Genomic DNA, 214,279 nt, shown 5'->3' with positions numbered 1-214,279 from the left:
TCACGCAAATCCTGATAAATCGGGTCATTTTGCGCAAATGATCGTGAGTCTGCCGACTCCGTCAAGCGATTTCTTGGTTAGCCAATGGATAACAGACAGGATTCAACGAAAAAATCATGTGGAATTCCGGAATCTTAGCTCAATTGTCAGCTGACAATGGCGGCGGTGCCCGCACCCGTCGATGCCAGACGCTAACGCAGTTGCCGACTCACCGGAAAACAACATCCACTGCTTGAGCACGTCGGACCAGACAATCCGTTTCTCATTTATAGGCAGATGAACGGCACAGGCTTTCGGTTTCCATCCCGCGGACAGGTTCGTTGCCGGCGGACTTGTCATTTGTGTCCTGGGTTGCGGCATCGCGCCGTGGCTGCGCAAGGCCGAGCATTTGTTCCAGACGGCCAGCATTGAGCGGAGCGCTTATTCCCTTGAAATTCATGATCCATCTTTCGTCTGCGCATCGATTGCGTGAAGCCTTGGAGATAAGCGCAATTTGAAGCCGCCGAGAACCGCCAGCCGGCGTTATCACCATCTTTTCCAAGCACGCGCGAAGGGGAGGGGAGAGCCCCATCTTCAAGCGCCGATCCGAAACGCGACCTTTGGCGGCGACGCTCGCCGCTCGGGTCTCTTCCCCGCGCAAGGATAGAAGAGTGGCGCGCAGGAGCGGCCTGACATGCGAAAGGCCCATCTTATCGGCACCGGCGAACTGGGCTATCTCGGATCATGCGGCATCGCCAGAATTTGGAGACTGCGATTTGGGTTTTACCACAGGCAAGGGTGCTGCTGCGGACCAACGGGGGAGGGGACCCGCAGCCCGAATTTTCGTGCCGATCGAAGTCAGGGAGATACTGGGAGCGGCTGGCGTCAAGGGGTTCCGGTTCGTTGGTACGGACATCCGATAATCGCCAGGCCAGGTCGATGGCACCAGTCTAGTAACATGCCGGGTTGAGCGCGAACAGGGTTGCAGACATCCCAGGCTGTCATCAACCGCCACGATGAATACAGCGCATGCTAGGCGAATCAGGTTTCGGCGAGTATCATCGACAGTGCTCGCAGCAATCGTACCGAGATATTGCTGACGTTATTGGGTAGCCTGGGCAACCAGATCTCACCTCCAAGTTGGCAAAGCCGCCGTCTTCTAGCGGAACTTATTGGCGAGTTCGCTTCCGTCCACGGAATTCCTTCTTGTTTACCTGCTATTTACCATAACGCGGCACGCCGGCGGCAAAACCCCATCGCGGATCGCAAGCATCGCGGCCGATCCAGCGTTCCTTACGTAGAGTGGCGCGAGGCAGGCATTCCACTATCGCACCTTCGTGCCCTCGCGATTGGTAAAGTGCGCATTGCCCAACCCCGTGCCTATGGTCAGCACAGCCCATCTCGACACGTCGCTCATAAAAGGGATCTGCGACAATCCCTGCACGACTGCATCGTTGTGCATCATCACGAATGTGCTGTCGTCGCCGATCTCAGGAATGGCCTTCATCAGTGCGGCGGGAAGGTTGAAACTGTCGCTCTCCCAGTTTCCGCCCGGCAGGTTTTGTCCGCCACGTTCGATTGAACCATCGGCTTTGATGATGCCGGGGCATGCGATCCCGATGATCGGCGCTGGCTTGAGATTGGCCTTCTCGGCCTTGCCGATCAGATCCCGCAACATCGCCGCCAACCTTTCGATCGTGGCGGTGCGGCTTGGCTCATCGTCGGCATGACGCCAGATGGTGGATTCCCAGACGCTTGCATCCGCGAAATTCGGCACGTCGTCCTTTCCGAATTTAACGACGCCGGCGCGAACGTTCGTGCCGCCGATATCAACGGCGAGGATCGCCTCGTGGCCCTTGAACATCCAGCGCGGCATCAGGTGGATCGCACCGATCAGTCCGGCCTCATCGGGGTGATGTACGATCGGCACGACTTCGACGTCGACGCCGGCCGCTTTAAGAATGACCATGGTCCTGGCGATTGTCAGTTCGCCAAAGTGGCTCCGACGAAAGCCGCCGCCAACGACGATGCGTTCTGTCTTTCCCCAGCCTTTGTCTTTCAGAAACTTTGCTATCACATCGGCAAAGTCTTGCGCAAAATCCTCCACTGCCCCCATGACCAACGCCGCCGCCGCCAAATCATCGCCCTTCAAAATAGCGTCGATTTTTTTCTTGGAGAGTTTCTCCGTCGCGGTCTTGCCGATCGGGTCGTCTCCAACCTTGCGGATGCGTTTTCTCCAATCGTCGAGCTTTTGTTGGAACGTCTTTTTGTTGGCGTTGTCGCCAACGAAGCCATCCTTGTCACGCAGTTCGTTATTGTAATCGTCGATCGCTACCAATGGCAGGTTTAAAGCGCCATGTGCCAACGGGGCATTGATCTCATCACGGGGATCGGAACTGCTTTTGGCCATCAATGTACCTTCTACGGCGCGAGTGCTCGAACGGGCGGCGAGATACAACGCGAACTATCCTCTGGATGTTCCGGACTCTGAAAAATCACCTTGCCCTTGCCGGTTGGCGACCTAGCTTCAATGATTGCAGAGTTTGGAGAATGCCGTGCAGGACGATGCCGCTACACAGGAAATGCTTTCACTGGTCTTGGAGGAACCGGACCGCTGGGCAATGTTTCTCGATATCGACGGAACGCTGCTCAATCTTGCACCCACACCGGATGCGATAGAGGTTCCAGAGGCGCTTCCTGGACAACTTCATCGCCTGTCGAACAAGCTCGGCGGCGCCTTGGCGCTGGTCACCGGACGGTCTCTTGCTTATGCAGACGCGCTGTTCAAACCCTTTGCATTTCCGACAGCAGGCCTGCACGGCGCCGAAATCAGGAACGCCGCCGGAATGCAGACGCTCGAGGCGACACCTGAGTTTCAGGCGTTGAAACATGCGCTGACCGCTGAAGCCGAGCACTACCCTGGCGTCCTGATCGAGGACAAGGGCGCGGCCGTTGCCGCCCACTACCGGCTGGCGCCGGAATATGAAAAGGTGCTCGAAGACCGCATGCACCACTATGCGGAGCTAGCCGGGCCGAACTGGGCATTGCAGCTCGGCAAGATGGTGTTCGAGCTGCGTCCGGCACGGTCGAGCAAGGGCGATGCGCTGGAGCGGTTCTTCCAGTCCGACCCGTTCAAGAACCGCTGCCCGATTACCATCGGCGATGATCTGACCGACGAGTTGATGTTTGCGATCGCTAATGCGCGCGGCGGCGTTTCCGTGCGTGTCGGCGCGATCGGCGCCCCGAGCTGCGCCACGAGCCGGCTGTCCTCCTCTGCATTGGTTAGAAACGTCATTGCTGCCTTGGCCGCCTGAGGTACGCCGTTGGACGATGTGCATGCGGGTTGCTGTCGTCTTTACACCGGCTGCGCAGTGTCAATTGTCAAAAAAGTATCGGTTTTACCCGGGAATCGTGGTGGCGGGCACGACACGAGACCATTACACTCTCCTTAACAATAAAGCCAAAAAGGGAATTTGGCGGACGGCCTGGAACAGTCCTTGGAGGAGGAAACAATGGAACCCGACTTGGAAGTGGTTCAGATCCGGCCCGGCGAATCTTTCGCGACGAAGGCGCATGGCTATCCCTACCATACGGTTCGCTGGCATTTTCATCCGGAAGACGAACTTCATCTCGTCGTGGCGACGACGGGACGCTATTTCGTCGGCGACTTCATCGGCGAATTTGAACCGGGCAACCTTGTGCTTGCCGGACCTAATCTTCCCCATAACTGGATCAGCGATGTCCCGAAAGGATCGAGCATTCCGCTTCGATGCCAGCTCATCCAGTTCAGCGAGAATTTCATCAGCGGTACTATGAAGGTGCTGGCCGAACTCGGGCCCTTCGATCCGGTTCTTGAAGCCTCGCGGCGCGGCGTGCTCTTCGGCGCCGATACCAGCCGGCAGGTGGCTCCCCTGATGAACGAGGTGCAGCAGGCACACGGTGTGCGTCGTATCGAGCTGTTCATGATGATCGTCGGCCTGCTCAGCCGGGCGCAGGATTCCCAGCTTCTCGCCAGCCCGAGCTATCTGCCCGATCCATCTGGCTACATGTCTGCCGGCATCAACAAGGCGCTCGCCTATATCAGAGAGAACCTGACGAAATCCTTCGACGAAGCCGATCTGGCGACGATTGCTGACCAGTCGACCGGCGCCTTTTCGCGCGCATTCCGCCGCCATACCGGCATGTCGCTGGTACAGTATGTGAAACGCCTGCGCATCAATCTCGCCTGCCAGATCCTGATGAGCGATGACCACGCATCGATCACCGATATCTGCTTCGAGGTCGGCTTCAACAATCTGTCCAACTTCAACCGACAGTTTCTCGCGGAAAAGGGCATGACGCCTTCTCGCTTCAGGCGGTTGTTGGGCGACAATATCAACGTGGCAAAGGCGGCCTAGAGGAGCCGAACGAGCACGTCCAAAGGACGAGGGAGGACGAGGAGGAGGAACCAATACTGACACTGACTTGAACGGGGGCACGCGATGAGCGGCTGCCGATTGGAAATGCTTGTCCTCAAAAACGTCAAACCGCCGGGGCAGGCGCGACCGTTCCTTCAGCCGAACGGCCACAGCAGAACAGTGCGATCACACACAATTTTTTCAACGGGAGGAGATGGAAATGATGAAATTCTCAACAAAGGCGGCAGGCGCCGCGGTATTTGTCCTGTCCTTGCTTGGTGGTACTTCCGCCTTTGCGCAAACCGCCGTTGCGGATGCGACAGTGGCATTCCTCATGCCCGACCAGGGATCGACCCGCTACGAGGAGCACGACCACCCGGGCTTCGTCGCGGAAATGAAGAAGCTTTGTGCGTCGTGCAAGGTTCTCTATCAGAACGCCGATGCCGATATCGCAAAACAACAGCAACAGTTCAATTCGGCCATCACGCAAGGCGCCAAGGTCATCGTGCTGGACCCGGTGGATTCGGCGGCCGCCGCATCGCTCGTCCAGCTTGCACAGAGCCAGGGTGTCAAGGTCATTGCCTATGACCGTCCGATCCCGAAAGGCAAGGCCGATTTCTACGTCTCCTTCGACAACAAGGCGATCGGCAAGGCAATTGCGGAATCGCTCGTCCAGCATCTGAAGGCGCAGAACGTGCCGACCGATGGCGGCGGCATCCTGCAGATCAATGGTTCGCCGACCGATGCGGCTGCCGGGCTGATCAAGGACGGCATTCACGAGGGTCTGGCGAGCGGCGGTTACAAGACGCTTGCCGAATTTGACACGCCGAACTGGCAGCCCGCGAACGCCCAGCAATGGGCGGGCGGCCAGATCACCCGTTTCGGCAAACAGATCGTCGGCGTGGTCGCTGCCAATGACGGCACTGGGGGTGGCGCCATCGCAGCCTTCAAGGCAGCAGGTGTCGATCCGGTGCCGCCGGTCACCGGCAATGATGCGACGATCGCGGCACTACAGCTGATCATCGCAGGGGATCAGTACAATACGATTTCAAAGCCGAGCGAAATCGTCGCCGCTGCCGCTGCCGACGTCGCCGTGAAGCTTCTGGCCGGAGAAACGATCAAGGCCGAAATGACGCTCTACGACACGCCGGCGCAGCTCTTCGTCCCTGCCGTCGTTACTGCTGAAAACCTCAAGGCCGAGATCATCGACAAGAAGATCAACACCGCCGAGGAACTGTGCACCGGCCGCTATGCCGACGGCTGCAAGAAGCTCGGCATCACCAAGTAATAGAGCCAAGGGAATGCGCGGCCGGACCACCGGTCGCGCTTCCGATTTTTCCTTTTTCGAAAGGCCAGGCGATGTCTGAAACCTCTCATACTCCTGACCCTTCCCGTCAGCCTGTCCTCAGTCTGCGTGGAATATCGAAGAACTTCGGGGCAGTGTCGGCGCTCACCGATATCGACCTCGACGTGTATGCCGGCGAGGTGGTGGCGCTGGTGGGCGACAACGGCGCTGGCAAATCGACGCTGGTCAAGATCCTGGCCGGTGTGCACCAGCCAAGCTCGGGCACGATCCTGTTCGAGGGCAAGCCGGTGAATCTGCCGAGCCCAAGTGCAGCTCTCGGGCTCGGCATTGCAACAGTGTTCCAGGATCTGGCACTTTGCGAAAATCTCGACGTCGTTGCCAACATCTTTCTCGGCAAGGAGCTCAGCCCCTATCAGCTCGATGAGGTCGCCATGGAGATCCGCGCCTGGCAACTCTTGAACGAGCTTTCGGCCCGCATTCCAAGTGTGCGCGAACCCGTCGCCTCACTGTCCGGCGGACAGCGCCAGACAGTGGCGATCGCCCGATCGCTGCTGCTCGAGCCAAAACTGATCATGCTCGACGAGCCCACAGCTGCGCTGGGCGTTGCCCAGACCGCCGAAGTGCTCGACCTCATCGAACGCGTGCGGGAGCGCGGCCTCGCTGTCATCATGATCAGCCACAACATGGAGGATGTGCGCGCCGTTGCCGATCGCATTGTCGTCCTTCGCCTCGGTCGCAACAATGGCACCATGCTGCCCGACGCATCCAACGAGCAGCTCGTCAGCGCCATCACCGGTGCATCCAACAATTCCGTCTCCCGCCGCGCGTCGCGCCGCCAGGCGCAAAGCCAACCGAACGAGGAGGGCAGGCCATGATGAAGTCCATCGAGAATGATCCGGCGGCACCGGCGCTGCTCGACCGACGTGATGAGAGAGTGCGTCATGACGATAGTTTCGGCGGCTCGATCCAGGCCTTTTGGGATCGCGTCCGCTCCGGCGATCTCGGTTCACTGCCGGTCATTGTCGGCCTGGCGATCATCTGGACGGTGTTCCAGGCGCTCAATCCGGTGTTTCTCTCCAGCAGCAACCTCGTCAACATGCTGTTCGACTGCTCGACGGTCGGCGTCATCTCGCTGGGTATCGTCTGTATCCTGATGGTGGGTGAGATCGACCTTTCCGTCGGCTCCGTCAGCGGCTTCGCCTCGGCGTTGGTCGGCGTCTTCTGGGTCAACCAGGGTTGGCCAGTGGTCTTGGCAGTCCTCGCCGCCATGATTGTCGGCGCCCTGATCGGCTCGCTCTACGCGTTTGTCTTCAACCGCTTCGGCATGCCGAGTTTCGTGTCCACCCTGTCCGGGCTGCTCGCGGTTCTCGGCCTGCAGCTCTATATCCTCGGAGCGACCGGTTCGATCAATCTTCCCTATGGTTCCTGGCTCGTGAGTTTCGGCCAGATCATGGTCATGCCGGACCCGATCGCTTATCTGCTGGTGGCACTTGCCGGCATTGCATTCTTCTTCGCCAGCTATCGAACCTCGGCGCGCCGGCGGGCGGCCGGCCTGTCGGCGAAATCGGCCCGTGGGCTGCTTCTGCGCGCCGTCATCATCACATTCGCCCTTGAAGCTGTCGCGTTCTATCTCAACCAGTCGCGCGGCATTCCGTGGATGTTCGGCCTTTTCGTCGGGCTCACCACCGCCATGAATTATGCGCTGACGCGCACCAAATGGGGACGCTCGATGCATGCCGTCGGCGGCAACAGGGAAGCGGCCCGCCGCTCGGGCATCAACGTCTCGCGCATCTATACGAGCGCGTTCGTCATGTGCGCTCTGCTTGCGGCAACCGGCGGCGTTCTCTCCGCCGCACGGCTGGCGACGGCAAGTCAGCAGGCCGGCACCGGCGATGTCAATCTCAACGCTATCGCCGCAGCAGTCATCGGCGGCACGAGCCTGTTCGGCGGGCGCGGCAGTGCCTATTCAGCCCTTCTCGGCATCATCGTCATTCAGTCGATTGCCAGCGGGCTGACGCTTCTCGATCTGTCATCGTCACTTCGATACATGATCACCGGCGCTGTCCTTGCCGTCGCCGTCATCGTCGACTCGCTGGCACGCCGCTCGCGAATTTCGCACGGCCGAGCCTAAAGCAACTGAGAAAACAGAGGAAGAAAATGGGACAGGATCTGTCTGGAAAAGTCGCGGCCGTCACCGGAGCGGCGTCGGGTATCGGCCTGGAATGCGCCAAGGCTTTGCTTGCCGCCGGCGTTCGGGTGGTGCTGGTCGACCGTAACGAGGAAGCGTTGCGGGAAATCTGCTCGAAACTCGACGCCAACGCCATTCCCTTGGTCATCGATCTCACCGATCCGAAAAGCGTCGAACGGATGATGCCTGAGATACTGGAAAAAACCGGCCAACTGGATATCTTCCACGCCAATGCCGGCTCTTATATCGGCGGCGAAGTGCTGGGCGGAGATCCTGATGCCTGGGACCGGATGCTCAATCTGAACATCAACGCCGCATTCCGTTCGGTGCATGCCGTCCTGCCGCATATGGTCGAGCGCAAGACCGGGGATATCATCCTGACGAGTTCCGTTGCCGGCATGATCCCTGTCGTCTGGGAGCCGATCTACACCGCCTCGAAACACGCGGTCCAGGCATTCGTCCATACGTTGAGGCGGCAGGTGGCCAAGCATGGCTTGCGCGTCGGCGCCGTCGCTCCAGGCCCAGTCGTCACCGCCCTTCTCAGCGATTGGCCACAGGAGAAGTTGGACGAGGCACTCGCAGCCGGCGGCCTGATGGAGGCGAACGAAGTGGCCGAAGCCGTGCTCTTCATGCTGACGCGCCCACGCAACATTACGATCCGCGATCTCGTCATCCTGCCGCAGAGCGCCGACATCTGACGAAAGTGCATCCGTCTTCAACACTCGCGAACCCACTCAAGAGGAAACGGCCATGATCTTCGACAGATTTCGCCTGAACGGACAGGTGGCGCTGGTGACCGGCGGCACGCGCGGCATCGGGCTTGCCATCGCCGAGGCGCTCGGCGAGGCGGGCGCCAAAGTCATCATCACGGGCAGAACCCGCAATCTGGCCGCGGAAGACCAGCTCTCCAGGGCCGGCGTCGATTGCGATTTCATCGCCGTCGACCTGATGAAGGAAAGCGCTGCCGACGAACTCGTCGCTGAGACTCTTTCGCGGGCGGGGCGGCTCGACATCCTCGTCAACAATGCCGGCATCGCCATTCACGGCGACAGCGGCGAATTCTCCGATGCCATCTGGCGCGAAATCATGACGGTCAACGTCGACGCCGTCTTTCGCGCCTGCCGCGCCGCATTAGCACCGATGCGGCGCCAAGGCGGCGGCGCCATCCTCAATATCGGCTCGATATCGGGCATCGTGTCCAACATTCCCCAGAACCAGGTCGCCTATAACACCTCGAAGGCGGCGGTCCACATGATGACGAAGAGCCTCGCCAGCGAGGTTGCCGCTGAAAACATCCGCGTCAACGCCATCGCCCCCGGCTATATCGAGACCGATCTGTCGCGCGGCGGCATCGACAATCCCGACTGGTTCCCGACCTGGCGCAGCATGACCCCGATGGGACGCGTCGGGCAGCCGGAGGAGGTGGCGGGTGCCGCATTGTTCCTCTGCTCGGCGGCAGCAAGTTATGTCACCGGCGAAGTGCTGGTTATCGACGGCGGTTATACAACGCGCTGAAACCCGAAGACGGGGAGGGCGGCTCGCAGCCGCTTGGTTGGTGCGAGCCGCCGATTATCCTCCGCGCGCGATGTTCTGATTGTGACACAGATGCAGACACTTCGCGGCTATCGGGGCCTTATCGTCTCACGCTCGCGCGCAGTCCGAAAACCGCTCCCGTTTTTCGGCATCGTGCTCTAATTTAGGCAATCCAGCATCCACTGGACGCCAAAGCGATCGGTGAGCTTACCATAATAGCTTCCCCATGGCTGGACGGCGAGTGGTGTCGTGATCTTGCCGCCCTCGGCCAGCCGTGCAAAGAGGCTGGCGGTACTGTCGCGGTCTTCCATGATCAGCATGTGGGCGGAGCCTCGCATCGGCTCGGCGTCATGATTGTCCGAAGCGAAGAAAAGAACGTCGGGTCCTTCGAAGCGGGCATGCATCACCTTCCCGCGCATGGCTTCTGGGGCAGCGGACATTCCGTCTGCATCGTGCCGCTTCAATTGCGTGACTTGGCCAAGCCCGCATTCGGTGTAGAAAGCAAGCGCTTGCTCGCAGCCGTTGGCGAAGAACAAGTAGTTGGCAAGCTGCATGGCTTCACTCCCGTACCGTTCCGGACCATGACGCCTCAGTGTCCGCGCCCCGGCGCAGCGGGTCCGGGGCTTTTGCGCATTCCACAGTCATTGCGTCGCGCCACCTTGGATAGCGGCGACAAGATCGGCATTGCTATAGCTGCGGCCGGCGATGCCCCACGCCCCCTCGGGCGCGTAGATGATGTTCGACCATATGTGTTCTCGCCTGAGCCGGCCCTCGGCGGCTTGTTCGACGACGTCGGCTGCTTTTTCGAAGAAGGCCTGCCTGGTCTCTGCACTTACCAGCGCAATCTCAGGCAGCTTGAGTTCGATGAAAGCCGCAGCGATCGGCTTTCCCGCAGCAAGCACATGCTCGCGCGGCAGCACGTTGATGGTGCCGATGACATTGGCCGTCATGAAAGTGTTGCCGGTCAAGCCCGCGGCATCAAGCAACGCGTCTGTCAATCCGGCAAAAGCCTGCGCCTGGCCCTCCAGCGAGAGCAGGCCTTCAGGTACGGTGAGCGTGATGGGCATCGGATTGTCTCCCTGTTTGAACCATGACCGTTTTTGATATATACCGATCGCTCTTTATTCATACACATCGATCACTCTCTTAGCAAGACATAAAGAGTGCTCGCTCTTAAAAAGGACGGACATGCGCTACAGTGCCGAGCATAAGCAGGAGACCCGAACGCGGGTCATTGCCGCGGCTGGACGGGTTTTCAGACAGGAAGGCTATGGCGGCGCGGGCATCGATGCATTGACCAAGGCGGCAGGCGTGACCAACGGCGCCTTCTACGGACATTTCAAGTCCAAGGGGGAAGCCTTTCGAACCGCCGTGCTAACCGGCCTAGAAGAGCTGCGGCAAGGAATTGCGGGGTTAAAGGCCAGTCAACCGAAAGACTGGCTGGCGACATTCGTCGGCTACTATCTCGGCTATAAAAGAACCTGCGATCTGGGTGAGAGCTGCGCTCTGCCGAGCCTTTCCCCCGACGTGGTGCGCGCAGACGATGAAACACGAAGCGCCTATACGGTGGAACTCAAACGTCTCATCGAGGAAATTGCGGTCGGCTTGCCCGAGGGTGAGGTATCGGGTCAACCTCAAACGCGCCGGGAAGACCAGGCGATCTTGCTGCTCGCCATGCTCAGTGGCGGTGTGACCCTCGCCCGCGCTGCTTCCGACCCGGCGCTGTCCAAACGCATTGCAGACGTCATCGCGAAGGCTGCGCTGACGGCGATAGACCCTGGAAACTGATCCCTCCCACAGGGCAGCGCGGGCTTGAAATCCGTGGAGGGGGTCTCGAAGACAAATCGCGGCTCGGCGTCGAGAAGCGCAGTCAGTTCCGCCGCACATCGCTTCGGCGCGACCTCAGCCAGATAAAATTTGCAAAGGTATGGTGATTTCGAACTCGGTACCGGCGCCGGTCGCTCGCAGCAGGCGGATCGTGCCACCATGGGAGCTCAGCATGGCGCCGACGATACTGAGGCCCATACCGGTGCCACCCTGTTCGCGGCGCGTTGAGTAAAACGGCTGAAAGATGCGTTGGCGATTTACCTCGGAGATACCGCTGCCGTCGTCACGGACAAGAATGACGGCAGTTCGGGCGTCGGTCGATACTCTGATTTCCAACAGCGTGGCGCCGTGCTGAAGAGCGTTGTCGGCAAGATTGGCAAAGACGATGCCGGCTGCTTCCTGGGGAAGAGCAACCGATATTTCCGTATCACCTGAGCCGGAAACACGGAGGGCGGGAAACCGTCCGCGCAGTGAGGATAAAATGTCGGTGACGCTGCTTTTGCCTTCGGCCACGGGCGTTTCCGCCTGGGCAAGCTCCCTTAGCCGCTGCAACAACGCGTCGAGCCGGACGGCATCGGCGACGATGTTGTCGAGAAAGTGCAAACGCTGCACCTTCGTCATCGGCTTTTCGGCATCATCGTCACGCAGAAGCTCCGCCGCGCCGCGGATCGCCGTCAGCGGCGATTTCAGTTCATGGGAGACATGGGCGGCAAAGGAACGCACGTATTCGGTGCGATCGACCAGTTTTCCGGCAAGATCAAGGAAGCTTTGCGACAGCACAGCGATCTCGCGCGTTCCATAGCTTTCCAGCGGCCGGATTGCTCCCTTGCCGCCGCGGGCGATCTCTTCCGTTCGGGCGATCAAAGCGTCGATAGGCCCTGTGATGGTGCGCGTCAGCACATAAGCAACGCCGAGCGTCAGCATGAAGACGACGGCGAGGGCGCCGATTTCCGCCGGCGCCATCCGGTTCGAACTCGCTTCCACGGCGCGAAACCAGATGACGATCAGGATTGGCAGCGCCATGACCGCGAGAAGCACGACGTAGACAATCAGCGCCAGTGTCGGCCGCCATTTCGTCCTGACTTTCGGTGCCGACATCAGGCCTTCCTCCCGATTTCACGGCCGAGTTTGAAGCCGATGCCGTGAACGGTTGCGATAATCCCCTGGCCGCCGGCCACCAGGAACTTGGCCCGGATGTTGCGGATATGGCTGTCAATCGTCCGGTCAGCAACATAGGTACCGGCGCCATAGGCCGCTTCCATCAGTTGTTCGCGGCTGAAGACCATATCGGGGCGTGACAACAATGCGTCCAGGATTGCGAATTCAAGCGCGGTCATTGCGATGGTGTTCTCGCCAAACATGACCGTCCTGCCGCGGCGATCCAGGCTGAGCTCACCGGCGACAAGGGTGGCGTGGCGTCTGTCAGGCTCTGCCCCATTGCTGCTGCGCTTCAAAATCGCCTTGACCCTGGCCACGAGTTCGCGCGGGCTGAACGGTTTGGTGACATAATCGTCTCCACCTATTTCGAGCCCCAGTATCCTGTCGATCTCCTCGTCACGCGCCGAAAGAAACAGGATCGGCAATCCCGACGTCTTGCGGATCTGGCGACAGACTTCAAGACCGTCCATCTCGGGCATGCCGATATCGAGGATGATGAGATCGATGTTGCCACGGCGGAAGGCCGCCATCGCCTCGGTGCCGTTGCGGGCTGCCATCCAGGCCAGGCCAGCGCGCTCAAGGGCGAAGCAGATCACGTCGCGGATGTGAGGTTCGTCATCGACGACGAGAATGCGGGGCGCCATCACCGGTCCTGCGTTGATATGTCGTGCCTGTTGTTATCGTTCTCGCACTATCTTGCAATGGCGGCAGGAGACAGAAGATAGGCCTCCAGCCGCGAAGAACGAAAGCTCCAGCTCCGCCAGTCGCGGGGGCGATGCTCGAATTTCCAGACGAGCGAGCCCCGGATAAGCTGTGCTTCGCTGATCTTGTCGGTTCTGTATTCCGGTAGCGCGCGAATATGGAGATCAAGGGCCGGAATGGCGGAAGGGCCAAGCGTGGAGAGATAATAGATATCGAGCGGCGGGCCATCGTGGCTGATCTCCTGGCTGTGGGCGACATTGAAGCGGGCGATGACATCAGGGAGATCAATGAAGGCGCTGATATAGAGCACGGCAATCAGGGAAGCGAGGTTGGCGGCGATCAGCCACTCGTTGTATCGGTTGAGCAGAATGCGCAGCAGGATCAAGACAAGGCCGATAGCGACGAGGCCCATCCAGAGACCGGCGGCAACGCGCAGTTCCGTCAGCGAATAGGCCTCGACGTAAAGTCCAAGCCGCAGCATCGAGGACAGGCAGAGAAGTAGAGGTGCCGATGCCAGAACCGAAAAACCAAACAGGAGAGCAGCGATTGACGGCGCGCGGATCTTCCCGGCCAAAAGTAGAATGCCGGCGCAGACGGCGAGCGCAAACAGGAAAAGGTTTATGCCGGGCATCTCACCAAAGATCAGAAAATCAGCCAGCGCCACCAGGGCAAACAGGCCGACAATCCGGCTAGTGCCACGCCTGATGGGCATTGCTTCCGTCAGCGTGTCGGTTGTGTCCATTGGTGCTCCTCTCGTAGATGCCGCTTTTCGATGACGATGAGCATGTCTACCGGGCTGGCGTTAGAGGCGGCTTCTCGCGGCCAGCCTGCCTCCGTCAGCCACCATCCGTCATTGCGGAGGCGATCTGGCAAAGCGGGCGGTGTGACGCCGGGCGGGATGGGGTCCTTGCTCATGGCGGAAGAATGCCGCGCCGAATTGCAGATTTTGTGCAGAGAGTAAGCAGCATTTCAGGAAAATCGCTCGGACCCATCAGGGTATGCAGTGGCCCTATCAACCACATCCCGTATGGAAACCGCTATCGATGCCAGCGGCGTGATCCCGACCAGATAAGGCGGCAGACCCGATGGCCGTAAGATCGGCAATGCCCCGTCTAACCGCGTGTCCTCGCCATCGGCGATCAGCAAAGCCTGGCCAATGGCATCGGCCAGCCGGGTGGACGGCTGTCGCAGATATGGGCCGCAGGCGACGGTCTCTCCGACGGCCAGGGAAAATGCCGTGGCAGGATGAAGAGCGTCACCCGATCAGGCGGTGTCTTGCACCACCGTCTCGGTCACGTGCGAAGATATCGAAGAAATGGAGAAGGCCTTATCTGAACCTTGGCGCGCGCTTGGCATTGTGAAGCAATTCGGAGGCGGTCGCGAACGGCCCGAAGAGTTTGAGCAGCAGCGCTTGTTCCTCGGCATCTATGCGGTGACGAGCGCAGAACTCCGTCACCGACCAGACTTTGGTCAGATCGTCTGTTTCGACTTGCCTGGGTTCGATGTGTTCGGTCAACGGCGTGTCCTCCGAACATCGAGACTACGCCACGCCGGCATTTATAAGAACTAGCTAAAAAGAGCTATTGCCGATCTGCAGACCTTCAACCGAATATGATTGAACCCCGCCTTTACCGCGCGCGGAACAAGCGGATATACGAAGACGCCCGCCGATTGCGCGGCGGGCGGTGTGTCTCACTGATTATTGCAACTGATCAAGCAAGATGCGCGTCGGTGCCCGTGATGTTGAGCGTCAGAATGCCAGCGTCCGTGTGGCCTTCGCCATCGGAGATCTTGTAGTACTGGACAGTTTCCGTGACGTTCTGGCCGGCAGCCAGGTCTTCCGTCAGCGTATAGGTGAATTCGCCATTCGGCTTGACGTGGAAGATGCCATGGTCGCCGACGATGTCGGTAACAGCGTCGAGGCCGCTTTTGGCGCTGACGTTCGTGCCGTCGAACTGACGGAGGAAGAGCTTGCCGTTGTCGCCGGCAATGTCGTTGTCCAGAACGTTGCCGCCGATGGCGCTACCTTCGTTGAAGCTGTAGTGGTCGTCGACAGCAATCGGCTTTACCTGGGTTACGCCCTGGATGTTCAGGGTGAAGAGGCCGACATCGGTATGACCGCTGCCGTCGGAAATCTTGTAGGAAACCTTCTCCTGGTACGATTCGCCGTTGGCAAAGCCAATCTTGGCAGCGTCGCTGAGGACATAGGTGTAGCTGCCATCTGGCTTAACGAAGAAGGTGCCGTAGTCGCCCTGGATCTCGGTGACCTGGCTGTTGCCGGCCTTGGCGCCAACGCTCGCGCCATCGAAGGCGCGCAGGAAGAGATGGCCGTTGTCGGATGAATCGTTGGAAAGCAGATTTCCGGAAATAACGTCGGTTTCTTTAAATGTTGCACTATCATCAGTTGCATGAATTGGCGAAGCCATTGCACTCTCCTCAAATTGTTTATTGGCGGGTCAATTTCGACCTCAGCGAGCGGCTCCTTTAACAACCTATTAATACTACAAGTCAATGGCCTATTTAACAGAAGGTTAATTTCGACGCCGAACTCCCCGTTGCTTCCATTCCGGCGAAATAATGTCACATTCAAGCCAAATTGAAGAAAATTCGGTAGAAACTATACCCGGCTAACTTGAATAAAATGGCGCAGAGTATATCTGAAGGCGATTGGCGATGCCCGCGCCGTGCCATCCGGGCTATGCGTTGCAATTGTGCTCGCCGAGCCCTATGTTGCTGACGTACCCGATCCAAGCGGAGATCTCAGCCGTTGCCGGCTGGTGACTCGGGCGCTTATGCATCGGCGCGCGCCCTAAGGCTGCGTGATGGGCAATCCCACAAACAATCGATAACGCCGGCCAAGGTTGGCAAAGGATTTCTTTTTGAACAACACACATACAGCCACCGTGGTTGCGGCGGCGAATCCGCGTGAGGATGACGAGGCTGTCCGCAGTGCTCCCAGGAACTGGAAGCCGTTTCCCTGCCTTCTCACCCGCCGCGAAGCAGGCACTGATCGCCGAGCAGCTCGGCTGAGCGGCGATCAGAGCACCATCCAACAAGGAGAATTCGAAATGCAGGTCCTCGTCAGAGACAATAATGTCGATCAAGCGCTCAGGGTCTTGAAAAAGAAAATGCAGCGCGAAGGTCTGTTCCGTGAAATGAAGGAAAGGCGCGCCTATGAAAAGCCGTCCGAACGGCGCGTCAGGGAAAAGGCGCAGGCGATCAGCCGGCAGCGCAAGGCTACGCGCAAGAAGATGCAGCGTGAAGGCCTGCTGCCCGGCCCGAAGCGGACGGCCGCTGCCCGGTAACGGCCTCATCCCACCGGCCTTCCCGGGCTTTGGTGGTTACATTACCTGAAAGGATAGACAATGGACGAACTCAATAGCCTCACCGTTTCGGAAGAACGCATCGAGGATTGCCGCGATGTCGTGGAGCCGGATTTGCAGGATTTGATCCAACGCACCCTGACATCAGGCTTTTCCCTGGAGGAAATCCTCATCGCCGTCAGCGAACTGGTGGCCGAAGACTTTGCGATGGTCATGAAAACACCGAGCGTCCATTGATCGACTGTGTGTCTCGACCGCCTCGGGAATGAGCTCATTAGGCCCGCCACCGGGAACATAGACCTCGGCGGATGGTTACCTCGTCTCTTGCTCAGATGGAGATGATGATGGCTAACAACGACGAGGCGACACGGGTATGGGAATTGATCGACAAGATCGGGTTTTGCATGCTGACGACCCGCAGCGGCGACGATCTGCGAGCCCGCCCGATGTCCGCCTACACCGCGCAGCTCGAGAATGCGATCTATTTTCTGACGGATGTCAGTAGTCACAAGGACGATGAGATCGCCCGCTGGCCAAACGTGTGCCTGGCCTTTGCCGACACCAAGGGACAGAAATATGTTTCCGTATCGGGGACGGCCGAGGTGCAGAACGACCGGGCGAAGATCAGGGAATTATGGGCGACGCCGGCAAAGGCGTGGTGGGACAATCCCGACGATCCTTCCATCCGCATCCTCAAGATGACCCCGTCTTCGGCCGAATATTGGGACAGCCCAGGCACGATCATCAGCTATATCAAGATGGCCGCCGCCGCGGTCTCGAACAGCAAACCTGACATGGGCGACAATGCCGAGGTCAAGCTCTAACGCATAGAAGCGCTCAACGACGTTCCCTCGGCCGAAAAATATCAAGCCTGATTGGCTGTTAACAGGCACCCTGGTGGGCTCATCCACGGCATGACCATGCTTGCGATCGATGGGCTCTCGGTGCCCGAGAAACTTCCCGTGATGCAGGTTCAGTCGAGCGAGAACTCAGCGCGAGTCCAAAAGCATGAAGTTAGTGTGAGAGAGCTTGCTAGCAAACCGATCATTGGTCCAGCCTCGCAGCTGCAACCGCGTGCGGCATCAGGAATGCGGCAATCTCCGCGATGACGTCTGTCAGATCGCCAGGATTGTGTGCAACGCCTTCAATGAAAGCGCGCCATTGCCGCTGCTTTTGCTGGTCCTTGCCAAAGGCGTCCGTTAGGGCGTCAGGTAGGTTGGTGGGGATCGATGTCTCGCGGCGCTTAAACGTAGCGGCGATTGCACGCGCCAGCCGATCATCGCTGAAGTCGAAAGACCTGCTGAGGATCCAAATGTCGTAGAAATCCTTCATGCGGCTGTTTACTCGCCCCAGCATCACCATGGCCTGAAACTTCTCGGCAATGACCGTTTCCCGCGCATAGGCCCGGAGCCGCGGCATCGGAAAATCGAGCATGGAAGGATAATCCAGGATCTCCACTCCCGGCTCAAGCGCATCGCCAAACCCGATGTCGATCGTCAGGTTGATCCGGGCTCCACTGATCGTAGCGATCACCCGCAGCCTGAGCCCACCATAGTCCAGTGCCTCGCGAATGCGATCCACATGCAGCGTATCGGGATCGAACGTGACGCCATCGTCGGCCTCTTGCGCCAGAATTTCCAAAAATGTCTCAAGCATCGGGTCCGGACTCGGATCACCGAAACCCAAAAGATCGAGGTCGCGCGTGCCTCGGTGCGGGTCGTCGAACCAACTCATTATCAACATCGCCCCTTTTTAGAACGAAGCGATTGGCGTGGGGCGACTGACCGAGCCGGAACAATAACCGTTCAAGAGCGAAACGCGTCAGGACCAGATCAAAGCTTTGCCCGCTTGCCTTGGCGAGGTGCAACAGGCGGGCTCGCACCGAGGCGCCGACGTTTCTGATTTCCTTAGCCATTGGCGGTCAGCGCCTCGAGGTACGGCCGGATCACGGATCCGACGCCACCGCGTTCGGCCTGGTTGGCGATTTCGCCAGGACTAGTCCTTCGTTGCCGCAGTGCCTCCTGCAGCCCCTCCATCGCTATCGAAAGGCCGATCTTGTTGCGATAGCGAAAGCAATCGGCGATTGTCTTGGCTATTCCAAAGACCTTCACGGGAACGCCTTCGATGACATGGGTTTCGACGCTTTCGTTGAGAAGGCTTTCTGTGAAACGTACGATGCGCATAGCGGGGCCGTCCGGTTTCGGGGCCCAGTCCTTACGGCCTATGGCAAGCCAGATTTGTCTCGGAAGCTGATCCGTCAGGCCGTGGAATGCCAAGGCCGAAACGAGGCAGATAACGGCTTTCGGCGCGCGTTTGGCAACCTCTGCCATACTGTGGTTGACATCAAGCTCCGCATCAGGAAGTTGGTAGAGACCGCGGGCAAGCCGCAGCACCTCGCCATCCCGTTCCATTCGGCTCATGGTGGCCCCTGTCACACCTGCATTACGCAGTTCCCTCAAACGTGCTATTCCGCGCTCCGTTAGCACGGTCCGGGCGATTTGGCGTTGAGTGTCGGAACTGGGCATTGATATAAAAGCTCGGAGAATGGGATCTGTTGTCCTAGGATTTGTATCACGATCCCTAAAGGCGAGAAAGCCATCGCTTCGTGAATTCTTTCACCGTGAATAGTTGTCTCGATTGGGTGAGAACTGCAAACCCAGTGGTTGGCGAGAGCAGGGGTGTAGCCTCGCCGAGACGGACACCTAGCCAAGTGACGTGAAAGCAATCGTGGCCATTGGTGGGACAATCCCGACGATCCTTCCATCCGCATCCTCAAGATGACGGTCTTCGGCCGAATATTGGGACAGTCCAGGCACGATCATCAGCTATATCAAGATGGCCGCCGCCGCGGCCTCGAACAGCAAACCTGACATGGGCGACAATGCCGAGATCAAGCTCTAACGCATAGAAGCGCTCAACGACGTTCCCTCTGGCCGAAAAATATCAAGTCTGATTGGCTGATGCCTTGACGAAGTCGATGAATGCCCGAAGCGGTGCCGGCACCAGCCGACGTCCGGGATAATAGAGGAACGGCCCGGAAAATCGCTGCCACCAAGGTTCGAGGATGGGCTCGAGCGCACCTCTGTCGAAATGCGGACGCAGCCAGTCCTCGAAGAGGCAGACGATCCCTGTTCCTGCTATCGCTGCATCGACGGCCAGGTCGGTCGCGCCGCCGACCCGCACGATCAGCGGTCCCGTTGGATCGACCCGCACGATCTCGCCATCGCGCTCGAACTCCCAGGGCGCCGTCATCGCACCGCTGTCGAAACGGCCCAATATGCAGGCGTGAGCGAGCAGTTCGCTCGGGTGTTGCAGACGGCCACGGCGATCCAGGTAGTCGGGGGAGGCTGCGATGGCAAAGCGCTGGATGCGTGGGCCGATCGCTATGGCGATCATATCCTGCTCCAGCCGCTCGTCATAACGGATGCCGGCATCGCAGCCTGCCGCGATGACATCGACAAAGCTCTCGTCGGTCACCACCTCCAGCCGAATATCGGGATAGGCGGCGAGGAACGGTGGGACGATGGCGGGCAGTACCAGCCGCGCCGCGCTGACCGGCACATTGAGGCGCAAGGCACCCGCCGGCCTGTCGCGAAATCCATTGACGACGTCGAGGGCAGCTTCCACCTCGCTCAAAGCAGGGCCGAGCCGCGCCAGCAAGCCCTTGCCCGCTTCGGTCGGCACGACGCTGCGCGTCGTGCGGTTGAGCAGCCTGACACCGAGCTGGCCCTCCAGGCGGCGCACCGCTTCACTGAGGAAAGAGGCGCTGCTGCCGCTGACGCGCGCGCCCTCGCGGAAACCACCGGCACGCGCCACCGCAACGAAAGCATTGAGATCGCCCAGATCTGTCTTCACTGTTCGCCACTCCGCACAGCCCGTGCAGATTATAGCCAATTTTCATACGCCCCGACAATGTTTATCTTGGGGGTGTCATCTATTGAAAGGAGTACACTCATGTCCACTATCGATCAGTCCGGCACGTTCAACCTCGGCGGCCGCAGCGTGAAGCGGCTCGGCTATGGCGCCATGCAGCTTGCCGGGCCCGGCGTGTTCGGACCACCCAAAGATCATGGTGCGGCCTTGGCCGTCTTGCGAGAAGCGGTCGCGAGCGGGGTAAACCACATCGACACCAGCGACTTCTACGGCCCGCACGTCACCAACCAGATCATCCGCGAAGCACTGCACCCCTATCGCGACGATCTCGTCATCGTCACCAAGATCGGCGCCCGGCGCGGCGCGGATGGATCGTGGATTCCGGCCTTCTCGCGCGAAGAGCTGACGGAGGCAGTGCACGACAACCTCCGCAATCTCGGCCTCGATGTGCTTGATATCGTCAACCTCAGGATCATGTTCGACGTGCACGGTCCGGCCGAAGGGTCGATCGAAGCGCCGCTAACGGTGCTCGCCGATCTGCAGCGGCAGGGCCTGGTGCGTCACGTCGGGCTGAGCAACGTCACATCCAAGCAGATTACCGAAGGGCGTGGGATCACCGAGATTGTCTGCGTGCAGAACCAGTACAATCTGGCGCATCGGGCCGACGATGCCCTGATCGACGATCTGGCGTACCACGGCATTGCCTATGTACCATTCTTTCCGCTCGGCGGCTTCAGCCCGCTGCAGTCTTCCACTCTATCTGATGTCGCCGCAGGGCTCAATGCCACGCCGATGCAGGTGGCGCTCGCCTGGCTGCTGCATCGGGCGAAAAACATCCTGCTGATCCCCGGCACTTCGTCCGTCGGCCATCTCAGAGAAAACCTCGCCGCCGCCGGGCTCGTGCTGCCGGATGGGGCTCTCAAGCAGTTGGACGGCGTTGCTGGCAGCGCCGCCTGAGGCACTCCGAAAGCGCAGGCGCGACGTCACGCTCTTAACGCGTGCTCAGGCTTTCGCCCAGTTGCAGGCTGATGACTTCCGTTGGTGGAGCGAGAGGTCGCAGGCCCTCGCCGTCCATGTAAAGAACCCTGTCGGCGGCAGCGATAGTTTCCTGCCGGTGAGCGACGACGATGCGAGTAATGCCGAGTGAGCGTATGGAATGATTGACGCGCGCCTCGTTGGCGGCGTCCATGTGAGACGTGCCTTCATCCAGGAAAAGCATTTTCGGCTTTCGATAAAGCGCGCGCGCCAGCAGCACGCGCTGCTTCTGGCCGCCGGAGAGGCTCGATCCCATGTCGCCGACGAGGGTTTCATATTGCATCGGCATTTTCATGATCTCGTCGTGGATTGCCGAAGCGCGTGCGGCATCGGCGATGGCTGCGGGATCGGCCTGCTCGGCAAACAGCGTGATATTGTCCGCTATCGACCCGGCGAAGAGATTGTCGTCCTGCAGGACGGCTGCGATCTGATCCCGAAAGCTCTTGTGACCGAACTGCTGGAGGGGGAGACCGTCAACGGCCACCTCGCCGGATTGAGGCAACAGCAGCCCGAGCATCACCTTCAGGAGTGTCGATTTACCCATGCCTGACGGCCCGGTGATGGCCACATGTTCGCCGGCTTCGACGGAAAGGTCGATCTCCTGGAGAACGAAGGGGTCGGTTGGGGAATAGCGGTAGGAAACGCTTTTGAGCTCCATGCGTCCTTTTAATTCCGTGACGGCCATGGAACCGGCGGCAAAGCTTCTGTCATCCTCCTCCAGGGCGATATCGGCCAAGCGTTCCAGATGCAGCCGCAACATCAAGAACGCCATGCCCTGATCGACGAGATTGCCGGCCTTGTCGAGGAACTGACCTTTATAGGCGAGGTAGGCGAAAACCATGCCGACGCTGAAGCCGCCATTCATGATGAAGCCGATTGCCAGATAGATGGTGACGACATTCTCCAGGCCGAACAACAAGGCATTGCCGGTCGTTTGCCAGATGCCTATGCGCGAGGAGCGGATGTTGGCGTTGACGGCATCCGTCAACAACGTCTGCCACATGGCATGCCGCATCGTTTCACTATTGTAGAGACGAAAGGTCTGGATGCCGCGTATCGTTTCGATAAGGGCTGTCTGCTCCTTGCCGTGGGCGATGATACTGCCTTCCTGCGCGCGGCGTTCGAACGAGAAGGATATCAGGCGAACGACGAAATAGAGAAAGAAGGCGGTCAAGGCGATCATTGCGAGCTTGGCACTGTAGAAGAACATGATTGCCAGAGTCGTCAGCGCAAGCAGTCCATCCACCAGCGTTCCCGCAACGCCTTCCGTCAGCATCTTCTGTATCGGCGTCACCGACTGGAAGCGGGACAGGATGTCGCCGACCTCCCGCTTCTGGAACCAGTCGAGCGGCAGCCGGAACAGTTTCCTGGCGATATTCGAGGCGATGCCGAAACCTAACGCGGAGCCCGCCGCCAGGATCACGAAGGAGCGAAGGAAACTCGCGCTGGTATTGAAGGCGGTGAAGAGCCCGAAACCAAGCGCAAGCACCGCAAGCAGATCGTGGTCGAGCGCCGGCAGCGCGTTGTCTATGCCGACCTGCAGGTAGTAGGGCAGGGCAAGCACGTAGATCTGGAGCACGACGCTGAGGACGATGACCTGAAGGAACGAGCTTCCGAGCCCGTTGATCCGCGTCCAGAGCTGCGACCAGCGCAACACCGTACGCTCCGTTTTCTTCTCGAATGCTTCGTTTGGCCTCAACTCCAGCGCAACGCCGGTAAAGTGGTCCGATACCTCAGACATTTGAAGCCATTCACTGCGACCAGCCGGATCGTGGATCAGCGCCTTGTCACCCGAAACCCGCTCGATGACGACATAATGGTTCATGTTCCAGTGGAGGATCGCCGGCAATGCGAGATTGGGCAGCTCTTCCAGCGGCAGCTTGACGGCGCGAGGCAGGAGGCCGACCTGGTCTGCGATCTTGATCAGGCTCGACAGCGGGGCTCCCCGAAATGACGGGGTGAAACGTCGGCGCATCGTCGCCAGATCAACGTCGTGCCCGTAAAAGCTCGCCATCATTGCCAGACAGGCCAGACCGCATTCGCTGACCTCATTCTGACGAATGAGACGAATTCGTGAATTTGAAAAGAACCCGGCCTGAAGTGCTTTGGAAGACAATCGCAGGTCCTATCGTCGTTGAAGGGCGAACAACGGCTCGAACAGCCATTCCAGTAGAGATTGGCGCGCGGTCGCAATCCGGGCGGACAAGGTCATGCCGGGAAACAGCGCCTGCTGCTTTCCGAAGGCCGTGATGCTCTGTCGCTCAAGGTCGACCGTCACGAGATAGTTCAGGTTGGTGCTCGCGCCGCTGCCACGGTTGATCGGGCTTTTCGACAGGCTCTTGACGCGACCTGCGATCGTCCCGAAGCTCTGGTAAGGGAAGGTATCGATCGCCAGCCGTACCTCCTGCCCGACCTCGACAAAACCGACGGCGGCGTTGGGCACGTCCAGTTGCGCATGCAATGTTGCATTCAGCGGCACGACGCTCATGAGCGCCTGCTGCGTGTTCAGCGGCTCGCCGATCTTGGCCGTGAGGGCAGAAACCGTACCGCCGATCGGCGATCTGATCACATAGGCACGGGACTGTTCATTGGTGGCGAGGCCGCGATTGATATCCTCACGCTGCGACTGGAGTGCTGCGACCTTCTCGTTTGAGCGCGCCTTGACCTGATCGAGCATTCGTTCGGCATCGGAGAGATCCGACCGCCGTTCCGTCAACGTGCTTTCCAGCACCGCCATTTGCTGGCGCCGCTCGGTGAGCGAATCTTCTCTCAAAGTCACGTCTCGTCGTGGAACGATACCCTTGTCGACCAGGCCGCGAATGCGCTCGACATCTTTCTCGATCGAGGTGATTAGTTCCTTTTGCAAGGCGATCTGGCTTTGAAGCTTGTCGATCTGCGTCTGGTAGCCGGATATCTGGGCGCTAAATTGCGCCGTTTGGGCAATTTCATCATTTTTGACTTCCGCCAGCTGCTCGCTGATGCTCGCATTCTGCCGGTCGAGCATTTCGGCGACTTTTTCGGAGGCTGATTCACCGCTGACCAGGTAGTCCTCGGAGCGCACGGCCACCAGTTCCTGGCCTTCTTCGACTTGATCGCCGTCTGCGACCATCATCTTCATGATGACGCCCGGGCGCGAGGGCATGACGACTGCCACGCCCTTGTCCGGCTGGATAATGCCGGTTGCGGTGACAATGCGGGAATAGCTTGCGATGGAAAGAAAGATCAGAACAACGATGAGGATGCCGGCCATCAGATAGCCGGTGACGTGCCACCCCATTGGTACCGCCATCGACACCGTTCCCGTTAAACGCTGGGACTGCCGTTCGAGGGCTTCTCGGCGAAACAGGCTCATTGAGATCAGATATGGTCGTTAGGGGAAGGAAGGGTGCCCCGCCATTCCGGCGGAGCCCCATGTTTTAAAGCTTAGGCAAAGGCTCTCGCCAGTCTGTAGACACCGTAGACGCCAAGGGCAGCGCCACCGACCGCAAGCGCTCCGACGCCGAAGGCGGAAATGCCCACGCCCGCGCCGATCGCCGCGGCGTACCCGAGAGCGCCACCACCTGCGAGTGCGGCTGCCCCGTCGATTGCGCCCCGAACACCGGAGCTGACGCCACCGCCGGATACGTGTTCCATCTCGGCGCTGGAAAGTTCTTTGATACCCTGCACTTAACTCACCATTTGCTTGTTTCGGGAAGGTAGTCGAAAACACTACGTGCACGGGAAAATTAGGTAGCATCAAGAAAGCGTCAACCTGCAGACGATGACTTTTGAAGACCGGGACAGGATTAAATATAGGATTCAATCATAACGGCCGGGAGATTTACGCCTCCCGGCCGTTGAAAACGTCACAGGCCTTTCAAGCCAGACGATAACATCAGGATGATTTCTTGACGAAAAGCTCGTAGGCGACAAAGGTCGCGACCATTGCCAGGAAAACCCCGATCGCCAGCGGATAATTGGCAGCGGCATTCGGGTCGGTCAGCTTGGGAATGCCGATGACGGCGCCTGCCGCCAAGACCGCCGATAACGCAACTTCCTGCACGATCAATTTTGAGAAGGCTGTCATGATTGACCTCCTGTCGCCTCGGTCTTCTCCACCCAAAGCGGAGCCCAGTCCTTCTGCTTCACCACGCTGCCGATCAGGAAGCATAGCGGCTCGCCGATAAGGCGCACCACCTTGCCGCCAAGCGAGCCCTTCGGACGGCGCCCGGCCTGGTAGGCAATCTCCAGAGCCCGCGCTCTGGCGAGAGGATACATGATTTTTTCCGCGAGCGGGCTTCGGCGCATCAGGTGGACATAGGGGATCGCCCAATATTGATATCCACGAACCGTCGTTTGCGACAGAGACCGATAGGTGAATTCCAGATCCGCCCGCCAAAGATCGCGGTCAAGCATGCCGCGTCGGAAGAAATGCGTGCAGATGACACGACCGCTGCTATTGCCGCCGCCGGAGAGGCCGCCATTATAGATGCTGCCCGACGCCCCTGCTGCGAACCCTGCAGTGCCGGCAATCCCGGCTTTGCCCAGACTTCCGGTGGTCGCAAAAGTGCCGCCGGCTGCGTATGTTCCGCCTATCAGCCCACGATCGACATGGCCGACCCATGAGCCGGCACCGTTCACGGCGTCGATTTCAAAATCTTCAAGGGGATGGATGTAATATCCGCTGGTATCTGCATTAACACTCTGAACGTCAACCATAGGTGCCTCCGAGGTAAAGCCAAAACCCGCCATATCCGGCGCGCCAAGGGGAGGTTAGAGCAATCAGGGAGAGTATCAAGGCTTTGTTCTCGCGGTTTATACTCGGCGAGCGAGCATATTTCGCGCGCCATTGCCGAAACGCCCCTGAATCCAGTGCTTTGACAAGAAGGCCAGCGGATCGATTTTTTTTGCCTTGCCGCCGAGTTTGCGGCTGAGAAATAGCTCGATTTCGCGGGCGCGCACCAGTTTGGTTTGCCAGCCGGCATAGCCATGGCCCTCCCGATCGAAGTATAGCGCCGTGACATCGCGACCCGTCTCGCGCAACGCCTTCTCGAAGGCTTTCGTCTGTTGGCAACCGACGACCGGATCTTCCATTCCGGCGGTGAGCAGAAACGATCCGCGCAATTTCTTTGCATTGTGGAGCGGCGAGAATTCCTGCATCTGCGTGAGATCGCCGGGATCATCAGGATTGCCGAAGTAGCGGATGACCTGGCCGAGGAACAACCCCCAGCCGACCGGGTTGTTCTGCATCTGGTAGGGCAGATCCAGGATTGCGTAGTCGATGATTGCCGCGGAAAAGAGCTTGTCGTCGGCCATTGCCAGCGCGGCCATGAAACCTCCGTAGCTTTCGCCGGCGACCGCAAGCTTGCCTTCAGCCGCGATGCCTTGGGCGAGCAGCCATCGCCCGGCATCGGCGATATCGTCCTGCATCTTTCGCCCAAACTGCCGATAGCCCAGAGATTGGTACCTCTTCCCGAAGCCGGTCGAGCCGCGATAGTTGACTGACAAGGTCGCGTATCCGCGGCTTGCGAGAAAGCTCTTCTCGATGTTGTAACCCCAGCTGTCGTGGCGCGCCGGGCCGCCGTGAGCCATTACGACGGTCGGCACAGGATGAGGTGAGCCAGCCGGAAGCGTCAACAATGCTGGTATCTCCTCACCATCTCCGGCCGTGAAGTAGACAGGCTTCGTAACTGCCGAAAATGCCGACTTGCGCTTTTCCGCCGGCGCGGAAAGCAGCGTCTTGCTCTTATCCGCCAAGTTTAACAGATAGTGCTGGTAGGGTCGTTCATCATAGGAGATCGCGACCGTGAGCAGCGCACCAGCCTTGGAAGAACCTGAGATTTCGACGTCGGCATGCCCGTTGCGATCCAGAACCAGCTCAGTGAAGATCGTTCCTCTTTCCGAAAGGGCGATATATCGTGGATAGCCGTCGCGAATGACGGCGACGTCAGCCGGTTCGGTGGGCGTGAAGCGCAGCGCGTCTGAAACATCGACATCGCCGTCCTCGACCAGCACGGTTTCTCTACCGGTAACCGGGTCCAGCGAAACTAACGCGATCTTGTCCCGCTGACGGTTGGAAAGCGCCTCGAAGGCATTGCCTGACCTGTCCGTACGCCAGATGACCAGCGTGTCATCCGGCTCGAGTGCCGCCATCTCTCGCCACGGCTTGTCGGCGTTAATTCGGTGAAGGTATCGCCTCATTCCCGAGGCAGTCAGCTCGACGCGAATGCATGGAACCTGCGCCTCATTCAACAACCAGCTTTCGGTCGAGCCGTTGTTTTGTTCCAAGAGCCGCTTGTCGCGTCCATCCGCACTGGTTGCATAGAGATCGGCGACAGCGGAGCTGCGATCGTAGGAAACCAGGAATTGGTTGTCTGCGGCGTGTCGAGGGTCGACGATCACCTGCCACGTTTGGAAATCTCGTGGAGTAACGTCGGTGCGTGCCCCGGGTCGCCTGGGATCTACTTCCCACAGACGGTCTTTCTCGGTGAGAACCAAAAGGTCAGCGTATTGCCGCCAGCCAAAGTGGGAAAGGGCACCTTTGAACGTGGCGATGATGTTGAGTTCTCCGCCGGAAAATTCTCCGACGAAGACGGCGCGAGCGCCGCGTTTGGAGCCCCACCATGCGATGAGGGCGCCGTCGAAACTTGGTTCGTATCCCCACGTGGCACGTCTATCGGCGTAAAATCGGCTACTGGAAAGCAAGCATTTCCCTCACTCGTCCACTCTGAGGCACGGTCGACGGAACCTCACTCTTGAAGCGGAACCTAGTGTCGGGCGGGGAATGGTCCAGAGGCAGCACGCCGCGAGAGCCGCCCCCTGAAGATCAGGGCGCGGCGAATGCCATGCTTTCAATAGCGCTCCGGCACGAGCATTTCAGGCGGAACCGGCGCCCTGTTGTAATCGGCGTGACGGATGCGGTCCGGCAACTGGATCTCGGGTTTTGGAACATCCTCGTAAGGGATCTGCTCGAGAAGATGGGCGATGCAATTCAAACGCGCCCGTTTCTTGTCTACCGCCTGCACCACCCACCAAGGTGCATCCTCCGTGTGTGTCCGCGCCAGCATCTCTTCCTTGGCTTTGGTGTATTCCTCCCAATGGACCCGGCTTTCCATATCCATCGGTGAGAGCTTCCATTGCTTCAGCGGATCGTGGATACGCATCTTGAAGCGAAATTCCTGCTCCTCGTCGGTGATCGAAAACCAGTATTTGATCAACACGATACCAGAACGGACCAGCATCCGCTCGAATTCAGGCACCGAGCGGAAGAACTCCTCGAGTTCTTCGTCGGTGCAGAAACCCATCACGCGCTCGACACCGGCGCGATTGTACCAGCTTCGGTCGAAGAGGACCATTTCGCCACCGGTCGGAAGATGCGGGACATAACGCTGAAAATACCATTGATGGCGTTCCCGCTCTGTAGGAGCGGGCAGCGCGACCGTCCGGCAGACGCGCGGATTGAGCCGCTGGGTCACGCGCTTTATCGCGCCTCCCTTTCCGGCCGAATCCCGGCCTTCGAAAAGCACAACCACCTTCAGCTTCTTGTGCTGAACCCAATCCTGCAGCCGCACCAGTTCGTGCTGTAGACGGAAAAGTTCCCGGAAGTAGATCTTTCGCTCGAGCGTCTGCTCTGCCGGTTCCGACATTCCTTCGGCGACCAGATCGTCGAGCCGGTCTTCCTCCATCTGCATTTCCAGCTCTTCATCGAAGCTGTCGGCGATTTCGGCCTTTATACGGCTGAGTTGGTCCTGAGGTGTCTGAGACATGGGCTTTCCCTTCCTGCTTTTTTTGACAGGAGCATGTCACTGCGAAGTTTGTGTGACGGTTCAGGTACGGAAAGCTGGATGTCCTACGCCACGGCCTTGACGGCGATGTCTCACTTCCCGGTCTGGCGCCAACGCGCGGCAGCCTGCTTCATCAGCTTGGCGTATTCCACCTCCGTGGCATCATCCAACGGGAACATGCACTCGATCCTCAATTCCTGGGTCGTTATCGTCTGCGCAGTGCCAACTGTGGTCACCAGCGAGAAGAAGCTCAGAACCTGCCCGTCCTTGACGAAGGACAAGGGGATGACGGGTGTGCTGTCCGCTGTCGTCGAGACCTTCCAGGCACTGTCCACATCCGGATAGGCGAGGAGCGCATCGATCAGCGCCTTCGTGTGCATGTCAATGACGCGGCCCACGGACTCTCTGAATACCCGCGCCATCAGACTTTTTGCAGTTTCCTCCCAGTTTGGGATGAAGGGCCGCAAACCGGCCGGATCGAACATCAGATGCAGCAGATTGCGCGGTTTTTCCCGTGCCGCCATGTCAATGAAGTTATTGAAGAAGCCCTGCGTCGCGTCGTTCGTCATGACGACGTTCCAATACCGATCCATGACAACTGCCGGAAACGGCTCGTGCTGAACAAGCATGCGCCTTAACGCGTCCGTGACGCCTTTCATTTCAACATCGTCGATACCGCCTTCGGCGTAAATCGGGGCGTAACCGGCGGCGAGCAATAACGTATTGCGCTCTCGCAACGGCACATCAAGGGCGTCGGCGAGATGCAGCAGATTGTGGCGGCCGGGCGTGCTTCGGCCACTTTCGATGAAGCTGATCTGACGCTGCGATATGCCGGTGTCGAGTGAGAGATCCAGTTGGCTCTTGCCGCGCGTGTCGCGCCAGGCGCGCAACTGGATGCCAAGCTCGTTCGATACCGCGCTTGAATGACTGTGCGTCGAGCTCATCTTATAGCGATCTCCGTCTGTGCGGCTAATGGCCGGCGGGGGCAATAACGCTCCCGCCAGCTGCGATATCGATCAGAAAGCAACCGGGCCAACCGATCCGTACCAGCGGCCAACTTTGGCCGGCTCTCGTTCATCCATATAGAAGAAGTGTGTCATCACCGGTTTGACAACCGGTTGAGCCTCGTCGTCGGGCGTCATTGTGACAGTCCCGCGAAAGATTTTCAGCGAGCCGCCGTCCCAATATTCCGCGACGTCGTGAAGCGCTGAGAAACCCGTGTCGATGAAGGCGCGCAGGTTCTCACGAATGGAGTCTCGCCCCTTCCAGTCGGCGACGCCCAGATTGCAGGTCGCATCCTGTGCCAGGCAGTCAAAGCCTCCGCCAAAGGTCTTGTCATCGATCTCCTTCCAGAAGGCCAACAGCCATTCAGGGGGTTCTCGTTTGGTAAAATTCATGGTCGTCATCGTCGTTCTCCTCGGCCGCTTTGTACGGGTGACGGCAGTTGAGCCATCGACATCGGTTGTCGGCCGCTTCTGTTGACAGGATTGTTCCTCCTGCAGGAAGGCCGTTCACTAATATCGCGGGACAGGGAATGCCCTCAATTACATCAGGTGTAATCAACGGGGCGAGAATGCGTCGTCCTTCAAATTCTCGGCAAAGAACGCACATCCGGACCTTTCATTCTGCACAAAGCGCTATTCGTAACTTTTGTTGTGTCGAATAACGGGATATGTTACCAATCGTGTCAGTGTCATGGAAATCACACGGGTATCGAAGGCCAAGGTTATGAATGATGTAGTCGATACGGTGGTGGTCGGCGGCGGGGCCGCGGGGCTCAGCGCCGCCCTTTTTTTGGGAAGAGCCGGCCGATCGACGCTTGTATTCGACGGCGGTAAATCGCGCATTTTCAGCGTTGAAGAGGTGCGGGAGCATCTGGGCTTCGACGGCATGCCGACAGCAGCGTTCATGGCGCAAGCGCGTGCGGAAGCCGTCCGTTACGGTGCGGACATCAGATCCGAGCACGTCCATTCCATCGTGCCTCGTGAGGACGGATTGTTCTGGGTCGAAGCCACGGGATCCAGAGTCGCAGCACGCACGATCGTCTTGGCAACGGGAGTGATAGACGACCTTCCACCACTGTCAGGCTTGCCGGAAGCGTGGGGGCGTGACGTGCGTGTCTGCCCCTGTTTTGACGGCTATGAAGTTCGAGGCAAGCGTTTCGTGGTGTTCGGATTGCCGGAACGCCTGGCGCATATGGCGTCCTGGGTCTGGATGTGGTCGCGTGATGTCACTATCGTCTCACGGCACAGGTTCAATGAAGCCGACGCGGAACGCTTGCGGCTTCTCGATATCAACATCATTCCGGACGAAATCACCGGGCTCGTCCATCGAGACGGCAAGCTTGTTGGCGTTTCGACGGCGAGCGGCGGCGGGGAAATCGCCTGCGATGCGACATGGATCGCGGCGGAGATTCGGGCTGCATCGGGCCTCGCCGCATCCCTCTGCGAGGTCGATGAGATCGGTCTCGCCAGGACCGACAAGGATGGCCGGACCAACAGGTCGGGCGTGTTTGCCGTTGGCAATGCGGATAATGCGGTCGCTCATCTTGCGCATGCATCTGCGGCAGGCACAGCTGTCGGTCCCGTGGTGACGATGTACCTCCTCGAACAGATCCTTGCCGAGCGCCGAAACACCAAAGCGGCGTGAACGATCTAGCAGTTCAGCCGTTGCGGGCGCCTACAGCCGTCCTGTCCGGTACTGGTCGACAAGATTCCGGCAGGCGCGGATCGTCAGGGCCATGACGGTGAGCGTGGTGCCGGCGATGCCGCTGCCGGGGAAGGCGCTGGCGTCGGTGACGATGAGGTTCGGGGCATCCCAGAGCTGATTATAGGGGTTGAGAACCGAAGCCTCACGGGTTTCGCCCATGCGCGCGCCGCCCGTCTCATGGATTGCCGCTCCCATGCACATGGTCTTGCGAAACCATTTGCGGAACATGAAGCGGCTGAAGACATCGGCTTCGGGAAATGCGCCCTTGCCCATCTCCTTGAGGCCGGTCGGCGAGCCGATGAATTCGAGGTCGCCGCCGACCTCCTTGATCAATGCGATCAGCGTTTCTTCCTGCCTTCTGAGCAGCGCCTGCTCCTCCTCCTGCATGACGCAGCGGATATGCGGCACGGGAATGTTCCAGGCATCCCTACGCCTGACATCGAGCGTGATGCGATTGTCGGCATAGGGCAGCATGCGGCCGAAGCCGAAGAAGGCGAGACGTGCATCCGTGTCCACGGAGACCGGCGCGCGGCCGACGCTTCCCTGGTAGTCGAAATCGCCGCGGGCCGCGTCGCTCTCGCCGAAGCGGGGAATGAAGATCCCGCCCGACGGATTATAGAACGGGTCGGTCGGCGCGGACTCGTCGGGCGCCCAACCCTTTGCCTTGGAGAAGGAGCCGAAGGCGAGGCATGGAAGCTGGTCCATGAAATAGCGGCCGAGAGCACCCGAACTGTTGCCGAGCCCATCAGGATGTTTCGCCGACGCCGAATTCAAGAGCAGCCGCACGCTCTCTATCGGCGAGGCCGAAAGCACCACCATCGCGGCGCGAACCGTCGATACCGCACCGGTGTTGCGATCGATATATTCGGCGCCGGTAGCGCGGCCGGTCTTCTCGTCCGTGGTGATGCGGCGAACGACGGCGTCGTAGCGGATGGTCAGCTCACCGGTCGCGTTTGCATCTCGCAGCGGTCGCGGCATCCGGTCGGCGTCAGGCGCGATGTAGCGCCAGGAGACGACGTGCCTCTCCGGCCAGCGGTTTTCGACCGCCTGCTTGAAGATCTGTTCGGCGGGCGTCAGGCTTGCCGGCTTCGCATAGATGCCATCCGGCAGCGTGGCCACGTTGTCCTTGTTGCCATAGAGCCCGAGATAGGCCTCGACCTCGTCGTAGAAAGGCGCCAACTCATCATAGGAGACCGGCCAGTCCACGCCCTTTCCGGCACGTGAGCGGATCTTGAAATCGTCGTCGGTCCAGCGCAGCAGCACCCGGCCGAAACTGTGGAGGCGCCCGCCGCCCTGGCGGCCGCGGATCCAGAGGAAGGGTTCGCCCTTCGGCGTCGTATAGGGGTTCTTGCGGTCGTTGACGAAGAAGTGGCTGAAGCGCTCGGTGAAAAACGCCGCGCGCGCCTGGATCGGCTGGCCCTTGAGAGTGGCCCGCGCACGCTCCCAGATATTGATGCTGCTTGCCGGCGCCTTCTTGCGGACGGGATCGAAATCCTTCGGTCCGACGGCGGGGCCGGCCTCGAGCAGCAGCACCGACAATCCCTGTGCCGTCAGTTCCTTTACCGCGAATGATCACCAGCGCATCATAGACGATCTCAGACATGTCTTTTCTAATCCTGTCCTTGAGCAATCCTCAAAACGGCACGAAAAGCGCCAGGAATTGCGGGGAAACAAAGGGGTGGCGCGTCACAGCCGCGATCCGTCAGTGCCGAAGAGGGACGCCTTGGCGATATCGAGCCCGGGAGCCACGGTATCGCCAGGCTCAAGCGTGACATCGCCCATCAGCCGGAGCGATAGGCTCTGGTCTGCCCAGTCGAACCAGACGACGGCGTCCGAACCCATCGGCTCGACGACGGAAACGCGGCCCGGAATGGTTGGCAGGCCGCTCGTGGCGCCATCGAGCACAAGGTGTTCCGGGCGAAAGCCGAGAGTAGCAGGCCCTTCTGCTGCGTCCGCTCGGAAGGAATAACCGGAGAGATCGACAGTGAACTCCTTGCTCCGGAAGAGCGGCGCGCCGTTGCCGGGCTCGATCCGGCCCTCGATGAAATTCATCGCCGGAGCGCCGATGAAGCCGGCAACGAAGAGATTGGCCGGGCGGCGGTAGATCTCGGCCGGCGAGGCGAGTTGCTGGATGACGCCGTCGCGCATGATGGCGATCCGGTCGGCCAGCGTCAGGGCCTCGACCTGGTCGTGGGTGACATAGATCATCGTATTGCCGAGGCGCTGGTGCAGCTTCTTGATCTCGACGCGCAATTCGTTGCGCAGCTTGGCATCGAGGTTCGACAGTGGTTCGTCGAACAGGAAGACATCGACTTCACGCACCAGCGCCCGGCCGATGGCGACGCGCTGGCGCTGGCCGCCGGAAAGCTCGGCCGGACGCCGGTCGAGCAGCTTGTCGAGTTGGAGAAGGGCGGCGGTGCGGGAAACACGGGCCTCGATTTCGGCCTTCGGCAGGCCGGCGACGCGAAGCCCGAAGGAGAGGTTCTTGCGGACCGACATACGCGGATAGAGCGCGTAGGACTGGAAGACCATGCCGATGCCGCGGTCCTTCGGCTCCTCCCAGCTGACGTTCCTGCCCGAGATCCAGACCTCGCCTGATGTGATGTCCTGGAGACCGGCAATGGCGTTCAGAAGCGTGGACTTGCCGCAGCCGGAAGGGCCGAGCAGCACCAGGAACTCTCGCGACGCGATGTCGATCGACATCTTCTCGATCACCGTATGGTCGCCGTAGGCGATCTTCAGGTCCTTGACGGAGACGGCAGATTGCATGGAAGTGTTACCCCTTGACTGCGCCGGCCGCGATGCCGCGCACGAACCAGCGGCCGGACAGGAAATAGATGGCGAGCGGAACGATGGCAGTGAGGATCGTCGCCGCCATGTTCACGTTGTAGGTCCGCTCGCCCATCGTGGTGTTGACGATATTGTTGAGTTGCACGGTCATCGGCAGGTTGTCGCGGCCGGCAAAGACGAGACCGAGCAGGAAGTCGTTCCAGATGCCGGTGAACTGCAGCATGGAGACCACCACGACCATCGGCACGGCAATCGGCAGCATGATCTCGAAAAAGATGCGCCAGAAGCCCGCGCCGTCGACGCGCGCCGCCTTGCAGAGCTCCTCCGGCACGCTGAGGAAATAGTTGCGGAAAAGAAGCGTCACCAGCGGCAGACCGAAGATGACATGCACGAGAATGATGCCAGCCAGCGAATTATAAAGGTCGATATTCGCCATCGCCCGGACCATCGGATAGAGGAAGATCTGGTAGGGGATGAGGCCGCCGGCCATCAGCAGGCCGAAGAGCAGGTTTGCCCCGCGCGGCCGCCAGAGCGACAGCGCATAGCCGTTGATGGCGCCGATGAAGACCGAGAGCGCGACCGAGGGGAGGGTGATCGCCACCGAATTCCAGAAGCCGCTGCGAATGCCGACGCAGACGGTTCCCATGCAGGCCCCCGACCAGGCGGTTGCCCAGGCAGAAAAATCGAGCGTCGCCGGCAGGGCAAAGATCTGGCCGAGCCGGATTTCGGGCATCGATTTCAGCGAGGTAACGACCATGGTGTAGAGCGGCAAAAGGAAGAAAAGCGCTGCGACGACAAGGAAGGCATAGAGGCCGATGCGCCCGGCGGTGATCTGTGCCGGCTTCGGGCCGTTCGGATGAAGACGTGCCATCACGCGGCTCCCTTGGCTTTGTCACGCATGTGCATGATGTAGCGGAACGGGGCGACTGCGATGATCACGCCGAGGACAAGCACCGTCGCGCCGGCTGTGGCGAGGCCGAGGTTCTGGCGCCCGAACAGATTGTCCATGATGAATTTCGCCGGCACCTCCGTCGCATTGCCGGGGCCGCCATTGGTCATGGCAACGACGATGTCATAGGTCTTGATCACGCCCATGGCGAGCAGCATGCCGGCCGCGGCCAGCGCCGGCCCGAGCTGGGGCAGGATGATCGAGACATAGATCCGCCAGACAGGGATACCGTCGATCCGCGCCGCCTTCCATTGCTCGCCTTCGATGCCGCGCATGCCGGCGAGCGCAATGACCATGACGAGCCCCGCGCCCTGCCATACGCCGGCAAGCACCAGCGCATAGATCGCCATGTCGCGATTGACCACCCAGTCGAGGACGAAGCTTTCCCAGCCGAGCGAACGCACGCTTGCCTGGATGCCGAGCGTCGGATTGAGCATCCATTGCCAGATCAGCCCGGTCACCACGAAGGACATGGCGTAGGGATAGAGGAATATGGTCCTGAAGGCGCTTTCGAAGCGGATCTTGCGATCCAGCGCCGCGGCCAGCAGGAAGCCCAGCAGCAAACAGCCTGCGACGTATAGGACGCCGAAGATCAACACGTTTTGCAGCGAGGCCAGCCACTTGGCGGAAGAGAAGAGCTTCGAATACTGCGCCAAGCCGACATAGGTCGAGGACGGAAAAAGCGTCGAATTGGTGAAGGACAGGCGGATCGACCAGGCCATGGTACCGATAAAGACCACGACCGCGACGAACCATGTCGGCAAAAGCGCGATGGTCGCGGAAAGATTGGGCTTGCGTTTGATGGACATCGGCCAGCTCGTTGACGGAGTGGAAAGCAGGGCGCGCCGCCGCGCGAGGCGGCGGCTGGCAGCCGTGGCGTCGACATCAGGTCGACGCCACGGGCTACTATCCTACTCGAAGATGGCGAAGAAATTCCCAGCTGTGGAGGCCGTATCGTCCGAGCCGCCGCTCCAGTATTCGTCGACGAAGTCATCGAGCGCGCCAACCTGCTGGGGCGTCAGCACGATCGCCTGGTCCGGCACGATCGCACCGGCTGCCATCAGCTCGACACCCTTCTGGGCGCAGACGTCCAGCTTCGACTTGTCGACGTCGGCGCGCATCGGAACCGAACCCTTCTTGAGGGCGAATTCGACCTGGACGGCCGGATCCATGACGACTTCGGCGAGAAGTTTCTGTGCCTTGTCGGTCTCGGCCTTGCTGGTCTTGGGGAACCAGAGGGAGTCGGCGATATAAACCATGCCCTTCGATTCCGGCACGATCATGCAGCCATAATCCTTGCCCGGCTCCTTGCCGGCAACGGTGAATTCGCCCTTGGCCCAATCGCCCATGAACTGCACGCCGGCCTTGGCGGTGATCAGCATGGCGGTCGCGTCGTTCCAGTTGCGGCCGGCGGCACCGGCATCGACATAACCACGCAGCTTGCCGAGGATTTCGAGGGTCTTCTTCACGCCTTCGACGGATGCCGGGCTCTTGTCCTTATCGACATAGATCTTCAGGAAGCCGTCGATCCCGACCTGCGAGAGCAGGATCATGTTGAAGACCTTGGTTTGCTGCCAGGGCTGGCCACCCCAGGCGACCGGAACCATGCCGGCAGCCTTCAGCTTGTCGAGATCGGCAAAGAGCTCGTCCCAGGTCTTGGGCTCTTGCGAAATACCGGCCTTCTCGAAGGCTTCCTTGGAATAGAAGAGCCAGCTTTCACCATGGGCGCCGGTCGGCGCAAGGTAGACCTTGCCGTCATAGGTGATGAGATCATGGATCGATTTCGGCAGGGCGTCAGCCCATTTGCCGGCGGCCGCCACGTCGTCGATCGGATTGAACAGGCCCTGGTTGATGAAATCGGCGGCAGCGAGACCGATGACGCCCTGCTTGGCGCCGGGCGCATCACCGGCGACGATCCGGTTTTGGAAGGCGGCATCGGCCGCACCGAAGCCGGCGATCGAGGAATCCTTCCAGACGCCGCCGCGCTTTTCGAACTCGGTCTTGATGACGTTGAGGGCGGCAGCTTCGCCGCCCGACGTCCAGGACGACATGATCTCGATCGTTGGCTTGTCCTCGGCATGGGCCGAGGCGAAGAGACCGGCGAATGCCACGCCGGCAAGAAAAAGCTTCATCATGGTCTTCATTGTTCCACCTCTTGAAAATGCCCTCTTTGCGGGGCGTTCGTTGTCTTAGGGATGACTGTCAGCGATAGATCGGCAGGAGCGCCTGCCGGACGAGCGTGAGCCCGTTGGCGATGTCGCGGACGGGATCGGGCGCGGCATCGAGTTCGAGGATCGCCCAGCCTTCATAGGCCCGGTCGCGCAGCAGCCGGATCCAGGATGGCCAGTCGACCCGTCCGAGGCCGAAGCTGCAGAAATAGGGCTGGTGGCGTTCATGGATGTGCTTGTCGATCGGCGTATCGGCGGGCATCGGGCCGATCGCATCCTTCCAGTGAGCGATGATCATGCGCTCGTGATGGCGATCGACGAGTTGGACGGGATCGGAGCCGGCAACGATGATATGGGCCGTGTCCGGGCACATGTGCACGTAGGCCGGGTCGGTCAAAAGCATCATCAGATCGACGTCGCGCGCGGCGGCAAAGATCGAGTGCGCCTCGGTGTGCAGCGCCAGCCGCACGCCCCTGGCATAGAGGGTCGCACCAAGCCGGTTCAGAAAATCGGCAATCACTTTGGCGCGGTCGAAATCATGGAATTGCACCGGCTGGGCGCCGAGCGTCTGGCGCAGCGGCGCGCCGATCACCATGATGTCGCTGCCGCAGGCTTTCAGGAAGTCGGCATATCGTTCCGCCTTGTCGATCAGCGCGCGCTGGGCCTCGGGCTCAGCGAAATCGCCGGCCGCCTCCAGTTCCGCGAAGAAGCCACTGCAGAGCGTCAGGCCGCGTCTTGCCAGTTCGGCTGCAAAGGCGTCGACGGAACCATAGGTCTTGATGGCGTCCTGCCAGTTGAAGGGAGAGAACGTCAGCTCGACACCGGCAACGCCGGAGGCCTGGACGCTGTCGAGTATCTTGTCCCAGAAGGCACGGGGCTCGGCGCGGGCGTAGCCGACGATCGCCTCATGGCTGTCGACGCCCCAGAAGCCGGGATGAAAGAATGTCACGAGATCGACACCGAAGCGCAGCCTGTCAGTAGCCATAATTTGTCCATTTCTCGAGGCATGACCTACCAGCGTGCGGAAGTGCCGTTCCGCATCCAATAAATCATGGGTTTTCAACGCATTAAGAAATGGCAATCGTTTGCCATGGCTAGATAATAGCCAAGCCGGTTTTTTAAGCAAGCGATTTTTGGCAAACGTTTGCTATAAACCGCTCCCTGCCTTAGAGTTGCAAATCGAAGCATCCGGGAGACCGAAATAAACATGAATAAAAACAAGGATGTGGTGGGAGAGGAGCCATCGGGTGCATTGATGGCCGATGTCGCGCGGCTCGCCGGCGTTGCGATATCGACAGTCAGCCGGGCGCTCGCCAATCCCGGCCGAGTCAACGAGAAGACGCGCGCCAGGATCAATGCCGCAGCCAGGCAACTGGGCTATACGCCGAACGCGATGGCGCGCGGCCTCAGGGTCGGCAAATCCAACATCATCATGATCATTCTGCCGGGATCGCTCTACTATGGTGCTTCCCAGGTCATTCCGCAGGTGCTGCAGAGTATCAATCAATCGCTGATCCAGGGCGGCTACAACCTGATGATTGCCAACCTCGATCGCGACGAGATTTCCGAACGGCATATCCTCGACCTCGCCTTCGGCGGCAGCGTACGCGGGGCCATCATCCTGTCGTCGAAGCTTCCGGAGGTCGACGGGCGCTCGCTGGCCAATTCCGGTCTGCCGATCGTGTCGATGCTGCTCGACATGAGCGATGCCGGCCTGCAGAGCGTCGTGACGAACGACCGCGAAGCCGTGCGCGACGTTACTGCCGAACTGATCCGATTGGGTCATCGGCGGTTTTTCTATCTTGCAGGGCCTGAAGGCAATTATCACGATGTCGAGCGTTACGGCGGCGTGCTCGAGGCGCTCGAGGCGGCAGGATTGTCCGAGGAGGCGGTGCATCGCTCGGGTGGTCATCTCGATTATCAGCACGGCTTCGACATTGGTGTCCAGGCGGCGGATGATTTCGCCGAGTTGACCGAGAAACCGACAGCCGTCATCGCGACCAGCGACGACATGGCCATTTCATTCGTCAGCCGTGTCCAGCGGACAGGCGTGCGCATTCCCGGTGATCTGTCCGTCGTCTCTTTCGACGGCTCCCCGGTCTGCGAATTCTGCTCGCCGCCGCTCTCGACGATCAAGCAGCCGGTGGAAGAGATGGGGCGCGCAGCGGTGGATCTTCTGCTCGACGCCATTGACCAGCGGCAGAATACGGCGGCGGTTCGCACCGTCATCCGAAGCAGCCTGATCTTGCGGGAGAGCATCGGCCCCACGAAGAGCTGACGATGACGGAAGCCGGCCGCGCATCCGTGTGGAAACGCCGACGTTGTAATGGACGCTGCGACTTGCATCCATTTAAGGCGCCTACATTGCTTGACCCTGCCAAGGATCGACAATGACGACACCGGTGCCGTCGAAATCTCTCACGTTTCGCGTGACCACGGTAAGATTGTGCACCAGTGCAGTGGCAGCAATTAGCGCATCTGCCTCGTTGCGCCGGTCGGAAATATGCAGATGCGCGCAGCGCGTTGCGATGGCATCATCGATCGGCAGTATCCGGCCGGCGAACTGCGGACGCACGTGATCATCAAGCCATGTACGCAGGCGTGAACCCTGCCGGGCATCGCGTCGTTGGACAGCAAGCACGCCCCGTTCCAATTCGAGAATGGTCATTGCAGAGAGATAAAAATCAGAAGCGTTTGCCGTTTTGATCCATGCCACGACTTCCGGATCAACCTTACCGTCACCAATCTTGCGCAGTTCGGAAATGACATTCGTATCCAGCAGATAACTCAAGACAGGTCAACTCCGCGGGTTTTGATCTCGACCCGCGACGGCATGAAATTAATTTCCGACAGGCCCGGCATGGAAAGCCCATCGACCAAGCTTTGGCTCCTACCGGAAAGACGCTGAAATTCCTCGTATGTCAGAAGGACATGGGAAGGTTTGCCGCGGTCAGTGATGATGACCGGCCCTTTTCTGGCGGCTTTCTTGGCATTGCTGACGTCGTGATTGAGTTCACGGCTGGAAAGTGTCGTAATGGTCATAGTTGGCTGCCTCATGTAGGTATTTACCTACATATAGCACTTTCGGCCAACAAACATTGTCCCTTCATTGAATCCATTGCGGGGATTCTGCCACTTCCGGCTGCCGTCGAGGGAAGGTCGCTAACGTTCGGCGATATATCGTAGTGGGTGCCGATTGCACTCCATCAAAACTTCGTCTGACCCCATCAGTCGACGCGTCGTGCTACGAAAAATCACAACACCGGGCGACTTGAAACTTCGGGTCTGCGCGGTGGAATTCTGAAATTCAGAGCACGCATATGGACCTCTCGAAGATCAAGACGCTGATCGACTTTGTCGGACGATCGAACATTGCCGAGCTGACCGTGACCGAAAAGGACGTGACGGTTCGGATTTTCCGCACGTCGCCGGGTCAGGAGGCTGCTGCCGAGCCCGCGCAAAAGGCAGGATCGACGACGAGCTTTGCCGATGATGCCGGCTCCGATGCGTCGTCAAGGCTCGAGAAAACTTCCTATGCGGTGAAGGCGCCTGTCTTCGGCGTTCTGCACCGGACCCCGGCACCCGGGGAACCGCCATTCATTGCAATCGGTGACGAGGTGGAGGAGGGGCAGACGCTTTTCATCATCGAGGCGATGAAGGTCTTCCACACGATCGCTGCGCCGCGGTCAGGGCGCATTACGCACCTCACCGAAATCGACGAGGGCGAGGTCGAGACCGGCGACCTGTTGGCGGAGATTGCCTGATGCCGGAAACGACTGAACAATCCGCGACCGACCGCTTCGATACTGTTCTGATCGCCAATCGTGGCGAGATCGCAGCCCGGATCCAGCGCGCCTGCCATGAGCTCGGCCTGAAGACGGTCGCCATCTGCTCCGAGGCCGACAGGCAAGCGCCTTACGGCAGCACCGCCGACAGCTTTCTTTGCATCGGCCCATCGACCGCCGCCAAGAGTTATCTCAATCAGGATGCCATCCTTCTGGCGGCGCGTCTTGCCGGTGCAGGCGCCATCCATCCAGGTTACGGTTTTCTGTCTGAAAACGCCGCCTTCGCCGACGCCATCGAAAAGGCGGGGCTGACCTTCATTGGTCCGACCGCGTCATCGATTGCGATTATGGGCGACAAGATCGCGGCAAAGCGCGCGATGATGGCGGCCGGCGTGCCCTGCGTGCCCGGTCCGGACACGGCGCTGCCCGATGACCCCGCCACGATCGAGCGCATAGCGCTGGAAATCGGGTATCCCGTCATCATCAAGGCAGCCGGCGGTGGCGGCGGACGCGGCATGCGTGTCGTGCCCAAGGCCGATTTGCTGCATGAAGCAATTGCGCTGACACGGGAGGAGGCCCGCAAGGCCTTCGGTTCCCCCTCGCTCTACATAGAGAAATTCTTAGAGCATCCGCGCCACATCGAGATCCAGGTTATTTGCGACGATCACGGCAATGCCGTGTGGCTGGGCCACCGGGATTGCTCGATGCAGCGCCGCCATCAGAAAGTGGTGGAGGAGGCGCCGGCGCCGGCGATCGCACCCGACATCATCCAGCCGGTCGGTCTGGCTTGCGTAAAGGCCTGCCTTCAGATCGGCTACCGGGGCGTCGGAACCTTCGAATTCCTCTATGAGGACGGCGCTTTCTATTTCATCGAGATGAACACGCGACTTCAGGTCGAGCATCCCGTCACCGAGCTGACGAGTGGTGTCGATATCGTCCAGGCGCAGATAAGGGCGGCGCAGGGCCACGTTCTCGATCTCACCCAAGGCGGTGTGACATGCGAGGGCCACTCCTTCGAATGCCGCATCAACGCCGAGGATCCGGAAAATTTCCTGCCGTCGGCGGGTGTCGTCACCCATCTGGCGTTGCCGACGGGACCAGGCATCCGCGTCGATACGCATATTCATGCCGGCTACAAGGTCTCGCCCTATTACGACTCGCTGATCGCCAAGCTGATCGTCCATGCGCCGACGCGGGCGGAAGCGATGGCAAGAATGCGCGAGGCGCTTGCGGGCACTGAGGTCGAGGGGATTTCCACCAACATCCCCTTCCTGCGCGCCCTGTTCGAGGATGGCGCGTTCGCGCGCGGCGAGACTGATATCCATCATCTCGAACAATGGCTGAAACTGCGGAGGGGGGCATGAGCGCGATCGATTTCAGCGATCCGGCGACGATTGCATTGCTCACCGAGGCACTGACGGCCGCCGGTGTGGACGGACTTGAAATCTCCCGACCGGGCGGACAGCTTCGCATCGTCGTCGCCGGAAAAGGCGGCTCCCGGATCAGCTCGACCGGGGCGACGTCCCGTGCTCCCGGTTTGGCTCCCGGCTCCGCATCGGCCGTCGTGAAGGCGCCGATGGCCGGCCGCTTCTGTGTCGAGCACCCGGCCGCCTCCGCCGTGCCACAAGATCTGCCGCGCTCCGTATCCGATGCGGATATCGTCGGCTTTGTCGGGGTAGGGCACATCCTGCTTCCCCTTCGCGCCGGACGTTCCGGTGTTTTGACCAGGCTGCTCGCCGAGCCTGGTGCGCTGGTTAGCTTCGGTGATCCTCTGTTCGAAATCGAGCTCCAGTCATGATCGTCACGACGAACAGACATGCATCGCAACGCGAGATCGTTCCGGCCACCAAAAGCCTGGCGCGGGTTTCCTCGATCGGCGCCAGATCCTTCCTGCTCGAGGCGCCCGGCGACTTCGATCTCATCGCACAGCGGCGGATCTGGGCTTTGTCCCAGACCGTGAAAGACTGGGCGGACCTTGCGGAAAACATTCCGGGCATGACCAATCTGCTGGTGATCTTCAAGGAGACGCCCGAGGATCCTGATGCGGTGGTCGCCCGGCTGCTGGAGGCATGGGAGAATGCCCGCAGCATCGATCTCAACGGCAAGACCATCGAGATCCCTGTCCATTATGGCGGCGAATTTGCGACAGATCTTCCGGCCCTTTGTAATCTCTCGGGCTTGAGCGACCGTGAGGTCGTCCGCATCCATCATGAAGCGACCTACCGTGTCTTCGCCTTGGGCAGCGCTCCCGGTTTCGGTTATCTGCATGGTCTCGATCCGCGCATCTACATGCCGCGAAAGACCGTGCCCTCGCTGAAGATGCCGAAGGGCTGCGTGACCATCGGCGGTATGCAGACCGGCGTCGCCATGCTCACAGGTCCCAACGGCTGGAATTCCATCGGCTTCGCGGCACTTGAGATGTTCGACCCCATGTTGCCGAGCCCCGCCATGATGGCGCCGGGAGATACGGTGCGGTTCCTGCCGGCAAGGATCGAGCTATGATCGAGATCATGGAAAGCGGTCCGTTCAACACAGTGCAGGATCTTGGCCGCCCCGGCTATCGCGACATCGGCGTATCGGCGAGCGGCGCGATGGATCCGCTTGCGGTCCGGATCGGCAACATTCTCGTCGGCAACGACGAAAACGCAGCCGCGATAGAGGTGCAGACCTTCCCGTTCAGCCTGCGTTTCGAACGGCGCATCGCCTTTGCCGTGACCGGCGCGGACGGCAATTCTCATCTCGACGGATCGGAACTGCTTGCCTGGTGCGCTTATATCGCGGAGCCCGGACAGCTTCTCGAACTGAAACAGCCGCCGCTACTGGCGCGCTCCTATATTTCGCTCGGAGGCGGGCTGGACATCCCCGTTGTCATGGGTTCGCGAAGCACGTCGCTGCGCGGCAGCTTCGGGGGCAATGCAGGCCGGCCTCTGGCGAAGGGCGATCGGATCGCGGTCGGGGAGGACGCAGAAATGATTATGCTGCCGGCCTCCGGGCTCGCCGTCGTCGAACCGGCCGTGGCGCTGCGCGAAGTCTTCCCGGCTGCTGTCGACGGCACACTGCCGATCCGCGCCCTACCGGCCGGCGAGCATGATCTTTTCGCCGGAGATGGCGAAGCCTTCTGGAGCCAGACCTGGAGGATTTCCTCGCGAAGCGACCGGACGGGCTATCGCCTGTCCGGCGAGCCGATCAAGCCGACAGCGTCCATCGAGATGCGCTCCCACGGTGTCGTGCCCGGCGTGATCCAGGTTCCGCCCGGCGGCGAACCGATCGTGCAGATGAGCGATGCCAACACCGCCGGCGGATATCCGAAGATCGCCGGCGTGATCGAATGCGATCTCTGGCGGCTCGGCCAAGCCCGGATCGGCGCCCGCCTGAAGTTCGTTCGCTCGACGCATGCGGAGGCGCGCTCAGTTGAACAGGCTGTCGCCGGCTATGTCGAGGACGTCAGGCAGACATCCCGACTGGTCAAGCGCGCCTTGAAGGCGATGGCCTAATGCGTGTCGCCCAAAAGGCCGTCAAAAGGAGGAACTGATGAAGATCGATCTGAATTCCGACATGGGCGAAGGATTCGGTCCCTACCGGCTGTGCGACGACGAAGCGATGATGAAACTTGTCTCGTCGGCCAACATCGCCTGCGGTTTCCATGGCGGCGACCCGGATACGATGGGACGCATGGTCCGGCTTGCGAAACTGAACGGCGTCGGCATCGGCGCGCACCCCGGTTTGCCTGATCGGCCGGGTTTCGGCCGGCGCGAAATACCGTTTCCGGCAGACGAGCTTCGCCAGCAGATGCTCTATCAGCTCGGCGCACTGATGGCGATCGCCAAAGCCGAGGGTGTCACTGTCTCCCATATCAGCTTCCACGCGGCTATGGGCAATATGGTCAACCGCGATCCTGTGCTGGCCGATCTGATGATGGATGCGATCGCCACGGTCGATGCGGGCCTCGTCGTCTTCGTCACTTCAGGCAGCGAGATCCAGCAGGCAGCTCGGCGCGCGCGTTTGAAGACGCTGGCGCTTTTCCTTGCGGACCGGGCTTATGACGCTGGCGGCAGACTTGTCGCGCGCGGGCTCGCTGGCGCCGTCATCAAGGACGAGGCATCGGTGCGTGCGCGCGTACGGAAATTTCTGCTCGAAGGAACTGTCGAGACGATCGACGGAGCGGTGATCGCAATGCCGGCCCGCTCCATTCTCGTCCATAGCGACACGCCCGGCGCTCTCGAGCTTGCCGGCATCGTACGCGGCGAGATCGAAGCCACGGGTGCTGCGCTCGCGCCTGCCGCCGAACTCGCCGAATGACGCAATCCTGATCGCCCAAGGGCGGTTTCCAAATTTCAACCTCATCGAAGGACCATGTCGATGTCCGTTATCGCTGACCGACTGAAAAACGTCTCCATATCCGCATCCGCCGCCATGACCCAGCGCGCCAGGGAACTGGCCGCGAAAGGGATCAAGGTCGTCAGCCTCTCGTCCGGCGAGCCGGATTTCCCCACTCCGGCGCACGCGATCGAGGCGGCCTATGCGGCAGCTCTTGCCGGCGATACGAAATATCCTCCGATGGACGGTACGCCGGTGCTCAAGTCGGCCATCATCCGGAAGTTCAAACGGGACAACAATCTCGACTATGATGCCAGCCAGATCGTCGTCTCGGGCGGCGGCAAGCAGGTGATCTTCAATGCCATGCTGGCAACCTGCAATCCCGGCGACGAGGTGGTCATTCCGACGCCCTCCTGGGTCAGCTATGCGGATATCGTCAAGTTCGCCGGCGGTGTCCCGGTCGCCGTCCCGTGCCATGAGCAGACCGGCTTCAAGCTGCATCCCGAGGATCTGGAGGCGGCGATCACGCCGCGCACCAAATGGCTCTTCCTGAATTTCCCGAACAATCCGACCGGAGCCGCCTGCTCCCGGGCGGAGATGGCTGCCATTGCTGAGGTCATGCTGCGACATCCCAATGTCTGGATCATGACCGACGATATCTACGAACACCTGGTCTATGACGACTTCCAGTTCTGCACGATCGCCGAAGTCGAGCCCAGGCTCTATGATCGCGTCCTGACGATGAACGGCGTCTCCAAGGCTTACGCGATGACAGGCTGGCGGCTCGGCTTTTGTGCCGGGCCGAAAGACTTGATCTCCGCCATCAGCAACGTCAACGGACAGAATGGTGGCGGCATCGCGACGCTGACGCAGGCTGCGGCGACCGCGGCGCTCGATGGGCCTCAGGATCTCTTGAAGGAGCGTGCCGCGATCTACAAGGAAAGACGCGACTTCGTTCTCGACCGATTGTCAGAGGTGGAAGGGCTGCGCTGCCATAGGCCCGAAGGCGCCTTCTACATCTATCCCAATATCTCGGGGCTGATCGGCAAGACCAGCAAGGGCGGGCGAAAGATCGAGACCGATGTCGATTTCGTCATGGCGCTCGTCGACGAGCATCATGTCGCGACCGTGCAAGGGGCGGCTTACGGAATGAGCCCCTTCTTTCGCATTTCTTACGCCACGAGCATGGAGAAACTCGGCGAAGGATGCGCGCGCATAGCCCAGTTCTGCAGGGATATGCGCTGATCGGCAACGCGCTTTAGATCTGAATTCGGATCTAAAGCAAAGAAATGGAGCATGATGTCGTCCGAAAACCGCTCACACTTTTCGGCATCATGCTCTAGCGTTTCAACCGCGCCGTCAGCTCGAGAAGGATGTCGCGGACGGCAAGGGCCGGTTCGGACAAGGGATTCTGATCGGACACACACAGCGACAGGGTTTCTTCGATCCGCGGCGAGACGAGCCGGCAGATCAGCGGCTCGCTCGATTCCGATACGATGCGGTCGGCGATGGCTTTGGGCATGATCGTCGCGCCGAGACCGCTGCCCACCGCGCGGGCGAGCGTGCGGACGATTTCGACTTCTGCCACGACTTTCAAATTGGTGCGGGTGCGCGTAAAGGCGGTATCGACGGCGCGGCGCACGAAATTATAGGCCGGCGGCAACAGCAGCGGCATCCCGTCGAGACTATTGACCGGAACCGGTTTCGCATCCGCTTCGATCGCAAAGTCCCGATGGGCGACAAGGAAAAACTCTTCGCTCAGAATCGGCTCGAACCGGACGCCTTTGATCGGTCCGGTTCCATGGAGAAGCGCCATCTCCAGCCGGCCGTTCATGATCATCTGGCTATAGGTCTGGCCGACGCTTTCCGTCAGGTGCAGCAGAATACCGGGATGCCGTTTTCGGGTCTCCGCCAGGAGGTCGACCGACAGCGTGGCCGCACTGCTGAACGGCACGAGACCGACGGACACACGCCCGGCAAGCGAATTCCCGGCTGCGGAGGCATCCGCTTGCGCCTGCTCCATCTGCCGAAGGATAATCTGCGCATGGCGATACACCGCGTGTCCCGCGTCGGTCATGCTGACGCCCTGCTGGCTGCGGATCAGCAGCTTGTGGCCGAAATGCTCCTCCAGTGCCGCAAGCTGCTGGCTGAGGGCCGGCTGGGCGATGTGCAAAAGGTCCGCCGCTCGCGTGATGCTGCCGCTGTCGACGATCACGATGAAAGATTTGAGGCGTCTGATGTCCATGAGGATCGGGGTACCGTTCTGATCTGCGCGGCTTACATTTGCAGACACGCATTGCTTTTGCAACGCGACGCCGTCGCTGCTTTCCTCAGGCCCGGACGCAGCAAGCTGATGCCCGGCATCAGCTCTTTCTCTTCTTCAGCAGCCTGAGCCGGCTCCATAACCGTTGCTTATTGCTCCAGAGATAATCGGTCTTAGGCAAGGGGTTTAAGCTTCGCTACTGTCTCAATCAACAACAAGGGAACGACAATGCCATTCTCCGACTACAAGACCGCACTGGTGACCGGCGCATCCTCCGGTATCGGCGCAGCCGTGGTTGAGCGGTTCCGCCGGGAGAACATCGAGGTCCATGCCGTTGCCCGCAGTGCCCAAGCGCTGCAGCAGCTGGCCGCGCGGACGGGCTGCATCGCCCACGTCATCGACGTGACCGACCGTCAGGCCATGGCAGAGCTCACACGTCGGGTGGAGTTCGATATTCTCGTCAACAATGCCGGTGTCGACCGGCCGAAGAAATTCCTGGAAGCCGACGAGGGCGATATCGATCTCATCGTCGACGTCAATCTCCGGGCGGTTCTGCACATCTGCCGGCTGGTCGTGCCCGGTATGGTGGCGCGCGACCGCGGACATGTCATCAACATCTCGTCGATTGCCGGCGCCTATAATTTCGGCGGCAACTCATCCTATCACGCCACCAAGGCAGGGGTGAGCATGCTGTCCAACCAGCTGCGCATCGACGCTTTCGGCAAGCGGGTACGGGTCACGGAAATCTGCCCCGGCCGGGTCGCCACTGACATCTTCAATCACGTCCACGGCGATGACCCCAGCATCCGCGAACGGTTCATCGACGGCTTCGAACTGCCGCAGGCGACGGATATCGCCGACGCGATTGCCTTCGCCATAGCAGCCCCCGTCGCCGTCAACATCGGACATATGGAAATCACACCGACGCTGCAGGTCATGGGCGGCCTGCAGACGGCAAAGCCCCAACCTGCGGCGAAGCTGGATCAATCCGGGGAGCCAAACCCGTGAGCGGTTTCGACCTTTCGGCAATCCTGGGAAATCCGGAATATACCGCCATGCTGCTGCATGGCATCGAGATGACCTTCATCATCTACGCCGGCTCTTGGTCGATGGCGATGGCGCTGGCACTTCTGCTGCTGGCTTTGCGTTTGTCGCCCTTTCGTTTCGGTGATCCGTTAGTCGCTGCTTACGTATCCTACCACCGCAACGTCCCCACCCTGGTTCAGCTGATGCTGTGGTATTTCGGGATTTTCACCCTGATGCCGAGCGGGGTAGCCGAATGGCTGGCCGTCCATAATGCCGAGGCCATCTTCGCGGTGATCGGGCTCGGGCTCTGCCAGGCGGCCTATTTCAGCGAAGATCTTCGTTCGGGCGTGCGCTCGGTCAGTCCAGGCCAGATGCAGGCAGCCCGCGCGCTTGGCCACGGTTATGTCTCGGCGATGCGTTTCGTCATCATGCCGCAAGGCGTGCGCAACGCGCTGCCGCCGCTCATCAATCACAGCGTTTCCCTCTTCAAGAACAGCAGTCTCGCCGTCGTCATCGGAGCCTCGGAACTGACGCATGCCGTCAAGGAAATCGAGAACCTCAGCTTCCGGACCTTCGAGATCTACCTGATCGGCACAGTTCTCTACCTCTTCTTCTCGCTCGTGATCATGAGCATCGGCGCCTATCTGTCGATGCGCACCGATCCTGCCAGGAGTGCGCGAGCATGATCCACGACATGATCGCCATCGTCCAAGACTACTGGCTGCTGCTGCTGATCGGCCAATATCCGAACGGGCCGCTTGGCGGGCTCGCCAACACGCTGATCCTTTCAGCGCTCAGCATCGCTCTCGCCTTTCCGGTCAGCATCCTGTTCGCATTGGCACGGCTCTCCAGGTCGCCGCTGCTGCGCTGGCCGGTCACCGCACTGGTCTATTTCACCAGGGGCGTGCCGCTCTTGATGCTCATCCTGTGGAGCTATTTCCTCGTTCCGCTGCTGACCGGCGCCGATGTGCCGAGCTTCGTGACGATGCTGACGACACTCGTGGTCTATCAAAGCGCATTCCTGAGCGAAGTCGTGCGTGCCGGCATTGTTGCGCTCGGACCGGGCCAGATGGACGCGGGACGTGCGCTTGGTCACGGTTATTTAGGTGCGATGCGCTTCATCATCCTGCCGCAGGCGCTCTACAACATGATCCCGAGCATCATCTCCACCTTCGTCTCAACGATCAAGGACACGACGCTCGGCTACGTGATCAACGTGCCGGACCTGACCTTTGCCGCAAGCCAGGTCAACAACCAGCTCCTGACGCAGCCTTTCCAGGTCTTCCTCATTCTGGCGATCGTCTACTTCGCCATCTGCTGGACGCTCACCTACTTCGCAAATCGCCTCGAGCGGAGCATCACGCGGCGGCGTGCGGGACTTTCCAACCTTCCTGCCGCCGCCCTGGTCGCGCCATCGAAAATCATATCGGAGCAGCCATGACCATGTCAGTTTCAGCCCAGGAATTGCAGACGATCCGGCTTTCGCAGGTCTGCAAGAGCTACGGCGACTACCCGGTTCTGAAGGACATCGATGCACAGGTCTCGCGCGGCGAAGTCGTGGTCATCTGCGGGCCGTCCGGTTCGGGAAAGTCGACGCTGATCCGCACGATCAATCGCCTCGAGGAGATCAACAGCGGATCGATTACGCTCGACGGCCAAAACATTCATGCCGCCATGCGGGCGAAGGAACTCAATGCGCTGCGCAGCCGGATCGGCTTCGTATTTCAGAACTTCAACCTGTTTCCGCACCTTTCGGTGGTCGAAAACGTCTCGATGTCGCCAATCCGGGTGAAAGGCGCGGCGCCTGACGTCGCAAAGGACAAAGCCCTCAAGCTTCTCGATCGGGTCGGCCTTGCCGACAAGGCCCGGGCCTATCCCGGTCAGTTGTCGGGCGGCCAGCAGCAGCGGGTGGCAATCGCCCGCGCCCTTGCCATGGAACCGCCGGTGATGCTGTTCGACGAGCCGACCAGCGCGCTCGATCCTGAAATGGTCGGCGAAGTGCTGGCCGTCATGAAGAGCCTGGCGTCCGAAGGCATGACCATGCTCTGCGTCACCCACGAAATGGGTTTCGCGCGCGACGTCGCAGATCGGGTCTGGTTCATCGATGCCGGCCAGATCCTCGAAATGGCGACCCCCGAGGACTTCTTCAAAAATCCAAGCCATCCCCGTGCGCAGCGAATTCCTCGCTGATCTCAGGCATTGATACCAACCACCAAAAACAAAGGAGAACAGCAATGAACTGGAAATGCCTAACCCTCACCGCCGCATTTGCCGGCATGGCGGCCGCCTTGCCCGCAAAAGCCGATCAGCTCGACAACATCATGTCAGCGAAAACCCTGCGCTGCGCGACTTTCGCCGACGTTCCTCCCTTCGCCTCTCCCGATCCGAAGACCCGCGAAATGGCCGGTTTCGACGTCGACCTCTGCGGCGCCATCGCCAAGGAATTGGGCGTCAAGGCTGAAATCAAGCCAGTTTCGGTCGAGGCGCGCGTGCCCGAGGTCAAGCTCGGCCGCGTCGACATCACCGTTGCCAACCTTGCCTATACTCTGAGCCGTGCCGAGCAGATCCAGTTCAGCGATCCCTATTATCTCGCCAAGGAAATGCTGATCGTGCCGGCGGACGATGCCGGCAAGAAGAAGGCCGATTATGCGGGCCAGCGCATCGCTTCGACCAAAGGTTCGACCTCAGAGATGTCGATCAAGCTCAACAAATCCGACCCACTGACCTTCCAGGATACCGCCTCGGCCTATCTCGCCGTCCAGCAGGGCAAGGCGCGCGGCATGGTGGCCAACACCATGACGACGACCAAATTCGTCAATGAATCGAAGAGCAAGGGCAAGGCAATGCGGATGATCGAGGAGCCGATGCTGTACCAGCCGATCGGCATCGGCATGGCCAAGGATCAGCCGGCGCTGACCGCCAAGATCAACGAGATCCTTCGCAAGCTCGACACATCGGGCGAGATCAACAAGATCTGGGACAAGTGGCTCGGTCCGGATACCGAATACAAGATGACGCGCACCGACAAGGTCGTATCGCTCTCCGAGCTGAAGTTCGACCCGATCCCGTAAGCCGACCGGCTTCGGCGTCATCCACCGATAACGTCCAAACGAATTCAGACGGCGGGGCATGCCCGCCGTCGGCCAAAAATGGGAGGCATCCGTGATCCATATTAAAGATATCGCCGAACGGCCAAGCAAAGCCGATATCGACGCCGTTTCCAAATTTTCGCCCGCGACGATCCACGAAGCCCAAGGGCGCCGTGGAGCCCTTTCCTCCCGCCTCAAGCCCGTCGACTACCGCATGAAACTGTGCGGCCCGGCCTTCACGGTGAAATGCGCGCCGCGTGACAACATCATGCTGCAACTCGCCATCAACTACGCAAAGCCGGGCGATATCATCGTCGTATCGGCGGGCGAATACGAAGAGGCCGGATCCTTCGGCGATGTGCTTGCCAATGCCTGCCTTGCAAAGGGTATCGGCGGTCTCGTGACCGACACCGGCGTGCGCGACACGCTGCAACTGAGGGAGCTTGGCTTCCCGGTCTTCTCGCTCAGCGTCTGCATCAAGGGGACGGTGAAGGAAACCATCGCGGCGGTGAACGACACGATCATCGTCGGCGGCGAAATCATCCATCCCGGCGACATCATCGCCGGTGATGCCGACGGCCTGGTGGTCGTGCGTCGCCAGGAAGCGCAGGAAGTCGCCAGGCTGTCACAGAGCCGCGAAGATGCCGAGGCCGGCTATATCTCGGCATATAAGCAGGGCAAATCGGTCATCGAGGTCAGCAATCTCGAACCGGTGCTGAAAGCCAAGGGTCTCGTCGTCGACATCTGAGACGACAGCGCAATAGCCATCAGCCCTGCCACTTTATAAAGCGGCTGGCCTTTTCGGCCAGCCGCCTTATGCAAGAACGCTACCAGGCAGGCGCCACGCCTCCAAGATCGGTCTGGACACTATTATGGACACATGTTCTATAAAATGGACAGATTCGACGGGAGCTCGCCATGCATCTTTCCATGTGGACTTATCCCTGGGACATCCAGGACCAGGGGCTTGCAGCACTCGCCGCCGAGCTTCGCGGCCGCGCCGGCCTGAACACGGTCAGCCTGGCGACCTCCTATCACGCCGGCCGGTTCCTGCAGCCGCGGAGCCCGCAGCAGAAGGCCTATTTCCCCGAAGACGGGACGGTCTACTTCCGGCCGGATGAAAGCCTGTGGCTGGACAAGCTGATCCGGCCGCTGATGGCTGGGAATGTCACTGAGCGCGGCGACATGCTGGAAACCCTCGTCCAGGGACGCGAGGCGACGGGTCTCAAGGTCTCCTGCTGGACGGTCTGCCTGCATAATAGCCGCCTCGGCATGCTGCATCCCGATCACGTGACGCGGAACGCCTTCGGCAATCCCAACTATTACAATCTTTGCCCCTCCAGCCCGGCGGCGCGGGCCTATGCCGTCACCCTCGTGCGCGACATCACCACCAACTACCGGCCCGATATGGTGGAACTCGAAAGCCCGAATTTCATGGGATTCGCGCATGAATATCATCACGAAAAAGACGGTGTCGGCCTGAACGCCGAAGATGATTTCCTGCTGTCGCTCTGCTTCTGCGACCATTGCACGGCGCGTGCCACAAAGGCCGGTGTGCCGGTCGAAGGCGCGCGCGGATCGGTCGCGCGCTTCATCGCCGAACTTTGCGAACGAGTTATCCCGGAACGGCAATTCCCGGACTTTCCGGCCGCCGGCATCGATGCCTTTCGCGACCATCCCGAGCTGCATGCCTATCTCACCTGGCGCAGCGAACCGGTGACCAGCCTGATCGACGAGATCAAGGCGGCCGCCGATCCGGCAACCCGCATCGTGCTCATCGACCTGAAGGACGGCTGGCTCGGCGGCGTCGATCTCGCATCCGTCGGCAAGCTCTGCGACGGGGCGATCCTCTGCTGCTACGACATGGAGCCGGATGCCGTCGGCGACGTCATCCGGACCGGCCGGGCGGCAATTGGACCGAGCAAGTTCCTCGCCGTGGGCCTGCGCGTCTTCTATCCCGAGGTCAGCGGGTCGGCGGTGCTGACCGCACGCGCCAAGGCTGCCATCGATGCCGGCGCTGACGGCGTGAACTTCTACAATTACGGCCTGATACCGGCAAAGCGTCTCGACTGGGTCAAGGCAGCGGTCGACGCAATCGCTTGAGCAGATCAGCGCTTCTCAGGATGCGATGGGTTCGGCGACCTGGATCAGGCAGTCGCCGGCCTGGCTGTCGCAATGCAGCCTGTGGGAAATGACAATGCCGCTCTCGGCAAAGCGCAGCTCTTCCTCCGGCTGCTCCAGGCGTTCCAGATCATGATACCATCCGGCAAGCTCACCGGCGGCAACGGTGGCGCCGAGGGCAACGGCCGGCTCGAACCAGCCTCTGTGGTTCGCATGGATGCCCTGGCTGTGCCTAGATAGTGAAAGCAGCTGCAACGGTCCCGGCTCGGCGAGCGGCACGCGCGACAGGACCGGATGCTTCACGATGCCGAGTGTGACGAGCAGCCGGTCGATCGCGGCCGCCGTGAAAGCCATTGTCTCAGGCGTCACGGTGCCGCCGCCGCCGAACTCGCCGGAAAGACCGATGGTTCCGGCCCGCGCGGCCGCCCCCATCGATGTCGGTGCGGTCGGCCCGTTATCGGCGATGAAGGCATGCGCGGCACCCATGGCGCGCATCAGTGAAACGGACCGTTCGAAGCGGGCGCTATCGGCCTGCCGCTCGATCAGCGTGCAGGGCAGGTGGGCCATGGAGGTGCCGCCCGAATGCAGGTCGAGCACGACGTCATGGCGGGGAAAGAGTTCGTGTTCGAGGAAATGCGCCAGACGCGCCGTCGGCGAGCCGCTGGGATCGCCGGGAAAGGCCCGATTGAGGTTGCCGCCGTCGAAGGGCGAGCAGCGCTTGGCCGCCATCACCGCCGGCAGGTTCGCCATTGGCAGGATGGTGACGGCGCCGCGGATTTCGGCGACATCCAGCAGCCGCATCAGCCGGCCGAGCTGGAGTTCGCCCTCATATTCGTCGCCATGGTTGCCGGCCATCAGCAGCAAAGACGGCCCCTCGCCATTCCTGAGGCAAAGGATCGGAATGCGGATCTGATAATAGGGCGACCGGTCGATCGAATAGGGAATGGCGAGATGGCCGGCCTGCCGGCCCTCGCGCGAAAAGTCGATCGGATTGACGAGACCGCTGTGCATGATGTCTCCAGTGCGGACGGTTGCGATGCCGTCAAAGGGCGGCAACGGCAGTCATTTCGACACGCAGATCGGGATCGGCGAGACGCGCTTCGGTGCAGGCGCGGGCCGGCGGGTTTTCGATGTCGATCCAGTCATCGTACACGCTGTTCATCGCCTCGAAATCGACGATCGCCGGCAGGAAGACGTTGACGGCGATGAGGCGCGAGCGGTCGATGCCGGCTTCTTGCAAAAGGGCGTCGATCTTGCCGAGCACGTCGCGGGTCTGATCCTTGATATCAGCCTTTCGATTTTCCGCGACCTGGCCGGCAATATAGACGAGACCGCCGTAGCTGACGGCTTGGCTCATACGCGAACCTTTCTGATAACGCTGGATCATAAGCGGGTTTTCCTTTTCTTGCTTTTGGAGGGAAAGTTCAGCCGAAGCTGGTCAGATAGGCCGCCGTCACCGAATGATCCGGGTCGAGGCCGTAGAGGATGGCATGCCGGTCAAGGCAGGTGCAGGGATGCGAGATGCCGCACTCGATGACGTCGCCAACCGCGACGTCGCTGCCGTCGGCAAGGGCGACGAAGGCGTGTTGATCGTTGAGGCGAAACACGTCAGCGCTCTCGAGATCGGCAAGACGCGCCCCATTGCGATAGAGCGCCAACGGCCGTGGCAGGCCTTGGTCCATGGCCACGTCGCGCATACCCATGCCGCAGATCGCCAGCCGCGGCTCCGGCCGAGAGAGGACCTCGGCCCAGACCCGCAGCGCCGGACGGAAACCCGCGGCCGCCGAGATCGTCTCGCCGCCGATGCGGAAGCCGCCGCGTGCATCGAGGCCGGCAAGGCCGCGCTCGTAGATGCCGTGATCGTGGAAGAAGATCGCACCGCTGCGCAGCACCAGCCGGCAGGCGGGATCGGCTGCGATGGCGGCTGCAAGCCTGGCAATCACCACATCGAAAAACACTGAGCCGCCGGCCGTGACGAGGAGCGGCCGCTCGTCGCCGATGCGGGCGCGCAGCTTCGGCAGGAAATCGGATGTCACCGCCATCAGCGCGTCGATGCGACGCATCGTCTCTTCCGCATCGGCGGTCGCGGCCGCACCTTCATAGGCGGCGATGCCGGTCAGCCGGAAGGCCGGCGTCTCCGCGGCAAGGATCGCCTCCAGAATTGCCTCGGCGGCGGCGACGCCGCGGGCACCGGCGCGACCGGCACCGAACTCCACCAGCAGACCGAGGGGCGGCAGATCGACACGCTCCTGCCAGGCGGAGCGAAGAGCCTCGGCGAGCGCCGTCGAATCCACGAAGATATGAAGTTCCGCATCGGGATAGTGGCCAAGCAGGGCCGCGAGCCGGCGGGCAGCGGCGGCCCCGCCGATCTCGTTGGCGAGGATCAGCCGGCGCTGTCCCGCCTTGAGCAGGACGGCGGCCTGGCGGATATCGGCGACCGTCGTACCCCAGGCGCCTGCCGCCAGAAGTGCCTCCGCCAGCGCCATCGACATCGGTGTCTTGGCGTGCGGCGCGATATCGGCGCCGTGGCTCATCACATAGGCCATCATCAGTTCGACATTTCCCGTGAAAGCCTGCCGGTCGAGCGAGATCAGCGGCAGGGCCATCCTGCCGTCATAGGGCTTCCATCCCTGCTTGCCGATTGCAGCAAGCGGAAGCGGCGGATTGCCCGGCGGAAAGCCGCGCACCTGCTCGTCGATCAGCACGTTTTCCGTCGCAGTATGGAGGTCAGACATCGCAGCCACTCCTGATCTCGGCCGGGTCGGCGATGCCGAGGCGATAGGTGTCATTGGCGGTGGCAAAGAACAGGGCGCGCTGCTCGTCGTAAGAGAGCTCTGAGGCGACCGCTCGGAAAACCTGGTAGACCTCGTCGAAGGAGGCGTGCAAGCCCGCAACCGGAAAGTCGCTCGCGAACATGGCGCGCGCCGGGCCGAAACAAGCGAGGCAATGCTCGATCACCGGCCGCAGGCTTTCGAGCGTCCACTTATTGTCATAGGCGACGAGGTCGGAGATCTTCAGGCGCAGATTCGGCTCGCTGCCGAGCGCCCGCAGACCACGGCGCCAGAGCGCCATGCCGTCCTCCGTCCGGTCAGCCGGGCTGCCGCCGTGGTTGAGCACGAAAAGCGTTTGCGGAAAAGCACGCACCAGTTCGAGCGCCTCATTCATCTGCCAGGGATAAAGCATAAGGTCGAAGACCAGTCCGAGCCGCGTGGCATGGGCAAGTCCCGCCCGCCAGGCGGGATCGTCCATGCGGTTCGGGCGCGAAGCAAAACTCTTCGCCGCGTCCGGATGCCAGCTCAAAATATCACGGATGCCGACGACATTCGGGTTCGCCGCTTCCGTCTCGAGCAGGCGCATGGCGTCCGGCCCGTCGAGAGGAACGCACGCGATATAACGGCGCGCCACACCGGAGCTGCGGTCGAGGCCATCCAGCCAGCGGCTCTCGTCCAGCGGGCAGGCAACGGACCAGCCGGCCTCCACATGCACGGTTGCAATTACGTTCTGGCGGGCAGCATCGGCGCGATAATCGTCGATGCCGTAGTCGCGCAGGATCGATGCGAGGCTTCCGAAAACCATCTCTTCGCCGGAAGCTCTGGCCTTCTGCAGCCAGGGATGGCGTTGCAGGCTGAGGTCCCAGAGGTGGTGATGCGGGTCGATCACCGGCCCGTCATAGAGCTCCGTCATCTGCGCGCCTCGCGTCCGGAAACCAGCAGAAGAGCGAGGATCAAGGTGCCGAACATGATCGACCGCCAGCCGGGGGAGGCATTGACGACGGTGATCAGCGCCGTCGTCGTCACAAGCAGGATTGCCCCGGGAATGGTGCCGGCATAGGTGCCGCGGCCACCGAGGATCGAGCTGCCGCCGAGCACGACGGCGGCGATCGAGGTCAGCAGATAGGGGTCGCCGATGCCGACATAACCTTGCCGGTTCATGCCGAGCACGAGAATGCCCGCAAGCCCTGCGAAAAAGCCGGACAGAGTGTGGACGATCAGCGTGTTGCCCGTGACGCTGACGCCGGAAAGTCGGGCCGCCAGCGGGTTTGCCCCAAGCGCCAGGAAACGGGCGCCGATCGGCATGCGGTGGACGAGCAGCAGGACGACGATCGAGACGACAAGCCACAGGATAATGCCTGAGGGAATGCCGAGCGGCCGCGCCTGCCCGAGCAGAATGACCGCCGGATTGCTGACGGTAACCGCGCTGCCGCCGGCGACGATGACGAGCAGCCCCTGCAGGAAGGTCGCCATGGCCAGCGTCATGATGATCGGCGGCACGCGAAGATAGGCAGCACCGGCGCCGTTCATCAGGCCGATAGCCGCGGCGATGGCAAGGGCCGCCGCGATGCCGGCGAGGCCGGTCGGGTCCCAGGCTGGCGAGATCAGCGGCAGCAGGATCGCCGTGACTGTTATGACCGCGCCGACGGAGAGATCGATGCCGCCCATCAGGATGACGAGCGTCTGGCCGGCGGCGGCAATGCCGATCACCGCGGCGAGTTCGAGCAGGTAGCGCAGGTGGCCATAGGCGCCGAAACCACGCAACGTAAAGCTTGCGACGATCCAGACGAGCGCGACCAGAAGGAAGGTCAGCAGCGGCGGATTGCGGAACGCGGACCTGATGATATTCATCGCCTTGCCCTCCAAGCCCCAAGAAGTTCCGGCACGGCGACCGCGCCGACGATGATCAGACCTTGCGCGACATATTGTGCGACCGGCGGGAAGCCCAGGAAGAACATGACGTTGATCATCACCGAGAGCAGCAGGCTGCCGCAGATCGCGCCGCGCATCGTGCCCTTGCCGCCGAGGAAGCCCACGCCGCCAAGGACGGCGGCGGCAATCGAGTTCAGCGTGAAGGGCGTGCCGATAACAGGATCACCCGAGCCGGTCTGCGCAGCGACGAAGAGACCGGTCAGGGCGGCGAGAAGACCGGACAGCGCGAAGGCTGCGACCTTCACCCGTTCAACCGGGACGCCGGAGCGGAACGCACCGACCGGATTGTCGCCGGCCGCGTAGATGCCGAGGCCGAGCGGCGTTGCAAGAAAGGCCTTCCACAGTACCAGGATCACGACGAGCAGCAGGAAGGCGACGGGCGTGTGGCCGGCCAGTACCGTCGACAGCCAATCGGGAATGAACCCACCCGGCCGCGGCAGCAGGATGAGTGCGACCCCGCCGATGATGAAGGAGCCGGCGAGCGTGACAATGATTGCAGGCAGCCTCAGATAGGTAACGATGACGCCGATGGCGGCGCCGATCAAAAGACCGGCGAGTGCGACCGCAAGAATGCCGCCCGGCACGCCGAGCGCCCCTTGCATCGTCGTCGCGGCGATCACCGCTCCAAGGCTGACGAGCGGGCCGATTGCGAGCGTGATGCCGCCGTTCAGCATGAGCAGCGCCTGCGCCATGGTGACGAGCGCCAGCGGGAACCAGTTCTGCGTGAACTTGGAGAAGCCGCCGATCGAAAGGATGCCGGGAAAGAGCAGCGCATAGAGGATGAGAAAGGCGGCGACAACCAGATAGAGGCCGGCAAGGCCACGGTTGCGGCGAAGCTGGATCGAGCCGTAGAGCCGGGATGATGAACTTGTGCTCATGCCGCCTCTCCCTGTGTCGTGGTGGTAATGCCCATGGCCGCACCGACGATCGCTCCTTCGCTGATTTCATCTTGCGACAGCACCGCGGCGACGACGCCCTCGCGCAGAACCACGACACGGTCGCAGAGATGCACCAGCTCCGGCGTATCGGAGCTCGCCAGAATGACGAGCCGCCCCTCGGCGGCGAAGGCACGGAGCATGAGATAGATTTCCCGCTTGGTCTCGATGTCGACGCCGCGCGTCGGATCGTTGAGGAGCAGAACGGAGGGATCGAGCGGCAGCCATTTGGCGAGCGCCACCTTCTGCTGGTTGCCGCCGGAAAGGGCCTGGACCGGGCGGGCCGTGTCGCCCTTGATCGTCAGCCGGCGCGCGAGATCGGCGACCAGGCCGTTTTCCGCCGGTCGGTCGCGTAAGCCCTTGCGGGCGAGCCGTCCGAGCGAGGGCAGGATGAGATTGGAGGCAATGGAATGCGGCAGCACCAGCCCCTCATGCTTGCGGTCGGCCGGGACATAGACGATGCCGGTGGCATTCGCCTCGCCGACATTGGCGGGCAGGGCGGGTTTGCCGGATACTTCCGCCCGATCGGCCGAGGCCGGAATCGCGCCGTAGAGACCGAGCAGCAGGTCTTCCTGCCCTTGTCCCACGAGCCCGCCGATGCCGACGATCTCGCCGGCGCGGGCGGAGAAATCGATGTCACGCACCATGCCGGCGGAAAAACCTTCGACGCTGATGCAAATCGCGCCGGGTGCCGTGACGGAGCGCGGCGGGAACAGGTCGCCGGTCTCGCGGCCGACCATCAGGCGCACCAGGCCTTCGCCGTCGATGCCGGACAGCGACTGGTCGGCGGTGACCAGGCCATCCTTCAGCACCGTGACATGTGAACAGAGCGCCTGCACCTCGTTGAGGCGGTGGGAAATATAGAGAAGTGCAGTGCCGCGATCTCTCAGCGTCTCGATCAGGCGGGCCAGGATGCCGGCTTCGTGCGCGGAGAGCGATGAGGTCGGCTCATCCAGGATCAGCACACGCGGCTTGCGGAACAGTGCCTTGGCGATCTCCACCATCTGACGGCGGCCAAGTGCGAGGTCGGCGACTGGCATGTCGAGCGGCTCGGTGAGCCCGACCATATCGCAGACGTCTGACACGCCGCGATGAAGCGCTCTGTAATCGATAAGGCCGAACCGGCGCGGAAAGGCGCCGAGCCCTATGTTTTCGGCAATCGACAGACTGGCCGTGAGGCTCAGCTCCTGCTGAACGACGGCAATACCCGCACCGCGCGCAGCCGCCGGGCTGAAGCGCTCGACTGGCTTGCCGTCGACGAGGATGGAACCGCTGTCCGGCTGCAGAGCGCCGGACAGGAGGTTGATCAGCGTGGATTTGCCGGCGCCGTTTTCGCCGAGCAGGGCGTGAACCCTGCCCGGCAGAAGGGCAATATCGACGCCCTTCAAAACGGGATTGCCGAAAAATCCTCTGAACACCTGCCGGGCTTCCAGCAGGGGTCTTTCTTCCGTCATGACGGCTTTCCTCAACCCGAGTTACTTGGGCGGATTACTTGGCGGCAAGCAGCTTGTCGAAGAGCGCCTTGTCGTAGTCCGAGTAGATATAGCCGTCAGCCGGGAACTTGTCGGCCCGGGCGAGGTAGCTGCCGATCGTGCTGTCGTCGATGACAGGCAGCGGCACCTTGACGAAGGCCGGAACGGCCTTGCCTTCCAGCGCCTGCACGGCGGTGTAAACAGACAGCGCGCCGAGCCAGTTGGGCTGCATGGTGGCCCAGCCCTTCAGTCCCTTCTCCTTCCAGAGCTCCAGGAACTGCCTTGCGTTTTCGCCTGTTGTCGGCACTTGGTCGCGGCCCTGACGCTCGAAGGCCAGCACCGAGCCGGCCGATAGCGCGCCGCCGAGCGACAGCACGCCGTCGATTTCGGGATTGGCAAAGAGCAGACTGGTGATCGCTTCCTGTGCCGGGGCGACGTTATATTCCGTGTTCGTCTCGGTGATCACCTGGAGACCGGGATTGGCGTCAAGGACCGGCTGGGCGCCCTTGCGGCGGTCGTCGCTCACCGAAATGCCGGCCGGGCCGTTCATGATGATGATCTTGCCCTTGCCGCCGAGCTGGCCGACCATCCACTTGGCAGCGGTCGCGCCCCATTCGTTGGAATCGGTGTTGATCTTCGCCGTCACCTTGTCGGTATTGACCAGACTGTCGAAATTCACGACGGCAATGCCCTTGTCGCAGGCATCTGATATGACGCGGTCGAGCGCGTTGGAGGAACCGGCGATCACGACGATGGCGTCGACATTGGCGTCGATCATCGACTGGATATGCTGGATCTGGGTCTGGGCGTTACCCTGCGCGTCCGTGATCATCAGGTCCTTCACCAGGCCCGCCTTCTTCAGCTCCTCCACTTCGGCCGTGATGGTGCCTTCGGTCTGCTTCATCCAGGTCGGCACCGAATAGATGTTTGCCCAGCCGATCGTATAGGGCGCTTTCCTGTCACCCTTGATGCAATTGGCGGCGGCCGAGGCCGTACCGGCCGAAAAGACGAGGAGTGCGGCCGCGGCGGCAGCACCGGCGAGAAGCTGGCGGCGTAGCGAAGCGGAAATGCCGTTTTCAAGATTCTTCATGTCGATCCCCTTTTTTGTGTGCGGCAGCGTTGACGGCTTGCCATTGGTGTCCAATATACTGTACATGTGATCTATATACCGGACGAGGCGATCTTATGCCGATTTTTCTACCTCGCAAGAGGGGTGGGAAAATTTCATTCGCGGCGAATGACGGGATCGATTGACAGATGCGGCAGTCGGCTTGAAAAGCTTGGCCGGACAAAAAAGGGATCGATAGAAATGGATGCAGTTCAGGACGAAGCAGCCGGTAAACGCGCCCGAGGGCTCGACCGCGCCTTCGAGATCCTCGATTTCCTGCGCCAGAAACGGCAGGCCCTGAAGCCGAATGAAATCGCCGCGCAGATCGGCGCGCCGCGCTCATCGGTTTACGAGCTCGTCAACCTGCTGCTGCAGAATGGTATCCTGGAATTCACCGGCGGCGAGGGGCGTGTCTATCTCGGCCGCAAACTGTATTTCCTCGGCGCAGCCTATGAGAACCATTTCGACTTCACCCGCGAATGCGAGGCGGCGCTGGAACAGCTTGCCGACGAGACGCGGGAGACAGCGCAGTTCTGCATGCTGGATGGAAACAGATACACGGTCGTTCGCATGCGCGAAGGCGCGCGCCCCTTCCGCATTTCGACGGATGTCGGGCAGTCGGTGCCGATCCCGTGGACGGCGTCGGGCCGCCTGCTCGTCGCACACCTGTCGGATCAGGACATTCTGAACTTCATTCCGCCGCAGGATTTTCGCCTGCCGAACGGCGAATGGCTTGAGCCGCAAACCTTCATCGCCGAGGTGCGCCAGGCCGAGCGCGAAGGTCTCTTCACCTTCAACAGCATCGTCGACAGCTTCACCCACTGTTTTGCCGTACCGGTGCGGGGCGAGGAAGGCCATGCAGCCGCAACGCTCTGCCTCGTCACGCCACGCGACGATGGCATCGCCAACCGGGACCGCTACCTCGACTGCCTGAAGAAGGCCGCCGCCGGCCTCGACCATGCCCCGACCCGGCCAAAACGAGGCTGATGCCCTGAGCACATCAAGGCATTGATCTCAGGTAGCACGGGCGTTCGTGCGAAAACCGCCATTCCCTTGCATGCTCGTCAAACTGGATCCTCGCTCCGGCGGGGCTGCAAGCGGGCATAAGACGCTCAGAAGACCTATTGCCATTTGTCGTCTCGGCCGGGCTCTTCGCCACGCCCGCAGATCCCATCTGCCGGTCCGCGCCCGCATACCCCGGGATAGTCGCCCTGACCGTTGATTTCCAATTTCATGCCAAACCGGGAAATCTATTCACCCTTCCTCCGAAACTACGAAATTCAGTTTCTCTATAAATTCTATGGAGAACGTATTTTAGCAACCCAACAGCCAATTGAATACTTGGCCCTGGGGAAGACCGGGCTGTTGACGGAAACGGAGAGGACACGAAATGACACGGAAAATCAGGCTTGGGGCATTTCTTCCCGGTGGCGGACAGCATGTTGCGTCATGGCGGCATCCCGACCAGCCGGCAGACGGCGCGACCAGTTTCGAGTTTCACAAACGTCTTGCCTTGACGGCTGAGCGTGGCCTCTTCGATGCATATTTCCTCGCCGACGGGCTGGCTGTCGGTTTTGGCGGTGCGCGTGAAGGCGGCAACGCCCGCGTGGCCGGCTTCGAACCCGTGACATTGTTCTCGGCCCTTGCGCCTTTCACCACCCATCTCGGCTTTATCGCCACGTCCTCGACCACCTACGAAGAGCCTTACACGACCGCCCGCAAATTCGCCTCGCTGGACCTGATCTCGGAGGGCCGTGCCGGCTGGAATGTTGTCACCACGACGGGCGACCTGACGGCGCAGAACTTCAACCGCGATACCCAGCTGCCGCATGCCGACCGATATCGCCGCGCCGCCGAGCACGTCGACGTTGTCCGCAAACTCTGGGAAAGCTTCGAGGACGACGCGTTCATACGGGACAAGCAATCCGGCGTGTTCTTCGATCCGTCGAAGCTGCACGACACCGACCACCGCGGCGAACACTTCCAGGTGCGCGGTCCGCTCAACGTTTCGCGATCGCCGCAGGGGCATCCCGTCATCGTCCAGGCCGGGCAGTCCGAAGACGGACGCGGGCTCGCCGCAGCGACGGCCGAAGTCATATTCACCGCCCATCAGCATATCGAAACTGCCCAGGAGTTCTATCGGGATATCAAGGCACGCGCCCGCGCTCTCGGCCGAAATCCCGATCATATCCTCGTCATGCCCGGCGTATCCGCTTTCGTCGGCAGGACCGAGGCGGAGGCGCGCGAGAAATACGACCGTCTGACCTCGCTCATCGTCGAAGAGGACGGGATCGGCCTCCTCAATGGCCTGACCGGTGGCACGCTCGACCTGCACGGCTATGACCTCGACGGCCCTCTACCACCGGCGCCGCCGACGGAAGGCATGAAGAGCCGCCAGGCCCTCATCCGCCAGATCGCCGACGAAAACAACTTCACTATCCGCCAGCTCTATCAGTGGATCGCGTCTGCCCGCGGTCACTACACCATCGTCGGAACACCCGAACAGATCGCCGATACGCTGCAGAAGTGGTTCGAGAACGAAGCTGCCGACGGCTTCAACATTCTGCCGCCCTGGCTGCCGACGGCGCTCGACGATTTCGTCGATCTGGTCATTCCGGAACTGCAGCGCCGCGGCCTGTTCCGCACGGCCTATGAGGGCAAGACGCTTCGAGAAAACCTCGGCCTGCCTTTCCCGACCAATCGGTGGGCTGCAGAACAAGCAGATCTCCAGGCAGCAGAGTGAGGAGCGGTCGATGTCCTATGAAATCAACCAGGTTCTTCCGAGAAGCTTCGGCCGCCTGAAAAACAGCGAAAGCCATATTTCCACTCTCGCCTTGCAAGTGCGCGGGGTGCTCGCATCGCTTTTGCCGCGCTACGGCCTTCTCATCGGCTTCCTCGTATTCTGGCAGGTGTCGAGCACCAGGGGCTGGGTCAATCCCGCTATCTTCCCGCCCCTGGACGTGATCCTGTCCGCTCTTTGGACCAATCTTGCCAATGGCGCGCTGCTCGATGATATCGCCATCAGCCTGCAGCGATCCGGAACTGCCTTCGCCTTTGCCGTGGTGATCGGCATTCCGCTCGGCCTGTTCATGGGCCAGGTTCGTGCGGTCGAACAGGCGCTCGATCCGATCCTGCAGCTCTTCCGCCAGACCTCGGCGCTGGCGCTCTACCCGGTCTTCATCCTGCTGCTTGGCCTCGGCGAAACATCGAAGATCTTCGTGATCTTCTGGGCCACACTGTTTCCGGTGCTGCTTGCCACGATCGGCGGCGTCAAGGAAGTGGACAAGAAGCTCATCGAGATGGCGCGGACCTATGGCGCCGGACCGCTGACCATCTTCCGCCGCGTCATCCTGCCGGCGTCGGTACCGGCGATCTTCGTCGGCCTGCGTCTTTCGGCGACGACGGCACTTCTGCTGCTGATTGCCGCCGAGATGATCGGCGCCAACAAGGGCATCGGCTTCCAGGTTATGAATGCCCAGTACAATTTCCAGATCCCGCTGATGTTTGCAGCGATCCTTCTGCTCGCCTTCCTCGGGCTTGCCGCCAATGCCTTGCTCGTTCTCTTGCAGCGCCGTCTCTGCCGCTGGTCTCAGCCGAGCCGCTGACCTGCTTTCCCGATTTTCCTCTTCCGAAAGGTCCCACCAGATGACATTCCATCCCCGCCACCTTCTCCTGCCGGCAGTGATCGCTCTCGGCCTAACCTCACCCGCCGCGGCCGCCGACACGGTGAAGCTGCGCTATCTCGCCAGCCAGGGTGGTCTTGCCGCTCATGAACTCGCCGCCGAACTCGGCTACTTCGACGGAACGGGCATCACGCTCGAAAATGTCGGCTACGCCCAGGGCGGCCCGGCCTCCCTGATCGCCCTGGCATCGGGTGATGTCGAGATCGGCAGCGCCGCAACTTCCGCCGTCCTGAATTCGATCATCGGCGGCAATGATTTCGTCGCCGCCTATCCCTCAAACGGCATCAATAACGAGGTGCAGTCGACCTTCTACGTGCTGGAAGACAGCCCGATCAAGAGTATCAAGGACATTGCCGGCAAGAGCATCGCGGTCAATACGCTCGGCGCGCATCTCGACTATACCATCCGCGAAGCCCTGCATTCCGCAGGCCTACCGGCGGACGCAGCCAATCAGCTTGTCGTTCCCGGGCCGCAGCTCGAGCAGGTGCTGCGCTCCAAACAGGTCGATATTGCCGCCTTCGGCTACTGGCAGACGACCTTCGAAGGGGCTGCGCTGAAGAATGGCGGTCTGCGTCCGATTTTCGACGATACCGACGTGCTTGGAGACATCGCCGGGGGCTTCGTGGTCCTGCGCCGTGATTTCGCTCGCGAACATCCTGAAGCTGCAAAGATTTTCGTCGAGCAGTCGGCTCGCGCTCTCGATTACGCCCGCGAGCATCCGGAGGAAACCAAGAAGATCCTCGCCGAGGCGCTCAGTGAGCGTGGTGAGAACGCTGATATCGCACAGTACTTCCGAGGCTATGGGGTGCGTGCCGGCGGCCTGCCGGTCGAGCGCGACATCCAGTTCTGGATCGACGTCCTGGTTCGCGAAGGCAAGCTGAAGCAAGGCCAGCTGGCCGCCAAGGACATCCTCTTGACCGTCGACGCCAAGCCGGCAAGCAACTGAGGAATGATGATGAGCATCGCTGAGGACACGCGCCGCGGGGAGGTGACGATCCGTCACCTCTCCAAATCCTACAGGTTGAACGGGACACCTCTGCAGGTTCTCAGGGATATCAACCTCCACGTCCGCTCCGGCGAAAGCCTCGCCATCGTCGGCGCCAGCGGCTCGGGCAAGACGACCCTGCTCAGGGTTCTGGCAGGTCTTGAGGATTCAGACACGGGAGAGGTCCTCGTCGATGGCAAGGCGGTGCGAGGCGTCGGCACAGAGCGCGCCGTCATCTTCCAGGAACCGCGCCTTCTGCCCTGGCTGACCGTGCTCGACAATGTCTCCTTCGGGCTGGAAACTAGCGGCCTGTCGCGTGAGCAGGCGAGGGGACGGGCGCGCCACTATGTCAAGCTCGTCGGCCTGCAGCAGTTCGAGGCTGCCTATCCCCGGCAGCTGTCGGGCGGCATGGCCCAGCGCGTCGGCATCGCCCGGGCTCTAGCCGTCCAGCCGGAGATCCTGCTGCTCGACGAACCGCTCGGCGCGCTCGACGCGATGACCAAGATCGGCATGCAGCAAGAACTCGCACGGATCTGGCGCGATGAGGATGTGACGACCATCCTCGTCACCCATGATCTCGAGGAGGCGATCTATCTGGCCGACCGGATCCTGATCCTGCCACGGGAGAAGGGCGGCGAGCCGCGTCTGATCGAAATCGATCTGCCCCGTCCTCGCGACCGCAGCGCACCGGAATTCGTTCGACACCGCGAAGAGCTGCTGAACCTGTTCGGACTGCACTGACGTCTTCAAGCGTCAGCGCGCGCCGCATGGGACCTGATCCATGCGGCGCGCGGCAGTAGCAATAGCGATGCGGAGGACGCCCGCGGACCGCTACCGCGACTTGCTCTTCGAGCTGGCGGTGAGATACGGGCGCCGATCCAATTCGGCCGACCTGTAGGAACTGCGCAACAGCAGCAGATCCTTGCGCGCGATCAGGCCGCATAATTTCCCTGAAGTCGGATCGACGATCGGAATGCGTCCGTCGCCGGTCGACAGCATCAGATCGGCGATGAATGCGACCGTATCATCAGGATGCCCCACCGGAACTGAATCATCCGTCACGTTTTCCGCAAGCGTCTGGCTGGCGAGGTCCGGGTTCCCCTGCCAGAGCAAAGCGTCGGCTCTCGATACGACGCCGGCCAGCCTGCCTGTCGCATCGACCACCGGATAGATCCGGTGCGTCTTCCGCTGCGAGGCGAAGAAATCGCAGGCCTCTCCCACCGTCATGGCGACGGGAAGCGTGTCGACATCGCTGATCATGATCTCGCTTGCGCGCGACAGTTCGAACGGGTCGACGCCATATTCGCGGGTGATGTGCTGACCGCGGCGGGCGATCTTCTCGGTGAGGATCGAGCGGCGCAGCAAAAGCACGGTGACGGCATAGGCCACCACGGTTGCGGCAAGCAGCGGAACGAGCGTGCTGACGTCGCCGGTGATCTCCAACGCAAAGAAAGTGCCCGTCAGCGGTGCACGCATGGTTCCACCCATCATCGCCGCCATTCCGAGCAGCGCCCAGAAGCCGGGATCATTGCCCGGCATGACAATACCGACCAGCCATCCGAGAGCGCCGCCGAAAATCAAAAGCGGCGCGAGCACGCCACCGGAGGTGCCCGACGACAGGGCAAACAGCCAGATGATGGTCTTCACCAGCAGGATCGACATGACAGCCGGGGCGAGCAACCGGTTGTTGAGCAAGCCATCGATGATGTCGTAGCCGACGCCCATTGCCCGCGGTTCGATCAGGCCGCCGAGACCGATGACGAGACCGCCAAGTGCCGGCCACCACATCCAGTGGATCGGCAAGGCTTCGAACAGGTCCTCGATTCGGTAGAGCAGCGTCGTCAGCAATCCCGATTGCAGGCCGGAGATGATCCCCATCGCCGCACAGGCGAAAATACCCCACCAGGGCAAGGCCACCTGGAAGTGGGTCGGGAACAGCGGGCCGACGCCGAACAGCAGCGGGCGCCAGCAGATCGACACGCAGGCGGCAACGGCGACGGGAATGAAGCTGCGCGGCTTCCATTCGAACAACAGCAGTTCGACCGCCAGCATGACCGCGGCGATCGGCGAACCGAAAATCGCCGTCATGCCTGCGGCCGCACCGGCGACGAGCAGCGTTTTCCGCTCGGCCGCACTCATGTGAAAGAATTGCGCGAACAGCGATCCGATCGCACCGCCGGTCATGATGATCGGCCCCTCGGCTCCGAACGGGCCGCCGGTTCCGATGGAAATGGCAGACGACAGCGGCTTCAGGACCGCGACCTTCGGCGACATCCGGCTGCCGCCGATCAGGATGGCCTCGATCGCCTCGGGAATGCCGTGGCCGCGGATCTTCTCCGACCCGAAACGGGCCATCAGTCCGATGACAAGTCCACCCAGCGGCGGAACAAGCACCACCCACAGCGAGCGCGGCACCGCAGCCAGAGAGGCAGGCTGGATGCCGATCTCCCCGAACCAGATGACATTCGTCACCAGCGCAATGAGGCTGACGAGACACCAGGCGGCAAACGCGCCGGCGGTGCCGACAATGATGGACATGCCGACCAGGAGGAGGACCCGCCTGTCGGTGGTGAAATCGCCGGCCTCGCGCCGGGAAAGACCGCCGGTGAAATCGTGCGGCCGGTTGTTTGGTGGATGCTGCGCCATGGAAGCCTCTGCTACGCCGGAAATGGATACGCTTGAGGCGCGTCAATATATCGTGATACGATATAAATCAATGGGTGAAAGCATGAAGGCGAAAGTGTCCCATGAAGATGCCTCACTTGACCGGCTGGCGACTGCCCATCTATTCGAGGATGGCGGCATGCGCTGCCGACCTTGGCGGCCGTTGCGGCAGAGGAGAAGTGCTTTGAAGAAGACCGCGCCGCCGCTGAGGCAAGAGGATTACGAAGCTCTCGCCGACCTCAGATTCGCGCTTCGCCAGTTCATGGACTTCAGCGCCTCTGCCGCCCAGTCGGAGGGATTGCCCCCGCAGCAGCATCAGGCCCTTTTGGCGATCAAGGGACAACGTGGCGATGCCATGACCATCGGCATGCTAGCCGAGCGGCTGATCATCGCGCCGCATACGGCGACCGAGCTTGTCGGGCGGCTGTCGGATGCCGGACTGGTTGAACGTCATGCCGATCCGGCCGACAGGCGCCGCCAGACGGTTCTTCTGACGGATAAGGCGGACGCGCTTCTGACGCGACTGAGCGCCGTCCACCTTTCGGAAATCAGGGAGATGGCCCCGAAGTTGATCGAGCTTCTGCTCGAGCTCCAGAAGACGGCGTCAAACACCAAATGACAATTGCGACATAGCCGATCTCCTGACGTGCCGCTTCAATCCAAAAGCGTCTTCTTCAGGCGATGGATATGGGCGGCGCCAATGCCGCAGCAGCCGCCGATGATGGTCGCGCCGGCCTCAGCCCAGGAGCAGGCATAGCGCGAGTAGGCATCGTCATTTAGGTCGTTGCGGGTCTTATGCAGGCCTTCATTGGCGGCTGCCTCGCCTTGCTCCCCTTCGAAGGCATTGGCATAGACGCCGATTTCGATGCGCGCGTCCATTGTCCGGAACACGCGCGCCGCGGTCTCCACCGCCGCCTGCATGACCTCAGGCTTGCTGCAATTGAACAAGAGGGCTTCGGCGCCCGATGAACCCACCCAGGATGCCGCGTCCTCGACCCTTTCTTCGGAGCGCAGCTTCGGTTCGCCGCCCCTTATCGCTGCCTCGTCATCGACCAATGTGAAGGAAATCCAGAACGGCTTGCCTGATGCCGCCACCGCCTTGCGGACAGCCTCTGCCTCGGCAATCAGGCTTAACGTCTCACCGAGCCATACATCGACGAAGGGAGAAAGATTTTCGACAAGCACCTCGAGATAATCCTGCACCCGTGAAGGCTGAAAGTTCTGCGGCTCGTATGAGCCGAAGATCGGCGGCAGCGAGCCGGCAACCAGCACCTTCCGATCCGTGACGGAATCAGCCGCCTCGCGCGCCAAGCGACCGGCGAGACGGATCAGCGCCGCCCCCTCCTTCCAGAACCGGTCCTCACCAATATGAAAGGGCACGAGCGCATAGCTGTTTGTCGTAACGACCTCAGAGCCGGCAGCGATGAATTCCTGGTGAACCTTACGGACGATATCCGGCGCATTGATCAGCGCCAATGCCGACCATTCCGGTTGTTTCAGCTCGGCGCCCAGCCGCAACAGTTCGCGGCTCATGCCGCCATCGAGAATTCGCATCGTGCTCATGAAGAGGTCTCCATTCAGGTTGTCGCGCCGTCAGCGGCGGCGGGCTTTTGCATAACAAAGGTGGGCGAGATGTACGTGGTTCGTGCGTGAGGGAACTCATGACCAGTTTCTTTGCCGTCGGCCTAGCGGCGAACCGGCACCTGCGCTTCGAGACTTCGGAAGGCGCGGGCGATTACGGCGGTCAGCGCGAGATAGAAGAGGGTGACGACCAGCAGCGGTTCATAGACGAGCAGCGTGTCCTGCCGAACCTTGTTTGCCACGGCATAGAGATCCATCACCGTCACCGTAAAGGCGAGCGGCGTCGCCTTGAGCTGCATGACGATCTCTCCCGCAATCGTCGGCAGGGCGATGCGAATGGCGCGCGGCAGCCAGATGCGGCGGATCAGCATCCAGGGCGACAGGCCGAAGGCCCGGCCCGCTTCGAGCTCGCCCTTGGGAACGGCAAGCAGCGCGCCGCGCAACACCTCTGCCTCATAGGCTGCATAGTTCAGGGTAAAGCTGACGGCGGCGAAGAAGAAGCCCTCGCGCAGGATCGGCCAGAACAGGCTCTGGCGGATGCCGGGGACCATGGGCAGCAGCGAGCCCACCCCGTAGTAGAGAAGCCATAGCTGTATCAGCAGCGGCGTGCCGCGAAAGAAGGTGCAGTAACTGCGCGCCAGGAGCCGCGTCAGCCTGCCGCCGCTGACCTGCGCAAAGGCGAGGCCTATGGCGATGGCGAAGCCGAACACCACGGAGATCACCAGCAGGCAAACAGTCTGCCAGGCGCCGGTCAGAAGCAGCGGCCAATAGGAAGAGATCCAGGTGAAATTCATGGGGCGCTTTCTTCAGGCAAGGCGCGGCTGCCCCCGCCGTACCCGTGCCTCGATCAGTTTGAAGACGACGTTGGAAACAAGCGTGATGGCGAGATAGAGAAGGGCCGAAGCAAGGAAAAAGACGAAGTAATGCTTGGTGCTTGCCCCGGCAAGACGGGTGGCGAGCGCCAGTTCCTGGTAGCCGACGACCGCGACCAGAGCGCTGTCCTTGGTGACCGACATCCACAGATTGGCAAGACCCGGCAGCGCGTTTGGCAGGAGCGCCGGCAGCAGGACCCGGCGGAACCTCAGCACCGGTCCCATGCCGAAGGCTTTGGCCGCCTCGATCTGGCCGACGGGAATGGCAAGGATCGCGCCGCGCAGCACCTCCGTCATGTAGGCACCCTGGACGAAACCGAGCACGGCGACGGCCGCCACGAACCCATTCACATTGACCGGCGGCAGCTCCAACGCGGCGAGCAGCCGGTTGAGGCCATCGGTGCCGGCATAATAGAGCCCGACGATCAGGATCAGCTCGGGAACAGCGCGGATCAGCGTGGTATAGAGATCAAGCAGGAGGCGGAGCATGCGGTTGCCCGAAAGCTTTCCAAGCGCGCCGCCCGTGCCGAGCAGCAGCCCGATCGCGAAGGCGCAAGCGGAGATGGCGACCGTGGAGACCGCACCTGCCAAAAGGACGCCGCCCCATCCCGGAGGATAGGGAGACAGCAGGTCCAGAATACCTTGTTGCGTGGTCGCCATCGTTCCGGCTGCTTACTTTGCGCCGTAGATGTCGAAATCGAAGTATTTCTTGTTGATGGCGTCATACTGGCCACTGGCGCGGACGGCAGCGATCGCCGTGTTCAGCTTGGCCTTCAGCTCAGTGTCTTCCTTGCGCAGGCCGCCCGAAACGCCGGCGCCGAGAATCTCCTTGTCGTCGGCAACGTCGCCCATCTTGGCGCAGCAATCCTTGCCGCCATCGCTTTTGAGGAAAGCGTCAAGCGCCAGTGAATCGCCGAAGACATAGTCGATACGGCCGGAGGCGAGATCCTGGAACGCTTCGTCGAGCGTCTGGTAGGTCTTTTCCTCGGCAGCCTCGGCGAAATACTTCTTGTAATATTCCGACTGGATCGTCGACACCTGGATGCCGATGGTCTTGCCTTTCACGTCCTCGGCAGTGGCGCCCGGCTTCTGGTCCTTGGGGCCGATCAAGGTGCTCGGCGTGTTGTAATATTTATCGGTGAAGTCGATCACCTTCGAGCGTTCCGCGGTGTTCGACATCGACGACCAGATCACGTCGAACTTCTTGCTCTGGAGAGCCGGAATGAGACCATCCCAGGAAATTTCGACGATCGAGCATTTCTCCTTCATCTGCTCGCACACAGCGTTCATCAGGTCGATCTCCCATCCCTGCCATTGGCCGGAGGCGTCCTTGGCGAAGAAGGGCGGATAGGATTCGTTCATGACACCGAAGCGGACTTCGGCCTGTGCGGTGACGGCGGAAAGCACGAGTGCCGCGCCGGCGAACAGTGTGGGGAGCAGTTTCATTCGCAGGATTCTCCTGGTTTGTGTTGTGTTGTCGATGAGAGCTCGAAGTGCATCAGTGGGCGCTGAGGCCGGTGAACTCCCGGCAGCGGGCGCTGACCGGCGCCCCGAAGATCTGCTCCGGCGGGCCTTCTTCCTCGATCCGTCCCTGATGCAGAAAGAGAACACGGCTCGAGACGTCACGGGCGAAGCGCATTTCATGCGTGACGATCAACATGGTCCGGCCTTCTTCCGCGAGATCGCGGATGACCTTCAGGACCTCGCCGACCAGCTCCGGATCAAGCGCCGATGTCGGCTCGTCGAACAGCATGACAGCAGGGTCGACGCACAGCGCCCGGGCAATCGCCGCGCGTTGCTGCTGACCGCCGGAGAGGAAAGCGGGATAGGCATGGCGCTTGTCGAAGAGCCCGACCTTGTGAAGCAGGGCCTCGGCCTTTTCGATGGCCTCGCGTCGCGAAATGCCCATGACGTGCACCGGCGCCTCGATGACGTTTTCCAGCACCGTACGATGAGCCCAGAGATTGAAACTCTGGAAGACCATCCCCAGTCCGGTCCGTATCCGTTCGATCTGCCGCCAACTGCGCGGCTGCAGCCGGCCGCCCCGCCCCATCTTCAGCGCGATCTCCTCGCCGTTCACGGCAATGCGGCCACGATCCGGCGTTTCCAGGAAATTGATGCATCTGAGAAAGGTGCTCTTGCCGGAGCCCGACGAACCGATGATAGAAATCACATCGGACTTTTCGGCCTGCGTCGAGATACCCTTGAGAACCTCTTGCGAGCCGAAGCTTTTATGGAGATCTTCGACGCGAAGAGCAGGAAAGGGTTGATCTGGCATGCATGGTTCCGGGTGAATTGAGCTTGCGAAGGATAATGACAAAATAACGCGGTTTTTTCGCGCAGTTTTCACCTATTCTACATATTTTATGCAAAATAATCTTCCTCATGCGGCAAGTACGGCAGAATGCGCGAATTGCTGCGGCGAGAACTAGGATTGGACAATGGAACAGCTGGATCGTTTTGACCGTGACATTCTCGATATCGTTCAGCGCGACTGCCAGCTGAAAGCCGAAACCATTGCCGAACGGATCGGACTGTCTGTTTCGGCCGTGCAGAGGCGGTTGAAGCGGCTGCGCGAGGAAGGGATCATCAAGGCGGAGGTGGCCGTCGTCGACCGCAAGGCGACGGGCACAGCGATGGTGTTCATCGTCGGGATGGAGATCGAGCGGGATAATTACGACGCGCTGGCGAAATTCCGCCTCTGGGCGGAGAAGCAGGATCACATACAACAGGTCTATTACGTCACAGGCGCGGTCGATCTGATCGCGATCGTCACCGCCCGCGACGTCGAGCATTATGACGACATCGCCGCACTGATCATGGCTGACAATCCGCAGATCCGCCGCATGCACACGAATGTCGTGCTGCGCGACGTCAAGCTCGGCCTGTTCGTGCCCCTGGACTAGCGCGCACGCCATGCTCCGTCGGCAGTGGTTCCGGTTGCCACAGATCGGGACCGACAAGCCGCTGGACTTGCATTTGACAAAGGGCATAATTCCGGGCGCAAATTCTCGGGAGGAATGATCGTTGACGTTACGACACCAGATCATCGCATTGGCGATCGTCCCGCTCGTCATATCGATCCTTGCGATCACCACCTTCATCACCTGGCAATCGGCAAACCTCGCCAAGAACAGCATCGACACGTTCGAGCAGAACATGCTGAAGACCAAGGAAGCCGAGATCCTCAATCTGACCAACCTTGCCCTGTCCGCCATCCAGACGATCTATGACAATGCCGGTGCCGACGACGAAGCCGCCAAGCAAAAGGTGGCGGCGATCCTGACTTCGCTCGACTACGGCAAGGACGGTTATTTCTTTGTCTACGATTATGACGGCAACAACATCGTCCATCCGCGCCAGAGTTTCCGGCATGGGCATAATTGGCTCGACCTCACCGATCCGGATGGCGACAAGGTCATTGCCGAACTGATCGCCACGGCAAGAGCGGGCGGGGGCCTGCATCAGTACAAATGGCAGAAACCATCGACCGGACAGATCGCCGACAAGCTCTCCTTCGTCGTCAGTCTCGACAAATGGCAATGGGTCGTCGGCACCGGTGTTTATCTGGATGACGTCTTTGCCCAAAGCGCCGCCGCCAACGCCGGCATGCGCGCCAACATAAAACGGACCTTTATCATCGTCGCGCTGATCGCCGTGCCTTCGGTGCTCGTCGTTTTCACCACCTGCATGCTGCTGACGTTCCACGAGCGCCGCATGGCCGACAGCCGGCTCAAGGCCCTTACGCAGCGGGTCATCGATACCCAGGAAGAAGAGCGCGCACGGCTGGCGCGCGAGTTGCACGACGGCATTTCCCAAAATCTCGTCGGCGTGCGCTATGCGATGGATCTTGCCGGCCGCAAGGTCAGGACCAATGTCGACGATGCAGCACTGACGATCGATCGCGGTGTCGAGGCGCTGAACGGCGCCATCAAGGAAATCAGGCGGCTGTCGCACGACCTGCGCCCGCGCGTGCTCGACGACCTCGGCCTGACGGCGGCGCTCGAGGCACTCTGCTATCACTTTGCCGAGCGGACGGGCATCGAGACGAAGATCGACGCCTCAAGCTTCACCGACACGCTGAAGGCCGAAGCCAATACCGCGCTTTATCGTGTCGCACAGGAAGCGTTCAACAATGTCGAACGCCACGCGGGCGCCTCCAAGCTTGCGGTCAAGCTCTGGAGCGACAACGGCCGCGCCCGCATGACGGTCACCGACAACGGCACTGGCTTCGACGGCGCCAAGGACGGCCTGTCCGGCAGATCGGGTCTCGGCTTGCGCAACATGCAGGAGCGGATGGCCCACTTCCGCGGCCTGCTGCTGATCAACAGCAGCGAGGCCGGCACGACGCTGACGGCAATGCTGCCGAAATCAGCCAATCGTCCCGCCGGCAAGCGGGCAGAAGCAGCATGACAGAACGCCCGAAAATCAGGGTGCTCTTGATCGACAACCACCCGCTGGTGCTGGACGGGTTGAAGGCGGTGCTCGAAACATTCGACCATATCGAAGTTGCCGGCACGGCTGGGCTCGCGCAAACGGGGCTGGAGATCGGCCGGCAAGTGCTGCCGCAGGTCGTGCTGATGGACATCAACATGCCGAAGCTGAGCGGCATCGATGCGATCGAGTTGTTCAGGAACGAACTTCCCCAGGCGCGGGTCGTGATGCTCTCCATGCATGACAGCCGCGAGTATATTTCCTCCTCGGTCATGCATGGCGCTGCCGGTTACATCCTGAAGGACGTTTCGACCAACGAGATCGTCTCGGCCATCGAGACCGTGGCGGGCGGGGGGACATATTTCTCGTCCGGCGTCTTCGACGCGCTGATGGGCGAACGCGCCGAGGAGGGTAGCGATCCCCTGACCCCGCGCGAACGCGACATTCTCGGGCTGATCGTTGCCGGCAGAAGCAACAAGGAGATCGCCGAAACGCTCGGGATCACCTCCGCCACAGCGGAAACCCATCGCAAGAACCTCAAGAAGAAGCTTGGTATCGCCACCACAGCGGGCCTCATCCGCTATGCGCTCGATCACGGCATCGTCTCGAAAACCGGGTAAATCGCGTCTACCCACTTCTGGGTAGGCCCCGGCATTTCAGCGCCGCGCCCATCTTGTGAGAACAAAACCACCGCCATAGGACTCCATCCACGGCTGGCCAAGTGCGAGCCGTTGGGAGGAATTCACATGCGTTACATCAGCTTCCGATCGGTCGGAAAACCTCGAGCGACCCGAGCCGGGCCTGCCGCGGCCGCCGGCTGACAGACCTGCCTTCCACGCCGACAACTGGAACATGGCGACCGCCGACGCGGCGCCTGAAAGGTATCCCGACATGGAAAAACCACGTAGCAAGGCAGCGCTCTGGCTGCTTGTCATTCCCTATCTAGGTCTGCTCTGGCCACCATTTTACAATGTCCGCGAGCCATCTCTTTTCGGCTTTCCCTTCTTCTATTGGTATCAGCTTCTCTGGGTGCCGATCACCGCAGCGCTGACCTGGATCGCCTATCGGAGCACTCGCCATGACGACTGACATCAACGGCACGGCGCTTGCCGTCTTCATCTTCTTTTTCGTGCTCGTCACCGTCATGGGCTTCGTTGCCTCTCGTTGGCGTAAGCCGGAAACGCTGGCGAGTATAGACGAATGGGGCCTCGGCGGACGCAACTTCGGCACCTGGATCACCTGGTTCCTGGTCGGCGGCGATTTCTATACCGCCTACACCGTGATCGCCGTCCCGGCGCTGGTCTACACGGTCGGCGCCTACGGCTTCTTCGCGCTGCCCTACACCATCGTCGTCTATCCCTTCGTCTTCATGGTCATGCCTGTGCTGTGGAAACGCGCCAAGGATTTCGGCTATGTGACGGCTGGCGACGTGGTCCACGGTCAATATGGATCGCGCGGGCTCGAACTTGCCGTGGCGGCAACAGGCGTCATCGCCACCATGCCCTATATTGCCCTCCAGCTCGTCGGCATGACGGCGGTGCTGAAGGCGCTCGGGCTGCATGGCGAATTGCCGCTGGCGATCGCCTTCATCGTGCTGGCGCTCTACACCTACTCCGCGGGCCTTCGCGCGCCGGCGCTGATTGCCTTCGTCAAGGACATCATGATCTATATCGTCGTGATCGCCGCCGTCGCACTGATCCCGTCGAAGCTCGGAGGCTACGCGAATGTCTTTGCCTCGGCCGATGCGGCTTTCCAGGCCAAGGGTTCCGGCAACCTGCTGCTGGGTGGCAATCAGTATGTCGCCTATGCCACGCTCGCCTTGGGTTCGGCACTCGCGGCCTTCATGTATCCGCATACGCTGACCGGCATCTTTGCCTCCAACAGCGGCAAAACGATCCGCAAAAATGCGATCATGTTGCCCGCCTATACGCTGCTGCTCGGCCTTCTGGCGCTGCTCGGCTATATGGGGCATGCCGCCAACCTGAAGCTCGACAGCGCCAATGACGTTGTTCCGACGCTGTTCAAAACGCTGTTTTCAGGCTGGTTCTCAGGCTTTGCCTTTGCGGCGATCGCCATCGGTGCGCTGGTGCCGGCAGCGGTGATGAGCATCGGCGCCGCCAATCTCTTCACCCGCAACTTCTGGAAAGCCTATGTCGATCCTGACGTCAGCGATGCAGGCGAGGCGAAGGTCGCAAAGATCACCTCGCTCGTGGTGAAGATCGGTGCGCTTCTCGTCATCATCTTCCTGCCGACGCAATTCGCACTCGACCTGCAGCTGCTCGGCGGCATTTGGATCCTGCAGACGCTTCCGGCCCTGGTCTTCGGTCTCTATACCAACTGGTTCCGCGCACCCGGTCTGCTTGCCGGCTGGTTCGTCGGCTTTGGCGGCGGTACTTTCCTCGTCTGGGATGCCGGTTGGAAGCCTCTGCATCTGATCAGCCTCGGCGGCGAGCCCTTCACCGTCTACACCGGACTGCTGGCGCTTGCGGCCAACATCGCGGTTGCGGTCGTGGTCAACGCCTTGCTTCCGGCCAAGGCTCCGGCCCGGGCATGAGATTCAAATGCGAAGGGCAGCAAACGCTGCCCTTCGCACGAATCATACGGCTTTGCTTTCCAGTATCAGCCGGAAAGAGATCAGAGCGACTTAAAACTCTTCCCAATCGCCGGCCAATGCCGCATTCCCATTCGTCTGGAACGACTTGCCCACTTTGGCAATCATCTGACGCGCGGGCGAGGGCGCCGGTTGGGCGCGAGGCGCTGCGGCAGCGGGCGGCGATACGCGTTTCGGTGCCACCGCTCCGCCAATGTTGAACTGGCCCAGCAGCTGGAACAGCGCGTCGGCTTCCTTGGCAAGGTTATGAGCCGCCGCTGTGGCTTCTTCCACCATGGCGGCGTTCTGCTGTGTGCCCTGATCCATCCTGTTGACGGCGGTATTGATCTCTTTCAGCCCGGTCGCCTGCTCTTGCGAGGCGCCGACGATGGCGCCCACATTGCCGTCGACCTGCTGTACCTGCTCGGCAATCTCCTTCAGCGCCTTTCCGGTCTCGCCAACCAGGGCAACGCCGCTTTTGACGTGGCCATTCGAAGCGTTGATCAGTTCCTTGATTTCTTTTGCCGCCTTGGCAGAACGTTGCGCCAATTCACGCACTTCCTGAGCCACGACGGCAAAGCCCTTGCCTGCGTCACCGGCACGGGCGGCTTCGACGCCGGCATTCAGCGCCAGCAGATTGGTCTGGAACGCGATTTCATCGATAACGCCGATGATGCTGCCGATTTCGGTGGCGGAGGATTCGATCTTGCCCATGGCGTCGACCGCATCCCGAACGACGCTGCCAGAGCGCTCCGCGCTGTCCTTCGTCTTGCGAACGAGCTGGCCGGCTTCCTGAGCCTTGTTGCTCGAGTCGGCAACGGTGGTCGTAATCTCTTCCAGAGCAGCGGCGGTTTCCTCGACCGAGGCTGCCTGCTGTTCGGTCCGCTTGGCGAGATCGTCCGAGGCGGAGCGGATCTCCTGTGCACCGCCCGCGATGGCGCTGGCGTTCTGAGCAACCTTCTGCATGGCGGCACGGAGCTTTTCGACCGCAGAATTGAAGTCGGCTCTCAGCTTTTCCAAGGACGGAATGAACGGAGTGCCGATCTGCTGTGTAAGGTCGCCATCAGCCAGCGCCTGCAGCGCGTCGCCAAGCTGGCCGACAGCCTTGTCCGTCTGCTCCGCGAGCGTACGGCGTTCATCGGCATCCTGCTCGAGCCGATGCCGCTCCGACACGGCTCGCTTCGCCTCGGCGTCGGCTTCCCGTTCGGCCTTTGCCGAAATTGCGTCGCGCAGCCCCGCTACCGCCCGCGCAAGCTTGCCGATCTCGTCGCCGCGCGCTTCGAGGCGACGATCGCCGTTAAGATTGCCGTCGGCCATCGCTTTCAGCGAAAGCTGAAGTTTTGCCAGCGGGCCGACGATCGTGCGTGCGGTCACGGCGGCGGCAACCAGTGAAAGAACAGCCGCAATGCCAAGCGCGGTCAGGGCCAATGGCTTGAAGCCGCTTGCCGTGCTGCGAACCTCGCCGCCAATCGATTTGTTCAGCGCTTCCTGGTAGTCGATGAATTTGTTGATGGCGCCAAGCCAGGCAACGAAGGCCGGCCGGGCCTGTTCGAGCAGGATCTTGCGAGCGGCCTCGCCGTCGCCTTTCTCCTGCAGCGCAATGATCTGGGCGACCAAAGGATTGGTCTTCGCCTGGATGTCTGCAATCTCACCGAGAATGGTCTTTTCCTGTTCCGTCGCGCCGGCCGGAGAAGCAACCATATCCGCCATGCGCTTTTCATTCTCGGCGTAAGACGCTGCCAGCTTTTCGATCAATGCCTCGGCGGTCTTCCGTTCATCGTCAGACGTCACCAGAGTGACGTCGCGAATAGCGATCGCCCGGTCATGCACGCTGCCGCGATAGTTGATGGCAAACCGCTGCTTCACGCTGTTGACGTCGTTGATGGTTCCAAGCTTATCGTTGATCTGCGCAACTTTTTCCGTCGAATAGATGGTCAAGCCGACCATCAGCAAAAGGAGAACGCTGAAGCCAAGCGCCAAGCGCGCCACAACCCCGAAACTCATGATATTCTTCATATGCACTCTCCCCTCGCGGTGAGGTTTGTTGGAAGGATGTCTCGGCAGCCAGGATTGCTTGTCATATCTCGTTCGAATGCAGAGCCTCGGTGTCTCCGAGTGCATCCGACAGGCACCTCGGTGCCCGGAATCGCGCTTGAGATACGGGACATCCGTCAAAGCAATAAAAGCCGATTTCATGCGAAATTCGGGCGCCTGACCCGCCATCATGGCGGAGCTGACGAACCTCAAAGAACGTCGTCCCGATATCCAAAAAATTAGCGGAATATATTTTAGAGAGTGTAAACGGACCCGACGGAGCATGCTATATCGCCATATCTGGATAGCATTTGCGTTTTTCGGATGGACTATTTGAGGAGCGCTCTCCCGGTGGTTGCGAAATCCTCGGACTCCCCTGCATAACAAGGCGCTGCGGCTTGCCTGCGACTAGCCGACGCCGTTCTGGCATCGGCTAGTGATTTGCCGAAAGGTCTCGGCAGTTGGCATGAATTGCAGCTGCGGTGCCGCAGCTCTGGTGCTCCCGCCTCAGCTACGTAGCAGCGGAAGCAGCTGATCGCCCTGCCGCTTGATTTCGGAGAGATAGGGCGTGTCGGACAGCACGAAGTGGGTGATGCCGAGATCCTGGTATTTGCGCAGCGAGCGGGCGACGTCTTCCGCCGACCCGACCAGCCAGGTGGTGCCGGCTCCGCCGCCGCCGAATTTGCCCGGCGCGGTATAGAGGTTGTCGTCGAGGACGTCGCCGCGCTCGTGCAGATCGAGCAGCCGCTGCTGGCCGACGGCGAGCACCCGCTGGTGATCGTGCCAGCCGCTGCCCTTGCTTCTCGCCATCTCGGCGACCTTCGCCTCGGCGTCAGTCCATGCCTGTTCCGTGGTGTCGCGGACCAGCGTCGTGATCCGCAGGCCGAACTCCAGCGGCGGGAGGTCGCGGTCCAGCTCCCCGCTCAACGCCTTGAGCCGCGCGATCCGTTCGCGGACACCCTCGAGCGGCTCGCCCCAGAAGAGCTGGACATCGGCCTCGGTGGCGGCCACCCGCTCGGCCGCCTCCGAAGCGCCGCCAAAATAGAATTTGGGGTGCCGACGGTCGTCGCGAACCTGGATGCGTGGCACCACGGTGGATTCAGCGACGCGGAAGTTCTCGCCCGCGGATGTGACGTTTTCTTCGGTCCATAATCTGCGGACCAGCCGCATGAACTCCTTGGTCCTGGCATAACGGTGTGCCTGATCACCCTCGCTGTCGCCGTAGGCAGCCAGGTTGTCCTTGCCAGACACGATGTTGATCCGCACGCGGCCGCCAGTCAGATGGTCCAGCGTCGCCGCTGCGGAAGCGAAGTTCGCCGGTCGCCAATAGCCTGGGCGGATCGCAATGAGCGGCTCGAAGGTGGTGGTCCGGGCGGCGAGCGAGGCCGCAACGGTGAACGTGTCGGGGCGGCCCCAACCGGTGCCGATGAGCGCGCCCTTCCAGCCATGCTCTTCCAGCGCCCTTGCTTGGCTGGTCAGCGTATCCAGGCTGTTGTGGTTCTCGACGGCGGAATCACCGCGATGACCGGCTTTGACGTCGTTCGGAATATACCAAAGAAATTCGGAATTATTGCTCATGCGATGCTGCGGTTCTGTGTGTGATTGGAACAAAACGAGGGGGAGGAAGGCCCCTCTAGAGATCATACGGCTGCCTGCGCCTGCTGCTGCCCCGCCTGAACCACAAAGCCATTTGGCGGGCGTTGAAGGCCAAGGTTTTCCCGCAGCGTCGTGCCTTCGTATTCGTGCCGGAACAGGCCGCGCTTGCGCAGGATCGGGACGACCTGATCGACGAAATCGGTCAAAGCGGTGGGCAGGATCGGCGGCATGATGTTGAAGGCGTCGGCAGCACCGTTCTCGAACCAGCTTTGCATCGCATCGGCGATCTGCTCGGGTGTTCCAACCACCGTCCGGTGGCCACGAGCGGTGGCGACCGCCAGATAGAACTGGCGCAGCGTCAGATTGTTGCGCGATACCAGATCGGAAACCAGCTTGAGGCGGCTTTTGTTGAGTTCGGTATTATCAGGCAGGGGAGGGGCGGGATCGTCCAGCGAGTAGCCGGAAAGATCGACGCCCTTGTAGTGGCGCGCAAGGATATTCCAGGCGATGGAGGGATGAACCAGCGATTGGATATGGTCGTAATTCGCCTGGGCTTCCGCTTCCGTGCCGCCGAGCACCGGGAATATACCGGGACTGATCAGCAGTTCGTCCGGCCGGCGTCCGTAGCGGGCGAGCCGCCCTTTGACGTCGGAATAGAATTCTTGCGCATCCTCGAAGGTCTGGTTGGCAGTAAAGATCATCTCGGCCGTGCGGGCGGCAAGTTCGCGCCCCGGTTCCGATGCGCCGGCCTGCACGATGACAGGATAGCCCTGCACCGGGCGGCCGACGTTGAGCGGACCGGCCACCGAGAAGAACTTGCCCTTGTGATCGACGAGATGCACCTTATCGGGATCGATATAGACCCCGCTTTCCTTGTCGCGGATGAAGGCATCGTCCTCATAGGAATCCCACAAGCCCTTCACCAGGTCGACGAATTCCTCGGCTCGCTCATAACGATCGGCATGGGCGGGATGGCCCGCGATTGAAAAATTCTTCGAAACATCCGCACCTGTCGTGACCACGTTCCAGGCGGCGCGACCCTTGGAAATATAGTCCAGCGACGCGAACCTGCGGGCGAGAAGGTAGGGGTCCTCGTAGGTCGTCGATGCCGTGGCGACGAAGCCGATATGTTTGGTCACCTGGGAGAGGGCCGCCCAGAGGGTCAGCGGCTCGAAATGCGCGCCCTGGGCGGTGCGACGAAGCGCTTCGGGATCCTTGGCGCGGTCCCATCCAGCCGGACTGTCGGCGACGAAGACGAGATCGAATTTGCCGCGTTCGGCGGTCTGGGCGAGCTCGCGGTAGTGATCGATATTGAGGCCGGCATCGGCCTGTGCCTCCGGATGGCGCCAGGCGGCGATATGATGGCCGGTCGCCATGATGAATGCGCCAAGCCGCATTTGCCTTTTCGATATGCTCATTGGCTTATCCTCATCAAATTGAACTGTTGCTGATGTCAGGCGGCCTTGCGGCCCGGAAGCTCGACCCCGAGCCGGCTGAGGAGATGGATGCGGGTTTGAGCAAAGCGCGGATCGCCGTGATCACGGGGCGTCGGCAGATCGATCTTGAGATCCTCGATGAGGCGCCCTTCGTCGAGAACCAGTATCCGGTCGGCCAGCGAAATCGCCTCGTCGACGTCGTGGGTGACCAGCAGCACGGCAGGACGATGTCTTGCGCACAACTCCCGCAGCAGATCGTGCATTTTCAGCCTAGTCAGCGCGTCGAGCGCGCCGAACGGCTCATCGGCGAGAAGCAGGGCCGGTTCGCGCACCAGCGAACGGGCAAGCGCGACCCTCTGCTGCTCGCCACCCGAAAGCTGGTTCGGCCACGCCGTTTCCCGACCTGCAAGTCCTACCTCCGCCAAAGCCTTCCGCCCGGCCTCCTGGCCGGAGGCGCCGGTCAAGCCGAGCGTGACGTTCTGGATGACGGTGCGCCACGGCAGCAGGCGGGCATCCTGGAAAACCACCGAAAGGCTCTCCGGCGTCTCGAGGGTGCCCGTTCCCTCGACACCGTGATCGAGACCGGCAAGAGCCCTGAGGAACGTGCTTTTGCCGGAGCCGCTGCGGCCAAGCAGGGCAACGAATTCGCCTTCCTCGATATCGAGATCGACGCCGTCGAGGATCGTCTTCGTCGCAAACCGCCGTGCGAGGTCTCGCACGTGGACGGCTTTGTTTGCGGGCTTCAGTTTGCCAGGGTGCGGCGCCATGAGAGTGCCCTCCGTTCAAGCAGGCGGACGAGACCGTCCGAGACGAGACCGAGCAGCACATAGACCACCAGGCCGACGAGAATGACATCGGTCTGCCCGTAATTTCGGGCAAGATCGATCATGTAACCGAGCCCGCTGGTGGCGTTGATCTGCTCGACCACGACGAGAGAAACCCAGCAGAGGGTGACGGCAAACCGCAGACCCAGAAGGAAACCCGGCAAAGCACCCGGCAGCACGACCTGAAGGATGAAGTCCTTCTGGCCCATCCGCAGGGTTTCGGCCAGCTCGACATAACGGCTGTCGATGCTGCGGAGCGCGTTGTGGGTGTGGATATAAATCGGCACGATCACGGCAAGCGCGATGGTCGTAACCTTCATGCTCTCGCCGATGCCGAACCACAGGATCAACAAAGGGATCAGGGCCAGCGTCGGTATCGCGCGCTTGATCTGCACCGGCCCGTCGATCAGGGCTTCGCCGATCCGGGAAAGGCCGGCGATCACCGCCAGGATCGTGCCGATCAGCAAACCGATACTAAGGCCGAGCAGGGCGCGTGTCGCCGACGTCACGAAGTTATCCTGCAGGCGACCCTGCTCAATGAGCCTTACGAAAGCCTCGGCCACCGTCCACGGCGCCGACAGGATACGCGGGTCGATCCATCCGAGCGCCGAGCCGACGACCCAGGTCAAGACGAGTAATGCCGGCCCGATCTGCAGTCCGAAAGGGATCGCCGGTCCGGGGCCTAACCTGCGCCTGGCTCGCGGGCCAACGGAGCCAGCCGGTTTTACCGGGCGAGAACCTGCCCGCACAATTCTACCGCCGGACGACCGCGACAGTTTCGCCTCATCTGCATCCCAAGTGGTTGCCATGCTTCAAATCTCCTCTCCGAAGGGGTGTCGAGCGTTACTGGCTCTTGGCCAAGGCCGCGGCGCCGAGCTTTTCGAAGCGATTGTCGAAAATCTGCTCCACATTGAGGGGCTTGTAGCCGAGCTCGTCTGCCAGCAGATCGATGGTTTCCTGGTGGCGCTTCTTCACTTCGCTCCAATCGCTGGGAACGACCTGTTCGCCGGTCAGCTTGACGAGATATTCCCCGTCCTCCTGGCTCAATCCCTGCTGACCGACGTAATATTCCTTGATCCAGAGGTCCGGGTTCCGGTTCACCCATTCGGTGGCGCGTGCCCACAGGCCGACGTATTCGGCGAGAGCTGCCGCCTTGGCGGGATCATCCAGAACCCATTGCGGCGCATAAAGATGGCTCGGATCATCCCGCAGGCCATGTTCCACGAGGGTCGCGCCATCGGGTCCGTATTGGGTGATGTAGCGCCTGATGTAGACGCCGCCGAGCGGTGCGATGTCGACCTGCTTGCTCGCCAATGCCTTCGGGTAGACGTCACTGGTACTCGGCAGTTCCACCAGAGTGACGTCGCCGCTCTTCAAGCCTGCGGCATGGAGGGCGCGTAGAACAAGCGTGCCCTGTGCCTGACCCGGGCTGAAGGCGATGCGCTTGCCGCGGAAGTCCGCGAGCGTCTTGACGGCCGCGCCTGGCGCGATCCCGAAGCGGTAGATCGGATTGGCGATCGGGTCGCGGCGTTCGCGATAGGCGATGTTGCGGACGGGCAGATTGTTCCAGTTGGCGAAGATCGAAGGGATCTCGGCCACCGACCCGACATCGAGTGCATGGGCGCGGAAAGCTTCCGACGTCTGCGGCCCGCCGCTGATATTGGCCCATTTGACCTCGAAACTGAGCTCCTTGCCGAGGCCCGACACTTCGAGCGCTTTCTGCGTGACCGGATCGCCGATCGTCAGCACTGTGCCCGGCGGCACTTTGGGAAGCAGGGGAGCGTCTGCCTCGGCTGCCGCCGGACCGTGAATGGCACTGAGACCAAGCAGACTGAACAACGCAATTTTGAATGTCTTTGCCAATGTCATCGTCGATCTTCCCGTTTCCGATTGCTGATTGCAGGAGCGATGCACGGTAAGATGGAATGTAATCTACTAAATCGATAGATTATTTAGTTTAATGAAAGTGGCGCTGGTGAAAAATTGTGCTCAAAAGGCGGGAAACCGAAACCACCGCGTCCGGCGCGTCGGCACGAGGGTCGATGTATCCAGGCGTGAAAAAGCGCCTGGGACTTTCGTCCACGGCGCTTTACGGGGCCTTGTTTAACCCTGCTCTTGATAAAGGCTTGGCAGCAAACCGCAGTGACCGCCCTTCAGACGCCAAGCCGTCGCGGACGTCGGGATCGCCTGTGTCAGGCGCTATGCGGCGCGTATTCGTTGGCCGAGAAGACGTGATGATGCACCTTGCCGGTAAAGAGCTGCAGGAGTTCGCCGGTGACCTCACGGCTCTGCGACCGCACATCGGAGAGAAGTGCCGTGTTCACCGTGTCCATATCGGGATACCGAATGGCGAGCGCCATGGCATAGATCGGGGCGCCTTCGTCGCGCTCCATCCCGTCCAGCACCCGGATTTCCTCGGCGCCTGGAAATTTCGTCCAGAGAGGGACGAGCCGCTGCCGCACGAATTCGCGGAATTCCCGTTCTTTACCGGGATGGATTTCGCCTTCAAACAAAGCATAACGAATGATCATAGGTTCTCTTTTCCAAAACTCGCCGGAGCTGGATCGATGTTGGCGTGTTATCGTGAGGTCGGGGCGTATCGATCGATACGCCCCGATTGGAAGGGTTATTTGCCCCAGATTTTCTTGTATTGATCGCGATAGCCGTTGTCGGGATCGAAGCTGTTCTTCGGCCCACCGTCAAACTCGACGTTCTGGCTGGTCACCACATGGAGTGGCGACACGTAGCCGGACCATGGCGCTTTCGCAAAGGCGCGGTTCAATTCGTCGACGAGCTGCCAGCCCTGGAGGTTGAGCGGCTCGGCGACCGTGACGGCTTGGAATTGCTTGGCGCGGATACGCTGATAGGCGCTTTCCGACCCGTCGCCGGCTGCAACGTTCACCGGTTTTCCATCGCCTGCAATGCCGGCCGAGGCGAGCGAAGGTCCCATGAAGTCGTAATAGAGGTCGTTGATCGCCAGCGAATGCGTCCACTTCGCGCCATACTTCTGTAGAAGCGACGTGGTCAGCTGCGGCATGCGCTGCGAGGTTTCGGCGATCGGCGTGTCGACATATTCGAGCACCGTGCCGCCGAGATCTTCGATTTCCTTCTTCATGCGATCGGCCTTGGCAATCGCGATCGCATAGGTGGAGTCGGTAAAGATGATGACGCCCGGCTTGCCGGCGGCATCGGCAAAGGCCCAATCCGCCGCGGACTTCGATACTTCCATCGCATCGGTAGTCACGTTTGCGAAGACACCGACTTCGGGAACCGGACCGACCGCCGAGGCAGCGTGCCAGGAAACCATCGGAATGCCGGCAGCCTTGGCTGCTTCCATCGCCGGCTTCTGCTCGACCGCGTCAAAGCCGTTGATGATGATGCCATCCGGCTTCAGCGCCATGGCCTGGCCGAAAGCCGCGGTCCGCCCGCCGATCGAGCCGGCGCCGTCAAGCGCCTTTACCGTCCAGCCGAGCGCGCCTGCCGCTTCCTGAACGCCATTGACCACGCCGAGGATGCCACCGTTTTTCATATCGCCGGCAAGAATGACGATGTTCTTTCCGGCAGCGCCCTTTGGGCCGCTCGTCGGGCCGTCCCAGGCGCTCACCTTGGAAGCATACTTTTCAACCACGGCCTTGGCATCGGCCATTGAATCGGCCCATGCCGGCATGCTGAGCATAACGGCGACGGTTGCGACCGTTGCCTGCAATAATGTTCTGCGCTTCATGTTCACTCCTCCATTTTGTTTGTTATGAAATGCCGGGATAAGCCGGCATCCTCATTTGGATGCGGGTGTGATCCTCCTCACAGCTCCGCGCTTGCGCTGGGCGTAGCCTGCGATGCCGATGGCAATCAGCAGGGTCACGCCGTTGAACAGCGGTTCGACGAAGAACGACCCGCCGAATTGCTGAATTCCTGATATTCCAACGGCCAGGATGATGACGCCGATCAAGGTGCCCCAGACGTTCACCCGTCCCGGCTTGATCGTCGTCGATCCGAGGAACGCGCCGACAAGCGCCGGCAGGAGATATTCGAGGCCGACGCTCGCCTGGCCGATGCGCAGCTTCGAGGCGAGCAGGACCCCGGTCAGGGCCGCGAGCAGCCCCGAGGTGACGAATGCGCCGATCACGAATTTGCGGACCGGAATGCCATTGAGGGCTGCAGCCTTCGGATTGGCGCCGATGGCGTAGAGATAGCGGCCGATCGGCAGGTATTCGAGCACGATCCACATGCAGATGGCGATCAGCAGCACATAGAAGCCGGTGATCGGAAGGCCGAACAGCATGGTGCCGTTCAGCGCATAGAAACCATCAGGCAGGACGCCGACCACCTGTCGGCCGCCGGTGTGCCAGAGCGCAAGCGCGTATAGGACCGTTCCGGTGCCGAGCGTCGCGATGAAGCTGTCGATCTTCGCAACCTCGACCAGCAGGCCGTTGATGCAGCCGGTCAGAACACCGAGTGCGAGCACGATGACGACCGCGACCGGCCAGGGCAGGCCGTAGGCCGTCTGCAGGCTGATGGCGAGAATGTGCCAAAGCACGATGCCATAGCCGACGGTCAGATCGATGCGACCCGATGCCATCGGGATCATCGCAGCCAGCGACAGAAGCGCGATGATAGCCTTGTCGGACACGATCGAGCGGACATTCAACACGGTCGGGAAAGTATCCGGCAGAAGGATCGAGAAGATCACGATCAGGCCGACGGTCAGGATCACCAGCCCGTAAACCGGGATCAGGCGTCCGATCTTCTGTCCTGTGGACAGACCGGCCATTTCGCTCTTGGTCGGCTCCAGGGCCGTGGATTCAATGGATTGCATGGCTGTTCTCCCGATGGCTCAAGCGGCTTCCGATGCGGATGCGGCCGTGATGACCGCCTCCGTCGTCAGAGCGCTTCCAGTCAGTTCACTGACGATTTTCCCGCGCGAAAAGACCAGCGCGCGGTGGCAGATATGGGCGATTTCCTCGAAGTCCGTCGACACCACGACAACCGCGAGACCGGCCTCGAGCGCCTGGGTGATCAGACGGTAGATCTCCGCACGCGCCCCGATGTCGACGCCGGCGGTCGGATCTTCGGCGACCAGCAGCTTGCGGCCGGTCGCCAGCCAGCGGCCGACGACCACTTTCTGCTGGTTGCCGCCCGACAGGGCCTCCACCGGCAGATCCGGGTCGTTGGGCCGCAGGCCGACGGAATGACCGATCTTATGAGCAAGATCGGCTTCGCCGCGCGGCGACAGGAAGGACAAAAGCCCACGCCCGACGGCTCCCGGATTAAGGTAGGTATTTTCCCGAATGGACAGCGAGAGCGCCACGGACTCCTCCGTCCGGTCACGGGCAATCAAGCCGATGCCCGACGCCATTGCCCCTCGTGGGCTGGAAAGGTCGGGGGCCTCGTCATGCAGCAGAACCGAGCCGTTGAAGGGCTCGCAACCAAACAGGGCGCGGCCGATCCGTTCCTGACCGGCGCCACGCAATCCAGCCAGTCCCAGAAGCTCGCCCTCGCGGATATCGAAGGATATCGGGCCTGTGCCGGCGCAGACGAGATCGCGAACCTTGACGATCGCCTTGCCGGGCGTGATCGCCGTCTTGGAAAAGAGGCTGTCGCCGCTGCGGCCGATGATCATCGTCACCAGCTCCTCGGGGGTGGTCTCGCTGACGGGCTTCTGTCCCACCATGCATCCGTCGCGCAGAACAGCGACCCGATCGGCAATCCGGAAAATCTCGTCGAGCCTGTGGGAAACGTAGATCATGCCGACGCCGCGATCCTTTAAGGGGCGGATCGCATTGAAAAGCCGATCGACTTCATCGGCGGGAAGGCTCGCCGTCGGCTCGTCGAGCACCAGCACGTCGGCTTCGACGGCAAGTGCACGGGCGATGGCGACAAGCGACTTTTCGGTGCGCGACAATGCCGAGACGCGCGTCGTGGGGTCAAAGTCGCAACCGACCAGTTTCAAGGCTTCCTTGGCACGCGCCTGCGTCCTGTTCCAATCGATCAGGCCGCGACGCATCGAGAAGCCCTGCGACAGGCCCATGTTCTCGCCGACCGTCATCCACTCGATCAAACCGAGATCCTGGTGGATGAAGGCAACCGGCTGCCGTTCGTTCGGCTTCGGGGGACGATGATGGTAGCTCTGGCCGCGAAACAGGATGTCGCCGGTATCGGGCTTGTAGATACCCGCAAGCGTCTTGATAAGCGTCGATTTGCCGGCGCCGTTTTCCCCCAGCAGCGCGAGAATTTCACCCTCGCGCAGATCGATCGAGACGTCGCGCAGCGCTTGCGTGCCGCCGAAACTCTTGGTGATCGACTGGAACTCCAGCAGTCTCTTGGCTTCCACTGTGGCTCCTCCCAAAGCTGCGGTTTTCATGGATGTATGTTATCGATAACATTTATGGATGGTCAAGCGGAAAGATGACGATCTCGAATTTCTCGGAGAGTTTGACGTCAGTCGGCCTGAAATCCATCGAGAAGGCGCATCATCTCGGCCGAGTCCCTCGGTCCAAGCCCGGCAGCGCAGAGCAGGCGGTGAATTTCGACCACCGAGCCGGTCATCGGCAATGGCGTCTTCGTCTTCAGCGCAAAGGCCTGAAGCGAATCCAGATCCTTCAACATATTGTCGATTCTGCCTGTCGGCGAGAAATCCCGGGCGGCGAATTTCGCCATGAATTCCTGCAATATGCGGCTGTCCGCCCTGCCGCCGGCAAGGGCGGCCGGAATGGCGGCCGGATCGACGCCGCCGGCTTCAGCGAGCTTGACCGCCTCCGCGACGGCCTGAAACAGCACGGCGCAAAACAGCTGATTGATCAGCTTCGTGGTCTGCCCCGCGCCGGATACACCCATCAGCGTGTAATTGGCGGCAAGATGCCGCATCACCACGCGTGCCCGTTCGAAATCCTCAGAGCTGCCGCCCGCCATGATCGTCAGGCGTCCGCTCAGCGCACCTGGCACGCCGCCGGAAAGCGGGCAATCCACCCATGCCATGCCGGTTTCCCGACGCAGCCGCGTCGCCATGTCGGCCGTGTCGGCCGGGTCGATCGAGGACATATCGATCAGCACCTTGTCGGCATTCGCCGCCGCCGCGACGCCCTTTTCGCCGAAGACGACAGCGCGGACGATGTTTGCGTGATTGAGGCTGAGCACACAAAACGCCGACCGTGAGACCGCTTCCTCCACGGAGCCGGCCGGACGCGCACCCTTGGCCTCTAAAGCCGCGACTTTTTCGGTATCCAGGTCGAAGACCGATACCTTATGCCCGGTTTCGATCAATCGGGTGACGATCGCCGTTCCCATGATGCCGGCACCGATGACGGCGACATCTGCTCTGTAGTCATCCTGCATGATAATCTCCTCCCTTGACGGCCATGCCGCTCAATCCCTTGCAAGCCAGTGCCACGATATCATCCAAAGCATTATCGATCGCCACCGTCACGACATTAGCTTCACCGGTCGGCGGCTCCAGCGTCTGCAACTGGCTGTCGAGCAAAATCGCGGGCATGAAATGGCCCTGACGGGCCTGCATCCGCGACAGCAACAGGTCGCGGGATCCTTCCAGGAAAACAAAGGCGAGATGCCCGTCCGCCGCCCGCCGCAGCCTGTCCCGGTAGCTTCTCTTCAGCGCCGAACAGGAAATCACCAGCCCTTGCGATCCTTCTCGCGCGGTCCTTATTTCCTCGCCGATCCGGTCGAGCCAGGGCAGGCGGTCGTCGTCGGTCAGCGGTATGCCCTGCGCCATCTTCTCGACATTGCCAGCGGGGTGGAGTAGGTCGCCTTCCAGAAACAGCAGGCCGTTTCGAGCGGCGAGATGCTCTCCAACCGAAGATTTTCCGCAGCCGCTAACGCCCATGACGACGACGGCCAGAGGTGGCGCCTTTTTCTCCAAATCCATGATCTCGTCTCTATCAGAGGCAGGTCGTGATGCCGCCGTCGACATAAAGCGTGTGCCCGTTGATGAAGGACGAGCCCCGGCCCGACAGGAAAACGGCGGCGCCCACCAGTTCCTCGACATTGCCCCAGCGTCCGGCCGGCGTTCGCTTCTCGAGCCAGGACGAGAACTCGGGATTATCGACAAGCGCCTGATTGAGCGGCGTCTTGAAATAGCCCGGCGCAATCGCGTTGATCTGCAGGCCGTACTTGGCCCAGTCGGCGCACATGCCGCGGGTCAGATTGCGCACCGCGCCCTTGGTCGCGGTGTAGGGAGCAATACCGGGGCGCGCCAGTTCGCTTTGCACGGAGGCGATGTTGATGATCTTGCCCTGTCCCCGGGCAATCATGGGTTTGGCCGCTGCCTGGCCGACGTAGAACACGCTCGAAATATTGGTGGTCAGCAGCAGCTCCCATTTGTCCGCCGGGAAATCTTCCAGCGGCGTGCGAAACTGCATGCCGGCATTGTTGATCAGGATGTCGAGCGGACCGATATCGGCTTCGATCGCGTCGATACCCGCTTTGGCAGCGTCCTTGCTGGTCACGTCGAAGATCGCCGAATGGGCAGACAGGCCTTGATCCTTCAGGCTCTCGACCGCGCGGTTGACGCTTTCGGGCGTGCGGCCGTTGATGATGACTTCGGCGCCATACTGCGCCAGGCCTTCGGCCAGGGCATAGCCGATCCCCTGGCTCGAGCCGGTGATCAGCGCACGCCGTCCGGTAAGATCGAACAAGTTCTTCATGCAAATAACTCCTCCGGTTTCGCCGCGGGTGACGGCTTCAAACTGCCGCTGACGGTGAAACTCACTTGACATCGCTTTTCCGAATTATATGTTATCGATAACATAATCAACTGTCAAAATGCGGGATGGAAACGGAATGCCTAAGGTAGAAATCTTGATGACCGGAGCTTATCCGGAATGGGACATGGTGGATCTGGAGGCGAACTACCGCATCCATCGCCTGTGGGAAGCGGCAGATCGGCACGAGCTGATCTCCAGGGTCGGCAAGGATATCCGCGCCATAGCGACCCGGGGCGAACTCGGAGCGTCCGCAGAGCTGATGGCGCAATTGCCGAAACTGGAAATTGTCTCCTGTTACGGCGTCGGCACCGACGCCATCGACCTGTCCTATGCCCGCGCCAACGGCATTCGCGTCACCAACACCCCTGATGTGCTGACCGAAGATGTCGCCGATATCGCCATCGGACTGCTGCTTGCGACGGCAAGGCAGGTCCCGCAGGCCGATGTTTTCGTCCGCTCCGGCCAGTGGGGCAGCGTCGCGATGCCGCTGGTGACGCGCGTCTCGGGCAAGAAGGTCGGGATCGCCGGCATGGGGCGGATCGGCAAGGCGATCGCCAGGAGGGCTGCCGCGTTCGGCTGCGACATCTCCTATTTCGCCCGCCATGATCACCAGGATGTTGCTTACGCCTACGAGCCCGACCTTGTCGCGCTTGCCGACTGGGCCGACTTTCTGATCGTCATCGTTCCCGGCGGGGAGGCGACCATGAAGATCATCAATGCGGAGGTGCTCAAAGCGCTCGGTCCGAACGGCATCTTGATCAATGTTTCGCGCGGAACGACCGTAGACGAAGAGGCGCTGATCGCAGCCCTTCAAGACCGCACCATTCAGGCTGCGGGCCTTGATGTCTTCCTGAACGAACCCAAGATCGATGCACGTTTCCTGACCCTCCAAAACGTCGTGTTGCAGCCCCATCACGGCTCTGGCACTGTCGAAACCCGCAAGGCCATGGGCAAACTCGTCAGAGACAATCTCGCTGCGCATTTTGCCGGTAGCGCTCTTCCAACTCCCGTCGTGTGAGGACCCCGATATGAAAGCCATCGTCATTCATGCCGCCAAGGATCTGAGGATCGAAGAGCGCGAGCCGGAGGTTGCGGGCGCCGGGCAGGTGGAGATTGCCATCGAAGCCGGCGGCATCTGCGGTTCCGACCTGCATTATTACAATCACGGCGGTTTCGGCACCGTTCGCCTGCGCGAACCGATGATCCTTGGCCATGAGATCGCCGGCACGGTCAAGGCGCTGGGTTCCGGCGTCGCCGATCTTGCCGTCGGAGACCGTGTCGCGGTTTCACCGAGCCGGCCGTGCAACCATTGCCAATATTGCCTGAAGGGGCAGCAAAACCATTGTCTCAACATGCGGTTCTACGGCAGTGCCATGCCGATGCCGCACATTCAGGGCGGCTTTCGCCAGCGGCTGGTGGCGGAGCGTTGGCAGTGCCACAAGGTCGCGGACGGCATTTCCATTCACGAGGCCGCCTTTGCCGAACCCTTTGCGGTGACGCTGCATGCGGCAAACCGCGCCGGGGCGCTGCTAGGCAAACGGGTGCTGGTCACCGGTTGCGGCCCCATTGGGATGTTGGCGATCGTCGCGGCGCGCGTCCTCGGCGCCCGTGAGATCGTCGCGACCGACGTGACCGACAGCGTTCTGGCGATTGCCCGCGCCAGCGGCGCCGACCGAACGATCAATGTTGCCACGCATGCTTCCGACCTCGCGGCCTACAGTGCCGAAAAGGGATATTTCGATGTCATGTTCGAAGCGTCGGGAAATGAGCGGGCGGTGCGCTCGGGCCTAGAAACGCTTAAGCCTCGCGCTGTTCTCGTGCAGCTCGGCCTTGGCGGCGATGTTTCCATTCCGCAGAATATGATCGTTGCGAAGGAAATCGAGATGCGCGGCACATTCCGTTTTCACGAGGAATTTGCGCTCGCCGTCGAACTGATCAACGCGCGTCGCGTCGATCTGAAGCCGCTGCTGACAGGTGTCTTTAAGATCGAAGAGGCCGTTGCCGCCTTCGAATTGGCGGGCGACCGCAGCAAGTCCATGAAAGTCCAGATCGCCTTTTGACCGACTGCATAGTTCCTTAGATCGGAATCGATGTAGGGATAAAATTGTCTATTAATTCAGATTGTTACAGCGCCGCGCATCTGAAAAGACGCGCGGCGCTGTGGTGTTCAAGCGGTCGGCGCGCCGTTGCGATCCGTGCTTTCGCGCAAGACAACCTTGTAGCCGGTCAATGTGATCTCATCGCCAGTCGCCTCGCCGGTATGGAGGGTATCCAGCAGGCGGGCGGCGGCCTGACGGCCGATGCCATAACAATCCACATTGATGGTGGTGATGCGTGGATGACAGATGGACGAGATCTCATAGTCGCCGAAACCGGCAATGGCGATGTCCCTTGGAACCTTCATTCCGCGGCGCGTGCATTCCATGATGGCGCCAAATGCGGAAAGGTCGGAGACACAGAGAACCACTTCCGTATCCGGCCAGCGCTCCAGCAGGCTGACGATCGCCTGCCCACCCTGCTCCATGGTGATGGGGGGTACGCCGAAGGAAATCATTCGTCCCGGTCCGAGGCCCAGTTCTTCGACTGTTCTCTGGAAACCGCTTCGCCGCTGGCTGCCGCGCGTATCGCGCGCCGTCGTTCCACCGATATAGCCGAACTTCCGATATCCCTGACTGGCAAGCGTCCGCACCAACAGGGCCATCGCCTCGCTGTTGGAAAACCCGACAACCTGATTGATCGGATCTTCCGGAAGCTCCCAGGTTTCGACAACGGGAATGCCGGCTTTTGCCAGCATGCGCCGCGCGCGCGCCGTATGCGAGCCACCGGTCAGGATGATGCCTTCCGGCCGGCGGCGCAGCATAGCCTCGATCAGTTCTTCCTCTTTCTCCGACGAATAGTCGGTATAGCCGAGGAGGAGCTGAAGGCCGGTATTTTCCAGTGCATCGGTCATGCCCCGCGCAGTGTCGGAAAAATTCGAATTGTTGATTGAGGGCACCAGCGCAGCGATGAAGCCGCTTCGCCTTGACGAAAGACTGCCGGCAGACAGGTCGAGCACATAACCGAGTGCGTCGACCGCCTCCATGATGCGCTTTCGGGTCTCCTCGGAAACGCTCGCGTCCTGGCGAAAGGCACGCGAAACGGTCATGGCAGAAACGCCGACATATTTGGCGACCTCCGCCATCGTCAGCTTTTGAGCGTCTCCCGGCTTGAGACGTTTGACTTTCGGCTCATCCTCGTTTTTCACTGGTCTCCGCTTTCAAACAAGCTTCCGAACTGGGTAGTTCAAGAGACGATAAAGTTATCGTTATCATCGTACAATCGATATTACTGCAAAAACACACCATTCCAACGCCCAGAAAGCAAGCTTCCTTGGGAATTTTGGCAAGGGCCGGCAGATCGGCGTCTGTACGAAGCCGTCAAAACACGACATGATGATATCGATAACAATCTGAGCGCAATGGAGGAGTATCATGTTCGGGCAAATTGACGGTACGGGGTTTGAGGTTCTCGACCCGCGTTTCGAAAGCTGCTTCGTCGGGCACACCCGCGTCGAGCGTCTTTGGACCGGCGGCCGCTGGCTGGAGGGACCGGCCTGGTTTGCCGCCGGGCGGTATCTGGTTTTCTCGGATATCCCCAACAACCGAATGATGCGCTACGACGACGCCAGCGGGCAGACGTCGGTCTTCCGCTCGCCTAGCAACAATTCGAATGGCAACACTGTCGACAATCAGGGTCGGCTGATTACCTGCGAGCATCTGACGCGCCGTGTCACGCGCACGAATTTCGACGGCAGGATCACCGTTCTGGCCGATCGAATTGCAGGCAAGCGGCTCAATTCGCCAAACGACGTCACCGTCAAGTCCGACGGGACCATCTGGTTCACCGATCCGAGCTACGGCATCCTCCACGACTACGAGGGCGACTATGGCGAGGCGGAAATCGGCGGATGCCACGTCTACCGGCATGATCCGGCAACAGGCACGACCGATCAGGTGACCTCCGATTTCGTCAAGCCGAACGGACTGGCCTTTTCCCCGGATGAGACGCTGCTCTACATTGCCGACACCGGGGCAACGCATCTGCCCGGCGGTCCGCGTCATATCAGAAAGCTCGCGGTCTCGAATGAGGGAAGGTTGAGCGATCTCGGCGTTTTCGCAGAATGCACCTCAGGCCTGTTCGATGGTTTTCGCATCGATCGCAAGGGCAGGATATGGACGAGCGCCGGCGATGGTGTGCACGCTTACGATCCGGATGGGACGTTGATCGGCAAGATCCATATTCCTGAAGGCGTCTCCAACGTGACTTTCGGCGGCGAGAAACTGAACCGCCTCTTCATCACTGCAAGCACGTCTCTTTATGCTGTTTATCTCATCGCCAACGGAACGAGACTGGGATGATCACTGAGCAGAGGCCGCCCTTTTGGGACGGCCTCTTGTTTGGTACAGTTTTGTGCCTCTTGCCTCATCGTTGACTGAGGCCGTCCGCCAGCCGAACCAGACCGAGGAAATCCGACCTGTAACCGAAGGCATCCGTGCCTCGCGATGCCGCGGCGAGATCGGCGATCGCCTGATAGGAATAGGTGTCGACGGCCGCGACATGGCTGAGTTTCTGGCCGAAGGCTGCGACTGCCACCGAGAAACGGACATCCTGCGGCGCGGCATCGACGGTGGCGACCGCGTTGCCGTCGTTGACAGGCGTGGTGATGAGGGCGCTCTTGTCCTCGCCCGGCCGCTTGTAGCGCATCTTGACGAAGGCAAGCTCGCCGTGATGGGCGCTGTCGGAGGCCTCGGCCGGCACCTTATCGGCTGCGCCGTACCGCAGGTCGTCATTCATCACCGCGGGGCTTCCCTTCGGCGTAATCTCGTAAATCGCCGTGACGCTGTGGCCGGAGCCGATATCGCCGGCATCGACGCGGTCATTGTTGAAATCCTCGCGGTTCAGCGCCCGCGTCTCGTAACCGATCAGCCGGTATTCGGCGATCCGTTCCGGGTTGAACTCGACCTGGAATTTGACGTCGCTGGCGATCGGAAACAGCGTCGATCCGGCCTCTTCGACCAGCGTCTTCTGCGCCTCGGCCAAGGTATCGATATAGGCAGCACTGCCATTGCCGTTCTGGGCGAGCGTCTGCATCAGGGAATCGTTGAGATTGCCCCGTCCGAAGCCGAGAACGGTGAGGAAGATGCCGTCTTTGCGCTTCTCTTCAATGATGCGCTTCAAATCCTCATCGCTCGACGGACCGACATTGAAGTCGCCATCGGTCGCCAGCATAACCCGGTTGACGCCGTCCTTGACGAAGCCCTGCTTGGCAAGGTCGTAGGCCGCCTCGATGCCTTCGGCCCCGCCGGTCGAGCCTCCGGGCTCCAGCCTGTCGATCGCCGACAGGATCTTCGATTTCTCCGCCACGCGTGTCGGCGCCAGCACCGTGCCGGCATTACCGGCATAGGTGACGATCGACACGGTATCGTCAGCCTTCAGCCTGTTGACCATGAGCCGGAAGGCGCTCTTCAGCAGCGGCAGTTTGTCCGGCTCGTCCATCGAGCCCGACACGTCGATCAGGAAAACCAGATTGGCACGCGGCGTGGTCGCCGGCGCAATATCATAACCCTTGATCGCCACATGCATCAATTCCGTGTCGCGGTTCCACGGGGTCGGCATGACAGTCACCGTCGCCTTGAAAGGCTGGTCGGCATTGTCAGGACCCGGCCAGTCATAGGGGAAATAATTGATCATCTCCTCGACGCGAACCGATAGTGGATCGGGCATTGCCCCGCCCGTCAACGACCGGCGGACGAAGGCATAGGACGCGCTGTCGACATCGGCGGAGAATGTCGAAACCGGATCCGTCGCGACGCTCTTGATCGGATTTGCCGCCGCATTGGCAAACCGCTCGCGATTGGGATCGAGCTGCATCTGCATGCGCCCCTCCGCAGGCGGAACAGGCGAGGGGGCGATGGCGGCCATCGGTTCGGCAAACTGCCGCTGGGGGACGATGCCGGGAGCGGCCGGCGCAGCGCGTTTGGTAGCCCCGAGTGCCGCGGCAGAACCCTCCGGCTTGTTCGTGAGGGCGGCGTTGGCATCGTATTCGGATGTCTGCGACGCATCGGGTTTCGCGAGGGCCGGCGCCTCCTTGTCCTGCAGCGCTTGCGCGACAGCAACAGATTGCTCAGCCAGGCTGACGTTCCCGGCCGGTATTTGCGGCGCGACCGCAACCGGCTGACCGGTGGTTGCAGCCGGTTGTTTCGACGCCTCACTTTTCGAAAGATTGCCGGCGATCTCAGTCTGGTCGATGATCGGCAATCCGTTACGGGTCAGCTCGATCGCGAGATAACCGGCGGCCGGAATGACCAGCAGCGTCGCAAGCGCTGAACCGGCGAGGAATTTCTTGTTCATGGCTGGGCTCCATATCCAGTTGATGATGGAGCTTTGACGCCAGCCTTTCGCATTTCCTTGGGCCGCCGTTGCATTATTTTCCGCGGTGTCGAAGGCCTGCATCGCGGCAGCAAGTGCACGCGCACGCGCCTCCGGCGTCGCTGCCGGCGGTGTCAGGCGGGAGAGCTTTTCGAGTTCCTTGTCCACGGTCATACCTCTTCCTTGCCGAGCACGGCCTTCAGCCTCTTGCGCGCTTCATGAACCTGCCAGGACACAGTCGCCTCCGAGCAACCCATGACATCGGCGGCAGCCGAATGGCTGAGACCTTCGCCGTAAACGAGCAGCACTGCGTCGCATTGCCTTTCCGGCAAGGCACGTACGGCTGCCCATAATTCGCTCGACAGCTCGTCGTCATTTCCGGCCGGCGCATCCTGCTGCGGTTCGGCGGCGTAGGCGCGGAATGTCTGCTCCTCTCGTGCAAGCTTGCGTCTATGGTCGCGGGCAGCGTTGAGCGTCAGCGCATAGAGCCATGTCCTGAAGCGGCTGGCGCCGCGAAAGCTGCGGATGGCCGCGCCGAGCTTGACGCAGACCTCCTGGGCAATGTCGTCGGCGTCGGTGGAACTGCCCGACCAACGCCATGCCGTCGCATGGACGAATTCATAATGGCGCGACACCAGTTGCCCGAAGGCCTCCCGATCACCGCCCTGCGCTCGTTCTATGAGCTCCGCGTCCAATTCCGCACCTACCCCATGCTATCCAGCAAGATGCTATTTCGAGATTGAGACGTTTCTCGGATGACTTTCCTTGGGTCGGCGATGAAAAAATTATCGCGAATTTTGAAAGCCGCGACATCCATGGGTCGCGGCCAGACAGATCGTCCGCGTCACAGAGGCGCATGATGAGGACAGAGTTGGCCAGGGACATGATCTGTCATGTCCCAAATCGCGAAAGGACCTCCATGTCCGCTCAACCACCTGCCCCCACCGAAAGGGGCATCCTGCAGTTTCTGGCGATTTGCGATTCCTTCTATCCGCCAGACGCCGTTCTAGCATCGATCGAACAGCAGCGACATTGGTACGACACGCTCTGCGCTCGTTTCGACCGCCCGCTGCCCCCGGAGATGATCTTTGCGGACGGCATGCTCCAGCGCATACCGATCCGGCGCTACCGCCCGCGGAAAATCAGCACCCGCACCATTCTGCTCTATCTTCATGGCGGCGGCTTTGTTGTCGGTTCGCTCGAGAGCCATCATGCCATCTGCGCCGAGATCGCCGATTTTGCCGGCGCGGAACTTGTTTCGGTCGATTACCGGCTGGCCCCTGAATATCGCTGGCCGGCGCAGACGGATGACGGCTTTACCGTGTTGAAGCATCTGCTTTCCGCCAACAGCAAGGTCGTGCTGATCGGCGACAGTGCCGGGGCCAATCTGGCGGCGGGCCTTGCATTGCGGGCGCGCGACGAGGGCCTGTCCGGAGTCGTCGGCCAAGTTCTGATCTATCCGGCGCTTGGCGGTAACCTTGCCGCAGGCTCTTACGTCGAAATGGCCGCGGCGCCGGGCCTGACGACGGCGGATGTCGGCTATTATCGCGAAATCCTGCAGACGCCGGCAGGCAATGAGATCGCCGAGCCCCTGCAGGCAGCTTCGCTTGCCGGGCTGCCGCCGGCCTTCATCACGGTCGCGCATTTCGATCCGCTTCGGGACGACGGCCGGCACTATGCCGCCCGGCTCACCGCGGAGGGCGTCGAAGTCTGGTTCCGAGAGGAGCCGCAAATGGTGCACGCGTGGCTGCGCGCCCGCCACATGAGCGACGGCGCCCGCGACGGCTTCCGTGCCGTCTGCGAGGCCGTTCGGCGTTTGGCGATCGCCTGACGATCACATCAGGTCGCGCGCGATCCGCTTTTCGGCAAAGACCTTTTCGAAGATCTGCACGTCGTCCTCGAAGGCGGTGACGACAGCACTGATGATCCAGTCGGTCCGGGTGCAGGCAACACGCCCGGTCGCCACTGTCCGCACGAACCAGCCGGGGCGGCGCATGTCGCAGGTCCAGGTCGAGGTCCCGGTCATCGACAGGGGATTATCGGGTGAAATCGACCAGAGTTCCTCGCGCAATTGCCGGGTCGAGAGGCCTGTCTCAGGGTGCTCGGTGAGCCCGGTATCCTCGTGGATGTGATACTCGGTCCTGTTGACCGAGAGATCGCGGACGACCTGCCGCTTCGTTACGGCGGCCGCGTGCTCGATGTATTTCGGCAGCGGATCGGGATTGGCTGGTTCCTTGATGTCGATCCGCTGGTACTCCCCGAGCATCGGCAGCCCGAGGCCGAGTGCCGCGATATCGACCTCGATGCCTTCGGCATCAGGCGGCGGCAGGATCATCGGCCAATAGGCGGTGGAGAGCGAAAGGCGGATGCGATGCCCCTTGCGGAAGCGATAACCGCAGGCATCGAGCACGAGCCGGATCGACACCGTCTCACCTGGGATCAGCGGCTTGGGATCTGCATTGCCGTCCCGGTGGGTAAGATTGACGACGCCGAAGGCGACACGCGTCGCCGTGCCATCCGGATGGACATCGATGAGCCGGGCGCAGAGATTTCCGCTTGCCGCCTGCGACCGCAGCGCAAGCGTGAGCACAGGCCGGCCGAGATAGTCGTGATCCCTCGCGAGCGGCATCGTATCGAAGACCAGCGAGCCGGCATCGTCCGAGCGTTGATCAATCGCCATTTCGGCGTCGGGTTTCAGCGTGAAATATTCACCCGATGCCGTCCCGGTGTCGAGCGGAGAGCGGAGATAGACGGAATGTTCGGGCGCATGCGGGATCGGCATCCCTTCCGTCAGCTTGCCGAACTGCTCGACATAGAAGCACTGCATCTGTGGCGGCGACCAGACGTCCTTGGCGACCCAGAAACCCGGATCGCTGTCACGTCGCGGGGCAGGGCTGATGGCATCGAGAATATAAGCGCGGGCCTGCGGCAAGCCGTCGATGCCGTTGTTCTCGCCCCGTAGCCATCTGTTCCACCAGGCGATCGCCTCGCCATGGAAATCCGTGCGCGGCTTCGGCCAGGCGAAATGCGGATATTTGTGGACCCAGGGGCCGATCAGCGCCTTCGCTTTTTTGCCCAGGCCTTCGACCGCCATCAGCGGCGTATTGCGATAGCCATCCGCCCAGCCGGCAATCACCAGCGCGGGAATCTCCACGCTCGAAAAATCCTCTGAGATCGAGCCGTGACGCCAGAAGTCGTCGCGCCGCTGGTGGCTCAACCACTCCTCCATGAAGAAGGGTTCGCCCGCCAGGCGTTCCAGCCACATCTCCTTCCAGCGTTCGCCGGCAAGCGCAGGATCGGGCGGCCGCGACTGGTAACCGAGCATCGTTGCAGCCCATGAGAGCTGAGCGGACAGATGGCAGCCGTTCTTGTAGTGGATGTCATCATTGTAACGGTCGACGGTCGAGGCGATCGATATGACGGCCTTCAGCGCGGGCGGGCGCAATGCTGCGATCTGCAGGCTGTTGAAGCCGCCCCAGGAGATGCCCATCATGCCGACCGAGCCGTTCGACCATGGCTGCGCGGCAATCCAGGCGATCAGCTCGCAGGCATTGGCAAGCTCGCTTTCGGTATATTCGCCGTCGATGACACCGTCGGATTCTCCGGATCCGCGGATATCGACGCGCACGCCGGCAATGCCTGATGCCGCGAATACCGGATAGGTCGACTCATCCCTGAGGCTGGTTCCATCCCGCTTGCGATAGGGCAGGAATTCGAAGACGGCGGGAACGGGATCTTCGCTAGCGCCATCCGGCATCCAGATGCGCGCGGCAAGCCGCGTCCCATCCTCCAGGGTAATCCATTCATTCTCGATGGTGGTGAAGCCGCGCGAGGTCATGCTCATTCCTTGATGCACATTCCGTGAGACGAAGGTTTACTCTCGTCAAGTCAGTTGCCGGCGCTCTCCATGCGACGCGTGGCAAGCACCCGTTCCAGCCAGCCGATTTCCATTTCCGGCACGGATTTCAACAGCAGATCGGTATAGTCGTCGAAGGGCGGCGACAGCGCCGTCGATTTCGGACCGAACCGTACCAGCTTGCCGCGATGCATCACCGCCACGCTGTCGGCGATCGCCCGGACGATCGCGATGTCGTGGGTGATGAAGACATAGGACAGCTGCTCTTCTTGCTGCAGGCGCAGAAGCAGCTTGAGGATACCCTCCGCCACCAGCGGATCGAGCGCCGAGGTCGGCTCGTCGCAGAGGATGAGTTCGGGCTTGGCGGCCAGCGCTCTCGCGATCGCCACGCGCTGCTTCTGGCCGCCGGATAGTTCGGCCGGGTAGCGGTCGACGAAGCCCTTGCCCATCTCGATCTGATCGAGCAGTTCCTTCACCCGGGCGGTCTTCTCGGCACCTCTCAGGCCATAATAGAAGGTCAGCGGGCGGCCGATGATGTCGCGAACCGTCTGGCGCGGGTTCATCGCCGTGTCGGCCATCTGGTAGATCAGCTGGATGCGCCTCAGATCGTCGTTCGGCCGGCTCTTCAGACCTGGCATCAGCGGCTTGCCGTCAAAGACGATGCGGCCGCTGCTCGGCGGCAACAGGCCAGTGATGACGCGCGCTAGCGTCGATTTGCCCGAACCGGATTCACCAACGACCGCGAGCGTCTGCCCCTTCGGCACGTGCAGCGTGACATCGTGCAGCACCTTGAAGCCGTTGGAATATTCGGCGCTGACATTTTCGACCTTGAGAAGTGCTGCAGACTGGTCGGCGGCTTCCTCGCGGTAGGCCTGCCTGACATTGACGAGAGCGCGCGTATAGTCTTCCCGCGGCGCCTCGATGATCTGCTGGACACTGCCATATTCGACCTGCTTGCCATAACGCAGGACCATGATGTCGTCCGAGATCTGGGCGACGACGGCAAGGTCATGGGTGATGTAGAGGGCGGCCGTGTGCGTTTCCTCGATGGCATGCTTGATCGCCGCCAGCACGTCGATCTGCGTGGTGACGTCAAGCGCCGTCGTCGGCTCGTCGAAGACGATGAGTTCGGGATTGGAGCAGAGCGCCATCGCCGTCATCGCGCGCTGCAACTGACCGCCGGAGACCTGATGAGGAAAGCGCTCGCCGAAAGTTTCGGGATTGGGCAGGCCGAGAACCCCGAACAGATAAAGCGCCCGTTTGCGCGCCTCGTCCTTCGTCATCAATCCATGTTTGACCGAGGCTTCGATCACCTGATCGCCGAGCCTGTGGGCCGGATTGAAGGCGGCGGCGGCCGATTGCGCAACGTAGCAGACCCGTGCGCCGCGGATTTTCCGGATGCCGTTCTTGCCGAGCACCAGGATATCAGCGCCGTCGAGCCGCACCTCGCCGCCGGTGATTTCGGCGCCGCCCCGGCCATAGGCAAGCGCCGAAAGGCCGATCGTCGACTTGCCGGCGCCCGATTCCCCGATCAGGCCGAGAACCTTGCCCTTCTGCAGATCGAAGGAAACCCCGTCTACGATCGTCACTCGCTTCGGCGGTTCGCCCGGCGGGTAGCTGGTTGCTTCGATCTTCAGATTACGAACGGAAAGAAGCTCAGGCATCGCCGCGCCCTCCCTTGAGGCTGGATGTGCGTTTCAGGAGCCAGTCGACCACGAGGTTGACGCAGACGGCAAGTGTCGCGATCGCCGTGCCCGGCACCAGCGCTGCCGAGATACCGAAGATGATGCCGTCCTTGTTGTCCTTGACCATGCCGCCCCAATCGGCCGCAGGCGGCTGAATGCCGAGGCCGAGGAAGGAAAGCGTCGAGAGGAACAGGATCGAGAAGGCGAAGCGCAGGCCGAATTCGGCCAGCAGCGGCGACAGCGTGTTCGGCAGGATTTCGCGGAAGATGATCCAAAGTTTGCCTTCGCCGCGCAGTGTTGCCGCCTCGACGAATTCCATCACCGCGACATCGAGCGCGACGGCGCGGCCGAGACGATAGACGCGGGTGGAATCGAGGATCGCCATGACAAGGATCAACACGACGATGTTTTGCGGCAGCACCGCAAGAACGACGAGCGCGAAGATCAGCGTCGGGATCGACATCATCAGATCGTTGAAGCGCGAAAAGACTGTGTCGATGATGCCGCGCGAGACGGCCGCGGTGAAGCTCAGGATAATGCCCAGCGAGAAGGAGATGACGGTGGCGGCGGATGCGACCGTCAGCGTCGTGCGCGCGCCGTAGATCAACCGCGAGAAGATGTCGCGGCCGAGATTGTCGAGACCGAAAATATACTGGTTATCAGGCAACTGCCACACGTCGCCGACGACCTGCGTCTCGCCATAGGGGGCGAGCCAGGGAGCGAAGAGCGCGAAGATGAAAGCGATGGCGATACCGGCCATGCCGATCCAGGCGGTGATGGGGATATCTCGCAATCTCATCGCGGATGCCTCAGCCGGGGATTGGCGATAATCGCGAGAATATCGGCCGTCATGTTGAGGAAGATATAGACAGCCGCGAAGATCAGGCCGCAGGCCTGCACGACGGGCATGTCGCGCACGGTGACCGCATCGACCATATATTGTCCCATGCCGGGATAGACGAAGACCACTTCGACAACGACGACGCCGACCACGAGATAGGCAAGGTTCAGCGCGATGACATTGATGATCGGCGCAAGCGCATTGGGGGCGGCATGTTTGACGATCGAGCGGAAGGCGCTGAGGCCCTTCAGCTCGGCGGTCTCCATATAGGCCGACGACATGACGGAGAGGATAGCCGCCCGTGTCATGCGCATCATATGCGCGAGCACGACGAGCACGAGGGTCGCCGTCGGCAGCGCGATCGCCTTCAACCGCTCGACGAAGCCCATGCTGTCATAGACGGTCGCTGGAAAGGTCGCCATGCCAAGGTTCACCGCGAAGAGCAGGATGAGCAGGTAGCCGATAAAGAATTCCGGCAGTGAGATCGCCGCAAGCGAGATGATGTTGATGATCTTATCCGGCAGGCGGTTGCGGAAGTGCACCGACAGCATGCCGAGGCCGACGGCGAGCGGCACTGATATCACCGCTGCGAAACCCGCGAGGAAAAGCGAATTGCCGAGGCGTTTGCCGATCTGTTCGCTCACCGAATTCTTGCTGGCCCAGGAGGTGCCGAAGTCACCCTGAACGGCGTTGCCGAGCCACTCAACGTAGCGCGTCGTCACCGGACGGTTCAGCCCGAGATCCTGGCGAATATTGGCAACGGCCTGCGGCGTCGCCGACTGGCCGAGATAGGTTGTGGCAAAATCGCCTGGCAGAGCTTCCAGGCCGCCGAAGATCAGGATGGAGACGGCAAAAAGCAGGACCAGGCTGAGCACGAAGCGCTCGAGGATGAGGGCAAGCAGCGGAAAACGCTGCCGGAACCCGAGGCCGGGCAAGATGCTTGGGGCAGGATTGGTCATGGCGAGGACCTCGCGCTAAAACGTCGGGAGGACCGCGGGGTTTCATCCCACGGTCCCGGCTTCGTTGGAGATCAGAGGGGCAAACGTCCCCTTGCCATCAAGCGTCCAGCCAGACGCGGGTCGCGACGTAGCCGTTCGACATGTCGTTGCCGATGTCGTGGACATAACCCTTCACCTGCTTGGTGGAGGCGTTCACGAAATCGTTGAACATCGGCAAGATCACCCCGCCCTCGTCGCGCACCGTCATCGCCATGGTGCGATACATGTCCTTGCGCTTGGCTTCATCAAGTTCGGAACGGGCCTGCAGCAGCAGCTTATCGAAGTCAGGACGCTTGAAACGGGTGTCGTTCCAATCCGCCGTCGAGAGATAGGCGGTGGAATACATCTGGTCCTGCGTCGGGCGGCCACCCCAATAGGAGGTCGAGAAGGGCTGGACGTTCCAGACGTTGGTCCAGTAGCCGTCGCCCGGTTCGCGCTTGACCTCGATCTCGATGCCGGCCTTCTTGCAGCTTTCCTGATAGAGGACGGCTGCGTCGACACCGCCGGGGAAGGCGACTTCGGAGGTGCGCAGGAGGACCGAGCCGCTATGACCTGACTTCTTATAGTGGAAGGCAGCCTTGTCAGGATCGTAAACGCGCTGCTCGATGCCCTCGGGAAACAGCGCATAGGTGCTGTTGATCGGGAAGTCGTTGCCGACCTTGCCGTAACCGCCGAGGATCTTCTGCACCATGGCCTCACGGTCCATGGCATATTTGAGGGCCAGACGCAGGTCGTTGTTGTCGAACGGCGCCTTGTCACAATGCATGATGAAGACGTAATGGCCACGGCCGGCGGTCGAGAGAATCTCGACGTTGGGTGCGCGTTTCAAAAGGTTGACGGTCTTCGGGTCGACCCGGTTGATGTAGTGCACCTGGCCGGACGACAGGGCCGCGATGCGGGCGGTCGCATCGTTCATGCCGATGATTTCGATCGAATCGACGTAACCGCGGTCGGTGCGCCAGTCGTCTTTGTTCCTTTCGAAGGTGGCGCGGACGCCGGGCTCGAAGCTTGTCATCTTGTAGGGGCCGGTGCCGATCGAGGCGAGAGGATCGTCGAAGCCGCCGTTCGGCTGGATGACCAGATGGTAGTCCGACAGCAGCAGCGGCATGTCGGCATTGCCTTCGCTGAGCGTCAGCACGAGATTGCCGCCGTCGGCCTTGATCTCCTTGATCGAGCCGAGAACACCGAGCGCGCCGGATTCCGACTTGGCGTCGGTGTGGCGCTTCAGCGTCGCAACAACGTCATCGATCGTCAGTTCCTTGCCATCGTGAAACTTGACGCCCTTGCGGATCTTGAAGGTCCAGGTCGCCGCGTCCTTCGACGGTTCCCAGGATTCGGCGAGCGCCGGCACGGCGGCACCGGTCAGCGGATCAGACTCGACCAGCATGTCGCCCCAGCAGCGGCCGATGCAGAACATGACCTGCGACAGGAACTTCGCCGGGTCGTTGGAATCGGTAGCGGCACCGCCTTCGAGGCCGAGCTTCAAGTGACCGCCGCGCTTCGGTTCGGCAGCTTGCGCACTTTCGGTGAAGAGCTTGTCGGCGACGGCAAGTGTGATGCCCGCGGCCATGGCGCGTCCCATGAATTCGCGGCGGCTGAGCCCGCCGGCGGTGACACGGCTTGCGAGATACTTCGTGTAGTCGTTCATTCCCCAGTTCCTTCTTTATGGTGCGTTGACAGAACTTCCGGGCAGGTCCGCAGACGGTTTCCTCTCCACCTCCGGTGCCCGCATCATGCGGGAAAATAATGCGGTTGCCGCCGCCTGGTCATTTTCCTTTCCAAATGGGGCTTCGCTTCTCGGCGAAGGCCCGTGCGCCTTCTAATTGGTCCTCGCTCGAATAGAGCCTGTCGACCGTCGCAAACTGCCGTTTGGTGATCTTGTTCATGGCAGTCTGGAACGTCGAACCCTCCGCTTCGCGGACGATTTCCTTGATGGCCGCATGGACGAGCGACGGCCCGCTCTCAAGCAGCCGGGCAAGCTCCCATGCTCTCTCCATCAGCCGCTCGGCCGGCAGGACCTCGTTGACAAAACCCCAGCGATGCGCCTCGTGAACGTCGAGCCAACGACCGGTCAAAAGCATGTCCATGGCGATGTGGTAGGGGATGCGTTTCGGCAGCTTGATCGAAGCCGCATCGGCAACCGTGCCGGAGCGGATTTCCGGCAGGGCGAAGGTCGCATGTTCGGCGGCGAGGATCAGGTCGGCAGAAAGCGCGATCTCCAGACCGCCGCCGCAACAGATACCGTTGACCGCACAAATGACCGGCTTGTTGAGGTCGCGCAGTTCCTGCAGCCCGCCGAAGCCGCCCACACCGTAGTCCCCGTCGACCGCATCACCTGATGCCGCCGCCTTGAGATCCCAGCCGGCACAGAAAAACTTCTCGCCGGCGCCCGAGACGATGGCGACGCGCAGCGCCGGATCGTCGCGGAAATTTCGGAAGATCAACCCCAGAGCACGGCTGGTCGCAAGGTCGATGGCATTCGCCTTCGGCCGGTCGATGACGACTTCGAGCACTCCGCCGTCCTGTCGTGTGCGAATGGGTTCGCTCAACCTATGCTACCTCCTCCGCCGTATCAAAGCATCGACTACGACCACGCCACACCCTTCGGGAAGAACCATCAATGGATTAATGTCCAGTTCCTCCAGCCATGCCGCGTTCTTTACGACATAATCTGCCGTTGCTAAGACAGCGCCGACAGCGGCCTCAAGATCGCCTTTTGGCCGACCGCGATAGCCATAGATCAATTTTGCAAGTTTGAGGCGCGAAATTGCCGCGTGAATGTCGGTTTTCGTCGCCGGAAGGGGTAGGATGACGGAATCTTCAAGCAATTCAACGAAGATTCCGCCCGCCCCGAGCGTGAGCGACAATCCGAAGACAGGGTCGCGGATAGCGCCGACAATGAGCTCGGCAACCGGCGGATCGATCATTTTCTCGACGAGATAACCGGCATTCGGCGGCATTGCCGCCGCCGCATTCGACACCGTCTTTATATTCTTTAGGTTGAGTGCGACGGCCCCGGCCTCGGTCTTATGGGCAATGCCGAGCGCTTTCAGCACGACGGGAAAGCCGAGCCGCTCAGCTTGCTCGGCCGCTTGACCGGGAGAAGAGGCCAACAGCCCTTGCGGAACCGGAAGGCCGAAGGCGGCAAGCTCGGCCTTCGCATCGGCCTCCGTCAGCGTCTCGATCTCGCCATCGATAGAGGGCACATCGAGCAGCGGCAGGGGCGGCGGACGATCCCAGGCCTGGCCGATGCCGGCGGCGACGTCCGCAGCCGTGATGGCTTCGTCGATACCGCAGAAGGTAATGATGCCGTTTGCCATCAGCCGACCGGCGATCGGCTCCGGCATGTTTTCCGGAAGGGTCGCCAGAAGGCCGGCCAGCGCACCGGTTGCAGCGGCAGCCGCAATCACCGCGTCTGCCGTCATCGCCCATTCGGATGCATCGCAGCGATCATCGCGCGGAAAGTCGAGGACGACGAGATTGAGGGCATAACCGCCCTCGAACATGGCGCTGAAGGCTTCGGTCTGGCGTGCAAGATCCCCCCACACGAAGGTGTGGTAATCGAGCGGATTGGACAGCGTCACCATCTCGCCGAGAACGCGCCGCAGACGGGGCAATTGTTGCGGCTGCAGCGCGGGGAATTCCACATTGCGACCGACGGCTGCATCCGCCATCAGCGAAGCTTCGCCCCCGGAACAGCTCATCGACGAGATCGAATGGCTTGCGAGCGGGCCGGCGACATGCAGCAGCTTCAGGGTTTCGAGCAACGCCGGCAAGGTCTGGACACGGCCAAGACCAAGGCGGGCGAGCACGGCATCCGCGACCGCATCGCTGCCGGCAAGCGAGGCGGTATGCGACACCGCCGCGCATTTTGCCTGCTCGGACCTGCCGACCTTCAGCACGACGACCGACTTCCTCGACCGTCGGGCCATGGTGGCCAGCCGTTCGAGTGCAGAGAGATTGCCGAAACCTTCGACATGAAGGCCGACCGCCGTCACACGCGGGTCGTCGATCAATGCGCAGGCGACATCGGCAAGCGATGTCTGCGCCTGGTTGCCGGCGGTGACCACATAGGCGATCGGCAGGCCGCGTGTCTGCATGGTCAGGTTGATGGCGATATTGGAGGACTGCGTGAGGATCGCGACGCCACGTGCGATGCGCTGCATGCCATGCTGATCGGGCCAGAGCAGCGCACCGTCGAGACCGTTGATCAGCCCGTAGCAATTCGGCCCGAGGATCGGCATGTCGCCGGCTGCCTCCAGCAGGGCCTGCTGCAACTCGGCGCCGTCGCCGAGTTCACCCGTCGCCTCGCTGAAACCCGATGCATAACAGACCGCCCCGCCGGCACCGGCCGCAGAAAGGCTGCGGACGATCTCGACGGTCTGCATCCTGTTGACGCCGACGAAGGCGGCGTCCGGCGCCGAAGGCAGGTCGGAGACGGAGCGATAACAGGGCCGCCCGAGCACCTCGTCGAGCTTTGGATGGACGGGCCAGATCTCGCCGGCAAAACCCATGCGGTCGCACTGCTCGATCACCCTGCGCGCCTCGCGGCCGCCGAAGACGGCGATCGTTTGCGGTCTGAGCAGGCGGTCGAGCGGGCGCGGCGTCATCGGCTTATGCTCCCAAGGGTCTAAGCAGATCGCGGCTGATGATATGCCGCTGGATTTCAGAGGTACCGTCCCAGATGCGCTCGACGCGCGCATCGCGCCAGAAGCGGGCAAGCGGCAGATCGTCCATCAGGCCCATGCCGCCGAAGATCTGGATCGCCTCGTCAGTCACGCGGGCCAGCATTTCGGAGGAGTAGAGCTTGGCCGAGGCGATCTGCCGGTCTGCGGAGAGTCCGGCATCGAGCCGCCAGGCGGCGGCGAGCGTCAGCCAATCGGCCGCGTCGATCTCGGTAATCATATCGGCGAGCTTGAACGACACGCCCTGATTGGCGCCGATCGGCTTGCCGAACTGCTTGCGCTCGGCGGCATAAGGCAGCGTCATGTCGAAGACGCGCCGTGCCCGGCCGACGCAGGTGGCGGCCACCGTCAACCGCGTGCCATAGAGCCATTTATTGGCGATTTCGAAGCCGCGATGCACCTCGCCAAGTACCTGGCTTGCCGGAATCCGGCAATCGGTGAAGCTGAGCGTTGAGTTGTGGTAGCCGCGATGCGAAACGGAATCGTAGCCCCCGAGGATTTCGAATCCCGGCGTGCCGCGATCCACCAGGAAGGCGGTGATCTTCTTCTTGATGCCCTTCGGCGTTTCCTCCTCGCCCGTTGCGGCAAAGACGATGACGAAATCGGCGACGTCGGCATGCGAGATGAAGTGTTTCGTGCCGTTGAGGACGAAGTCGCTGCCATCGCGGCGGGCAGCGCATTTCATGCCGCGCATATCGGAACCGGCGTCCGGCTCGGTGATAGCAAGCGCATCGATCTTCTCACCGCGCACTGCGGGCAGGAGATAGCGTTCTCGCTGCTCGCCCTCGCAGGCCATCAGGATGCCGGACGGCCGGCCGAAGAAAACCGTCAGCCCCAGGGAGCCGCGCCCGAGTTCCCGCTCGACCAGCGTGAAGGTGACATGGTCGAGACCGGCGCCGCCGACTTCTTCCGGGAAATTGCAGGCGTAAAAGCCGAGATCGATGCATTTGCGCCGGATCTCGTCTCCGAGCTCCGGCGGGACGATGCCACTGCGCTCGACCTCGTTTTCATGCGGATAGATTTCGGTTTCGACGAAGGCGCGGACCGTCTCGACGATCATTTCCTGTTCTTCGCTCAGTCCGAAATGCATGCCTATCCTCCTACCGCCTCTGGCCGACGTGACGGCCGGCACCTTCAGGCACGGCCAAATTCGCGTGGGCTCCTGCAACCGCCTTGACCTTGTCGAGAATGACGGCCGGCGCCGGTGTGGCCTTGCCGGCCTTGCTGTCGACATGCAGCAACATGTGTTCGGCGGTTGCCAGAGCCTCGCCCGTCGCCGTGTCGTACAGAGTGTGGAAGACATGCAGCCGCTTCTCGTCAACGGAGAGGATCTGGCAGGTCGAGTGGATCGCCTGGCCGAGTTTCGCCTCGCCGAGATGGCGGATATGGGTTTCCACCGTGTAATAGCTCTGCCCCGCCTCGACATAGGCGAGATCGACGCCGATGAGGCGCAACAATGCGTCCGATGTATCGCCGAAAACCTGCAGGTAGCGGTGCTCGGTCATATGGCCGTTATAGTCGACCCAGGCAGGGCCGACTTTCGTCTCCACGAGCCTCAGCGGCTTCGACGGGTCGAAAGACGTGGCCGCCCTACCGCCTTGCGCCCAGAGCGATTGCTCGAAGTCCTTCAGCAGCTTGCCGGCGCCCCAGCCCTTGCCGCCATCGCCGCCCTTGAGGGCCTGCAGGATGCCGACGAGGTTTTCGTCGCGGATGCGTTCGAGCTCGCGGATCGACAGGCCGGCCGCCTGTTCGTCGGATTGCCGGCCGATCTTTTCGATCAGCGCATCGTCGAGATCGACGACATCGGTGAGCTTGGTCCAGGGCCAGGCGAGGCATGGACCGAACTGGGCGAGGAAGTGGCGCATGCCGGCCTCGCCGCCGGCAATGCGGTAGGTCTGGAACAGGCCCATCTGCGCCCAGCGCAAGCCGAAAGAGTAGCGGATGACATCGTCGAGGGTCTCGACCGTGCAAATATCGTCATGGATCAGCCACAAGGCCTCACGCCAGAGCGCTTCGAGCAGCCGGTCGCCGACAAAGGCCTCGATCTCCTTGGCGATGTGGACGCCCTTCATACCGAGCGGCGCCAGTCTTTCGATCGCCGCCCGGATGGTCGCCGCCGAGGTTTTTTCGCCACCGACGATTTCGACGAGCGGCAGCAGATAGACGGGATTATAGGGGTGGGCGACGAAGAGGCGTTCGGGATGCGTCATGTCGCGCTGCAGATCGGTCGGCAGCAGGCCTGAGGTGGAAGAGCCGATCAGGGCGTCCGAGCGTGCTGCAGCATCGATCTCAGTCAGGACACGGCGCTTGAGGTCGAGCCTTTCCGGCACGCTTTCCTGAATCCAGTCGGCGCCGGCGACAGCTTCCTCGAGCTTCGCGCAGAAGGTCAGCCTGCCGCGGGGCGGCAGGGGTGCTCCGGTCAGCATGGCATAGGCTTTTTCGGCGTTAGCGAGCACTTCGCCGACGATGCGGCTCGCTTCCGGATGCGGATCGAACACATCAACGTCAATGCCGGCCAGCAGAAAACGCGCGATCCATCCGCCGCCAATGACGCCGCCGCCGATACAAGCCGCCTTGTTGATCCCAGTCATGCCGTCCTCAGCGCTTCGTCAGTTTGAGTTTCTTGCGAACGTCTTCCGGGCCGATAATCCGGGCACCCATGCCCTCGACCACTTGCACGGCCTTTTCAACGAGCTCAGCATTGGTGGCGAGTTGGCCCTTGCCGACAAAGAGATTGTCCTCCAGGCCGACGCGCACGTTGCCGCCGGCCAGAACGGCTGCCGCCGGATAGGCCATGGCGTTGCGGCCGATCGAAAAGGCCGAAAAAGTCCAGCTCTGAGGCACGTTGTTGACCATCGCCATGAAGGTATTGAGATCGTCGGGCGCCCCCCATGGTATGCCCATGCAGAGCTGGATCAGCACCGGGTCTTCGATCAGGCCTTCCTCGGCAAGCTGCTTGGCAAACCAGAGATGGCCGGTGTCGAAAGCCTCGATTTCGGGGCGCACGCCGAGATTGGTCATCTTGCTTGCCATGGCCCGCAGCATGGCCGGCGTGTTGGTCATGACATAGTCGCCGAGGTTGAAGTTCATCGTGCCGCAGTCGAGCGTGCAGATTTCAGGCAAGCATTCGGCGATATGGCTGACGCGCTCGGTGGCGCCGGCCATATCCGTGCCGTTAGGATTGAGGGGAAGGGGGCTTTCGACATCCCCGAAAATCAGGTCTCCGCCCATGCCGGCGGTGAGATTGAGGACGACATCGACATCGGCCGAGCGGATGCGGTCGGTGACCTCCCTGTAGAGGTCGTTGCGGCGGCTGGCAGCACCCGTTTCCGGGTCGCGGACGTGGCAGTGAACCACCGCAGCACCAGCCTTTGCCGCGTCGATGGCGGAATCGGCGATCTGCTTGGGAGTGATCGGCACGTGGCTGGATCTGGAAACCGTGTCGCCGGCGCCGGTAACGGCGCAGGTAATGAAGACATCGCGGTTCATCGCAAGAGGCATGTTTTTGTTCTCCCTCGTCTTGTCGGCATTACGCGACAGGATGAAGGACGATGCGTTGCAATATCGGAAGCAACCGATACATTATCGGAACTCTAGGGAGATGATCTTGCTGCAGCGATCCACAGAACGGCTCGATATCGACCTTCTCGTCCTGCCGGACGCGAACCTGATCCTGATCGCCTCGGTGATCGAGCCGCTGCGCGGCGCCAACCGAATTTCCGGCAGCGAGCTCTATCGCTGGCGGCTGCTGACGCCGGACGGAGCACCGGTCCCGACCACCAGCAATATTGCCGTGCCCGCGCAAGGCGCTTTCAAGGCGACGACCGAGGATACGCCGCTGTTCGTACTTGCTAGCTACAACTGGCGCCGAAGTGCTACGCCGGCGCTGAAGATGCAGCTCTCCCAGGCCGCCCGCTATCGCACGGTGATTGCCGGCATCGAGTCCGGCACCTGGCTGCTAGCCGAAGCCAGCCTGCTCGACGGGCTCCCGGCAACCGTCCACTGGGAGGACTACGAGGATTTTGCGCTGGCCTATCCTGAGGTGCGGGCCGTCAAGGATCGTTTCGTCATCGACGGCAAGCGGCTGACGACGTCAGGTTCGCTTCCGACCGTCGACCTGATGCTGGAGGTGATCCGGCAAAGGCAGGGTTATTCGCTGGCGCTCGAGGTCAGCCGGCTGTTCCGCTACGAGCAGCCGTCCTTCCATGCGGACGAGCAGCTTTCCGCAGCCTCGGCGGGGTTGCGCATGCATGATCCCCGCGTGACCCAGGCAGTACGGCTGATGGAGGAGCATATCGAGCAGCCTCTGGTCCTGACACGGCTGGCCCGGCGGGTGGGCATCAGCGCCCGGCATCTGCAGTATCTCTTCCAGCAGAGCATCGGCGCGCCGCCGCATGTGCACTATCTGGCGCTGCGCCTGAATGCGGCGCGCCGCAAGGTGATCGAGACGACAGCCTCTTTCGCCGACATCGCGGCGGCAACCGGCTTCAATTCGGCCTCAGCCTTTGCGAGAAGCTACCGGGCGAGTTTTTCCGAGAGCCCGTCCGAGACCCGGCGCCGCTTGCGCCGCCGCATCACGTCATCGCAGGCGCCGGTATAGGCTGGAACGCGTCCCGTATCATCTCAGCAAGCTCCCGAACGGCCTCGCTGGAACGGTAGGTGCTTCGGCGGAGCACGACCTTGGAGGAGTCGACCGGCGGGAAACCGTCTTCGGCGGTCAGCTCCCGGCAGCCGGGCGGTATATTGCTGCGGGAAAGCGTGGTCACGGCAAGGCCGGCAATCACGGCATTCTTCAGCCCCGAGCCGGTATCGGCGATGAAGGCGATCCGATAGTTGCGGCCGATCTGCTCCAGCGACCGGAGCGCAAAATCGCGCGACCAGGTGGAATTGCGATAGGTCGCAATCGGCAGGGGATCGATGTCGTGCAGCCGATGGACCATTGATGTGACCCAGACCGTGGGATCAATGCAGATGACCTCGCCTTTCGTCTCATCGCTCCAGTCGAAAACGACGGCCAGATCAAGCTCGTCCCGCTCGAGGGCGGCGAGGTTACGGACGGTATAGTCGCAGGACACGGTCACCTCGACGGCCGGGTGGCGAACGGCGAAAGCCGCGAGCGCCGCCGGCAGTACCGTCTGGCTGTATTCCTCGGGAATTCCGATGCGCACCGGCCCATCTAGCGGCTTGCTGCGGATCGTCGCGGCGGCCTCGTTCAAGAGGTCGATGATCCTGCGGGCATAGGGGACGAGTTGCATGCCTTGACGCGTCAGCAATACGCCGCGGGCGCCGCGCTCGAACAGCGTTTCGCCGATCGTCTGCTCCAGCTTTTTGATCTGGCTGCTGACGGCCGACTGCGTCCGCCCGATGCGCTGAGCGGCCGCGGAGAAGTTCGACGTCTCGGCGACGACAAGAAAGGTTCTCAGCAGGTCGCTTTCAATCGGCTCGTGCATGTTCAGCCATAGAAAAAATCGATGATAGCCATCTCTACTATTCGTTTGTCTGATGTCAATTCTGGGCGCACAAATGACCCGCGTTCGACTTCCTTCTTTGAGAATATCTGCGTGACAATTGAAAATCCGGCCAGACGCCTCGCAAGCAGCGAGCATGAGAAGGGTGTGTTTCTCATCGTTGCTGCGACACTTGCCTGGAGCGCGAGCGGCGTCTATTCGCGACTCCTGACGACCGACGTATGGACGGCGATCGCCTGGCGATCGTTGTTCGGTGGCCTGTTCCTGCTGATCCCCTGCCTTTTCCTCGAAGGGGGTATTTCACGGCAGCAATGGCGTTTCATCTTCCATCCGTCCAGCCTTGCGATGATCGCCTGCCAGACCTTCAGTCAGGGCTGCTTCATCGGGGCGCTCTACATGACCACCGTCGCCAATGTGACGATGATCTATGCGACCGCGCCATTTATCGCGGCCATGCTCGGCTGGGTCATCCTCAGGGAGAGGGTCTCCAGGCGGACGCTGATTGCCGGCGGCATCTCGCTCCTCGGCGTCGCGGTCATCGTCGCCTCGTCGATCGGCGGCGGCACCGGATGGGGCGACCTGCTGGCGCTCGGCATGACAGCGTCCTTCGCGCTCGTCATCATCATTCCGCGGATCAGTCCCGACGTGCCGAGCCTGCCGCCGACCGTGGTCAGCGCTTTCCTGACGCTTGCACTCTTCGCGCCGTTCGGTTCGGTAGGCTCGCTCGACCTGCACAACTGGATCGTTCTTGCTGCCTTCGGCGCGACCAATTTCTCCCTGGCACTGGTGCTCTTCCTTGCCGGGGCGAAGCGGATGCCGCCAGCGGAGGCGGCGCTGATCGGCACAATGGAAATCGTGCTCACGCCGTTCTGGGTCTGGCTGCTGTTTTCCGAAGAGCCGCCCGTCGCCACGTTTTTCGGCGGCGCGATCATCCTCGGCGCAGTGATCTGGCACACGGCCATCGACGTCAGCCGCAGCCGGCGACCGCATCGCGCCTAAAGCCTTTAGGCGGCGATCAATCTTCCGGGACGATCCGGAAAACCGCCGTATTCGCGGGATCAGTTACTCCCCTGCACAGCGAGCTATGGCGACTTTGCCGACTGTCGTCTTTGCGTTGCACCCATGTCGTTTTCTTGATCGCTGTTTTCCGTCAGGCATGGTTTGTTTGTGGTGTTCAAGGCGCTATCTCGCAAACTGGCGAAATGGGCATTGGGAAGCCGGCCTGACGCGCCGACGCTCCCAGCAGCGGTAGGAGAACTGAAATCCTCAAGGAAATCGCCGGATAGAAATCCGGAAAGATATCGAGATGGATCGAAAGGAGATTCTGGAGCTGGAAACCAGCTCTTGGCAGAGCAAATCGACGGATTGCAGGCAGACGATCACGAGCGGAACGACAGGCGAAAGCCATGGCGTTTACTCCTCTTCTCCATTCAATCTGTCCCTTTTTGCAAAATCCGAATATCGCCCGATGCGGCGGTATCCTCGTGTTGTGGACACCGGGCTGCTGAGGAGGCAGGCCGGAGGGAAGGTTGCCATCGGCTGCATTGGTTGCAGATCGAGGCATTCAAACAAGTGGGAGGAATTCATGAGTAAAAATAGAGGCGTCGTCTATCTCCGGCCGGGCAAGGTCGAAGTTCGCGACATCGACGACCCGAAGCTGGAAGCGCCTGACGGCCGCCGCATCGAACACGGCGTCATTCTGAAAGTGATTTCTACCAATATCTGCGGCTCCGATCAGCACATGGTCCGCGGCCGCACGACGGCGATGCCGGGCCTGGTCCTTGGTCATGAAATCACCGGCGAGATCATCGAGAAAGGCATCGATGTCGAGATGCTCGAAATCGGCGATATCGTCTCGGTGCCTTTCAATGTCGCCTGCGGCCGCTGCCGCTGCTGCAAGTCTCAGGATACCGGTGTCTGCCTGACGGTAAACCCGGCCCGCGCCGGCGGTGCTTATGGTTATGTCGACATGGGCGGCTGGATCGGCGGACAGGCACGCTACGTCACCATTCCCTACGCAGATTTCAACCTGCTGAAAATCCCCGATCGGGACAAGGCAATGGCGAAGATCCGGGATCTCACCATGCTCTCCGACATCCTGCCCACCGGCTTCCATGGCGCAGTGCGGGCAGGCGTTGGCGTCGGCTCGACCGTCTATGTCGCAGGCGCGGGCCCCGTCGGCCTTGCGGCTGCCGCTTCGGCTCGCATTCTCGGCGCCGCAGTCGTGATGATCGGTGACTTCAACAAAGACCGTCTGGCGCATGCGGCGAAGGTCGGTTTCGAACCGATCGACCTGTCGAAGAGTGACCGTCTTGGCGACATGATCGCGCAGGTCGTCGGCACCAACGAAGTGGACAGCGCCATCGATGCTGTCGGCTTCGAGGCCCGCGGCCACTCGGGCGGGGAACAGCCGGCGATCGTGCTCAATCAGATGATGGAGATTACCCGTGCCGCCGGTTCGATCGGCATTCCCGGCCTCTACGTTACCGAGGATCCAGGTGCTGTCGACAATGCCGCCAAACACGGCAATTTGTCGCTTCGCTTCGGCCTCGGATGGGCCAAGGCGCAGTCCTTCCACACCGGCCAGACTCCGGTGATCAAATACAATCGTCAACTCATGCAGGCGATCCTCCACGACCGACTGCCAATTGCCGATATCGTCAACGCCAAGGTCATCCCGCTCGACGATGCCGCCAATGGATATGAGAGCTTCGACCAGGGAGCGGCGACGAAATATGTCCTCGATCCGCATGGCGAGGTGGCGAAAGCCGCATAGCGACATTACTGCACACATAGGAATGGCCGGGCGAAAACCCGGCCATTCCGCATTCTCGAAAAATTGGACGGCGAACTACTGGATGCTGAACGGGAAATATTTGGCGTTGATCATGTCATAGGTTCCGTCCGCCTGGATGCTCTTCAACGCTTCGTTCAGACGTGTCAGACGCTCCTTGTCATCCAAGCGCAGCGCTATACCGGCGCCTTCACCAAAATAGGTGACGTCGACCAGGTCCGGCCCCTTGAACTCGCAGCAGCTTCCAGCCTTGGTGTTGGCAATCCAATCATAGATGGCCAGTTTATCCTCGAGGATAATGTCGACGCTCCCATCCGCCAGACCCTTGTACAATTCCGGCGAAGACCGAAACACCGTCTTTTTCATTGCCGGATAAAGATGGTTGGCATAGGATTCCTGCGCTGTCGACGACGTCACCCCAAGAATTTTGTCGCTGAGGGCGGCGGGGCTGACATCGCTGATCGACGAATCCTTCCGGGCGATGAACACCGACGGGCTGTTGTAGTATTTTTCAGTGAAGGCAACCTTTTGACGCCGCTCAAGGCTCATCGACATGGATGAGATGATCGCGTCGTATTTGTCGGCAACGAGATCGGGGATGATGTCGTCCCACTTCTCGATGATAAATTGGCATTCAAACTTGCCGACCTCGCACAGCGCATTGGCAATATCGATATCGAAGCCCTGAAGCTTGTTGTTTGAATCGAGATAGTTGAAGGGCGGAAATGCACCTTCGACGGCAATTCTCATTGGCATGCGATCCTGCGCAGCCAGCTCGAGCGGCGCGGCCGCCGCTAACAAGACACCGATCCCGCCCGCCATCAGCGTTCCGCGCAATATGGTCTGAATGGATATGCGCAACATCGTCGGGAGCTCCTTGGGGCATAGTCGATCTCGCGCCATAGTGGGCCACAGCTTTTAATTCTACGTGAACGCTTCTTTGTTAGCGTCGACGAATGCGCCCGTGTCGTGGTGTTCAGGGGTCTAGGCTTGCAGATCGTTCTTCCTTCCAGCTCCAATACGTTTCAGCAATCCTGGATCGCCTCCGGGAGAATTCTGTTCCTTATTGCCGTCAGCGGGCTCGGAGCGATCGGGCTTGTCGTACTCTCGGCGCTCTGGGCAGGAACCGAAAGCGATGCCGCAGCCCTCGATCGACAGCGTCAGCTTGTGAATGCCCGCCTGCGCGAACAGGTCGATCAAGTCGCGCATGTTATCGGCCAGTTCGGCAATGGCTATCTCGCACGTGTCTATCCTGCCGCCCTTTCGACCGAAGGCTCCTCCGGCCTCGATGCCGTTTTGACGGCAGCAGCCGGGAGTGCGATCGGCCAGACGGCTATGTCGGCGTTCGGCTACGACCAGGCCTTTGTTGTCGATGAAAAGGCGCAACTGCTCATGCTGGCGGACGCCCAAACGGAGAAGCGATACCGCTGGATGAGGCCTCTCTTTTTGCCTCTCCTTCAGGATGCCCGCTTTGGGGTCCGGCGAAGCACGGCTTTGAACGAAAGAACGCCATCCTCAATGGAAGCCCGCCTTGCGAGCGCCGCCCATTCCAACCGTGCTCTGGCCAATCTGATGCGGCTCGAGGGCCGGCCGACCATCGTCGGCGTCGTCGCCATTAACGAGGCTGCCGGGGGACAGCGCCAGCCGATGCGGCAATTCCTGATCGTCGTGCGCTTTATCGATGGTGCGGCGCTGGACGAATTGAGCCGGCAACAGGGCCTTAACGGCGCCCGCTTCGCGCGCACCGCCGATGCGGACGAAAATGAGGTTGCGTTCCAGATTGACGCCACGGCAAACGGCGAACCGATCGGCTTTATCGTATGGCGGCCGGATCTTCCAGGTTCGAGGGTGATCGGTCGATTGATGCCGGCGCTTTCGATTGCCGCCTTGGTGATCGCGATCCTGTTCTCGGTCTTGCTGGTGCGCCTGCGAAGGAGTCTCGGCGAGTTGAAGAAAAGCGAGCTGCATGCAAGGCAGCTTGCCTTGCATGATGTGCTCACCGATCTTCCCAACCGCGCTTTGTTCGCTATGAGGTTCGACGAGTGCCTGGCCGAGACGCAGAATTCGACCGAGCGCTCGGCGGTCGCACTTCTCGACCTCGATCGCTTCAAAGCGGTGAACGACACATTCGGCCATGCCGCCGGCGATGAACTCATCAGGATGGCCGCCGAGCGGATCCGCTCGCTGCTTCGTCCGGGCGACACGCTTGCCCGGCTAGGGGGCGACGAATTTGCGCTGCTTCTCCGGGACATCAAAGATCATGACCACGTTTTGCCGGCAATATGCGAAGCGATCGTTGCCGAACTTGGCAAACCCTTCCCGCTTTTGCGCGGCGAAGCGGTTGCGCGCGTCGGCGGCTCGATCGGCGTGACCGTCGTGCCGGATGCCGGGCGGAATGCCGATGACATCATGCGCTACGCCGACGTCGCGCTGTACGAGGCAAAGATGGGCGGCCGAGGCCAGTGGCGTCTCTATTCACCGTCCATGGACGGCGGCCGAAATGCACGCGACATTCTCAAGAACGAATTGCGGGAAGTTCTGGCCAAAGGCATGGCCCCAGATGGTCCACACGCCGATCCGGTTTCGAACCGGCCGGACTTCGGATCGCTCGAGGTCTATTACCAAACGGTCCATCGCGCTGAGGCAGGATACGCGGCGTCGGGCGCGGAAGCTCTCGTGCGTTGGCGTCACAGTCAGCGCGGGCTGTTGACGCCTGCCAGCTTCATCCCTGTCGCCGAGGAGGGCGGCCTCATCGACGCTCTCGGTTTCTGGGTCTTGCGCGAAGCCTGCAGAGCCGCCTGCAAATGGCCGGAGGACACGTTTGTTGCGGTCAACGTGTCTCCTGCCCAGTTGAGAAGACCGAATTTCGCCGAGGAAGTTTTCGCCGTGCTTGAGGAGAGCGGTCTGCAGCCGTCCCGGCTCGAGCTCGAACTCACCGAGTCCTCACTGATCGAGGACAACTCGGACGTTTATACGGTGCTGAAGTCGTTGCGCAGCCGGGGTGTCCAGGTTTCGCTGGATGATTTCGGAACTGGCTTTTCATGCCTCAGCCATCTCCTGCGCTTCGATATCGACCGCATCAAGATCGATCGATCGTTCGTCTCACAGCTCGGCACCAAGGCCAATGGGGCGGCAATCATTGGCGCCATCGTCGCGCTCAGCCGTAACCTCGGTATCTCGACGACGGCCGAAGGGGTCGAAACCGATTATCAACGCGACTTTCTGGCCGCCCTCGGCTGCACCGACCTCCAAGGCTACTTCTTCTCCAAACCCGTTCCTATTGGCGAGCTTGATAGTTTCCGGAAAGCTGAAAGCGCCGCTGGGTTACTGACGACCGCCCGAGGCGCCGTCGCGTGAGAGGCTTCAGATCTTCCGCAGGCTAGGGGAACTTTCGCCCCGCGTCGCGGTTGACGCGCGAAGACCGAATGGAGGATGTGATGGGCGAGGTCGGGGAATGGCGGCACCTTTGCGTCGACATGCAGCGGATGTTTGCCGAAGACACGCCGTGGCACGTTGCCTGGATGGCACGGATCTCTCCCCAGATCGAAGAGCTGGCCGGGCGGCATCCGTCGCGAACGATCTTTACCCGCTTCCTGCCACCCGAGCGTGCGGACGACATGCCGGGGAAATGGCGGGATTATTACCAGAAATGGTGGATGATGACGGGCGAACATCTTCCGCGCGGCTTCATAGATCTCGCCCCATCGCTGGCCTCGTTGGTTCCGCCGGCAAGGCACTTCGACAAACGCACTTATTCGCCTTGGATCGACGGCCGCCTGCATCCGATCCTTCAGTCGGAGCGGGTCGATACGCTTGTGATAACGGGCGGTGAAACGGATGTCTGCGTGCTTGCCACGACGCTCGGCGCGATCGATCTCGGCTATCGTGTCATCGTGCTGAACGACGCCGTCTGTAGCGGCGCCGACGATACGCATGACGCGTCACTGGAACTTCTGCACGATCGGTTTTCCGTGCAGCTCGAACTCATGGATACCGAAGAGTTTTTGAGATGCGTTGGCTAGTACGCTTGGCGTGACGATGAAGGCTTCGCCGTAATACTGCTCATCGCCTCCACCGACAGTGGCTGCATGACGGGAGGCGTCGGTGGCGACGACCATGGGCGTGAGATTCCCTGCTTCCGTCATTGCTAGGTGCGAATGATATGATCTTGGCCCATCCGGCCAGTTGCCACGGATGACCGAGAGGTCGGCCTTAGCGCCTGCCGATCGATGGACTAAACACCATGAGGCTCAGGACCTCAAAGAGCACCTGTGCTGCGGCGTGCGCCGTGTTGGTCGTTGCGTCATATTGCGGGGCGACTTCGACGACGTCACCACCCACCAGATTTATCCCCTTCAGTCCGCGTATCAGTTCAAGGACTTCACGCGTGGTCAATCCACCGACCTCGGGCGTGCCCGTGCCGGGCGCAAAGCTCGGATCGAGGCTGTCGACGTCGAAGGAAAGATAGGTGGGGCCGTCGCCGACGATGGATTTTGCCTTGGCAATGACGGCCGCAATCCCCATTCCGCTGATGTCCTCTGCGTGGATCACGGTCATTCCCGAAGCGTAGGAGAATTCCCACAAATATTCCGCTGAACCGCGGATGCCGATCTGGATAGTCCGTGTCGGATCGAGCACGCCGTCAAGCACCGCATTGCGGAACGGCCCACCGTGATGAAACTTCGTCTGATCGAAAGCGCCGCTTGTATCGCAATGGGCATCAATATGGATGAGGCCGACCGGTTGCTGCCGGCCGATGGCCTTCAAAATCGGGTGGCTGATGGAATGATCGCCTCCGACGGAAAGCGGGGCCACGCCGGCATCGACGATCTGGCCGATCCGCTTTTCGATGTCGTCGTGGCTGAGTTCCAACCGGTAACGGCTTTGGAACGATATGTCGCCGATATCGGCGACCCGAAGATCGAAGACCGGCGCCGTAGCGAGAACGTGATTGTAGGGGCCGATCCTTTCGATGGCGCGAAGTGCTCTCGGTCCGAAACGCGAGCCTGGACGATTGGTGACGCCAAGATCCATGGGGATCCCGGTGATCGCAACCTGGAGATTGCCGAAATCCGGATCATCGGCCGCGACCTGCATGTAGGGTGCGCTGAGGAAGGTCGGCACTCCGGCGTATGGCGCCAGTCTCGTGCCGCTCTTGGAGATGATCTTCTCCGCTACTTTGCGAAACTTCTCATCGAATATCTCGCCGCCATTGGCGTCTGCAAATTCTGCGCGCAGTTGCTCGAGCCGCGTTTTATCCCACACCATATGCATGCGTCTCCGCTTCAGGTCCGTCTCGTCAGACAAAGAGGTTGAGAAAACAATTGGTATCGTTGTAGCAATCGGTATCAAAGAGAAATCGATATGATCGCTGCAAAACCCAATTCCCTCGTTGCCCGCCTCTCTGCCCCGCCCATTCCTTCCGTCGTCGCCTGGAGCCACGAATACAAGGGGGGAAAAGGGCCACTCATCGATTTGTCGCAAGCTGTGCCCGGCTATCCCGCGCATCCGGAGATGCTTCGGCTTCTCGCCGAGGCGGCCGGACAACAGGCGATGACGGGCTACGGGCCGATCGAAGGCGAACCTTTATTGCGCAAGACCTACGCGGCTGACGTTGCCGAATTTTACGGCGCCGACCTTTCCGCCGGCAATATCCACATTACCGCCGGCTGCAATCAGGCGTTCATGTGTTCGGCAATCGCGCTTGCCGGCGCCGGCGATACCGTCGCGCTGACCAATCCCTTCTATTTCAATCACGATACGACGCTGTCGATGCTGGGGATCGGTCGACGGCTGGTCGATTGCGACCCAGCCTTCGGCTTTCTTCCCGATCCAGGTTCGGCCGAGGCGGCCCTTGCGGCCGGCGCGAAGATGCTTGCCGTCGTCACACCAAACAATCCCACCGGGGCCGTGTATCCGCCGAGCCTGCTGCATGAGCTTTTCGTTCTCTGCCGGAGATACGGCGCCTGGCTGATCGTCGATGAAACCTATCGCGATTTCCTCGGCGAGGATAACGGACGGCCACACTCACTCCTCTCAGAGCCGGGCTGGGAAGACACGCTCGTTCTTCTCTACAGCTTCTCGAAATCCTTCTGCATCCCCGGTCACAGGCTGGGTGCAATCACGGCAGGGCCTAAACTCATCGCCGAGATCGCCAAGGTGATGGACAATATGCAGATCTGCGCGCCGCGCTCGGCCCAGATCGCCGTTGCATCGGCGATCCCGGCGCTTGCCGATTGGCGGGCCGGCAACCGGCTGGAGATTGCTCGCCGGGCGGACGCTTTGAGGTTGGTCTTTTCCGGGCTGCCGGATTGGGAGATCGGTGCGATTGGCGCCTATTTCGCCTTTGTCCGCCATCCCCACGCCGATCGATCGTCTTCCGAAGTTGCCGAGAAACTCGCCAAGGAATCCGGCATCGTTTGTTTGCCCGGCGCCTATTTCGGCGAGGGCCAGGAGCGTTACCTCAGACTTGCCTTTGCCAATGCGGATGTCGCCTCGATTGGGCTATTGTCCGAGCGCCTTCGCTAGACCGTTTTGATCAACCTCCGCCGGCAGTTCATGATAGCCGCCGCGCCAGTAGAGCAGCGGCCCTATGCCCTGCCGGATTTCCATTGCGCAAACATGTCCGACCAAAATGGCATGGGAATTGTAGTGGAAAGCGGTTTCGAGCTTGCAGTCCAGGACCGTCAGGGCGTTTTCAAGGGCGGCCGCGCCGGTCTTGAGGCGATACCATCCTGCACCGCCGTAGCGTTCGGCGCCCTTTCGTCCGTCAAGACCGGCAAAGGATTGCGCCACCTGTTGCTGGTCGGCGGCGAGCACGTTGACGCAGAAGCAGCCGTACCGCTGCAGCGCCGGCCATGAGGAAGACGCTCGGTTGACGCTGACGATGACGGACGGCAACTCCGCCGATAGCGAGGAGACCGACGTTGCCGTGAAGCCGGTGCGGTGTTGCCCGTCGCCGACCGTAATCACGCTGACGGCACCCGCCAGATGACGCATCGAAAGCTTGAAGTCCGCTTCGCTGATCAAAGCCTCGACACTCATCGGGCTGGCTCTTTTGTTTTGGCAAAGCGGTTTACCGGCATTGAAAGACCGAGGTTTTCGCGCAAGGTCTTGCCTTCGTATTCCTCGCGGAACAGCCCGCGGCGTCGAAGCTCTGGCAGGACAAGCCGCACGAAGTCGTCGAGGCTGGACGGCAAGGTCGGAAACATCAGGATGAAGCCGTCGGCGGCGCGCGTTTCGAACCATTCCTCCATGAAGTCGGCAATCTGGGCCGGCGTGCCCGTCATGCCATTTCCGGTATGCTTCTCGGCATAGTGCCGGATGAGCTCGCCGACGGTGCGGCCGCTTCTGACGAAATCGACCAGCTCGTCGAACAAGGCGCGTGATCCCTTGGGCGCCGCCGGCAGCCGATCCATGGGGAAAGGCTTGTCGAGTGCGACGTCGCGCAGGTCCGCCTCGAGGAATTCGGAGAGCATCAGCCGGCCGACATCCGGATGCATCTTGTCGATCAGATAATCCACCTTCGCCTTTGCCTCGGCTTCAGTTTCACCGACGTTGATCACGATGCCCGGCATGATTTTCAGATCGTCCGGATCGCGCCCATGGGCCGGCATCCGGCTCTTGACGTTTTCGTAGAAGGTCCGGTTTCGGTCGATATTCGATGCCAGGCTGAAGACGATCTCCGCCGTGCGTGCCGCCATGTCCATTCCGGGTTCCGAACCGCCCGCCTGGGCGATGACAGGACGGCCCTGGGGCGTTCGCGCGATGTTGAGGGGTCCGCGAACCTGGAAGTGCGTGCCTTTGTGATTGAGCGTGTGGTGCTTGTCCTTGTCGTAGTAGACACCGTTTTCACGGTCGAGAAGCAGTGCGCCGTCCTCGAAGCTGTCCCAAAGACCGAATACGACATCGACGAACTCGTTGCCACGCTCGTAGCGTAACGCATGCGGGTCGAGCCCTTCACGATTGAAATTGTAGCCGGTTTCGTCGTGGTCGGAGGTGACGACATTCCAGCAGACACGGCCCTTACTCAGATGGTCGATCGAGGCGAACAAGCGCGCGACATTGTATGGTTCGTAATAACTCGTCGATACCGTCGCCACGAGACCGAGGTCATTGGTGGTGACCGCCAGAGCCGAAAGCAGCGACAGCGGTTCGAAACGGTTCATCTTGGTTGGAATGCGGGCAAGCGCTTTCGGATCGCCGACGGCAGCGGCAGGAGAATCCGCCATGAACATGAAATCGAATTTGGCCGCCTCGGATCGTTTGGCGACATCGAGCAGATGGGCGAAGTCGTTGGCGCCATTGACGTCGCTTGCCGGATGCAGCCAGGAGGCCGGGTGAAAGCCGAATGTGTAGACGAAAGTCCCGAGTTTCATCTTGTCGGTTCGCGCCATCGAGCTCTCCTGCTATGTCGGCCACGCCGCCAACGGTGGAGGGCGACTGCGTAAATTATCGCCAGGCGCAAATTTTCATCAATATCGCTCAGCTAGGTTCCGTTTTAGTTTTTCTAAAGTATCGGCTTAGGCGCTGACGCCAGGGCCTGCTGACGGGAAATAGCAATGAGCCACTCGCGGAATTCGTGCCCGTGGGGCTTCTGCAAGGCCGCACGGTCCCAGGCGAGAAAATAGCTTTCGCGCAGTGCAATGCGCAGGTCGACGGGAATGACCAGCGTTTGCGCTTCAAGCTCGTCTGATATCATCGACATTTGTGCGAGCACGACGCCGCGCTTGTTGACAGCAGCATCAATCGCGCTGCTCGAAAGAGTGAAGGAAAGGCCCGGCGTCGACGCATCGAGGGGGACACCGGCCTTGGCGGCAAACTCCGCCCAGCTGGGATAAGGGGTGAAGTGCCGTTCCCACTCGACATGGAGGAGGGGCTTTTCGAAAAGATCGCGAGCCGCATGCGCTCGATCCTGCATCAGCGCCGGCGAGCAGGCAGGCACCACCCAATCGCGGAACAGTTCGGTATAGTGTTCGTGCTGGAGGACGTCCGATCCGTAGCTGACGCGGAAATCGACATCGTCGAAACCGATCCGGGGCTCTTTGTCGCGTCCGATAATCCTCACTGGAACTTCGGGATGAAGCGCCTGCCAGTCGAAGATGCGCCTGCCGATCCATTTGTTGACGACGGAGGAAAGCGCACTGAGCACCAGCGCCGTCTCGTTGCGCGCCTTTTCCAACAATTGCTGGGCCAGCGCAAATTGCTCGAACCCCTTCGATATCTCCTGATGGTAGAGCCGGCCCCAGGCGGTCAGCTCGACGGTTCGCCCGCTGCGTTCCAGAAGCGAAATTCCAAGAAAGCTTTCGATCTTGCGGATCTGCTGGCTGATGGCGCCCGGCGAAACCCTGAGCTCCAGCGCCGCTGCCGTCACGCCGCCGCAGCGCCCCACCGCCTCGAACGCCTGCAAACTTTTCAGCGGGATCGCCTTGAGGCGCTCATCGGTCACTTGCAGAACCTCTCGTGATTGGCGTCGAGCTCAATTTGCTGCCGGATGAAACGTCCCCGCAAACTGGAACCGGTCGCCTGGATGGGTGAACTCGACATAGGTCACCGTACGACCGTTCTGCCAGGTCTGGCGGATGAGGCTAAGGCAGGCCTCGCCGCGTTCCGTCTGCAGGATCCGCGCCGTCGTGGTGTCGGCCGAAACGGCGCGAATGACATGTTTGGCCTTGGACCAGGGAACCTCGTCAAGCAGCCATTTGCCGGGCGGAGTTGAAGCAAAGCTCTCCTCTCTCGCCCGTGGGACAGCATCGAGCATGATGATCCGCCGCTCGATGGCATTCGGCCTGCCATCGACGATATGCAGGCATTGGAGCCTGAGGACTTCTGCATCGGCAGGTTCCGACAGCTGCTGCGCCTCCGCCTCTCCAAGGCGCTCGATCTTGCGGGCGAGGATTTCGAAGCGGTGTTCGTGCCCGGCCAGTTCCGCTTCGGTGCTGATATCCTGGATATCCATCACCGTGCGGTCGATCTGGGGCGATGCGACAAACGAACCTGTCTTGCGCCGTCTGACAATCATGCCGCGCTCGGCAAGCGCCGACAGCGCCTTGCTGACGGTCATCCGCGAGCACCGATATTCCGCCGCGAGTTCGTGTTCGACGGGAATACGGTCACCGGGCCGCCAATCGCCGCTGATGATCTTCGTCTCGACATCGGTGAAAATACGTTGATAAATCGACACCAAGCCCGCACCTCATCCGGCGTCAGCGACCATAAATACGGGAACGGTCATGCCAGCGAGATCGACGCCACCCGGCACAAATTTTGCGTTCCTCGTCTTTTACATTGACACTCTAGGCCAGCCTATATCTATTTGTATAGTCAAAAGCGGAGCATAGAAATCCGCGCAGAGGAAATCGAAGTCGGGAACAAAAACTCCTCCGCCGGGGGAATAAAAACTGGAGAGATGATCATGAAGGCACATTCACTGCTGAAGGGTCTGGTCGGCGCCGCGTTCCTGCTCGGAGCAGCCGTTTCCGCCCATGCCGCCGACACGCTGGCAGCCGTCAAGGCAGCCGGCACCCTCAAGGTCGGCACCGAAACGGCTTTCGCACCGTTCGACTATATCGATGCCGGCGAACACACGGGCTTGAACGTCGACCTCTTTGCCGAGATCGGCAAGGAACTCGGCGTCAAGATCGAGTGGGTCGCCCTTCCCTGGGACGGCGTCTTCCCGGCGCTCGAGGCCGGCAAGTTCGATGTCGTCGCAGGTCCTGCAACGATCACCAAGAAGCGCATGGAGCGCTATCGCTTCACGCCGCCGATCGCCGAAGCAACGATTGCCATTCTGAAGAAGGCTGGCGACACGACGATCAGCAAGCCGGAAGATATTGCCGGCAAGACGATCGGTGTCGGCAAGGCAACTGCGCAGCTCGACCAGCTGAAGGAATTCTCCGCCACGCTGCCGACCAAGGTCGACGTGCGCGAATATCCCGCCTTTACCGAATCCTACGCCGACCTCGCCGCCGGCCGTATTGCCGGCGTCGCCAATTCGCTGCCGAATATCGCCTTCGTCGCCAGCCAGCGAAAGGGCACCTTCGAAGTCGTCCTGCCGCCATTCGGCAAGAAGTCCTATTTCGGCTTCATCGGTCTCAAGGATGCCGACCATGCGCCCCTGATGGATGCGATCGACGCCGCGATGCTCAAGATCAAGGCAGACGGGCGCATGGCAGAGCTGCAGAAGAAGTGGTTTGGTGCATCTTTCGATACGCCTGATGCTGTCAAGGACCCGGCATTCTGATTTGCCGCCGGTGAAACGAACGCGCCCCGCCATCGGTCGGGGCGCAATCTGCCGTGGCATCAGAGTTCACGGCCGCAGCGCCCAGGCAAACATCGCCCATGTCCATCAAGCTTTTCGAACTGCTTCTGCAAGCCTCGATCTACACGGTGACGATCAGCGTGGTTTCTATCCTGATCGGCTTTGCGATCGCGATCGTTATTTCCGCCATGTTGCTTTCGCAGCAACGGCTTTTGGTGCTGCCGGCGAAGATTTTCATCAGTTTTTTTCGCGGAGTGCCGCTGCTGGTGCAGCTGTTGCTGATCTATAACCTGCTGCCGGCGATCGACATCAACGTGCCAAGCATCGTTGCGGCCATCGTTGGTCTGTCGCTGTGTACGGCAGCCTACCAGGCTGAAAATCTGCGCGGCGGTTTTGCCAGCGTTCCCATGGGCCTGGTCGAATCTGCCGAAATGGTTGGCATGAGTCCCGTTCAGATCTTCCGTCGTATCAAGGCCCCGATCGCCCTGCGCCTGACCTTTCCAGCACTCGTCAACGAAGCGATCCTTATCCTGAAAGCGTCTTCGCTGGTCTCGGTCGTCGGCGTCATCGAGCTGACGCGCATGGCCCAGGATCTTGCCGGCAGCACCTTCCTGCCGCTTGAGATTTTCGCTTCCGCCGGTCTAATCTATTTCATCATCAATTGGATCGTCGCCCTTGCGGGCGGCCTGATCGAACGCTCCCTGCCGGGAGTGCCGCGATGACCTTCGACATCAATGTGATTTTCAACAATTTTCCGGAAATCCTCAGCGGCGCATGGCTCACCATCGTCATCTGGATCGTCACCACGCCGGCCGCTGCCGCGCTCGGCTTCCTTGTTGCCGTTGCCAGGCGTTTTGGCGGCGTTGTCCCGGACAAGGCATTCGGCGTTGTCATCGCGGTGCTGCGCGGCACGCCGTTCCTGATTCAGATATTCCTCGTCTACTACGGCGGCCCCTTCGTCGGATTGTCACTCGATCCGATCCCGGCCGGCGTCATCGGCCTTTCCATCTACGGGGCGGCTTATTTCAGCGAGATTTTCCGTTCGGGCTTTGCCGCCGTCCCGAAGGGACATATCGAGGCCGGCCTGTGCGTTGGCCTGACACAAGGGCAGATCGTCCGACGCATATTGCTGCCGGAGATGACCATGCTGGTGTTGCCGCCTTCGGTCAACATGACGATCATCCTGATGAAGGAGACGGCCGTGCTGTCCATCATCACCGTGCCGGAGTTGACGGCGACGTTGAGTGCGATCGGTTCGCAGCAATATGCTTTCGTCGAGGCGCTCTTCGTGCTTGCCCTTTTTTATTGGGCGCTGGTGGAAATCACCGGCTGGCTCGGTCACCTCGCCGAAACGAAACTCTCAAGATTCAGGTTTTTCAACATATGAGCATTCCTGCGATCGCAGTCAAAAATCTCGTCAAGACCTTCGGCGGTTCCACCGTGCTGCAGGGCATCGACCTCGACATCGTTCAGGGACAGGTTTCCTGCGTCATCGGCCCATCCGGATCCGGCAAGAGTACGCTGCTGCGCTGCATGGCGTTTCTCGAGGAATCGACGAAGGGTACGATTGCCGTCAACGGCGAGGTGCTTGGCTTTGCGGAAAACGCCAAGGGCGTCCGGGAGCGGGTGCCGGCGGCGGCGAACCGGCGGATCCGATCCCAGATCGGCATGGTTTTTCAGCAGTTCAATCTCTGGCCGCATATGACCGCGCTCGGCAATGTCAGCGAGGCGCTGAAGTCCGTTCACAAGATGAGCCGCAAGGATGCTGAGGAGCGGGCAATGGCCCAGCTCGTCAAGGTCGGCCTCGAGGGCAGGGCAGGGCACTATCCGTCGCAGCTCTCGGGAGGGCAACAGCAGCGCGTCGCCATCGCCCGGGCGCTAGCCCTCAACCCGAAGATCATGCTGTTTGACGAGCCGACCTCGTCACTTGATCCCGAGCTGACCGGCGAGGTGCTCAACGTCATGCGCGATCTCGCCGCCGAGGGCATGACGATGGTCGTCGTCTCCCACGAGATCGGATTTGCCGCGACGGTCGGCCAGCAGATCATCTTTCTCGATCACGGCAAGGTGCTGTTCACCGGCCCGCCGCAGGACGTCTTCAAACGGCCGAGAAATCCCCGCCTCGAGCAATTTCTGGATACCTATATCGATCGCGGCGCCTCGATGCTGCTGTGACGTTCATGTCCTTTCGGATCGTCGGGCAGACCTTCAAGGCCGGCGTCGGGTTCAGGCAGTGTCGTCTTCGAATATTTTGACGGGCCGGTCCCACTGGATGAGCACGACACAGCCGGTCTCGCTCCAGACCGAATGTTCGCTGCCCGGTGCATTGACGATATAACTGCCGCTGATGTAATCGCCCGTCTCGTCGGATTGAACGCCATCGAGCACCAGGATGGTCTCGAGCCCCTCGTGGCGATGGCGGGGAACGGAGGCGCCAGGCTCATATTTCAGCAGCGCCACGCCCGGCTGATCGCCCTCGAAGGGGCGGATCCAGTGAATGGTGACAGCATCGCGGAAAGGGCCGAATTCCAACTCCTTCCAGCCGCCTGAGGTCAGGCGTTCGCGGGTCGTTTCAGGCATGGGCGATGCTTTCCAGAATGTCGTCGATATGGGCGGTCCAGCCGACGATCGCGCCCTGGGCGCGGATCATGGCGATGGCGGCGGCTTTGAATTCGGGGAAATAGCTTTCCGTGGCCTCCTCGGCGAGCAGGCATTCATAGCCGCGGTCGTTTGCTTCGCGCATCGTCGTCTGCACGCAGACTTCGGTGGTGACACCGGCAAAGACGAGCTGACGTATGCCCTTCTGCTGCAACACGGTGCCGAGGTCGGTCGCGTAGAAGGCGCCCTTGCCGGGTTTTTCGATGACGACTTCGCCCTTCACCGGAGCGAGCTCCGGAAGAATTGCCGTGCCGGGTTCGCCCGCGATCAGGATGCGGCCCATCGGGCCTTCGTCGCCGATCCTGAGCGCAGGATTGCCGCGGTCGCGTTTGGCCGGTGGCAGGTCGGAGAGATCAGGCCGGTGGCACTCCATCGTATGGATCACAGGCAGGCCGGCATTGCGGAAGCCCTGGATGAGGCGTTTGACATCGGGCACGATCCTGGTGATGCGGCTGACATCGTTGCCGAGGCTGGCGCCGAATCCGCCCGGCTCGGCGAAATCGCGCTGCATGTCGATGACGATGAGGGCGAGCTCATCGTGTTTCACCGGAAAGGCGAAGGGTTCTGCCTTGATCCCCATCATCAATGATGCCCCGCCATGTGGGCGCCGATCACGCCGATATCGGCCGAACGCGCCGGTGTCTCGTAAACCAGCTTGCCTTCCGAAATGACCATGATGCGGTCGGACATCTCGAGCAGTTCGTCGAGGTCTTCCGAAAGCAGCAGCACGGCGGCTCCCAAATTGCGGGCCTTCATGATCCGGGCGCGGATTTCGGCAACGGCCGAGAAATCGAGGCCGAAACAGGGGTTGGAGACTATCAGCAGATCGACATCGCCGGTCAGTTCGCGGGCGAGCACCGCCCGCTGCACGTTGCCGCCCGAGAGCGCTGCGATCGGCGAGGAGGAAGAGGCCGTCTTGACCTTGAAGTCGGAGATCAGCGCCGAGGCACGCTTCTTCATGCTGCCCTTGTTCAGCCAGATCGCGTCCTTGCCGTCCAGCTTCAAATCGAAGGTGCGGAACGCAAGGTTCTCGCTCACGGTCATCTTGGGCGCACAGGCATTCTGCAACGGCTCTTCGGGGATGAAACGCACCCTGTTCTTGCGGGTCTCCTCACGGGTGGCGCCGTAAGTCTCGCCATTGACCATGACCTGGCCGCTATCGGTCGGGCGCTGGCCGGCCAGAATTTCCGTCAGCTCCTTCTGGCCGTTGCCGGATATGCCGGCGATGCCGACGATCTCACCGGAGCGGACCGTCAGCGCGTCGATCTCGATCGTCTTCAGGCCGGAGCGATCCGGAGCTTTCACCTGGGTCACAGTGAGCACGGATTTGGCCGCTTCCGCCACCGGCAGACGGCTGTCGAGCTCGGCGAGCTTGACGTCGCCGATCATCATCGCCGCCATCTCGGCGGTGGAGAGCTCGCCGACCTTGCCGGTGCCGACCAGCTTGCCGCGCCGCAGGATCGAGACGGCATCAGCGAACTTCGTCACCTCGTGGAACTTGTGGGAGATCATCAGCACGGTGAGCTCGCCGCGCTCGGTCATCCCGCGGACGATGCCGAGCATCTCATCGGCTTCGGCCGGCGTCAGCACCGAGGTCGGCTCGTCGAGGACGAGGAAGGAACGGCCGAGATAGAGCTGCTTGACGATTTCGAGCTTCTGTTTTTCGCCGGCGGCAAGCTCGCTCACCGGCCTGTCGAGCGGGATCTTGAACGGCATGCGCTCCATGAAAGCCGCCAGATCCTTGCGTTCCCTGGGCCAGTTGATCACCGCGGGCACTTCGGTGCGGCTGATGACCAGGTTTTCCGCACCGGTCAGAGAGGGAACCAGTGTGAAATGCTGGTAGACCATGCCGAGCCCATAGGTCGCGGCATCCTTGGGTGAGGCGACCGCCACCTCGCGGCCGTCGACCGACAACGAGCCTGACGTGGCGTGATAGAAGCCCATGATGCATTTGACGAGCGTCGACTTGCCGGCGCCGTTTTCGCCGAGAAGCGCGTGAAAAGAGCCGGCCGGAACGGCGATAGAGACGTTGTCGAGCGCGGTGAAGCTGCCGAAACGCATGGTCATATCGAGCGTCTCGATGCCGACGGCCTTGCCGGCTTGCGGAAGGGGCGTGTCGCGGACTGTGCTCACTTCATTGCTCCTTTTCGACGATGATGGCGACGGGACCGCCGCCGGGCGGACCCTGGTGTTCGGCGCCGCCGGACACATAGAGATCGGTAATGCCGAAGATGCCGGCGAGAACGCCGCCGACGAAGGCACGGGCATGGCGGGTGCCTGCAATATCCGAGTCATCGAGCATCGTGTGGCGCCTGCCGTCGATCCTGCCGGACGGGTCCGGCTCGGCCTTGGCGAGAACCGCCGCCAGCCGGCTGTTTTCCGGCAGGCGTTCGCGGGCTTTCCTGACGGAATGCGCGTCGATCGCATCCAGCATGACCGCGTGGTCGATCGACAGCGGACCGGACCATTTTGCGCTCATGCCGAGGACGATGATTTCGTGATCGGTGAGTTCGCCCCCGGACGAGGTTGAGGCGCAGCGGGAAAAGAGATCGAAACGTGTGCAGATGTCGGCATCGCCGATCGATGTCGCATCTATCTCGCCGAGTGCCACGGCGACGCCGAGAGCCGAAGCGCCGCGCGAGAGGCCCATGGATTTCAGCGTGTCGTGGGTTGCGACCGTCCTGCCTGCTGCCTCGGCCTCGGCAATCCGGCGCGAGGTGAGCAGGGGACACTTGATCTGCACGAAATGGACATCGGCGGGATCATCGATGCCGGCATCCCTCATCGCGGACTTCACGCCTTCGGCAACGAGCAGGATCTGTTCCCGGCGCCCGAGATGTTCGGGGGGCAGCGCGGGGGTACGCGACACACCAATGGCCAGCGCCCGTTCGCCCGGGGTTTCTACGGTTTCACGCGCAAAAACCGTCCAATGCGGCGAGAGCGCCCCCTCGGTGCCGCCGGACATGATGATCGAGACGCCGTCGACGCCATATCTACTGAACAATGTCTCGAAGCTGCGGGTGGCATAACCGCGGGTAAAATCATTGACGCAGCCGTTGCCTTCCGTCTTGCCGAGAACGGCGACGACGTTGTTCGCCTGAAGGCCGCTGGCAAAGAGCGCCTCGACGCCGGCAACGTCATCGGGGCCGTCGGCTGGCACGCGAAAGACATGGGCACGCAATGACGGCATCAGGGCAGCGCCTCGACTAGAGCCGCGGAATTGGAGACCGAGCCGAAGACGCCGCCCTGCATCTTCACCATCTTGATCGCGGCGAGGTGGTTTCCGTAGTCGGTCGCACCGCAGCAGTCCTCCAGAAGTAGGCATTCGTAGCCGCGGTCGTTTGCCTCGCGCATCGTCGTCGAAACGCAGACATCGGTGGTGATCCCCGTGAGGATAATGTTCTCGATGCGCTTCTGGTTGAGGATGAGTTCGAGGTCGGTGGCGCAGAACGAACCCTTGCCGGGCTTGTCGATGATCGTCTCGCCTTCGATCGGGTAGAGTTCGGGGATGATGTCCCAGCCCGGTTCGCCACGCGTCAGGATTCGGCCGCAGGGGCCGGCATCACCGATGCCGGCGCCGATCCGCTGCGAGCGCCAGCGTTTGTTGGCCGGCAGATCGGCAAGGTCGGGGCGATGGCCCTCGCGGGTATGGATGATGTGATAGCCCTTGGCCCGCATGGCGGCCAGCACACGTTTGATGGGTTCGATCGGCGCCTGCACCAGCGACAGGTCGTAGCCCATATGGTCGACATAGCCACCCTTGCCGCAGAAATCGGTCTGCATGTCGATGATGATGAGGGCGGTATTGTCTGGCCGGAGAGCGCCGTTATAGGGCCACGGATAGGGATCGGCGTCGATAAAATGCCCTTTGGTGTCGACCATCGCGTCCATCATTCTCTCTCCTATTCCGCGGCAGGTTTGAGGGGTTCGCCGTAGCGGCGCATCGGCTTGTCAAATCCGCAGGACGTGCCGTCCTTGACCTCTATTTCGTCTTCCCATGGCAGGCGGTATTTGCCGGCGATGAGGTCGTGCATGTAGGTGTAGGGCGCATCCTGAGCGCCGCCGGCGACGGCGACATAGCCGCGATGGCCGAACTGGTAGATGTTGTTCTCGACGCCCCAGCCGAGCCGGGCCTCGCGCACCAGATCAGGCCGCACCTCGGCGGTGATGATCTCGTTGACGCGGCCGGAAGTGCCGTGGGCGATGATCGTGCCGTCGAAATTGCAGATCATGCCTTCACCCATGGAATCGAACGTGCCGTCCGAGCCGCACATGCAGACATTTGCGGTGACAATCAGATTGCAGAAGGCGTTGGCCTGATTGGTGAAGCGCCAGGCATCGCGGATCGGCGCCGTATAGCCGGCCGTGCGGATCATGATTTCGGCGCCCTTATAGGCGCATTCGCGCGCCATCTCCGGGAACATGCCGTCATGGCAGATGATCAGAGCGAGCTTCGCGCCCCGCGGGCCCTCGATGACAGGGATGCCAAGATCGCCGGGCTCCCAGGGCTCGACGGGGATCCAGGGATGCATCTTGCGGTAATAGAGCTTCAACTCGCCCTGATCGTCGATGACGATGCCGGAGTTGTAGGGCATGGCGCCAAGGTTCAGCTCCATGATCGAGAAGCAGCCCCAGATCCGGTTGTCCCTGCAGGCCTGCTTGAAGGCCGCGACCTCCGGCCCGTCGAGCGTGCACATGATCTCCGGATTGATGTCCATGGAAAGGCCATGCAGCGCGTATTCGGGAAAGACGACGAGGTCCATGCCCGGCTGGTTGCGCCGCGCTTTGGCCACCAGATCGACGATCACCTGCGCCTGTTTTGCCAAGTCCGCTTTGGTAACGGTCACCGGCAGCTGGAGCTGCACCAGGCCGATACCGACGCCGTGTTCGGATTTGTTGAGACCGCCAAGTCCGTTCATCGAAAGGCTCCGTTATTTCGTGAGCGAGAGCGCACCCGGCGCACCGGCGAGCGAACGGGTGGGCGAGGAGGTGGCGATCAGGATGATGAGGGTGAGCACGTAAGGCGCGGCGTAAAAAAGGTAGTAGCCTTGCGTGACGCCGACCGATTGCAGCGCCGGGCCGAGCGCGCCAGCACCGCCGAAAAGCAGGGCAGCGAGAAAGCAGCCGATCGGATTCCAGCGAGCGAAGATGACGAGAGCCACCGCCATCAGGCCCTGACCCGACGAGATGCCTTCGTTCCAGGAGCCCGGATAGTAGAGCGAGAGATAGGCGCCGCCGATTGCCGCCAGCGAACCGCCCACTGCCGTTGCCAGCAAGCGAACCCGGTCCGGATGGATGCCCATGGCCCGGGCCGCGTCGGTGCTGTCGCCGACGACGCGCAGGATCAGGCCGATGCGGGTATTCTTGAAGGCCCAGAACAGGAAGAGGGCAAGTGCCGCGCCGATGAAGAACAGCACGTTGATATTGAGCGCCGCCTGGACTTGCGGAGTGCTCGACCAGCCGCCGAGCGGGATCGAGGGCAGTTTCGGCGCCACCGGCTGGATGAAGGATTTGCCGAGGAAGAACGCCATGCCGAGACCGAACTGCATCATGGCAATGCCGATGGCGATGTCGTTGACCTTGGGGAATTTGCAGATCCAGCCGTGTATAAGGCCGAAGGTCGCGCCCGCCACCATTGCGGCCAGCACGCCGAGGGTCGGGGAGCCAGTCATGACGGCCACCGCATAGGCCGTCATGGCGCCGAAGACGAGCGTGCCTTCGAGGCCAAGATTGATGCGGCCGGAGCGTTCCGTGATCGTCTCGCCGAGGCTGACGAAGATGAAGGGCGTGGAAACGCGGATGGCGCCGGCGAAGATCGCCAGCGGCACGCCCCAGATGCCGATGCCTGTCTCTTCCATCAGAGGCTCCTTTTCCAGAGGTCGGGATTGAAGATCTTGAAGCGGCCGTAGAAGGTCTCGCAGAAGAGAATGACGATGAAGAGCGTCCCCTGCAGCACCAGAACCGTAGCATCCGGCAGGCCCATGCGCCGCTGGATGAGGCCGCCCGAGGCGTCGATGCCACCGAGCAGGATCGCGACCGGAATGATCGCCAGCGGATTGTGCCTGGCGAGGAAGGCGACGAGGATACCGGTATAACCGTAGCCGGCGGCAAGCGAGGCGTTGGCACTTCCCTGCACCGCCGCCACTTCGATCATGCCCGCCAGACCGGCAAAGCTGCCGGCAAGCGCGGTAAATCCGGCAATCAGCTTGCCCACCGGCAGCCCCTGGATCTGCGCGGCGCGCACGTTGCCGCCGGCGATGCGGGCGGCAAAACCATAGCTCGTCGCCTCGATCACGATCCAGGAGATCATGCAGGCGAGGATGCCGATGACGAGGCCCCAATGCACGTCCATGCCGGGAATGTTGCCGAGCATGTAGTCCGCCGGCAGCGGCCTGGTCGACGGCTTGTTGAGGCTTGCAGGATCGCGCAGCACCCCTTCGACAAACTGGTTCATCAGGGCGATGGCGATATAGGAGAGCAGCAGCGACGAAATGGTTTCATTGACGCCGCGATAGTGCCGCAGGAAACCGGCAAGGCCGATCCAGATGCCGCCGACCACCATGGCAGCGATTGCCATCAGAATGAGAGTGAGGAAAACAGGCGCGGTGCCGGCGAGCGGCAGAGCCATGGCTGCGGCGGCAACGCCGCCCAGCACGACCGCTCCTTCCCCGCCGATGATGACGAGGCCGAGGCGGGCGGGCAGGGCGACGCAGAGTGCCGTCAGGAGAAGGGGTGCGGCACGACTTAAGCTGTTCTGCACCGAAAACCAGCTGCCGAAACCGCCGGTATACATCAGTTGGAAGAGGGTGGCCGGCGACTTGCCGACCGCCAGGATGAAGAGGGAGAAGAGCGCAAGACCGATCAGGATGGCCGCGAGGCCGATGACAACAGGCTCGGCTCGCCGCGCGATCCATTCGAAGATGGGGCGCAGCGACACCGGTTTTTCCGTGATGGCTATTGCGGGATCATTGGCCTCGATGGTCATGGCGCTTCTCCCTTCGCGGTTTATGCCGTGGACCCGACGACGCCCTCGACCAGATAATTCATGCTCTCGAGCTCGATCGCGTCTTCGGCGTAGCTCTTGTCGGCAGCCACGACGGTGTCGCCCTTATTGTCCTTCAACGGTCCCTTGAAGACCGAGAAGCCGCCCTTCATCATCTCAGCCTGCGTGGCTTCGAAGGCCTTGCGGCCCTCTGCCGACACGGCGGGACCGAGCGCGCTCATCTTCACGAAGCCGTCCTTCAGGCCGCCGCGCACGAAGTTGCCGAGCTTTTCGCCGGCCTGCGCCTTCTTGACGAAGTCGCTGTAGACGTTGCCCCAGGCCCATTCGGCGCCGGTCAGGTATTTTTCCGGAGCAAGCGGGCTCTGGTTGGCGTGATAGCCGCAGACGAAGGCGCCGCGGCCGGCGGCCGTCTCGACGACCACTTTGGGGCTGTCGACGTGGCAGGTGATGACGTCGACGCCCTGGTCGACCAAGGCGTTGGTGGCTTCGGCCTCCTTGACGGCGAGCGACCATTCGCCGGTGAAGATCACCTGGCAGGTGATACCAGGATCGACTGCGCGCGCTCCAAGCAGGAAGGCGTTGATATTCTGCAGGACCTGCGGGATCGGCTTGGCGGCGACGAAGCCGATCTTCTTGCTCTTCGTCGCATGGCCGGCGGCAATGCCGTTCAGATACTGGCCCTGGAAGATATAGCCGAAATAGGAGCCGGTGTTCGCCGGGTTCTTGCCCTCCTGCCAGAGGCCGCCGCAGTGGCGGAACTGGATGTCGGGATGTTTGGCGGCCACGGCCAGCATGTGCGGGTCGAAGTAGCCGAAGGAGGTCGGAAAGAGCAGGGTCGCGCCATCCAGGTTGATCATGGATTCCATCGTCTTCTGGACGTCGACGGTTTCCGGCACATTCTCTTCTTCGACCAGCGTCACGCCCGATAGCGCCTTGACCACGGCTGCACCTTCCGCATGCGCCTGGTTGTAGCCGTAGTCGTCCTTAGGACCGACATAGATGAAGCCCACGGTCAGCGCTGTTTGGGCTGCGGCGGAGGAGGCGATCAGGCCGGGCATGGCGCCGGCAAGCGCACCGGCAGCGGAAGCCTGGAGGAAATTACGGCGGTTCATGGAAAGGAGTTTGGTCATCGGAATGCTCCTTGCGGCGCTGGGCCGGTTGCGAACGGGTACAGAAAAGTGCATGCAATGCATGTGCCAGAAATTAATCTATTGTTTTTTATAGTTTATCCGCCCCAGCAAGATCTGTGCATTGCAAAGTGCATGCAGATTGATCGAATCTTTGCGTAAAAAGTAATCAATAGATATTTCTTGTTCATTGTTACTGCGCGATTCGCATAAATTCGGATTGCCTGAGGTGCTCGTGCATCGGAAAGCGAAAATTTAACAATATCTTCGCCACTAGATTTGACTTATCGAGTCTCGAACCGCATCTGTATGCAGAATGTTGACGTGAGCAGATTCGTATCGTGAAGCAGACCAGGCGCAGAGAAGTGATCCGTACCGGAACCACCGTCGAACAGATGGTGCGAGCGATTGCCGACATGATCGTCACGGGGGAAATCCTGCCTGGCGCGAAATTGGACGAGGTGTCGCTCGCGGTTCGTTTTGACGTTTCGCGCACGCCGGTACGCGAGGCTCTGCGTGAGCTGGGCGCCATGGGATTGATTGCGCGCGAGCCGAACCGCAGTGCCGTCGTGACCAATGTCACCGAGGCTTATCTGCATTCGATGTTCGAAGCGATGGCCGAACTCGAAGCGATCTGCGCCAGGCTCTCGGCCGAGCGTATGACGGTCGATGAGCGGCGCGCGCTGGAGCTGGAGCATCGGGAATCGGTGAGGCTCGTGCATGCCGGTGCGGAAGAAGAATATTCGGCTCACAATACCGACTTTCACACCCGGCTTTATCGCGGCGCGCACAATGATCATGTCTTCGAGATGGTCACGCAGACGCGGGCGCGCCTCGCGCCCTTTCGGCGGGCGCAGTTCCGTCTGCCCGGGCGCCTGGCAAAATCCTATGAGGAGCACGGCCGGATCGTCACCGCGATCATGCGCGCGGACGCCGCCGCCGCCGGGCAGGCGGCATATTCCCATGTGGAAATTGTCAGCGATGCCAGCGCGGTCTTTGCAACGCCCGGGGAGTAAAGAGGCGCGACGCCTGAAATCACGCGCCGCTACGAAGGCGAAAAGACCACGGCCGGTAAACGCCGAGGTTATGTCCCCGGTCTCTACTCCGCCGCTTCGATGAAGCGGTGACGTTCGTAGAGGAACTTCAGCACGGCTTCACGGCATTTGAGATAGGTCCGGTCGGAGGCGAGTTCGATGCGATTGCGGGGGCGGGGCATGGTCACATCGAGCACTTCGCCGATGCGGGCCGCCGGACCGTTGGTCATCATCACGATGCGATCGGACAGCAGCACCGCTTCATCGACGTCATGGGTGATCATCACCATGGTGTTGCCGAGGCGAGCGTGGATCTCCATCACCGCATCCTGAAGATGGGCGCGGGTCAGCGCATCGAGCGCGCCGAAGGGCTCGTCGAGCAGCAGGATCTTCGGCTCCATTGAAAGCGCGCGGGCAATGCCGACGCGTTGTTTCATGCCGCCTGAAATTTCCGAAGGCCGCTTATCCCTCGCATGCGCCATCTGCACGAGGTCGAGGTTGGCCATGACCCAGTCATGCCGCTCGGATTTGGTCTTTGTTCGGCTGAAGAGTTTGGAGACGGCGAGATTGACGTTCTCGTAGACCGTCAACCAGGGCAGCAGCGAGTGGTTCTGGAAGACGACGGCGCGCTCCGGACCGGGCCCGTTGACCTCACGGTTTTCAAGCAGCACGGCGCCTGCCGATACCGGAGTAAGGCCAGCGATGAGGTTGAGCAGGGTGGATTTGCCGCAGCCCGAATGGCCGATGATCGAGACGAATTCGCCCGCGGAAATCGTCAGGTTGATGTCCTTCAGGACCTCGGCGCGCACGCCGCCCCGATCGAAGTGTTTGTCGATATGATCAAGCTTCAGATAGGCGTTCATAGGGGCGTTCCTCAGTTGGCCATGGCGCCGCGGGTGATGAGTTTGCCGAGTGCTGCCACCAGCTTGTCGAGGGCGAAGCCGACGATGCCGATATAGGCGAGCGCGACGATGATGTCCGGAAGGCGCGACGAGTTCCATGCGTCCCAGATGAAGAAGCCGATGCCGACGCCGCCCGTCAGCATTTCGGCCGCGACGATGGCGAGCCAGGAGAGGCCGACGCCGATCCTGAGGCCTGTGAAGATGTAAGGCGCTGCCGAAGGCAGCATGATCTTCCAGAAAAACTCGAACTGGTTGAGACGCAGCACCTCGGCGACGTTGCGGTAATCCTGCGGGATATTGCGGACGCCAACGGCGGTGTTGATGATCACCGGCCAGATCGAAGTGATGAAGATCACGAAGATCGCCGAAGGATTGGAATCCTGGAAGGCTGCGAGCGACAGCGGCAGCCAGGCGAGCGGTGGAACCGTACGCAGCACCTGGAAGATCGGATCGAGGCCACGCATTGCCCAGATCGACTGCCCGATGATCGCACCGATGATGACGCCGGTGACCGCGGCAAGCCCAAAGCCATAGAGAACGCGCTGCAGCGAAATGAGCACGCGCCAGCCGAGCCCGATATCCTGGGAGCCGTAGTTGAAAAACGGATAGGCGATCAGGTCATAGCTATCCTGCCAGACCCGATGCGGCGAGGGCAAAGACGCATCCGCCGACGAACAGAGCACCTGCCAGACGAGCAGGATGAGTGCCAGCACGACGACTGGCGGAACGACGTTGCGAAGTGCGGTCAGTGCCGCTCGACGAAAATCGATCCGCGATCCATGCTTGCCGGAAAATGGCAGAACCTTTGCCGCCAGCTTGGCGGAGGCAGACGTTGAGGGAATTTCTTTATTTGCCAGGGCGGACATCAACGCGCTCCTCACGGGAATGAAAGGCCGGCGCGCCCGTTGCGCGCCGGAGCGGGTCAGGAGACAGCCTTGATCGAAAGGCTGTCGAGATAGGCCGAAGGATTTTCAGGGTCGAAGACCTTGCCGTCGAAGAAAGTCTCCTTGCCGCGAGAAGACGATGCGGGGATATCGGCCGCCGCGACGCCGAGATCCTTGGCGGCCTCGCGCCAGATGTCTTCACGGTTCACCTGGTTGACCAGCGCCTTGATGTCGGTGCTCGCCGGCAGATTTCCCCAACGGATGTTTTCCGTCATGAACCATGTGTCGTGGCTCTTGAACGGATAGGAGGCGCCGTCTTTCCAGAACTTCATATAGAGGTCGGTGGCCTTGACCTCGCGGCCATTGCCATAATTGATGTCGCCCTTGAGGCGGCCGAGCACGTCCTTGGTCGGAACGTTGAACCATTGGCGCTTGCCGAGAATGTCAGCCATCTCCGCCTTGTTGTCCATGCTTTCGCACCACTGCTGCGCCTCCATGACAGCCATCAGCAGGGCCTTGGCAGCATTGGGATTCTTTTCGATCCATTCGGCGCGCAGTCCGAGCGCCTTTTCAGGATGACCCTTCCAGAGTTCGCCGGTGGTGGCTGCGGTAAAGCCGATGCCCTGGTTGACGAGCTGCTCATTCCACGGTTCGCCGACACAGAAGACGTCCATGTTGCCGACCTTCATGTTGGCAACCATCTGCGGCGGCGGCACGACGATGGTCGAAACGTCCTTGTTCGGATCAATGCCGCCGGCGGCGAGCCAGTAGCGGATCCAGAGGTCATGGGTGCCGCCCGGGAAGGTCATGGCGGCCTTGATCTCCTTGCCCTCCGCCTTCTTCTTCTCGAATGCCGCCTTCAGCTTGGAGGAATCGAGCTGCACGCCGGTGTCGGCATATTCCTTGGCGACGGAAATGCCCTGGCTGTCGAGGTTGAGCCGGGCGAGGATTGCCATCGGCACCGGCTTATTGTTCTGCGTCACCTTGCCGGTATGCATGAGATAGGGGAGCGGCGACAGGATATGCGCACCGTCGATGCCGTTTGCGGCGCCACCCAGCACGAGGTTGTCGCGGGTCGCACCCCAGGAGGCCTGTTTGGCCACATCCGTTTCCGGAAGGCCATGCTTGTCGAAAAAGCCCTTTTCCTTGGCGATGATCAGCGGCGCGGAATCGGTGAGAGCGATAAAACCGAGCTTGACGCCCTTCACCTCAGGACCTGCTCCGGCTGCGAAGGCGCCGGATGGAAAGGCCGTCTTGACAGCGCCGATGAGGGCAGCCGCTGCAGTCGTCTTGAGCATGCTGCGGCGGGTAATGCCGGTTGTCGAAATCCCAGTCTGCAAATTCTTAGTCATGCGCAGGTTCCCTCTGCTGGCTGAATTTGGACACAAAAAAACGCCGCCGGAAATTGCGTCCAGGGGATGGGAGAATCCCGGAGCAAAAACCTTGCGACGTCGGTGTCTATTGTAGGCGCTTATGCCGCGCCTATCCGCACCGGTCGCCGTTGACCGATGCGTATCTGAACCTGCAATCGGCGTGCCAGTTCTGCAGGATGCTGGTAACAGCTTGAAGTAAAAAGAGAAACCCGAAGAATTCGCGAGTGCCTATACTTTAGGCATGCTTGCTTTGTGCCGAGGTTTTGTGCGACTGCTGCTATGTGCGCGGTCGTGAGAGCGCCTATTTGTGCAGCGCACGCGCGCCGCGCTGTCCCGCAACACCGAAGACTACCGCTCGAATGGCTCGCCGAGCGAAGCGACGCCGTTCAGTTTCAACAGGCGGCGGTCGGCGGAGATGATGCCGAGCACGATGATCGTGACCAGATATGGCAGGCTCGAGAGCAGTTGCGAGGGAACGTCCAGTCCGGTTGCCTGGGCTGCAAGCCCCATCAGCGAGACTGCGCCGAACAGGCAGGCGCCGAGGAAGATACGGCCGGTGAGCCAAGTCCCGAAGACGACGAGGGCAATCGCGATCCAGCCGCGCCCGGCAATCATCCCATCGGCCCAGAGTGGTGTATAGACCACCGACGCATAGGCGCCGGCGAAGCCGGCCATCGCGCCGCCGAAGGCGATGGCGAGGACGCGGACTGAGATTACCGAATAGCCGATGGCGTGAGCGGCCTTGGGATTCTCGCCGACGGCGCGGACGATGAGGCCAAGCTTGGTGTAGGCAAATATGGCCCACAAAGCGAGGGTCGCGGCGAGTGAAATCCACACGACGATGTCCTGGACGAACAGGCCGCCGACAACCGGCAGTTCCGAAAGCCCGGGAAGGCCAAGCTTCGGCAGTCCCCTGACCGTGAGGCTTTCATAGGTCTTGCCGAAAAGCGCGGAAAGGCCCTGGCCGAGAATGCCGATGGCAAGCCCCGCCGCCACCTGGTTTGCCCGGAAACCCAGCGTGACGACGGCGAAGAGCAGCGAAAGGACCGCGCTGCCGAGCCCGGCGACGACGAAACCCAGGAGATGTCCGCCGCCCTGGTAGACGATAATGAAGGCGAGCACGGCACCGAAGGCCATCAATCCCTCGACCCCGAGGTTGAGGACGCCGGCGCGCTCGGCCACCAGCTCGCCAAGGGCTGCCAGAAGAAACGGTGTCGCAGCCGCGAGCATGCCGGCAAGAATGAACTCGATGGCGTTCATGATGGGCTCCGGTGGGCGGCGCGGCGCCATTCAAGGCGATAGCGCACGAAGGCGACGGCAATCAGGTAAGTGAGCAGCAGACTGCCCTGGAAGACACGGACGGCGGCGATCGGCAGGTTGGCAGAGACCATGGCATTGTCGCCGCCGATATAGATGACCGCCATGACCAGCGCCGAGATCACGATGCCGATCGGATGCAGGCCACCGAGATAGGCGACGATGATGGCCGCATAGCCATAGCCGCTCGCGACCGAACGCTGCAGCTGGCCGAGCGGACCGGCGACTTCGGCGGCCCCCGCAAGACCGGCTGCAAAACCGCCGATCAGCAGCGAAAGCCAGATCGCCCACCCTTCCTTAAAGCCGGCATAGCCGGCAGCTCGCGGCGCCAGACCGCCGACTTGCAGCTTGTAACCGATGAAGCTCCTCTGCATGAAGATCCAGGCCGCAACCGACAAAGCGAGCGTGATGAGGAACGAAACATTGACGCGGGTACCGGCAATCAGGGTCGGTACCATCGCATCGTACTGGAACATCACCGACTGGGGGAAGTTGAAGCCGTTCGGATCCTTCCAGGGGCCGAGCAGCAGATAGTTCAGCAGCTGCGCCGCGACGAGGCTCAGCATCAGGGAAACGAGAATCTCGTTGGCGTTGAGGCGCACGCGCCAGAAGGCGGTGAGAGAAGCCCAAAGTGCGCCGCCGATGGCGCCGAGCAGCAGCATCGCCGGCCAGATCCACTGGCCCGTCGCCTGCGGAAACCAGACCGGAATGGCAGAGGCGAAGATCGCGCCGAGAATGAATTGGCCTTCGGCGCCGATGTTGAAGACCTTGGCGCGAAAGCCGATCGCCAGTCCCTGTGCGATCAGAAGGAGCGGGCCTGCTTTTAGCAGCACTTCCGAAAATGAGGCCCAGGAAAGGAAGGGCTCGAAGAGCATCGCATAAATGACCGCGACAGGGTCACGGCCCATCAAAATGTAAAGTCCGAGGTTGAGCGCGACCGCTATGACAAGTGCTATGACGGGCGCGAGCAAGGTCGCGGCAAGCGAAGCGCGCTCCCGGCGGACCAGGGTGGGAACGAAAGCAAGGGACCAAGCACTCATCACTGGACTTTCTCGGGCGAGGCTTGTGCCCCGATCATGTGTCGGCCGATCTCCTCGGGCTTCGTGTCCCGCGTTGCGAGCGGCGGGCTTAGCCGGCCGTGATGCAGCACCTGGATGGAATCGCAGAGCTCGAACAATTCCTCCAGCTCCTCGGAAATGACGAGGATCGCCATGCCCTGATTGCGCAATGCGACCAGACGGCTGCGGATGGCGGATGCGCCGCCGATATCGACGCCCCAGGTCGGCTGCGCCAGGAAAAGCAATTTGGGAGACAGCATGATTTCGCGGCCGACGATGAACTTCTGCAGATTGCCGCCCGATAGAGTGCCGGCTTCGGCATCCGGGCCGGGCGTGCGGACATCATTCTGACGGATGCAATCATGGGTGAACGCCAACGCACGCGCTTTGTCGACGAGACCGTGCCGCAAAAGCTTGAGCGGATGAGCCGTCAGCAGGCTGTTGAGGACGAGCGACATTTCGGGCACCGCGCCGCGTCCGAGCCGGTCTTCGGGAACGAAGGCAAATCCGAGCGTTCGCCGCGCGGCGGCATCGAGCCTGCCGACATCCATCTCCATCATGTAGATCCGGTCGCGTTGGTCACGCCCCAGCACCGTCTCGCCTGAAATCAACGCGGCAAGCTCGCCTTGGCCGTTGCCCGAAATACCGGCGATCCCTAGGATCTCTCCGGCACGCACCTCGAGGCTGATGCCGGAGAGCGGCACCGCGAAGGGATCGTCGGGCTGATAATCCAACCCAATGATCTCCAGCCGCTTTTCCCCGCCGGACAGTGGCAGGGCCGAGATGGGCGCCGGCATCTCACGGCCGATCATCATGCGGGCAAGGTCATGGGCATCATGCTCGCGCGGGTCGACATCTCCGGTCACCCGTCCGCCGCGCAGGATCGTCGCCCGGTCACAGATCGCCCGGATTTCCTCGAGCTTGTGGGAGATCAACAGGATGGAAACGCCGCCGTCGCGCAGCCGGCGCAGTGTGTCGAAGAGCTTCTCCACCAGTTGCGGCGGCAGGACGGAGGTGGGCTCGTCGAGGATCAGCAGCTTCGGATTGGTCATCAGGCTTCGGATGATCTCCACCCGCTGCCGCTCGCCGACGGACAGCGCATGCACATGGGCGAGCGGGTCGACTTCGAGGCCGAATTCCCGTCCGAGCGTCCGAATGCGTTCCTTGAGCTCAGCCTTGCGGCCCGGCACGACCAGCCGAATATTCTCCAGGACGGTCAGGGTCTCGAACAGCGAGAAGTGCTGGAAGACCATGCCGATGCCGTTGCGCCTCGCCTCGGCGGGGGAGGCGAGGCGCAAAGAGTTTCCTTCCCAGATGACCTCACCGTCATCCGGTTGCTCGACGCCGTAGATCAGTTTCATCAGCGTCGATTTTCCCGCCCCGTTTTCTCCGAGGATCGCATGGATCGATTGCGGCGCCACGTCCAGATCGATGGCCTGATTGGCATGGATCTGGCCGTAGCTCTTCGAAATGCCGCGCAGCGACAGGAGCGGGGTGGTCATGACTTATTTCGGCAGCGGCGTGGAGACGCCCTTGACGTGCCAGTTCATGGCGATGATCTCGGGGTCGGCCATGGTTGCACCGGATGCGACACCTTCGCTGCCGTCGGCCTTGGCGATCGGCCCGGTGAAGGGCGAGAAGCTGCCGTCGGCAACCTTTGCCTCGATCTCCTTGATCTTGGTCATCACGTCAGCCGGAACATCCGCATTCCAGTCGACCACTTCGACGACCTTGTCGGCGACGCCGAGGAACGCATTGGCGCCCTTGAAAGTGCCGGCAAGGTGGGCGTTGACCGATGCCTTGAAGAACGGCGACCAGTCCGTCGAGATGCATCCGAGATAGGTTTTCGGTGCGTACTTCTTCATCGAGGAGTTGAGGTTGAAGGCGTAGACGCCGGCTTCCTCGCAGGCCGAGATCACAGACGGCGTGTCCTGGGCGTTGGAGAAGATCACGTCGCATTTCTGCGCGATCAGGGCTTTGGCGGCTTCCTGCTCCTTGGCCGGGTCGAACCATGAGTTCACCCAGACCACCGAGACCTCGATGTCGGGCTTGACGGCTTGGGCGCCGAGGGTGAAGGCGTTGATGGACGTGATGAGTTCGGGAATGGCGAAGGCGGAGACAGAGCCAAGCTTGCCGGTCTTGGAAAGTGCTGCGGCAGCCATGCCGAGCAGATAGGTACCTTGGAAATACTTGGCGGCGAAGGGCGAGAAGTTCGGAGCAACCTGGAAGCCGGAGGCGTGCAGGACCGTGACGCTTGGATCGCGGCGGGCGATCTGCAAGGCGCCGTTCTGATAGCCGAAAGAGCCGGCGATCAGGAATTTGTTTCCGTCGGCGACGGTCTTGTTCATGATGCGGTCGGCGTCCGGGCCTTCCGCGATATTCTCAAGCACGGTGACCTTTACCTTGTCGCCGTAAGCGGCCCTGATCGGCTCGAGACCGGCGGCAAGCGCATGCCCCCAGCCAACGTCGCCGATCGGCGACGGGACGACGAGCGTGATGCCGAGCGGCTCGTCGGCGGCCAAAGCAAGGCGGCTGCCGAGCACGCCGGCAAGGCCGGTGGCGGCAGCGGCCGTCATCAGGTTTCTGCGGGTCAGTTTGGTCATGTTCTCAGTTCCCTCTTTTGGTTTTTTTAAAATTCCACGGTGGATAGTGCGGCCTCGGCATCGGCAGCCAACTTGGCTTCGTCGAGCCCGGGAAATTCGCCCTTCTGCCAGACGACGCGGCCATTGATCATGGTCATGTCCGTCGCCATGCCGATGCCGACGCGGGCAATCAGGCTCAGCGGATCGTGGCGCGTGCCGACATAATCCATACGCCGAGTGTCGATCGCAAACAGGTCGGCAGCCATGCCGGGCGCGAGCCGGCCGATATCGCGCCGGCCGAGCAGGCTGGCGCCGCCTGCCGTGCCGTAGCCGAGAAAATCGACCGGCGGCGGCACGGGATGGGCACGGCTGGAGGAGACGAGGCATTGCAGCATGTAGGCGGAATGCAGGCAGTGCATCAGGTTGGAGTTGTCGTTGGAGGCCGCGCCGTCGCAGCCGAGGCCGACACGCAGGCCGAAGGCGGCCATGGCGGGAATGTCGGTGACCTCAGCGCCGACCAGATAGACTGGTTCCGGGCAATGCGCGACACCGGTGCCGCTGGCCGCCATCTTCCTGAGTTCGTCGTGTGTCAGTTCCCAGCAATGGGCATAGAAAGTATCAGGCCCGGCAAAGCCGAGTTCTTCCAGATAGTCGACCGTGCGCATGCCATGGCGAGCCTGAATGACCGGGCTTTCGCCTTCGCCGACATGGGTATGCATCATGACGCCGCGATCACGCGCCAATGCCACCGATTCCACGAAGGTCTCTCGGTAGCAGTTCACCGGCTGGCACGGCGCGACCACGACCTGGCGCATGCTGAAGGGGCTGGTATCGTGGTAGGTCTCGATCAGCCGTGCGCAGTCGGCGATGAATTCGTCGGTCGTTTCCAGCATCTCGTTCGGGATAGTCGAGCCTTCCGACTTCGGCAGGGTATTGCCGCCGCGGCCGGCATGGAAACGCATGCCGAGCAGTTCGGCTGCTTCGAACTGGCGGTCGATCAGCCGCTTTCCGGCGTGCCGGGGGAAATTGTATTGGTGATCTAAGGCCGTGGTGCAGCCATGCTTGACCATCTCGGCCATCGCCGTGACGGAGGAGTGGTAAAAGCACTCCTCATTGAGCTGCGAAAAGATCGGGTAGATGCGGTCCAGCCACTCGATCACCGAGAGCTTCGTCCAGTCGAGATCGGCACGGTTGCGCACGAAGCACTGGAAGAAGTGATGATGGGCGTTGACGAGGCCCGGATAGACGAACCAGCCGGCAGCATCCTGAACGGTCGTGCCGGCAGGCAGCGCGTCCGCCCCCAGATTCTCACCGATCGCCATAATCGCCGGACCGTTGGTCAGGAGATCGACATTGCGATGGGCGACCGGCCCTTTGCCCTCGTCGACGATCACGGCAGCGCAGTTCTTCAGGAGATATCCAGCCATCTCACGCCTCGCCCGGTTCGATCTGGGGTTCGGGCTTCAACTCGTGTAGTCGGTGAATGCCAGGCATTTCGATAAACTTGTCGAGGGCGCGCAGCGCCCGGGACCAGAGCCGGATCGCAGGATAAGCATCCAGCGTGACGCCCCCATCGGGCGCCAGCGCCACATAGGGAAAGCAGGCGATGTCGGCAATTGTCGGCCGGTCGGCGGCGAGGAAACGCATGCCGCGAAGACCCTGCTCGACAAGCCCGGCTTCAAGCTCGCGAAGGGCGGCGATGCCCTGGGCCTGCAGCGCGCCGATATCGCCCGGCCGCAGCAGCATTTCATGGAGCCGCGCACCGCCGAGGCTTGCCGTCAGCCGGCCGGAGAACGACAGCCATTGCTGCACCCGCGCCGCTTCCTCGGCCTTGACGCTGCCCAGCCATTCGGGTGCTGCCTTGGCGGCGAGATAGACGAGGATCGCCGACGACTCGGTCAGGATCAGGTCGCCATCCTCCAGGATCGGAATGGAGCCTGCCGGATTGAGTGCAAGCAGCTCGGGGCCTCGATGCTCGGCGCCGGGATGGAAATCTACCGGGCGCAAGTCAAGCTTCACGCCGGTCAGCGCCGCCATCAGGCGCACCTTGTAGCAACTGGGCGAGAGAATATAGTCGTAGAGCTTCATTGCGCCACCAGCTGTGCGCCGTAGGTATAATTGTGACGCTTCAGCCAGCGCCGGTAAGCGATCGATGTCAGATCGGCCCGCGTCGGAATTTCCATGCCGGGGTCGAGCGGCAGCAGCCGCGGGATCTGGTTTTCGAGGATCGAACGGTCCTGCAGAAAGATCGTCTGCTGGAAGTGGATGAGGTCGGTCATCGCGGTCTCGTCATCGAAGAGCGCCATCCATGGCCAGACGTCGCAGAGGTCTTCGGCCAGCGGCTGCACGAAGAGCGTGATGACATCCCATTCGCTCGGGCGCGGCGGGCAGGTCTTGTAAAGCACGGAGCAGGTGGGCGCCGGCACGCGGTACATGTATTCCGTCGTGATCCCGCCACTTGCCGACTTGGCGGCCTGCGGCTGGTAGAATTTCACCTGCGTTGCCCAGACCTCGTCTTCTTCCTCGCGGATCTCGACCTTGTAGTTCTGGACCTCGGTGTGCGGCTCCGCGCCGAGAATGTCGGTGTGGACGAAGGGGAAATGGGCGATGTCGAGGAAGTTCTCGACGGCGCGCAGCGGCGAGCAGCGCACGCGCACCACGCCGACATCGACGAAGCGGCGGCCGGGCTGGTCAGCCTCGGGAATGGGGAAAAGCTCCTTCTTCGGCTCGCCGAGGGAGGACCAGACATGACCGTAACGCACACGCACCGGCAGAACACGGCCGTCTCTGCCCGTCACCTTCGCATTGCCATCGGCATCGCGTGCCACTTCGATCGGCTCGCCCATCAACGCCGTCGTGCGACCAGCGCTGTCGAGCTGACTGAAAAGCCCGACAGGATACCATTCGTCGATCATCGCCTGCATGGTCATTGCGCGATATCCCTCTGAAGACCCTCAGCCCGGCGGCGCAGGCTCTCGGCGACCCGTGAGGCGCCGATGCCCGCCTCCGGGCCGGTGTCACCCTTCAGCAGCACATGGATCAACGTCTGTCCGTCTTCCCAAGCGGATAATAGCAGACAGACGACCCCGGTGGATGCGTCGATTTCGACAAGACCGTCAGGGCTCGTCTTCGCACCGGCCGCCGCCTCGATCGCCGCGATGCCGGCGAATGCCGTCAGCGAACGCAAGGGAGTGAGGTCATCAAGCCTCGGTGGCTTCGAAGCGGGCGCACCCACAGCCACCCAGATCACGTTATCTGTTTCCTCGACGTCATGGGTGGCGACGCGGATTGTCTCCGGTGGCGTCAGGCCTGGATGAGCCGGAATGCGGAGACAGTTTCCGGCCTGGCCGTAGCTCCAACCGTGATAGATGCAGGAGAGCGTCTCGCCGCGCACGAAGCCGTGAGACAAGCGCATGCCACGATGCGGACAACGATCCGCCGATGCCGATATGCGCCCCGAAGCGCTGCGCCACAGGGCAATCGATCCGGCTGTCGTCCGTGCCGGTATGACGGTTCCGGCCGGCAAATCCCGGGAAAGGGCGACTGGCGTCCAAAAGCCGGTCGTAGCGGATGGCATGACTAGAGTTCCCAAACAAATCATATGCTTGCCGAGCACGTCCCACCTCGGCATCGAGGCACTTCCGCTCAACCTTATCAGGTTTGCATAATTATTTCGCATTGGCAACAATGAGTAAATAATATGCACGGGGGAAATGTGCCACAGCCCGGCACTAGGTCCTTTCGCCGCTGATCGCCGTGCGATCTATCCTCTCGACCCACACGTCGATGGGCCCGAGAGAGCATCCCATCTCCATCATGTCGATCAGCTCCACCGGCCCAGCAACCTCAAGTTCGATCCGCATGGAACTCGTATGAGATATGGTGTGCGAAAGCCCAAGCTTGGCGGCATGGCGCCGGATCCAGGGAACGAAGGAGGCCACCTCGAGATCACCGACAATCGTCATCCGTTCTAGAAGGTCGCTTGTATCTTGTCCCATGCTCGCCCTTGTTTTCCTACATCATAGCGCCTGAATGAACTTCGGGAAGGGGTCGCCGTCAAGGCGAGAATATGGCGTCGGAGTTTCCTTTGCAAAGCCCTGCGGCGGCATACCAATTCCCCGCCACCGTATGGCTGCGCCGCTGGCGACGCGACGTATGGAAACAACTCAGGCTGCGTGATGGCACAGCCTAGTCGGGCGAGCGACCGCCAGTCAGCATTGCGACAAAAGCCGTGACTTTGGGTGTGCGGAACCGAGCTGCCGGATAGACGACATAGATTCCTCCGGCCGGCAGGCTCCAGTCCGGCAACAATCTTATCAGTCGGCCAGCGTCTATATGCTCTCCAGCCAGAAAATCCGGCAGCACGGATATGCCCGCCCCCGCAAGCGTGGCCGCGAGAACCGCAGGCGTCGAATTGCTCATGAGGCTCTGTTGCATCCGCACGGTGCGCCTGTCGAAATCGCCCTGGATAAACCTCCAGGTCACCGGCTCCTTGAGGGCCAGATTGGCGATAAACGGCTGGCCCGCCGCATCCTCTGGACTGTTCAAACTGAGCGTGGCGGAGAAGCTGGGAGACGCCACAAGAAACTGCCGGAACGAACCGATCCGTCTCGCTTGGTGACTGGAGTCATCGAGCCAACCAACGCGGATCGACAGATCGATCTGATTGGCGAGCAGATCCATCTTCGTATCGGCGAGCAGAAGCTCGACCCTGCAAGCGGGGTACTTCCGGATAAAGGATGCAGCAATCGGAGCGATCGTGCTCGCACCATAATCATTGGGCGCAGCAATGCGTAGCATGCCTGTCGGCTCGGCATTTGCGCGGGTGATTTCATCGACCGCGTCCTCGGCTTCGCGGAAAATCAAGACGCAGCGCGCGTAGAGAAGCTTGCCGGCCTCAGTCGGCTCGACGCGTCGTGTTGTTCGGAGGAGCAAGCTGGTTTTCAACTCAGCTTCCAGCCGCGCAACCTGCTGGCTGACGACCGTCTTCGTGATTGCGAGGCGCTCGGCAGCTTTCGTGAACGAGCCGGTATCGACGACGGCTGCGAAATAGGCCAGCCGATTGAGGTTGACAGCCTCCATAACCTTCTTCCATTTGATTGTAAGTTTTTGACATACATTCTGTCACATTTAACAATATTTATCACTCAATAAAAGTGCACTATCTGTTGTCCATCGCTCAAGGATGGTCCGATATGCATCTTACCTATCTCTACGATCCGCTTTGCGGCTGGTGCTATGGTGCGGCGCCCGCGCTCGACAAAATGGCCAAGCTTGACAATCTCACCGTCGAGCTTGCGCCCACCGGGCTCTTCGCGGGCGAAGGCGCCCGTCCGTTGGATGAACGTTTCGCAGCCTTTGCCTGGCACAATGACCAGCGGATCAACCGGCTCACGGGACAGGTCTTCAGCCAGCTCTATCGCGATCAGGTTCTCGGGGGCGCAGACGGTATGTTCGACTCCGCCCCTGCGACGCTTGGGATCATAGCCGTCGGGGTGACGCAACTCGACAGGGAAGGCGATGCCCTGAAGGCACTTCAAAGCGCTCGCTATGTTGACGGCCGCAATACCTCGGAGATCGCTGTCGTGGCCGACGTTCTCGATCAGGCCGGCTTTTCCGATTCCGCCGCTCGTGTCCGGGCTCCGGACGAGGCTCTGCTCGAAATCTATCGCAACAGGATCGGGAAGTCCCGCCAACTCATGGCTGCATTCCGGACGGATGGTGTCCCGGCGCTTTTGGTCAGCGACGGCGATAAGCGCCGCGTGCTGCGCAGCGATGCCTTGTTCGGCGGCTTTGACCGACTTGCTGCCGAGCTTCAGGCAGCGTGATCGTTCGTTTTCAGCAGACCGTTCCATGAACTACCGACCTGCGGGGGGCAACCCTCACGGCAGCAGAAAATCGAAACTGGCGAACATCGGAGACAACCATGTATTCAAGGAGAGAAATCATGAAAACCACCCTCGCAGCCGGCGCCGTTGCCGTTTTTGCGCCTGCCGATCTCGGCAACGCGGCCGGATCAAAGCTGGCCTGGAAGCACTTCCCCGCCGGTCAGAATGGCTTCTTTCGCGCTCCGGTGCTGCTGACCGGCGCCAGCGAAGCGTTGCTGATCGATGGCGGGTTCACCTATCCCGACGGCCGTGCGCTGGCGGAGGCGATCAAGGCCACCGGCAAGACGCTGACCGCAATTTATGTCAGCCAGTCCGATCCGGACTATTACTTCAGCCTGAAGCCGGTCCTCGAAGCCTTTCCCGGCACAAAAGTGCTGGCCGCTTCCGATACGATTGCAGCGATCAAGGGCAATATCGAGAAAAAGCTTGCCGTTTGGGGGCCGCAGTTCAAGGAGAACGGCCCGCAGACCCTTGCAGACATCGTCATGCCGGAAGCCTTCGACGCTCCAAGCGTCACAGTTGATGGCGAAACAGTCGAGATTGTCGCGGCCGAAGCAGGGTTAAGCAATCGCCGGTACCTGTTCGTGCCATCGCTGAACGCCGTTTTCGGGGGCGTCATGATTTTCTCCGGCGTCCATGTGTGGACGGCCGACACCCAGGCTCCGGAGCAGCGTGCCTCTTGGGTGGCCACCCTCGACAAAATCAGCGCTCGCAAGCCAACGATCGTCGTTCCCGGCCACATGACGCCGGAAGCGGCAACCGATCTGTCCGCCGTCGAACACACGAAGAGCTATCTGCTCGCTTTCGAGGAAGAACTCGCCAAGGCAGCCGATTCCGCCGCGCTGAAGGCCGCCATGGAAGCCCGCTTCCCCGGTCTCGGCATGGGCGTTGCGCTCGACATCGGCTCCAAGGTTGCCAAGGGAGAAATGAAGTGGGGCTGAACGGCCGATCTTCAAACTGATCCGAAGGGCCCGGGAGGGCCCTTCGCCTCCAGAAAGGCCGCAAAAATGGTGACGCAGTCGTCAGCACTTAAATGGAGCTTACCATGTGTCGTCGAAGTTCGACTGAAAGCCGATAGCGTAGTTCCATAATTCAGCTTATGCCACTTTACACAATCTTAGATTGCATATATTTTCTCCGTTGAACTGCGAAAGATCCGTCAAGCGACGGCCAAATAATGATAATCAACGGAACTACACACGCTGGAGAGGATTTTGACTTCCTCTTCCCCTCTTAACGTGAGGCGGCACAAAGCCGGCGTTGCCGGCCGAAAGCCGAGGCCGCCGCACGAGATGACGAGGGAGCTAGGCGGAGGACTAACGAAAATAGTTGATTGCCGCTCTCATCTTTAGTACCGACCTGTCACCCGGTTAAAGGAAGTCACGTGGCTATACTCCCGATGCAAGATCCGCCTCGAACGGCTGAAACTTTTGTCGCCGAAAATATAGGTCTTTTGATAGAGCGGAACGAAATTCTCTGCGACGTCAGTCTTAAATTTCCGGCAGGAGAAGTTGTCGCACTGGTCGGCCACAACGGCTCCGGCAAATCCAGCCTTCTCAAAATGTTGGCTCGCCAGCTTGCGCCGAGCACGGGATCGATCTTTTACGGGAACCAGGATCTGAGGATGTATAGCGAACGCGCCTTTGCGCGTTCGGTCGCATATCTGCCCCAGGATGTCACGACCGGATCGGAAATGACGGTCCGCGAGCTTGTGGGATGCGGTCGTTATCCGTGGCACGGAGCGCTCGGCCGCTTCACCAGGAACGACGAAGAGAAAGTCGAGGCAGCCCTTCGAGCCACGCATATCGAGACGTTCGCCGACCGTATCATGGGGACACTATCGGGCGGCGAGCGGCAACGTGCCTGGATTGCGATGCTGATCGCCCAGGATGCTCGCTGCCTGTTGCTCGACGAACCGACTGCGGCACTCGACGTTGCGCATCAGGTCGAGGTGCTCTCGCTTGTGCGACGCTTGGCGCATGAGGGCGGAAGGAGTGTCGTCATCGTGCTCCACGACATCAACATGGCCGCGCGCTTCTGCGATCGGATCCATGCATTGAAACGCGGTCGCGTGGTTGCCAGCGGAACACCGGGCGCGATCCTCGCGCCGAATACGCTGCAAGCGATCTATGGGATCGACATGGATGTGATCTCCGCGCCCAATCTGCCCTATCCACTCGCCTATGTTTGCTGAGGCCGGCCGTTCTATGGGGTTTTCGCGGCGATCCTTTTTGCAGTTCGCCGGGGCCTCGCTCATACCATCTCCGCTGTTTGCACAGTCGATGGGCCTGAGGATCATCAGTCTCGACTACGGTCTTGCGTCCACTCTTTTATCCCTCGGATTGCCTCCGGTCGGGATTTCGGACCTTGCCGATTGGGACAGATGGGTTGTCGAACCGCCGATGCCAAAATCCGTCGTCGATATCGGCAGTGCTTTCGAGGTCAATTTTGAAATTCTCGTCACGCTGAAGCCCGACATTATCTTGACCACACCCTACCTGGATGAGCTGTTGCCCAAGCTGCAGGCGGTGGCGAAAGTCGTTCGGCTGGAAATCTTTACGCCGGGCATTGGACCTATTCTTACCGCTGCCATCGCGGCAACGCGTAAATTGGCCATTGAGCTTGGACGTGAGAATGAAGCGGAGCAGTTCCTGGCGCGCGCCGACGTCTTCTTTGCGCAATGCCGCAGCCGCCTGGTGGGCAAGAACCTGCCGCCGGTCGCCCTGGTGAACTTCATGGATGCCCGCCATGCCCGCATCTACTCGAGCCCCGGACTGTTCCACAATGTGCTAGAGCGCATCGGTGTCCGGAATGCCTGGACCAGAGAGTCGAACTACTGGGGCTTTGAAACGATCGGCATTGAAGATCTCTCCAAGATTACCGATCCGGACGCGCGTCTGATCGCATTTGACCCGATTCCTCCGGACGTTCTTCCGAAACTCGCTCAGAGCCCCCTGTGGAACAGGCTTTCGTTTGCGCGTCCAGGCCATCTGTCGATTCTGCCGCCAGCCCTGATGTTCGGGATGGTGAACGAGGCCATGCGTTTTGCGGGCCTTTTGACAGATCTTCTGGAAAAGGAAGCTTGATGGTATCCCGCCGCGACAATATCGGGCCAGCAATTGTCTTCCTCCTCCTGATGTGCGGTGGAGGCGTAGCAGCGTGGTTTCTTGCCGCTCCTGCGCTGTCAGAAATGGCTCGACCGGATTACGATGTCACGCGAATGGTGTTCACCTATTCGACGCTTCCCCGCCTCGCGACGGCGCTGATTGCCGGAGGCGCACTTGCCCTGTCCGGGGCGCTGTTTCAGCAAGTTTTGCGAAACCCGCTCGCCGATCCTACCACCCTCGGCGTATCGGCCGGCGCAAACCTGGCGCTGGTGGTAACATCGTTATTTCTCCCCGACCTGCTTGGCGCCGGCCGCGATCTTGTCGCTCTGATTGGCAGTGCGACCGCTGCTGCGATCGTCGTCAGCTTGGGGGCGCGCCGTGGTTTTTCGCCTTATTCGCTTGTTTTGTCGGGGCTGGTTCTCAGTCTATGGTGCGGTGGCCTCGCTGCCATCCTGACCTATTTGAACCAGCGCTACCTCTCGAGCCTGTTCATCTGGGGCGCCGGCTCGCTGGCACAGCAAAGCTGGGTCATTCCCTTGTCGCTTCTTTGGAAGTTGGCCGTCATCGCCATCGGCTGCGCGTTCGTGATGAGACCGCTTTCGCTGCTCGATCTTGGCGAGAGCAGTTCCACGGCACTCGGCGTCAGATTGGTCCGCCTGCGTTTCGTTGTCGTCGCCCTTGCCGTCGCGCTTGCTGCATTTGTCACGAGCGCCGTTGGGGTCATCGGTTTCATTGGACTGGTCGCGCCGACGATTGCGCGATTGTCCGGAGCACGGCGTCCCGCGCAGCTCATCCTTTGGTCTCCCCTGATCGGCGCCGGACTGCTGTTCTTCGCCGACTCCATCCTGCAACTTGTCGCCGGCGGACTTGGTGATTTCTTGCCGACGGGGGCGGTGACGGCCATCTTCGGTTCGCCGCTGCTTCTCGCGCTCCTGCCGCGGCTGAAGATCCGTCATAGGCTACGGCAATCGCCGGTGTTCAGACGGCCACGTCGATGGGATGGAACCCGACCGGTCATCGTCGCTGCCGCCGGCCTGCTCGTCCTGTTGATGGTCAGCGCGTTTCTCGGACGCGACATCAACGGCGGCTGGGCTTTTACATCAGGCGAATTTTCGGTCGATGTTCTTGCGATCAGGATACCTAAAATCCTCGCCGCCCTGACATCGGGCGCCATGCTTGCGGTCGCGGGCTCGATCCTTCAGCGGTTGACCGGAAACGAAATGGCAAGTCCCGAAGTTCTGGGGATCAGTGCCGGCGCGACCTTCGGTGTTGCAATTGCCCTGTTTGCCGTCGCTCCAGGGTTTTCCGGGCAATTTGCGTTTGCCGTGGCCGGTGCGATCAGCGTTCTTTTTGTCATCTTCGTCAGTTCCCGGCGATCGGCGTTTGCGCCTGAGCGAGTCCTGCTGGCGGGCATTGCCTTAAGCGCGATGGTCGATGCCGTCGTCGGCGTGTTGAGCTCGACGGGAGATCCGAGAGCAGCGCTGCTGATGCGGTGGATGAGCGGGTCCACCTATCTTATCGACGGGTCGACCGCCGCAATGGAGGTAGCGCTCGGCGCCGTGCTGATTGCCGTCTCGCTCGCCGCTCGCCGTTGGCTTGACATCCTTCCGCTTGGGCCGTCGCCTTCGGCGGCGGTCGGTATACCCTTGGCGAAATCGCGATTTGCGCTTTTTGGCCTTGCAGGATTGTTGACGGCTGCCGCGACGCTCACGGTTGGCCCGTTGTCATTTATCGGCCTCATGGGACCTCACCTTGCGCGGGAGGCGGGATTGGCCCGCGCGCTGCCGCAAATGGTTGGCGCCGCTCTGATCGGAGGGGGGCTTATGGTTGCGGCTGATTTCGTCGGCCGCACGATCGTATCGCCCTACCAGATCCCGGCCGGTCTCGTTTCCGCACTCATCGGAGCGCCGTTCTTGATGCTGATGATGCGGAAGCGCGGTGCCAGCTGAGGGTTATGCGTAGGGAGGGGCGGCCATGAGGCACGCACCGCAGAGCCGTGGCTGTCATCGCGGCAAGAAAAACCCGCCATCAATAGGAGCGTTTTGCTCCGTCAGCGAAGATCCGCAGACAAGCGGCCCCGACAACGGCAGGGATACCGGCGCGATAGTTCGGCTTCTCCGCGGATAATTTGCTTCTTTCGACGCTCAGAATGCGGACGCCGCCTTGATTGGACAAAGGCGGCGTCCGCCACTTTACCAGGAATACTTCAGCGTGCCGACGACCTTACGCCGATCGCCGTAGAACTCAGTTCCGTAATAGCTGGTGGCGAGATATTTATGGTCAAACAGGTTCGTTGCATTGACGGCCAGCGTCACGTCCTCGGTCACCTTGTAGCTGACCGCGGCATCAACGAGCGTATAGCTGGAAAGCGACACCGTATTTGTATCGTCACCGTAGGTTTGACCGATATAGCGGACCCCTCCCCCGATCGTCAGGTCACCGCGCCATCCGTCTCCCGGAATCGTGTAATCAAGCCAGGCCGATGCCAGATGTCGCGGCACGCGGGAAGGCCGGTTACCGACATTGCCGCCTGTCCCGTCTTCGCGGATTTCAGCATCCCAATAGGAATAAGCAAGCGTGAGATTGAGCCTGTCGTTGATTGCGGCTTTCCCTTCAAATTCGATGCCGCGCACACCGACCTTGCCGATCTGCTCCTGCACCAGAGGGCTGACATAGCTCGGCACATTGGTTTGGGTAAGATCAAACAGCGCCAAGGTGAAGAGGCCGTCAAACCCATCCGGCTGATATTTGAGGCCAACTTCGTATTGTTCACCCTGCTGTGGTTTCAACGAGCCCGTCACAGCGTAGCCGTTTGCGGTCTGCGCGACGAGCGGCTGGAAGCTTTCCGAATAGTTCGCATAGGCTGCGAGGTTCGGCGTAAATTTATACGTCAGTCCGGCCCGCTTGGTGAAAGCTGACGCCGTGTCGTCGTCGCTTGTCCCGCTATCGAGGTAATCCGCGGTCGTGTGAACCTGGTCCCATCGTCCGCCCAGGGTAACGATCCATCGATCGTCGAACGTCAATTGCTCCTGAGCATAGATCCCGAGCGCCTGCTGTTTGACGCGCCAGTTCACATAAGGGCCAAGGTTAATGCAGGAAAGACCGCAATAGACCGGATTATCAATATCGATCGGCCCCGCCGTGCCGAACAGGATGTTTTCGCGCGTATTGTCACTGGTGTAATCAACGCCGACCAGCGTCTTGCTGTCGATCCCGTCCCATCCGGTATCGTACTGGAGCTGATTGTCGAAGGCGTAGCGGTTGGACGTGCCGTCAACCGAGAACGCCGTTCGATTGGCCGTCGGGTCCAGCGATGCGCCATAGACTTCAGCATAATCCAGGCTCAAATGTGTATAGCGAGCGTTGGAGCGGAAGGTCAGGTTGTCGTTGATCTCGTGCTCGAACTGATATCCGATGTCGACCTGCTCCGTATTGAAGCGATTGAAGTCCGGTTCGCCGAGGAAGGTGTCGACATCGATATTTGCACCGGTCGGAACGCCCCGTGCGCCCGTTCCATCGCGTTTATAGTAATCGGTCAGAATGGTGAGCGAGGTCCCCTCGTCCGGCTTGATCGTCAGTGCCGGTGCAATGTAGGTGCGGTCGTCGTTCGAATAATCCAAGCCTTGGTCACCGTCCTTGGCAAGTCCGGTAAGCCGGTAGGTCCAAACGCCATCGGCATCGATCGGGCCGCCGAAATCCGCACCCACTTCCTTGGTGCCATCCCCATAAGACGTGTAAACTTCGCCATGCTTCTCATCCAGGGGACGCTTGGTGATCGCATTGACCAGTCCCCCCGGGCCGTTAAGGCCAAAGAGGGTCGAAGTCGATCCTTTCAGGACCTCGACGCGCTGAAGACCATAGGGTTCGAGGCGGCTGGCCGTGAACCAGGCGGGAATGCGCGCCGCCAGTCCATCCCGATAGGTGCCGAGCGCCGTCTGATCGAAGCCGCGAATTCTTATATAGTCGTAGCGATCGTCGTTTCCGAACTCATCCGAAAAGACGCCGGCGGTATAAGCGACCGCCTGCTGAAGATTGTCCACGTGACGCTCTTCCAACTCTTTTTGCGTCACCACCGACACGGACGCCGGGACATCGACGACCGGAGTATCTGTTTTGGTGCCTGTGGCGGTATCCTTGGCAACGATGGTGCGATCAGGGCCAACCACACGATCCGACTTGCCGGTTATGACGATCGGGGCCAATTGCGTCGCCTCTTCCGCCGCATTGTCTTGTGCCCAGCCAATGCCTACCGATCCGAACGACACTGTCATCAAAGCGCTGCTCGCAATCAATCGGCTTGTGAACACGCGCAGCTTTCCCTGTAGTCCTACTGTCATATTATCCCCTATCAGAGCATATCGAGCAGTGTGACGGCCGCCCCTCCGGCCACTGCAGCGAGTCCGTTTACTCAAACAGGAGAATTGGAGTCAACTTAATAATCACCCTTTCGTGACCATATTTGCTCCTGGTCGGGACCATGAGGTTTAGGGGCGGCACGGAGAGACGATGTAATCCTGAAACGCCCCTGTGGGGTCGGCCTTGACGAGTGCACGCACGAGGATGTTTCGTCTCAAGGACGATCGTCTAACCGCCGGATCTACGCACCGATGAGGCCGCTGCAGAGAGCGTCACATGTCGGTCAAACTCTGGACGGCGAATGCGATGCCAACCGCACGATTCACGGCCGCCGCAAGAACGGACATGTGGGTCTCGCCGGCATAGAGCTCGAATTCGGTACGCAATCCGTCGGCAGTGCCGTTTAATCGCTCCGCCATCTCCCGCGCCAGGAGGACGGTCCGCTCCGTCTTCCTCTTCTCCAGGCGTGCAGTGGCATCTTCGTTCCGGTACTGGAAGGGTGCCAGCTCATCGCCTTCATATTCTCCGGCGGACAAATGCAGGAAGGGTGCATTCCCGGGCGCGTCTTGACGCTGCGCCTCATTCTTGAGGATTTCACTGCTCTCCCAATAGATGGTTGGGCTGGCCGCAATCCAATTTGCAAACAGACCGGGGCGCTCGAACAGGGCATAGAGAGTAAAGAGGCCGCCGAAAGAATGTCCGAAAAGCGATCGGCGCATCGGATCCAGGATCACCATCTCTGCAATCCGCGGGATAAGCTCGTTTTCGATGAAATCCACCAGCTTGCCGGTTCCTCCGATGACAACCGGCGGGCCGCCCTCAACGAACGGCGGATAGGATTTGACCGGCGGCGGCCCCAGGTCCCAAGACCGGCGAAGCGGATCATAGGGCTCGTCGGAGGGGTAGCCGATCGCCGCGATCACCCCCCAACCGACATTCGTTCCCGTGGGGTAAGGTGCCTGCGTGACCAAGCTGGCGGCCGCGAAGGGGAAAGTGGCGTTGCCGTCGGTCATGACGAGAAGCGGCCATCCTCCCGCCGGCGGTTTCTCCACCGGAATGGAAAGGAATATGCGATAGGGCTCGCCGCCCGCAGCAGGAGCCAGATCGAAAAAAAACGTTCCGGGCATCGAATAGACGCTGATGGGATTGGTCATGAGAAAGTTTTCTGATGGTTGGGAGAATAGGTGAAGGGAAATTGCTGTCGGTGCGGTTCACCGGTGAACGCTTAAAGAGGATCTAACCTCGTCCGGACATGATTTGAAGACCCGGAGCTATCGAGCCGCATTTCGATCCCACGGATGAATTCACAGGGCCCCAATTCAAACATCTCCGAACACCGCTCAGCCGACGTCTGTTTCCCAATTCTCCCAAATTTGCAACCCCGAGGCAGCAGCGGGAACCACACGTTAGGGGCTTGGTAGAAGAGCCGTTGGGACTGCAGAGCTACCGCTCCACTCAAACACGACACTTTCCAGGATAGTCGGTATCCGGATCGGGTCTACCTCAGATATGCAGCGCGCTTCCCAAAGCTTTCAGCGCCGCCTCCATCACCGCTTCGCTGCGGGTCGGATGCGCGTGGATGGTGCCGGCGATGTCTTCCAGGCGTGCACCCATCTCGATGGCCAGCGCAAAAGCCGCCGAGAGTTCGGAAACCCCGGCTCCGACCGCCTGCAGGCCGAGCACGAGATTGGTGTCGGCCCGGGCTACGACGCGCACGAAGCCCTCTTCGGACAGCATCGTCATCGCCCGCCCGTTGGCGCTGAACGGAAACTGGCCGGTGCGAATTTCGTAGCCTTGCGCCTTCGCCTCCGCCGGCGACAGGCCGGCGCTGACGATCTCCGGGTCAGTGAAGCAGATGGCGGGAATGCATCTTTTGTCCCAGGCCCGCTTCTTCCCGGCGATGATTTCCGCCACCATCTCGCCTTGCGCCATGGCCCGATGGGCAAGCATCGGCTCGCCGGTTATGTCTCCGATCGCATAGATCCCGCGCATGGACGTGCGGCAGCGGTCGTCGATCCTCAGATAAGGCCCGGCACGATCGAGATCGAGCTCTTCGAGACCGGATCCTGCGGTTCTTGGGCGGCGGCCAACGGTAACGAGGATGCGGTCCGCCGGCAGGGTCTGCTGCCGGCCATCAGCCGTTTCGACGATCAATGCCTCTCCATTGTCGGCAAGGCCAATCGCCTTCGCAGCCGTCAACACCCGGATACCGCCTTCGGTCAACTTGCGCATGACGGGGCGTACCAGCTCGGCATCATATTGCGGCAGCACCTGTGGCGTCGCCTCGACGATCGTCACATCAGACCCCATCTTGGAAAAGGCCGTCCCGAGCTCCAGCCCGATATAACCGCCGCCGACGACGACGAGTTTTTTCGGAAGTTCCGTCAGCGACAGTGCCTTTGTCGAGGAAATCACGCGGCCGCCGAAAGGCAGGTTCGCAAGCTCCACCGGATCCGAACCGGTGGCGATCACCACGGTCTCGGCGCGGATGATCTGCTGGCCGGTTTCCGTCTCCACCTCCACCGTCTTGCCATCGCGGAAATGGGCTCGGCCGTGGACGATCTTGACTCGCGCCTTCTGCAGCAGCCCCGAAACACCGGTTGTCAACCGGCCGACGATCCCGTCCTTCCAGGCAATCGTCCTCATGAGATCGATCGAGGCGCCTTCGACGCGGATGCCCATCGGGTTCTTGCCGGCAAGCATCTTCTGCGTCGCATCGAATTCCTCGGCCGCATGGATCAACGCCTTGGAGGGAATGCAGCCGACCGTCAGGCAGGTGCCGCCCGGCTTGCCGGCCTCGACGATGACGGTATCGATGCCGAGCTGTCCGGCGCGAATGGCGCAGACATAACCGCCCGGACCGGCACCGATGACGAGGAGCTTGCAGACGATCTCTTTCATGGATCTCAGCTTTCGATAAAAATGAGCGCAGGCGTTTCGATGAGCGTACGGATGCGCTGGACGAAGTTTGCCGCATCCCAGCCGTCGACGATGCGGTGATCGAAGCTGGAGGAGAGGTTCATCATCTTGCGCGGCACGAACTGCGCGCCGTCCCAGACCGGTCGCGTGGCGATCTTGTTGACACCGATAATCGCCACTTCGGGATGATTGATGATGGGTGTCGAGACGATGCCGCCAAGCGCACCGAGCGAACTGATGGTGATGGTGGAGCCGGAAAGCTCATCGCGTGTCGCAGTACCCGATCGCGCCGCTTCCGCCAGCCGGTTCATCTCGGCGGCGCAATCCCAGATGCCGCGGGCTTCCGCGTGCCGCACCACCGGCACGGTCAGACCGGCCGGCGTCTGCGTGGCGATGCCGATATGCACGGCACTATAGCGCGTGATGATGCCGGCATCGTCGTCGAAGGTGGCGTTGACGTCAGGCTGCTCGGAAATCGCCTTGACCAGCGCCCGCATCAGGAAGGGCAGAACCGTCAGCTTCGGATGATCAGGCCTGCGATCGCCGTTCATGGTGGCGCGCAACTCCTCGAGCGCGGACATATCCACTTCCTCCACATAGGTGATGTGGGGGATGCGCGAGGCGGAAAGCACCATCTTCTCGGCAATGCGGCGGCGCAGGCCGGTCAGCTTGATCTCCTCGGTCGCCGTCTTCCTGGCAAAACCGTTCTTTGCCGTTGCAGGCGCGGTCCCATGGTTTAGGAATTGCTCGATATCCTCGCGCAGGATACGCCCGGCCGGTCCGGTCGCCTGCACCTGCCTGAGATCGACACCGCTTTCCCTGGCGAAGAGCCGCACGGAGGGCGCGGCAAGCGGCTTTTCCGCCGGCGCCGGCGCGGGAGTTGGCGCTGGCGGAGCAGGTTTTGCAATCTCGGCCTTGGGAGTTCCGGCAATCGGCGTCTGCGAAATCCCTGCAGACTGAACCTCGCCGACATCTCCCGCCGTCTCGATCCGTACCAGCGGGGCCTTGACCGCGATGCGGTCTCCGACTTCACCGGCAAGCCAGGTGACGGTACCATTGACGGGAGACGGAATTTCCACGGTGGCCTTGTCGGTCATGACCGCGGCGATCACCATGTCCTCGCGGACGGGATCTCCCGTCTTCACGTGCCATTCTACGATCTCGGCCTCGGCGACCCCTTCCCCCACATCCGGCATCTTGATGATGAATTCGCCCATGGCTCAGGCCTCCATGACTTCGGCAAGCGCCCGCCCGACACGGCCGGGACCGGGGAAATAGTCCCACTCCTGCGCATGCGGATAGGGCGTGTCCCATCCGGCAACACGCACCACCGGCGCTTCGAGCTGATAGAAGCAATGCTCCTGCACCAGTGCTGCGACCTCGGCGCCGAAGCCGGATGTCAGGGTTGCCTCATGCACGACGACGCAGCGTCCCGTCTTCGAGACCGATTTGACGATCGTATCGAGATCGAGCGGCAGCAGACTTCTGAGATCGATCACCTCGGCATCGATGCCGACATCTTCGGCCGCAGCAAGCGCCACATGTACCATGGTGCCGTAGGCGACGACCGTCACCGCCGATCCGGCGCGCCGCACTTCGGCCTTGCCGATCGGGATGGTGTAATGGCCATCAGGCACCTCCCCGAGGTCATGTTTCGACCAGGGCGTCACCGGCCGCTCGTGATGGCCGTCGAAGGGGCCGTTATAGAGGCGCTTCGGCTCAAGAAACATGACCGGGTCGGGATCCTCGATCGCCGCGATCAGCAAGCCTTTGGCATCATAGGGATTGGACGGCACGATCACCTTCAGCCCGCAGACATGGGTAAAAAGCGCCTCCGGACTCTGGCTGTGCGTCTGGCCGCCGAAAATGCCGCCGCCTGTCGGCATGCGCACGACGATCGGGCAGGTGAAATCGCCATTGGAACGGTAGCGGATGCGCGCCGCCTCCTGCGTCAGCTGGTCATAGGCCGGATACATGTAATCGGCGAACTGGATTTCGACACAGGGTTTCAGCCCATAGGCCGCCATGCCGATCGCCGTGCCGACGATGCCGGATTCGCTGATCGGCGTATCGAAGCAGCGCGTTCTGCCGTATTTTGCCTGCAGGCCCTGGGTGCTGCGAAAGACGCCGCCGAAATAACCGACATCCTCGCCGAAAACGACGACATTGTCGTCCCGTGCCATCGAGACGTCCATGGCGCTGCGCACGGCCTCGATCATCGTCATCCTGGCCATATCAGTACCCCGCCTTCTGTCGCTGGCGGCGGATATGCGGCGGCATCTCGGCATAGACGCCCTCGAAAATGTCGCGCACCGAAGGCCTGCCGCCGGCATGCAGCGTGCCATGCGCCTCTGCCTGGCGCTGCGCCTCGATCACCTCGTCCATGATTTCGGCTTCGGCCTGCACATGCCGTTCTTCCGACCATGCGCCCTTGATGATCAGATGTTTCTTCAGCCGCAGCACGGGATCGCCGAGCGGCCAGGCCTCCGATTCCGTCTTGGGCCGATAGGCGCTCGGATCGTCGGAAGTCGAATGGGCGCCGACGCGATAGGTCACATATTCGATCAGCGTCGGGCCGAGATTGCGCCGCGCGCGCTCGGCCGCCCAGTGGGCGACGGCATGGACGGCGAGATAGTCGTTTCCGTCGACACGCAGCGCCGGAATACCGAAGCCGAGGCCGCGCGCCGCGAAGGTGCCGGAACCGCCGCGGGCGATGCCCTGAAAAGTGGAGATCGCCCACTGATTGTTGACGATGTTGAGAATAACAGGCGCCTTGTAGGTCGAGGCGAAAACGAGCGCCGAGTGGAAATCCGATTCCGCCGTCGATCCGTCGCCGATCCAGGCCGCGGCAATGCGGCTGTCGTTCTTGATCGCCGAGGCCATCGCCCAGCCGACAGCCTGCACATATTGGGTGGCGAGATTGCCCGAGATGGTGAAGAAGCCGTGCTCCTTGGAGGAATACATGATCGGCAGTTGCCGGCCGCGCAGCGGATCGCTCTCGTTCGAGTAGATCTGGTTCATCATCTCGACCATCGGATAGTCGTCGGCAATCAGCAGACCTGCCTGGCGATAGGTCGGGAAATTCATGTCTCCCTTTTCGAGCGCCTTGCGGAAGGCGCAACTGACGGCTTCCTCGCCGAGATGCTGCATGTAGAAGGAGGTCTTGCCCTGCCGCTGCGCCATCAGCATGCGGGCGTCGAAGGCGCGCAGCTTCATCATGTTGCGAAGCCCGGTCAGCAACGCCTCATCGGAGAGCGACCCTGCCCAGGGACCGACCGCCTCGCCCTCGCGGTTCAAAACGCGGATGATGGAATAGGCGAGGTCACGGATATCTTCGGATGCGACATCTACCTCCGGCCGCGGCACGGAACCAGCCTTGGCAATCTTGACGTTGGAAAAATCGGGCTGACCGCCGGGGCGAACGGCGGGTTCGGGAACATGCAGGCTCAACCGAGCGGAATCCACCATGCTTTTTCTTTCCTCCCTTTGCCGGCCCTGCTCCTCTCCTCCGGAAGCAGGGTCGGATGTGGTTCTTATAGATTGCGGGCGATCACCATGCGCTGCACGTCGCTTGTTCCTTCATAGATCTGGCAGATGCGCACATCGCGGTAGATGCGCTCGACCGGATAATCGGCCATGTAGCCATAACCTCCATGGATCTGGATCGCGTCGGAACAGACGCGCTCGGCCATCTCGGAGGCAAAGAGCTTCGCCATCGAGGCTTCCGACAGGCAGGGCAATCCGGCTTCCCTGAGGGAGGCAGCATGAAAAACGAGCTGCCGCGCCGCCTCGATCCGCACCGCCATATCGGCAAGGCGGAAGGCCACGGCCTGGTGCTCGACGATCGGCTTGCCGAAGGCCGTACGCTCCCTGGCGTAGTCGCGCGCTGCCTCGAAGGCCGCCCGCGCCATGCCGACGGCCTGCGCCGCGATGCCGATCCGCCCGCCCTCGAGATTGGCGAGCGCAATGCGATAGCCCTCGCCTTCCGCGCCGAGCCTGAGTTCTGCCGGGATGCGCATGCCGTTGAAGGCAATCTGGCAGGTATCGGAGGCATGCAGGCCGAGCTTTTCCTCGACGCGGATCACCTCATAGCCCAGCGTATCCGTCGGCACGATGAAGGCGGTGATACCCTTCTTGCCGGCATCGGGATCGGTCACGGCAAAGACGATGATGACATTGCCGTTCTTGCCAGAGGTGATGAATTGCTTGGAGCCGTCGATCACGTAATGGTCACCGTCACGCCGCGCCCGGGTCTTCAGGTTGGAGGCATCGGAACCGGCCTGCGGCTCGGTGAGCGCAAAGCCGCCAATCCATTCACCGCTGGCCAGTTTCGGCAGGAAGCGCTGCCGTTGCTCCTCGGTACCGAATTTCAGGATCGGCACGCAGCCGACCGAACTATGCACGCTCATGATCGTTGAACACGGTCCGTCGCCGGCGGCAATCTCCTCGAGTGCGGCGGCATAGGCGACCACACCGGTATCCGATCCGCCATAGGCTTCCGGCACCAGCATGCCGAGCAGCCCGAGTTCGCCCATTTCCTTCAGTTCCTCGCGCGGGAAGAGATGTTCCCGGTCGCGTTTGGCTGCCCCAGGGGCCAGCCGGTCGCGGGCAAAGTCGCGGGCGAGATCTGAGATTTGCTGTTGGAGGTCGGAAAGGATCATCTGTTCTCTCCCTCTCCTATTGCCGTTCGATGGCAACGGCGGTCGCCTCGCCGCCGCCGATGCAGAGCGCGGCCATGCCGCGCTTCAGACCGTATCGCTCCAGTGCTGCAAGCAGCGTCACCAGGATGCGAGCCCCCGATGCGCCGATCGGATGGCCGAGCGCGCAGGCGCCGCCATGCACATTCACTTTTTCATGCGGCAGGTTGAGATCGCGCATCGCCGCCATGGCGACGACGGCGAAAGCCTCGTTGATTTCGAACAGATCGACCTCCGACAGCGGCAGGCCGGTGCGATCGGACAGCTTCTGCAGCGCGCCGATCGGCGCCGTGGCGAAAAGATTGGGTGCCTGCGAATGCGTGGCATGGCCGAGGATGGTGGCGAGCGGCTTGAGGCCGCGGCGCTCCGCCTCGGAACGGCGCATCAGCACCAGGGCTGCCGCGCCATCGGAGATCGAGCTGGAATTGGCGGCGGTCACCGTGCCGCCGTCGCGGAAGGCGGCCTTTAGCGTCGGGATCTTGTCAAGCTTCGCCTTGCCGGGTTGTTCATCGCAGCTCGCCACCTGCTCGGCTTTGCCCGATTTCACCGTAACCGGCGCGATCTCGCTTTCGAAACAACCTTCGGCAATCGCCTTCTGCGCCCGCGTCAGCGAGGCGATGGCGTAGTTGTCCTGCGCCTCGCGCGTGAACTGATAGGCCTCGGCGCAATCCTCCGCGAAGCTGCCCATCAAGCGCCCCTTGTCATAAGCATCCTCCAGCCCGTCGAGGAACATGTGATCCACGACACGCCCATGACCGAGTCTGTAGCCGCCACGGGCCTTGTCAAGGAGATAGGGCGCATTGGTCATGCTTTCCATGCCACCTGCAACCGCTACAGAAGCGCTGCCGGCGGCGATCAGGTCATGCGCCATCATCACCGCCTTCATGCCCGAGCCGCACATCTTGTTAACGGTGCTGGCCGCCGTGGCGAAGGGCAGACCCGCATGGATCGCCGCCTGACGCGCCGGCGCCTGTCCCTGCCCCGCCGGCAGCACACAGCCGAAGACGACCTCCTCGATCGCCTCGGCCTCGACAAGGCTCCGCTGCAACGCCGCGCGGATCGCCGTTGCTCCCAGTTCCGGCGCCGTCGCCTCCTTCAGCTCTCCCTGAAAACTGCCGATCGGGGTGCGCGCTGCACCGACGATGACGATGGGATCCTGTAATGTCATATTTCCTCCTCTGGGCAACGCGCTCAGCGCGCGCCCATCCGTAATGCGCCGTCGAGGCGGATGACCTCGCCGTTCAGCATGTTGTTTTCCAAGATATGGCGCACCAGCCCGGCAAATTCCGCCGGCCGGCCGAGCCGTGGTGGAAAGGGCACGCTCTTACCGAGCGCCGCCTGAACCTCGGCCGGCATATCGGCCATCATCGGCGTCTCGAAAATGCCGGGCGCGATCGACACGACCCGAATGCCGTGACGGGCAAGCTCGCGGGCGATCGGCAAGGTCATCGCCGCCACCCCGCCCTTGGAGGCGGCATAGGCTGCCTGACCGATCTGACCATCGAAGGCGGCAACCGAGGCCGTATTGACGATGACGCCGCGTTCGCCTTCCGCATCCGGCTCGGTAGCCTGGATCGCTGCGGCGGCCAGCCGGATCATGTTGAACGTGCCGATGAGATTGATGCCGACCGTGCGCGCAAAACTCTCCAGCCGATGCGGCCCGTCGCGGCCGATCACCTTTTCGGCCGGCGCCACGCCCGCGCAATTCACCAATCCGCGCAGGCTGCCGAAGGCTTCGACGGCAGCGGCAACCACCGCCGCCGCCTCCTCGCCATCGGTCACATCGGCCTTGAGGAAGCAGGCATCGCTTCCGAATTCCCGGGCAATCTCTTCGCCCGCTTGCATATTGAGATCGGCAATCGTCACGCGCCCGCCGGCCTCCACAAGCGCGCGCACTGTTGCCGCACCCAAGCCGGAGCCGCCGCCGGTCACGATGAAACTTGCTCCACGGATCAGCATGAATCTCTTCCTCCCTGCCGACCACACCCCCCTCCAAGCGCAACCGACGGACACGATTCTATTCGCTCCACCTATTGCAAGCGATGACAGAATTGCTCCATTATTTCGGCCAGTTTTGCCATAGCGAGGATGGAATGGCCGAGATCGAACGACGCATGATCGCGCCGGGCTTCGTGGAGGAGGCACTCGACAGCCTGCGGCGGCTCGGCAAGCCGACGGCGCGGATCCTTGCCCGCGTCGGCCTGGCATCTCCGGTCGATCAGCCGGTTTCGGCAGAAACCTATGGCGCGCTCTGGCTGGCGATCGCCGCCGAGCTCGACGATGAATTCTTCGGCATGGGCGCACGGCCGATGCGCAGCGGCAGCTTCACGCTGCTCTGCCACTCTGTGCTACATGCGCCGACGCTGGGTCAGGCGCTCCGCCGGGCGTTGCGCTTCCTCGATGTCGTGCTCGACGATCCCCGGGGACGGCTCGTCATCCGCGACGGTCTGGCCGAGATCGAGCTCAGCGATGCCGGCAGCCCACGTTCGGGCTTCGCCTACCGCACCTACTGGATCATCCTGCACGGCATCATCTGCTGGCTGGTCGGCCGGCGCATTCCGATCCGGCTCGTCGATTTCCGCTGCGCGGAACCCAAACAAGGCGCCGACTATCGGCTCTTCTTCGGCGCCCCTGTGCGTTTCTCGCAAGCCATCAGCCGGCTCGGCTTCGACAGTGCCTTGCTCGACCTGCCGGTGGCGCGCAGCGAACAGGCGCTCAAACAGTTCCTGCGCGGCGCGCCCGCCAATATTCTGGTGCGCTATCGCTATGATGCCGGTATCGCCGCCGCCGTCCGCCGCCGACTGAATCTGGCCACGCCGGCTGCCTGGTCGAACTTCGCCAAGCTTGCCGCCGATATGCGCATGCCGCCCTCCACACTCCGCCACCGCCTGCGCGACGAGGGACAAAGCTATGCCGCCATCAAGGACGACATCCGTCGCGACCTCGCCGTCGAACTGCTGCTGAACACGCCGAAGACCATCGGCGAGATTGCCGTGCAGCTCGGCTATTCCGAGCCGAGCGCCTTCTTCCGGGCCTTCCGAAAATGGATGGACAAGAGCCCCGAAGCCTTTCGGCGGGACGGAGCGGAAATCGAGGGCATGTCAGTCGAATCTGTTGACCCGCCCTGACTGGCCTCGCGCTTTCGCGAACATGGCGGCAATCTTCATCATGAAGGACTTGCTGAAGCGACCAAGAACCGCCTGATGAGGCTCGAGGTACCAGGATCGCTCGACGATATCGTAAATGTATTCGTCGACGACGATCCAACTCTGTTTGAGATGACCGAGACCGGCGCGCCGGCGTTCGATATCGGGAATTTCCAGCGCAACCCTTCCCGCTTCCGACGGCTGTGTGGTGATTGCCAGAAGGACGAGATGGGTGTTTCCATCGCTTGCACTGCGGATCGCGATGACGACACAGACTGGGCGCTGTTTGCGCCCTCGGTCTCACCACGCTGCTGTTGCCATGCCCAGAGATAAGGATAGGTTATCACCTCGCCAGGACGAAACTCATGGTTCATCGTCGTAGCTTTCACCGCGCGCCAGCCGCTCAATCGCCTCGTCGAACAATTCGGCATGCTCGTCCGGCATCTCCGAAATGTGATGGGCACGACGCGGATCCCCGCCGCTGCGCATTCGCTGATAGTGCTCATAGCTCATCAGCACGAAACGTGGCTTGTTGTGGCGGGTAAGAATAACCGGCTCGCGGCTCGCGACATCGGTGACATCACCAATCTGTTTATTGAGATCACCTGTCGTGAACTGTCGCATGATTATCGTCTCCGATTTAATTTCCATATATTCCATATTTTCCATATTTTCAAGAAAATGACGCTCACGCGCCCTCAACAAGAATTCGCAAGGCTCTTCGGCCGCATCATTCAAGGGCACTTTGACCCCGCCGCAACCCGCGCTACATATTTCAGCGGGAGGAGTGCCATGTTTGATTTTTCGCTCGGCGAAACCGCGGACGCGATCCGTGAAACGACGGCGCGGTTTGCTGCCGATCATATTGCTCCGCTGGCCGCGGAGATCGACGAAAGCAACACGTTTCCACGCCAGCTCTGGCCCGAGATGGGTGCGCTCGGCCTGCATGGAATCACGGTCGAGGAAGAATTCGGTGGCGCCGGTCTTGGTTATCTCGATCATGTCGTCGCCATGGAAGAGGTTTCGCGCGCCTCGGCCTCCGTGGGGCTCAGTTACGGCGCCCATTCCAATCTCTGCGTCAACCAGATCCGCCGCTGGGCCTCGCCGGAACAAAAGCGCCGCTATCTGCCGAAGCTGATCTCCGGCGAACATGTCGGCTCGCTCGCCATGTCGGAGGTCGGCGCCGGTTCCGATGTTGTCTCCATGCGGTTGCGTGCCGAGAAAAAAGGCGACCGCTATGTTCTGAACGGCACCAAATTCTGGATCACCAACGCGCCGCATGCCGATGTGCTTGTTGTCTATGCCAAGACGGATCCCGCGGCCGGCCCGAAAGGCATTTCCGCCTTGATCATCGAGAAAGGCCTGCCCGGTTTCAGCGTCTCCAAGAAGCTTTCCAAACTCGGCATGCGCGGCAGCGATACGGCCGAACTGGTCTTCGAGGATTGCGCGGTGCCGGCCGAGGCGCTGATGGGCAGGGAAGGCGAAGGCGTGAAGATCCTGATGTCCGGCCTCGATTATGAGCGCGCCGTGCTTGCCGGCGGGCCGCTCGGCATCATGCAAGCCTGCCTCGATGTCGTGCTGCCCTATGTGCGCGATCGCAAGCAATTCGGCAAAGCGATCGGCGATTTCCAGCTGATGCAGGGCAAGATCGCCGACATGTATGTGGCGCTGAATTCGGCGCGCGCCTATGTCTATTCCGTCGCCCGCGCCTGCGATGCCGGCCGCGCGACGCGCACGGATGCTGCTGCCGCGATCCTTTTCGCCAGCGAGAACGCCGTGAAGGTCTCGCTGGAAGCGATCCAGGCGCTCGGCGGCGCCGGCTATACCAAGGAATGGCCGGTCGAACGCTTTTTGCGCGACGCCAAGCTTTACGATATCGGCGCCGGCACCAATGAGATCCGCCGCTACCTGATCGGCCGGGAGCTCATTGCATCATGACGGTGATTTCAACTGCGATCGATCGCGACAGCGACAGCTTCAAGGCCAATGCCAGCAAGAATAAAGCCCTGATCGACGAACTCCTCAATCGTTCGGCGAAAGCGCGCGAGGGCGGATCGCAAACGGCGCGCGAGCGCCATACCGGCAAAGGCAAGCTGCTGCCGCGCGATCGCATCCAGCTGCTCATCGATGCCGGCAGCCCGTTCCTGGAGATCGGCACGCTGGCCGCCAACGGCATGTATGATGACGAGGCGCCCGGCGCCGGCATCATATCAGGCATCGGCCGCGTGTCCGGCCGCGAAGTGATGATCGTCGCCAATGACGCGACGGTGAAGGGCGGCGCTTATTTCCCCATGACGGTGAAGAAACATCTGCGGGCGCAGGAGATCGCCATGCAGAACCGCCTGCCCTGCATCTATCTCGTCGATAGCGGCGGCGCCAATCTTCCGCACCAGGCCGAGGTCTTTCCCGACCGCGATCATTTCGGCGCGATCTTCTACAATCAGGCGCAGATGTCCGCCGAGGGAATCCCGCAGATCGCCTGCGTGATGGGCAGTTGCACCGCCGGCGGCGCCTACGTGCCCGCCATGTCCGACGAGACGGTCATCGTGCGCAATCAGGGCACGATCTTCCTCGCCGGCCCGCCGCTGGTGAAGGCCGCGACCGGCGAGATCATTTCAGCCGAAGAGCTCGGCGGCGCCGAAACCCATGGCCGTCGCTCCGGCGTCGTCGATCATGTCGCCGAAAACGACGAGCATGCGCTGCTGCTCGTGCGTGATATCGCAGCCACTCTCAACAGCGTGAAGGCCATTGATATCGACCTGCAGCAGCCACGGCCGCCCAAACTCGATCCCGAGGATCTCTGCGGCCTGATCCCGGGGGATGTGCGCTCGCCCTATGATGTGCGGGAGGTCATCGGCCGGATCGTCGATGGCTCGGAACTGCATGAGTTCAAGCCGCTCTACGGCACCACGCTGGTCTGCGGCTTCGCCCGCATATGGGGCATGCCCGTCGCCGTCATCGCCAATAACGGCGTGCTGTTTTCCGAAAGCGCGCTGAAGGGCGCGCATTTCATCGAGCTTGCCTGCCAGCGCCGCGTGCCTTTGCTTTTCCTGCAAAACATCTCCGGCTTCATGGTCGGCGGCCGTTATGAGGCCGGCGGCATCGCCAAGGATGGGGCAAAGCTGGTGACGGCGGTTGCGACCGCGAGCGTGCCGAAGGTCACGGTCATCATCGGCGGCAGCTTCGGCGCCGGCAATTACGGCATGTGCGGCCGCGCCTATCGCCCGCGCTTTCTCTTCACCTGGCCGAACAGCCGCATCAGCGTGATGGGCGGCGAACAGGCGGCCTCGGTGCTCGCCACGATCCGCCGAGACTCCACGGAGGCGCGCGGTGAGAATTGGCCAATTGAAGAGGAGGAGGCCTTCAAGGCGCCGATCCGCGCCGGCTACGAGGCCGAGGGCAATCCCTATTATGCCACGGCTCGCCTCTGGGACGACGGCATCATCGATCCGCGCCAGACCCGGGACGTGCTGGGCCTTGCCTTTTCCGCCTGCCTGAATACGCCGATCCCGAAAGGGCCGCGCTTCGGCCTGTTCAGGATGTGAGGCGCCGATGATGGAAAGCCTTCTCATTGCCAACAGGGGCGAAATCGCTCGCCGCATCATCCGCACGGCCAAGATGCTCGGCATCCGCACCATCGCCGTCTATTCCGAGGCCGATGCCGGCCTCCCCTTCGTCAGGGAGGCGGACGAGGCGATCGCCATCGGCCCCTCGCCGGCCCGCGAAAGCTACCTCTCGCAGGAACGCATCCTCGATGCCGCCCGGAAAACCGGCGCTGCCGCGATCCATCCCGGCTACGGTTTCCTTTCGGAAAATGCCGGATTTGCCGAAGCGGTGGAAAAGGCCGGGATCATCTGGGTCGGCGCGCCCCCTGCCGCCATCCGGGCAATGGGGCTCAAGGACGCAGCCAAGGAATTGATGCAGGCATCAGGCGTGCCCGTGACCCCCGGCTATATGGGCGCGGACCAGAGCGAAGAGAGGCTGACGGCCGAGGCTGATATCATTGGTTATCCCGTGCTCATCAAGGCGGTCGCTGGTGGCGGCGGCAAGGGCATGCGCCGCGTCGATCGCCCACAGGATTTCGCCGAACTTCTCGCCTCCTGCCGCCGTGAGGCGGCTGCCGCCTTCGGCGATGACCGCGTTCTGATCGAACGCTATATCGCCAATCCGCGCCATATCGAGGTGCAGGTTTTCGCCGACAAGCTCGGAAATTGCGTTCATCTCTTCGAACGCGATTGTTCGCTGCAGCGCCGTCACCAGAAGGTCATCGAGGAGGCCCCTGCCCCCGGTCTCGATGCCGCCACCCAGGCAGTGATCTGCGATGCGGCGGTGAAAGCCGCAAGAGCGGTGAATTATGTCGGCGCCGGCACCATCGAATTCATCGCCGATGCCTCGGAAGGCCTTCGCGAAGATCGCATCTGGTTCATGGAGATGAACACCCGCCTGCAGGTGGAACATCCGGTCACCGAGGCAATTACTGGCGAGGATCTGGTGCTCTGGCAGTTGAAGGTCGCTAGCGGCGAACCCCTGCCGAAAATGCAGGACGAGATCGCCATGAACGGCTGGGCCTTCGAAGCCCGGCTCTATGCCGAAAATCCTGCCGCCGGCTATCTGCCGTCGATCGGCCGGCTCGAACATCTACGCCTGCCAGAAACAGTCCGCGTCGATAGCGGCGTCGAACAAGGCGATGCAATCACCGCCTTCTATGACCCGATGATTGCCAAGATCATTGCGCATGGGCCGAACCGCGAGGCCGCACTTTCGAAGCTCGCAGCCGCCTGCGCTGGCATCGAGGTGTGGCCGGTCAGATCCAATGCCGGTCTTCTCGCCCGCATCGCCATCGATCCGGATTTTCGCGCAGCTCGGATCGATACCGGCTTTCTCGATCGTCATGACGAAAGGCTTGTGGCGACGGAGCCGAGCGAAACTGCAATCGATAGCGCGGCCACGGCGCTTTTAAAGAACACCGATGGTAATCCCTGGACCGCGCTGACCGGGTTCCGCATCGCCGGCGCAGAGGACAAGAGGGTGCGCATCCGTATTGGCGATCACCTCCATTGGGGGCAATCGCGTCCGGAGTTTGAGGCCAATACCATCACGATCGGTGAAACCACGGTGCTTTTCGAGGCCGGCAATGCCTGGCCGATCAGCCTGCCCGTCGCCAGCGAGGTCGAGGCAAGTCAGAGTGCCGGCGATGGCGCGATCCTGTCGCCCATGCCCGGCCTCGTCATTTCGGTGGATGTCGCCGACGGCGATCGTGTCGCCAAGGGCGACCGCCTGCTAACGGTCGAAGCGATGAAAATGGAACATTCTCTGCGTGCGCCCTTCGACGGCATCGTCGAAAAGCTGCAGGTTTCCTCGGGGATCAGGGTCTCGGAAAACCAGCTGGTCGTCAGCATTGTGAAGGAGCAGGATTGATGGCCGGCCGTTATTTCGACGAATGGACGGTCGGCGACCGCATCGCCCACGACATCCGCCGCACGGTCACCGAGACCGACAATCTGCTGTTCACGACGCTCTCCCACAATCCGCAACCGCTGCATCTCGATGCCGACTATGCGGCCGGCACCGAATTCGGCCGGATCGTCGTCAACGGCACCTTCACTTTTGCCCTCACCGTCGGCCTTTCGGTCGGCGACACAACGCTCGGCACGCTCGTCGCCAATCTCGGCTATGACAAGGTAACGATGCCAAAGCCGGTCTTCATCGGCGATACGCTGCGGGTGGAAACGGAAGTGATGGAGCTGCGTCGCTCGAACTCCCGCCCCGATGCCGGCATCGTCACCTTCCGGCATATCACCCTGAACCAGCGCGGCGAGATCGTCTGCCAGTGCCTGCGCACGGCAATGCTGAAGGTGAAACCGTCATGAGGCTGCGCTCGCTGCTCTTTGCGCCCGGTGACCGGCCGGAGCGTTTCGAAAAAGCGCTCGCCTCAGGCGCCGACGCCGTCATTCTCGACCTGGAAGATTCGGTTGCGCCCCTAAACAAGCCGAAAGCGCGCGAGAGAGTGCACGAGTTCGTCCTGCATCATGCCGGCGAGACCGCTCTCCTGATCCGCATCAATCCCCTCGCCTCGCCAGAATTCGAAGGCGACCTTGCCGCTTTGAGCGGCCTTCGTCCTTTTGCGATCGTGCTGCCGAAGGCCGAGGGTGCCGCTTCGGTGCTGAAGCTTGCAGGCTCTCTTGCATCTGCAATGCCCATCTTGCCGATCGCAACCGAAACGCCATCCGCGATCTTCGAGATCGGCAGCTACCGGAATGTCGCGACCAGCCTCTGCGGCCTGACCTGGGGTGCTGAGGATCTGCCTGCCGCGATGGGGGCTACGACCGCGCGGAGGACGGATGGCCGCTACACGCCGCCTTACGAGCTTGCCCGCTCGCTCACGCTGTTCGCAGCCCATGCCGCCGCCGTTCCGGCAATCGACACCGTCTATCCCGATTTCCACGATCTCAACGGTCTCAGGGCCTATGTCGGCCGAGCCCGGCGCGACGGCTTTTCCGGCATGATGGCCATCCATCCGAGCCAGATCGAAACGATCAATCACACCTTCACGCCGGATCCGTCCGAGATCGCCTGGGCCGAGAAAGTCGCCGCCGCCTTCGCCGCCAGCCCAGACGCGGGTGTCATCCAGCTCGACGGGCGCATGCTGGACCTGCCGCATCTCAAGCTCGCGACCCGCATTCTCGATGTGGCCGGGCGATAGAGCAAATGCGCCACCAATCAGCCCGCCTTTGCGGTGTGCTTGGAGGCGGCGTTCTCTCGGTTGAGGTAGCCGGCACCGATGGCGACGTAGAGATCCACATAGTCCTTGGCAACCTGTTGCACGGTGTCGGCAAGGCTCTCCTGGGCATCGGAGACCGACCGCTGCGCCTCCAGGACATCGAGCAATGACGAGGCGCCATCCTTGTAGCTCGTGGTCGAAAGCGCAAGCGACTCCTGTGCCGTCTGCACCTGTCTGCGCAACGGTTCGAGCGTCTGCGTGTCACGGCGAACAGCCGACAGCGCATTTTCCACCTCTTCGACCCCGTTCAGCACCGCCGCTTTCCAGGCGAGATATTGGGTCCTGGCATCGGATTTTTCGATGTCGACATTCGCACGCAATTTGCCGCCATCGAAGATCGGCAGGTTGAGTGTCGGCCCGAAGGTCCAACTGGTCAGAGTTCCGCCGCTTGCACCGGATGATTTGACCCAGCTCGGCGAGATCGAGCCGGATAGAGAGATCGACGGGTAGAGCTGGGCTTCCGCGGCCCCGATATCGGCGACAGCCGCCGCCAGCTCGCGTTCCGCCTTGCGGATATCGGGACGGTTGCGGATGAGATCGGCCGGAATGCCGGCCCGAATGTCGCCGCGGAAAACCGGCTGGCCGGCGCTTTTCTGCAGTTCGCCCATCAGCGAGGCCGCCGGCATCCCGAGCAGAGTGGCAATGTGATGGCCCGATTCGGTGAAGCTCTGTTCGAGGCCAGGAATGTCGGACTTTGTCGACTGTACCAGACCCTCGGCCTGAACGACGTCGAGGCGGGAGGCCGCACCCGCCTTGAGCTGCAGCTGCGTGAGTTCGTAAGTCTGTTGGCGGGATTTCAAATTCGCCTGCGAAAGCGCGATGCGCTGCTGATAATAGCGGGCGTCGATATAGCTCTCGACCAGGTCTTTCAGGAAGGTGAGCTTTGCATTGTCGGCCGTTGCATAGGCGGCCCCCAGCGAGGCGATCGCACTCTCCTTCGAGCGACGGTACTGGCCGAAGATGTCGAGCAGCCAGGAAGGGCTGGCCTCGCCACCTGTCTCATTCGTGGTACCGATCGTCGTACGCTCAGAACCCTTCTCACCGGATACCGTGTGCGATGCGCCGACATCGAGGCTCGGCAGGCCACCGGCAGCGGCAACCGTGACATTGGCGGAAGCCGAATTGATGCGCTCGAGCGCCTGCAGGACATCAAGGTTCTCGCTGCGGCCATGAGCCACCAGGCCGTCGAGCCGCTTGTCACGATAAGCCGTCCACCACTGCGCCGCCACGACATCGCCGTTGCTCTTGGTACTCCCCTCTTTGAATTTAGCAGGAAGCGGCATCTCTGGGGGTACGTGATCCGGGCCGCTGACGCAGCCTGCCAGCAGAAGCGTGACCGCCGATGCGGCGTAGCGGAGCGATGATAGGTTCATGCAGAGCGACGGATTCACGGGCGAGCTTTCTGAACCGGGATCGTGGGTTCAGGCTTAGCGACGCCAACGTTAATGGCGGTAAAGACACTGTAAAGTTAGGTAAAATCGCTGGGCCGGATCAGGCTTGGTCGTCAGCCGAACCATAGAGTGTCGGCTTTCGGGGAAGCTCCAGGGTGATTGCCAGACCTCCGGCATCCGGCAACGACGCATGTACCCGCCCGCCATGGCGCTCGATGGCCTGTCTGGTGATGGCCAGACCCAGGCCATATCCACCTCTCGGTACAGCCTCGTTTCCGCGTGAGAACGGCTGGAAGATCCGTTCGAGTTCGTCTCGACTGACACCTGGCCCCTGATCGGTGACACAGATTTTGAGGCGCTCGTCTGTCGTCTCGCACGATACGGATATGCGCGAATGCTCGGCTGTGTACTTGACGGCGTTGCGGACGACGTTTTCGAGCGCCCTGTAGATGAGCTCGCCTTCGACTTCGGCTCGGAAAACGCCCTCGACACTGGTTGTGATTGAGACCTCCCGCGCCTGAGCTTCGAATGCCGCATCGCCGAGAATTTCGTTGAGCAGCTCGATGACATCAAGAGCGTGCGTTTTCAGCGGCCGGCTGGATCCGGCAGTCAACCTGGCAAGCGTCAGAACTTCGCCGACCAGCGCATCCAGCCGTTCGACCTCCCGGTCCATGCGGTCTAGCATGGCGCCGAGTTTCGCCGGGCTCTGCCGGAGCACGCCGACGGCGGCCTGCAGGCGGGACAAAGGCGAACGCAGCTCGTGGGAGACATCATGGAACAGCCTCTGCTGCGCATCCTGCAGCTCCTGAAGCCGGGCGGCGCTGGAATCGAAGTCATGCGCAAGCGCGGTAACCTCGTCCTTTCGGCCGGCCATCTTGTCACCGATGCGGAAATCGAAGCGGCCATGGGCGAGCGCGCTCAAGCCATCGCGCAGATGCACCACGGGACGAATGAGATATCGGGCGAGTGCACCTGCCGAAATCGTGCTCGAAATCAGGATCGTGAGCCACGGCAAGAACGGACCGAAGTTCTCGAACGTGAACGTCGCCTTGGCCGGCAGGGAAATCTGGTAGCAAACCTCGTCCTTCAGGACGAATCGTGTGTCGACGGTCTTTTGAACCGCGCAGGCATCGGCTTTCGCCGTTTTGGAGATCGTCAGACCAGATGGTAGCGTCTCTTCACTTGCGCGCACGAAATGCGCGGCAGCATCCTCGCCATCTCTGGCGAGCATGTTTGCGGTTAGATTCAGGGCAATCACTCGCCGCTCTTCCTCCAGTTCGCGCGCAAAAGGAACGCCCTGGAGGAAATTGACGAGCAGGATGATAACGCCGACGGTTGCCGCCATCGTCAACCAGATCGTCGTGAAGAATTTCCAGAAAAGCCGGGGCATACTCAGTCCACGAGAAGTTGATAGCCCTGGCCGCGAACGGACTGGATCCAGGATTGGCCATCCTCCCTCAGTCCGAGCTTCTGGCGAACGCTGCTGATATGGACGTCGATCCGGCGATCGAACGGGGTCAGCGGCTTGCCGAAGGCCCGCTTCGAAATGTCCTGCTTCGACACGAGCTGGCCGGCGCTGCGGGCGAGGACCTCGAGCAGGCTGAATTCCGTGCCGGTCAGGTCCAAGCATTTCGCCGCGCCATTCGGCGATCCTGCTGCCAGGATGGATCACGAGTTTTCCCGCCCTTATGATGTCGATCGAAGCACCGGCTGCCGGCTGGCCCGCCCGGCGGAGGATGGCGCGCAGTCTCGCCGCAAGTTCGCCCGGCGAGCATGGCTTCGGCACATAGTCGTCGGCGCCGAGATTGAGACCCGATATCCTGTCGACGTCATCGCCCCTTGCGGTCAGCATCAGCACAGGAACCTGGCTGAGCTTCCTGATCCTCTGCAGAACCTCGATCCCGTTCATCCGAGGCATCATGATGTCGAGCACGATAATATCAACCGTATTGCCGGCCGCCGCGGCAATGGCGGCGCGCCCGTCTGTATCCGTGACGACCTCATATCCTTCTTCGACCAGATATTCCTGCAGAAGCGTCGTCAGCTCGGCATCGTCGTCGATAAGGAGAACCTTGTTCATTCGCATTATCCGCTCTCAATCCCGGCAAGCCATACAGCACAAATACAGTCGCGCAGCCAAGTTTTACCTAACTTAACACTAACTTGACCGCACTTAACGTTCGTCCCGCTACTGATCCTGCCATGACATAATACGCGCTGAAACCGGATTGCAGCGACATGGCCCGCAATCCCTCGTTGAGTTGGCGCGGATCGGGAAAAGGCATCGATGCCTTTGACCACCTCTTCGGTCGAATTCCCCCCCGGAACGAGACCGCGGGACGCGTTACCCCGCAGGCGGCCCCGCGCCGCCTGCGCGTCCTGCATTTTCTCGGCCAACAGCGTACCTGGCCTGTGTCGCAGAGAGAACCTTTACCAAACTTTACACTTCCTTAACCGCGCTTAACATCCACACAGCTATTAGAGTTCGACCTCAGTTCGATCCGGAGTGTCGTGTGTCCAAGGCACATCGAAATATTCTGCGGTGCCGCTTTGCGGAGCGGAAAGTCATCTGTGTCGAGATTTGGCGGTGGTTATCGAAGCTTGCTTCAAAGAACTATGTCTCAATTGCTTCTTTCTTGAGTCCCGGGATCCACTCAGGACGCGCAGAAACCGTTCCAATAGAGCGTCATGCTCACCTGGAAGACATCTCCATTGGGGGAACGGGGTGATTGATGCTCCGGGTGATCAGGGCGTGTTTACCGGACAGATCGAACAGTTAAACAAGCCTACCGACGCAGACGAGGTTGCGGCGCATCGCCTCGAGGAAGCAAATGCCGGCAAGGCGGCAATAGCCATCGAGCGCGGCACGGGCGCAGAGCGAAGGGCCGAAATAGAAGGCGAACGCTGACACTAGGGACCGTCGTGAGGCATCGGTTCGTTGTCAAAGTCGTGGAGCGTCAGTCGACACGTGCTCGAGCGACGAGGCATATGTCCGCTCAGAAGAACGGTCCCGCCATATGCCGAGAGTGACTTACCGATTTGCTTCTGTGGTTTCCACGAAGAGCTGGTTGAGCTGTTTCATCTCAAGTGCATGGGCGCGCCTTCTGAGGGCGGCTACCTGTTTGAGCGTTGCAAGGTTGTCTGTCGTCTCAATGAGATGCGCATCGGCGACCAGCATTTCCGCTTCAATCCTGCCCTGCTCTCTCAATTGCCAGACATCCCTGACGCGAAATTGGACCATTATGACGCCGAAAAGCGCCACGAGCGCGGAAGCGGTCATTGGCAGCCAATTCGGGACAACCGGTCCATAGGCCGAAAACAATGATGAAAGGCCACTCAAAACGATGATCGCCAAGGTGAGAAAATTCCAGAGATATTGATTAACCCTGGAGGAACGAGCATAGCCGTTTCGATGTGTTCGAAGGTCACGCAAAGCCTGCCTTTTGATCTCGGCTGCGTCCGATGGAAGCATGCTTTCGGCCGTCTCTTGCTCGATCTCCCGCCTTGCCGCCAAAATCACGTTGATGACGGCGATAGTGATCCCGAAGGTTATCATGAACCAGGCGATGTAGTGCAAAGGGACGTCGTCGAGAATGACGTTTGACAAAAATGCGGGTTGAAAAAACTCAATTAAAGCGCCAATCGATATCAAGAATATAGACAGGGCAACCACTGCAATCGAAAGCATCGCCGCTATATTTCTATATCTGCTATTTAGTGTCATTTTCTTCAGTTGAGCCTGGTCATCCCCCTCCCTTCTAAACAAATCCATCATCCTATCCTCGAGACTATAGGGTTAACCATAGTCAACCTTTTACCACGCCAGAAAGCAAGTAATGTTTGCGAAGTAATACTTTACGGATCGAATTTCCGGCACCTCTCGCTAATGTGCGGGCCGGGGCAGCCTCCACCTCTTCAATCCGGTCGCTTCAGGCTACGCTGATCGCCAGCGGCCGGCCGAGATCGAGGCCAATATAGTCCTGGTGCTGTCGGACGATCTGCGCGGCGTGAGCGATCGTCAGGCTTGATCGCGGCGATGATCTCCTCAAGGTCGCCCAGCCTGACAGCCACTTGAAAATCGGCGCTGCCTGAGCGGGCGAGATTGGGCCTTCTCAGGAGAATGGCTTTGTCGGTCCCGCCGCTGGATTGGTCAGCCAGCGTGGTCCCTCGGCGGTCATGTAGATATGGTCTTCCAACCGGATCCCGAATTTCCCGGGGAAGACGATCATCGGTTCATTGGAAAAACACATGCCGGCGGCAAGCGGCGCGTCGTTGCCGCGAACGATGTATGGCTCCTCGTGGATCTCGAGCCCGAGGCCATGACCGGCGCGATGCGGCAAACCCGGCAGGCGATAGTCGGGGCCTAGCGAGTGTTTGGCAAGCACCTTGCGGGCCGCATCGTCGAGGCTCGAGCAGGCGGCGCCGATCCGGGCTGCGTCGAAGACGGCCTGTTGCGCCTCGCGCTCGATCCACCAGGCGCGTTCGAACGCGCTGTTGCCGTCCTCCAGAATATAGGTCCTGGTGATATCGGAATGATAACCGTCGATCCGGCAGCCGGTATCGACGAGAACGACGTCGTCGCGACCAAGGACCTGATCGCCGTCGGCGCCATGCGGAAGCGAGGTCGCCGCGCCGAAGGAGACGATGCAGAACGTCGAGCCGGCATCGGCGCCGGCCTGGCGATGCTGTCGGTCGATGAATTCGACCACCTCGGATGATTTGATGCCCGGCTTCAAAAGCCCATGCACTTGCTTGTGGACGTCGAGCGTCAGGTCCATCGCATACTGAATGAGGGCAAGCTCTGCAGCCGATTTGATGCAACGCAGGTCGCGGATCAGCCGCCCGCCATCGGCAAGCCTTGCCGCGCCCATCTCCGCTGCCAATGCGTGATAGAAGAAAAGCGGCAAGCCATCGTCGAGGGCAAGTCTGCCGCGCTGGGCAACAAGGCGGGCGATGAGAGCGGCGCTGCTCTCCTCCTCTTCCCAGACCAGGATTTCCCCCGGCAGATGTGGCAGCGTTTCGACACGGCTGCGCTCGAACCCCGGAACGATGTAGGAAATGGTCGCGGGCATGACGAGCGCGCCGAGGAACCTTTCGCTCGGATGCCAGACGAGCCCGGTGAAGTAGTGGAGGCTTTCGGTCGGCCCAAGAAGCACGGCAGCCAATCCTTCGGCTTCGATCAGTTTCCGAAGCCCGGCGAGGCGGTTCTGCCGTTCGTCCTCAGTGATGCGGGGTACGGGGTGCTGCCACGACATGTTGTTTTCCTGCTTTTCCTGCGCCTCGAGATCGATGAAACCCTCGCCTTGCAGCCAGGATCTTGAACCGACACTAATGCCGCTGTAGGCAATATGTCGACATGAAAAGTGAGGAGATAGCCATGGCGGTCGAATACACCACACCGGGCATGCTGATGCGCGATCATATGGTCGACGTGCCCCTGGATTGGTCGAAGCCGGAGGGTGAGACGATCCGGATTTTTGCACGTGAAGTGTGCGATCCCGCCCGCCGTCGTGAAACACTGCCGTTGCTGGCTTTCCTTCAAGGCGGTCCTGGCGGAAAGTCGCCGCGGCCGAGCAACGGCGGGCCGCCATGGCTTGCCGAAGCCCTGAAGACGCACCGCGTTATCCTGATCGACCAGCGCGGCACCGGGCGCAGCAGCCGGATCGAAAGTGCGACGATGGAGCACTTTGCCGACGGCAGGGCCGCAGCCGACTATCTCAGCCTCTTTCGTGCCGACAGCATCGTTGCCGATTGCGAACATGTGAGGAAAACCGTCTTCGGCGGCGGGCGCTGGCAGACGCTTGGCCAGAGCTATGGCGGCTTCCTGACACTCACCTATCTCTCGAAGGCGCCGGAGGGACTTTCCGCCTGTTATGTCACCGGCGGCCTTGCCGGCCTTGGGGCGACGGCCGATGATGTCTATCGGCGCACCTACCCGCGCGTTACCGAAAAGAACGCCGCCTATTACCGCCGCTACCCCGGGGATGCCGAACGCATCGGCCGGATCGCCGACTATATCGAGACCAATGAGGTGCGGTTGCCCGATGGCGATCGCCTCTCCGTTCGCCGCTTTCAGACCATCGGCATCGATTTCGGCATGGCGCCGGGTTACGAGAACATCCATTGGCTGGTCGACGAGGCTTTCTCCGGTCCCAAACAAGAACGTCTCTCCGAGCGCTTCCTCGCGTCGGTGATGTCGCTGACCTCATATGACGACAATCCGCTCTTCGCCGTTTTGCAGGAAAGCATCTATGGCCAGGCCGGGACGCCGACTGCCTGGGCAGCCGAACGCATCCGCGCCGAGCATCCGGCCTTTGCCGGCGACCGGCGGCCGCTGCTGTTGACGGGGGAGATGATGTATCCCTGGATGTTCGAGGAAATTCGCTCGCTTAGGGCCTTCAGGGCAGGTGTCGAGGCGCTGGCAACGTTTGAGCACTACGCCCCGCTCTATGCTCCGGCACGTCTCGCTGCAAACGAGGTGCCGGTCGCCGCGGTCATCTATCATGACGACATGTATGTCGATGCCGGGCTTTCGCTCGAAACAGCGCGCCACGTCGCCAATGTGCAGGCATGGGTGACCAACGAATTCGAGCATGACGGTGTTCGCCAGTCAGCGGCTGTCCTGCGCCGGCTGATGACCTTGGTCAGAGAGCAAGGCGGCCCCCTCGCCTCTTGAGGCTCGAGCGGTTCATTGCTCTCGTCGCGTCAGGACATGCTGATCGCCACCGGCCGGTCGAGGTCGCGGGCAATATATTCCTGGATCTGGCGGACGATCTGCCCGGCGTGGGCGATCGCCAGTTGGTCGGCCCGCTCGACGTCACCGGCCTCGATTGCGGCGATGATCTCCTCGTGTTCGTCGACATACTGGCGCGGCAGGCGGTCGTCGAATGTCGAGTAGTAAAGGCGCAGGATGCGGCGGCCCTCGTCGAGCAGCCTGGCGAAGAAGGCCGTGTAATAGGAATTGCCGGCTAGTTCAGCGATCGCGACGTGAAATTCGCGGTTGGCCTCGATCATCGCATAGGCATCGCGCGCGGCAACGGCATCGGCGAAGTCCTTCTGATGCCGGCGGATGGTCTTCATGATCTCGCCGTTTCGCCGTTGCGCCGCGCCGCGCGTCGTCACCCGGTACATCAGCGTCAGCGCTTCGAAATAGGTGGGCAGGCTTGCGAAATCGATCGTTGCGACGATCGTGTTCCTGTTCGGCAGCGTCGTGACGAGCCCATCGGCGGCGAGCCGCAACAGCGCCTCTCGAATGGGTGTCCGCGACATCCGGAAACGCTCCGACAGCCGCACTTCGTCGAGCGGACTGCCGGGTTCCAGCGCCATCGACAGGATTTCCTGCCTGAGCGTCACATAGACGCTCTGCGTGCCAGAGCCGCGCACCCGCACATTTTCCGCGTCGTTCCGCATTCGTCCGCCCTCTTTTGTTAGAGCCTTGTATTGCGTTTCGGCCGATTCTCGCAATGTCGGTCTTCGGGGTCTCAAATATGTAAGCTCACATCATTGAATCTTGTCGACAGTTTGTATATAAGGCAACCAGTTTCAACGAGGCTCGATCAATGACCACAGGATGGAAGGGCGTATTTCCCGCCGTAACGACACAGTTCAACGATGATCTTTCCGTTGATCTGCCCTCGACCCAGCGCGTCCAGGACGCGCTTGTAAACGATGGCGTCAACGGACTGATCGTCATGGGCACATGCGGCGAGAACAATTCGCTGGACCCCGAGGAGAAGCGCACGATCTTGAAAGCTGCCGTCGAGGTCGTCAACGGCCGCGTTCCCGTGGTGACGGGCGTGTCCGAATTCGACACGCGCCGTGCCGTCGCCTATGCTCGCGACGCCGAAAAACTCGGCGCCGACGGGCTGATGCTGCTGCCGGCCATGGTTTATGTGCCGAAGCCCGAAGAGCTGATCGCGCATTTCCGTACCGTCGCCGAAGCGACCTCGCTGCCGATCATGCTCTACAACAACCCGCCGGCCTACCGCGTCAACATCGGCGCCGATGTGCTGAAGGTGCTTGCCGATGTGCCAAACATCAAGGCGGTCAAGGAAAGCGCGCCGGATCCGCGCCGCTTCACCGATCTCATCAATGAATTCGGCGATCGTTTCGATATCTTCGCAGGTCTCGACGACGTGGCGCTTGAAGGCCTGATGCTCGGCGCCAAGGGCTGGGTCTCGGGCTTGACCAGCGCCTTCCCGCAGGAATCCGTACAGCTCGTTGCCGCCGCCGAACGCGGCGACTGGGAAGAGGCCCGCAAGATCTATCGCTGGTTCATGCCGCTTCTGCACCTCGATGCCGAACACGACCTCGTGCAGTCGATCAAGCTTGCCGAGCAGATCATGGGCCGCGGCTCCGAGCGCGTTCGCATGCCGCGCCTGCCGCTTTCGGGCGCCCGACGCGCCGAAGTCACCGCGATGGTCGAGAAGGCCGCTGCCACGCGTCCTTCGAAGATCCGCCAGGCTGCCTGATCATCGAGGCCGGCGACCCTCGCGGTTGCCGGCCATTCCGTGTTTGCGGTTCAGGCAAGCGCCAGCGACCGGCCGGTCGCCGGATCGAACAGATGCATCTGGTTCATGTTGAACGAGAGCGGCATCGTCGACATCGGCCTGGGCCCGCTCTCGGGATCGATGCAGGCGCAAAGACTTGCCTCGCCGATGCCGAAATAGACCATGGTCTCCGGCCCGAGTGGTTCCACAAGATCGATCTTAGCTTCGATGTCGGCATAACCAGGACGGGCCTGGCGGTCGGTGATCGATTCCGGCCTGATCCCGAACACGACTGATTTACCGGCATGGCTGGCATAGTCGCCGGCGCGCGCCTTCGGCACCGGAAGCTCGCTGCCGTCAGTCAGTTTGACGACGAGACCCTTGTCTCCTGATAGCAGCGTCGCCGACAGGAAATTCATCGACGGTGAGCCGATGAAGCCGGCGACGAACTGGCTGACGGGCCGATGATAGAGCGCCTGCGGCGGTCCCGCCTGTTCGATGATGCCACCATTCATCACCACGACACGATCCGCCATGGTCATCGCCTCGACCTGGTCGTGCGTGACGTAGACGGTCGTCGTCGGCAACAGCTGGTGCAGCCGCTTGATCTCCGTGCGCATCTGTACGCGAAGCTTGGCATCGAGGTTGGACAACGGCTCGTCGAAGAGAAAGACTTTCGGGTTCCGCACGATCGCGCGCCCCATCGCGACGCGCTGGCGCTGGCCGCCCGAAAGCTGGCCCGGGCGCCGGCCGAGGAGCTCGCTGATATGCAGGGTTTCCGCCGCCCTGATGATACGGGCGTCAATCTCGCTCTTGGCGAGCTTCTGCTGCTCCAGGCAGAACGAAATATTCTCCCGCACCGTCATGTGCGGATAGAGCGCGTAGTTCTGAAAGACCATGGCGATATCGCGTTTGCCCGGGCCAAGCCGGTTGACGACCTGGTCGCCGATCACGATCTCACCGCCGGTGATGTGTTCGAGACCCGCGATCATGCGCAATGTCGTCGATTTTCCGCATCCCGACGGACCCACGAAAACGACGAATTCATTGTCTTCGATGTCAAGGCTGATGCCGCGCACGGCCTCGTAGATGCCATAGGATTTGACGATGCTCTTGAGTTCCAGCCGTGCCATGGTTTTCTCCTAGACCTCGTGCAACCAGATCGCCATCGCTCCGGGCTCGCGATTGGCCCAGAGGTGATAGGGGATCGCGGTGAAAGGCCGCTCCTTCAGCGCGGGGCGCGCGGTGCGATAGAGCGCATTCTGCCAATCGGATATATCGGCTTCGAGCGCGGTGCCTTCGAGGACGGTCGCTCCGCCGAGAAGCGAGGCATCGTAACGGGCAGAAATTTCCTCAGATGCCGGCAGGCGGAGCCGCTGCGGCTCGCCGCCGAGGTCCGTCTCCTCGATGCAATAGACGACAGGCCCGCGCCGCAGCGCGACGCGCCCGCCGTCTTCGGAGACGGCAGGATGCGCGTAGATGCGCTCGACCGGCATCGAGAAGCCGATGCGCACCTCGTCACCATTGCGCCATTCCCTTGATATTGCGGCATAACCCTTCGTCACGCATTGATCGAGATCGACGGCAACGCCGTTGACCGAGATTTGCGCCTGCCTGCACCATCCGGGGATCCGAAGACGAAGCTGAAACCGGCTTGGCCGCTCGACGGCGAACCGCAGGCTGATGTCGCCATCCCAGGGATATTGCGTCTCCTGGATCAGGCGCACGAAGCTGTCGCCGACTGTCAGCTCGGCGGAATTGGTGCCGTAGAGATGGACGGCGAGCTGATGATCATCAGTCGAATAGAAATATTGGCCGAGCGACGTGATAAAACGGGCGATGTTTGTCGGGCAGCAGGGGCAGTAATGCCATTTCCACCGGCGGTGCTGCCCGTGGCTTTCAAGGACGTTCTCATAGAAATAACGCTCGCCGTCGCGCGAGATGCCGGAAAGCGCGCCATTGTAAAGCACCGTTTCCAGCCTGTCGGTGAACTTGCTGTCGAGATCGACCTGCGCCATGCGATGGCTCCAGAAGCCGAGCGCGACGGCCGCGCATGTCTCGGCGTAAGCCGTCTCGTTCGGCAGGTCGAATTCGCGGGTGAACCCTTCATTGGATGCCGACGGGCCAAGGCCACCGGTCACGTAGAGCTGGCGGCTGACCAGATTGTCGAAAAGCCGGTCGCAGGCCTCCTTCAATGTCGGATCGTCGTTCTCACGGGAGAGATCCGCCATCGCAGAAAACAGGTACATGGCGCGAACCGCGTGGCCGACGACCTGGTGCTGATCGCGCACCGGCAAATGGGCCTGACTATAGGCATATGTCTTGTAGACGTAATCCTCAGGGCTCTCGCCGCGCTTGCGAGCCTCCTCGTCGTAATATGAGGGCATTCGCCCACGTTCGTCGACGAAATAGGTCGCAAGCTTCAGATGCCGCGGATCGCCCGTCACCCGGTAGAGCTTGACCAGCGCCAACTCGATTTCCTCATGGGCGTCATAACCTCTGAGCTTTCCGGGTTCGGCACCGAAGGTTTCGATGATATGGTCGACTGCGCGGATCATCACATCGAGGAAGCGACGCTTTCCAGTCGCCTCGTAATAGGCGACGGCCCCCTCCAGCAGATGGCCCATCGAATACATCTCGTGCAGGTCGCGCAGATTGGTCCAACGCCTGTCCGGCTCGCGGCGAATGAACCAGCTGTTGAGGTAGCCATCTGCCATCTGCCCTTTCTCGAGTTTTTCGACGATAGCATCGATCTTCGTTTCGAGCGCCGCATTCGGGTGAGCCTTCAGCGTGTAACTTGCGGCCTCGATCCATTTGCCGAAATCGGAATCGAAGAAATGCTGCATCGACAGTCCGCTCGGCTGGATCGGGCGCACCAGCGGCCCGGCCGGCTTGTCAAAATCGAGCACCTCGAGGAATCCCTCCTCTTCCAGCCGCTTGTGCTGTGTCGGGATGGTGACGTTGCGAACCGTCTCCGTCCAACTCTGCCAGAAACCGCCACGGAACACGACACTGGAATGGTCGGCGGGCCTGTATCGCTGCCGTCCCGCAGCGCGTGCCGGTTGAAAACGAGGTGAGCTGGTCATGAGGACTCCTGAGCGGGACGAGCGCTGTTACTTCACGGCGCCGGCCGTCAGGCCGCGCACGTAATATCGTTGCAAGAGAAGGAAAAGCAGGATGCAGGGGACCATGGTCACGGCTATGCCGGCCTGAAGCGCGCCCCAGTCGATGATGCCATAGATGCCCGACGAAACATTGACCAGCATGATCGGCAGCGTGAACTTGTTCTGGTCGGACAGAAAGATGAGGGCGGCAAGGAATTCATTCCAGGAGTTCAGGAAGGCGAACATGGCAACGGTGGCAACACCGGGAAGCGCGATCGGCAGCATGATCCGGCGCAGGATCGTCGCCTGCGACGCACCGTCTATCCGCGCCGCCTCGATCAGCGCCTTTGGCACCGCGTCGAAGGCGTTGCGCATCATGAAGACGGAAAAGGGTAGCTGGAACGTCACGTAGATCAGCACCAGCCCGAGAAGGCTGTTTTGCAGGTGGAGGAATTTCAGGATCAGGAAAAGCGGCGTCAGGATCGACTGAAAGGGGATCATCATCGTTGCCATGATCAGCACGAAGAGCAGCGACTGGCCGGGAAAGCGGAACTTCGAAAAACCGTATCCCGCCGGCACCGCGACGAGCACCGTCAGGATCACCGTTCCGGCGGCGATCAGCACCGAATTGCCGGCATAGACGTACCAGCCGGCGCCGACATGCTCGAGGCGACGGTAGTTTTCGAGCGAGAAGGCTTTCGAGAAAAGCGCTGCCGGATCGGCAAGTGCTGCGGCCGCGGGCTTGAAGGAATTGGCGAAAGACCAGACGATCGGCATCACGAAGAAGACGGCAAAGACGCATGCCGTCAGAACGAAAGCGAGATAACCGAGCCGCTCGCTCGCCGGCTTCCCTGCGAGATTGTGGTTGAGCCGTTCCATCAACCCTCCTCCGGCCGCTGGCGCAGCAGGACGAACTGGATGGCGCTGATCGCCACCAGCACGACGAGCAGGGCAAAGGAGATCGCCGAGCCATAACCGAGACGGTAGGATGAGAACGACGCGAGATAGATCGAGAAGACCGCCGAGATCGTGCTGTTCTCGGGGCCGCCCTGGGTGATGATGAAGAACTGGTCGAAGGCCAGCATCGACGAGGTGACGTTGAGGACAAGCGCCAGCACCACCGAGTTCCTCATCAAAGGCAGCGTGATCCGGCGAAACCGGCTCCAGACGCTGGCGCCGTCGATCCTGGCGGCTTCGATGACGTCGTTCGATATGCTCTGAAGGCCGGTCAGGAGGATGATCATCGTGAAGCCCGCTGTTTTCCAGACGACCATCAGGATGACGACGCCGAGGGCTGGCCAGAAACTTTCGAGCGGCCTCGGGGCGCTGTCGATGATGCCCGCGCCGCGCAGCAGCTGCGCAAAGACGCCGCTATCGGGATTGAGCAGCCACATCCACAATGTCGAGGCTGCCCCGAAGCCGATGACGACGGGCATGAAATAGATCGTGCGGAAAAAGCCGGCGATCCGCAGCGGCCGGTCGACGAGCAGCGCCAGAGGAAAGGCCACCAGGAAGATCGCAACCGTAACCAGCACAGTGTAGAGCAGCGTGAAACCCAGGGAATGCCAGAGCTGGGTATCGCCGATCAGTTCGGCATAGTTGGACAAGCCGATGAACTTCGTCCGGCCGAGAAGCGGCCAATTGTAAAAGCTCATCCAGACCGTCATGACAAGCGGCACGAGGAAAAGCACGACGATGAACAGCAAGCCCGGCAGGATGAAGGCAAGACCAAGCCAACCCTTTGGCTCGGCTTCTCCGGTCGCGATTGCGCGCCTCCGGCTGCGAAGTGTCGAGGATACCACCGCAACTCCTCCTTCCGCTTGAATGTCGAGATGTGAAATGGACGTCAGGGCATCCACGGACACCCTGACGAAACGCGTTGGCTTAGTTCGGATTGGTACGTTCAAGGATACGGGTGAAGTCGGCCTGCGTCTTGGCAATCGTTCCGTCGACGTCGTCACCGAAGATCGTGCCCTGGATCAGGTTGAGGAAGGGCCCGGTGCGGCTGACGAAGAGTTCATCGGACGAAAAAGTGTAGGGCGTGCGCGCCTTGGCGAGGATATCGTAGGCAACGAGATTGCGCGGGTCGAACTTCGCATAGGCTTCCGCTGCGAGGTCGGTGCGCGACGGCATCCCCGATTCCTGGGTGATATAGACCTGCTGCTCGGGCTGCATGTAGAAATTGACGAAGTCGAGCGCGACCTTCTTCTTCTCTTCACTGATGCCCTTTATCAGGGACAGCGTGTCGCCGCCGGCAAAGCTCGATGCACCACCCTTCGGCCCCGGGATCGGCGCAACGGCGAATTTCACGTCGGGATATTTGCTGGTCAGCAGATTGACGATGTAGGAGCCGGTCATCAGGATGCCGACCTTGCCCGAGGCGAAGGCTTCGACGGCATTGTTGCCGTTGCCGGAACGCGAGGTCGGGTGGATCGCACCGGCCTTCCACATATCGCGATAGGCAGCGATGGTCTCACGCAGCGCCGGCGTATCGACCGTGGCGCTGCGGCCGTCATCGCTCAGCACATCGGCATTGGCGGCCCACAGATGCGGCAGGAAGTCGTAGATCAGCCAGCTTCCCGAATTTGCCACGAAATAGAAGCCGTAGGTCTCGTTGCCGAGCGCGGCGATCTTCTTCGCATCGGCGGCGACCTCCTCCATCGATGCCGGCGCCTTGTTGGGGTCGAGGCCGGCCTTGGTGAACAGATCGGTGTTATAGGCGATGATCGAGGCATCCGGCAGGGCCGGCACGCCATAGATCTTGCCGTCATAGGTGGCAAGACGGATGTGCGACGGGCTCATCGCGGAGGAATAGGGCAAGCCCTTCACGAAGTCGGAGATATCCTCGAGACCATCCGCCGCGGCAAAGGTCGGGAGATAGATCAGGTCGAGCACGGCGCCGTCAGGAGCCGCGCTGCCGGCAATCGCCGCACCGAGTTTCGGCACCATCTGCTCCGCCGTGATCTGGGTGACATTGACCTTGTCGGAATGTGCGGCATTGTATTTGTCTGCCAGTCCCTGAAGGACGGCGCCGGACGACGTGCGCACCCATAGGGTGATTTCTTCGGCGCCGGCGAGAGAAGAGCTTGCCAGCAGCGCAAGAGCAGTGATCGTTGTTTTTAGTCGAAGCATGCTTGTTCCCCTTTTTCTCGTTCAGGCCCAAGGCCGTCGGACGAAATGGACGTTAGATCAGAAATTTTTGGCTGTCGACAGTCTGTGTGCATAAATCTGATGTCCGTTTGATAAAACCTTTTAACAGCACATTTTTTTCTGCTAAAAGCTTTTATCACGAACCGATGACGAGGCGGAATTTGAAGAATAGCGGCGATCGGAGACGGACGATTTACGACGTGGCGAAGGCTGCAGGCGTCAGCATTTCGACGGCGTCGAACGCGCTGAACGACACTGGCCGGACGAAGCCCGAGACACGCGAGCGGGTCCGGCGTGTGGCGGAAGAAATCGGATTTCGGCCCAACGCACTCGCCCGTGGGTTGCTGAGCAAGCGAAGTCATGCGATCGGCATGCTGACCAACGACACCTATGGCAGACTGACGCTGCCGATGGCGGCCGGGGTATCGGAGGTGCTCGTCGATCACGGCGTTTCCGTCTTCCTTTGCGCCACGAACAATGATCCAAGGCTCGCCCAGCTGCACCTGGAGGCGCTTCTTGACCGGCAGGTCGACGGCATCATATTCACCGCGACCCGCCTCGACCTCAAGCCGCCGGTCCAGCTGTCCCGCTTGCCGATACCCGTCGTCTACGTCTTTGCCGAGGGGCCGGCCGACAGCGTCACTTTCTTCCCTGATGACGAACAGGGCGCCCGCCTCGCCGTCGACCACCTGAAAGAACTCGGTCGATCGCGGATCCTGCACATCACCGGGCCGCGGGATTATCTCGCCGCTCGCATCCGCGCCCAATCCTATCTTGATGCCTGCGGCGACGGTGCCGAAGCGATGTTCGGCGAGTGGTCGGAGGAATGGGGTCACGAAGCCGTCCAGACGGTGTTTGCCCGGCCCGGCCCAAAGCCCGACGCCATCTTCTGCGGCAGTGACGAGATCGCCCGCGGAGTCATCGACGCGCTGCGCGACCTCAATGTGGAGATTCCCACGGATGTCGCCGTGGTCGGGTTCGACAATTGGGAGGTCGTCGCACGGCAAACGCGCCCGCCGCTCAGCACCATCGACATGGAGTTGAAGGAACTGGGCCATCGCGCCGGCCTGGCAATCCTCAGCCTCTCCAAGGGTGAACCGGTCCCTGCCGGCATCACCAGATTGCCGTGTCGCCTGGTCGTGCGGCAGTCTTGCGGCAGTCCCCCTCAATCCGACTGAAAACGACGGCAGCAACACCGGCAAGCCGGCCGTCGTCGCTATTATCTGTCCGTGGAATTGCCGGAACGGGCCAGGCTGTTTCGGCTGACCAGCGACGGTATCTGGAAAATATGCTCGGAAGCGGTGCGGCCTTCTATTCTGGAAATGAGGGCCCGGGTTGCGACCTGACCGAGTTCCCTGCCCGACTGATCGATGCTTGCGAGATTGACGAGGCCGAGTGCTGCGGTCGGCGAATTGTCGTATCCGATGACGGCGAGATCTTCGGGGACGCGCACGCCCATCTCCATAGCCAGGCTGAGAAGGGTGATCGCGTCGAGATCGCTCCAGCAGAATACGGCGCGCGGCCTGTCCTTCCTCGATAGGAATTTTCGCATCGCCTCTTCCCGCTTTGGCGAGGCAATCGGAATCTTGCCGATCGCTGGCGAGGAGCCGAGCCCGCCACGCTGCATCGCCCGGCGAAACCCGATCTCACGCTGGCGGACGACGGAGACCGCGTGCCCCTGGCGCTCGCCAAGGCTCAGCATTTCGATGTCGCGATAGCCGCAGGCAAGAAGCGCTTCCACCGCGATCTCCGCGCCGCGCTGATCGTCGGCATTGACGGTATCGAAGGCCGTAGCGCTGGCATCGTGGTAACCGACGGCGACGATCGGTATCTGGACTGCGAACTTTGCGAGGATGTCCGAGGGCAAACGCGGCGCAACGAGGATCAGGCCATCCATCTTGTAGTCGATCATCGACTCGATCAACGACGTCTCCAGCTGCACGCGCGCATCGCTGACCCCGATCATCGCCTGATAGTGCGAAGGCGCCAGCACCCCGTTCACGCCGGCAATCACCTCCGGAAGGAAAGGATTGCGGATATCGATCAGGAGCACGCCGATGGTGAAACTCCGGCCACGCAGCCCTCGTGCTGCCCGCGAGGGGCGATATGCGAGTGCTTCGATGGAATCAGTCACCCTTGCGCGTAGTGCATCACTGACGCCATAGGCGTTTCGCATCACCTTGGAAACTGCTGCGACCGATACGCCGGCGTGAGTTGCCACGGTCCGGATCGTTACGCGATCATTCCGTTGCGGCTTTTGTTTTTCTTCGATTGACATGAAATCTCTGGCTTGCGGCGGGTCGTCAACATCGCCCGCACAACCACCATGGCAGACTGGTAACGAAAATTCTATTGCGCTTCCGAAGAAAATGTAGAACGTTATATGGAGAACGTTCTACAACTCGTCGGGAGGACTTGATGAACTTTCAGCCGGCAGCCATCAGCGGCAACCTCGTTTCGCGTACCTGGTCCGGGGATATGATCGCGCCGCTATCGGATGGCGGTCAGGGAACGGCGGCAAGCTTCGTTTCTCAAACTTTCGAGCATGATGGCCCGGGGCTCCCCGTCGATCTCTTCATCTCCGCACTTGGCCTCTATCGCTGCTTCATCAACGGCGTTCGCGTCGGCGGTGACTTGCTGACACCCGGCTGGACGAACTACGACGATCGCCTTGCTTACCAGCGGTATGATGTCTCGAACCTGCTCAAGCCGGGCCTCAACCGCATCGAGATCTGGCTTGCCGACGGATGGTACCGATCGCCCTTGATGTGGGGCGCCCAGGCGATCCCGAATTGCTGGGGTGACAGGATCGGCGCCATTGCGGATCTGATCGGAGCTGATGGCGCCCTTCTTTCCACCGACACCACATGGCGAAGCGGTGTTTTGCCGATTCTGAAGTCGGGGATCTATTTCGGCGAAATCTATGATGCCCGGCAGGAAAGCTACTTGGAGAGCCACGGCACCGAGAGACTGCCGTTCGACAGGGCATTGCTCGTCGCGCATGAAACTGCTGCGGTGCGCGAGCTGCGGCCACTCGCCGCGGTCGAAAACTGGATCGACGATGAGGGCAGGACGATCTATGATTTCGGCCAGAATGCCGGCGGCTACATTAGATATACCGTCCGGGGCACTGCCGGCGCCGAAGTCCGGGTGGAGCATTCGGAAGTTCTCGGTCCCGACCGTCATTTCGACAATCGCAACTATCGCACGGCTGCCGCGCACACCGTCTATACGCTACGGGGAGACGGCGACGAGACCTACGCGCCGCATTTCACCTTCCACGGCTTCCGTTATGCCAGGGTGACGATTACGGGCGATGCGAAGATCCTCGCAATCGCGTCCATCCCGATCTCGTCTGTGGCCGAGCCCGCCGGCGGTTTCACCTCGGGCAATGCGCTGGTCAATCGTCTGGTCGAAAATACCATCTGGTCGCAGCGCGCCAATTTCGTCGAAGTGCCGACCGATTGCCCGCAGCGCGACGAACGCCTCGGCTGGACGGGCGACGCCCAGGTCTTTGCCGCAACCGCATGCTGGCTGAGCGACAGCCAATCCTTCCTGAGAAAGTATCTGCGGGATGTGATGGCCGATCAGCGCGAGGATGGCGCCGTCTCACATTTTTCGCCGGATCCGACGCGTCTGCATCCGGCCAATTTCCCGGGCTATGCCGGCTCGACCGGCTGGGGCGACGCGATCGTCGTCATCCCCTGGGTGCTCTACACCCATTACGGCGACCGGGCCGTTCTGGCGGAGTGCCTGGATTCCATGGTGCGCTGGGTCGATTTTGTCTGGTCGATCTCGGATGGTCCCCTGGTTCGCCCGCCGTCGCATTGGGGCGCCCGAGGCTTCACCTTCGGCGACTGGCTGCAGCCGGTCGGCGACAATCGAAAGCCTCGCCCGACGATCGCCGACGACTGCGCGGCGACGCTCTATCACTTCATCTCGACCGACCTTCTGGCAAGGATCGCAGCCACTCTCGGCGAGCATGCCCTTGAAGAGAAGATGAAACAGCGCGCAAACGAGATCCGGCTGACATTTTCCAACGAGTTCATCACGCCGGCGGGACGGCTCGCGCACAACGACCAGACGTCCTACGCCTTGGCCTTCCTTCACGACCTGATACCGGCAGAGCACAGGCAAGCCGCGCAGCAGCATTTCCGGCAGGTGATCATTGATGCCGACTACAAGATCGGCACCGGCTTCATCGGAACGCCGGCCCTGTTGCCGGCCCTGACGAAGCTCGGCATGGACGATCTGGCCGAAAAGGTTTTCCTGCAGGAGGATGTACCGGGCTGGCTCTACCAGGTCTCGAAGGGAGCGACGACGATCTGGGAGCGCTGGGATTCCATGGCGCCTGACGGCACGATCTACGAACCCGACATGAACAGCTACAACCACTATGCCTATGGCGCTGTCTGCCAGTGGCTGTTCGAAAGCGTCGCCGGAATTTCGCCGAGCCCGAGCGCACCCGGATTTGCCGAGGTGATCGTCGATCCAGCGCCGATTCCGTCGCTTTCGCCGGTATCGGCCCATCATGATATCAGCCAGGGACGCATCGAGGCCGGCTGGCAGTGCGACGGCAACAAGGTCACCTATGTGCTGACACTTCCGGAAGGTTGCATCGGCCGGTTCCGGCCCGGAAAACGGCATCAAAACCCGTCGCTCAACGGAGAGCCCGTCGTCGAGGAAGCCGTTATTCACCCCGGGACGCACCGACTGGCCTTTTCTCTACCCACTTCCTGAGGAGCATAAACGTCACACCGTTCAGAGGAGGAACGTCATGACACATCGGATTAAACTCATTCTTGCGGGCGCGTCCGCGCTTTTGGCATTGGTCGCGGCCGGCCCGTCGCATGCAGAAACCACGCTGTCATTCCTGATCGACAACAATCCGGACACGGTCGCTGCCGCCGAGGCGCTGGTTGCCGCCTATCAGACAAAGGCGCCTGACGTGACGATCGAAATCGAGCCGCGGGCCGGTGGCGGCGAAGGTGACAACATCATCAAGACGCGCCTAGCGACGGGTGAGATGTCGGATGTGTTTCTCTATAATTCCGGCTCGCTGCTCCAGGCGCTGAAACCCGCGCAGACGCTTGTCGATCTGAGCGGTCTCGCGTCGCAGGCGAAGGTGGACGAAGGCTTCAAGTCGGTCGTCCGCGCCGACGGGAAGCTCTACGGTGTTCCCTTCGGCACGGCGATGGCGGGCGGCATCCTCTACAACAGGAAAATCTACCAGGACCTCGGCCTCTCCGTCCCGAAGACATGGGCGGACTTCATGGCGAACAACGCAAAGGTCAAGGCATCAGGCAAGGTCGCCGTGGCGCAGACCTATCGCGATACTTGGACCTCGCAGTTATTCGTTCTGGCGGACTATTACAACCTCCATGCCGCCGTGCCGAACTTCGCCGCCGACTACACTGCCAACAAGGCGAAATACGCAGAGACGCCGGCGGCCATGAAAGGCTTCGAACGGCTGAAGGACGTTCACGACGCTGGCCTGATGAACGAGGATTTCGGCGCAGCAAACTATGACGATGGCTTGAGAATGGTGGCAACGGGCGAGGCAGCGCACTATCCAATGCTGAGCTTCGCAATCGGCGCGCTCAAGCAGAATTATCCCGACAACCTCGCAGATGTCGGTTTCTTCGCGCAGCCGAGCGACGACGCGGCGACGAATGGCCTGACGGTCTGGATGCCGCCCGCCCTCTACATTCCCCTTACCAGTCAGCACGCAGAGGAAGCGCAGAAATTCGTGGATTTCGCAGGAAGCGTCGAAGGCTGCAAGATCATGGTGGAAACCAACACCGTGCAAGGGCCTCCCTTGATCGACGGCTGCGGTCTGCCTGCCGACGTGCCGCCTGCGGTGAAGGACATGCTTCCCTATTTCGAGGCCAAGGACAAGACGACCCCGGCGCTGGAATTTGTTTCGCCGGTCAAGGGGCCGGCTCTTGAGCAGATCACCGTCGAAGTCGGCTCCGGTATTCGCCAGCCGGCCGACGCGGCAAAACTCTATGACGACGATGTGCGCAAACAGGCCAAGCAACTCGGCCTGCCCAACTGGTAGCGGTCTTTCGGGTCAATTAACCTCGCTCCCGATGGAGCGAGGTTCCACCCGATCGAAGAGGTAGTCATGACCGAGACACGCCCCCGCTCGCGCAAATCGCCCTACCCGCTGTGGTTTTTCATTCCGGCCGCAATCATCTACGGCGTGCTGTTTCTGGTTCCCACTGTCTCCTCTCTTTGGTTCAGCCTCACGCGCTGGGATCTTTCGACCGCCGAATTCATCGGGCTCGAAAACTTTCAGCAGTTCTTTTCCGAACCATTCCTGGTCAAGGGACTGGTCAACACGCTGATCTATGCCGTGACGACATCCGGCCTGAAGACGGTCTGCGGGCTGCTGCTCGCCGTGCTCCTGACCAGCAATATCTTTGCCCGCGGCTTCCTGCGCACGCTGGTCTTCTTTCCCGTCCTGGTCTCGACGATCGGCATCGGCATCACCTTCACAGTGATGATGCATCCAACCAGGGGCATCATCAACGTCACGCTCGAAACGCTCGGCATTCCGGGACCTGGATGGCTCACCAATCCGGCGCTGGCGCTTTTTTCGGTGGCTTTGGTCGATGTCTGGAAGGGTGTCGGCCTCGCAACGCTGATCTTCATCGCCGGCCTTGCTGCGATCAGCCCCGATTATTATGAGGCCGCAAGGATCGACGGCGCCACGCGTCTCCAGCAATTTTTCCGAATCACTCTGCCACTCGTGCGTCCCGCCACTGTCATCGTGGTGACATTGTCGCTGATCGGCGGGCTTCGATCCTTCGATCTGATATGGGCCATGACCCGCGGCGGGCCAGGTTTCTCCTCCGATGTGGTCGCCTCGGTGATCTATAAGCAGTACTAGGCGGGTTTCTACGGCCTGTCGACGGCCGGAAACGTCATCCTGTTTGCGCTAATCGCCGTAATCATCCTGCCATTCACCCTGTGGTTCAACCGGCGCGAGGTCGAGGAATGAGAAGCGTCCGCCCTTACGTGACCGGCGCGATAGCCCTTGCGGCGGCGGCCGTCATCTTCGTCATGCCCTTCGTTTTCGTCGCTCTGCAGGCGGTCAAATCGAAATCCGAGGCGTCTCGCCTTAATTTCGAATTGCCTGCGCAGTGGCTGTTCTGGGATAATCTGGTCGCCGTTTTCAAGGCGCGCGACTACCAGCTCGCGCTCGCCTATTTCAACTCCACCCTGATCACCGTCGCCTCCGTCACAATCCTGATCCTGCTGTCGGCAATGGTCGGATATGTGATGCAGCGCCGCAAGACCGTCTGGAACAGGGTGGCCTCCGTTGCCCTGTTCATGGGTCTGATGATGCCGCCGGCCGTCGTGCCCACCATCGGCCTCCTGCAGGAGATCGGTCTCTTCAAGACCATGACCGGGATGATCCTGATCCAGGTCGCCTATAATCTCTCTTTCTCGACCTTGCTCTACCGGTCGTTCATTTCGACCATACCGCGCGACCTCGACGAGGCGGCGCTGATCGACGGCGCCAAGCCCCGACAGATCTTCTTCAGGGTGATCCTGCCGCTGCTGAAGCCTGTGACCGTCACCAACATCGTCGTGCAGTCGATCGCGATCTTCAACGATTTCACCAATCCGCTCTACTACCTTCCCGGCAGGGAGAACGTAACCGTGCAGCTGACGCTCTATAACTTCCAGAGCATGTATACGAGCCAGTACAATCTCCTCTTCATGAATATCCTCCTCGTGACGATCCCGCCGCTGATCGTCTTCATCTTCTTCAACCGGCAGATCGTCGCCGGCATGACATCAGGCGCAGTAAAAGGGTAACCGAATGGCTGAGCTCACTCTCAAGCAAGTTCGCAAGAGCTTTGGCGCCCTTGAAGTCATCAAGGGGATCGATCTGGAGGTTGCCTCAGGCGAATTCGTCGTCTTCGTCGGCCCGTCGGGATGCGGAAAGTCGACGCTGCTGCGCATCATCGCCGGCCTGGAGGAGACGACGTCAGGCACATTGACCATCGGCGGCAAGGACGTGACCTATGCCGAACCCTCCGAGCGCGGCATCGCCATGGTATTCCAGAGCTACGCGCTCTACCCGCATATGACCGTTGCGGAGAATATCGGCTTCGGGCTTTCGCTCGCCCGCCGCCCAAAGGCGGAAATCGCCGCCAAGGTCGCGGCGACGGCTGAAACGCTGCAGCTCACCCAGCTGCTGGAGAGAAAGCCGAAAGCACTCTCCGGCGGCCAGAGACAGCGCGTCGCCATCGGCCGCGCGATCATCCGCGATCCTAAGGTCTTCCTGTTCGACGAGCCGCTCTCCAATCTCGACGCTTCGCTCCGCGCCCAGATGCGCCTTGAGATCGCCGATCTGCACGCCCGCCTGAAGACGACGATGGTCTATGTCACCCACGACCAGGTCGAAGCCATGACGATGGCGGACAAGATCGTTGTCCTGAAGGGCGGAGCGGTCGAGCAGATCGGTAGCCCGATGCAACTCTACCGCAATCCCGCAACACCCTTCGTCGCCGGCTTCATCGGCAGCCCGAAAATGAACCTCTATGTCGGCGAGATAGCGCGGCGAATGAACTGCACGACCTATGGCATCCGCCCTGAGCATATCAGGCTTTCGGAAAGTGCCGGGCAATGGCAGGGCAGGATCCGGCATCTCGAGCGGCTTGGCGCCGACGCGATCCTCTACCTCGACGTTCCCGAACTCGGCGAGATGGTAGTGCGCGCCGAAGGCGAGACGCCGTTTGCGCCAGGAATGACGGTCTGGGCAAATCCGGTCGAAGGAGCGGAACATCGGTTCTGAGGATGGCGCAGCGCGCTATCTCTCGGCGCTCGATTCTGCCAGCGCACTGCGTTTACGACACCGCTATCTTTGCGCCAATCTTGAAAAACTACAATCAATGATTAATAGGCAATCATTGATGAATGGAGATAGAGATGGCAAGCATGACGATCCGCAATCTCGATGACGGGCTGAAGCAGCGGCTGCGCATGAGGGCAGCAACGCATGGCCGCTCCATGGAGGACGAAGCGCGGGATATCCTGCGCACCGCGCTTGCGACCAGCGAACCACCGGCGCGCAATCTCGCAGATGCGATCCGGGCGCGTCTGCTCTCGGTTGGCTGTGTCGAACTCGACATCCCGCCCCGCGAGCCGATCCGTGATCCCCCGGACTTCTCCGCGTGATCATTCTCGATACCAACGTCATCTCAGAGCTGCTGACCCCCGCCCCGAATGCGGCGGTCATCGGTTGGTTCGCCGCACAACATCCAACATCGATCTTCACGACAGCAGTCACCGAGGCCGAGATCCTCTACGGACTGCGTCTCCTTCCCGAGGGACGTCGTCGACGCGATCTTGAGACGGTGATCTTGTTGATATTTAGCGAGGATATTGGCGGTCGCGTTCTGCCATTTGATCGCGACGCTTCAAATGTCTATGCCGCTATCGTCACCGACCGCCGCAAGGCGGGTCGACCGATCAGTCAATTCGATGCTCAGATTGCTGCCATCGCGATTTCACGCGGCGCTTCACTCGCGACACGCAATGTCTCGAATTTTGCGGGGATGGACCTCAAGATCGTCAATCCGTGGAAAGACAGATAAAGGCGCGGAACCGCCAGCACATCCTAAGCTTTGAGCTGATCATCGCGCCGCAGTTCCAAGTCGGACGCCTGGGTGCCCGCGGGCCATGCGCCGGCGCGCGCCACGGTCGAAGCAAGGCTTGCCGGACCGGAATTCGCCGTCGAGATCGGCATCATCGCAACGGTCGGGAACTTTAAAACCTTGCCGGAAGCGGCTGCGAACTCCTCTTTCACCCTACATGGCATCACCGGAGCGAGCGCTGAAAGCGGCTGTCGGGTCGATGTCCTGAGGCTCGGACAGAGGCGGTCGATTCAACTGCCTGGCGTGACCGCTAGTTGCAAAGCCGCGACAGTCGCCAACAACCCTCAAAAGAGGGGACGGGCAACTTGCCTTCGCCTCATTTAATCTTTAAGGACGCCCCAATTTCCAAGGCGTAGGGACTGAACGAGGATGTCACAGAACGACAACAGATCTTCGGGGCTTGGCGTAACAGCCGGCGATCTGGATCGCTACTTCACATTTCTCCGCCATGTTCTTGTGAATGCAACCGCTACGCGGGCAGCCGGAGAGAGCCTGGGCTATGCAGCAGCGGTGACGGAGTCCATGCAACTGGCTCGCGCCACGCACGATGCCGGACGGAAGATCATGTTCATTGGCAACGGCGGCAGCGCGGCAATCGCCAGCCACATGGCGACGGACTATGCCAAAAACGGTGGGCTGCGCGCCATGGCAATGAACGACGGCGCGACGCTGACATGCCTCTCAAACGATCTTGGATATGAGAACGTGTTCTCGACGCAGATCGCCATGCACGCGAACGAAGGTGACCTGCTGGTGGCAATCAGCAGTTCGGGGAGATCGGAAAGCATTATCAGAGCCGTCCGCACCGCCCGGGAAAAAGGCTGCGCCGTCATGACTTTGAGCGGATTCGCGCCGGGCAATCCGCTGCGTGATCTCGGTGACCTGAACTTTTATGTGGCCTCCGATCAATACGGCTATGTGGAGATCGCGCATCTGGCGATTTGCCATGCCGTATTGGATTTCTCCTGCGGGCTTGTCCCGCCCACTCTTTCCTAACGAGCCGTTTTACGCGCATGAATTTCCCCAACATTCACGATCCGGAATTGACGCTCCTTACCCCCGACGATGATGTGGCCAACCCCGAAGTGACCATCCTCGTCCCGTCTCTTAACGAGGAATTGACGATCGGAACCTTCGTCGACTGGTGCCGAGAGGGTATCGCGGCAAGCGGTGCGGCCGTGGAGATCCTGATCGTCGACAGTTCGACCGATCGCACACCCGAAATCGCGCGCGACAGGGGCGCCCGCGTGTTGCGGACACCGAAGCGCGGTTTGGGCAGGGCTTATATCGATGCCATTCCATTCGTCCGTGGCAAGTTCATCATCATGGGCGATGCGGACTGCACCTATGATTTTCGCCAGATAGCACCGTTTATCGAAGCCTTCCGGAAGGGGGCCGACTTCGTCATGGGCTCGCGGTTCAAGGGCTCGATCGAAGACAATGCGATGCCGCCCCTGCATCGCTATTTCGGAACGCCGCTGACGACGTGGATCCTCAATCGGATGTTCGCCAGCCGCTTTTCCGACATCCATTGCGGCATGCGGGGCATCAGTGTCGATGCATTGCTGCGCATGGATCTTCGGTCGCAAGGATGGGAGTATGCGTCGGAAATGGTGCTGAAGTCCGTGCATATGGAGCTTCCGACCACCGAAGTGCCGATCCACTTCCTAAAAGATCCGGATGGACGGCTCAGCCACATGAAGCGGCGGGGTTGGATGGAGCCGTGGCGCGCTGGCTGGCGTAATCTTCAAGCGATGTTTGTCTACGGGTTTGATTTCTTTCTCATCTGGCCGGGCTTCCTGCTTCTGGCCCTCGGCTTGATTATCATGCTTCCATTGCTCGCTGGACCTATGTCCATTGCCGGTGTGCGGTTCTCGTCCAATGCCATGCTTTTTGCCATGGCCCTGGCCGTCCTTGGTCAGTCAATGCTGGTTTCGGCCGCGATCGGCCGGGTTATCTTCGACTATTCCGGACGCGTGCAGCCTCGTTTCGAGCGGCTTCTGCCTTATAACGCAACGATCTGGGGAACGGTCGTGGCCATACTTGCAGGCGTTTTGTTGGCGTTTCCGCTCTTCGATTCCTATGTCGGGAATGGATACTTGCTGCCTGAGATTGGCGTCGAAACGAACTGGGCCGTCTTCGGGCTCTGGCTTATCACGACAGCGTTCCAGATCTTTATTTCAGGGCTCATGATCCGGGCGCTTGGGGTCATGCTGCCCGTCAAGAAGCCTGCGCCCCCTCTCGCGGGATAGGAGCCACGGGAGCGGTGATGATCGCAGGTTGGTGCGCGGTTTTTTTTATAATCTTATGGGGCCTGGTGATCGATCGAGGGATCGTCGTTTGGCTCAATCGAGGTTGCGATCGGCCCTTTCGAGACGGCATCGATTTTCTATTCAGCGGCATTTTGCCGGCTCTGGCGATATCAGGCGGTGCGGCTACCGTCCTTGGCGCATTTCACGGATTACGATGGGAAATCGTTCTTCCTATCGTGGCTGTCTCGATGATCTGGCGGCGGCGCGATCTTGTCGCCGTTCTTTGCGACCTGGGTTCACTGTTTCGAAAAATCGCCGCTGAAGCGAAAATCGGAAACCCGTTTCCGGCGCTTGCGGCACTCACATGCATCGTACTTTGCTATGTGTGGAGCGTTTTGGCCCAATTTCCGCCGGGCATTGCGGATGTGTGGGTCTTCCACATCCCGCTCGCAAACAGCATCATCGAGCACGCCGGCTTTGTGTCTCCGCAGATCGACCATCCCTTCTACGGCAATATTCCACTCTTCTTCAATCTGCTGTTTGCGCTCGTCATGATGGTCAGCGGTCACTGGACCGGCGCGGCGACGATGAATATCGCAATTTTCTTCGGATTTCTGTTCCTGCTTTCAAGCTGCGCCACTCGTTGGCGGGCATGCGGTTTTTTCCTGGTGGCCGCTCTGATCCTCAGCATCCCCTTCTTCAGAGGGAGTGTCGGCGAACCGATGACGGATCTGGCCCGGTCGTGTTTCTCAGTCGCAGCCGTGCTTTTTCTGTGGCGCTATTTGGAAACCCGGCGCCCGGCGGAGCTTTTTCACTGTGCGCTCGTCTTAGGGGGAGCGGTCGGAGGAAAATATACGGAACTGCAAATGGTTGGCCTCATAGGGCTGGCATTGATGCCGACGCTTCTCAAGGGAAGAGTATCACTGCCGCTCTTTCTGTCATGCCTGTGCGCATTTCTCGCCGTCGCGGGCTACTGGTATGCGAAAAACCTGATCGTTTTCGGCAATCCGATCTATCCCTTTCTATTTGGCCATCCGGGCCTCACCGACGCTTGGATGGCGGATTACACGCTCGAATTGGGTCGGGCTTTCGATCCAGCCAACCGACATTTCGTGACGAACCTCGCAACTGTGCAAGGTTGGCACGACTTCCTCTATATTCTTTACGAGTGGTTCCTCGCTCGCAAACCGAATACCTTCGTCGCTCTTGCCTTGATACTGGCCGGTCTGGCAGTGGCTTTTCGGCGCATCGCATTTCTGGCAGCGATTGTCGCTGCCATGTTTGTGATATGGTACACCGTTATGTTCAATCACATACGGTGGGCAACGCCCGCCTATCTGCTTTTCTTCTCAACCGGGTTTATCGGCGCCTCCCTGGTTCGCGAACGGCTGGATAAATGGCTCGACCGACGAGTCCTGCCGCAGATAGCCCCGCTTGCGAAAATTGTCTCTTCGCCAGCATGCATGGTCGCCAGTCCGGTAGTCATTAGCTTGCTAGCCGGGGGCCTCTGGCTTTCCCACTGGCATCGAGTGGGCGGTGGCGAGCTGGATCCCGCCGAGGCGGAAGAACTCGACGTCGTGCTAGGGATGATAAGCGTCGACGAATATATGAAGAGCCACCGCGAAGCTTATTTCATGTACCGCTACATCGCAGATCACAACCTGCGAACGGTTTTTCAACCTTTCGATACTGCCAACACATTATTGTCCACGGCTTACAATGGCGGCCGCGACGGCGGCTGGCAATTGCCGCGCTATGTGCTGCCTGCACCGGGGTCGGATATCGATGCTTTCATCAGGGACAATCATATAGGCTACTTCATCGTCCCCGCCGACGCCGGTAGCGCGCTCCTCGCCGAGCGCCTTGGAGAAGACAAAATGGTGATGGCCAACAGCGTCATAGCGCACATGATGTCCCGCTCTTCGGTGATATTGACGGATCGGTTCGGCTGGAAGCTCTACCGTTTTGACGCGGATCGCGCACCGTGACGACTGCGTCCCCCCCAGCGTTGCTTCGCATTGGCATTCCGGTTCTGAAAGTGGCTGTCGCGCTTGGCCTCGTCATATGGATCGCGCGCAAGGTAGATTTTTCCGAAGGGTGGGCTGCGGTCCAGACCCTGTCGGCGGCGACCATTTCGGTCAGTATCTTCCTTCTGCTCCTGCAGGCCCTGCTTTCGGCGTGGCGGTGGTGCCTTCTGTCGGACATGATAGGGCAAAGGCTGAAGATCTCAGGCGCGATGAACCTCTTCATGCAAAGCCTCTTTTACAATCAAGCTCTTCCAAGTCCCATTCCAGGTGATGCCGCTCGCATATTCGGTGCCGTCAAATATGGCCTGACGATCGGAGAAGCCACGCTGGGCGTCGTTATGGACCGCATCCTTACTCTTTTCGGACTGGCGGTCGTTGCGCTGATCGGACTGATCATCCTGCGCGCTGTTTACGGGCACGACTTTCCTATCCCCTATCTGACGGAACTCACGGCGCTTGGCGTTGCGGGGTCTATCGCATCAGCCCTGGTGTTCAGTTGGCGCCGCCACCTATTCGTCCGGTTTTTTCCGGCAAAGCTGCACGCGTTGACCGACGCGTTGCGGGCTTTGATCACCCACCAAAGAATGGTCGGCGTATTTCTATTGACCCTCGTCATCCACGGGTTGAGCGTCGTCTCGCTTGAGATCCTCGTTCTGGGCCTTGGTCTCCCGCTCGATTGGGGTCAGGCCGCAGCCGCTTTCCCGCCGGTGCTCTTGATCGCGATGGTTCCCATTTCCGTTGGAGGATGGGGCCTCCGGGAAGGCGGCATGATCATCTCGCTTGCCGTGTTCGGCATAGGCACGACGGACGCGGCAACGCTATCGGTGGTTTTCGGCCTGCTGCAGCTTGTGGTCGGGTTAGCCGGTGGTGTATTCGTGCTTTCGCGTCCTCATTCGGGAAAGATCAAAGCGCTCTGATGAGCCTTAACAGATCATATGGAGCTGCCGACATGCATGCCTTGGTAACAGGAGGGGCCGGATTTATCGGCAGCCATCTCTGCGATCGCCTTCTGGAAAAGGGTTATCGGGTAACCGCTATCGACAATCTTCATCTTGGCCGCATCCGGAACATAGACCATCTGCTGGACCGATCGGATTTTCGCTTCCATGAGCTGGATATGCTCGATCGGGACGGCATGGATCGGATCATTGCGGCGGACCGCCCCGACGCTGTTTTTCATCTCGCCGCCAATTCCGATATTGCCGCAGGCAACGCCAATGCGGAACTGGATCTGCAGCTGAACCAGCTGACGACGACGACGCTGCTTGCCATCATGCGCAAGCATAAGATCGACAGGCTTTTCTTCGCGAGTACTTCCGCCGTGTTCGGCGAAGCTGAAGGGAACATCGGCGAAAATCATGGTCCGTTGCGGCCGATCTCATTCTATGGCGCCAGCAAGCTTGCCGCTGAAGCCTATTTGTCCGTTTATG

197 protein-coding genes and 9 pseudogenes (1 of these 206 running past the window's edge) are annotated in these 214,279 nt (G+C 61.1%); 83 read left to right on the top strand and 123 right to left on the bottom strand.

Annotated features, from left to right (window positions below; translation table 11 throughout):
* Window positions 1-262: 262 nt before the first annotated feature.
* Together AC25BC_RS35955 and AC25BC_RS35950 are read right to left on the bottom strand one after the other, a co-directional pair.
* Window positions 263-439 carry a hypothetical protein gene (locus tag AC25BC_RS35955; protein WP_164902772.1) on the bottom strand — a complete coding sequence of 59 codons (177 nt, stop codon included), beginning with the start codon at window positions 437-439 and terminating at the stop codon, window positions 263-265.
* An 864-nt stretch (window positions 440-1,303) separates the two neighbouring features.
* Window positions 1,304-2,389 (bottom strand): ROK family protein, encoded by a 1,086-nt coding sequence (locus AC25BC_RS35950; protein WP_012760602.1) that lies wholly within the window; start codon window positions 2,387-2,389, stop codon window positions 1,304-1,306.
* Between the two features lie 124 nt (window positions 2,390-2,513).
* Between AC25BC_RS35950 and otsB the strand changes: the two genes are divergently transcribed.
* The 7 genes from otsB to AC25BC_RS35915 all read left to right on the top strand — a co-directional run bounded on the left by otsB (window position 2,514) and on the right by AC25BC_RS35915 (window position 9,385).
* Window positions 2,514-3,293, top strand: a complete 780-nt coding sequence (gene otsB, locus AC25BC_RS35945; protein WP_487778602.1) for a trehalose-phosphatase — start codon at window positions 2,514-2,516, stop codon at window positions 3,291-3,293.
* 198 nt (window positions 3,294-3,491) lie between these two features.
* Entirely contained in the window at window positions 3,492-4,376 is an 885-nt protein-coding gene (locus AC25BC_RS35940; protein ID WP_128438893.1) for a helix-turn-helix domain-containing protein, read from the top strand.
* 214 nt (window positions 4,377-4,590) lie between these two features.
* Window positions 4,591-5,664 carry an ABC transporter substrate-binding protein gene (locus AC25BC_RS35935; protein WP_017997565.1) on the top strand — a complete coding sequence of 358 codons (1,074 nt, stop codon included), beginning with the start codon at window positions 4,591-4,593 and terminating at the stop codon, window positions 5,662-5,664.
* Between the two features lie 71 nt (window positions 5,665-5,735).
* Entirely contained in the window at window positions 5,736-6,557 is an 822-nt protein-coding gene (locus tag AC25BC_RS35930) for an ATP-binding cassette domain-containing protein (protein ID WP_128438894.1), read from the top strand.
* Entirely contained in the window at window positions 6,554-7,813 is a 1,260-nt protein-coding gene (locus tag AC25BC_RS35925) for a sugar ABC transporter permease (protein ID WP_113544800.1), read from the top strand. Before AC25BC_RS35930 ends, AC25BC_RS35925 begins: the two co-directional genes overlap by 4 nt.
* Before the next feature lie 26 nt (window positions 7,814-7,839).
* Window positions 7,840-8,568, top strand: coding sequence for an SDR family oxidoreductase (locus AC25BC_RS35920; RefSeq protein WP_003555218.1), 729 nt, complete (start codon window positions 7,840-7,842; stop codon window positions 8,566-8,568).
* 52 nt (window positions 8,569-8,620) lie between these two features.
* A complete protein-coding gene (locus tag AC25BC_RS35915; RefSeq protein ID WP_128438895.1) occupies window positions 8,621-9,385 on the top strand; it encodes an SDR family NAD(P)-dependent oxidoreductase in 765 nt (254 codons plus the stop codon).
* A gap of 176 nt (window positions 9,386-9,561) precedes the next feature.
* On the opposite strand, the gene AC25BC_RS35910 is transcribed toward AC25BC_RS35915, so the two are convergent.
* Together AC25BC_RS35910 and AC25BC_RS35905 are read right to left on the bottom strand one after the other, a co-directional pair.
* Window positions 9,562-9,957 (bottom strand): VOC family protein, encoded by a 396-nt coding sequence (locus AC25BC_RS35910; protein WP_128406758.1) that lies wholly within the window; start codon window positions 9,955-9,957, stop codon window positions 9,562-9,564.
* Window positions 9,958-10,044: 87 nt separating this feature from the next.
* Window positions 10,045-10,470, bottom strand: a complete 426-nt coding sequence (locus AC25BC_RS35905) for a hypothetical protein (protein WP_003555213.1) — start codon at window positions 10,468-10,470, stop codon at window positions 10,045-10,047.
* A gap of 121 nt (window positions 10,471-10,591) precedes the next feature.
* On the opposite strand from AC25BC_RS35905, the gene AC25BC_RS35900 reads away from it, so the two are divergent.
* Window positions 10,592-11,191: a TetR/AcrR family transcriptional regulator gene (locus tag AC25BC_RS35900; RefSeq protein ID WP_003555211.1), complete on the top strand. Its 600-nt coding sequence runs from the start codon at window positions 10,592-10,594 to the stop codon at window positions 11,189-11,191.
* A gap of 114 nt (window positions 11,192-11,305) precedes the next feature.
* Here AC25BC_RS35900 and AC25BC_RS35895 read toward each other — a convergent pair whose 3' ends face one another.
* The 6 genes and pseudogenes from AC25BC_RS35895 to rapA2 all read right to left on the bottom strand — a co-directional run bounded on the left by AC25BC_RS35895 (window position 11,306) and on the right by rapA2 (window position 15,516).
* On the bottom strand, window positions 11,306-12,328 hold the full coding sequence (locus tag AC25BC_RS35895; RefSeq protein ID WP_003555209.1) for a sensor histidine kinase: 1,023 nt from the start codon (window positions 12,326-12,328) through the stop codon (window positions 11,306-11,308).
* Window positions 12,328-13,032, bottom strand: coding sequence for a response regulator transcription factor (locus tag AC25BC_RS35890; RefSeq protein ID WP_003555207.1), 705 nt, complete (start codon window positions 13,030-13,032; stop codon window positions 12,328-12,330). Before AC25BC_RS35890 ends, AC25BC_RS35895 begins: the two co-directional genes overlap by 1 nt.
* Before the next feature lie 47 nt (window positions 13,033-13,079).
* Window positions 13,080-13,832, bottom strand: coding sequence for a DUF4153 domain-containing protein (locus AC25BC_RS35885; protein WP_128438896.1), 753 nt, complete (start codon window positions 13,830-13,832; stop codon window positions 13,080-13,082).
* Window positions 13,833-14,101: 269 nt separating this feature from the next.
* Window positions 14,102-14,310, bottom strand: a pseudogene (locus AC25BC_RS35880) (helix-turn-helix transcriptional regulator); the annotation flags it as partial.
* 107 nt (window positions 14,311-14,417) lie between these two features.
* Window positions 14,418-14,606, bottom strand: a complete 189-nt coding sequence (locus AC25BC_RS35875; RefSeq protein WP_003555203.1) for a hypothetical protein — start codon at window positions 14,604-14,606, stop codon at window positions 14,418-14,420.
* Window positions 14,607-14,802: 196 nt separating this feature from the next.
* Complete coding sequence (gene rapA2 / locus AC25BC_RS35870) at window positions 14,803-15,516, bottom strand: calcium-binding lectin RapA2 (RefSeq protein ID WP_003555201.1); 714 nt, start codon at window positions 15,514-15,516, stop codon at window positions 14,803-14,805.
* Window positions 15,517-16,158: 642 nt separating this feature from the next.
* Between rapA2 and rpsU the strand changes: the two genes are divergently transcribed.
* The 3 genes from rpsU to AC25BC_RS35855 all read left to right on the top strand — a co-directional run bounded on the left by rpsU (window position 16,159) and on the right by AC25BC_RS35855 (window position 17,237).
* A complete protein-coding gene (gene rpsU, locus AC25BC_RS35865) occupies window positions 16,159-16,395 on the top strand; it encodes a 30S ribosomal protein S21 (RefSeq protein ID WP_012760619.1) in 237 nt (78 codons plus the stop codon).
* A gap of 60 nt (window positions 16,396-16,455) precedes the next feature.
* Window positions 16,456-16,650, top strand: a complete 195-nt coding sequence (locus AC25BC_RS35860; protein WP_003555197.1) for a hypothetical protein — start codon at window positions 16,456-16,458, stop codon at window positions 16,648-16,650.
* Between the two features lie 107 nt (window positions 16,651-16,757).
* Window positions 16,758-17,237, top strand: a complete 480-nt coding sequence (locus AC25BC_RS35855) for a pyridoxamine 5'-phosphate oxidase family protein (protein ID WP_003555195.1) — start codon at window positions 16,758-16,760, stop codon at window positions 17,235-17,237.
* A gap of 220 nt (window positions 17,238-17,457) precedes the next feature.
* On the opposite strand, the pseudogene AC25BC_RS35850 reads toward AC25BC_RS35855, so the two are convergent.
* Both AC25BC_RS35850 and AC25BC_RS35845 read right to left on the bottom strand, forming a co-directional pair.
* A pseudogene (locus AC25BC_RS35850) lies at window positions 17,458-18,328 on the bottom strand (nucleotidyl transferase AbiEii/AbiGii toxin family protein).
* Entirely contained in the window at window positions 18,321-18,938 is a 618-nt protein-coding gene (locus AC25BC_RS35845; protein WP_012760622.1) for a type IV toxin-antitoxin system AbiEi family antitoxin domain-containing protein, read from the bottom strand. Before AC25BC_RS35845 ends, AC25BC_RS35850 begins: the two are co-directional and overlap by 8 nt.
* Window positions 18,939-19,148: 210 nt before the next feature.
* On the opposite strand from AC25BC_RS35845, the pseudogene AC25BC_RS35840 reads away from it, so the two are divergent.
* Window positions 19,149-19,314 (top strand): annotated as a pseudogene (locus AC25BC_RS35840) (pyridoxamine 5'-phosphate oxidase family protein); the annotation flags it as partial.
* Window positions 19,315-19,356: 42 nt separating this feature from the next.
* On the opposite strand, the gene AC25BC_RS35835 reads toward AC25BC_RS35840, so the two are convergent.
* The gene (locus tag AC25BC_RS35835; RefSeq protein WP_128438899.1) at window positions 19,357-20,268 is read right to left on the bottom strand and encodes a LysR family transcriptional regulator; all 912 of its coding nucleotides are present in this window, start codon (window positions 20,266-20,268) and stop codon (window positions 19,357-19,359) included.
* Between the two features lie 99 nt (window positions 20,269-20,367).
* On the opposite strand from AC25BC_RS35835, the gene AC25BC_RS35830 reads away from it, so the two are divergent.
* On the top strand, window positions 20,368-21,243 hold the full coding sequence (locus AC25BC_RS35830; RefSeq protein ID WP_012760623.1) for an aldo/keto reductase family oxidoreductase: 876 nt from the start codon (window positions 20,368-20,370) through the stop codon (window positions 21,241-21,243).
* A gap of 34 nt (window positions 21,244-21,277) precedes the next feature.
* Here AC25BC_RS35830 and AC25BC_RS35825 read toward each other — a convergent pair whose 3' ends face one another.
* From AC25BC_RS35825 to AC25BC_RS35785, 9 genes are all read right to left on the bottom strand, one after another.
* Entirely contained in the window at window positions 21,278-23,383 is a 2,106-nt protein-coding gene (locus tag AC25BC_RS35825) for a peptidase domain-containing ABC transporter (protein ID WP_487778605.1), read from the bottom strand.
* A gap of 63 nt (window positions 23,384-23,446) precedes the next feature.
* On the bottom strand, window positions 23,447-24,673 hold the full coding sequence (locus AC25BC_RS35820; RefSeq protein ID WP_244432324.1) for a beta-barrel domain-containing protein: 1,227 nt from the start codon (window positions 24,671-24,673) through the stop codon (window positions 23,447-23,449).
* A gap of 71 nt (window positions 24,674-24,744) precedes the next feature.
* Window positions 24,745-24,987: a hypothetical protein gene (locus AC25BC_RS35815; RefSeq protein ID WP_003555182.1), complete on the bottom strand. Its 243-nt coding sequence runs from the start codon at window positions 24,985-24,987 to the stop codon at window positions 24,745-24,747.
* A gap of 208 nt (window positions 24,988-25,195) precedes the next feature.
* Window positions 25,196-25,387, bottom strand: coding sequence for a hypothetical protein (locus tag AC25BC_RS35810; protein ID WP_003555180.1), 192 nt, complete (start codon window positions 25,385-25,387; stop codon window positions 25,196-25,198).
* Window positions 25,384-26,019, bottom strand: coding sequence for a hypothetical protein (locus AC25BC_RS35805; RefSeq protein WP_128438901.1), 636 nt, complete (start codon window positions 26,017-26,019; stop codon window positions 25,384-25,386). The genes AC25BC_RS35810 and AC25BC_RS35805 overlap by 4 nt, the downstream gene beginning before the upstream one ends.
* A gap of 96 nt (window positions 26,020-26,115) precedes the next feature.
* Window positions 26,116-28,005 carry an alpha/beta hydrolase family protein gene (locus tag AC25BC_RS35800; RefSeq protein ID WP_128438902.1) on the bottom strand — a complete coding sequence of 630 codons (1,890 nt, stop codon included), beginning with the start codon at window positions 28,003-28,005 and terminating at the stop codon, window positions 26,116-26,118.
* Between the two features lie 146 nt (window positions 28,006-28,151).
* Window positions 28,152-29,066: a polyphosphate kinase 2 gene (gene ppk2, locus AC25BC_RS35795; RefSeq protein WP_012760628.1), complete on the bottom strand. Its 915-nt coding sequence runs from the start codon at window positions 29,064-29,066 to the stop codon at window positions 28,152-28,154.
* Window positions 29,067-29,176: 110 nt separating this feature from the next.
* On the bottom strand, window positions 29,177-30,028 hold the full coding sequence (locus AC25BC_RS35790; RefSeq protein ID WP_128438903.1) for a helix-turn-helix domain-containing protein: 852 nt from the start codon (window positions 30,026-30,028) through the stop codon (window positions 29,177-29,179).
* A gap of 72 nt (window positions 30,029-30,100) precedes the next feature.
* Window positions 30,101-30,490: a nuclear transport factor 2 family protein gene (locus AC25BC_RS35785; RefSeq protein ID WP_128438904.1), complete on the bottom strand. Its 390-nt coding sequence runs from the start codon at window positions 30,488-30,490 to the stop codon at window positions 30,101-30,103.
* Between the two features lie 322 nt (window positions 30,491-30,812).
* On the opposite strand from AC25BC_RS35785, the gene AC25BC_RS35780 reads away from it, so the two are divergent.
* Window positions 30,813-31,733 carry an NAD(P)/FAD-dependent oxidoreductase gene (locus AC25BC_RS35780; protein ID WP_128438905.1) on the top strand — a complete coding sequence of 307 codons (921 nt, stop codon included), beginning with the start codon at window positions 30,813-30,815 and terminating at the stop codon, window positions 31,731-31,733.
* A gap of 30 nt (window positions 31,734-31,763) precedes the next feature.
* Here the strand turns inward: AC25BC_RS35780 and AC25BC_RS35775 are convergent.
* The 6 genes and pseudogenes from AC25BC_RS35775 to AC25BC_RS35750 form a co-directional block, all read right to left on the bottom strand.
* A pseudogene (locus AC25BC_RS35775) lies at window positions 31,764-33,396 on the bottom strand (GMC oxidoreductase).
* Window positions 33,397-33,479: 83 nt separating this feature from the next.
* Complete coding sequence (locus tag AC25BC_RS35770; RefSeq protein ID WP_128438907.1) at window positions 33,480-34,562, bottom strand: ABC transporter ATP-binding protein; 1,083 nt, start codon at window positions 34,560-34,562, stop codon at window positions 33,480-33,482.
* Window positions 34,563-34,569: 7 nt separating this feature from the next.
* On the bottom strand, window positions 34,570-35,454 hold the full coding sequence (locus AC25BC_RS35765) for a carbohydrate ABC transporter permease (RefSeq protein WP_128438908.1): 885 nt from the start codon (window positions 35,452-35,454) through the stop codon (window positions 34,570-34,572).
* On the bottom strand, window positions 35,454-36,341 hold the full coding sequence (locus AC25BC_RS35760; RefSeq protein ID WP_003555441.1) for a carbohydrate ABC transporter permease: 888 nt from the start codon (window positions 36,339-36,341) through the stop codon (window positions 35,454-35,456). The genes AC25BC_RS35765 and AC25BC_RS35760 overlap by 1 nt, the downstream gene beginning before the upstream one ends.
* Before the next feature lie 102 nt (window positions 36,342-36,443).
* Window positions 36,444-37,676 carry an ABC transporter substrate-binding protein gene (locus tag AC25BC_RS35755; RefSeq protein ID WP_128438909.1) on the bottom strand — a complete coding sequence of 411 codons (1,233 nt, stop codon included), beginning with the start codon at window positions 37,674-37,676 and terminating at the stop codon, window positions 36,444-36,446.
* Between the two features lie 58 nt (window positions 37,677-37,734).
* Window positions 37,735-38,685: a sugar phosphate isomerase/epimerase family protein gene (locus AC25BC_RS35750; protein ID WP_128438910.1), complete on the bottom strand. Its 951-nt coding sequence runs from the start codon at window positions 38,683-38,685 to the stop codon at window positions 37,735-37,737.
* A gap of 222 nt (window positions 38,686-38,907) precedes the next feature.
* On the opposite strand from AC25BC_RS35750, the gene AC25BC_RS35745 reads away from it, so the two are divergent.
* On the top strand, window positions 38,908-39,978 hold the full coding sequence (locus AC25BC_RS35745; RefSeq protein ID WP_033184306.1) for a LacI family DNA-binding transcriptional regulator: 1,071 nt from the start codon (window positions 38,908-38,910) through the stop codon (window positions 39,976-39,978).
* Window positions 39,979-40,059: 81 nt separating this feature from the next.
* Here AC25BC_RS35745 and AC25BC_RS35740 read toward each other — a convergent pair whose 3' ends face one another.
* Both AC25BC_RS35740 and AC25BC_RS35735 read right to left on the bottom strand, forming a co-directional pair.
* Window positions 40,060-40,491, bottom strand: a complete 432-nt coding sequence (locus AC25BC_RS35740; protein WP_033184307.1) for a type II toxin-antitoxin system VapC family toxin — start codon at window positions 40,489-40,491, stop codon at window positions 40,060-40,062.
* Window positions 40,488-40,742 carry a type II toxin-antitoxin system Phd/YefM family antitoxin gene (locus AC25BC_RS35735; RefSeq protein ID WP_033184308.1) on the bottom strand — a complete coding sequence of 85 codons (255 nt, stop codon included), beginning with the start codon at window positions 40,740-40,742 and terminating at the stop codon, window positions 40,488-40,490. The genes AC25BC_RS35740 and AC25BC_RS35735 overlap by 4 nt, the downstream gene beginning before the upstream one ends.
* A gap of 278 nt (window positions 40,743-41,020) precedes the next feature.
* Between AC25BC_RS35735 and AC25BC_RS35730 the strand changes: the two genes are divergently transcribed.
* Genes AC25BC_RS35730 through AC25BC_RS35700 form a run of 7 tightly spaced genes read left to right on the top strand, consistent with a single transcriptional unit; the run spans window position 41,021 to window position 47,047 of the window.
* Entirely contained in the window at window positions 41,021-41,464 is a 444-nt protein-coding gene (locus AC25BC_RS35730; protein WP_128438911.1) for an acetyl-CoA carboxylase biotin carboxyl carrier protein, read from the top strand.
* Window positions 41,464-42,849 (top strand): acetyl-CoA carboxylase biotin carboxylase subunit, encoded by a 1,386-nt coding sequence (locus AC25BC_RS35725; protein WP_128438912.1) that lies wholly within the window; start codon window positions 41,464-41,466, stop codon window positions 42,847-42,849. Before AC25BC_RS35730 ends, AC25BC_RS35725 begins: the two co-directional genes overlap by 1 nt.
* Window positions 42,846-43,283, top strand: coding sequence for an acetyl-CoA carboxylase biotin carboxyl carrier protein (locus AC25BC_RS35720; protein ID WP_128438913.1), 438 nt, complete (start codon window positions 42,846-42,848; stop codon window positions 43,281-43,283). The genes AC25BC_RS35725 and AC25BC_RS35720 overlap by 4 nt, the downstream gene beginning before the upstream one ends.
* Window positions 43,280-43,987, top strand: coding sequence for a 5-oxoprolinase subunit PxpB (pxpB, locus tag AC25BC_RS35715; RefSeq protein ID WP_003555450.1), 708 nt, complete (start codon window positions 43,280-43,282; stop codon window positions 43,985-43,987). Before AC25BC_RS35720 ends, pxpB begins: the two co-directional genes overlap by 4 nt.
* Window positions 43,984-44,979 (top strand): 5-oxoprolinase subunit C family protein, encoded by a 996-nt coding sequence (locus AC25BC_RS35710; protein WP_012760641.1) that lies wholly within the window; start codon window positions 43,984-43,986, stop codon window positions 44,977-44,979. The genes pxpB and AC25BC_RS35710 overlap by 4 nt, the downstream gene beginning before the upstream one ends.
* A gap of 37 nt (window positions 44,980-45,016) precedes the next feature.
* A complete protein-coding gene (locus tag AC25BC_RS35705) occupies window positions 45,017-45,784 on the top strand; it encodes a 5-oxoprolinase subunit PxpA (RefSeq protein ID WP_128438914.1) in 768 nt (255 codons plus the stop codon).
* A 60-nt stretch (window positions 45,785-45,844) separates the two neighbouring features.
* Window positions 45,845-47,047, top strand: coding sequence for a pyridoxal phosphate-dependent aminotransferase (locus AC25BC_RS35700; RefSeq protein WP_003555454.1), 1,203 nt, complete (start codon window positions 45,845-45,847; stop codon window positions 47,045-47,047).
* Between the two features lie 94 nt (window positions 47,048-47,141).
* Here AC25BC_RS35700 and nac read toward each other — a convergent pair whose 3' ends face one another.
* Entirely contained in the window at window positions 47,142-48,047 is a 906-nt protein-coding gene (nac, locus tag AC25BC_RS35695) for a nitrogen assimilation transcriptional regulator NAC (RefSeq protein ID WP_003555455.1), read from the bottom strand.
* 246 nt (window positions 48,048-48,293) lie between these two features.
* Between nac and AC25BC_RS35690 the strand changes: the two genes are divergently transcribed.
* From AC25BC_RS35690 to AC25BC_RS35660, 7 genes and pseudogenes are all read left to right on the top strand, one after another.
* Complete coding sequence (locus tag AC25BC_RS35690) at window positions 48,294-49,073, top strand: SDR family oxidoreductase (protein ID WP_128438915.1); 780 nt, start codon at window positions 48,294-48,296, stop codon at window positions 49,071-49,073.
* The gene (locus AC25BC_RS35685) at window positions 49,070-49,777 is read left to right on the top strand and encodes an amino acid ABC transporter permease (RefSeq protein WP_003555457.1); all 708 of its coding nucleotides are present in this window, start codon (window positions 49,070-49,072) and stop codon (window positions 49,775-49,777) included. The genes AC25BC_RS35690 and AC25BC_RS35685 overlap by 4 nt, the downstream gene beginning before the upstream one ends.
* On the top strand, window positions 49,774-50,532 hold the full coding sequence (locus AC25BC_RS35680; protein WP_003555458.1) for an amino acid ABC transporter permease: 759 nt from the start codon (window positions 49,774-49,776) through the stop codon (window positions 50,530-50,532). Before AC25BC_RS35685 ends, AC25BC_RS35680 begins: the two co-directional genes overlap by 4 nt.
* Window positions 50,529-51,294: pseudogene (locus tag AC25BC_RS35675) on the top strand (amino acid ABC transporter ATP-binding protein). The gene AC25BC_RS35680 and the pseudogene AC25BC_RS35675 overlap by 4 nt, the downstream one beginning before the upstream one ends.
* A 31-nt stretch (window positions 51,295-51,325) precedes the next feature.
* Window positions 51,326-52,162 (top strand): ABC transporter substrate-binding protein, encoded by an 837-nt coding sequence (locus AC25BC_RS35670; protein ID WP_003555460.1) that lies wholly within the window; start codon window positions 51,326-51,328, stop codon window positions 52,160-52,162.
* 91 nt (window positions 52,163-52,253) lie between these two features.
* Entirely contained in the window at window positions 52,254-52,928 is a 675-nt protein-coding gene (locus tag AC25BC_RS35665; RefSeq protein WP_128438917.1) for a 4-carboxy-4-hydroxy-2-oxoadipate aldolase/oxaloacetate decarboxylase, read from the top strand.
* A 170-nt stretch (window positions 52,929-53,098) separates the two neighbouring features.
* On the top strand, window positions 53,099-54,283 hold the full coding sequence (locus AC25BC_RS35660) for a hypothetical protein (protein ID WP_128438918.1): 1,185 nt from the start codon (window positions 53,099-53,101) through the stop codon (window positions 54,281-54,283).
* 15 nt (window positions 54,284-54,298) lie between these two features.
* Here AC25BC_RS35660 and AC25BC_RS35655 read toward each other — a convergent pair whose 3' ends face one another.
* The 8 genes from AC25BC_RS35655 to AC25BC_RS35620 are packed head-to-tail and all read right to left on the bottom strand — an operon-like array spanning window position 54,299 to window position 62,501.
* Window positions 54,299-55,312 (bottom strand): succinylglutamate desuccinylase/aspartoacylase family protein, encoded by a 1,014-nt coding sequence (locus AC25BC_RS35655; RefSeq protein ID WP_128438919.1) that lies wholly within the window; start codon window positions 55,310-55,312, stop codon window positions 54,299-54,301.
* Window positions 55,313-55,343: 31 nt separating this feature from the next.
* Complete coding sequence (locus AC25BC_RS35650) at window positions 55,344-55,688, bottom strand: RidA family protein (protein WP_003555467.1); 345 nt, start codon at window positions 55,686-55,688, stop codon at window positions 55,344-55,346.
* 37 nt (window positions 55,689-55,725) lie between these two features.
* The gene (locus AC25BC_RS35645; protein WP_128438920.1) at window positions 55,726-57,036 is read right to left on the bottom strand and encodes an alanine racemase; all 1,311 of its coding nucleotides are present in this window, start codon (window positions 57,034-57,036) and stop codon (window positions 55,726-55,728) included.
* The gene (locus AC25BC_RS35640) at window positions 57,029-57,985 is read right to left on the bottom strand and encodes an amidohydrolase family protein (RefSeq protein ID WP_128438921.1); all 957 of its coding nucleotides are present in this window, start codon (window positions 57,983-57,985) and stop codon (window positions 57,029-57,031) included. The genes AC25BC_RS35645 and AC25BC_RS35640 overlap by 8 nt, the downstream gene beginning before the upstream one ends.
* A complete protein-coding gene (locus AC25BC_RS35635; protein WP_017997592.1) occupies window positions 57,982-58,923 on the bottom strand; it encodes an ABC transporter permease in 942 nt (313 codons plus the stop codon). Before AC25BC_RS35635 ends, AC25BC_RS35640 begins: the two co-directional genes overlap by 4 nt.
* A complete protein-coding gene (locus AC25BC_RS35630) occupies window positions 58,920-59,882 on the bottom strand; it encodes an ABC transporter permease (RefSeq protein ID WP_012760651.1) in 963 nt (320 codons plus the stop codon). Before AC25BC_RS35630 ends, AC25BC_RS35635 begins: the two co-directional genes overlap by 4 nt.
* Entirely contained in the window at window positions 59,879-61,393 is a 1,515-nt protein-coding gene (locus AC25BC_RS35625; RefSeq protein WP_128438922.1) for a sugar ABC transporter ATP-binding protein, read from the bottom strand. Before AC25BC_RS35625 ends, AC25BC_RS35630 begins: the two co-directional genes overlap by 4 nt.
* Window positions 61,394-61,427: 34 nt before the next feature.
* Window positions 61,428-62,501, bottom strand: coding sequence for an ABC transporter substrate-binding protein (locus AC25BC_RS35620; protein ID WP_128438923.1), 1,074 nt, complete (start codon window positions 62,499-62,501; stop codon window positions 61,428-61,430).
* A gap of 219 nt (window positions 62,502-62,720) precedes the next feature.
* On the opposite strand from AC25BC_RS35620, the gene AC25BC_RS35615 reads away from it, so the two are divergent.
* From AC25BC_RS35615 to AC25BC_RS35595, 5 genes are all read left to right on the top strand, one after another.
* On the top strand, window positions 62,721-63,506 hold the full coding sequence (locus AC25BC_RS35615; RefSeq protein ID WP_012760654.1) for an IclR family transcriptional regulator: 786 nt from the start codon (window positions 62,721-62,723) through the stop codon (window positions 63,504-63,506).
* Between the two features lie 403 nt (window positions 63,507-63,909).
* Window positions 63,910-65,262 carry an LLM class flavin-dependent oxidoreductase gene (locus tag AC25BC_RS35610; RefSeq protein WP_128438924.1) on the top strand — a complete coding sequence of 451 codons (1,353 nt, stop codon included), beginning with the start codon at window positions 63,910-63,912 and terminating at the stop codon, window positions 65,260-65,262.
* 10 nt (window positions 65,263-65,272) lie between these two features.
* Entirely contained in the window at window positions 65,273-66,124 is an 852-nt protein-coding gene (locus AC25BC_RS35605) for an ABC transporter permease (protein ID WP_003555477.1), read from the top strand.
* A 40-nt stretch (window positions 66,125-66,164) separates the two neighbouring features.
* Window positions 66,165-67,148 (top strand): ABC transporter substrate-binding protein, encoded by a 984-nt coding sequence (locus AC25BC_RS35600; protein WP_128438925.1) that lies wholly within the window; start codon window positions 66,165-66,167, stop codon window positions 67,146-67,148.
* Between the two features lie 9 nt (window positions 67,149-67,157).
* On the top strand, window positions 67,158-67,928 hold the full coding sequence (locus AC25BC_RS35595; RefSeq protein ID WP_003555479.1) for an ABC transporter ATP-binding protein: 771 nt from the start codon (window positions 67,158-67,160) through the stop codon (window positions 67,926-67,928).
* A 90-nt stretch (window positions 67,929-68,018) separates the two neighbouring features.
* Here the strand turns inward: AC25BC_RS35595 and AC25BC_RS35590 are convergent, their stop codons facing one another.
* On the bottom strand, window positions 68,019-69,833 hold the full coding sequence (locus AC25BC_RS35590) for a chloride channel protein (RefSeq protein WP_128438926.1): 1,815 nt from the start codon (window positions 69,831-69,833) through the stop codon (window positions 68,019-68,021).
* Window positions 69,834-70,035: 202 nt separating this feature from the next.
* Between AC25BC_RS35590 and AC25BC_RS35585 the strand changes: the two genes are divergently transcribed.
* Window positions 70,036-70,470 carry a MarR family winged helix-turn-helix transcriptional regulator gene (locus tag AC25BC_RS35585; RefSeq protein WP_012760658.1) on the top strand — a complete coding sequence of 145 codons (435 nt, stop codon included), beginning with the start codon at window positions 70,036-70,038 and terminating at the stop codon, window positions 70,468-70,470.
* A 35-nt stretch (window positions 70,471-70,505) separates the two neighbouring features.
* Here AC25BC_RS35585 and AC25BC_RS35580 read toward each other — a convergent pair whose 3' ends face one another.
* The 5 genes from AC25BC_RS35580 to AC25BC_RS35560 form a co-directional block, all read right to left on the bottom strand.
* Complete coding sequence (locus AC25BC_RS35580) at window positions 70,506-71,414, bottom strand: homocysteine S-methyltransferase family protein (RefSeq protein ID WP_128438927.1); 909 nt, start codon at window positions 71,412-71,414, stop codon at window positions 70,506-70,508.
* Window positions 71,415-71,536: 122 nt separating this feature from the next.
* Window positions 71,537-72,226 carry an ABC transporter permease gene (locus AC25BC_RS35575; protein WP_128438928.1) on the bottom strand — a complete coding sequence of 230 codons (690 nt, stop codon included), beginning with the start codon at window positions 72,224-72,226 and terminating at the stop codon, window positions 71,537-71,539.
* Between the two features lie 12 nt (window positions 72,227-72,238).
* Window positions 72,239-72,964: an ABC transporter permease gene (locus tag AC25BC_RS35570; RefSeq protein ID WP_003555485.1), complete on the bottom strand. Its 726-nt coding sequence runs from the start codon at window positions 72,962-72,964 to the stop codon at window positions 72,239-72,241.
* Window positions 72,965-72,976: 12 nt separating this feature from the next.
* On the bottom strand, window positions 72,977-73,750 hold the full coding sequence (locus AC25BC_RS35565) for a transporter substrate-binding domain-containing protein (RefSeq protein ID WP_003555487.1): 774 nt from the start codon (window positions 73,748-73,750) through the stop codon (window positions 72,977-72,979).
* A gap of 52 nt (window positions 73,751-73,802) precedes the next feature.
* Window positions 73,803-74,582, bottom strand: coding sequence for an ABC transporter ATP-binding protein (locus AC25BC_RS35560; RefSeq protein ID WP_128438929.1), 780 nt, complete (start codon window positions 74,580-74,582; stop codon window positions 73,803-73,805).
* A gap of 163 nt (window positions 74,583-74,745) precedes the next feature.
* Between AC25BC_RS35560 and AC25BC_RS35555 the strand changes: the two genes are divergently transcribed.
* From AC25BC_RS35555 to mctP, 5 genes are all read left to right on the top strand, one after another.
* Entirely contained in the window at window positions 74,746-75,210 is a 465-nt protein-coding gene (locus AC25BC_RS35555; protein WP_003555489.1) for an Lrp/AsnC family transcriptional regulator, read from the top strand.
* 121 nt (window positions 75,211-75,331) lie between these two features.
* On the top strand, window positions 75,332-76,717 hold the full coding sequence (mctS, locus tag AC25BC_RS35550; protein WP_128438930.1) for a two-component system sensor histidine kinase MctS: 1,386 nt from the start codon (window positions 75,332-75,334) through the stop codon (window positions 76,715-76,717).
* Window positions 76,714-77,358, top strand: coding sequence for a two-component system response regulator MctR (gene mctR / locus AC25BC_RS35545; protein ID WP_003555491.1), 645 nt, complete (start codon window positions 76,714-76,716; stop codon window positions 77,356-77,358). Before mctS ends, mctR begins: the two co-directional genes overlap by 4 nt.
* 271 nt (window positions 77,359-77,629) lie before the next feature.
* Window positions 77,630-77,827 carry a DUF3311 domain-containing protein gene (locus AC25BC_RS35540; protein ID WP_003555492.1) on the top strand — a complete coding sequence of 66 codons (198 nt, stop codon included), beginning with the start codon at window positions 77,630-77,632 and terminating at the stop codon, window positions 77,825-77,827.
* Window positions 77,817-79,292: a monocarboxylate uptake permease MctP gene (gene mctP / locus AC25BC_RS35535; RefSeq protein WP_113544859.1), complete on the top strand. Its 1,476-nt coding sequence runs from the start codon at window positions 77,817-77,819 to the stop codon at window positions 79,290-79,292. Before AC25BC_RS35540 ends, mctP begins: the two co-directional genes overlap by 11 nt.
* A 90-nt stretch (window positions 79,293-79,382) precedes the next feature.
* Here mctP and AC25BC_RS35530 read toward each other — a convergent pair whose 3' ends face one another.
* The 13 genes from AC25BC_RS35530 to AC25BC_RS35470 form a co-directional block, all read right to left on the bottom strand.
* A complete protein-coding gene (locus AC25BC_RS35530; RefSeq protein WP_017997602.1) occupies window positions 79,383-81,344 on the bottom strand; it encodes a HAMP domain-containing methyl-accepting chemotaxis protein in 1,962 nt (653 codons plus the stop codon).
* A 525-nt stretch (window positions 81,345-81,869) separates the two neighbouring features.
* Window positions 81,870-82,940, bottom strand: coding sequence for an LLM class flavin-dependent oxidoreductase (locus AC25BC_RS35525; RefSeq protein WP_017997603.1), 1,071 nt, complete (start codon window positions 82,938-82,940; stop codon window positions 81,870-81,872).
* A 62-nt stretch (window positions 82,941-83,002) separates the two neighbouring features.
* Window positions 83,003-84,376 carry an LLM class flavin-dependent oxidoreductase gene (locus AC25BC_RS35520; protein WP_113544860.1) on the bottom strand — a complete coding sequence of 458 codons (1,374 nt, stop codon included), beginning with the start codon at window positions 84,374-84,376 and terminating at the stop codon, window positions 83,003-83,005.
* A gap of 35 nt (window positions 84,377-84,411) precedes the next feature.
* A complete protein-coding gene (locus AC25BC_RS35515) occupies window positions 84,412-85,161 on the bottom strand; it encodes an ABC transporter ATP-binding protein (RefSeq protein WP_003555499.1) in 750 nt (249 codons plus the stop codon).
* On the bottom strand, window positions 85,137-86,027 hold the full coding sequence (locus AC25BC_RS35510; protein ID WP_128438931.1) for an ABC transporter permease: 891 nt from the start codon (window positions 86,025-86,027) through the stop codon (window positions 85,137-85,139). Before AC25BC_RS35510 ends, AC25BC_RS35515 begins: the two co-directional genes overlap by 25 nt.
* Window positions 86,028-86,061: 34 nt before the next feature.
* Entirely contained in the window at window positions 86,062-87,087 is a 1,026-nt protein-coding gene (locus tag AC25BC_RS35505; protein WP_113544863.1) for an ABC transporter substrate-binding protein, read from the bottom strand.
* Window positions 87,088-87,410: 323 nt separating this feature from the next.
* Entirely contained in the window at window positions 87,411-87,749 is a 339-nt protein-coding gene (locus AC25BC_RS35500; RefSeq protein WP_113544864.1) for a hypothetical protein, read from the bottom strand.
* Between the two features lie 95 nt (window positions 87,750-87,844).
* A complete protein-coding gene (locus AC25BC_RS35495; protein ID WP_003555503.1) occupies window positions 87,845-88,942 on the bottom strand; it encodes an ABC transporter substrate-binding protein in 1,098 nt (365 codons plus the stop codon).
* Window positions 88,943-88,993: 51 nt separating this feature from the next.
* Window positions 88,994-90,034: an ABC transporter permease gene (locus tag AC25BC_RS35490; RefSeq protein WP_003555504.1), complete on the bottom strand. Its 1,041-nt coding sequence runs from the start codon at window positions 90,032-90,034 to the stop codon at window positions 88,994-88,996.
* Window positions 90,035-90,052: 18 nt separating this feature from the next.
* Window positions 90,053-91,549 carry a sugar ABC transporter ATP-binding protein gene (locus AC25BC_RS35485; RefSeq protein WP_113544865.1) on the bottom strand — a complete coding sequence of 499 codons (1,497 nt, stop codon included), beginning with the start codon at window positions 91,547-91,549 and terminating at the stop codon, window positions 90,053-90,055.
* A 107-nt stretch (window positions 91,550-91,656) separates the two neighbouring features.
* A complete protein-coding gene (locus AC25BC_RS35480) occupies window positions 91,657-92,550 on the bottom strand; it encodes an NAD(P)-dependent oxidoreductase (RefSeq protein ID WP_128438932.1) in 894 nt (297 codons plus the stop codon).
* A complete protein-coding gene (locus tag AC25BC_RS35475; protein ID WP_128439018.1) occupies window positions 92,540-93,097 on the bottom strand; it encodes a gluconokinase in 558 nt (185 codons plus the stop codon). The genes AC25BC_RS35480 and AC25BC_RS35475 overlap by 11 nt, the downstream gene beginning before the upstream one ends.
* Before the next feature lie 13 nt (window positions 93,098-93,110).
* A complete protein-coding gene (locus AC25BC_RS35470) occupies window positions 93,111-93,875 on the bottom strand; it encodes an SDR family oxidoreductase (RefSeq protein WP_128438933.1) in 765 nt (254 codons plus the stop codon).
* Window positions 93,876-94,011: 136 nt separating this feature from the next.
* Between AC25BC_RS35470 and AC25BC_RS35465 the strand changes: the two genes are divergently transcribed.
* Both AC25BC_RS35465 and AC25BC_RS35460 read left to right on the top strand, forming a co-directional pair.
* Window positions 94,012-94,953: a 2-hydroxyacid dehydrogenase gene (locus AC25BC_RS35465; RefSeq protein WP_003555510.1), complete on the top strand. Its 942-nt coding sequence runs from the start codon at window positions 94,012-94,014 to the stop codon at window positions 94,951-94,953.
* Between the two features lie 10 nt (window positions 94,954-94,963).
* Window positions 94,964-95,995 carry an L-idonate 5-dehydrogenase gene (locus AC25BC_RS35460; protein ID WP_128438934.1) on the top strand — a complete coding sequence of 344 codons (1,032 nt, stop codon included), beginning with the start codon at window positions 94,964-94,966 and terminating at the stop codon, window positions 95,993-95,995.
* 107 nt (window positions 95,996-96,102) lie between these two features.
* On the opposite strand, the gene AC25BC_RS35455 is transcribed toward AC25BC_RS35460, so the two are convergent.
* On the bottom strand, window positions 96,103-97,179 hold the full coding sequence (locus AC25BC_RS35455) for a LacI family DNA-binding transcriptional regulator (RefSeq protein ID WP_003555512.1): 1,077 nt from the start codon (window positions 97,177-97,179) through the stop codon (window positions 96,103-96,105).
* Between the two features lie 226 nt (window positions 97,180-97,405).
* On the opposite strand from AC25BC_RS35455, the gene AC25BC_RS35450 reads away from it, so the two are divergent.
* Complete coding sequence (locus tag AC25BC_RS35450; RefSeq protein WP_128438935.1) at window positions 97,406-98,332, top strand: SMP-30/gluconolactonase/LRE family protein; 927 nt, start codon at window positions 97,406-97,408, stop codon at window positions 98,330-98,332.
* Between the two features lie 64 nt (window positions 98,333-98,396).
* On the opposite strand, the gene AC25BC_RS35445 is transcribed toward AC25BC_RS35450, so the two are convergent.
* Both AC25BC_RS35445 and AC25BC_RS35440 read right to left on the bottom strand, forming a co-directional pair.
* Entirely contained in the window at window positions 98,397-100,517 is a 2,121-nt protein-coding gene (locus tag AC25BC_RS35445; RefSeq protein ID WP_128438936.1) for a VWA domain-containing protein, read from the bottom strand.
* Window positions 100,514-101,038: an RNA polymerase sigma factor gene (locus AC25BC_RS35440; RefSeq protein WP_113544873.1), complete on the bottom strand. Its 525-nt coding sequence runs from the start codon at window positions 101,036-101,038 to the stop codon at window positions 100,514-100,516. The genes AC25BC_RS35445 and AC25BC_RS35440 overlap by 4 nt, the downstream gene beginning before the upstream one ends.
* A gap of 224 nt (window positions 101,039-101,262) precedes the next feature.
* Here AC25BC_RS35440 and AC25BC_RS35435 point away from each other — a divergent pair, with 224 nt between their 5' ends.
* A complete protein-coding gene (locus tag AC25BC_RS35435; RefSeq protein ID WP_128438937.1) occupies window positions 101,263-102,174 on the top strand; it encodes an alpha/beta hydrolase in 912 nt (303 codons plus the stop codon).
* 3 nt (window positions 102,175-102,177) lie between these two features.
* On the opposite strand, the gene AC25BC_RS35430 is transcribed toward AC25BC_RS35435, so the two are convergent.
* From AC25BC_RS35430 to bcoG, 10 genes are all read right to left on the bottom strand, one after another.
* Window positions 102,178-104,181, bottom strand: coding sequence for a CocE/NonD family hydrolase (locus tag AC25BC_RS35430; RefSeq protein ID WP_128438938.1), 2,004 nt, complete (start codon window positions 104,179-104,181; stop codon window positions 102,178-102,180).
* A gap of 50 nt (window positions 104,182-104,231) precedes the next feature.
* On the bottom strand, window positions 104,232-105,863 hold the full coding sequence (locus AC25BC_RS35425; protein WP_128438939.1) for an ABC transporter ATP-binding protein: 1,632 nt from the start codon (window positions 105,861-105,863) through the stop codon (window positions 104,232-104,234).
* Window positions 105,856-106,683 carry an ABC transporter permease gene (locus AC25BC_RS35420; protein WP_003555519.1) on the bottom strand — a complete coding sequence of 276 codons (828 nt, stop codon included), beginning with the start codon at window positions 106,681-106,683 and terminating at the stop codon, window positions 105,856-105,858. The genes AC25BC_RS35425 and AC25BC_RS35420 overlap by 8 nt, the downstream gene beginning before the upstream one ends.
* Window positions 106,680-107,684, bottom strand: coding sequence for an ABC transporter permease (locus AC25BC_RS35415; RefSeq protein ID WP_003555520.1), 1,005 nt, complete (start codon window positions 107,682-107,684; stop codon window positions 106,680-106,682). The genes AC25BC_RS35420 and AC25BC_RS35415 overlap by 4 nt, the downstream gene beginning before the upstream one ends.
* 97 nt (window positions 107,685-107,781) lie before the next feature.
* Window positions 107,782-109,371, bottom strand: a complete 1,590-nt coding sequence (locus tag AC25BC_RS35410; RefSeq protein WP_128438940.1) for an ABC transporter substrate-binding protein — start codon at window positions 109,369-109,371, stop codon at window positions 107,782-107,784.
* A 118-nt stretch (window positions 109,372-109,489) separates the two neighbouring features.
* Complete coding sequence (locus AC25BC_RS35405) at window positions 109,490-110,272, bottom strand: carnitinyl-CoA dehydratase (protein WP_003555522.1); 783 nt, start codon at window positions 110,270-110,272, stop codon at window positions 109,490-109,492.
* 6 nt (window positions 110,273-110,278) lie between these two features.
* On the bottom strand, window positions 110,279-112,333 hold the full coding sequence (locus AC25BC_RS35400; protein WP_128438941.1) for an acetate--CoA ligase family protein: 2,055 nt from the start codon (window positions 112,331-112,333) through the stop codon (window positions 110,279-110,281).
* A gap of 4 nt (window positions 112,334-112,337) precedes the next feature.
* Window positions 112,338-113,498, bottom strand: a complete 1,161-nt coding sequence (locus AC25BC_RS35395) for an acyl-CoA dehydrogenase family protein (RefSeq protein ID WP_003555525.1) — start codon at window positions 113,496-113,498, stop codon at window positions 112,338-112,340.
* A 10-nt stretch (window positions 113,499-113,508) separates the two neighbouring features.
* Window positions 113,509-114,999, bottom strand: coding sequence for a carnitine 3-dehydrogenase (locus tag AC25BC_RS35390; protein ID WP_017997616.1), 1,491 nt, complete (start codon window positions 114,997-114,999; stop codon window positions 113,509-113,511).
* 7 nt (window positions 115,000-115,006) lie between these two features.
* Window positions 115,007-115,909 (bottom strand): 3-dehydrocarnitine:acetyl-CoA trimethylamine transferase BcoG, encoded by a 903-nt coding sequence (gene bcoG / locus AC25BC_RS35385; RefSeq protein WP_128438942.1) that lies wholly within the window; start codon window positions 115,907-115,909, stop codon window positions 115,007-115,009.
* A gap of 40 nt (window positions 115,910-115,949) precedes the next feature.
* On the opposite strand from bcoG, the gene AC25BC_RS35380 reads away from it, so the two are divergent.
* Window positions 115,950-117,008: a GlxA family transcriptional regulator gene (locus AC25BC_RS35380; protein WP_080518631.1), complete on the top strand. Its 1,059-nt coding sequence runs from the start codon at window positions 115,950-115,952 to the stop codon at window positions 117,006-117,008.
* Here the strand turns inward: AC25BC_RS35380 and AC25BC_RS35375 are convergent.
* Window positions 116,983-117,858, bottom strand: a complete 876-nt coding sequence (locus tag AC25BC_RS35375; protein WP_003555529.1) for a LysR substrate-binding domain-containing protein — start codon at window positions 117,856-117,858, stop codon at window positions 116,983-116,985. The two genes, AC25BC_RS35380 and AC25BC_RS35375, sit on opposite strands and share 26 nt — an antisense overlap.
* A gap of 111 nt (window positions 117,859-117,969) precedes the next feature.
* Between AC25BC_RS35375 and AC25BC_RS35370 the strand changes: the two genes are divergently transcribed.
* Window positions 117,970-118,875, top strand: coding sequence for a DMT family transporter (locus tag AC25BC_RS35370; RefSeq protein ID WP_003555531.1), 906 nt, complete (start codon window positions 117,970-117,972; stop codon window positions 118,873-118,875).
* Window positions 118,876-119,461: 586 nt separating this feature from the next.
* Window positions 119,462-120,652, top strand: coding sequence for a formaldehyde dehydrogenase, glutathione-independent (fdhA, locus tag AC25BC_RS35365; protein WP_003555532.1), 1,191 nt, complete (start codon window positions 119,462-119,464; stop codon window positions 120,650-120,652).
* A gap of 75 nt (window positions 120,653-120,727) precedes the next feature.
* Here fdhA and AC25BC_RS35360 read toward each other — a convergent pair whose 3' ends face one another.
* Window positions 120,728-121,534 carry an ABC transporter substrate-binding protein gene (locus AC25BC_RS35360; RefSeq protein WP_012760686.1) on the bottom strand — a complete coding sequence of 269 codons (807 nt, stop codon included), beginning with the start codon at window positions 121,532-121,534 and terminating at the stop codon, window positions 120,728-120,730.
* A gap of 105 nt (window positions 121,535-121,639) precedes the next feature.
* Between AC25BC_RS35360 and AC25BC_RS35355 the strand changes: the two genes are divergently transcribed.
* Complete coding sequence (locus AC25BC_RS35355) at window positions 121,640-124,027, top strand: putative bifunctional diguanylate cyclase/phosphodiesterase (protein ID WP_128438943.1); 2,388 nt, start codon at window positions 121,640-121,642, stop codon at window positions 124,025-124,027.
* Window positions 124,028-124,107: 80 nt separating this feature from the next.
* A complete protein-coding gene (locus AC25BC_RS35350; protein WP_003555535.1) occupies window positions 124,108-124,692 on the top strand; it encodes a cysteine hydrolase family protein in 585 nt (194 codons plus the stop codon).
* 190 nt (window positions 124,693-124,882) lie between these two features.
* Here the strand turns inward: AC25BC_RS35350 and speB are convergent, their stop codons facing one another.
* The gene (gene speB / locus AC25BC_RS35345) at window positions 124,883-125,938 is read right to left on the bottom strand and encodes an agmatinase (protein WP_017997623.1); all 1,056 of its coding nucleotides are present in this window, start codon (window positions 125,936-125,938) and stop codon (window positions 124,883-124,885) included.
* Window positions 125,939-126,034: 96 nt separating this feature from the next.
* On the opposite strand from speB, the gene AC25BC_RS35340 reads away from it, so the two are divergent.
* The gene (locus AC25BC_RS35340) at window positions 126,035-127,198 is read left to right on the top strand and encodes an aminotransferase (RefSeq protein ID WP_128438944.1); all 1,164 of its coding nucleotides are present in this window, start codon (window positions 126,035-126,037) and stop codon (window positions 127,196-127,198) included.
* Here AC25BC_RS35340 and AC25BC_RS35335 read toward each other — a convergent pair.
* The 4 genes from AC25BC_RS35335 to hutC all read right to left on the bottom strand — a co-directional run bounded on the left by AC25BC_RS35335 (window position 127,175) and on the right by hutC (window position 130,856).
* Window positions 127,175-127,714 (bottom strand): flavin reductase family protein, encoded by a 540-nt coding sequence (locus AC25BC_RS35335; RefSeq protein ID WP_012760690.1) that lies wholly within the window; start codon window positions 127,712-127,714, stop codon window positions 127,175-127,177. The genes AC25BC_RS35340 and AC25BC_RS35335 overlap by 24 nt on opposite strands.
* Window positions 127,711-129,066: an LLM class flavin-dependent oxidoreductase gene (locus tag AC25BC_RS35330; protein WP_017997625.1), complete on the bottom strand. Its 1,356-nt coding sequence runs from the start codon at window positions 129,064-129,066 to the stop codon at window positions 127,711-127,713. Before AC25BC_RS35330 ends, AC25BC_RS35335 begins: the two co-directional genes overlap by 4 nt.
* A gap of 113 nt (window positions 129,067-129,179) precedes the next feature.
* The gene (locus AC25BC_RS35325) at window positions 129,180-130,118 is read right to left on the bottom strand and encodes a LysR family transcriptional regulator (RefSeq protein WP_003555542.1); all 939 of its coding nucleotides are present in this window, start codon (window positions 130,116-130,118) and stop codon (window positions 129,180-129,182) included.
* Window positions 130,119-130,148: 30 nt separating this feature from the next.
* The gene (hutC, locus tag AC25BC_RS35320; RefSeq protein WP_017997626.1) at window positions 130,149-130,856 is read right to left on the bottom strand and encodes a histidine utilization transcriptional repressor HutC; all 708 of its coding nucleotides are present in this window, start codon (window positions 130,854-130,856) and stop codon (window positions 130,149-130,151) included.
* 228 nt (window positions 130,857-131,084) lie between these two features.
* On the opposite strand from hutC, the gene AC25BC_RS35315 reads away from it, so the two are divergent.
* The 4 genes from AC25BC_RS35315 to AC25BC_RS35300 all read left to right on the top strand — a co-directional run bounded on the left by AC25BC_RS35315 (window position 131,085) and on the right by AC25BC_RS35300 (window position 134,105).
* Window positions 131,085-131,912 (top strand): transporter substrate-binding domain-containing protein, encoded by an 828-nt coding sequence (locus tag AC25BC_RS35315; RefSeq protein WP_003555544.1) that lies wholly within the window; start codon window positions 131,085-131,087, stop codon window positions 131,910-131,912.
* A gap of 98 nt (window positions 131,913-132,010) precedes the next feature.
* On the top strand, window positions 132,011-132,652 hold the full coding sequence (locus AC25BC_RS35310) for an amino acid ABC transporter permease (RefSeq protein ID WP_003555545.1): 642 nt from the start codon (window positions 132,011-132,013) through the stop codon (window positions 132,650-132,652).
* Window positions 132,649-133,317 (top strand): amino acid ABC transporter permease, encoded by a 669-nt coding sequence (locus AC25BC_RS35305; RefSeq protein WP_012760692.1) that lies wholly within the window; start codon window positions 132,649-132,651, stop codon window positions 133,315-133,317. Before AC25BC_RS35310 ends, AC25BC_RS35305 begins: the two co-directional genes overlap by 4 nt.
* Entirely contained in the window at window positions 133,314-134,105 is a 792-nt protein-coding gene (locus AC25BC_RS35300; RefSeq protein ID WP_012760693.1) for an amino acid ABC transporter ATP-binding protein, read from the top strand. Before AC25BC_RS35305 ends, AC25BC_RS35300 begins: the two co-directional genes overlap by 4 nt.
* 51 nt (window positions 134,106-134,156) lie before the next feature.
* Here the strand turns inward: AC25BC_RS35300 and AC25BC_RS35295 are convergent, their stop codons facing one another.
* From AC25BC_RS35295 to AC25BC_RS35255, 9 genes are read right to left on the bottom strand one after another with little or no spacing between them, the layout of a single operon-like run.
* On the bottom strand, window positions 134,157-134,510 hold the full coding sequence (locus tag AC25BC_RS35295; protein WP_012760694.1) for a cupin domain-containing protein: 354 nt from the start codon (window positions 134,508-134,510) through the stop codon (window positions 134,157-134,159).
* Window positions 134,503-135,171 carry a cysteine hydrolase family protein gene (locus AC25BC_RS35290; protein WP_128438945.1) on the bottom strand — a complete coding sequence of 223 codons (669 nt, stop codon included), beginning with the start codon at window positions 135,169-135,171 and terminating at the stop codon, window positions 134,503-134,505. Before AC25BC_RS35290 ends, AC25BC_RS35295 begins: the two co-directional genes overlap by 8 nt.
* The gene (locus tag AC25BC_RS35285; RefSeq protein WP_012760696.1) at window positions 135,171-136,721 is read right to left on the bottom strand and encodes an ABC transporter ATP-binding protein; all 1,551 of its coding nucleotides are present in this window, start codon (window positions 136,719-136,721) and stop codon (window positions 135,171-135,173) included. The genes AC25BC_RS35290 and AC25BC_RS35285 overlap by 1 nt, the downstream gene beginning before the upstream one ends.
* 1 nt (window position 136,722) lies before the next feature.
* Window positions 136,723-137,778, bottom strand: a complete 1,056-nt coding sequence (gene atzD / locus AC25BC_RS35280) for a cyanuric acid amidohydrolase (protein ID WP_012760697.1) — start codon at window positions 137,776-137,778, stop codon at window positions 136,723-136,725.
* A complete protein-coding gene (biuH, locus tag AC25BC_RS35275) occupies window positions 137,778-138,479 on the bottom strand; it encodes a biuret amidohydrolase (RefSeq protein ID WP_128439019.1) in 702 nt (233 codons plus the stop codon). Before biuH ends, atzD begins: the two co-directional genes overlap by 1 nt.
* 11 nt (window positions 138,480-138,490) lie before the next feature.
* Window positions 138,491-139,507: a formamidase gene (locus AC25BC_RS35270; protein WP_128438946.1), complete on the bottom strand. Its 1,017-nt coding sequence runs from the start codon at window positions 139,505-139,507 to the stop codon at window positions 138,491-138,493.
* Between the two features lie 12 nt (window positions 139,508-139,519).
* Complete coding sequence (locus AC25BC_RS35265; RefSeq protein ID WP_017997633.1) at window positions 139,520-140,446, bottom strand: ABC transporter permease; 927 nt, start codon at window positions 140,444-140,446, stop codon at window positions 139,520-139,522.
* Window positions 140,446-141,573 (bottom strand): ABC transporter permease, encoded by a 1,128-nt coding sequence (locus tag AC25BC_RS35260; RefSeq protein ID WP_128438947.1) that lies wholly within the window; start codon window positions 141,571-141,573, stop codon window positions 140,446-140,448. The genes AC25BC_RS35265 and AC25BC_RS35260 overlap by 1 nt, the downstream gene beginning before the upstream one ends.
* Before the next feature lie 20 nt (window positions 141,574-141,593).
* Window positions 141,594-142,721, bottom strand: coding sequence for a BMP family ABC transporter substrate-binding protein (locus AC25BC_RS35255; RefSeq protein WP_128438948.1), 1,128 nt, complete (start codon window positions 142,719-142,721; stop codon window positions 141,594-141,596).
* A gap of 338 nt (window positions 142,722-143,059) precedes the next feature.
* Between AC25BC_RS35255 and AC25BC_RS35250 the strand changes: the two genes are divergently transcribed.
* Window positions 143,060-143,734 carry a GntR family transcriptional regulator gene (locus AC25BC_RS35250; RefSeq protein ID WP_017997636.1) on the top strand — a complete coding sequence of 225 codons (675 nt, stop codon included), beginning with the start codon at window positions 143,060-143,062 and terminating at the stop codon, window positions 143,732-143,734.
* Window positions 143,735-143,817: 83 nt separating this feature from the next.
* On the opposite strand, the gene AC25BC_RS35245 is transcribed toward AC25BC_RS35250, so the two are convergent.
* From AC25BC_RS35245 to AC25BC_RS35185, 13 genes are all read right to left on the bottom strand, one after another.
* The gene (locus AC25BC_RS35245; RefSeq protein WP_128438949.1) at window positions 143,818-144,615 is read right to left on the bottom strand and encodes an ABC transporter ATP-binding protein; all 798 of its coding nucleotides are present in this window, start codon (window positions 144,613-144,615) and stop codon (window positions 143,818-143,820) included.
* An 11-nt stretch (window positions 144,616-144,626) separates the two neighbouring features.
* Window positions 144,627-145,520, bottom strand: coding sequence for a nitrate ABC transporter permease (gene ntrB / locus AC25BC_RS35240; protein ID WP_128438950.1), 894 nt, complete (start codon window positions 145,518-145,520; stop codon window positions 144,627-144,629).
* A 56-nt stretch (window positions 145,521-145,576) separates the two neighbouring features.
* A complete protein-coding gene (locus AC25BC_RS35235; protein WP_113544896.1) occupies window positions 145,577-146,890 on the bottom strand; it encodes a CmpA/NrtA family ABC transporter substrate-binding protein in 1,314 nt (437 codons plus the stop codon).
* A 369-nt stretch (window positions 146,891-147,259) separates the two neighbouring features.
* Complete coding sequence (locus AC25BC_RS35230) at window positions 147,260-148,171, bottom strand: ABC transporter permease (protein WP_128438951.1); 912 nt, start codon at window positions 148,169-148,171, stop codon at window positions 147,260-147,262.
* Window positions 148,168-149,268 (bottom strand): ABC transporter permease, encoded by a 1,101-nt coding sequence (locus AC25BC_RS35225; RefSeq protein ID WP_128438952.1) that lies wholly within the window; start codon window positions 149,266-149,268, stop codon window positions 148,168-148,170. The genes AC25BC_RS35230 and AC25BC_RS35225 overlap by 4 nt, the downstream gene beginning before the upstream one ends.
* Complete coding sequence (locus AC25BC_RS35220) at window positions 149,268-150,788, bottom strand: ABC transporter ATP-binding protein (RefSeq protein ID WP_128438953.1); 1,521 nt, start codon at window positions 150,786-150,788, stop codon at window positions 149,268-149,270. Before AC25BC_RS35220 ends, AC25BC_RS35225 begins: the two co-directional genes overlap by 1 nt.
* 3 nt (window positions 150,789-150,791) lie before the next feature.
* Window positions 150,792-151,889, bottom strand: coding sequence for a BMP family ABC transporter substrate-binding protein (locus AC25BC_RS35215; protein WP_487778601.1), 1,098 nt, complete (start codon window positions 151,887-151,889; stop codon window positions 150,792-150,794).
* Between the two features lie 26 nt (window positions 151,890-151,915).
* Window positions 151,916-153,295, bottom strand: coding sequence for an amidohydrolase (locus AC25BC_RS35210; RefSeq protein ID WP_128438954.1), 1,380 nt, complete (start codon window positions 153,293-153,295; stop codon window positions 151,916-151,918).
* Between the two features lies 1 nt (window position 153,296).
* Window positions 153,297-153,956: a glutathione S-transferase family protein gene (locus AC25BC_RS35205; RefSeq protein ID WP_128407707.1), complete on the bottom strand. Its 660-nt coding sequence runs from the start codon at window positions 153,954-153,956 to the stop codon at window positions 153,297-153,299.
* Window positions 153,953-154,798: an aromatic ring-hydroxylating oxygenase subunit alpha gene (locus AC25BC_RS35200; protein WP_128407708.1), complete on the bottom strand. Its 846-nt coding sequence runs from the start codon at window positions 154,796-154,798 to the stop codon at window positions 153,953-153,955. Before AC25BC_RS35200 ends, AC25BC_RS35205 begins: the two co-directional genes overlap by 4 nt.
* Window positions 154,795-155,445 (bottom strand): Rieske 2Fe-2S domain-containing protein, encoded by a 651-nt coding sequence (locus AC25BC_RS35195; protein ID WP_128407709.1) that lies wholly within the window; start codon window positions 155,443-155,445, stop codon window positions 154,795-154,797. The genes AC25BC_RS35200 and AC25BC_RS35195 overlap by 4 nt, the downstream gene beginning before the upstream one ends.
* Before the next feature lie 154 nt (window positions 155,446-155,599).
* The gene (locus AC25BC_RS35190) at window positions 155,600-155,866 is read right to left on the bottom strand and encodes an acylphosphatase (protein WP_017997643.1); all 267 of its coding nucleotides are present in this window, start codon (window positions 155,864-155,866) and stop codon (window positions 155,600-155,602) included.
* 190 nt (window positions 155,867-156,056) lie between these two features.
* A complete protein-coding gene (locus tag AC25BC_RS35185; RefSeq protein ID WP_012760716.1) occupies window positions 156,057-156,950 on the bottom strand; it encodes a LysR family transcriptional regulator in 894 nt (297 codons plus the stop codon).
* Between the two features lie 113 nt (window positions 156,951-157,063).
* On the opposite strand from AC25BC_RS35185, the gene AC25BC_RS35180 reads away from it, so the two are divergent.
* The 5 genes from AC25BC_RS35180 (at window position 157,064) to fhuB (ending at window position 162,812) form a co-directional block, all read left to right on the top strand.
* A complete protein-coding gene (locus AC25BC_RS35180) occupies window positions 157,064-157,696 on the top strand; it encodes a DsbA family protein (RefSeq protein ID WP_128438955.1) in 633 nt (210 codons plus the stop codon).
* A gap of 98 nt (window positions 157,697-157,794) precedes the next feature.
* A complete protein-coding gene (locus AC25BC_RS35175) occupies window positions 157,795-158,697 on the top strand; it encodes an MBL fold metallo-hydrolase (RefSeq protein WP_164903000.1) in 903 nt (300 codons plus the stop codon).
* Between the two features lie 458 nt (window positions 158,698-159,155).
* Window positions 159,156-159,950 carry an ABC transporter ATP-binding protein gene (locus tag AC25BC_RS35170; protein ID WP_128439020.1) on the top strand — a complete coding sequence of 265 codons (795 nt, stop codon included), beginning with the start codon at window positions 159,156-159,158 and terminating at the stop codon, window positions 159,948-159,950.
* Between the two features lie 13 nt (window positions 159,951-159,963).
* Window positions 159,964-160,842, top strand: coding sequence for an iron-siderophore ABC transporter substrate-binding protein (locus AC25BC_RS35165; RefSeq protein ID WP_003555583.1), 879 nt, complete (start codon window positions 159,964-159,966; stop codon window positions 160,840-160,842).
* Window positions 160,842-162,812 carry a Fe(3+)-hydroxamate ABC transporter permease FhuB gene (gene fhuB / locus AC25BC_RS35160; RefSeq protein WP_128438957.1) on the top strand — a complete coding sequence of 657 codons (1,971 nt, stop codon included), beginning with the start codon at window positions 160,842-160,844 and terminating at the stop codon, window positions 162,810-162,812. The genes AC25BC_RS35165 and fhuB overlap by 1 nt, the downstream gene beginning before the upstream one ends.
* Before the next feature lie 243 nt (window positions 162,813-163,055).
* Here the strand turns inward: fhuB and AC25BC_RS35155 are convergent, their stop codons facing one another.
* From AC25BC_RS35155 to AC25BC_RS35115, 9 genes are all read right to left on the bottom strand, one after another.
* Window positions 163,056-165,200, bottom strand: a complete 2,145-nt coding sequence (locus AC25BC_RS35155) for a TonB-dependent siderophore receptor (protein ID WP_128407751.1) — start codon at window positions 165,198-165,200, stop codon at window positions 163,056-163,058.
* A gap of 291 nt (window positions 165,201-165,491) precedes the next feature.
* The gene (locus AC25BC_RS35150) at window positions 165,492-166,373 is read right to left on the bottom strand and encodes an alpha/beta hydrolase (protein ID WP_128438958.1); all 882 of its coding nucleotides are present in this window, start codon (window positions 166,371-166,373) and stop codon (window positions 165,492-165,494) included.
* A 349-nt stretch (window positions 166,374-166,722) separates the two neighbouring features.
* A complete protein-coding gene (gene lpdA / locus AC25BC_RS35145) occupies window positions 166,723-168,120 on the bottom strand; it encodes a dihydrolipoyl dehydrogenase (RefSeq protein WP_128438959.1) in 1,398 nt (465 codons plus the stop codon).
* A gap of 5 nt (window positions 168,121-168,125) precedes the next feature.
* Window positions 168,126-169,355: a dihydrolipoamide acetyltransferase family protein gene (locus AC25BC_RS35140; protein WP_128438960.1), complete on the bottom strand. Its 1,230-nt coding sequence runs from the start codon at window positions 169,353-169,355 to the stop codon at window positions 168,126-168,128.
* 3 nt (window positions 169,356-169,358) lie between these two features.
* On the bottom strand, window positions 169,359-170,372 hold the full coding sequence (locus tag AC25BC_RS35135) for an alpha-ketoacid dehydrogenase subunit beta (protein ID WP_113544915.1): 1,014 nt from the start codon (window positions 170,370-170,372) through the stop codon (window positions 169,359-169,361).
* 1 nt (window position 170,373) lies between these two features.
* Window positions 170,374-171,606 carry a thiamine pyrophosphate-dependent enzyme gene (locus AC25BC_RS35130; protein WP_018071835.1) on the bottom strand — a complete coding sequence of 411 codons (1,233 nt, stop codon included), beginning with the start codon at window positions 171,604-171,606 and terminating at the stop codon, window positions 170,374-170,376.
* Between the two features lie 65 nt (window positions 171,607-171,671).
* Window positions 171,672-172,799 (bottom strand): acyl-CoA dehydrogenase family protein, encoded by a 1,128-nt coding sequence (locus AC25BC_RS35125; protein ID WP_113544916.1) that lies wholly within the window; start codon window positions 172,797-172,799, stop codon window positions 171,672-171,674.
* Window positions 172,800-172,815: 16 nt separating this feature from the next.
* A complete protein-coding gene (locus AC25BC_RS35120; RefSeq protein WP_128438961.1) occupies window positions 172,816-174,003 on the bottom strand; it encodes an acetyl-CoA C-acyltransferase in 1,188 nt (395 codons plus the stop codon).
* Window positions 174,004-174,026: 23 nt separating this feature from the next.
* Window positions 174,027-174,794: a 3-hydroxyacyl-CoA dehydrogenase gene (locus AC25BC_RS35115; protein WP_128438962.1), complete on the bottom strand. Its 768-nt coding sequence runs from the start codon at window positions 174,792-174,794 to the stop codon at window positions 174,027-174,029.
* Between the two features lie 83 nt (window positions 174,795-174,877).
* Between AC25BC_RS35115 and AC25BC_RS35110 the strand changes: the two genes are divergently transcribed.
* Window positions 174,878-175,963 carry an AraC family transcriptional regulator gene (locus tag AC25BC_RS35110; RefSeq protein ID WP_128438963.1) on the top strand — a complete coding sequence of 362 codons (1,086 nt, stop codon included), beginning with the start codon at window positions 174,878-174,880 and terminating at the stop codon, window positions 175,961-175,963.
* Here AC25BC_RS35110 and AC25BC_RS35105 read toward each other — a convergent pair.
* Both AC25BC_RS35105 and AC25BC_RS35100 read right to left on the bottom strand, forming a co-directional pair.
* Window positions 175,937-176,355: pseudogene (locus AC25BC_RS35105) on the bottom strand (hypothetical protein). The gene AC25BC_RS35110 and the pseudogene AC25BC_RS35105 overlap by 27 nt on opposite strands.
* Entirely contained in the window at window positions 176,345-176,605 is a 261-nt protein-coding gene (locus AC25BC_RS35100) for a type II toxin-antitoxin system Phd/YefM family antitoxin (protein ID WP_011654326.1), read from the bottom strand. The pseudogene AC25BC_RS35105 and the gene AC25BC_RS35100 overlap by 11 nt, the downstream one beginning before the upstream one ends.
* Before the next feature lie 168 nt (window positions 176,606-176,773).
* Between AC25BC_RS35100 and AC25BC_RS35095 the strand changes: the two genes are divergently transcribed.
* The 5 genes from AC25BC_RS35095 to AC25BC_RS35075 are packed head-to-tail and all read left to right on the top strand — an operon-like array spanning window position 176,774 to window position 182,684.
* Complete coding sequence (locus tag AC25BC_RS35095) at window positions 176,774-177,919, top strand: isovaleryl-CoA dehydrogenase (RefSeq protein ID WP_128438964.1); 1,146 nt, start codon at window positions 176,774-176,776, stop codon at window positions 177,917-177,919.
* Window positions 177,916-179,526 (top strand): carboxyl transferase domain-containing protein, encoded by a 1,611-nt coding sequence (locus AC25BC_RS35090; protein ID WP_128438965.1) that lies wholly within the window; start codon window positions 177,916-177,918, stop codon window positions 179,524-179,526. Before AC25BC_RS35095 ends, AC25BC_RS35090 begins: the two co-directional genes overlap by 4 nt.
* A 7-nt stretch (window positions 179,527-179,533) precedes the next feature.
* The gene (locus tag AC25BC_RS35085) at window positions 179,534-181,399 is read left to right on the top strand and encodes an acetyl/propionyl/methylcrotonyl-CoA carboxylase subunit alpha (protein WP_128438966.1); all 1,866 of its coding nucleotides are present in this window, start codon (window positions 179,534-179,536) and stop codon (window positions 181,397-181,399) included.
* Window positions 181,399-181,851 carry a MaoC family dehydratase gene (locus tag AC25BC_RS35080; RefSeq protein WP_011654322.1) on the top strand — a complete coding sequence of 151 codons (453 nt, stop codon included), beginning with the start codon at window positions 181,399-181,401 and terminating at the stop codon, window positions 181,849-181,851. The genes AC25BC_RS35085 and AC25BC_RS35080 overlap by 1 nt, the downstream gene beginning before the upstream one ends.
* Entirely contained in the window at window positions 181,848-182,684 is an 837-nt protein-coding gene (locus tag AC25BC_RS35075) for an HpcH/HpaI aldolase/citrate lyase family protein (RefSeq protein WP_128438967.1), read from the top strand. The genes AC25BC_RS35080 and AC25BC_RS35075 overlap by 4 nt, the downstream gene beginning before the upstream one ends.
* Window positions 182,685-182,701: 17 nt before the next feature.
* Here the strand turns inward: AC25BC_RS35075 and AC25BC_RS35070 are convergent, their stop codons facing one another.
* The 3 genes and pseudogenes from AC25BC_RS35070 to AC25BC_RS35060 form a co-directional block, all read right to left on the bottom strand.
* Window positions 182,702-184,135 (bottom strand): efflux transporter outer membrane subunit, encoded by a 1,434-nt coding sequence (locus AC25BC_RS35070; RefSeq protein WP_432431577.1) that lies wholly within the window; start codon window positions 184,133-184,135, stop codon window positions 182,702-182,704.
* A gap of 118 nt (window positions 184,136-184,253) precedes the next feature.
* Window positions 184,254-185,543, bottom strand: a complete 1,290-nt coding sequence (locus tag AC25BC_RS35065; RefSeq protein ID WP_017997672.1) for a HAMP domain-containing sensor histidine kinase — start codon at window positions 185,541-185,543, stop codon at window positions 184,254-184,256.
* A 2-nt stretch (window positions 185,544-185,545) separates the two neighbouring features.
* A pseudogene (locus AC25BC_RS35060) lies at window positions 185,546-186,233 on the bottom strand (response regulator).
* Window positions 186,234-186,878: 645 nt separating this feature from the next.
* On the opposite strand from AC25BC_RS35060, the gene AC25BC_RS35055 reads away from it, so the two are divergent.
* Window positions 186,879-187,061: a hypothetical protein gene (locus tag AC25BC_RS35055; protein WP_164903002.1), complete on the top strand. Its 183-nt coding sequence runs from the start codon at window positions 186,879-186,881 to the stop codon at window positions 187,059-187,061.
* Between the two features lie 123 nt (window positions 187,062-187,184).
* Here AC25BC_RS35055 and AC25BC_RS35050 read toward each other — a convergent pair whose 3' ends face one another.
* Together AC25BC_RS35050 and AC25BC_RS35045 are read right to left on the bottom strand one after the other, a co-directional pair.
* On the bottom strand, window positions 187,185-187,925 hold the full coding sequence (locus AC25BC_RS35050; RefSeq protein WP_164902379.1) for a DUF4231 domain-containing protein: 741 nt from the start codon (window positions 187,923-187,925) through the stop codon (window positions 187,185-187,187).
* A gap of 340 nt (window positions 187,926-188,265) precedes the next feature.
* On the bottom strand, window positions 188,266-189,408 hold the full coding sequence (locus AC25BC_RS35045) for a M24 family metallopeptidase (protein ID WP_012760753.1): 1,143 nt from the start codon (window positions 189,406-189,408) through the stop codon (window positions 188,266-188,268).
* Window positions 189,409-189,530: 122 nt separating this feature from the next.
* Here AC25BC_RS35045 and AC25BC_RS35040 point away from each other — a divergent pair, with 122 nt between their 5' ends.
* Window positions 189,531-190,829, top strand: a complete 1,299-nt coding sequence (locus AC25BC_RS35040) for an alpha/beta fold hydrolase (RefSeq protein WP_128438969.1) — start codon at window positions 189,531-189,533, stop codon at window positions 190,827-190,829.
* Window positions 190,830-190,858: 29 nt separating this feature from the next.
* Here AC25BC_RS35040 and AC25BC_RS35035 read toward each other — a convergent pair whose 3' ends face one another.
* Window positions 190,859-191,563 (bottom strand): GntR family transcriptional regulator, encoded by a 705-nt coding sequence (locus tag AC25BC_RS35035; protein ID WP_003555614.1) that lies wholly within the window; start codon window positions 191,561-191,563, stop codon window positions 190,859-190,861.
* A gap of 149 nt (window positions 191,564-191,712) precedes the next feature.
* Between AC25BC_RS35035 and AC25BC_RS35030 the strand changes: the two genes are divergently transcribed.
* The gene (locus AC25BC_RS35030; protein WP_012760756.1) at window positions 191,713-192,624 is read left to right on the top strand and encodes a dihydrodipicolinate synthase family protein; all 912 of its coding nucleotides are present in this window, start codon (window positions 191,713-191,715) and stop codon (window positions 192,622-192,624) included.
* A 50-nt stretch (window positions 192,625-192,674) separates the two neighbouring features.
* Here the strand turns inward: AC25BC_RS35030 and AC25BC_RS35025 are convergent, their stop codons facing one another.
* From AC25BC_RS35025 to AC25BC_RS35005, 5 genes are all read right to left on the bottom strand, one after another.
* The gene (locus AC25BC_RS35025) at window positions 192,675-193,775 is read right to left on the bottom strand and encodes an ABC transporter ATP-binding protein (RefSeq protein ID WP_003555616.1); all 1,101 of its coding nucleotides are present in this window, start codon (window positions 193,773-193,775) and stop codon (window positions 192,675-192,677) included.
* Window positions 193,776-193,784: 9 nt separating this feature from the next.
* On the bottom strand, window positions 193,785-195,728 hold the full coding sequence (locus AC25BC_RS35020; RefSeq protein WP_128438970.1) for a glycoside hydrolase family 127 protein: 1,944 nt from the start codon (window positions 195,726-195,728) through the stop codon (window positions 193,785-193,787).
* 27 nt (window positions 195,729-195,755) lie between these two features.
* Window positions 195,756-196,625, bottom strand: a complete 870-nt coding sequence (locus tag AC25BC_RS35015; protein WP_128438971.1) for a carbohydrate ABC transporter permease — start codon at window positions 196,623-196,625, stop codon at window positions 195,756-195,758.
* On the bottom strand, window positions 196,625-197,548 hold the full coding sequence (locus tag AC25BC_RS35010) for a carbohydrate ABC transporter permease (RefSeq protein ID WP_012760759.1): 924 nt from the start codon (window positions 197,546-197,548) through the stop codon (window positions 196,625-196,627). Before AC25BC_RS35010 ends, AC25BC_RS35015 begins: the two co-directional genes overlap by 1 nt.
* Before the next feature lie 82 nt (window positions 197,549-197,630).
* Complete coding sequence (locus AC25BC_RS35005) at window positions 197,631-198,878, bottom strand: ABC transporter substrate-binding protein (protein ID WP_128407728.1); 1,248 nt, start codon at window positions 198,876-198,878, stop codon at window positions 197,631-197,633.
* 179 nt (window positions 198,879-199,057) lie between these two features.
* Between AC25BC_RS35005 and AC25BC_RS35000 the strand changes: the two genes are divergently transcribed.
* Window positions 199,058-200,074, top strand: a complete 1,017-nt coding sequence (locus AC25BC_RS35000; protein ID WP_003555622.1) for a LacI family DNA-binding transcriptional regulator — start codon at window positions 199,058-199,060, stop codon at window positions 200,072-200,074.
* A gap of 41 nt (window positions 200,075-200,115) precedes the next feature.
* On the opposite strand, the gene AC25BC_RS34995 is transcribed toward AC25BC_RS35000, so the two are convergent.
* Complete coding sequence (locus tag AC25BC_RS34995; RefSeq protein WP_128407730.1) at window positions 200,116-201,174, bottom strand: LacI family DNA-binding transcriptional regulator; 1,059 nt, start codon at window positions 201,172-201,174, stop codon at window positions 200,116-200,118.
* 140 nt (window positions 201,175-201,314) lie between these two features.
* Between AC25BC_RS34995 and AC25BC_RS34990 the strand changes: the two genes are divergently transcribed.
* From AC25BC_RS34990 to AC25BC_RS34930, 13 genes and pseudogenes are all read left to right on the top strand, one after another.
* A complete protein-coding gene (locus AC25BC_RS34990) occupies window positions 201,315-203,636 on the top strand; it encodes an alpha-L-rhamnosidase (protein ID WP_003555624.1) in 2,322 nt (773 codons plus the stop codon).
* A gap of 37 nt (window positions 203,637-203,673) precedes the next feature.
* On the top strand, window positions 203,674-204,957 hold the full coding sequence (locus tag AC25BC_RS34985) for an ABC transporter substrate-binding protein (protein WP_128438972.1): 1,284 nt from the start codon (window positions 203,674-203,676) through the stop codon (window positions 204,955-204,957).
* Between the two features lie 66 nt (window positions 204,958-205,023).
* Window positions 205,024-205,902: pseudogene (locus AC25BC_RS34980) on the top strand (carbohydrate ABC transporter permease).
* Complete coding sequence (locus AC25BC_RS34975) at window positions 205,899-206,726, top strand: carbohydrate ABC transporter permease (RefSeq protein ID WP_128438973.1); 828 nt, start codon at window positions 205,899-205,901, stop codon at window positions 206,724-206,726. Before AC25BC_RS34980 ends, AC25BC_RS34975 begins: the two are co-directional and overlap by 4 nt.
* 4 nt (window positions 206,727-206,730) lie before the next feature.
* Window positions 206,731-207,708: an ABC transporter ATP-binding protein gene (locus AC25BC_RS34970; RefSeq protein ID WP_128438974.1), complete on the top strand. Its 978-nt coding sequence runs from the start codon at window positions 206,731-206,733 to the stop codon at window positions 207,706-207,708.
* A gap of 134 nt (window positions 207,709-207,842) precedes the next feature.
* A complete protein-coding gene (locus AC25BC_RS34965) occupies window positions 207,843-208,091 on the top strand; it encodes a FitA-like ribbon-helix-helix domain-containing protein (RefSeq protein ID WP_128438975.1) in 249 nt (82 codons plus the stop codon).
* On the top strand, window positions 208,088-208,510 hold the full coding sequence (locus tag AC25BC_RS34960; protein WP_128438976.1) for a type II toxin-antitoxin system VapC family toxin: 423 nt from the start codon (window positions 208,088-208,090) through the stop codon (window positions 208,508-208,510). Before AC25BC_RS34965 ends, AC25BC_RS34960 begins: the two co-directional genes overlap by 4 nt.
* Before the next feature lie 63 nt (window positions 208,511-208,573).
* A pseudogene (locus AC25BC_RS34955) lies at window positions 208,574-208,678 on the top strand (RidA family protein); the annotation flags it as partial.
* 261 nt (window positions 208,679-208,939) lie between these two features.
* Window positions 208,940-209,566 carry an SIS domain-containing protein gene (locus AC25BC_RS34950; RefSeq protein ID WP_128438977.1) on the top strand — a complete coding sequence of 209 codons (627 nt, stop codon included), beginning with the start codon at window positions 208,940-208,942 and terminating at the stop codon, window positions 209,564-209,566.
* Between the two features lie 17 nt (window positions 209,567-209,583).
* Entirely contained in the window at window positions 209,584-210,822 is a 1,239-nt protein-coding gene (locus AC25BC_RS34945; protein ID WP_128438978.1) for a glycosyltransferase family 2 protein, read from the top strand.
* 17 nt (window positions 210,823-210,839) lie between these two features.
* Window positions 210,840-212,810, top strand: a complete 1,971-nt coding sequence (locus AC25BC_RS34940) for a hypothetical protein (protein WP_128438979.1) — start codon at window positions 210,840-210,842, stop codon at window positions 212,808-212,810.
* Window positions 212,807-213,766 (top strand): lysylphosphatidylglycerol synthase transmembrane domain-containing protein, encoded by a 960-nt coding sequence (locus tag AC25BC_RS34935; RefSeq protein WP_003555637.1) that lies wholly within the window; start codon window positions 212,807-212,809, stop codon window positions 213,764-213,766. The genes AC25BC_RS34940 and AC25BC_RS34935 overlap by 4 nt, the downstream gene beginning before the upstream one ends.
* A 32-nt stretch (window positions 213,767-213,798) precedes the next feature.
* Window positions 213,799-214,279, top strand: partial view of an NAD-dependent epimerase/dehydratase family protein gene (locus AC25BC_RS34930; protein WP_128438980.1) — the 5' portion only. It continues 461 nt past the right edge of the window; the window shows 481 of its 942 coding nt (coding positions 1-481); its start codon is at window positions 213,799-213,801; its stop codon lies off the right edge, out of view.

The organism is Rhizobium sp. WSM409 (assembly GCF_057653825.1).
Note: the sequence above shows the minus strand (reverse complement) of the source record. Positions and strands in the feature narration are given on the sequence as shown.

What these genes read in the sequence shown, in the direction of transcription:
- AC25BC_RS35955 (WP_164902772.1), bottom strand. Translation starts at nt 439, where the DNA reads ATGAATTTCAAGGGAATAAGCGCTCCGCTCAATGCTGGCCGTCTGGAA.
- AC25BC_RS35950 (WP_012760602.1), bottom strand. Translation starts at nt 2,389, where the DNA reads ATGGCCAAAAGCAGTTCCGATCCCCGTGATGAGATCAATGCCCCGTTG.
- AC25BC_RS35940 (WP_128438893.1), top strand. Translation starts at nt 3,492, where the DNA reads ATGGAACCCGACTTGGAAGTGGTTCAGATCCGGCCCGGCGAATCTTTC.
- AC25BC_RS35935 (WP_017997565.1), top strand. Translation starts at nt 4,591, where the DNA reads ATGGAAATGATGAAATTCTCAACAAAGGCGGCAGGCGCCGCGGTATTT.
- AC25BC_RS35930 (WP_128438894.1), top strand. Translation starts at nt 5,736, where the DNA reads ATGTCTGAAACCTCTCATACTCCTGACCCTTCCCGTCAGCCTGTCCTC.
- AC25BC_RS35925 (WP_113544800.1), top strand. Translation starts at nt 6,554, where the DNA reads ATGATGAAGTCCATCGAGAATGATCCGGCGGCACCGGCGCTGCTCGAC.
- AC25BC_RS35920 (WP_003555218.1), top strand. Translation starts at nt 7,840, where the DNA reads ATGGGACAGGATCTGTCTGGAAAAGTCGCGGCCGTCACCGGAGCGGCG.
- AC25BC_RS35915 (WP_128438895.1), top strand. Translation starts at nt 8,621, where the DNA reads ATGATCTTCGACAGATTTCGCCTGAACGGACAGGTGGCGCTGGTGACC.
- AC25BC_RS35910 (WP_128406758.1), bottom strand. Translation starts at nt 9,957, where the DNA reads ATGCAGCTTGCCAACTACTTGTTCTTCGCCAACGGCTGCGAGCAAGCG.
- AC25BC_RS35905 (WP_003555213.1), bottom strand. Translation starts at nt 10,470, where the DNA reads ATGCCCATCACGCTCACCGTACCTGAAGGCCTGCTCTCGCTGGAGGGC.
- AC25BC_RS35900 (WP_003555211.1), top strand. Translation starts at nt 10,592, where the DNA reads ATGCGCTACAGTGCCGAGCATAAGCAGGAGACCCGAACGCGGGTCATT.
- AC25BC_RS35895 (WP_003555209.1), bottom strand. Translation starts at nt 12,328, where the DNA reads ATGTCGGCACCGAAAGTCAGGACGAAATGGCGGCCGACACTGGCGCTG.
- AC25BC_RS35890 (WP_003555207.1), bottom strand. Translation starts at nt 13,032, where the DNA reads ATGGCGCCCCGCATTCTCGTCGTCGATGACGAACCTCACATCCGCGAC.
- AC25BC_RS35885 (WP_128438896.1), bottom strand. Translation starts at nt 13,832, where the DNA reads ATGGACACAACCGACACGCTGACGGAAGCAATGCCCATCAGGCGTGGC.
- rapA2 (WP_003555201.1), bottom strand. Translation starts at nt 15,516, where the DNA reads ATGGCTTCGCCAATTCATGCAACTGATGATAGTGCAACATTTAAAGAA.
- rpsU (WP_012760619.1), top strand. Translation starts at nt 16,159, where the DNA reads ATGCAGGTCCTCGTCAGAGACAATAATGTCGATCAAGCGCTCAGGGTC.
- AC25BC_RS35860 (WP_003555197.1), top strand. Translation starts at nt 16,456, where the DNA reads ATGGACGAACTCAATAGCCTCACCGTTTCGGAAGAACGCATCGAGGAT.
- AC25BC_RS35855 (WP_003555195.1), top strand. Translation starts at nt 16,758, where the DNA reads ATGGCTAACAACGACGAGGCGACACGGGTATGGGAATTGATCGACAAG.
- AC25BC_RS35845 (WP_012760622.1), bottom strand. Translation starts at nt 18,938, where the DNA reads ATGCCCAGTTCCGACACTCAACGCCAAATCGCCCGGACCGTGCTAACG.
- AC25BC_RS35830 (WP_012760623.1), top strand. Translation starts at nt 20,368, where the DNA reads ATGTCCACTATCGATCAGTCCGGCACGTTCAACCTCGGCGGCCGCAGC.
- AC25BC_RS35820 (WP_244432324.1), bottom strand. Translation starts at nt 24,673, where the DNA reads ATGAGCCTGTTTCGCCGAGAAGCCCTCGAACGGCAGTCCCAGCGTTTA.
- AC25BC_RS35810 (WP_003555180.1), bottom strand. Translation starts at nt 25,387, where the DNA reads ATGACAGCCTTCTCAAAATTGATCGTGCAGGAAGTTGCGTTATCGGCG.
- AC25BC_RS35805 (WP_128438901.1), bottom strand. Translation starts at nt 26,019, where the DNA reads ATGGTTGACGTTCAGAGTGTTAATGCAGATACCAGCGGATATTACATC.
- ppk2 (WP_012760628.1), bottom strand. Translation starts at nt 29,066, where the DNA reads ATGTCTCAGACACCTCAGGACCAACTCAGCCGTATAAAGGCCGAAATC.
- AC25BC_RS35790 (WP_128438903.1), bottom strand. Translation starts at nt 30,028, where the DNA reads ATGAGCTCGACGCACAGTCATTCAAGCGCGGTATCGAACGAGCTTGGC.
- AC25BC_RS35785 (WP_128438904.1), bottom strand. Translation starts at nt 30,490, where the DNA reads ATGACGACCATGAATTTTACCAAACGAGAACCCCCTGAATGGCTGTTG.
- AC25BC_RS35780 (WP_128438905.1), top strand. Translation starts at nt 30,813, where the DNA reads ATGAATGATGTAGTCGATACGGTGGTGGTCGGCGGCGGGGCCGCGGGG.
- AC25BC_RS35770 (WP_128438907.1), bottom strand. Translation starts at nt 34,562, where the DNA reads ATGCAATCTGCCGTCTCCGTCAAGGACCTGAAGATCGCCTACGGCGAC.
- AC25BC_RS35765 (WP_128438908.1), bottom strand. Translation starts at nt 35,454, where the DNA reads ATGGCACGTCTTCATCCGAACGGCCCGAAGCCGGCACAGATCACCGCC.
- AC25BC_RS35760 (WP_003555441.1), bottom strand. Translation starts at nt 36,341, where the DNA reads ATGTCCATCAAACGCAAGCCCAATCTTTCCGCGACCATCGCGCTTTTG.
- AC25BC_RS35755 (WP_128438909.1), bottom strand. Translation starts at nt 37,676, where the DNA reads ATGAAGACCATGATGAAGCTTTTTCTTGCCGGCGTGGCATTCGCCGGT.
- AC25BC_RS35750 (WP_128438910.1), bottom strand. Translation starts at nt 38,685, where the DNA reads ATGGCTACTGACAGGCTGCGCTTCGGTGTCGATCTCGTGACATTCTTT.
- AC25BC_RS35745 (WP_033184306.1), top strand. Translation starts at nt 38,908, where the DNA reads ATGAATAAAAACAAGGATGTGGTGGGAGAGGAGCCATCGGGTGCATTG.
- AC25BC_RS35735 (WP_033184308.1), bottom strand. Translation starts at nt 40,742, where the DNA reads ATGACCATTACGACACTTTCCAGCCGTGAACTCAATCACGACGTCAGC.
- AC25BC_RS35730 (WP_128438911.1), top strand. Translation starts at nt 41,021, where the DNA reads ATGGACCTCTCGAAGATCAAGACGCTGATCGACTTTGTCGGACGATCG.
- AC25BC_RS35725 (WP_128438912.1), top strand. Translation starts at nt 41,464, where the DNA reads ATGCCGGAAACGACTGAACAATCCGCGACCGACCGCTTCGATACTGTT.
- AC25BC_RS35720 (WP_128438913.1), top strand. Translation starts at nt 42,846, where the DNA reads ATGAGCGCGATCGATTTCAGCGATCCGGCGACGATTGCATTGCTCACC.
- pxpB (WP_003555450.1), top strand. Translation starts at nt 43,280, where the DNA reads ATGATCGTCACGACGAACAGACATGCATCGCAACGCGAGATCGTTCCG.
- AC25BC_RS35710 (WP_012760641.1), top strand. Translation starts at nt 43,984, where the DNA reads ATGATCGAGATCATGGAAAGCGGTCCGTTCAACACAGTGCAGGATCTT.
- AC25BC_RS35705 (WP_128438914.1), top strand. Translation starts at nt 45,017, where the DNA reads ATGAAGATCGATCTGAATTCCGACATGGGCGAAGGATTCGGTCCCTAC.
- AC25BC_RS35700 (WP_003555454.1), top strand. Translation starts at nt 45,845, where the DNA reads ATGTCCGTTATCGCTGACCGACTGAAAAACGTCTCCATATCCGCATCC.
- nac (WP_003555455.1), bottom strand. Translation starts at nt 48,047, where the DNA reads ATGGACATCAGACGCCTCAAATCTTTCATCGTGATCGTCGACAGCGGC.
- AC25BC_RS35690 (WP_128438915.1), top strand. Translation starts at nt 48,294, where the DNA reads ATGCCATTCTCCGACTACAAGACCGCACTGGTGACCGGCGCATCCTCC.
- AC25BC_RS35680 (WP_003555458.1), top strand. Translation starts at nt 49,774, where the DNA reads ATGATCCACGACATGATCGCCATCGTCCAAGACTACTGGCTGCTGCTG.
- AC25BC_RS35670 (WP_003555460.1), top strand. Translation starts at nt 51,326, where the DNA reads ATGAACTGGAAATGCCTAACCCTCACCGCCGCATTTGCCGGCATGGCG.
- AC25BC_RS35660 (WP_128438918.1), top strand. Translation starts at nt 53,099, where the DNA reads ATGCATCTTTCCATGTGGACTTATCCCTGGGACATCCAGGACCAGGGG.
- AC25BC_RS35655 (WP_128438919.1), bottom strand. Translation starts at nt 55,312, where the DNA reads ATGCACAGCGGTCTCGTCAATCCGATCGACTTTTCGCGCGAGGGCCGG.
- AC25BC_RS35650 (WP_003555467.1), bottom strand. Translation starts at nt 55,688, where the DNA reads ATGATCCAGCGTTATCAGAAAGGTTCGCGTATGAGCCAAGCCGTCAGC.
- AC25BC_RS35645 (WP_128438920.1), bottom strand. Translation starts at nt 57,036, where the DNA reads ATGTCTGACCTCCATACTGCGACGGAAAACGTGCTGATCGACGAGCAG.
- AC25BC_RS35640 (WP_128438921.1), bottom strand. Translation starts at nt 57,985, where the DNA reads ATGACGGAGCTCTATGACGGGCCGGTGATCGACCCGCATCACCACCTC.
- AC25BC_RS35635 (WP_017997592.1), bottom strand. Translation starts at nt 58,923, where the DNA reads ATGAATATCATCAGGTCCGCGTTCCGCAATCCGCCGCTGCTGACCTTC.
- AC25BC_RS35630 (WP_012760651.1), bottom strand. Translation starts at nt 59,882, where the DNA reads ATGAGCACAAGTTCATCATCCCGGCTCTACGGCTCGATCCAGCTTCGC.
- AC25BC_RS35625 (WP_128438922.1), bottom strand. Translation starts at nt 61,393, where the DNA reads ATGACGGAAGAAAGACCCCTGCTGGAAGCCCGGCAGGTGTTCAGAGGA.
- AC25BC_RS35620 (WP_128438923.1), bottom strand. Translation starts at nt 62,501, where the DNA reads ATGAAGAATCTTGAAAACGGCATTTCCGCTTCGCTACGCCGCCAGCTT.
- AC25BC_RS35615 (WP_012760654.1), top strand. Translation starts at nt 62,721, where the DNA reads ATGGATGCAGTTCAGGACGAAGCAGCCGGTAAACGCGCCCGAGGGCTC.
- AC25BC_RS35610 (WP_128438924.1), top strand. Translation starts at nt 63,910, where the DNA reads ATGACACGGAAAATCAGGCTTGGGGCATTTCTTCCCGGTGGCGGACAG.
- AC25BC_RS35605 (WP_003555477.1), top strand. Translation starts at nt 65,273, where the DNA reads ATGTCCTATGAAATCAACCAGGTTCTTCCGAGAAGCTTCGGCCGCCTG.
- AC25BC_RS35600 (WP_128438925.1), top strand. Translation starts at nt 66,165, where the DNA reads ATGACATTCCATCCCCGCCACCTTCTCCTGCCGGCAGTGATCGCTCTC.
- AC25BC_RS35595 (WP_003555479.1), top strand. Translation starts at nt 67,158, where the DNA reads ATGAGCATCGCTGAGGACACGCGCCGCGGGGAGGTGACGATCCGTCAC.
- AC25BC_RS35590 (WP_128438926.1), bottom strand. Translation starts at nt 69,833, where the DNA reads ATGGCGCAGCATCCACCAAACAACCGGCCGCACGATTTCACCGGCGGT.
- AC25BC_RS35580 (WP_128438927.1), bottom strand. Translation starts at nt 71,414, where the DNA reads ATGAGCACGATGCGAATTCTCGATGGCGGCATGAGCCGCGAACTGTTG.
- AC25BC_RS35575 (WP_128438928.1), bottom strand. Translation starts at nt 72,226, where the DNA reads ATGAATTTCACCTGGATCTCTTCCTATTGGCCGCTGCTTCTGACCGGC.
- AC25BC_RS35570 (WP_003555485.1), bottom strand. Translation starts at nt 72,964, where the DNA reads ATGGCGACCACGCAACAAGGTATTCTGGACCTGCTGTCTCCCTATCCT.
- AC25BC_RS35565 (WP_003555487.1), bottom strand. Translation starts at nt 73,750, where the DNA reads ATGAAACTGCTCCCCACACTGTTCGCCGGCGCGGCACTCGTGCTTTCC.
- AC25BC_RS35560 (WP_128438929.1), bottom strand. Translation starts at nt 74,582, where the DNA reads ATGCCAGATCAACCCTTTCCTGCTCTTCGCGTCGAAGATCTCCATAAA.
- AC25BC_RS35555 (WP_003555489.1), top strand. Translation starts at nt 74,746, where the DNA reads ATGGAACAGCTGGATCGTTTTGACCGTGACATTCTCGATATCGTTCAG.
- mctR (WP_003555491.1), top strand. Translation starts at nt 76,714, where the DNA reads ATGACAGAACGCCCGAAAATCAGGGTGCTCTTGATCGACAACCACCCG.
- AC25BC_RS35540 (WP_003555492.1), top strand. Translation starts at nt 77,630, where the DNA reads ATGGAAAAACCACGTAGCAAGGCAGCGCTCTGGCTGCTTGTCATTCCC.
- mctP (WP_113544859.1), top strand. Translation starts at nt 77,817, where the DNA reads ATGACGACTGACATCAACGGCACGGCGCTTGCCGTCTTCATCTTCTTT.
- AC25BC_RS35530 (WP_017997602.1), bottom strand. Translation starts at nt 81,344, where the DNA reads ATGAAGAATATCATGAGTTTCGGGGTTGTGGCGCGCTTGGCGCTTGGC.
- AC25BC_RS35525 (WP_017997603.1), bottom strand. Translation starts at nt 82,940, where the DNA reads ATGAGCAATAATTCCGAATTTCTTTGGTATATTCCGAACGACGTCAAA.
- AC25BC_RS35520 (WP_113544860.1), bottom strand. Translation starts at nt 84,376, where the DNA reads ATGAGCATATCGAAAAGGCAAATGCGGCTTGGCGCATTCATCATGGCG.
- AC25BC_RS35515 (WP_003555499.1), bottom strand. Translation starts at nt 85,161, where the DNA reads ATGGCGCCGCACCCTGGCAAACTGAAGCCCGCAAACAAAGCCGTCCAC.
- AC25BC_RS35510 (WP_128438931.1), bottom strand. Translation starts at nt 86,027, where the DNA reads ATGGCAACCACTTGGGATGCAGATGAGGCGAAACTGTCGCGGTCGTCC.
- AC25BC_RS35505 (WP_113544863.1), bottom strand. Translation starts at nt 87,087, where the DNA reads ATGACATTGGCAAAGACATTCAAAATTGCGTTGTTCAGTCTGCTTGGT.
- AC25BC_RS35500 (WP_113544864.1), bottom strand. Translation starts at nt 87,749, where the DNA reads ATGATCATTCGTTATGCTTTGTTTGAAGGCGAAATCCATCCCGGTAAA.
- AC25BC_RS35495 (WP_003555503.1), bottom strand. Translation starts at nt 88,942, where the DNA reads ATGAAGCGCAGAACATTATTGCAGGCAACGGTCGCAACCGTCGCCGTT.
- AC25BC_RS35490 (WP_003555504.1), bottom strand. Translation starts at nt 90,034, where the DNA reads ATGCAATCCATTGAATCCACGGCCCTGGAGCCGACCAAGAGCGAAATG.
- AC25BC_RS35480 (WP_128438932.1), bottom strand. Translation starts at nt 92,550, where the DNA reads ATGCAGGATGACTACAGAGCAGATGTCGCCGTCATCGGTGCCGGCATC.
- AC25BC_RS35475 (WP_128439018.1), bottom strand. Translation starts at nt 93,097, where the DNA reads ATGGATTTGGAGAAAAAGGCGCCACCTCTGGCCGTCGTCGTCATGGGC.
- AC25BC_RS35470 (WP_128438933.1), bottom strand. Translation starts at nt 93,875, where the DNA reads ATGAAGAACTTGTTCGATCTTACCGGACGGCGTGCGCTGATCACCGGC.
- AC25BC_RS35465 (WP_003555510.1), top strand. Translation starts at nt 94,012, where the DNA reads ATGCCTAAGGTAGAAATCTTGATGACCGGAGCTTATCCGGAATGGGAC.
- AC25BC_RS35460 (WP_128438934.1), top strand. Translation starts at nt 94,964, where the DNA reads ATGAAAGCCATCGTCATTCATGCCGCCAAGGATCTGAGGATCGAAGAG.
- AC25BC_RS35450 (WP_128438935.1), top strand. Translation starts at nt 97,406, where the DNA reads ATGTTCGGGCAAATTGACGGTACGGGGTTTGAGGTTCTCGACCCGCGT.
- AC25BC_RS35445 (WP_128438936.1), bottom strand. Translation starts at nt 100,517, where the DNA reads ATGACCGTGGACAAGGAACTCGAAAAGCTCTCCCGCCTGACACCGCCG.
- AC25BC_RS35435 (WP_128438937.1), top strand. Translation starts at nt 101,263, where the DNA reads ATGTCCGCTCAACCACCTGCCCCCACCGAAAGGGGCATCCTGCAGTTT.
- AC25BC_RS35430 (WP_128438938.1), bottom strand. Translation starts at nt 104,181, where the DNA reads ATGACCTCGCGCGGCTTCACCACCATCGAGAATGAATGGATTACCCTG.
- AC25BC_RS35425 (WP_128438939.1), bottom strand. Translation starts at nt 105,863, where the DNA reads ATGCCTGAGCTTCTTTCCGTTCGTAATCTGAAGATCGAAGCAACCAGC.
- AC25BC_RS35420 (WP_003555519.1), bottom strand. Translation starts at nt 106,683, where the DNA reads ATGAGATTGCGAGATATCCCCATCACCGCCTGGATCGGCATGGCCGGT.
- AC25BC_RS35415 (WP_003555520.1), bottom strand. Translation starts at nt 107,684, where the DNA reads ATGACCAATCCTGCCCCAAGCATCTTGCCCGGCCTCGGGTTCCGGCAG.
- AC25BC_RS35410 (WP_128438940.1), bottom strand. Translation starts at nt 109,371, where the DNA reads ATGAACGACTACACGAAGTATCTCGCAAGCCGTGTCACCGCCGGCGGG.
- AC25BC_RS35400 (WP_128438941.1), bottom strand. Translation starts at nt 112,333, where the DNA reads ATGACGCCGCGCCCGCTCGACCGCCTGCTCAGACCGCAAACGATCGCC.
- AC25BC_RS35395 (WP_003555525.1), bottom strand. Translation starts at nt 113,498, where the DNA reads ATGCATTTCGGACTGAGCGAAGAACAGGAAATGATCGTCGAGACGGTC.
- AC25BC_RS35390 (WP_017997616.1), bottom strand. Translation starts at nt 114,999, where the DNA reads ATGACTGGGATCAACAAGGCGGCTTGTATCGGCGGCGGCGTCATTGGC.
- bcoG (WP_128438942.1), bottom strand. Translation starts at nt 115,909, where the DNA reads ATGCCTCTTGCGATGAACCGCGATGTCTTCATTACCTGCGCCGTTACC.
- AC25BC_RS35380 (WP_080518631.1), top strand. Translation starts at nt 115,950, where the DNA reads ATGAAGGACGATGCGTTGCAATATCGGAAGCAACCGATACATTATCGG.
- AC25BC_RS35375 (WP_003555529.1), bottom strand. Translation starts at nt 117,858, where the DNA reads ATGCACGAGCCGATTGAAAGCGACCTGCTGAGAACCTTTCTTGTCGTC.
- fdhA (WP_003555532.1), top strand. Translation starts at nt 119,462, where the DNA reads ATGAGTAAAAATAGAGGCGTCGTCTATCTCCGGCCGGGCAAGGTCGAA.
- AC25BC_RS35360 (WP_012760686.1), bottom strand. Translation starts at nt 121,534, where the DNA reads ATGTTGCGCATATCCATTCAGACCATATTGCGCGGAACGCTGATGGCG.
- AC25BC_RS35350 (WP_003555535.1), top strand. Translation starts at nt 124,108, where the DNA reads ATGGGCGAGGTCGGGGAATGGCGGCACCTTTGCGTCGACATGCAGCGG.
- speB (WP_017997623.1), bottom strand. Translation starts at nt 125,938, where the DNA reads ATGGTGTGGGATAAAACGCGGCTCGAGCAACTGCGCGCAGAATTTGCA.
- AC25BC_RS35340 (WP_128438944.1), top strand. Translation starts at nt 126,035, where the DNA reads ATGATCGCTGCAAAACCCAATTCCCTCGTTGCCCGCCTCTCTGCCCCG.
- AC25BC_RS35335 (WP_012760690.1), bottom strand. Translation starts at nt 127,714, where the DNA reads ATGAGTGTCGAGGCTTTGATCAGCGAAGCGGACTTCAAGCTTTCGATG.
- AC25BC_RS35330 (WP_017997625.1), bottom strand. Translation starts at nt 129,066, where the DNA reads ATGGCGCGAACCGACAAGATGAAACTCGGGACTTTCGTCTACACATTC.
- AC25BC_RS35315 (WP_003555544.1), top strand. Translation starts at nt 131,085, where the DNA reads ATGAAGGCACATTCACTGCTGAAGGGTCTGGTCGGCGCCGCGTTCCTG.
- AC25BC_RS35310 (WP_003555545.1), top strand. Translation starts at nt 132,011, where the DNA reads ATGTCCATCAAGCTTTTCGAACTGCTTCTGCAAGCCTCGATCTACACG.
- AC25BC_RS35305 (WP_012760692.1), top strand. Translation starts at nt 132,649, where the DNA reads ATGACCTTCGACATCAATGTGATTTTCAACAATTTTCCGGAAATCCTC.
- AC25BC_RS35300 (WP_012760693.1), top strand. Translation starts at nt 133,314, where the DNA reads ATGAGCATTCCTGCGATCGCAGTCAAAAATCTCGTCAAGACCTTCGGC.
- AC25BC_RS35295 (WP_012760694.1), bottom strand. Translation starts at nt 134,510, where the DNA reads ATGCCTGAAACGACCCGCGAACGCCTGACCTCAGGCGGCTGGAAGGAG.
- AC25BC_RS35290 (WP_128438945.1), bottom strand. Translation starts at nt 135,171, where the DNA reads ATGATGGGGATCAAGGCAGAACCCTTCGCCTTTCCGGTGAAACACGAT.
- atzD (WP_012760697.1), bottom strand. Translation starts at nt 137,778, where the DNA reads ATGCCGTCATTGCGTGCCCATGTCTTTCGCGTGCCAGCCGACGGCCCC.
- biuH (WP_128439019.1), bottom strand. Translation starts at nt 138,479, where the DNA reads ATGGACGCGATGGTCGACACCAAAGGGCATTTTATCGACGCCGATCCC.
- AC25BC_RS35270 (WP_128438946.1), bottom strand. Translation starts at nt 139,507, where the DNA reads ATGAACGGACTTGGCGGTCTCAACAAATCCGAACACGGCGTCGGTATC.
- AC25BC_RS35265 (WP_017997633.1), bottom strand. Translation starts at nt 140,446, where the DNA reads ATGGAAGAGACAGGCATCGGCATCTGGGGCGTGCCGCTGGCGATCTTC.
- AC25BC_RS35260 (WP_128438947.1), bottom strand. Translation starts at nt 141,573, where the DNA reads ATGACCATCGAGGCCAATGATCCCGCAATAGCCATCACGGAAAAACCG.
- AC25BC_RS35255 (WP_128438948.1), bottom strand. Translation starts at nt 142,721, where the DNA reads ATGACCAAACTCCTTTCCATGAACCGCCGTAATTTCCTCCAGGCTTCC.
- AC25BC_RS35245 (WP_128438949.1), bottom strand. Translation starts at nt 144,615, where the DNA reads ATGAACGCCTATCTGAAGCTTGATCATATCGACAAACACTTCGATCGG.
- ntrB (WP_128438950.1), bottom strand. Translation starts at nt 145,520, where the DNA reads ATGTCCGCCCTGGCAAATAAAGAAATTCCCTCAACGTCTGCCTCCGCC.
- AC25BC_RS35235 (WP_113544896.1), bottom strand. Translation starts at nt 146,890, where the DNA reads ATGACTAAGAATTTGCAGACTGGGATTTCGACAACCGGCATTACCCGC.
- AC25BC_RS35230 (WP_128438951.1), bottom strand. Translation starts at nt 148,171, where the DNA reads ATGAACGCCATCGAGTTCATTCTTGCCGGCATGCTCGCGGCTGCGACA.
- AC25BC_RS35225 (WP_128438952.1), bottom strand. Translation starts at nt 149,268, where the DNA reads ATGAGTGCTTGGTCCCTTGCTTTCGTTCCCACCCTGGTCCGCCGGGAG.
- AC25BC_RS35220 (WP_128438953.1), bottom strand. Translation starts at nt 150,788, where the DNA reads ATGACCACCCCGCTCCTGTCGCTGCGCGGCATTTCGAAGAGCTACGGC.
- AC25BC_RS35215 (WP_487778601.1), bottom strand. Translation starts at nt 151,889, where the DNA reads ATGACCAAACTGACCCGCAGAAACCTGATGACGGCCGCTGCCGCCACC.
- AC25BC_RS35210 (WP_128438954.1), bottom strand. Translation starts at nt 153,295, where the DNA reads ATGGCTGGATATCTCCTGAAGAACTGCGCTGCCGTGATCGTCGACGAG.
- AC25BC_RS35205 (WP_128407707.1), bottom strand. Translation starts at nt 153,956, where the DNA reads ATGAAGCTCTACGACTATATTCTCTCGCCCAGTTGCTACAAGGTGCGC.
- AC25BC_RS35200 (WP_128407708.1), bottom strand. Translation starts at nt 154,798, where the DNA reads ATGACCATGCAGGCGATGATCGACGAATGGTATCCTGTCGGGCTTTTC.
- AC25BC_RS35195 (WP_128407709.1), bottom strand. Translation starts at nt 155,445, where the DNA reads ATGCCATCCGCTACGACCGGCTTTTGGACGCCAGTCGCCCTTTCCCGG.
- AC25BC_RS35190 (WP_017997643.1), bottom strand. Translation starts at nt 155,866, where the DNA reads ATGGGACAAGATACAAGCGACCTTCTAGAACGGATGACGATTGTCGGT.
- AC25BC_RS35185 (WP_012760716.1), bottom strand. Translation starts at nt 156,950, where the DNA reads ATGGAGGCTGTCAACCTCAATCGGCTGGCCTATTTCGCAGCCGTCGTC.
- AC25BC_RS35180 (WP_128438955.1), top strand. Translation starts at nt 157,064, where the DNA reads ATGCATCTTACCTATCTCTACGATCCGCTTTGCGGCTGGTGCTATGGT.
- AC25BC_RS35175 (WP_164903000.1), top strand. Translation starts at nt 157,795, where the DNA reads ATGTATTCAAGGAGAGAAATCATGAAAACCACCCTCGCAGCCGGCGCC.
- AC25BC_RS35170 (WP_128439020.1), top strand. Translation starts at nt 159,156, where the DNA reads ATGCAAGATCCGCCTCGAACGGCTGAAACTTTTGTCGCCGAAAATATA.
- AC25BC_RS35165 (WP_003555583.1), top strand. Translation starts at nt 159,964, where the DNA reads ATGGGGTTTTCGCGGCGATCCTTTTTGCAGTTCGCCGGGGCCTCGCTC.
- fhuB (WP_128438957.1), top strand. Translation starts at nt 160,842, where the DNA reads ATGGTATCCCGCCGCGACAATATCGGGCCAGCAATTGTCTTCCTCCTC.
- AC25BC_RS35155 (WP_128407751.1), bottom strand. Translation starts at nt 165,200, where the DNA reads ATGACAGTAGGACTACAGGGAAAGCTGCGCGTGTTCACAAGCCGATTG.
- AC25BC_RS35150 (WP_128438958.1), bottom strand. Translation starts at nt 166,373, where the DNA reads ATGACCAATCCCATCAGCGTCTATTCGATGCCCGGAACGTTTTTTTTC.
- lpdA (WP_128438959.1), bottom strand. Translation starts at nt 168,120, where the DNA reads ATGAAAGAGATCGTCTGCAAGCTCCTCGTCATCGGTGCCGGTCCGGGC.
- AC25BC_RS35140 (WP_128438960.1), bottom strand. Translation starts at nt 169,355, where the DNA reads ATGGGCGAATTCATCATCAAGATGCCGGATGTGGGGGAAGGGGTCGCC.
- AC25BC_RS35135 (WP_113544915.1), bottom strand. Translation starts at nt 170,372, where the DNA reads ATGGCCAGGATGACGATGATCGAGGCCGTGCGCAGCGCCATGGACGTC.
- AC25BC_RS35130 (WP_018071835.1), bottom strand. Translation starts at nt 171,606, where the DNA reads ATGGTGGATTCCGCTCGGTTGAGCCTGCATGTTCCCGAACCCGCCGTT.
- AC25BC_RS35125 (WP_113544916.1), bottom strand. Translation starts at nt 172,799, where the DNA reads ATGATCCTTTCCGACCTCCAACAGCAAATCTCAGATCTCGCCCGCGAC.
- AC25BC_RS35120 (WP_128438961.1), bottom strand. Translation starts at nt 174,003, where the DNA reads ATGACATTACAGGATCCCATCGTCATCGTCGGTGCAGCGCGCACCCCG.
- AC25BC_RS35115 (WP_128438962.1), bottom strand. Translation starts at nt 174,794, where the DNA reads ATGCTGATCCGTGGAGCAAGTTTCATCGTGACCGGCGGCGGCTCCGGC.
- AC25BC_RS35110 (WP_128438963.1), top strand. Translation starts at nt 174,878, where the DNA reads ATGACAGAATTGCTCCATTATTTCGGCCAGTTTTGCCATAGCGAGGAT.
- AC25BC_RS35100 (WP_011654326.1), bottom strand. Translation starts at nt 176,605, where the DNA reads ATGCGACAGTTCACGACAGGTGATCTCAATAAACAGATTGGTGATGTC.
- AC25BC_RS35095 (WP_128438964.1), top strand. Translation starts at nt 176,774, where the DNA reads ATGTTTGATTTTTCGCTCGGCGAAACCGCGGACGCGATCCGTGAAACG.
- AC25BC_RS35090 (WP_128438965.1), top strand. Translation starts at nt 177,916, where the DNA reads ATGACGGTGATTTCAACTGCGATCGATCGCGACAGCGACAGCTTCAAG.
- AC25BC_RS35085 (WP_128438966.1), top strand. Translation starts at nt 179,534, where the DNA reads ATGATGGAAAGCCTTCTCATTGCCAACAGGGGCGAAATCGCTCGCCGC.
- AC25BC_RS35080 (WP_011654322.1), top strand. Translation starts at nt 181,399, where the DNA reads ATGGCCGGCCGTTATTTCGACGAATGGACGGTCGGCGACCGCATCGCC.
- AC25BC_RS35075 (WP_128438967.1), top strand. Translation starts at nt 181,848, where the DNA reads ATGAGGCTGCGCTCGCTGCTCTTTGCGCCCGGTGACCGGCCGGAGCGT.
- AC25BC_RS35070 (WP_432431577.1), bottom strand. Translation starts at nt 184,135, where the DNA reads ATGAACCTATCATCGCTCCGCTACGCCGCATCGGCGGTCACGCTTCTG.
- AC25BC_RS35065 (WP_017997672.1), bottom strand. Translation starts at nt 185,543, where the DNA reads ATGCCCCGGCTTTTCTGGAAATTCTTCACGACGATCTGGTTGACGATG.
- AC25BC_RS35050 (WP_164902379.1), bottom strand. Translation starts at nt 187,925, where the DNA reads ATGGATTTGTTTAGAAGGGAGGGGGATGACCAGGCTCAACTGAAGAAA.
- AC25BC_RS35045 (WP_012760753.1), bottom strand. Translation starts at nt 189,408, where the DNA reads ATGTCGTGGCAGCACCCCGTACCCCGCATCACTGAGGACGAACGGCAG.
- AC25BC_RS35040 (WP_128438969.1), top strand. Translation starts at nt 189,531, where the DNA reads ATGGCGGTCGAATACACCACACCGGGCATGCTGATGCGCGATCATATG.
- AC25BC_RS35035 (WP_003555614.1), bottom strand. Translation starts at nt 191,563, where the DNA reads ATGCGGAACGACGCGGAAAATGTGCGGGTGCGCGGCTCTGGCACGCAG.
- AC25BC_RS35030 (WP_012760756.1), top strand. Translation starts at nt 191,713, where the DNA reads ATGACCACAGGATGGAAGGGCGTATTTCCCGCCGTAACGACACAGTTC.
- AC25BC_RS35025 (WP_003555616.1), bottom strand. Translation starts at nt 193,775, where the DNA reads ATGGCACGGCTGGAACTCAAGAGCATCGTCAAATCCTATGGCATCTAC.
- AC25BC_RS35020 (WP_128438970.1), bottom strand. Translation starts at nt 195,728, where the DNA reads ATGACCAGCTCACCTCGTTTTCAACCGGCACGCGCTGCGGGACGGCAG.
- AC25BC_RS35015 (WP_128438971.1), bottom strand. Translation starts at nt 196,625, where the DNA reads ATGGAACGGCTCAACCACAATCTCGCAGGGAAGCCGGCGAGCGAGCGG.
- AC25BC_RS35005 (WP_128407728.1), bottom strand. Translation starts at nt 198,878, where the DNA reads ATGCTTCGACTAAAAACAACGATCACTGCTCTTGCGCTGCTGGCAAGC.
- AC25BC_RS34995 (WP_128407730.1), bottom strand. Translation starts at nt 201,174, where the DNA reads ATGTCAATCGAAGAAAAACAAAAGCCGCAACGGAATGATCGCGTAACG.
- AC25BC_RS34990 (WP_003555624.1), top strand. Translation starts at nt 201,315, where the DNA reads ATGAACTTTCAGCCGGCAGCCATCAGCGGCAACCTCGTTTCGCGTACC.
- AC25BC_RS34985 (WP_128438972.1), top strand. Translation starts at nt 203,674, where the DNA reads ATGACACATCGGATTAAACTCATTCTTGCGGGCGCGTCCGCGCTTTTG.
- AC25BC_RS34975 (WP_128438973.1), top strand. Translation starts at nt 205,899, where the DNA reads ATGAGAAGCGTCCGCCCTTACGTGACCGGCGCGATAGCCCTTGCGGCG.
- AC25BC_RS34970 (WP_128438974.1), top strand. Translation starts at nt 206,731, where the DNA reads ATGGCTGAGCTCACTCTCAAGCAAGTTCGCAAGAGCTTTGGCGCCCTT.
- AC25BC_RS34965 (WP_128438975.1), top strand. Translation starts at nt 207,843, where the DNA reads ATGGCAAGCATGACGATCCGCAATCTCGATGACGGGCTGAAGCAGCGG.
- AC25BC_RS34950 (WP_128438977.1), top strand. Translation starts at nt 208,940, where the DNA reads ATGTCACAGAACGACAACAGATCTTCGGGGCTTGGCGTAACAGCCGGC.
- AC25BC_RS34945 (WP_128438978.1), top strand. Translation starts at nt 209,584, where the DNA reads ATGAATTTCCCCAACATTCACGATCCGGAATTGACGCTCCTTACCCCC.
- AC25BC_RS34940 (WP_128438979.1), top strand. Translation starts at nt 210,840, where the DNA reads ATGATCGCAGGTTGGTGCGCGGTTTTTTTTATAATCTTATGGGGCCTG.